Source organism: Ornithinimicrobium humiphilum (assembly GCF_006716885.1).
Lineage (GTDB): Bacteria > Actinomycetota > Actinomycetes > Actinomycetales > Dermatophilaceae > Ornithinicoccus > Ornithinicoccus humiphilus.
Genome location: NZ_VFPU01000001.1, coordinates 574,525 through 802,229, shown reverse-complemented (window position 1 = coordinate 802,229; position 227,705 = coordinate 574,525). Strand labels below are relative to the sequence as shown.

Sequence of the window (227,705 nt, the reverse complement as noted above, 5' to 3'; positions counted from 1 at the left end):
CGATCACCCCCGAGCAGCAGGAGTGCATGGCCGAGGCCTTCACCAACGAGGCCCTCACCGACATGTTCTCCCTGATGTTCCAGGGCAAGGAGGACGAGGCCACGCAGGGGATGATGGAGCCCCTGATGAGCTGCATGATGGGCAGCTGACCTCAGACGTTCTTGACGGCCGGCCCGGTGCGCACGCACCGGGCCGGCCGTTGTCATGTCCGGAGCGACGGGGACCCGGGGCCGCGTGACAGTGGGACGACTTCGTGTCGCCATGACGACACGAAGTCGTCCCGTTGTTCAGGCGAGGTCGGACAGAGGACGACCTGAGCCGGCCACCCACCCGCCGACCGATCAGAGTGGTGGATTTGTGTCGTCAGGACGACCTCGATCCACCACTCTGTTTCAGCCCTCCTCGGAGCCCGCCCCTGGCAGCACCTCGGTGATGACTCCCCCGTCGACCTCCCACCGGCGCGTCAGTCGCACGGTCTCCAGCATCCGCCGGTCGTGCGTGACCAGCAGCAGCGTGCCGTCGAAGGCCTCGAGCGCCTGCTCGAGCTGCTCGATCGCGGGCAGGTCGAGGTGGTTGGTCGGCTCGTCGAGGACGAGCAGGTTGACGCCCCGGGCCTGCAGCAGCGCGAGGGCGGCGCGGGTCCGCTCCCCCGGCGACAGGGTCGCGGCGGGCCGGCCGACGTGCGCCCCGGCGAGGCCGAACTTCGCCAGCAGCGTCCGCCGGTCGGCGTCGGTCCAGTCCGGCAGCTCCCGGGCGAACACGCCGGGCAGCGTCTCGTCGGCCTCGAGCAGCCCACGGGCCTGGTCGACCTCGCCGATCACGACCCGCGAGCCCGTCGACACGGTCCCCTCGTCGGGCTCGATCCGCCCGAGCAGCAGCCCCAGCAGCGTCGTCTTGCCCGAGCCGTTCGGCCCCGTGATCGCCACCCGGTCCCCGAGGTCGAGCTGCAGGTCGACCGGCCCGAGCGTGAACGACCCGGAGTCCCCCCTCCGGCGCACGACCGCGCCCCGCGCGACCGCCACGACGTCGCCCGACCGCGGCGCCTGGGCGATCGAGAACTGCAGCTGCCACTCCTTGCGCGGCTCCTCGACCACCTCGAGCCGCTCGATCATGCGCTCGGTCTGCCGGGCCTTGGCGGCCTGCTTCTCCGAGGTCGCCTGCTTGTGGAAACGGATGTGCTTGTCCGACTCCTTGCGCCGCGCCAGCTTGGAGTTGGCGTTGCGCACGCCCTTGCTCATCCAGTCGCGCTGCATCCGGGCGCGCGACTCCAGGGCCCGCCGCCGCTCGGCATACTCTTCGTAGGCCTCGCGCGCGTGCCGCCGCGTGATCGACCGCTCCTCCAGGTAGGCGTCGTAGCCACCGCCGTAGGCCACCACCCGCTGCAGGCTGCGGTCGATCTCGACCACCGTGGTCACGGTCGCGGACAGGAACGCCCGGTCGTGGCTGACCAGCACGACCGGCGCCTCGAGCCCGTGCACGAACTCCTCGAGCAGGTCCAGGCCCGCCACGTCGAGGTCGTTGGTCGGCTCGTCGAGCAGGTAGCCGTCGTAGCGCGACAGCAGCAGCCCGGCCAGGCCCGCCCGCGCCGCCTGCCCGCCCGAGAGCGTGCGCACCTCACGGTCGAGGTCCACCGCCAGCCCGAGGCGCGCGGCCACCTCCTCGGCGCGTTCGTCGAGGTCGGCGCCGCCGAGGGCGAGCCAGGACTCCAGGGCCAGGGAGTATGCCGTGTGCCCGGCCTCGTCCTCAGGGTGCTCCGCCATGTGCTCGGCGGCGGCGTTCATCTCGACCTCCGCCGCGGCGACGCCCGTCCGACGTGCCAACGACTGCCGGATCGTCTCACCGGGCAACGCGTCCGACTCCTGCGTGAGGAGCCCGAGGTGGGCCGTGCGCGGCGAGACGACGACCGAGCCGGCCTGCGGCGCGCGGCGTCCGGCCAGCACGTGCAGCAGCGTGGACTTGCCGGCGCCGTTGGGCCCGACCAGCCCCACGACGTCGCCGGGCGCGACGACGAGGTCGAGCCCGGAGAAGAGGGTGGTCGCACCGTGGCCGACGGCCACGTCCTTGGCCTGGATCGTCGCGGTCACCGGGCGATTGTCTCAGCCCGGGGGCAGGCACCAACTCATCGAGCAGGCGCCCGCCCCACACCGCCGTTCCGCCGGTCGCGGGCCTCTCGGGCGGACCACGGTCAAGACCAGGTATGCAGTCGGTCAAGATCTCGTCAGGATCCCTGGCCAGCCCTTGCGCTGGCCGGGCGGGGTGGGCCGTACTGGTTCTGACCGCACCCGATCTCGGGTGATCAGGCCAGAGGAGGTCTGCGATGTCCGATCCACGAGTGCCCGTGGCCGCGCTGTGGGAGTGGCAGTTCAGGGGCCTGTGCCGCACGACCAGTCCCGACACCTTCTTCCATCCCGAGGGCGAGCGCGGCCCCTCGCGCGCGCGTCGGGAAGCCCGCGCCAAGGCCATCTGCGAGCAGTGCCCGGTCGTCGTCGAGTGCGGCGAGCACGCCCTGGCCACGCAGGAGCCCTACGGCGTCTGGGGCGGGATGACCGAGGAGGAGCGCCAGGCGATCTACCGCGAGCGGGAGGCCGCCCGCCCCGCCTGACCGTCGCTCACAGCACCCCCGGCCCCGCCCGCGGGCCGGGGCCCACGGCATACCCCTCACTCCGCGAAGAGCTGCAGCTCGGTCGCGAACCTCCTCAGCACGCGCATCAGCTCGTCCAGGTCGGGGTCGCGGGCGATGACCATGCCGTCGGAGAGCAGGGTCGCGCGCCAGTCGCGGCGGGGCGCGCCGACCGGCAGCAGGTCGACGACGCAGACCTTGTCGCCCTCCTCGCGCAGCAGCCGGTCGAGGCCCTCGATGCGCGAGATGCGGCCCGAGCCCTGCGCGCGCTTGAAGATGCTGGCCGCGTTGTAGCGGTGCCCCAGGGGCGGCGCGGTGCCGGTCGTCACCGCGAGCGCCCACGTGACGAAGAGGTCGGCGTCGGTGGCGTAGTTCATGACGTCGACGGTGCGGGCCCCCGGCGGGCGGGCGCCGATCTCGCCGAAGACGACCTCGCCGTCGGCCATGCGGTACCACTCCATGTGGGTGAAGCCGGAGGTGTGGCCGAGCGCCCGGATGACCTGCCGACCCATCTCGATGCCGTCGGCCAGGTCGGGGTCGGTCTTGTCGCGCAGCGCGATCGTCATGGGGCTGACCCACTCGTGGCTGCGCTGCTCGAGGGGCCGCGGCTGGTACCAGCTGACGTTCTCGAAGAGGATGTCGCCGCCGCCGCAGACGGTGTCGTGCGTGAACTCCTCCCCCTCGACGAACTCCTCGACGCTGACACGCCGCACGTGGGCGAGCATCGGCTGCACCTCGGCCAGTCGCGTGGGGGTGTCGACGCGGTAGGTGTCGGCCGAGCCGGCGCCGTCGACGGGCTTGACGATGAGCGGGTAGCCGACGACCTCCGCCGCCTCCCAGACCTCGGCGACGGTCTCGGCACCGGCGTGCCGCGGGGTGCGGATGCCGGCCTCGTCGAGCACCTTCTTCATCACCTCCTTGTCGCGGAAGCGGGTGGCCTGCTCGACGGTCATGCCGGGCAGCCCGAGGTGCTCGCGGATGGTCGCGGCGAGCACGACGTAGGGCTCCCAGAGGCACTCGACCTGGTCGATCCGCACGTTGCGGGCCAGGCCGGTGAGCGCCTCGAGCACGCGGCGGGTGTCGGCCAGCGGCACGTGCTCGTAGTGCGCCAGGTGGTCGCGGGCCGTGGCGGGCATCGCGTCGACCGGCTGGTCGCCGATGCCGATCACGGTCGCGCCGGTGCGGGCGAGCGCGCGGGTGAAGAAGCCGATCTCCAGCGGGAAGCCGGGCGAGATCATCAGGACGTTGGTCATCGGCCCTACTCCGCCTCGACCAGCTCGACGCGGACGCGCGAGACGATGAGGTCGAGGGCCTCGCGGACCACGTCGGTGTCGCGGTGGCGGACGGTGATGAAGCCCTCCCCCTCGTAGGTCCCGGACGCCGGCGTGCCCGGCGGCGGGATGCGGGAGTCGACGACCATGTCCCCGAGCCGAGGGCCCACCTCGTCGAGCCCGTGGACCGCGCGGACCCGGCCCCGCCCCATACCCCGGAGGTATGCCGTGCCGCACGCGTAGGTGCGCTCGGGCCGGTCGAACTGCTCGAGGGTCATGAGCCGGGCGTAGAGGTCGAAGAAGTCGACGTCGTGGGCCAGGCCGATCATGCCGGCGAGCTGGGCGCCGGGCGGGCGGGCGCCGACCTCGGAGACGGCGACGGAGCCGTCGGGACGGGCGAACCACTCCATGTGCGAGATGCCGGTGCGCACGCCCAGCGCGGAGAGGGCTGCGGGGCCGATGCGGTGGATCTCGCGGTACTCCGGCCCGTCGATCGAGTGCGGCAGGATCACCTGCCACTGCATCCACGGGTTGCGCAGCACCTCCAAGGGCGGCGGGACGTAGTCGGCGATCGAGGAGAAGAGCGTGTCGCCGTTGATCGTCACCGCGTCGAAGGTGTGCTCGCGGCCGGTGAGGAACTCCTCCAGCAGCCACGCCTCCCCCGCGTCGCGCTGGGCCAGCTCGAGCCAGGCGTCGACGTCGGCGCGGGTGTCGAGGCGGAAGGTCGCCCTGGCCCCGGCACCGTCCGGCGGCTTCGCCACGACGGGCAGCCCGACGAGGTCGAGGAAGGCGAGCGCCTCCTCGGTGCGGTGGACCAGCTGGTGGCGTGCGCACGGCAGCCCGGCGGCGCGGAGCACGGTCTTCATCTGCGCCTTGTCGCGCACGTTGCGGGCGCTCTGCTCGTCCATGCCGGGTATGCCGAGCGCGTCCCGGACCTGCGCGAGCGGCACCTGCAGCTGCTCGAGGATGCCGACGAGGCGCTCGACCTCGCCGACCTGCGAGCGGAGCCCACGGACGGCGTCGGCGACCTGCTGCGGGTCGAGGCCGTCGGTGACCTGCCAGTGACCGGCGACCGCCTCCTTGAGCTCCGGGTCGAGCTGGTCCCAGGGCGTCGCGGTGATGACGGCGAGGCGGACCCCCGGCACGCGCGCCGCGGCCAGGACGAACCGGCGGGTGGCTTCCAGGAGGAACGGCGCGACGAAGGCGGCGGTGACCATGGCCGATCGTACCCAGGGGCCATGGTCACCGCACCCGGTCTCAGCTCGTGTGGTGCACCTCCGCGAGGTTGTAGACGGGCGTCTCCAGCCCCTCGAAGCGGGCCTTGAGCTGCAGCGCGAGATAGAGCGAGTAGTGGCGCGACTGGTGCAGGTTGCCGCCGTGGAACCACAGCGCCTCCTGCTGGGTGGGCTTCCACATGTTGCGCTGCTCGCCCTCCCACGGACCGGGGTCCTTGGTGGTGTCCGAGCCCAGGCCCCAGACCTTGCCGACCTTGTCGGCGACCTCCTGGCTGATGAGGTCGGCCGCCCAGCCGTTCATCGAGCCGTAGCCGGTGGCGTAGACGACCAGGTCGGCCGGGAGCTCGGTGCCGTCCTCGAGCACGACCGAGTCCTCGGTGAGGTGGTCGACCTGCCCGTGGACGAGCTTGACCTCCCCGTCCGCCACGAGCTCGGCGGCGCCCACGTCGATGTAGTAGCCCGACCCGCGGCGCAGGTACTTGAGGAACAGGCCCGACCCGTCGTCGCCCCAGTCGAGCCAGAAGCCGGCCTTCTCCATACGGTCGTAGAAGTCCTTGTCGCGCTCGCGCATCTGGTCGTAGAGCGGGATCTGGAACTCGTGGAGGATCCGGTAGGGCAGCGAGGCGAAGATCATGTCCGCCTTCTCCGTGGTGACGCCCGCCGCGACCGCCCGCTCGGAGTAGAGGTCGCCCAGGCCGATGTCCATGAGCGTCTCGCTCTTGACGATGTGCGTCGAGCTGCGCTGCACCATCGTCACGTCGGCGTCGTGCTCCCAGAGCGCGCCGCAGATGTCGAAGGCCGAGTTGTTGCTGCCGACGACCACGCAGCGCTTGCCGGCGTAGGCGTCCGGGCCGGGGTGGGCCGAGGAGTGGTGCTGGTCGCCGCGGAAGACGTCCTGGCCGGGCAGCACCGGGATGTTGGGCTTGCCGGACATCCCCGTGGCGAGCACGAGCTGCTTGGGGCGCAGCGTCAGCGGCTTGCCCTCGCGCTCGACCTGGACCACCCACTCGCCGGCGTCCTCGTGGTAGTCCGCGTGCGTGGCCAGCGTGCTGCCCCAGTAGGGCACCTCCATGACCTTCGTGTAGGACTCGAGCCAGTCGGCGATCTTGTCCTTGGGGGCGAAGACCGGCCAGTTGTCGGGGAACTTGAGGTAGGGCAGGTGGTCGTACCAGACCGGGTCGTGCAGGCAGAGCGACTTGTAGCGGCTGCGCCACTGGTCGCCCGGCCGCGGGTGCTTGTCGATGACGAGCGAGGGCACGCCGAGCTGGCGCAGCCGCGAGCCGAGCGCGATGCCGCCCTGGCCGCCGCCGATGACGAGCACGTAGGGCTGCTCGGCGCTCCCGAGGCTCTCGGCCTCGCGCTGCTTCTTCTCCAGCCAGGTCAGGCGGTCCTTCGAGGCACCGTGCTCGGCGCCCATCGGCCGGCGGGTGCCGCGCGGCTCCTCGTGGCCCTTGAGCTCCTGCAGGGAGGTGAGGAAGGTCCACGCCCCCTCGTCCTTGAGCCGCATCAGGCCCCACCCGCGGCCGACCGCCGTCTCGAACTCGAACCACGCGGTGACCACGCCGTCCTCCTCGGTCGGCGGCTCTGTGGTGCGGAAGCCCGAGGGGCGGGTGGAGTCGAGGGTGTGGCGCAGCAGGTCGGCGACGCCCTCGGGGTTCTCCACCGTGGTGATGTTCCAGGTGAAGGAGACCAGGTCGCGCCAGAACGAGGTGGGCGCGAACATCTCGCTCGCGCGCTCCACGTCACCGGCGGTCAGGGCCTCCTCGAAGGCGGCGAACCAGGCGTCCACCCGGGACTGCGGGTCGGTCGCCTCCGTCGTCGTGGGCAGGGTCTGGGTCATGGATGCTCCTCTCACGTCGTTGTGATCTGACGCACACTAGTCGGCGGCCGGGCGGCGCGACAGGGGTCGACGGGGGCGGGTGCGACACGGCAGAATGGGTCGGTTGGCGCGCGGTCGAGGTTGACGCGCCCTACGGTCGAGGGCGGACCAGGCCGCACGCGTGCGGCATACCCGGCGATCACCAGAGGACCGAGATGACCGAACCGTCCGCCCCTCCCTCCCCCGACGCACCCGGCGCCCCTGGGGCTCCTGACGCGAAGGCGCAGCGGGCCGCCAAGCTCGCGGTGACCGCCTTCCCGCTGCTGATCATCGGCGGGGCCGTGGCGGCGTATGTCGCGCCCGGCGCCTTCGACGGGTGGTCGGTGCACGTGACCACCGCGCTGATGGTCATCATGTTCGGGATGGGGCTGACCCTGACGCTGCCGAACTTCGCGCTGGTGGCGAAGAGGCCGCTCGTGGTCTTCGCGGGCGTGGCGATGCAGTACACCGTGATGCCGCTGCTCGCCCTCGGCATCGCGACCGTCCTCGACCTGCCGCCGGCGCTGGCTGCCGGACTGATCCTCGTGGGGTCCGTCCCGGGCGGCACCTCGTCGAACGTCGTCACCTACCTCGCCCGCGGGGACGTGGCCCTCTCGGTGACGATGACCGCGGTCTCGACGCTGCTGGCGCCGCTGCTGACGCCGTTCATCACGCTGTGGCTGGCGGGTCAGTACCTGCCGGTGCCGGTCGGCGACATGGCGATGTCGATCGTGAAGATCGTCGTCATCCCGATCGCGGCGGGTCTGATCCTGCGCGCGCTGCTGCCGCGCGTCGTGGACCGGCTGCTGCCGGTGCTGCCGTGGATCTCGGTGCTCGGCATCACCTTCGTCGTCATCGCGGTCGTCTCCGCCTCCAACGCCGTGCTCACCGCCGCGGGCCTGACCCTCGTGCTCGCGATCCTGCTCCACAACGGGCTCGGGTATGCCGTGGGCTACGCCCTGGCGACGCTGCTGCGGTATCCGGTGTCGTCGCGGCGGGCGGTCTCCGTCGAGGTGGGTATGCAGAACTCCGGCCTCGCCGCGGGGCTCGCCACCCAGTACTTCTCCCCCGAGGCCGCGCTGCCGGGCGCCTTCTTCTCGGTGTGGCACAACATCTCGGGAGGGCTGCTGGCGTCGTTCTGGGGCCGGCGGCCGGTGAAGGACGAGGAACGTGAGGTGGAGAGGGTCGAGCGCTAGGGGCTGGGTCGAGGGTTCTGCTCCCGATAGACGCACATGCCGCCGTCGCCCGGGTAGCGCCCGCCGCAGTCGTCGGCAACCGCCTGCTCCGGGCTCCCGTAGTCCGCCGCCCAGTAGAGGTCGTCGCACGCCTGCATGTCACCGCCCCGGCACGCGGTCGCGAGGGCAGCCAGGGCCGCTGCGTCCGCCTCGGCCTGGCGGCGTTCCTCTGCCTCGCGATCTCGCTCCTGCTGCTCCCACTCCGCCTGCAGCTCGCAGTTGCCGTAGGCACCTTCACCGACCCGGCCGCCACACGTCATGGCGAACGCCTCGTAGTCGGACCCGGGGGCCGAGCTCCACCACAGGTCGTCGCACGCACCCAGGTCGCCTGCGGCGCAGGCGTCGTAGAGGGCGTCGAGCGAGGCGTCGTCGCCGTAGGCCTGCGGTCCGAAGCTCCAGTCGTCGAAGTCCGGCGCCCAGTCATCGGGGAGGGTTCCGAAGGTGGGGTCGCAGTCGGCGTCGACCTCCTGAGGATCGTCCAGGATCTTGTCGACGCTGGCGCGGAGCGCGTCGGTGGTGAAGAGGAGTGGCACCATCTGCAGCTGGCTGGCCTCCTGGACCATGAGTGTGGCCACACCTGCCACCTCGCCGGTCCGCGTCAGCGCGGGACCCCCGGAGTTGCCACGGTCCAGGGCGCCGTCCCCCCGGATGGCCTCACGGGTGGACCCCGACCGCTGGAAGCTGATGATCGTCGAGGGCGTCACGGCGAAGTCCCCCCTCGGGGCGGGATACCCCAGGGAGACGACCTCCTGACCCTCGCGCAGGTCGTCGGTCTCGGCCCACGGCAGTGGGTCCGGCAGCCCGCCGTCGTCGACCCGGATGACGGCGACGTCCGGCTCCAGATGACCACCGATGACGGTTCCCGAGAGCCGGGTCCGCCCGTCCCTGCTGACCAGCTCCGGAGTCGGGTCATTGCTGACCACGTGCCAGTTGGTCACCAGGTGCTGGTTATCGAGCACCCACGCGGTTCCCGACGACTCGACCTGACAACCGGCGGTCTCGACCTTGAAGACGGAGTCCCCGTACTTCTGCGCCAGCTCGGCGTTGTCGAGCTCCTCCGGCTCTTGGGTCGGCTCGGGCTCGGGAGCCGAGGTCGTGGCGGCCACCGGGTCTGCCACCGCCAGCGGCTGGTCAGGAGTGTCGTCCATGCCCATGCCCATACCGACGAAGAGACCGACACCGCCGACGATCGCGGCCAGCAGGACCCCGACCAGGACGAGACCGATCGAGCGCAGACCGTTGGACGAGGGCCTCGCGCCAACGTCTTCGCCGCCGTCGTGCTCCGAGTGGAACACCGCCATCCCTGGCACCCCTTCTGCTGCAGCCCACGCCACCCGATGAGCCCCTCGTCCAAGAATATCGCCGCCCCGACGCGGCCACGTCCGCCGATCCTGACCAGCTCGGCGTGCCTGTGCAGGTCTGTCGGTGTTCGAACATATGATCGAGGTATGCAGCAGCCGTTGGGGACGGTGCGGCCGCCGAGGGGGACGGAGTCGGCGGCCGGTCACTCCTGGCTGCTGGCCGAGCTTCCCGCGGACGTGCGGCGTCCGGAGCTGGTGCAGGACGACCTGGTGGTCGAGTCGTTGGGGTGGATCTCCCGGGCGGTGTCGGATCTGGAGCGGTCCCGGTTGGTGATGGCCACGGAGGCGGTGGACCGGGGGTTGCACCTTGCCGGGGGGTTCTCGGTGGTGGACTGGCTGGCGCTGCGGTGTCCGGACCTGGAGCGGCGGGCGTTGATGGACCTGGCGCGGTTGGCGCAGGCGGGTCGTGAGCCGGTGCACGCGCCGTTGATCGAACGCGTCAAGTCCGGTGACATGAGCTTGGCGCGGGCGGCGAGGTTGCACCGCGCGTTGCAGCGGGTGCGGCCGGGCATGCCTCCGGAGGAGTACGCCGCGGCGGTCGAGCTGCTCGCCAAGGCCGGGTCCGACCCGGTGTTCGACGAGAAGGACATCTCCCGGATCGTGGACCGGCTCGTCGCGCAGTGCGTGGACGAGCGGGACCACGAGGCGAAGGCCCGCAAGAAGCACGCGATGCGGGGCATCTACGAGTCGAGCCTGGCCGACGGGTCGGTGAAGCGGTGGATCATCACCTTCGGTGACGACGCCGACTACGAAGCTGCGAAGGCGATCATCGACTCCCCGCTGGCGGCGCCGGCGTCGAAGGAGGAGCAGGACGCCACGGGCGAGCTGGACCTGCGGACGGCGACCCAGCGCAGGTACGACGCGTTCCTGACCGTGCTCCGCCGTGGTGTCGCCGGGACCGAGGGGCAGCCGACCACGCCGAAGGCGATGCTGATGGTGACGTTGGACTTCGAGACGCTCAAGCGGCAGCTGTCCGAGTCCGGTGGCCACCTGCCCGGCGTCGGGTCGACCCTGGCGGGGACCCCGTTGCGGGCCGAGGCGATCCGCAAGCTGGCCTGTGAGGCCGACATCATCCCCGTCGTCCTGGGTGGACCGTCGGAGATCCTCGACCAGGGCCGCCGCAGGCGCCTCGTCACACCAGCCCAGCGCGTCAGGTTGGCCGCGCGTGACCGGGGGTGCACCATTCCGGGGTGCACCGTGCCCGCGACCTGGTGCGACGCCCACCACGTCGTTCCGTGGGCGATGGGTGGCCGATCAGACCTCAGCAACTACGCCCTGCTGTGTCCGAGGCACCACACGTTCGTGCACGACCGCAACCTGACGGCGACCGTGACCGATCTCGGTGTTCGGTGGCATCTGAGATGACCCCGCCCCGAGCCCGGCCCCACACCGGCCGGGCGATGAGGCATGCGCGAGTGGCAGAGTGAAACCGTGATCCTCCCGCCCGTCCGCGACCCGCGCATGATCACCATCCGGCGCGGCGGCACGCTCACGGACGAGCACCACTCGCTTCTCGCGCTGTGGGCGGCCGACTGCGCGGAGCACGTGCTGCACCTGTTCGAGCAGGAGGTCCCCGGCGATTCCCGGCCGCGCGAAGCGGTCGAGGCGGCCCGGGCCTGGGCCCGAGGCGAGCTGCCCATGACGCGGGCCCGCGCGCTCGGCGGTCACGCGATGGGAGCCGCGCGACACCTGCGGGGAGCACCGCGCTTCGCCGCCTACGCCGCCGGCCAGGCCGCCTGCGTCGGCCACGTCGCGGAGCACGACCTTGGCGCCGCGGCCTACGCGATCCGCGCCGTCCAGGCCGTCGCCGCGAATGAGGAGGCCGACCGCCTCGCAGAGCGTGACTGGCAGCGCGCTCAGCTCCCCGACCCGGTGCGCGCGCTCGTCCTCGACGACCAGCTCCGCCGCGACGAGCTCTGCTGGTCGGTCTTCCGAGACTGACGCGCCGCAAACGACCGATTCCTGACTCAAAACTCTAACGATACGTCAAGGAGCAGGAATATTCCTGCCGAAATGCGTACAGGTTTCTCCCAGATACGTATTTGGGCCTCCATCCGTGCAATGGTGGAAGTCCCCCAGACCGAGGAGGTCTGAAATTGTCAGAAAATCCAGTTCCCGTCGCTTCCCTCTGGGAGTGGCAGTTCGACGGCCTGTGCCGTACCACCAACCCCGACACCTTCTTCCATCCCGAGGGCGAGCGCGGTCCGTCGCGCCGTCACCGCGACGAGCGAGCCGTCGCCATCTGCCAGCAGTGCCCCGTCATCCAGCAGTGCCGCGAGCACGCGCTGACCGTCCGTGAGCCCTACGGGGTCTGGGGCGGGATGACCGAGGAGGACCGCGAGGCGTTCTACCGCGAGCAGGACACCGGCCAGCTGGCCTGATCCGCTCCCGCACCCGTGACGCCGGATCTCCCGGCGCCCCGAAACTTCGTTTTCCGCTTACCAGCCCCGCCAGCGCGGTCGGACCTTCTCCACGAAGGCGCGCACCCCGCCGCGGAAGTCCTCGCTGCCGTAGACCCGGGAGATCATCTCCTCCTCGGGCTGCGGCAGCGGGACCCCTCCGGTGGCGCGCAGCATGCCCCGCGAGGCCCACAGGGTCAGCGGCGCGTGCGCGGCCAGCCGGTCGACCACGTCGGCCACCAGCTGATCGAACCCGCCCTCGGGCGCCACCTCCTGGACGAAGCCCAGCTCGTGCATCCGGGAGGCGGGCAGCAGCCTGCCCAGCAGCAGCAGCTCTCCGGCCGTGCCGCGGCCCATGAGCCGCACCAACCGGTCGACGTTGGCCTGCGACAGGCAGTTGCCCAGGGTGCGCGCGATCGGCACCCCGAAGACCGCCGAGGCGTCGGCCACCCGCAGGTCGCACGCGGCCGCGAGCGCCAGCCCGCCGCCGACGCACGCGCCCTCGACCGCCGCCACGGTGACGGCGTCCACGGATGCCAGCGTCGAGACGATCTCCTCGACGCGCGCCTCGTAGGCGACCCCGTCGGACCCGTCCTCGAACTCGAGGAACTGGCTGATGTCCGTCCCGGCGACGAACGCCCCTCCCGAGCCCCGCAGCAGCAGCACGCGCAGGCCCTCGTCGGCATTCACCTGCTGGCAGGCGCGCACGAGCCCGTCGTACATCTCCCAGGTCATCGCGTTGCGCGCCTCGGGCCGCGTCAGGGTCACGGTGAGCACCGGCCCGTCCACGGAGGTGGTCAGCTGCGCCATCAGGCTCCTTCGCCGTCGCGGGACGTGGTGGCCTCGGGTATGCCGTCGGGAGGCGAGTCTTCCGTGGCCTCCGCCCGCACGCTCTCGCGTCCGGGCAGCCCCAGTGTGCCGAGCACGCGCTCGGTGTCGGCACCCAGGTCGGGGCCGGGGTTGTCGCGGCGGGTCCGCAGCCGGCGGAAGTTCACCGGGCTGCCCAGCTGGCGCTGCGGCCCGAGCTCGTCGGACTCCGCGTCCCAGAAGAACTCCCGCTCCCGCAGGTGCTCGGAGTCGAAGACCTCGGCCAGCTCGGCGACGGGCGCGCAGGGCACCCCGGCCTCCTCGAGCAGGTCGAGCAGCTCCTGCGACCCCAGGGCACGGGTATGCCGTTCCAGGGCGGGGATGAGCTCGTCCCGGTGGTCGAAGCGCGTCTGGGAGGTCGCGTAGCGCTCGTCGGCCAGCAGGTCCTCCGCCCCGAGCACCCGGCACAGCGCCTCCCAGGTGGCGGGCGTGATCGCTCCGAAGGTGACGTAGCCGTCCCGGGTCGGCATGGCCTGGTAGGGCGCCTGCGACTGGTGCGCCGACCCGTGCCGTCCACCGGCGCGAGCGCCCCCGAAGTGCTTGCCCGCCTCCCACACCGCCAGGGACACCGCCGACTCGTAGAGCGAGACGTCGAGCACGTCACCGCGACCGGTCCGGTCGCGGTCGCGCAGCGCGGCCAGGATGCCGATCGTGCAGTAGAGCCCTGCCGAGAGGTCGGCGACCGGGATCCCGAGCTTGACCGGATCCCCGTCGGGCTCCCCGGTGATGCTCATCAGTCCCGACCGGGCCTGCGCCATGATGTCGAGCCCGGGCTGCGGAGCCAGCGGTCCCGTCTGCCCCCACCCGGAGGCGGAGCAGTAGATCAGCCGCGGGTTGCGCGCCAGCAGGTCATCGGGCCCGAGGCCCGCGCGCACGAGCGCGCCGGGGCGCAGGTTCTCGAGGAAGACGTCAGCGACGCCCACCAGGGCGAGCAGCGCCTCCCGGCCCTCGGGCGACTTGAAGTCGAGCGCCACCGACTCCTTGTTGCGGTTGAGCCGCAGGAAGGGCGAGGACCGCCCCTGCACCATCGGACCGACCTGACGTGTCGGGTCGGGCCGGTCCGGGGACTCCACCTTGATCACCCGCGCGCCGAGGTCGGCGAGCTGCATGGCGGCGAAGGGCGCTGCCATGAACACGCCGACCTCGACGACGGTGATGCCCTCGAGGGGTGCCGTCATCGCTCAGCCCCACCCCGGCACGACGAAGATCAGCCAGGTCACGATCGGCGCGATGATCACCATCGAGAAGCCCCAGATCATGAGCTGCTTGAAGACCCGGTCGCGCTCCTCCTCGGGGGCGTTGGCGACGACCAGGGCGCCCGACGTGGAGAACGGGCTCGAGTCGACGACCGAGGAGGAGATCGCCAGCGCGATGACCATCCCGATCGGGCCGACCTCGCCCGCGAGCAGGAAGGGCACGGCGAGCGGGATGAGCGCGCCGAGGATGCCGGTGGTCGAGGCGAAGGCCGAGACGACCGCGCCGATGAAGCAGATGACGATCGCGGCGACGAGCGGCGTGCCGAAGTTGGCGACCGCGTTGCCCAGCCAGTCGATCGTGCCCATGCGCTGCATGAGCTCGACGTAGGTGACGATGCCGGTGATCAGCAGCACGGTCGGCCAGGCGATCTTGGAGACCGCGCCCTTGTTGATCTTGGGGTTCACCAGCGAGATGACGACCGCGACGATGATCGAGGTGAAGCCGACGTCCCAGCCGAAGCCGAGCACCATGACCGACAGGAAGAGGATGCCGCCCAGCGTGACGATGCGCGGCAGGTCGAGGGACTCGTCCGGGGTGTCGTCCTTGTCGGAGTCGACCGGGGTGGTCTGCACCGCGACGTTGGTCGCGCGGCCAGAGCGGTCGCGCTGGCGCGGGCCGTCCGCGACGCCCCCGCCGGCAGGAGCGGCACCAGGACCGCCGGCACCGGCTCCGACGCCACCAGCCTCCGGGGCGTCCTCGACCGAGTCGACGCTCTCCCCCGTGCGGCTGTCGACCAGGCCCTCACCACGGTCGACCTTGCCGAGCAGGTTGCGGCCGCCGAAGAGCACGAAGCAGACGATGCCGAGCACGATGTTGAAGACCAACGACGCAGTGAAGAGCAGCAGCGGGCTGCCCGGCAGGTCGTTGCGGGCGACCACGCCGTTGGTGATGCTGCCGAAGATGCTCAGCGGCGAGAAGCCACCGGCCGTCGCGCCGTTGATGACCATGAGGCCCATGAGGAGCGGCTTGATGCCGTAGCGGCGGGCGAACGCCATACCCATCGGGGCGATGATCGCCACCGCCGCCGGCACGACCGCGCCGACCGCCGTGATGACCGCGGTGACGAAGAAGAACACCCACGGGATGAGCGCGACGCGGCCGCCGACCGACTTCACGGCCATGTGGACCAACCAGTCCACGGTGCCGTTGTCCTTGGCCAGCGCGAAGAGGTAGGTGACGCCGACCAGGATGAGGAAGAGGTCGGCGGGGAAGCCGCCGAGGATCGCGTCCCCGTCCTCCCCGGCGACGTAGGTGCCGATGAAGAACGCCGCCACGAGGGCGAGCGCTCCCATGTGCACGGGCCAGATCGTCGCGATAAGAAAGACCACGACGAGGCCGAGGATCGAGATGACCTCGGGAGACATGGATGCTCCTTTTGCCAGGGAATTCGGGGACACGCAGATGAACCGACAGGTGTTCCATCATGCGGAATACCTTTTTCAGTACGTGGTATACGCTGCAAGCCTGGCGAGTGCCCGTCAAGGGCCCTGTCAAAACTTTGCCGAATCTAGACAGAGAGGCTTCCTCCGCACATGGGACGTCATTTCCTCCAGATCCCTGGCCCCTCCCCGGAGCCCGACGCGGTGCTGCGCGCCATCTCGGCCACGACCATCGACCACCGCGGCCCGGAGTTCCAGCAGCTCGGCTCGCGCCTGCTCGAGGCGATCAAGCCGGTCTTCGGCACGACCAACCCGGTGATCATCTACAGCTCCTCGGGCACCGGTGCCTGGGAGGGCGCGCTGACCAACACCCTCTCCGTCGGTGACCGGGTGCTCTTCTACGAGACCGGGCACTTCGCCAGCCTCTGGATCGAGATGGCCACCCGCCTGGGCCTGCGCCCCGACGTGATCGGCTCCGACTGGCGGCACGGCGTCGACGCCGAGGCGATTGGCCAGCGGCTCGCCGAGGACACCGCGCACGAGATCAAGGCGGTCTGCTGCGTGCACAACGAGACCTCGACCGGCGTGACCAGCGACATCCGCGCCGTCCGCGAGGCGATCGACGCCGCCGGCCACCCGGCACTCCTGATGGTCGACACCATCTCCGGCCTCGCCTCGGCCGACTACCGCCACGACGAGTGGGGCGTCGACGTCACCGTCTCGGGCTCCCAGAAGGGGCTCATGCTGCCCCCGGGCCTGGGCTTCAACGCGGTGAGCGACAAGGCCGTCGAGGCCTCGAAGAACGGGGGTATGCCGCGCTCCTACTGGGACTGGGCGCCCATCCTCGAGGCCAACTCCCGCGGCTTCTGGCCCACGACGCCCTCGACCAACCTGCTCTTCGGCCTCGAGGTCGCGCTGCAGATGCTCGAGGAGGAGGGCATGGAGGCCGTCTTCGCCCGCCACCAGCGCCACGCCGCCGCCACCCGGGCCGCCGTCCGCGCCTGGGGCCTGGAGATCCTCTGCCTCGACGAGCGCTACTACTCGCCCGTCCTCACCGCGGTCGTCATGCCCGAGGGCCACGACGCCGACGCCTTCCGCAAGGTCGTCCTCGACCGCTTCGACATGTCCCTCGGCTCCGGCCTGGGACGGCTCGCGGGCACGGTCTTCCGCATCGGCCACCTCGGCTGGATCAACGACCTGACGCTCATGGGCACGCTCGCCGGCGTCCAGATGGGCCTGCACCTGTCCGGCGTCCCCGTCGCCGGCGACGGCGTCGCGGCCGCGATGGCGGTGCTGGAGGAGGAGGCCCGCGCATGACGACCACCGCTCCCCCGCCCGCCGCCCCCGGCACCACCGACGTCTCCGACCTCGAGCGCGAGCTGCGCGAGGCCGTCGAGGGCGAGGTCGGCTTCGACGACTACACCCGCCACCTGTTCTCGCGCGACGCGAGCATGTACACGCTGATGCCCGTCGCGGTCGTCTACCCCCGCAGCACGGCCGACGTCGCCGCCGCGGTGCGGATCGCGGCGCGGCACGGCATACCCGTCACGGCGCGGGGCGCCGGCACCTCGCTGGCCGGGCAGACCACCGGCGAGGGCCTGATCCTCGACCTGTCCCGCCACATGCGGCAGATCCGCAGCCTCGACCCCGAGGGGCGGGTCGCCGTGGTGCAGCCCGGCGTCGTCCAGGACGACCTCAACCGCGCCGCCGCGCAGCACGGGCTGATGTTCGGGCCCGACACCTCCACCTCCAACCGCGCCACGATCGGCGGGATGATCGGCAACAACTCCGCCGGCTCGGGGTCGCTGCGCTACGGCATGACGATCGACCACGTGCGCTCGCTCGAGGTCGTGCTGGCCGACGGCACCGTCACCCGGCTGGGGCCGCTGACCGAGGAGGAGCGCTCCACGCGGGCGCAGGAGCCGGGCCTCGCCGGCGCGATCCACCGCGGCCTGCCCGAGATCGTCGAGGCGCACCGCGAGGCGGTCGAGGAGGGCTTCCCGCCGTTCTGGCGGCGCGCGTGCGGCTACCGGCTCGACCGGATCGCCCGGGCGGGCGAGGACGAGCCCTTCGACCTGGCCAAGTTCGTCGTCGGCAACGAGGGCACCCTCGTCATCGTCACCGAGGCCGAGGTCGACCTCGTGCCGAAGCCGCGGCACACCGTCTTCGCCGTCGGGCACTTCACCAGCCCGCAGAAGGCGATCGAGGCGACGACGGACGCGCTCGCGCTCGACCCCGCGCAGGTCGAGCTCATGGACCGCACGATCCTCGACCTCTCGCGCAGCAAGATCGAGTACGCCGGTCTCGGGCAGGTGCTCGTCGGCGACCCCGACGCGCTGCTCTTCGTCTCCTTCACCGGCGACGACCTCGACGAGCTGACCGCCAAGGTCGAGCAGGTCGCGCAGGTGTGGGAGGAGCACGGGCACGGCTACGCCACGCTGCGGCTGCTCACCCCCGCCGACCAGAAGGACCTTCTGAAGGTCCGCAAGTCCAGCCTCGGCCTGCTCATGGCCGCCAGCCAGGGCACCAGCCGGCCGCTGGCGTTCGTCGAGGACACCGCGGTGCCGCCGGAGGTGCTGGCCGACTACACCACCCGCTTCAAGGAGATCCTCGACGAGGAGGGGATGACCGCCGGCTTCTACGGGCACGCGTCCGTCGGCTGCCTGCACATCCGGCCGTTCGTCGACCTGGCCGATCCCGAGGGTGTCGCCAAGATGCGCCGCGTCGCGGTGCGGGTCAAGGACCTCGTGCGGGAGTTCGGCGGGGTCAACTCCTCCGAGCACGGCGACGGCCTGGCCCGCAGCGAGTTCAACCGCGAGATCTTCGGCGACGACCTCTACGAGGCGATGCGCGAGGTCAAGGCCCTCTTCGACCCGGCCGGCACGCTCAACCCCGGCAAGATCGTCGACGCGCCGCCGATGACCGAGAACCTGCGCGACGCCCAGCTGCCGCCGGCCCCCGAGCTGCGCACCCGTCTCGACTTCTCCGTGACCGGGGGTATGCGGGGTGCCGCGGACCGGTGCATGAACATCGGGCTCTGCCGCAAGACCGAGGTCGGCGCGATGTGCCCGTCCTACATGGCCACCTTCCAGGAGCAGGACTCCACCCGCGGGCGGGCCAACGCCCTGGTCAAGGCGCTCTCGGAGGCCGACCCCAAGGCCGCGCTCGGCGACGAGCGGCTGCACGAGGTGCTCGATCTCTGCCTGATGTGCAAGGCCTGCAAGTCGGAGTGCCCGCTCGGCGTCGACATGGCCAAGCTCAAGAGCGAGACCCTCTCCCACCACCACGACCTGCACGGCGTGCCCGCGCGGTCGCGGGTGTTCGGGCGGATCCGCAGCCTCAACGCGCTCGGCTCGCGGATGGCCGCGGTGGCCAACCGCGCCGGCCGGGTCGGGCCCGGTCGCAAGGCCATGGAGAAGGCGCTGGGTATCGCGGCGGAGCGCCCGCTGCCGACCTTCCACGCGATGAACCTCGTCCGGTGGTTCGGGAGGCGGTCCACCTCCGCCCCGGCCACGCCGACCGGGACGGTGCGCTTCCTGGCCGACTCGTTCACCTCGTTCACCGAGCCCCACATCGGGCGGGCCGCGATCGAGCTGCTCGAGCGGGCCGGCTGGGAGGTCGACCTCGTCAGCTCCGGCTGCTGCGGCCGCTCGGCCCTCTCCAAGGGCCTGGTCGACGAGGCCAAGGCCCGCGCGGCCGACCTCGTCGCGACGCTGGCCGACGGCCCGGCGGACGCCCCGGTCGTGGGCTGCGAGCCGTCGTGCCTGTTCACGCTGCGCGACGAGACGCTCTCGATGCTTCCGGGCGACGAGAACGCCGCGTCGGTCGCCGGCCGGGTGCGCCAGGTCGAGGAGCTGCTCGGCGAGGCGATCGAGTCCGGCGCGCTGGAGCTGGCTCCCGACTCCTGGCTCGCCGGGCGCCGGATCCTCTACCACGGCCACTGCCACCAGAAGGCCGAGGTCGGGACCGCCGCGACGCTGGCGCTGCTGCGCCGGATCCCCGGTGCGGAGGTCGTCGAGGTCGACGCCGGCTGCTGCGGCATGGCCGGCTCGTTCGGCTACGAGGCCGAGCACTACGAGATCTCGATGCAGATCGGCGAGGACCGGCTCTTCCCAGCGGTGCGCGCCGAGGACGAGCGGACCGTCATCTGCGCCACCGGCACCTCCTGCCGCGAGCAGATCTTCCACGGCACCGAGCGCAACGCCTGGCACCCCGTCGAGCTCGTCCGGGAGGCGCTGGTCCCCGGCGGCGACCGGTCGGCCGACCGCGGGCCCGCCGACGAGCGGATGCGCTGACCCGCCGGTCGAGCCGACCCGGCGGGTCCGACCTGACCGGGCTGACCTGGCACCGACCCACACCGACGCACCTGACCCGCACCACCGCATACCGACCCGAGGAGCTCCCCATGACCCTGGACCTGGACACCGCCCGCCGCCTGATCGCCGGCACCCGCAGCGCCGCCCACGAGCGCGGCCTCAAGCCGCTCACCGTCGTCGTGCTCGACGCCGGCGGGCACGTCGTCGCCGCCGAGCGCGAGGACGGCTCGTCGGCGAAGCGTTTCGAGATCGCCCACGGCAAGGCGTACGGCGCCGTGTCGATGGGCCTCGGCTCGCGTGCCCTGATGGACCGCGCCGAGCAGCAGCCCTACTTCATCGCCGCCGTCACCTCCGCGGTCGGCGGCTCGCTCGTGCCCGTGCCCGGCGGCGTGCTCGTGCGGGACGGCGACGGGACCCTGCTCGGCGCCGTCGGTGTCACCGGCGACACCTCCGACAACGACGAGGCGGCCGCGGTCGCCGGCATCGGGGCCGCCGGCCTGACCGCGCAGCCCGCCGCCTGAGGACGGGGTCGGCGAGGTGGGCGAGCTGGTGCTGCTCCTCCTCGTCGGCGTCCTCTCGGGCGTCACCACGGTGCTCTTCGGCTTCGGCGGTGGCTTCGTCACCGTGCCCGTGGTGATCTGGGCCAACGCGGCCCTCGGCACCGACGCGCCGACGGTGGCCGTGGCGACCTCCTCGGTCGTCATGGTCGCCTCGGCCGCGGTCGCCGCCGCGGCCACCCGGCGCGACGTGCTCGCCCGGCTCGGCCGCAGCGGGAGCCTGCTCGTCCTGCTCGGCGTCGGCGGCGCGGTCGGGGCGCTGGCCGCCCGCACCGCACCGGGGCAGCTCATCACCTGGGCGTTCATCACCTACCTGACGATCACGATCGGCGACGTGGTGGTGCGCAAGGGCTTCGTGCGGCCGGTCCGCACCGCCCCCGAGCAGACCGAGGGCTCGGCGCTCCCCCGCTGGCTGGGGCTGCCGATCGGGGCGCTCGCCTCCTTCCTCGGCGTCGGCGGCAGCATGATGACCGTCCCGCTGCTGCGCCGCTCCGGCCTGGGCATGCACTCCGTCGCCGCCCTGGCCAACCCGCTCACGCTGGCGATCAGCCTCCCGGCCACGGTCGTCTTCCTGCTCGGCAACCCCGTCGGCACCGCCGGGTCGACGACCACCCTGCTCGGCGCCGTCGACGTGCGCTCGGCCGCCCTGCTGCTCGCCGGCGGGTTGCCGGCCGTGGTGATCCTGCGCCGCCGCCCGCCACGGATCGGCGACCGCGTGCACGCCGTCGGCTACATCGGGCTGCTCCTCGTCGTGCTGGCCACGATGGTCGTCTCCACCCTCCGCTGACCGGTCCGACGTGACCCGCGGTCGCCGCGACGCCGAGCGCCCTGGCTACCCTGCAGGCGTGAGCACCGAGGGACTGCGACGCGCGCTGGAGCTCATGGAGGCCGCGGGGGTGAGCCGGCCGGCACGCGAGGCCTTCGCGCTGCACTACCGCGAGCTAGAGAGCGGCGCGACCGGCCTCGTCCGCGAGGACACCATCGCGCCCCTCGACGACCCCGTGCTGCTGGCGGACGTCGAGGCCACCCCCGACGAGGAGGCCGAGGCGCTCTCGGCCACCGCGGTCCTCAAGCTCAACGGCGGGCTCGGCACCTCGATGGGCCTCGCCGGCCCCAAGTCGCTGCTCCCGGTCCGCGGCGAGCTGACCTTCCTCGACCTCACCGTCCGCCAGGTGCTCGCCGCCCGCGAGCGGACGGGGGCGCCGCTGCCGCTGGTCCTGCTCGACTCGTTCAGCACCCGCGACGCCACCCTCGCGCACCTGCGGCGCCATCCCGACCTGCCGGTGCACGGCATACCGCTGGACGTCCTGCAGAGCCAGGAGCCCAAGCTGCGCGCCGACGACCTCACCCCCGTGTCGTGGCCGGCGGACCCGCGGCTGGAGTGGTGCCCGCCTGGCCACGGCGACCTCTACCCGACGCTGCTGTCGACCGGGCTGCTGGCCACCCTGCTGGAGGCCGGCTACCGGCACCTCTTCGTCTCCAACATCGACAACCTCGGGGCGGTGCCCGACGGGCGCGTGGCGGCGTGGTTCGCGCGCAGCGGCGCCGGCTACGCCGCCGAGGTGTGCCCGCGCACGCCGATGGACCGCAAGGGCGGCCACCTCGCGCGGCGTCGCTCCGACGGTCGCCTCGTGCTGCGCGACACCGCACAGACCGCGCCCGAGGAGATGCACCACTTCACCGACGAGACGCGCCACCCCTGGGTGCACTGCAACAACCTGTGGTTCGACCTCGAGCGGCTGCGCGGGGTGCTCGTCGAGCACGACGGCGTGCTGCCGCTGCCGCTGATCCGCAACGCCAAGACCGTCGACCCGGTCGATCCCACCTCGCCGCCCGTCGTCCAGGTCGAGACCGCGATGGGCGGGGCGATCGAGCTCTTCGACGACGCGGTGGCCCTCGGCGTGACGCGGGAACGCTTCCGGCCGGTGAAGACCACCAACGAGCTGGTCCTGCTGCGCTCCGACGTCTACCGGCTCGACGACGACTCCCGCCTCGTGCAGGAGCCGACCGTGGCGCCCGTCGTGACGCTCGCCAAGCAGCACTACGGGGCGGTCGCCGACCTCGACGCCCGGATGCCCCACGGGACGCCGTCGCTGCGCGGGGCGCGCACGTTCACCGTCGAGGGCGACTGGTCCTTCGGGTATGACGTCACCGTCCACGGCGAGGTCACGCTCGGTCCCGAGGGTGGCCGGGTGCCCGACGGGGCGGTCCTCGGAGAGGCCTGAGGGCCGCCCTGCGCTCAGCCGTGGACGGGCCCCGCGGGGCCGCCCGCCCGCTCCAGCACGAGGAACGCCGGCTCCCCCATGCCCGCCGCGGCGAAGTCGTCCCGGACCGTCCGGACGGTGACGTCCAGCGCCTCCCGGCGCACCAGTGCGATCGCCGAGCCGCCGAAGCCGCCGCCCGTCATCCGGGCCCCCAGGGCACCCGCCCGCAGCGCGGCCGTCACCGCGGTGTCGAGCTCGGGGCAGGACACCTCGTAGTCGTCGCGCAACGAGTCGTGGGACGCGCAGAACAGCCGGCCGACCTCCTCGAGGTCCCCGGCGCGCAGGGCGTCGGCGCACCGCCGGACCCGCTCGATCTCGGTGACCACGTGACGCACCCGCCGGCGCACCCGTTCCTCCTCCAGCCGGCCGAGAGCCTCGTCCAGCCCGGTCGGGTCGACCTCCCGGAGGCTGGCGACACCGAGCAGCCGGGCGGCCTCCTCGCAGTCGCGGCGGCGCGCGCCGTACTGCCCGTCCACCAGCGCGTGCGGGGCGCGGGTGTCGATGACGAGCAGGTCGAGCCCGTGCTGCTCCAGCTCCAGCGGGACGTGCTCGACCGACCCGTCGCGGCAGTCGAGCAGGAGCGCGTGACCCTCGCGCGCCCGGAGGCTGATCGCCTGGTCCATCCCGCCGGTGGGGGCGTCGGCGATCTCGTTCTCGGCGCGGCGGCAGGCGTCGGCGAGCACCGCCCGGCCGGCGTCGTCGGCGAGCAGCCCGAGCCCGAAGACGCCGTCGGCAGCGGCCGCGACGCTCGCCTCGAGGGCCGCGGAGCTGGACAGCCCGGCCCCGAGCGGGACGTCGGAGGTGAGGACGAGGTCGAGCCCGCCGACCGGCATACCCGCCTCGCGCAGGGCCCACAGCACCCCGGCGACGTAGGCTGCCCACCCCTGCGGATGTCCCGGACGCACCTCCGCGAGGTCGACCTCGACGACCTCGCCGGGGACCTCGAGGGAGGCGACACGCAGCCGCCCGTCGTCGCGCGCCGCGGCCGCGACGACCGTCCGCCGGTCCAGCGCCACCGGCAGGCACAGCCCGTCGTTGTAGTCGGTGTGCTCGCCGATGAGGTTGACCCGACCGGGTGCCTGCCAGCGCCCCTGCGGGTCGTGCCCGAAGAGCGATCGGAAGGTCGAGGAGGGCTCCACGGGCGCCATGGCGGGAAGTCTAGAGTCGGACCACCGCGCGTTCCCCAGGAGGCACCATGAGCATCCACGGCACCGTCGTCGACCTGCGGGCCGGCGCCTACGAGGCCTCGGTCGGGCAGGTCGGCGCCACGCTGCTGACCCTCACCCACGGCGGCCGTCGCCTCGTCGACCCGGTGCCCGAGGACGCGCTGGACGACTCCTGGCGGGGCCGCACCCTCGTCCCGTGGCCCAACCGCGTGGCGGGCGGTCGGTATGCCGTGGCCGGCGCGACCTACGAGCTGCCGGTCAACGAGCACGCGACCGGCGCCGCGCTGCACGGGCTCGCGGCCTTCCAGCGGTGGGAGCTCGTGACCAGCACGACGAGCGCGGCCACGTTCGCGCTCGACCTGCCGGCCTCCTACGGCTATCCCTTCTCGATCGCGTGCCGGGTCGCCTACGAGCTCGACGCGGACGCGGGGCTGGGCATCACCGTCGAGGGCACCAACGTGGGCGAGCAGGCGGCACCCTTCGGGGCCTCGACGCACCCCTACGTCACCTGCGACGGCAGCCCGCTCGACGAGTGCACGCTCACCCTGCCCGCCCGCTCGGTCCTGCTCACCGACGGGCGGAGCACCCCGACCGAGCTCGTCCCGGTCAGCGAGGCGGACCTCGACCTCACCGACGCGCGCCCCCTCGAGGGCGTGTCGATCGACCACGCGTTCACCGACCTGCCCGGGGCCTGGGCCGTCGAGCTCACGCACCCGACCGCGCCCGGGGTGCGCGTGGAGAGCGGGGCGCCGTGGGTGCAGCTCTACACGGCCGAGCGCATCGGGCGCCGGGCGGCCGCGGTGGAGCCGATGACCTGCCCGCCCGACGCGTTCAACCGCGACCCCGAGGGTGTGCTGCTCCAGCCCGGCGAGAGCCGGAGCCTGGCGCTGCGGATCAGCGCCCTGCGGGGCTGAGACCTACGCCGGTCCGCGCCGCACCGGGAAGTCCCGGTGCAGCCGCTCGACCAGCTCGACCACGGCCACGGCGTCCCGCGGGTCGACCGGTGGCGGCGCCCCCTCGAGCACCGCTCGCACGACCCCCCGGTAGAAGTCGGCGTAGCGGCCCGGCTCCAGCGTCACCGGCCGTTCCTGCCCCGCGACGCCAGCCACCGCGGCACCCTCGTCGTGGCGCTCGCCGAAGCCCGGGTCGTCCGGCCGCGCGCCGTCCTTGAGCGCCGCCTCCTGCGAATCCAGACCCCAGGACAGGAAGCCGCCCTCGGACCCCACGACCTGGAAGCGCGGCCCGGGCAGCGGGGTCAGCGTGCTCATCCGCAGGTGCGAGACGGCACCACCGACGTGGTGCAGGACCACGAGGCTGTCGTCGTCGGCGCCCTCGCCCGGGCGGTGCCGCACGAGCTCGGCGGAGGCGTCCGCGACCGGCCCGAGCAGCTGGACGGCCTGGTCGACCAGATGGACGCCGAGGTCGTAGAGGACGCCCGCGCCGGTGTCGGCCCCGGCCTGCTTCCAGGCCTTCGCCTCGACCGGCTTCCACGTCTCGAAGCGAGACTCGAAGCGCCGCACGGTGCCCAGCGCACCCCCGTCGACGAGCCGGCGGAGGGTGCGGAAGTCACCGTCCCAGCGGCGGTTCTGGAAGACCGTGAGGACGAGACCACGCTCCTCCGCGAGCGCGACGAGCGCCGCCGCCTCCTCGGCCCGCACCGTCATCGGCTTGTCCACGACGACGTGCAGCCCGGCCTCCAGCGCCGCGGCCACCTGCTCGGCGTGCCGCTCCGGCGGGGTCGAGACGACGACGAGGTCGAGCTCGCCGGCGTGCTCGGCCAGGGCCGTCGCCAGGTCCGGCACCACCCGCGCCCCGGGGTGCTCGGCCGTCGCCGATGCCGCTCGTCCGGGGTCGGAGGTGACGATCACGTCGAGGCTCAGGTCGGGGTCGGCGGCGAGGAAGGGCGCGTGGAAGTAGCGGCCGCCCGAGCCGTAGCCGACGAGGGCGGTGCGGACGGTCACCGGACCGCCTGCTTTCCCCGGGTATGCCGTGCGTCCGCCTTCTCGACCGTGGGCGGCGCCGTGCTGCTCCGGACGACGATCTGCGGAGGCACGAGCACCTGCGGCTCGACCTTCTGCCCCTCCACCATCCGCACCAGCTGCCGGACGCCGACCTCGCCGGCCCGGCGGAACTCCTGCTCGACGGTGGTCAGGGCGGGGAAGAACCACTCGCTCTCGGGGGTGTTGTCGTAGCCGACCACGCTGAGGCCCTGCGGCACGCCGACGCCCTCCTTGCTCATGGCCGAGAGCAGCCCGAGCGCCATCTGGTCGTTGGCGACGAAGACGGCGGTCACCCCGGCCTCGCGCAGGGCGGCCCAGGCCGCGTGCCCGGACCTCGCCGACCAGTCCCCGGAGGTGGTCACCACCGGCTCGAGGCCGGCGTCGGCGAGCGCCGCCTCGAAGCCCACCGTCCGCAGCCGGGCCTCGGACCAGTCCGACGGGCCGGCCACGTGGCCGATCCGGGTGTGCCCCAAGCCGAGCAGGTGCTCGGCAGCGAGCGCGCCGCCGCGCTCGTTGTCGCTGGCCACCAGCGGGCGACCGGGCAGCCGGGCCTCCAGCGCCAGGACGGGCAGCTCGCGCGGGAGCACGGAGTCGACGAGCTCGGCCTGCTCGTCGGTCGGCGCGACGACCACCAGCCCCTCGACGTCGCGCTGCAGCAGGTCGTCGAGCAGCGAGCGCGCCTGGTCCATCCCCAGCCCCGCCAGCGAGACGGTGTGGGGCGTGTAGCCGCGCGCCCGCGCCGCCGCCTCGACCGCGCGGATGGTCGACGTCGGGCCGAAGTAGGCCCCCACGAAGGTCACCACCCCGACGACCCGGCTGCGGCGGGCGGCCAGGCTGCGGGCCGAGGCACTGGGCCGGTAGCCCAGCGCCACCATCGCCGCCCGCACCCGTTCGGCGGTCGCCGGCGCGACGTTGGGCGCGCCGTTGATGACCCGGGAGACGGTCTGGTGGGAGACGCCGGCCTCGCGCGCCACGTCATACATCGTGGGGCGTCGCCTCGTTGCTCCCATGGTGGTCATCCTTCCAGCGCACCGTTGCCCGGACCGTGAGGGGGGTCTCGCTGCCGGACCCCTTGACAGCCCCCATGTTGTGAGCGCTAACGTAGCGGCTCGAGTGAGCGCTCACAACCCTTGAGCTCAGGAGGCAGACGGGGGAGGAGCGCGCAACGACCTCAACGGCGAGGAAGGAGACCGATGAACCCCGCCGAAACTCTCCGGTCGACCAGCGGAGAGCCTGCCACGGACGGCACCGCCGCCACCCCCGACGCCCTCGTCGTCGGGGTCGACTACGGCACCCTGTCCGGTCGAGCCGTCGTCGTCCGCGTCCGCGACGGCCAGGTGCTCGGGTCCGGCGTCCACGCCTACCCGCACGCCGTGATGGAGCGCGAGCTCACCGCCGGCCCCGCCGCCGACGCGGGCAGCCCTGTCGTCCTGCCCCCGGACTGGGCGCTGCAGGTGCCGGCGGACTACGTCGACGTGCTCAAGGTCGCCGTGCCCGAGGCGCTGCGCCAGGCCGAGCGCGAGCACGGCGTGCGCGCCGAGCAGGTCGTGGGCATCGCCACCGACTTCACCGCCTGCACGATGGTCCCGACCACCGAGGACGGCACCCCGCTCAACGAGCTGCTCGACCTCGCCGACCGGCCGCACGCCTACGTCAAGCTCTGGAAGCACCACGCCGCCCAGCCGCACGCCGACCGCATCAACGCCCTGGCGCACGAGCGCGGCGAGCCGTGGATCCGCCGCTACGGCGGCCTGATCTCCTCGGAGTGGGAGTTCGCCAAGGGGCTGCAGCTGCTCGAGGAGGACCCCGAGGTCTACGAGCGCACCCGGCACTGGGTCGAGGCGGCCGACTGGATCGTCTGGCAGCTGTGCGGCAGCTACGTCCGCAACGCCTGCACCGCCGGCTATAAGGGCATCCTGCAGGACGGCGCCTACCCCTCCCGCGACTTCCTCGCGGCGCTCAACCCCGACTTCGCGGGCTTCGTCGACGACAAGCTCGCCCACCCGATCGGCGCCCTCGGCAGCCGCGCGGGCGGCCTGACCGCCGAGGCCGCCGCGTGGACCGGCCTGCCCGAGGGCATCGCGGTCGCCGTCGGCAACGTCGACGCGCACGTCACCGCCCCGGCGGCCAACGCCGTCGAGCCCGGCCAGATGGTCGCGATCATGGGCACCTCCACCTGCCACGTCATGAACGGCGACGTGCTGCGCGAGGTCCCCGGCATGTGCGGCGTCGTCGACGGCGGCATCGTCGACGGCCTGTGGGGCTACGAGGCCGGCCAGTCCGGCGTCGGCGACATCTTCGGCTGGTTCGTCGAGCACGGCGTGCCGGCCGGCTACCACGAGGAGGCGGCCGCCCGCGGCATCTCCACCCACGAGCTGCTCACCGAGCTGGCCGCGGCCCAGGAGGTCGGCGCGCACGGGCTCGTCGCGCTCGACTGGCACTCCGGCAACCGCTCGGTGCTCGTCGACCACGAGCTCTCCGGCCTGGTCGTCGGGCAGACGCTGGCCACCCGCGCCGAGGACACCTACCGCGCGCTGCTCGAGGCGACCGCCTTCGGCACCCGGGTCATCGTCGAGGCGTTCGACGGCGCCGGCGTCCCGGTCACCGAGCTCATCGTCGCCGGCGGCCTGCTCAAGAACCGCTTGCTCATGCAGATCTACAGCGACGTGACCCGCCTGCCGCTGTCGACGATCGCCACCGACCAGGGCCCGGCCCTCGGCTCGGCGATCCACGCCGCCGTCGCCGCCGGGCACTACCCCGACGTCCGGACGGCCGCGGCCGCGATGGGCAAGGTCCACCGCGCCGTCTACACCCCGGACGAGGAGCGTGCCCGGGTCTACGACCGTCTCTTCGCCGAGTACCGCCTGCTCCACGACCACTTCGGCCGCGGCGGCAACGACGTGATGCACCGGCTCCGGGCCCTGCGCCGCGAGGCCCTCGGCGTCGCGCCGGTCCCCGCGGCCGACCCCGCGCCGGCCGGGGCGGTGGCGCCGTGAGCCTCACCGCATACCCGCAGGAGGTCCGGGACGAGATCGCCCGCACCCGCGAAGTGGTCGCGCGCCTGCACGCCGAGCTCCCCCGCTGGGAGCTGGTCGTGTGGACCGCCGGCAACGTCTCGCAGCGCGTCCCGGGCGCCGACCTGTTCGTCATCAAGCCGAGCGGCGTCACCTACGACGAGCTCACGCCCGGGGCGATGGTGGTCTGCGACCTCGACGGCGAGCTGGTGGACGGCGACCGCTCCCCGTCCTCCGACACCGCGGCGCACGCCTACGTCTACCGGCACCTGCCCGAGGTCGGCGGCGTGGTCCACACCCACAGCACCTACGCCACGGCCTGGGCGGCGCGCGGCGAGGAGATCCCCTGCGTGCTGACGATGATGGCCGACGAGTTCGGCGGGCCGGTCCCGGTCGGGCCGTTCGCGCTCATCGGCGACGACTCGATCGGCCGCGGCATCGTCGAGACCCTGCAGCGATCCCGCAGCAGGGCCGTGCTCATGCAGAACCACGGCCCCTTCACCGTCGGCACGGACGCCCGCGCCGCGGTCAAGGCGGCGGTCCTCGTCGAGGAGGTCGCGCGCACGGTGCACGTCGCCCGCCAGCTCGGCGACCCGCTGCCCATCCCGCAGGCCGACGTCGACCGCCTCTACGACCGCTACCAGAACGTCTACGGCCAGCGGCCGACCCCCACCCCCGAGCCCCAGGAGATGCCTCGATGACCAAGCCCTACGGCGAGCGCGAGATCTGGTTCTGCACCGGCAGCCAGGACCTCTACGGCGAGGACACCCTGCGCCAGGTCGCCGAGCAGAGCCAGGCCATCGCCGCCCGGCTCGACGCCGCCGACGCCGTGCCCGCCAAGATCGTGTGGAAGCCGGTCCTCAAGGACCGCGACAGCATCCACCGGATGGCGCTGGAGGCCAACGCCGACGAGCACTGCATCGGGATCATCGCCTGGATGCACACCTTCTCCCCCGCGAAGATGTGGATCGCCGGCCTCGGCGCGCTCGACGTGCCGCTGCTCCACCTGCACACGCAGGCCGACGTCGCGCTGCCCTGGGCGACGATCGACATGGACTTCATGAACCTCAACCAGGCCGCGCACGGCGACCGCGAGTTCGCCTACGTGCAGACCCGGATGGGCGTGCGCCGCACCACGGTCGCCGGCCACGTCTCGAGCGAGACGGTCCAGCGCCGCGTCGGCAGCTGGATCCGCGCCGCCGCCGGCTGGGACGCCGTCCGCTCGCTACGGCTGGTGCGCTTCGGCGACAACATGCGCAACGTCGCGGTCACCGAGGGCGACAAGACCGAGGCCGAGATCCGCCTCGGCGTCTCGGTCAACACCTGGGGCGTGAACGACCTCGTCGAGGCGGTCGAGGCCGTCGCCGACAGCGACGTCGACAGCCTGGTCGCGGAGTACGAGGACCTCTACGACGTCGTGCCCGAGCTGCGCCGCGGCGGCGAGCGCCACGAGTCGCTCCGGTATGGCGCACGCCAGGAGCTCGCGCTGCTCTCCTTCCTGGAGGGCGTGGGTGCCGGTGCGTTCACGACCACCTTCGAGGACCTCGGTGGGCTGCGGCAGCTGCCCGGCCTGGCCGTGCAGCGGCTCATGGCCGCGGGCTACGGCTTCGGCGCCGAGGGCGACTGGAAGACCGCGATCCTGGTCCGCGCGGCCAAGGTCATGGGCGAGGGCCTGCCCGGCGGCGCCTCCCTCATGGAGGACTACACCTACGACCTCACCCCGGGCCAGGAGCTCATCCTCGGCGCCCACATGCTCGAGATCTGCCCCTCGCTGACCACGACGAAGCCGAGCCTGCAGGTCCACCCGCTCTCGATCGGCGGTCGCGAGGACCCGGTCCGCCTGGTGTTCTCCGCCGACGCGGGCGAGGGCGTGGTCGTGGCGATGTCGGACATGCGGGAGCGCTTCCGGCTCACGGCCAACGTCGTCGACGTCGTGACGCCGCCGGCCGCGCTGCCCCGGCTCCCGGTGGCCCACGCCGTGTGGCGCCCGCGTCCCGACTTCGCCACGTCGACGGAGTCGTGGATGGCCGCCGGCGCCGCGCACCACACCGTCCTGTCGACCCAGGTCGGCGTCGAGGAGTTCGCCACCCTCGCCGAGATGGCCGGCACCGAGCTGCTCGTCATCGACGAGCACACCACCACCCGCGGCTTCGCCGACCAGGTCCGGTGGAACGCCGCCTACCACCGGCTCGCCCAGGGCCTGTGAGGCACCACGTGAAGAACATCCAGATCAGCACCCGCTTCACCAGCACAACACAAGGAGTGAGCATGACCAGCAGGATCCGACGCATCACCGCCATCGCCGCGGTGGGCACCCTGGCCCTCTCCCTGGCCGCCTGTGGCGGCGAGGGCGCGGGCGACACCGGCGGCGACGCCAGCGCCCCCGCCGGTGGCGACGGCGAGACGCTCAAGGTCGGCGTGGCGATGCCCACCCAGACCTCCGAGCGCTGGATCGCCGACGGCGAGGCCGTCAAGGAGGGCCTGGAGGAGAAGGGCTACGAGGTCGACCTCCAGTTCGCCAACGACGACATCCCGACCCAGTCCCAGCAGATCGACCAGATGATCACCAACGGCGCCGACGCCCTGGTCATCGCGGCGATCGACGGCACCGCGCTGTCCAGCCAGCTGGACGCCGCGGCGTCGGCCGACATCCCGGTCATCGCCTACGACCGCCTGATCCGCGACAGCGAGAACGTCGACTTCTACGTGACGTTCGACAACGAGAACGTCGGCGTCCAGCAGGCCACCTCGCTGCTCGTCGGCCTCGGCATCCTCGACCAGGACGGCAACGAGACCGGCGAGAAGGGCCCGTTCAAGATCGAGCTCTTCGCGGGCTCGCTCGACGACAACAACGCGCACTTCTTCTGGAAGGGCGCGATGGACACCCTCCAGCCCTACCTCGACTCCGGGGTGCTCGAGGTCCCGTCCGGCCAGACGGAGATCGAGCAGGCCGCCATCCTGCGCTGGCAGCAGGAGACCGCCCAGAAGCGCATGGAGGACCTGCTGACCAGCTCCTACGGCGGCGGCAGCGAGCAGCTCGACGGCGTGCTCTCGCCCTACGACGGCCTGTCGCGCGGCATCATCACCGCGCTGCAGAACGCCGGCTACGGCGAGACGATCGAGGACGGCCTGCCCGTCGTCACCGGCCAGGACGCCGAGATCGCCTCGGTCAAGCTCATCAACGACGGCGTGCAGTTCGCGACGATCTTCAAGGACACCCGCAAGCTGGCCGCCCAGGCGGTCGTCTCCCTCGAGGCCTTCCTCGAGGGCGGTGAGCCGGAGGCCAACGACACCGAGACCTACGACAACGGTGTGAAGGTCGTCCCGTCCTACCTGCTCGAGTCCGACATCGTCTACAAGGACACCATCCAGAGCCTGCTCGTCGACTCCGGCTACTGGACCGCCGAGGAGGTCGAGTCGGGCGTCGCCGAGTGACCTCGGCCTGACCGACTCCAGCAGCACCGGTGATCCCGGGCCCGGCCGCCCCGCGCGGCCGGGCCCGGGGGACCCACCCCCAGCCCGACCCGGGCAGCACACGCCATACCCCTGCCCATCACGGTGAGGACCCCCGATGACCGACTCGATCCTGCAGATGCGGGACATCACCAAGACGTTCCCCGGCGTCAAGGCGCTCCAGGACGTCAACCTGGACGTGCGCCGCGGCGAGATCCACGCGATCTGCGGCGAGAACGGCGCCGGCAAGTCCACCCTGATGAAGGTGCTGTCCGGCGTCTACCCGCACGGCAGCTACGAGGGCCAGATCCTCCTGGACGGCGAGGAGGTGCGCTTCTCCTCGATCAACGACAGCGAGGCGAAGGGCATCGTCATCATCCACCAGGAGCTGGCGCTCATCCCCCACCTGTCGATCGCCGAGAACATGTTCCTCGGCAACGAGCGCCGCGGCACCCTGGGCCTCATCGACTGGCACCGCACCAACGCCGACGCCGCCGAGCTCATGGCCCGCGTGGGGCTCAAGGAGCAGCCGGTCACCAAGATCGGCCACATCGGCGTCGGCAAGCAGCAGCTCGTGGAGATCGCCAAGGCGCTCTCCAAGGACGTCAAGCTGCTCATCCTCGACGAGCCGACGGCCGCCCTCAACGACACCGACTCCGAGCACCTGCTCGGCCTGCTGCGCCAGCTCAACGCCAACGGCGTGACCTGCATCATGATCTCCCACAAGCTCGGCGAGATCGCCTCGATCGCCGACCGCACGACGATCATCCGCGACGGCCGCACCGTCGAGACGCTCGACATGAGCGACCCGGGGGCGACCCAGGACCGCATCATCCGCGGCATGGTCGGCCGCGACCTCGAGCACCGCTACCCCGAGCGCGAGCACGTCATCGGCGAGGAGATCTTCCGCGTCGAGGGCTGGACCGTCGACCACCCCACCCAGGCCGGCCGGCGCGTCGTCGACGGCGCCTCCCTCACCGTCCGGGCGGGCGAGGTCGTCGGCATCGCCGGGCTCATGGGCGCCGGCCGCACCGAGCTCGCCATGAGCCTGTTCGGCCGCAGCTGGGGCCGCTACGTCTCCGGCACGACCTACGTGCACGGCCGCGAGGTCCGGATGCGCACGGTCGACGAGGCCATCGAGGCCGGGCTCGCCTACGCCACCGAGGACCGCAAGTTCTACGGCCTCAACCTCGTCGACGACGTGCGGCACAACACCAGCGCCGCGGGCCTGGACAAGATCTCCCGCGCCGGGTGGGTCAACGGGCTCGAGGAGCTGCGGATCGCCAACGACTACCGCAAGAGCCTCAACACCAAGACGCCCACCGTGCTGGCCCCGGTCGGCAAGCTCTCCGGCGGCAACCAGCAGAAGGTCGTGCTCGCCAAGTGGCTCATGACCGAGCCGGAGATCCTCATCCTCGACGAGCCCACCCGCGGCATCGACGTCGGGGCGAAGTTCGAGATCTACACGATCATCAACCGGATGGTGGCCGCCGGGAAGGGTGTCCTGGTCATCTCCTCCGAGCTGCCCGAGCTGCTGGGCATCTGCGACCGCATCTACACCCTCGCCTTCGGGCGCATCACCGGTGAGGTCCCGATCGAGGACGCCACCCAGGAACGGCTCATGGCCCTCATGACCATGGAGAAGGAGACAGTCCGATGACGACGCCATCGACCCTGGACGTCCAGGAGTCGTCGACGCAGCCCCAGGAGCCGGCGTCGACGATGAACATCCGGGAGATCATCACCAGCAACCTGCGGCAGAGCGGCATCCTCGTCGCCTTCGTGGCGATCGTGGGGCTGTTCTCCCTGCTGCACCCCAACTTCCTGTCGCCGGGCAACATCACCAACATCGTCCTGCAGTACTCCTACATCCTGATCCTCGCGATCGGCATGATCATCGTGATCATCGGCGGGCACATCGACCTCTCGGTCGGCTCGCTGGTGGCGCTGACCGGCGCGACGTCCGCCGTGCTCGTGGTGCAGAACGGCATGCCCTGGTACGTCGGCGCGCTGGCGGCCATCGGGGTCGGCCTGCTCGCCGGCGCCTGGCAGGGCTTCTGGGTCGCCTACGTCGGCATCCCGGCCTTTATCGTGACGCTGGCCGGCATGCTCATCTTCCGCGGCCTGACCTTCCTGGTCCTCGACAGCATCTCGCTGTCCCCCTTCGGCGGCACCTACTACAAGATCGCCAACGGCTTCCAGAACGGTCTGCTCGGCGGCCGCGGGGTGGACGTCTTCACCCTGGTCATCTTCGCCATCGGCGTGGTCGGGTATGCCGTGAACGCCTGGCGCGGGCGCCGCGGCGCCATCCGCTACAAGCAGGAGGTCGTCGGCCTGCCGCTGTTCGTCCTCAAGATCGTGCTCGTCGCCGCCGTCGTCATGTGGTTCGCCTACCAGCTGGCGACCAGCCGCGGCCTGCCCAACGTGCTGATCCTGCTGGCCTTCCTCGTGCTCATCTACGGCATGATCACCCAGCGCACCGTCTTCGGCCGCAACGTCTACGCGATCGGCGGCAACCTCAACGCCGCCAAGCTGTCCGGCGTGAAGGTCAAGAAGGTCAACTTCCTCATCTTCGTCAACATGGGCCTGCTGGCCTCGATCGCCGGCATCGTCTTCTCCTCGCGCATGAACGGCGCGCAGCCGGGCGCGGGCAACATGTTCGAGCTCGACGCGATCGCCGCCTGCTTCATCGGCGGCGCCGCGGTGACCGGTGGTGTCGGCCGGGTCGGCGGCGCCATCATCGGCGGCCTGATCATGGCCGTCATGAGCAACGGCATGCAGCTCATGGGCATCGAGCAGTCGACGCAGCAGGTGGTCAAGGGCCTGGTGCTGCTGCTCGCGGTCGCCTTCGACGTCTGGAACAAGCGCCGGGCGGGCAACTGATGACGGGACCGACCACCGTGCCGCAGCGCACGGCACCGCGCCTGGGCCGCGAGCTGTCCGTCGTCGGCCTCGGCTGCTGGCAGCTGGGCGCCGACTGGGGCGAGGTGCCCGAGGAGCGGGCCGTCGAGATCCTCGAGGCGGCCGCCGACGCGGGCATCACCTTCCTCGACACCGCCGACGTCTACGGCGACGGCCGCTCCGAGCGGCTCGTCGGGTCGTTCGTGCACGGGCGGGGCCGCGAGCGGTTCACGGTGGCGACCAAGATGGGCCGCCGCGCCGACCCGCACACGGCCGAGCAGTTCACCCCCGACAACCTGCGGCGCTGGAACGACCGGTCCCGTGAGCTGCTCGGCGACGACACGCTCGACCTGGTGCAGCTGCACTGCCCGCCGCCGGAGGTCTACGCCCGCGACGACGTCTTCGACACCCTCGACGAGATGGTCGAGGAGGGCCGGATGCGTGCCTACGGCGTCTCGGTCGAGACGGTGGCCGAGGCGATGTCCGCGATCGCCCGGCCGCACGTGGCGAGCATCCAGATCATCCTCAACGTCTTCCGGCGCAAGCCGCTGGAGGAGGTGACCGGCGCCGCCGCCGAGGCGGGCGTGGCGATCATCGCCCGCGTGCCGCTCGCCTCCGGTCTGCTCACCGGGAAGTTCGACGAGACCTCGACCTTCTCCCCGGACGACCACCGCGCCTTCAACCGGCACGGCGAGGCCTTCGACGTGGGGGAGACCTTCTCCGGCGTCCCCTACGAGGTGGGTGTCCAGGCGGCACGGGAGTTCTCCGCGATCGAGGGCCCGGGCACGCCGGCGCAGCGGGCGCTGCGCTGGATCGTCGACCAGCCCGGCGTCACCACGACGATCCCCGGCGCGAGCAGCCCGGAGCAGGCACGGGCCAACGCCGCCGCGGCCCTGCTGCCGCCCACCACCGAGGAGGCGGAGCGGGCCTACGCCGAGCTCTACGACCGGCTGGTCAAGGAGCACGTGCACGACCGCTGGTGACCTGATCGGCACACGAACCGGTCGCCGTCCTCCGGGACGGCGACCGGTTCTCGCTGTCTAGCGGCCCAGGGCTGGTGCGCCCCGACCGTCGGGGTCCCACCGGGCGACCAGGTCGAGCCAGTCGCCCCACCGGGGGTAGAGCGCGGCGGCGTCGGTCGCGGTCTCGTCGCAGACCTTGCCCCAGTGCGGCCGGGCGCCGAACGGCGCGAGCCGTGCCTGCAGCTCCGGCACCACGGCGGCAACGGCCGTCGGGTCGAGGTGCCAGGTGAGGTGGAGGGCGACGGCGTCGGTGCCGGAGGCGCCGCTGAGCCAGAGCTCGTCGGCCGCCACCGTGCGGATCTCGCAGACCTGCAGCACCGGCGCGATCCGTGCGGCTATCCCCCGCAGCGCCTCGATCGCCGCGACCGCGTGACGACGCGGGACGAGGAGCTCGGTCTGGATCTCGCGGCCCGCCGACGGCGTGGCGTCGAGTCGGAAGTGCGGCAGCCTCGTCCACCACGGCCCGGGGCTCCCCTGCTGCGGGGTGGCCGGTGCCGGGTCGAGGGACGGTATGGCGTGCCGCGGCCCGTCCGCGGGCCGCCCGCCGAGGACGTCCACCGGATCGGGCCCGGCGGGCCGGTCGGTGCGGCGCTTGACGAAGACCTGGTCCAGCAGGTCCGGGGAGGTCCAGGTCGTGAACATCGACACGCTGTAGCCGAGCGAGGTGGCGGCGTCGAGGTCGGCGAGCACGCGGTCGAGCGGCACCTGCTCTACGACGGTCTGGGCCACGTCATAGGTCGGCTCGACCGCGAGCTCCAGCGCCGTGACGACCCCGAGCCGCCCGAGGTTGACGACCGCACCGGGAAGGTCGGGATGGGCCGCGTCGACCCGCCGCAGCTCGCCGTCCCAGCCGACGACCTCCAGCGCGGTCACCTGCGTCGCCAGCGACCCGACCCCGTCGCCCGAGCCGTGCGTGCCGGTCGCGACCGCCCCGGCGACCGTGATGTGGGCCAACGAGGCGAGGTTGGCCAGCGCCCAGCCCGCCTCGTCGATCACCGGCGCGACGTCGCCGTAGCGCGCACCGCCCTCGACCCGGACCACCCGCCGCTCGGCGTCGACCTCGACCGAGACCGGCAGCCGCGCGGTCGACACCTGCGTCCCGGTCGTGTCGGCGACCCGGCTGAAGGAGTGGCGCGAGCCCAGCGGCCGCGGGGCCTCGAGGGTGGGCAGCAGCCGCTGCAGCTCCGCGACGGAGCCGGGCTCGACCAGGTGCGTGGCGGCATACCTCAGGTTGCCGCCCCAATTGGTGCGCATCCCCCCATCCTCTCCTCTCGGCCGCCGGACCCGCGGACGAGCGCACCCGGGCCACGGAAGACCCAGGGCGCAGCACGGGCCGGGCCCCTCACACGCCCTGAGGAGGGACCCGGCCCGTCACGGCACCGCCGCGCCGCGGTTCAGCGGGTGCTGAACGCCGCGTCGAAGGCCGCCTCAGGAGCCGGGAAGGCGAACCGACGCACGAACTCCAGGGCCTCCGGGGCACCGACCATCCGGTCCATGCCCGCGTCCTCCCACTCCACCGACAGCGGCCCGTCGTAGCCGATGGCGTTCATCATCCGGAAGGCGTCCTCCCACGGGACGTCGCCGTGACCGGTGGAGATGAAGTCCCAGCCGCGCCGGGGGTCGGCCCACGGCAGGTGGCTGGAGAGCCGGCCGTTGCGGCCGTTGCCCACGCGCTTCTTCGTGTCCTTGCAGTGCACGTGGTAGATCCGGTCGCGGAAGTCCCACAGGAAGCCGACCGGGTCGAGGTCCTGCCACACCATGTGGCTGGGGTCCCAGTTGAGCCCGAAGGCCTCGCGGTGGCCGATCGCCTCCAGCGTGCGGTGCGTGGTCCAGTAGTCGTAGGCGATCTCGCTGGGGTGCACTTCGTGGGCGAAGCGCACGCCCACCTCGTCGAAGACGTCGAGGATCGGGTTCCACCGGTCGGCGAAGTCCTGGTAGCCGGCGTCCACCATCTCCGCCGAGGCCGGCGGGAACATCGCGACGTACTTCCAGATCGAGCTGCCGGTGAAGCCGGTGACGGTGCGCACGCCGAGCCTGGCGGCCAGCCGCGCGGTGTTCTTCATCTCCTCGGCGGCGCGCTGCCGCACACCCTCGGGGTCGCCGTCGCCCCAGACCCGGTCGGACAGGATGTCGCGGTGCCGCTGGTCGATCGGGTCATCGCACACCGCCTGGCCCTTGAGGTGGTTGGAGATCGTCCAGACCTGCAGGCCGTTGCGCTCCAGCACCTCCTTCCTGCCGGCGACGTAGTCGTCGTCGTCCCAGCGCCAGGGGTCGAGGTGGTCGCCCCAGCAGGCGATCTCCAGCCCGTCGTAGCCCCACTCCCCCGCGAGCCGGGCCACCTCCTCGAAGGGCAGGTCGGCCCACTGGCCGGTGAACAGCGTGACCGGTCGGGTCATCGTGCGGCTCCTTCCAGAGTCTGTGCGTTCTCGGATATGCGGTGCAGGCGCCCCTCGTCGGCGTGCGAGGCCTCCACGGCGTCGAGCACCCGCTGGACGGCCAGGCCGTCGGCGAAGGACGGCGTGGGCTGCTCGCCGGCGGCGATGGCGTTCACCAGGTCGACGACCTGGTGGACGAAGCCGTGCTCGTAGCCCAGGCCGTGGCCGGGCGGCCACCACGCCGAGACGTAGGGGTGGACCGGCTCGGTGGCCAGGATCCGGGTGAAGCCCTGCTCGCCGGCGGGCGCGTCGGCGTCGTAGTGCTGCAGGACGTTCATCTCCTCGAAGTCGAAGGCCAGCGACCCGCGCGAGCCGTTGACCTCGATGCGCATCGCGTTCTTGCGGCCCCACGCCATGCGCGTCGCCTCGAAGACGGCGGGGGCGCCGGACTCGAGCCGGGCCGTGAAGATCGCGACGTCGTCGACGGTGACCGGGCCGCGCTCGGTGCCGGCCACGCCGCCGAGCCCGGAGAAGCTCTCCGCCCGCGGCCGCTCGCGGATCACCGTCTCGAGCATCCCGGAGACGGCGGCCACGCGCTGGCCGGTGACGAAGTGGGTCAGGTCCACGATGTGGGCGCCGATGTCGCCGAGCGCCCCGCTGCCGGCGAGCGCCTTGTCGGTGCGCCAGGACAGCGGCGTCTGCTCGTCGGCCAGCCAGTCCTGGAGATACTGGCAGCGCACCTGGCGGACCTCGCCGATGCGACCGTCGGCCACCATCTGGCGGGCCAGCGAGACCGCGGGCACGCGACGGTAGGTGAAGCCGACCATGGAGCGGACGCCGCTCGCGGCGGCGCGCTCGGCCGCGGCGGTCATCCGCTCGGCCTCGGCGAGGGTGTTGGCCATCGGCTTCTCGACCAGCACGTGCTTGCCGGCCTCGAGCGCCGCGACCGCGATCTCCTCGTGGCTGTCGCCTGGGGTGCAGATGTCGACCAGGTCGACGTCGTCGCGCTGCACGACCTCGCGCCAGTCGGTGGCGACCTCGGCCCAGCCGAGGTGCCTGGCCGCCTCCTCTGCCCGATCGCGGGACCGGCCGACGAGGACCCTCATCTCGGGGTCCAGCGGCAGGTCGAAGAAGCGGGGGGCGACGCGCCAGGCCTGGGAGTGGGCCCGGCCCATGAAGGCGTAGCCGATCATGGCGACCCGCAGGGGGGTCTGGGTGCCGTTCATCTCGTCCTCTCGAGTCGTCGGGGTGGGGGTGGCCGGGGTCCCCGGCCGGCCGGTGGTCGGCCGGCCGGGACCGCGCGGGCGCCGATCAGGACTCGAAGGCGCTGTCGAGGTACTGGTCGACGTTCTCGGCCGTGACGACCGGGGCGTAGAGCTGGATCATCCGGGGCACCTCGACCTCGACGAGGTCGCTCATGCCCTTGGACTGGGCGACGAGGCGCGCCAGCCGGATGCCGTCGGCCGCCTGGGTCGACGGGTAGATGACCGTCGCCTCGACGACGCTGTCGCCGGACTGGATCTCGCGCATCATGTTGGCCGAGCCGGCGCCGCCGACGACGAAGAACTCGTCACGGCCGGCGTTCTCGATGGCCGCGAGGACGCCGACGCCCTGGTCGTCGTCGTGGTTCCAGATGGCGTCGATCTTGGGCGCCGCCTGCAGCAGGTTGGCGGCCGCGGACTCGCCGCCCTGGACGGTGAAGTCGGCGGCGACGCGGTTGTCGACGTCGAGGCCGCACTCGGACAGCGCGTCCTTGAAGCCCTGGCTGCGGTCCTGGGTCAGCGGCAGGTTGTCGATGCCCGCGATCTCGGCCACGACGGCGTCGGACTGGCCGCCGAGCCGGCTGCAGATGTACTCGCCGGCGCTGCGGCCCATGCCGTAGTTGTCGCCGAGGATCGTGACGCGGGCCGCCTCCGGGGCGCTGAACTCGCGGTCGACGTTGATGACCGGGATGCCCGCCTCCATGGCCTCGGTCGCGATCTCGGTCAGCGCCGCGCCGTCGAAGGGCAGCAGGACGATGGCGTCGACACCGTCGTTGATGAAGGTCTCCACCTGCGAGATCTGCAGGTTGACGTCGTTGGTGCCCTCCGCCACGCGCAGCTCGATGTCGCCGTACTTGGCGGCCTCGGCCTCGGCCGCGCTGGTGATGGCGCCCATCCAGCCGTGGTCGGCCGCGGGGGCCGAGAAGCCGATGACGACGGTCTCGCCCTCCTCGTCGTTGCCGCCGGCCGCGGGCGCGTCGGTGCTGCCGCCGCCGGAGTTGTCGGAGGTGCCCTGCGCGGTCTCGTCGTCGCCCTGCACCTCCTCGGCGGTGTTGCCGGTGCAGGCGGTGATCAGGGTGAGGGACGCCAGGACGGCGATCGCGCCGGAGGTGCGGCGCAGGCTGCGGATGCGTGCCATGAGATGTCTCCTTCGACATGAGGGGTGGCGCCGGGCGCCGGGTGGGTGGTGGATGGGTGGACGGGTCGATGGGTATGCGTTGGGCGCAGCGGGGGGGCGGTGGGCCGGGACGGGCCTAGGTCGACCTGGACCGTGCGGCGAAGCGCTGCTGGAGCAGCACGGCACCGACGATGATCGCCCCCTTGGCCAGCGACTGGGCCGAGATGGACAGGTTGTTCTGGATGAAGATGTTGGAGAGCGTCGCGAAGATGAGGACGCCGAGCACGGTGCCGACGATCGTCCCGCGGCCGCCGATGAGGAGGGTGCCGCCGACGACCACGGCCGCGATGGCGTCCAGCTCGTAGAGGTAACCGTTGGTGGACGTGCCCGCCGTGGTGCGGGCGAGCATCATGACCGCGGCGATGCCCGCGGTGAGCCCGCTCAGCGCGAAGACCATCACGGTGTGACGGCGGATCTTGATGCCGGCCAGGCGGGCGGCCTCGGGGTTGCCACCGATGGCGACCGTGCGCCGCCCGAAGGTGGTCCGGTTGAGGAGGAACCAGCCGGCGACCGCGACGAGGAGGAAGATCCAGACGATGACCGGGATGCCCAGGACGTCGCCGCGGAAGGTGTCGAGGAAGCCGTCGACCCGCACGATCTGGGTCTTGCGGTCGGAGATGATCTCCGCCAGGCCACGTGCGGCGACGAGCATCGCCAGCGTCGCGATGAAGGACACCACCCGCCCGTAGGCCACGACGATCCCGTTGAGGACGCCGGCGGCGGTGCCGACCGCGAGCGCGGTGAAGACCATGACGATCCAGTGCAGGTCCTGGGCCATCGTCTGGGTCGCCAGGGTCGTGGCCCACACCGTCGCCAGGCCCATGACCGAGCCGACCGACAGGTCGATGCCACCGGCCGTGATGACGAAGGTGACGCCGATGCTGATGACGCCGATGATGGCGGCCTGCTGGAGGATGACCAGCAGGTTGGACGTGCTGGCGAAGCGCTCGCCCGAGGTCGCGACCCCCACGACCACGAGCGCCACGAGCGCGACGACCAGCCCGAGGTCGCGGGTCGCCTCCCGCAGGCGGGGCAGCCGGCGCCCGCCCCCGGTCGCGGGGGCGCCGGGGTCGCCCGGGTCCTGCGACGCCGTGGTGCCCGGCGTGTCGGTGGTCGTCATGCGCGTGTTCCTTCCATGACCAGGTCGAGGATGCGGTGCTCGTCGATGTCGGTGGCCGGTCCCTGGTGCACGACCTGCCCGTCGGCGAGGACGAGCACCTCGTCGCTGAGCTGGAGCACCTCCTCCAGGTCGCTGGAGACCAGGACGACGGCCGAGCCGTCGGAGGCCAGGCGGCGGATGAGCCGGTAGATCTCGGCGCGGGCGCCCACGTCGACGCCCCGGGTGGGCTCGTCGAGCAGCAGCACCGAGCAGCCGTGGACCAGCCAGCGCGCGAGCATGACCTTCTGCTGGTTGCCGCCGGACAGGGTGCGGGTGACCCGGCCGGGGTCGGCCGGGGACAGCTGCATGGCCTCGATCTGCTCGACGGCCGCCCGACGCTCGGCGCGCTCGTCGAGCAGGCCGCCCCGGGCGAAGCGGGCGAAGGTCGACAGCGTGATGTTGCGGAAGACCGGCTCGTCGAGGAGCAGGCCCTGGGCCTTGCGCTCCTCGGGGGCCAGGCCGATCCCGGCCGCGACGGCGGCGGGGACCGAGCCGCGCGGCAGCTCGCGGCCCCGGACGCGGACCGTGCCCGCGGAGGCACGGCGCGCGCCGTAGATCGTCTCGAGGACCTCCGAGCGGCCGGCCCCCACGAGGCCGGCGAGGCCCACGATCTCCCCGGGCCGGACCGAGAACGACACGTCCTCGAAGACCCCCGCGAGCGAGAGGCCCTCGACCTCGAGGAGCGGCTCGCTCCCCCGCTGGCCGGTCGAGGCCCCACCGAAGTCCGAGGCGATCTCGCGCCCGGTCATCAGCGAGATGACCTCGGCGGTGCTCACCTGGTCGACGGGCAGGTTGGTGGCGACCGTCCGGCCGTCCTTGAGCACGGTGATCCGGTCGCCGATGCGACGGATCTCCTCGAGCCGGTGGGAGATGTAGACGACGGCCACGCCCTCGGAGCGGATCGCCTCCACGACGCGGAAGAGGTTGTCCACCTCCTCCGGGTCCAGGACGGCCGACGGCTCGTCCATGACGACGAGCTTGGCCCGGCGCGAGAGCGCGCGTGCGAGCGAGACGATCTGCTTGCCGGCCGCGGAGAGCTGGCCCACCTCGCGCGAGGGCGTGAGCTCCGGGTGCCCGAGGCGGCCCATGAGGTCGCGGGCGCGGGCGTGGGCCTCCCGGCGCTTCAGCACGCCCCCGGAGGACAGCTCGTGACCCAGGAAGATGTTCTCGGCGACGCTCAGCCCGTCGACGACGTCGAGCTCCTGGTACATCGTCGCGATGCCCAGGTCCAGCGCGCTCGTCGGCGAGGTGATCTCGACCGGTCGGCCCTCGACGACGATCTCGCCGCTGTCCGGGCGGTGGGCGCCGGCGAGGGTCTTGATGAGCGTCGACTTGCCCGCGCCGTTCTGGCCGAGGAGGCAGTGCACCTCGCCCGGCAGGACCTCGAGGTCGACCCCGTCGAGCGCCTTCGCCCCGGGGAAGTGCTTGACGATGCCGACCATGCGCAGCAGCGGCTGCGCGCTGGAGGCGGCTGACGTCGGGTCCACGGTGACCATGTGGGGGACTCTAGGAGGACTTATGACGGGGGTCAAGCAAAAGTTCGTAGTTCAGCGTCGCAAGTCTGTCGTTTCGGTGTCAGAATGGCGCGACCACGATTCGCCGCCCCCGACCGAGAGTGATTGACTCACCGCCATGGCCACCGCCCCTGCGCCCGTCGAGACGACGGCCCCGCACCCGGAGGCTTCCCCGGCCAGCAGTCCGGGCAGCCTCTTCCAGCTGCTGCGCGACGGCCGTCCCCGCACCCGTGCAGAGCTCGTCTCGGCCAGCGGGCTGGCGCGCTCCACGGTGGCCTCCCGGCTCGAGGACCTGCTCGGCGTCGGCCTGGTCGTCCCGACCGGCGAGGCCAGCTCCAGCGGCGGCCGCCCGGCGGTGACCTTCGTCTTCGACCCCTCGCGCCGGGTGGTCGTCAGCGTCGACCTCGGCGTGAGCCACGCCCACGTCGCGATCACCGACCTGGCCAACAGCGTGCTCGCCGAGGACCTGCAGGACCTCGACATCGCCGACGGGCCCGAGCCGGTGCTCGACCTCGTCACGCGGACCACCCTCGCCCTGCTGGAGGAGGCCGGCCGGTCGCTCGACGACGTCGCCGGCACCGGCATCGGCCTGCCGGGCCCGGTGGAGTTCTCCACCGGACGCCCCGTGAGCCCGCCGGTCATGCCCGGCTGGGACCGCTTCGACGTGCCGGGCCACCTCGCCCGGACCCTGCCCGGGCCGGTCCTCGTCGACAACGACGTCAACATCATGGCGCTGGGCGAGCACGCCGAGCGCTACCGCGACCTCTCCGACCTGGTCTTCGTCAAGGTCGCCTCCGGCATCGGCGCGGGCATCATCAGCGGCGGCACCCTGCAGCGCGGCGCCCAGGGCGCGGCCGGCGACCTCGGTCACGTCGCGGTGCCGGACGGCAACCAGACCCTGTGCACCTGCGGCAACCACGGCTGCCTCGAGGCCGTCGCCTCCGGCGCCGCGGTGGCCCGGCGGCTCCGTGAGGGCGGCGCCGAGGTGCACGACCAGGCCGACGTCGTCGCCCTCGTGCGGGCCGGCGACACCACCGCCAGCCAGGCTGTGCGCGACGCGGGCCGCGACATCGGCTCGGTGCTGGCCGGCGTCGTGTCGCTCCTCAACCCCTCCGTCATCGTGCTCGGCGGCCGCATCTCCGCCGTCGGCGAGCAGCTGCTCGCCGGGATCCGCGAGTCGGTCTACCGCCGCTCGCTCCCCCTGGGCACCCACCACCTGCGCATCGTCAGCTCGGTGTCCGGGGCGCGCGCGGGCATCGTCGGCGCGTCGGTCCTCGTCACCGACACCCTGCTCGCACCGGCGGGCGTCGACGCGGCCGTCGCGGCGCGCGGCTGAGGCTCCTCGCCCCGACGGCGACCTCCGGTGCGACCGACCCCGTCCCTCAGGCCCGCAGGTAGGCCGCCGGGGACGCGACCACGCGGCTCAGGTGCACCAGCGCTCCCCCGCTCGAGCCCGGCACGTCGTCGTGGTCCTGGAGGACCTCGATCGACCGCGCGCCGGAAACCATCACCCGGGACCGCAGCCGCCCCAGCACCGTGGGCGTGATGCGCTCGGCCAGGTCGCCGATCTCGCCGCCGAGCACGATCGTCGGCACGTCGAGGAGGTTGACGACGCCGGCGAGCACGACGCCGAGCGCCTCGGCGGCCAGGTCGACGGCCTCGCGGGCGGCGGTGTGCCCCTCCTCCGCGAGCCGGTCGAGCTCGGCGAGCGTCGTGGCGGTCGGCAGCCCGGCCCGACGGGTCATGGCGAGGCGACCGGCATACCTCTCCAGGCAGCCGTCCGAGCCGCACGGGCAGGGGTCCCCACCGGGGCGGAACGGCATGTGGCCGATCTCCCCCGCGAAGCCGTGCAGCCCGGACTGCACCCGCGAGTCGGTGACGACCGCCCCGCCGATGCCGATCTCGCCGGAGACGTAGACGAAGTGGCTCGCGGGGCCGGTCCGCCCGGGGGCGGGCTGGGCGAAGGCGTGCGCGGCGAGGTTGGCCTCGTTGCCCACGGTCAGGGGTATGCCGTGCAGCTGCCCGCGCAGGCCGGCGTCGGGGGCGAGGTCGCCCCACCCGAGGTTGGGGGCGCGCAGCAGGCGCTCGCCCGCGGCGTCGACGACGCCGGGCAGGGCCAGGCCGGCACCGACGACGCGGCCGCCGTCCGGCGTGCGCTCGAGGACCTCCGCGAGGTGCTGACCCAGGAGCCCCAGCGCGACCGCGGGCTCGGAGTCGACCAGGTCGGGCTCGGAGCGCGACTCGGCGACGACCTCGCCGCGCAGGTCGACCAGTCGCGCCGCCACGTGGGCGGCGTTGACCTGCAGCCCCACCGCGCAGACCCGGGCCGCCGGGCGCAGCGGCGTGGCGGGACGGCCGGGCCCGGCGAGCTGCGCGGCGCCCTCGTCGACCAGACCGCCCGCGACGAGCTCGTCCACCAGCCGCGAGACGGTCGAGCGCGTCAGCCCGGTCACGGCGGCGACCCCGGCGCGGGACACCGGCGTCTCGGCCTCGCACACCGCACGCAGCACGACGGCGAGGTTGGTCTCGCGCAGCGTCGACTGGTGGGCGAGGACCGGGGCGCTCCCGGTGGCGAGGTGCTGCACGGCGACCAGCGTACGCAGCCCTGGGCTCTTGCGGGAGGGCGGGACACGAGTTAGTTTCTTCGTAATAGTTTTGTCACACAACGAATGGCCCAGGGGGACCGCACCGCCGGCTCCGCCCGCACAGCTCGACCCGACCTCGCACCACCACCGTCGAAGGAGACCGCACGTGCGACACCTCGCTCGAACCCTGGGACTGGCCACCGCGACCGTCGGGCTGGCCGCCGGCGCCCTCGTGCCCGTGGCCTCGGCCGCACCCCCGGACCATGCCAATGGTCACCAGGACACCCTCCGGCGCCAGGCGCCGCGCGACCTGGAGATCGGCAGCGCGGTCTGGGGCGCGCGCGACCTCGTCGGCCACGACAAGAGACACCCGACGCAGCACCAGCGCGTGCTCGCCCGCGAGTTCGGCTCGCTCACGCCCGAGAACGACATGAAGTGGGCCGAGGTCCACCCGGAGCCGGGCGTCTACGACTTCACCGGCGCCGACGCCGTCGTCGACTTCGCCCGCGCCCATGGCCAGGAGGTCCGCGGCCACACGCTGCTCTGGCACAGCCAGAACCCGCAGTGGGTGCTCGACGCCGCCGAGAGCTGGACCTGCGAGGAGGCGCGTGACGTCCTCGAGGACCACGTCCGCACGGTCGTCGGGCGCTACGCCGGCGAGATCTACGAGTGGGACGTCGCCAACGAGATCATCCAGGACGACTGGGACGTGGGTGGTGTGCGCCTGCGCACCGAGGCCAACCCCTTCCTCCGCGCGTGCGCCGACGACCCGGTCGCGCTGATCGGCGACACCTTCCGGTGGGCCCACGAGGCCGACCCGCAGGCCCGGCTCTTCCTCAACGACTACAACGCCGAGGGCATCAACGAGAAGACGGACGCCTACTACGCGCTGGCCCAGGAGCTGCTTGACGACGGCGTGCCGCTGCACGGCTTCGGGGCCCAGGGCCACCTCAGCCTGATGTACGACTTCGACCCCTCCATGCAGGCCAACTTCGAGCGCTTCGCCGCCCTCGGCCTGGACGTGGCGGTGACCGAGGCCGACGTGCGGGTCCCGATCGAGCCCGGTGCCGACGGCCCCACCCCGGAGCAGGTGGCGCTGCACGCCGAGCGTCACGACGCGATGCTGCAGGCCTGCCTGAACGTGCTGTCGTGCACGTCGTTCACGGTCTGGGGCTTCCCCGACGCGAGGTCGTGGGTCCCCGACGTCTTCCCCGGGGAGGACTGGGCGACGATCTTCGAGGACGACTACAGCCCCAAGCCCGCCCATGCCGCGATGCTGGCCTCGCTGCGCGACGCCACCCCGGGCGTCTCGCCCCGACGACCGGGCCGCTGACGGTGGCAGACACGCCGGCCGCGGCGGGGCCCGCGTCAGCAGGTCCCGCCGCGAGCCACGGATAATGACCGTCATGGTGCCCAACGGACGCGTGCGGATGGAGGACGTCGCACGCCAGGCCGGCGTGTCCGTCGCCACCGTCTCCAAGGTCGTCAACGGCCGCTACGGCGTGTCCGCCGCGACCACGGCCCGCGTGCACCAGGTCATCGCCGACCTGGGCTACGAGGCCAGCCTCGGCGCGCGCAGCCTGCGCAGCTCGCGCACCGGGATCCTCGGGGTGCTCGTCGCGGAGTTCGAGCCGTTCAGCACCGAGCTGCTCAAGGGCGTCTCGAGCGCCATCGGCGACACCGACTACGAGCTGATGGCCTTCGCGGGCGCCTCGCACGGCGGCAGCGTCGGCTGGGAGCGCCGGTCGCTGCGCCGCCTCGGCGGCACCCTCCTGGACGGCGCGATCATCGTCACCCCCACCGTGATCGAGCCGGGAGCCGCCATCCCGGTGGTCGCCATCGACCCGCACACCGGCAGCCACGCGGTGCCCACCGTCGACTCCGACAACGTGGGCGGCGCCCGGTCCGCGGTCGAGCACCTGGTCGGGCTGGGGCACACCCGGATCGGGATGATCCGGGGCCGCGAGGACCTGGAGTCGGCCAAGCTGCGCGAGCAGGGCTTCCGCCAGGCGATGGCGCAGGCCGGGCTGGAGGTCGACGAGACCCTCATCGCCACCGGCTCCTACCGGGCGGAGTCGGCCGTGGCGCCCGCGCACCTGATCCTCGACCGCCGCGACCGGCCCACCGCGGTCTTCGCGGCCAACGACCTCATGGCGATCCGGACCGTGGAGGTCGCGCGCGAGCTCGGTCTGCGGGTGCCTGAGGACCTCTCGGTGGTCGGCTTCGACAACGTCCCCGAGTCGGCCGTCGCCGAGCCGCCGCTCACCACGGTCGCGCAGCCGCTGCGCGAGCTGGGCCGCACCGCTCTCGACCTGCTCTGCACCCTCCTCGCCGGCGGCGAGCTCGAGCAGGCGCAGGTCCGGCTGGAGACCCGACTGGTCGAGCGGGCCTCGACGGCACCACCCGCCACCTGAACCCAGGAGACCCACCGTGCTGTCCGCCCGAGCCTTCCTCGACCCGGCCTTCGTCGTGGCACCGGTGCCCCGACGGCTCTTCGGCTCTTTCGTCGAGCACATGGGGCGGTGCGTCCACACCGGCCTCTCCGAGCCCGACCACCCCACGGCCGACGAGGACGGCTTCCGGGGTGACGTGCTCGAGCTCGTGCGCGAGCTGGGGGTGACCACGGTCCGCTATCCCGGCGGCAACTTCGTCTCCGGCTACCGCTGGGAGGACGGGGTGGGCCCCGTCGACCAGCGCCCCACCCGCCTCGACCCGGCCTGGCGGACGGTCGAGAGCAACGCCTTCGGCACCGACGAGTTCGTCCGGTGGGCGCGCCGGGCGGGCGTCGAGCCGATGATGGCCCTCAACCTCGGCACCCGTGGGGTCCGGGAGGCGCTCGACCTGCTCGAGTACGCCAACCACCCGGGCGGCACCACCCTGTCCGACCTGCGGGTGCGGCACGGGGCGACCGAGCCCCACGGCATACGCCTGTGGTGCCTGGGCAACGAGATGGACGGGCCGTGGCAGCTGGGGCACAAGACGGCCGAGGAGTACGGCCGGCTGGCCGCCGAGACCGCGCGCGCGATGCGGCAGGTCGACCCCGGGCTCGAGCTCGTCGCGTGCGGGTCCTCCAGCCGGACCATGCCGACCTTCGGTGCGTGGGAGGCCACCGTCCTCGAGCACACCTACGAGCTCGTCGACATGATCTCCGCGCACGCCTACTACCAGCTGGTCGGCGACGACCGCGCCAGCTTCCTCGCCTCCTCGGTGGACATGGACCGCTTCATCCGGCAGGTCGTGGCCACCGCCGACCACGTCGGCGCCCGCCTGGGGTCGGACCGGCGGATCGACATCTCCTTCGACGAGTGGAACGTCTGGTACCTCCAGGAGCTGATGGCGAGCAGCACCGAGCCCCGGGAGTGGGAGGTCGCGCCGCGGATCAGCGAGGACGCCTACACCGTGCTCGACGCCGTCGTGGTGGGGTCGCTGCTCATCACGCTGCTGCGCCACGCCGACCGGGTGAGGGCGGCCTGCCAGGCCCAGCTGGTCAACACGCTCTCCCTGATCCGCACCGAGCCCGGCGGGCCGGCCTGGCGGCAGGCGACCTTCCACCCCTTCGCCCTCACGGCGCGACATGTCAGCGGGGCCGTGCTGGACCTGCGGGTCGAGGCGCCGACGCTCGCGACCGAGGCCCACGGCGAGGTGCCCGCGCTCGACGCGGTCGCCACGCACGACCCGGAGGCGGGACGGCTCGTCGTGCTGGCCGTCAACCGCCACCCCGAGGAGGCGATGTCGTTGACCACCAACCTGCGGCGGTTCGGTGCCCGGGGCCTCGCCGAGGCGCTGGTGCTCGCCGACGACGACCTGTCCGCGGCGAACACCCAGGACGAGCCCGACCGGGTCGTGCCCAGGGAGCACCCCCGGGCCCGCGTCACCGACGGCGTGCTCGAGGCCGAGCTGCCGCCCGCGTCGTGGAGCCTGCTCGTGGTCGAGGTCGGCTGAGCGGGCCGCCCGTCCCGGGCGCGGTGCGGACGGCCCTGGTGCCGGGGCTCAGTCGAGCTCGACCGTGGTCCGTCGCGGGTCGTGCAGCCCCACCTCGTGGACCGCGCCGGTCAGCGTCACCGTCTGCGAGTGGCGGCGGTCGGCCACCGAGTCGCCCACCCAGACCTCGAGGGCTCCCGGCTCCACGACCCGGCGCAGGTCGCGCCCGGTGAAGGACAGCCGGGCGGGCGGCACGCGGAAGGTCAGCGTGCGGGCCTGACCGGGCTCGACGGAGACGCGGGCGTAGCCGATCAGCTGGGCCACGGGCCGCGTCACGGAGGCCACCAGGTCGCGGGCGTAGACCTGGACCACGTCGTCGCCCGCGCGGTCGCCGGTGTTGGCGATGCGCACGCGCACCTCGAGGTCCTCCGCCGTCGAGCCGGCGCGCACGTCGAGGTCGCCCAGCTCGAAGGTGGTGTAGGACAGCCCGTGCCCGAACGGCAGCGCCGGCCGGCTGCTGAGGTTGGTGACGTCGGTGTCGCCGCCGAGCAGCGGGTGCAGGTAGGTGTAGGGCTGGCTGCCCGCCGAGCGCGGCAGGCTGACCGGCAGGTGGCCCGAGGGGTTGACCCGACCCGAGAGCACGCCCGCGATCGCGCCGGCGCCCTCCTCCCCCGGGAAGAACGCCTGGACGACGGCCGCGCAGGAGGACAGGGCCCAGTCGATCGCGTAGGGGCGGCCGGTGAGCAGGACGAGGACGACCGGGGTGCCGGTGGCGACCACGGCCTCGACGAGCCGGCGCTGCACGCCCGGCAGCTCGAGGTCGTCGCGGTCGCAGCCCTCGCCCGAGGTCGCGCGGCCGAAGAGACCGGACGAGTCGCCCACGACCACGACCGCCACCTCCGCCTCCCGGGCCGCGGCGGCCGCCGCCTCCAGGCCGGAGACGTCCTCGGAGTCGACGTCGCAGCCCCACTCGTAGGTGAGGTGGGTCTGGGGCCACTCCGCGAGGAGCGCCTCGCGGAGCGTGGGTGCCTCGATGCCCGGCTCGGTGTGCGGGTGCTGCGGGATGACGTGGTTGACGAAGGAGTAGCAGCCGAAGAGCGCGGCCAGCCGGTCGGCGTTGGGCCCGACCACCGCGACCCGGCCGGGGGCGGCGAGCGGCAGCGTGCCGTCGTTGGCGAGCAGCACGACCGACTCCTCGGCCAGCCGTGCCGCAGCCGCGCGGTGCTCCGGCCCGTCGAGCTCGACCTCGGTCGGCGGCTCGTCCTCGAAGGTGGCGCCGAGGAGCCCGAGCTCGGCCTTCTGCTCCAGGGCACGGGTGCAGGCGCGGTCGACGAGGGCCTCGTCCACGGCACCCGAGCGCACGGCCTCGGCGAGCGGACGGAGGTAGGCGTCGCCCGTGGGCAGCTCGATGTCGACGCCGGCGAGCAGCGCCTGGCCCGCCGCCTCGCCGAGGTCGGCGGCGACGCCGTGCAGCAGCTGCAGGAAGGCGACGCCGAAGTAGTCGGCCACGACGGTGCCGTCGAAGCCCCAGCGGTCGCGCAGCACGCCGGTGAGCAGGGTCGGGTCGCCGGCCACCGGGACGCCGTCGATCTCGGCGTAGGAGTGCATGACCGAGCGCACGCCGCCCTCGACGACGGCCATCTCGAAGGGCACCAGCAGCACGTCCTCGAGCTCGCGCGGCCCGGCGTGCACGGGCGCGAAGTTGCGCCCCGCCTGCGAGGCCGAGTAGCCGACGAAGTGCTTGAGCGTGGCGTGCACCCCCTCCGACTGGAGGCCTTCCACATACCCCGTCCCGAGGGTGGCGACGAGGTAGGGGTCCTCGGAGATCGCCTCCTCGACCCGGCCCCAGCGCGGGTCGCGCACGACGTCGAGCACCGGCGCGAGGCCCTGGTGCACCCCGAGCTGGCGCATCGAGCGGCCGATCAGCGCGGCGACGTCGCGGACGAGGTCGGGGTCCCAGCTGGCGCCCCACGCGAGCGGGGTCGGGTAGGTGGCGGCCTTCCACGCGGACAGCCCGGTCAGGCACTCCTCGTGCACGAGGGCGGGGATGCCGTGCCGCGTCGAGCCGACGAGCCAGCGCTGGAAGTCCCAGAGCCAGCGGGCGCGCTCGACCGGGTCGACCGGGCGGGTGCCGTAGACGCGGGTGAGGTGGCCGAGGCCGTGGGCCGCGACGTCGTAGAGACCCTGCGGCTCGACGAAGGCCCCCTGGAGCGGCGCCACCGCGTCGCCGTCGCCCTTGTCCCAGAAGCCGACGATCTGCGCGAGCTTCTCCTCCAGCGTCATCGAGGCGACGAGCTCGGGGACGCTCGGAGGGGGCGGCGCGGTCGCGCGGTCGGGGGCGGTGCGGGTCTCGGTCATGGCGGCATCGCCTTCCAAGAGGGAGAGGGTGGTCGGGTATGGGGTGGGCCGGGCGTGGCGGGGCGGTCAGCCCTTGACCGCGCCCTGGAGCCCGCTGACGATGCGCTTCTGGAGCGCGAGGAAGAAGAGCAGCGCGGGGATCATCGCCAGGGTGGTGAAGGCGAAGACGCCGGCGGTGTCGGAGGAGTACTGCGTGGAGAAGTCGGCCACCCCGAGCGGGAGGGTCTTCATCTCGCCGCGCAGGAGCAGGAGCGGCAGCAGGTAGGCGTTCCAGGAGCCGACGAAGGCCAGCACGCCGACGGTGATGGCTCCTGGGGCCGACAGCGGCAGCAGCACCCGCCAGAAGAACTGCAGGCGGGAGGCGCCGTCGATGATCGCCGCCTCCTCCAGCTCCCGCGGGATCGCCATGAGGAAGGGCCGCAGGATGACGATGGTCATCGGCAGCGCGAAGGCGGCCTGCGGCAGCGCGACGCCCCACCAGGTGTTGCCCAGCGACAGGTCGCGGGTGATGAGGATGAAGAGCGGGATGATCGCCACCGTCGCGGGGAAGAGCAGGCCCACGACGAAGACCATGTAGAGCTGCTCGCGGAAGCGGAACGGGTAGCGGGCCAGGGGGTAGGCGGCCATCAGCCCGAAGACCACGGTCACCACGGTCGTGATGACCGCGATGGCGATGGAGTTGACGGCGTAGGTCCAGAAGGAGGCGCCGGTGAGCACCCGGCGGTAGTTGTCGAGCAGCCACGGGTCGGGCAGCCCCGCCGGGTCGGCGGCCAGCTGGGCGTTGCTGCGGAAGCCGCCCAGCACGGCATACAGGACCGGGCCGAGGGTGAGCCCGACGACGACGAGGGCGACGAGGTAGACGAGCACCCCGCCCTCGCCCCGGCCGCTGCCCTGGCGCGGCTTGCGGCCCTTGCCGCCATCGTCGGCGTGGTCGGTGGCGGGGCCGGTGGGCACCGTGGTCGGTCGCGTGGTCGTGGTCATCGGACCCCCCTCGGGACGTCGGCCTCGGCGGTGTCCCGCCGCAGGACGAAGCGCTGGTAGGTCACGGCCATGACGAGGGCGATGACGAAGAGCACGACGGACGCGGCGGCCGCGATGCCGTAGTTCTGCCGCTTGGTGCCCTCGTTGACCAGGAAGGTGGCCATGGTCGTCGTGGCGTTGGCGGGCCCGCCGCCGGTGAGGATCCACACCATGTCGAAGAGCTGCAGCGAGCCGATCATCGACAGGAAGGCCCACATCCGGATCGTCGGGCCGAGCAGCGGGATCGTGACCCGCCACTGGGTCTGCCACCACGAGGCGCCGTCGATCTGCGCCGCCTCGGCGAGCTCGTCCGGCACGCCCTGCAGCCCCGCGAGGAAGAGCAGGACGGCGAGGCCGACGTACTTCCAGGTGAGCACGACGACCAGCGTCGGCAGCGCGAGCGACGGGGTGCCGAGGAAGCCCTGGTAGGGACCCTCGAGACCGACCGTCCCGAGCAGCGCCTCGACGACCCCGCGGCCCGGCTGGAGCAGCTGGAACCAGACGACGCCGGCGATGACCTCGGAGAGCACGTAGGGGACGAAGATGATCGTTCGCAGCAGCCCCTGGCCCCGCATCTTCCGGTTGAGCAGCAGCGCCAGGGCCAGGCCCAGGGGCAGCTGCACGAGGATCGAGGCGACCACGATGATCAGGTTGTGGGCCACCGCCCCGGTGAAGACGCCGTTGGCCAGCACCGAGACGTAGTTCTGCAGCCCCACGAAGTCGACGAGCGGGCCGAAGCCCTTCCACCGGTAGAGCGAGAACTGGACCGCGCGCAGGATCGGCCACACGACGAAGACCGCGAACAGCACGAGGGCCGGGGCCGTGAAGAGCACGATCTCGGCAGCCATCCGCCAGTCGCGGCGGGCCGCACCCGCCGGCCGCGCGGTGCGGCCGGCGGGCGGGGTCGTGGCGCCCGTGGTCGGGACTGGGGCGATCGCCATACGGGACGGGCTCAGCCCTCGGCGTCGGCCGCGGCCTGGGTGGCGTCGACGATGTCCTGCGGGCTCGCCTGGCCCGCGAACATCAGCGCGATCGCGTCGTTCATCGCGCCACCGACGGCCTGGCCGAAGGCGGTGTCGAAGTACAGCTGGACGTAGGGGGCGTCGTTGCGCACCTCGAGCAGGCCGGCCAGCGCCGGGTCGGCGACGGCGTCACCGGCGGAGGGGACGGTCGGCAGACCCATGTCGCGCTCGGCGAAGCCGCGCTGCACCTCGTCGGAGAGCAGGAACTTCACGAAGTCCACGGCCGCGTCCGGGGCGTCGGCCGAGACGCCCCAGGCGTCACCACCGCCCAGCTGCGCGGCCGGGTCGCCCTGGCCGCCCTCGACCTGCGGGAAGGGGAACCAGCCGAGCTTGCCGGCCAGACCCTTGCCGTCCTCGGTGAGGCCCTGCATGACGCCCGGCTCCCAGTGGCCCTGCATCTCCATCGCCACCTGCTCGGTCGCGAGGAGGCCGGAGGCGCTCGTCGGCCCGGTCTGCGCGGGGGTCGAGAGGAAGCCGCGGTTGAAGGGCTCGGCGGCGATGAGCTTCTCGAGGTCCTCGCCGGCGCGGATGAAGCACGGGTCGGAGAAGTCGAGGGAGGTGACGGCGTCGGTCAGCACGTCCTCGGCGCAGTGGCGCAGCGAGAACTGGTACCAGTAGTGCGCCGCCGGCCACTTCTCGCCCGCGCCGACGGAGATGGGCTCCATGCCGGCGGCCTTGAGCTTGTCGATGACGTCGTACATCTCGTCCCAGGTCTCCGGCGCCTCCGCGATGCCGGCCTCCTCGAACATCTCGGTGTTGTACCAGAAGCCCACGACGCCGACCGAGAACGGCAGCGCGTAGACCTTGCCGTCGACCGTCCAGCCCTGGGCGATGCCGCCGACCTTCTCGATCTCCTCGGCCGCGAGCTCGGTGAGGTCCTTGGTCAGGCCCGCCTCGACGTGGTCGGCGAGCTCGCCGCCACCACGCTCCATGTAGATGTCCGGCGCGTCGTCGGCCTGGAAGGCCGCGTCGAGCTTGGTCAGCATGTCCTCGTGCGCCATGGCCTCCATCTCGACCGTGACGCCGGTCTCCTCCTCGAACTGGGCGGCCAGCTCGGTGTAGTACTCCAGGCCGGCGCCGGTGTTGGAGTTGTGCCACCAGGTGATGGTGGTCCCGTCGCCGGACCCACCGGACGAGCCGGACCCCTCGGAGTCCCCTCCGCAGGCGGCGAGGGTCAGGACGAGGCTCCCGGCAGCCGCCAGGCTCAGTGCGCGGATGGTGTTCATAGGTGCTGCTCCTCGACGTTGAGTGAGTGACGTAGGACCGAGGCTGCCAGTTTGTTGCGCCGCGTGTCAATCGTTGTCGATAACGATTTCGTTGCCGTGGTGGCGGGCTTGCGCGCTCTCCGGCGACCGGATAGTTTTTCCACACAACCAATATCAGGAGGATGCCCCATGAGCGCGTCGACGACGAAGTCCCCGTCCAGCTCCCCGATCCAGTTCACCTTCGGTCTGTGGACCGTCGGCTGGGCCGCCCAGGACCCCTTCGGCAGGGCCACCCGCGAGGCTCTCGACCCGGTCGAGTCCGTGCACCGGCTTGCCGAGCTCGGGGCCTCGGGCGTCACCTTCCACGACGACGACCTCGTCCCCTTCGGCTCCTCCGCGTCCGCGCGCGACGCGGTGATCGAGCGCTTCCGGGCGGCGCTGGCCGAGACCGGGATGGTCGTGCCGATGGTCACGACCGACACCTTCAGCCACCCGGTCTTCAAGGACGGCGCCCTGACCAGCAACGACCGTGGCGTGCGCCGGCTGGCGCTGCGCAAGGTCCTGCGCCAGGTCGAGCTCGGGGCCTCGCTGGGCGCGAAGACCTTCGTGATGTGGGGCGGCCGCGAGGGCGCGGAGTACGACGGGGCCAAGGACTACAAGGCGGCCTACGACCGCTTCGCCGAGGGCGTGGACAGCGTCGCCGCCTTCATCAAGGAGCGCGGCTACGGCATGCGCATCGCGCTGGAGCCCAAGCCCAACGAGCCCCGCGGCGACATCCTGCTGCCGACCGTCGGTCACGCGCTGGGCTTCATCGCCACCCTCGAGCACGGCGACATCGTCGGCCTCAACCCCGAGGTCGGGCACGAGCAGATGGCCGGGCTCAACTTCACCGCCGGCATCGCCCAGGCGCTCTGGCAGGGCAAGCTCTTCCACATCGACCTCAACGGCCAGCACGGTCCCCGCTTCGACCAGGACCTCGTCTTCGGCCACGGCGACCTGCTGTCCGCCTTCTTCACCGTCGACCTGCTCGAGAACGGCTTCCCCGGCGGCGGCCCGCGCTACGAGGGTCCCCGCCACTTCGACTACAAGCCTTCCCGCACCGAGGACGTCGAGGGCGTCTGGGTGTCGGCCGCGGCCAACATGGAGACCTACTCGCTGCTGGCCGAGCGGGCCAGGTCCTTCCGGGCCGACCCCGAGGTGCAGGAGGCGATGCAGTCCTCCGGGCTGTCCGAGCTGGCGCAGCCGACGCTGGCCGAGGGCGAGTCGCCCGCCGCGCTGCTGGAGACCGCGGGCGACCTCGGCCCGGAGATCGCCGACGAGTCCGAGCGCCTCGCCGCCCGCGGCTACGGCCACGTGCACCTCAACCAGCTCGCGCTGCGGCACGTCCTCGGGGCCGCCTGACCGATGGCGCTCGTCGCGGGTGTCGACTCGTCCACCCAGTCCTGCAAGGTCGTCGTCCGCGACGCGGAGACCGGGGAGCTCGTGCGCTCCGGCCGGGCCTCCCACCCCGACGGCACCGAGGTCGACCCGCACGAGTGGTGGCGGGCGCTGACCGAGGCCGTCGAGATGGCGGGCGGGCTGGAGGACGTGTCGGCGCTCGCGGTCGGGGGCCAGCAGCACGGCATGGTGGCCCTCGACGAGGCCGGCGAGGTGGTGCGGCCGGCGCTGCTCTGGAACGACACCCGCTCCGCACCACAGGCGCGACGGCTCGTCGAGGAGCGCGGGGCCCGCTGGTGGGCGGGCGCGACCGGCTCGGTGCCGGTCGCGTCCTACACCGTGACCAAGCTGGCCTGGATGCACGAGCACGAGCCGGACAACGCGGCCCGCACCGCCGCCGTGGCCCTCCCCCACGACTGGCTGACCTGGCGCCTGGTGGGCTCCGGCTCGTTCGACGACCTGGTGACCGACCGCTCCGACGCCTCGGGCACCGGCTACTGGAGCCCGAGGCGCGGCACGTACCTCACCGAGCTCGTCCAGGACGCGCTCGGTCACGAGATCCGGCTTCCCCGCGTCCTCGGCCCCGCCGAGGTGGCGGGCACGGGCACCGGGCCGGCGAACGGCATACCCCTCGGGCCGGGGGCCGGCGACAACGCCGCGGCCGCGCTGGGGCTCGGCGCCGGGCCCGGCGACGTCGTCCTGTCGGTCGGCACCTCGGGCGTCGTGTCCGCGGTGACCGACGACCCCACGGCCGACGTCGAGGGGATCATCAGCGGCTTCGCCGACGCCACCGGGCGGTTCCTGCCGCTGGCGGCAACCCTCAACGCCGCCCGCGTGCTCGACGCCACCGCGCGGATGCTCGGCACCGACGTCGCCGAGCTCGACCGGCTCGCCGCGGAGGCACCGGCCGGGGCCGACGGGCTCGTGCTCGTGCCCTACCTCGAGGGCGAGCGCACCCCCAACCTGCCCGACGCCACGGGGTCGCTGCACGGACTGACCCTGCGCACCTCCGCCCCCGCTCACCTCGCGCGAGCGGCCGTGGAGTCCATCGCCTGCCTGCTGGCGGACGCGGTCGACGCCTTCCTCGCGCAGGGCGTCGAGACCCGGCGCTTCCTGCTCGTCGGCGGCGGTGCCCGGTCGCTCTCGCTGCGACAGTCGCTCGCCGACGTGCTCGGCTCGCCGATCCTCGTGCCGACGCCGGACGAGTACGTCGCCAACGGTGCCGCACGGCAGGCCGCGTGGGTGCTCTCCGGGGCCGAGGCGGGACCCGAGTGGCCGATGCCCGGGCTCGTCACGGTCGAGCCCGCCGCGGACGGGGCGCGGGTCCGCGAGCGGTATGCCGAGGCGCGCTCGCACGTGCTGGACCGGGTGGCGCGGGAGGCGTGAGACCCTCCGGCCCTGCGCCCCGACCCACTCGCGACACGTTGTTGTCCTGGTGGACTGATGCATCAGTCCACCAGGACAAGATCGTGTCCGGAGTGCAATGCGAAGCCGTGAGTATCGCCCGACCCACCCGTAGCGGTCCGCTGGCCGACCGGTCGCCGGAGCCTCCCCAAACCTGGACACGTTCCGCTAGAGTCCGACGACGCGACACGGGGGTGGGGCGGCGATGGGGCCGCCCGGGTGGAGTCGCAGGGATGCAGGGAGGCTTTGTGATGTGGGACGGGGCGGACCATCTGTCCAGTTCGAACGCAGGTCGGGGCGCCGACGAACAGGCGCGACGGGCGGCAGCCAGAGCGGAACGGCTGCGTGCGCAGCTGGAGACGGCTGAGCGGCAGCAACGAGCGTGGGCGGCCGGCAGCGAGGGCGAGCGCCTCGTCGCCGCCGTGATCCGGGAGGCGTGCTGGCCCGCCCTGCACGACCAGCCCTGGCCCGGTCGTCCGAAGGCGAACCTGGACCACCTCGCGATCTCCGCCACCCGGATCTGGCTCATCGATGCCAAGCACTGGTCCGGCGAGGTCGTCGTGCGCCACGGCGTGCTGCGCCAGAACGGCTACAAGCGCACCGATAACCTCGCCGCTGCGCGTGTCGCGGCCACGGACGTGGCTGCAGCGCTCGGGCCGCTGGCGCCTCTGGTCACCCCCGTGGTCTGCCTCACCCAGGCGGGCAGGGATCTCATGCCGACGATGGTGGACGACGTGGTCGTCGTGGGTCTCGACCACCTGGCCGCAACCCTCGGGCCCGCACCGACGAACTACGAATCGATGCCCGCGCTGATGGCGCACGTAGAAGGGTCGCTGCAGCAGGCACGACCTCACTCCACCAACTCAGGCGCTCCGCCCCTACCCGCTGCCGCACCACCCTTTGCAGCGACACCTCCGCCGCTGCCCACCTACCCCGCGCCTGCGGCGTACGAGCAGACCCGTATCCCGATGCAGCCCCGACCGGCCGGAGGGCTGCGGCGCGCCACGGCCGCTGTGGTCGATCTCCTGGTCTTCGTCGGGGTGAGCAGGTTTCTGGAGCGGCTGCCCTATCCGTCAGATGATCTGGCAGCGATGGCCTACACGTGGGCCGGATTCCTGGTCCTGTTCGTCCTCGCCCTGATGCACGGCACCACAGGTCGGACACCGGGCAAGGCCCTGCTCGGCATCCGGCTGGTCCGAGAGCGGGATGGAGCGGCCCCCGGGGCTCTGGCGGGGGTGGCGCGGCTGGTGACCTTTCCCCTGCTCGCGGTCGTCACCATGGGAGTGTTCCTGCTCCTGTCCCTCCTCGGCCCTGTCTGGAACCGACGGGGCCAGTCCCTGCACGACCTGGTCATGAAGACGTCGGTCGTGGTCGGGTAGGCGTCCATCCCCGAACATGAGCGCGGCCTATGGCCAGCCGTCGGACCTCGGCCCACTCACGACCTGTTGTCGTCGAGATCACCTGATGCATCAGGCCAACAGGACAACAACGGGTCGTGGGTGCCGTTCAAAGCTCAGGTGGTCGGCAGCGACCCCAGGTAGGTCACGGCCTGCTCGGTGGTGACGAAAAGATGCCGCCGTCGAGCCCTTCGTCGCCGTACTGCACCCGCGTGTGCACGACGGGGACACCGGCCCGACGGGCGGCGTCCAGGACGGAGGCCGCCTCCCGTCCTCCGTGCAAACCACGCCGTAGCGGCGGGTGCCCTCGGCGCGACCAGCCCCCGCGGACCTCGAGGGCGACGAGTCTACGCGGGACCAGGCACGACCTGGCGCACGCCAGGTGGCCGGACACCATCGAGGCATACGAACCGAGGAGAACGGTGACGACGAACGGCGCGCAGGCGACGGCCGTCGACGCCTCGAGCAGCTGGCCGCCGAAGGTCTCGTCGACATCGAGCCCTACCGCGGGGCGCAGGTCGTCTCGCTGACGCCCGAGGACGTGGCGGCCCTGTATGCCGTGCGCGCGGAGTTCGAGCCCGTCGCCACCCGCCTCGCCGTTCCCCTGACGACGGACGAGGACGTGGCGCACCTGGCGGACCTGTCCGGGCGGATGGAGCAGATCGTGGACGCCGGCGGCGACCGGGGCGGGCTCACGGCGCTCAACAACGAGTTCCACGCCGTCTTCGTCGAACGTTCGGGCAACCGGCACCTGGCGATCGCCCTCCAGGCCCTCTTCCGGCCGGCGGTGGTCACGCGCACGTTCCGCACCTACGACGAGCGGGCGCTGCAGCGGAGCATGCAGCACCACGCCGAGCTCGTCGAGGCGGCCGCCGCACGGGACGGCGAGTGGGCGGCAGCCGTGATGCGCGCCCACGTGCTCTCCGCCCGCCACCAGACCGGCCCGCGGACCGACGACCCCTAGACGTCCCGTGACGCCCATGTGCGACGGGGCGGTCGCTCCGGCGGCCGTCCCGTCGCGCGTCCTCAGCCCTCGGGGTCGGCCAGCAGCCGCGCCTTGGCGGCGCTGAACTCCTCGTCCGTCAGCGCCCCCTGCCGGTGTAGGTCCGCGAGCGCGGCGAGGTGCACGACGAGCGGGTGGTCCGAGGCCGGCGCGGACGACGAGCGCCCGGCCGGACCCGCCTCGACCGGCTCGGCGCCGCCGCGACCGCCCGGGACGGGGATGACCGGCATACCACCGCTCGCCCCGGTCGCGAGCAGCCGCTCGAACGCGAGGAAGGTCTCCTTGCCGTAGGTCAGCGTCCCGAGCCCCACGTCACCCGCGGGCGTGCGCGCGGTGACGGCCCCGATGCGGAAGGTGCGCTCCCGTTCGAGGTGGACCTCCGTGACGTCCGCGCGATGCACCTCGTCGACCAGCGGCAGCCCGACGTGCTGGTCGCCCAGGGTGAGCAGCCGCAGGTCGGTGATCACGAGCAGCGTGACCGAGCGCCGCAACCGCGTCACCCCGAAGAGGCCCAGGACGCGCTCCCCGGGCAGGAGGATCAGCTGCAGCGACTGCGCCGCCAGCGGCACCTCGCGCTTCGGAACCCTCTTGTCACGGTATGCCGTGGCGATGCCTCCCGCCCACGGGACCTCGTTCATGCCGCTCCCCTCGTCGCTGGCCCCACAGGCTAGTCGCACCACTGCTGCGCTCGCGGGCTACCGTGGTCGCCATGACCCTCCCCCGCCCCGAGATCGATCCTGACGGCCTCCTCGAGTACTCCGTCGTCTTCACCGACCTCTCGCTCAACCACATGTCGCGGCGCTTCGTCGGCGTCATGCAGCAGCTGACCGAGGTGCTGCGGACCACCTACGGGGCCGACACCGTGGCCGTGGTGCCCGGCGGCGGCACCTACGCGATGGAGGCGGTCGCCCGCCAGCTCGTCACCGGCCGCACGGCCCTCGTCGTGCGCAACGGCTTCTTCTCCTACCGCTGGTCCCAGATCGTGGAGATGGGCGGGATCACCGACGACCTCACGGTCCTGACCGCCCGACCCACGACCGACGAGGTGCCCTCGCCCTGGGCCCCCGCGCCCGTCGAGGAGGTCGTCGCCACCATCGCCGAGCAGCGTCCGGCCGTCGTCATGGCCGCCCACGTGGAGACCGCCGCCGGCATCGTGCTGCCCGACGACTACATCCGCGAGGTCGCGGCCGCGACCCGTGAGGCCGGTGGCCTCTTCGTCCTCGACTGCGTCGCCTCCGGCGCGCTCTGGATCGACATGCGCGAGCTCGGCGTCGACGTCCTGCTCACCGCCCCCCAGAAGGGCTGGAGCGGCAGCCCCGGCGCGGGCTACGTCATGCTCAACGACCGGGCCCGCGAGGCCGTGATGGCCTCGACCTCGACGAGCTTCTCGGCCGACCTCAAGAAGTGGCTGACGATCGCCGAGGGCTACGTCCAGGGTCGCCACGCCTACCACGCGACGATGCCCACCGACACCCTCGCGCACAACCTCGAGCTCATGCTGGAGGCCCGCGAGCGCGGCCTCGAGACGCTGCGCGAGGCCCAGGTCGAGCTCGGGACGCGGATCCGCGCCGCCCTGGCCGAGCGCGGCTTCGTCTCCGTCGCCGCCGACGGGTATGCCGCCCCGACCGTCGTGGTGGTCCACGCCGACGACCCCGGGCTGGCGACGGGCGCCGACTTCGTCAAGGTCGGCCTTCAGGTCGCCGGCGGCGTGCCGCTCATGTGCGGGGAACCCGAGGGCTGGTCGACCTTCCGCGTCGGCCTCTTCGGCCTCGACAAGCTGGCCGACGTCGACGGCACCGTGGAGCGCTTCACCGCCGGGCTCGACAAGGCGATGGCGCTGTAGGCACGACCTCGCCTGCAGCGAGCCCGCGCCGCTGCCGGAGCACGCCTCCCCCTCGGGCTCGACTACGAGCCGAGAACAACGGGACCGGTTGGTGTCGTCAGGACGACACCGATAGGTCCCACTGCTCAGCCCAGGACCTCCCCCAGCCAGCGCAGCGACCGCAGCACCTGCTCGCCCGCGCCGCCCTCGTGGTCGTTGAAGTGGTAGACCTCCACCTGCGGCGGGGTGGGCATGGCGTTGGCGGCCGCGAAGACGGTCGACGGCGGGCAGATGGCGTCCATGAGCGCGACCGAGATCATCGTCGGCGCGGTGATGCGGCGGGCCATGGAGACCCCGTCGACGTAGGAGAGCGTGCGGAAGACCTGCTCGGCGACGTTTCGGCGCACCGACAGGTAGGCCGCGATCTCGGAGTAGGGGCGGGCGTCGGTGATCCGGACGGCCCGCTCGAAGTGGCACAGGAAGGGCACGTCGGCGGCGACGGCCGCCACCTGATCGTGCAGCGCACCGGCCGCGAGCGCGAGGCCGCCGCCCTGGCTGATGCCGGTCACGGCCACGCGGGTCGGGTCGACCTCGGGCCGGGTCAGCACGTGGTCGACCGCCCGCACCGCGTCGGTGACCAGCCGGCGGTAGTAGTAGGTGTCCGGCGACTCGATCCCGCGGGTCATCATGCCGGCGAAGGCCGGGCCGGCCCCGTGCGGGTCCGGGGTGTCCCCACCGGTCCCCCACGACGAGCCTTGGCCCCGGGTGTCCATGACCAGGTGGGCGTAGCCCGCGGCGGCGTGGGCGAGGTGCTCGTGCGGCAGGCCGCGCCCCCCGCCGTAACCGATGAACTCCACGACGCAGGGCAGCGGCCCGTCGGCGTGCGGCGCGAGGTACCACGCCCTGACCGGTTCCCCGCCGAAGCCGGGGAAGGTGACGTCCTCGACGCGCACGGCGGTGACCGGGGTGTCGGCGGGCACGCTCTCCGCGGCACCGCCCGCGGCACGGGCCTCCGCGATCGTCCGCGCCCAGAACTCGTCGAAGTCCGCGGGCTCGGCCACCTCGGGCCGGTAGGTGCGCAGCTGCTCCAAGGGGAGGTCGGTGATCACGCCAGCGAGGTTACCGAGCCGGGCGTGACGGCCCACCCGGGGGCGTCCCACGCCCGCGATGCCGGCCGTCTCTGGCACGATGGACCGGACATGCCCTCCCTCACCCCCACCCAGCAGGCGCTCTTCGACGCGCTCGTGGGCCTCGACGAGGGTGGCGCGGTCCTCAGGCTCGAGGAGTGCCGCACGCAGCTCGGTCTCGGCCCGCTCGTCGCCGACCTCGTGCTGCCCGTCATGCGCGAGATCGGGCTGGGCTGGGAGCGGGGCGAGGTCTCGGTGGCCCAGGAGCACCTGGCCACCCAGCTGGTCCGGTCCTACCTCGAGTCGCTGCGCCGCCCGCCCGTCGTCGGCGGGCACCAGGTCTGGCTGGCCTGCCCGCCCCGCGAGCTCCACGACCTGCCCCTCCTGGCGCTCGCGCTGCTGCTGTGGGAGCAGGGCTGGGAGATCCGCTTCTTCGGCGCCAACACGCCCCTGCACGACCTGCACCGCGCCACCCGGATCGTGCACCCCGAGATCGTCGTGATCTCCGGCGACGACCCCCGGAGGCTGCGCGCCGCGGCCGTGCCGCTCGACCTCATCGCCCAGGAGACGACCCTGCTGCTGGGCGGCCGGGCCGCGCACCAGGTCGAGGAGGAGCTGCCGGGCCGGGTGCTGCCGCCCGACGTCGTCGCGGCCGCCCAGGAGATCCGCGAGCTGCTCCCCGCGGCCCGCGCCGTCTGACGGCGCGACCCGCAGGACGACGACCACCGGGCCGTCAGGCCCGGTGCGCCACCCCCATGGACGAGGCCCACTCGGCCACGTCCGCGGGCAGCTCCGGAGCGGGTATGCCGTGCCCGAGCACCTCGGCCACGACCGGGGCGGGCACCCGCTCGCCGCTGCCCCGCGTCAGGAAGCGACCGGCGACCAGGCCTCGGGCGCACAGCTCCTCGCCCCGGGTGAAGACCTGCTCGAGGTAGATCACCCGCTCGTCCCAGCCGACGACGCGGGTGATGATGTCGAAGCGCTGCCCGAGGGTCAGCGACCGGCGGTAGGTCACGGTCTGGGCGGCGACGACGGGATACCAGCCGCGCTCCTTCATCGCCGGGAAGCCGCCGAGGTCGGCGATGTAGTTGGTCCGCGCGACGTCCATCATCTGCAGGTAGACGCCGTTGTTGACGTGCAGGTAGATGTCCAGGTCACCGGGGCGCACGCGCATCGTCGTGACCGAGGGGTCGAGGATGCCCTGGCCGGGGAGGGCGGGACGGGGCCGCGCGAGGGCGGCGAGCAGATGCAGTTGGCGGGCCACGCGGCAACGCTATCCGCCCCGGCCCCCTGGACGGGGACCGGGGCGGAACCGGTGAGCGGGTGGAGCGGGAGCTAGGCCCGCGCCGCGAACGTCGCCTCGTCCGGGTGCCGGTCGGCGTGCCGGGTCGCCGCCTCGAAGGCGTGCGCCACGCGCAGCAGCTCGACGTCCTTGCCGGGGGCCGCGACGAGCTGGATGCCGATCGGCAGCCCGGTCGAGGAGAAGCCCGCCGGCACCGAGATGGCCGGGCACCCGGTCGCGGAGATCAGGCAGACCGCCTTCATCCACTCCAGGTAGTTGGTCATCGGGCGGCCGTTGATGCTCTGCGGGAACTCCAGCTCCGCGTCGAAGGGCAGCGCCTGCGCGGTGACCGTGAGCAGCACGTCGTGGGTGTCGAACCAGCGACGGGTCTCCTGCCACAACCGTGTCCGGCGGGCGTCGTGGGCGGCCAGGTCGTCGACCGTCAGCTCGAAGCCCATCTGCGTGTTCCACACGACGGCCTGCTTGATGCGGCCGCCGTCCGGGCGGGCGGTCTCCGAGCGCACCAGGTCGCCCCAGGCGGAGACGAAGTCGTAGGCCCGCTGCACCCGGAAGACCTCGCCGGCCTCCCGCAGGTCGGGCACGCTCTCGTCGACGACGGCGCCCAGCTCGCCGACGACCCGCGCCGCCTCGAACGCGGCGGCGACCACCTCGGCCTCGACCTCGAGCAGACCGCCGAGGTCTGGCCCGAGGCCGACCCGGACCCCGGTGAGGTCGGGCTGGTAGTCGGCACCGAGCCGGAACTCGGGCAGGTCGAAGACCGACCCGGGCTCCTGAATCGAGCACGGCCCGTCCGGCTGCGGGCCGCAGGTCTGGCTCATGAGCAGCGCGACGTCGCCGACGGTGCGCGCCATGAAGCCCTGCTGCGCCAGCCACTGCCAGGCGTTGCCCGGGGGCAGGTGCGGGATGCGCCCGTTGCTCGGCCGCATACCCACGACGTTGTTGAACGACGCCGGGGTGCGCAGCGAGCCGCCCATGTCCGAGCCGTCGCCGGACGCCTGGATGCCGGCCGCGAGGGCCGCACCCACGCCGCCGGAGGAGCCGGCCACCGACTTCGTCGGGTCGTAGGGGTTGACCGTCGTGCCGAAGACCGGGTTGAAGGTGTGCGCCCCGGCGGCGAACTCCGGCACGTTGGACTTGCCCGTGGTGACGACCCCGGCCGCCCGCAGGCGGGCGACCAGGGGGTCGTCCTCGGTGGGGACCCGGTCGGCGAAGACCGGCGAGCCCCAGGTGGTGCGCATCCCTGCGGTGTCGTGCGTGTCCTTGTGGGTCATCGGCACGCCGTGCAGCGCGGGCACCTCCCGGCCCTCCGCGCGCGCGGCCACCAGCGCCTCGTCCTTGGCGGCGGCCTCGGCCAGCGCCCGCTCGGGGTCCGTGGTGACGATCGCGTTGATCGTCGGGTCCACCTGCTCGATGCGGGCGTAGTGCGCCTCGGTCGCCTCGCGGGAGCTCACCTCCCCACGGGCGAGAAGGTCGGCGAGCTCGCGCGTGGAGAGCCAGGTCAGGTCGGTCATGCGGTTCCTTCGGGTATGCGGTGGTGCTGGGTCAGTTCTGCAGGTGGCCGACGAGCGCGGTCAGCGCGGCGCGGACCCCGGTGCGCAGCGCGGTCGGGGCGTCGTCGGGCAGGAACATCGGGGAGTGGTTGCCCGCGACGCCGGCCTCGATCGACTCGGCCTTGTGGCCGCCGAAGAACCAGTAGGTGTACGGCGCGCCGATGGCGTCGCCGAAGCGACCGAAGTCCTCGGACCCGGTGACCGCGGGCGACTCGATGACGCCCTCCTCGCCGAGCTCGTCGCGCAGCGCGGCGATCAGCCCCCGCGTGAGGTCGGGCTCGTTGTAGACGCGCGGGAAGTCGTACATCTTGCGGATCTCCGGCTCCGGGGCGCCCGCGGCGGCCGCCTCGGCACGCACGATCCGCTCGATCGCGGCCAGCGCGTTCGCGCGCACGCCCTCGTCGAAGGACCGCATGTTGATCGTGAAGACCGCCTTGTCCGGGATGATGTTCTCCTTCAGCCCGGCGTGGAAGGTCGCGATCGTCAGCACCAGGGCGTCGCGCGCGGAGGTCTCGCGGGAGACGACCGTCTGCAGGCGGGTCACCATGAAGGCGCCCAGCACGACCGGGTCGATGGAGTTCTCCGGCTGGGAGCCGTGGGCCTGCTTGCCGTGGACGGTGATCTCCAGGGAGTCCGCCATCGCCATCGCGGTGCCGACCGAGACGTTGACCGTGCCGGCCACGCCCGGCCAGACGTGCTGGCCGAAGACGGCCGACGGGCGGGGCGCCTTGTCCCACAGGCCGTCCTCGAGCATCGCGGCGGCGCCGGCCGAGGTCTCCTCGCCCGGCTGGAAGAGGAAGACGACGGTGCCGGCCCACAGGTCGCGGTGCGCGGCCAGCAGCCGGGCGGTCTCGAGCCCGACCGAGATGTGGGTGTCGTGGCCGCAGCCGTGCATCACCGCGGTGCGGGTGCCGTCCGGCAGCGTGCCCTCGGCGGTGGAGGCGTAGGGCGCCCCGGTGTCCTCCTGGATGGGCAGGCCGTCGGTGTCGGCGCGGTAGGCGATGACCGGGCCGTCGCCGTTCTCCAGCGTCGCCACCACGCCGGTGCCGCCGCTGAGGAAGGCGGTGTAGCCGTAGCCCTCGACGATCTCCTTGATGCGGGCAGCGGTGTTGTGCTCCTGCATCGACAGCTCGGGGGTGCGGTGGAACTCCTGGTAGAGCTCGACCAGCTGGTCGAGGGAGGCGTCGAGGTCCTCGACGAGGGTGGGGTGCAGGGCCATGATGTCCTTTCCGAACGGTAGGTGCGGCCGGGGTGGGTCAGTTGATGAGGGAGCCCTCGGTCTGCTCCTCGTCCGAGGACGACCCGGAGCCGATGTGGCGGGTGAACCACGAGATCGCGACCGTGAGGATCACGCACAGCGCGATCGCGAAGGACGACACCAGCTTGGGGGTGTTGGGCACGACGAGGAAGACCACGACTAGGGCGACGACGATCGCGATGACCGTGGACCGAGCCTGCTTGAGCGTGGCGACCAGCTGGACGACGACGCCGCCGAGGATCGACGGCAGGATGTAGAGCCGCGCGACCTCGGTGACCGACTCCGGCATGATCGAGACGATCCAGGTCCCGAGGATGCCGACGAGCAGCAGCAGCGAGAAGACGTGCACGACGGCCGCACCGGAGATCGCGGCGGTGGCGGCGTAGGCCGCCTTGCGGGTGCCGGGCTTGGCGTCGATGGTCGACTGGGCGACGATCGCCGAGGGCACGAGCTTGTTGGCGATGTTGCCGATGAGGAAGGCCTGGTACATGCCGGCCGGGCCGAGGATCGGGAAGTAGGTCAGCGGCTCCACCACGTAGAAGGCGCCGTAGACGGCCGCCACCGCGATGAAGGCCGTAATGACCTGGCCCATGGTGATGCCCAGGTCCGTGGTCGCCAGCACGATGAAGGGCACCGAGGTGGCGATGAGGAAGCCGGCGAAGAGGGTGATCCGGCCCCAGTTGTTGGTGGTGCGGGTGTACGCGGCGAAGAGCGCGTCCTGCTCGGGGGTGTAGGTGCTCATGTCCGGTCCTCGCTTCAGTTCGTCGCGATGTAGGTGGCGATCAGGCCGCCGATGATGGAGAAGCCGAGCGCCCACTCCCGCAGCCACGCCTGGTCCAGACGACGCGCGACGAACAGGCAGATGGCCATGATCGTCGCGGAGACGAGGACGGCGAGGATGTGGATCGCGGACTTCGGGAACTCGGTGACCGTCAGGCCGGAGAAGGCGGCGAGGAGGGCGGCCGAGGGGACGATCGCCATGAGGGCCGGGTTGACCTTGGTCAGCTTGTCCTGGCCGCGGGCCAGGATCGGGGTGAGGATGAGCGTCGAGATCATCCAGCACGCGCCGGAGAGGCTCATCGCGAAGAGCGCGATGAGGAAGACGCTCTGCGTGTAGGTCGAGTCGCCGAGGTTGGCGCCCACGGTGCCGGCCGCGATCGACGCGGAGGCCGTCTCGGTCGCCGCCGAGCCGATGAGGCCGATGCGCACGAGGATCGACGGGGTGCCGAAGAGGGGCAGCAGCGCGATCGCGACGAGCACGACGGCCAGCGACGGGCCGATCGCGGCGACGCCGCCGGCGCGGAAGGCCTGGAAGACCTCGCGCTGGGTCATGTCTGCGCCGGCCGCGTTCTTGCGCACGGCCTTCATGTAGACGGCCGACTGCAGGACGATCACGCCGAGGACGGCGAGCGCCAGGATCCACAGCAGCGGGGCGTTGGCGATGGACACGATGTCGGTCGACGTGCCCTGGGCGAGGATCACGAGAGGACCTGCTTCATGGAGGCTCCCTAGGGGGGACGGTGGCCCGGAGGCCGTGTGGTGGACGGGGTTCAGGGGGGTCAGGGGGTCTGGGGCGCGAGCCGGTAGCGGACCGTGGCGTCCTCGGCGTGCTGGGGCACGCCGGGGCTGAGAGCGACCTGCCGCCGGGCAGGGTCGAGGCGGACGGTCACGAGGGTCGCGGTGCGCTCGCGCTCGGGCAGGGTCGGGTCGGGCAGCAGCGCCACGCCCTTCCGGCCGAGCGGCGAGCACATCACCGGCAGCAGGTCGTCGGCGTCGGTGGGCGCCTCGCCCCCGACGTGCGCGTCCAGCCAGGCGAGACGGTCCAGGCTGTCCGAGGCGGGGTCGAGGAGCATCGCCCCGTCCTGCAGGTCCTCGGCGAGGAAGTGGTTGGTGTGGGTGCCCCAGCCCTCCTGCTCGAGGGTGCTGACGCGACCGGCCGCGATCTCGGCCATGACGGCGCGGTCGGGGTCGACGAGGGTGAGCACCGAGGACGAGCTGGTCGGGGCGGAACGGACGATCTCGACCGCCTCCTCGACGCTGCGCGCGTGCGTCAGCACCCGGGCCAGCACCGCGTGCACCGGCACCCCGCCCGCGTCGTCGTCGCGGTGGCGCAGGATGTTGAGGTGCACGCCCACACCGGCGGCGTTGAGACCGATCTTGCCGGTCATGCCGTACTCGGCGAAGCCGGCGTGCGCCAGCTCGCGGTCGAGCGCCTCGACCCGCTGGGCGTGCCAGCAACCGGTGAACTGGGCGTACCAGTCCCAGGTCTGGACCGAGAGCGTGGCGCCCGGCGCGCGGTGCACGACGGTCGAGCACTCCCCCGGCCGGACCGTGGCCCGGGTGAGGATCTCGGTGCGTGCCAGGGTCCGGCCGAGGTCGACGAGCTCCAGGCCCGCCCCCTGGGCCACGCCGGCGACCTCGCGGTGCTGGTCGGGATCCCACGCCCGCAGGGCGTCCAGCGAGGCTGCGGACGCCGCCAGCTGCACGTCCTCGGGGATCCCGAGCTCGGCGAAGAGCCGGGCGTAGCCGTCGACGGTGGCGCGGATGCCGTCCGCCAGGAGCTGGCCGCGAGCGCGGCCGCGGTCGGCGTGGTCGTCACCGGAGATGCGCGCGGCGCGGACCGGGACCAGGTGGGGGGCGGTCATCGGACGCCTCCTTCGTCGAGGGCGAGGACGGAGTGGAGCAGGGCGGTGACCCCGGCGGCGATGTCGTCGAGGTCGGTCCACTCCTCCGGGCAGTGGCTGCGGCCGTCGCGTGAGGGCACGAAGAGCATGCCGGTGGGGACGGACCGGGCGAGGACGGCGGCGTCGTGCTCGGCGCCGCTGAAGAGCCGGGAGGCGCTCAGGCCCAGGGCGTCGACCACGCCGGTCAGCGTGCCGAGCACGCCGGGGGCCATCGGCGCCGGCTCCTGAAGCGGGAGCCACTCGACGTCGACGCCGACCTGCCGGCGCTCGCCCTCCTCCTGGGCCGCGGCGGTCAACCGGTCCTGGGCGTGCCGCAGCCACTCGGCCTCCGGGCCGCGGAACTCGCCGCGGAACTCGGCGGTCGCTGTGACGACGTTGACGGCGGCGGGCGTGAAGGTCACCGCGCCGCTCGTGCCCTTGGTCAGCGCGCCCTCGCCCGCGATGCGCTCGACGGCCAGGACCGTCCCGGCGGCGGCGCACCCGGCGTCGCGGCGGACGTCCATCGGGGTGGTGCCGGCGTGGTCGGCCCGGCCGGAGAAGAGGGCGCGGAAGCGCGAGATGCCCGTGATCGACTCGACCAGCCCGATCGAGGCGCCCTGCTGCTCGAGGTAGGGACCCTGCTCGATGTGCAGCTCGACGAAGACGTCGACGTCGGAGAGGTCGGCGCGGGCGGTCAGCGCGGCACCGGGGTCGACGCCGACGCGGGCGAGCGCGTCGGCGAGGGTGCGGCCCTCCTCGTCGTGCATCTCGAGGTGCTCGCGGGTCAGCTCGCCGACCATCGCGCGGGAGCCGACGCAGCTGAGCCCGAACTCGTTGGGCTCCTCGTCGAAGAAGTCGACCACCACGAGGTCGTGCTCCAGGCGACGGCCCGACTCGCGGAGGGCCCGGACCACCTCGAGCGCGCCGACGACGCCGACAGTGCCGTCGAAGCGGCCACCTCCCACCACGGTGTCGGTGTGGGAGCCCAGCATGATCGTGCGCCCGGAGCCGGTGCCGCGGAGGCGGCCCACGACGTTGCCGGCCCCGTCCACGCGGGTCTCCATGCCCGCGTCGGCCATCCAGCGGCGCACCAGCTCGCGCGCGTCCCGGTCGACCTCCCCGAGCGCGGTCCGTGTCCAGCCGGGACGACCGGGCTCCACGAGACCGGCCAGCGCGCGCAGGCCGGCGTCGAGCCGGTCGGCGACGACGGTCGGCTGCGTGAAGGGTCGGCTCATGCAGGCTCGCTTCTCTGCGACGGGGTGGAACGGGACGTGGGGCGGGCGGACGGGTGGACGCGAGGTCAACGCGAACGTTTGCGAAAACTACGCGAACGTTTGCGTTCCCGTCAACGGTTCCAGCACAATCGTGATGTGGACAGCGACGGAGCCGCCCCGGCCAGAACCCGTGCAGCGACCCTGACGTCGCTCGCCGCCGAGCTGGGGGTGCACGTCTCCACGGTGTCGCGCGCCCTCTCCGACGCCCCGGCGGGGGTGTCGACCGCCACGATGGAGGCGGTCCGGCGGCTCGCCGAGGAGCGGGGCTACCGCTCCAACCTCACCGCCCGGGCCCTGCGGACCGGCCGCACCCGCGTGCTCGGCATGCTCGTCCCCCGGCTGGCGGACCCGGTGCTGGCGCTGCTCCACGAGGGCGTGGACGAGCGCGCCATCGAGGCCGGCTACACCACCGTCGTCGCCAACACCCTCGACCGGGCCGACCTGCGCGAGAAGCGCCTGGACCTCATGCTGCAGCGCCGGGTCGACGGCGCCGTCGTGGCCGACTCGCTCCTCCACTCCCACATCGCCGACCAGCTCGAGGCCACTGGCGTCCCGCACGTGCTGGCGCTGCGCTGCGTGCCGGACCGGCTGTGCGTCGGCACCGACGACCTGGCCGGCGGCCGGCTGGTCGCGGAGCACCTGCTCGCCCTGGGCCACCGCCGGTTCGGGGTCGTGGCCGGCGACACCCGGGCGAGCACCGGGCACGAGCGCACGGTCGGCTTCCTCGCGGCGTGCGAGGAGGCCGGCGTGGAGGTGCGGCCGGAGGCGGTCGTCCCGTGCCTCTTCGACGTCCGGTCCGGTGCCGCGGCGACCGAGCGCGTGCTCGAGGCGGTCCCGGACGTCACCGCGATCTTCGCCGGCAGCGACAACGTGGCCCTCGGCGTCCTCGGGACCCTGCGGGACGCCGGCCGTTCCGTCCCCGACGACGTGGCCCTGGTCGGCTACAACGACCTCGACCTGGCGGCGGCCCTCCCGGTCCCGCTGACCACCGTCGACTCCCGCATCCTGGAGGTGGGCCAGCTGGCGACGCGGATGCTGCTCGAGCTCCTCGGGGGCGGCTCGCCCGAGCCGGCGCGCCTGGCTCCCCGACTGGTCGTCCGGGCCTCGACCGGGGCCGGCTGAGCGGACGGGGCCCGGAGCGGGACCGAAGGGCGCACGCCATACCCAACTTGTCCTTATTGAATGACTAATGGCAGAGTATGGATTCGTGACCGCCACCTCCACCGCTCCCGCTCTCCTGGCCCGCCTCCTCGACGCCGACGCCGCGACCGGCCTGCCCGTCGATCCCGAGGTGCTGACCGAGACGCGTGCCGCGATGGAGGCCCTCTACGACCGCCCGCAGCCGTTGGGCGCCCCGGTGCTGCGCGGGCTCGCCGCGGTGGTCGCCGCCTGGCAGGGCATCGGCCCGCTGCACGACCACCACGTCGCGGCCGGTGCGGACGAGAGCCTGCTCGCCGACGCCGAGCCCACGGACGCCAAGCTCGCCGCGCTGCGTCGCCACGTCGACCTGCTGACCGTCTCCCCCGCCCTCGCGACCCACGCCGACCAGGAGGCGCTGATCGCCGCCGGCGCCACCCCCGACGAGGTCGTGCTCGTGAGCCAGCTCGTGGCCTACGAGAGCTACCTGGCCCGGGTGCTGGTCACGCTCGCCGCCCTCGAGGGCGAGGAGGTCCCCGCCGTCCCGGCGCCCGGCCGCGTGCCCACCTCGCGTGGCCGGACCAAGCTCACCACCCCCACGACCCGCAGCGGGTCCGCCCGCCCCCTGGAGTTCACCCAGGAGGTGCTGGCCTGGGAGCCCTGGGTCCCCGCCCCGGCCGAGGACGAGCTGACCGACGAGCAGCGCGAGAGCTTCGCCCGCAAGGCGACGACCAACAGCGTCTACTTCCGCCTCCTGTCGCGCACGCCCGGCGTCACCCGCGCGCGCAGCGACCTCGACAACGCGATCTTCCTGCGCCGCGACGGCCTGCCGCGGGCCGAGCGCGAGCTCGCCGCCGCCGTCGCGAGCAAGGTCAACGACTGCATCTACTGCGCGTCCGTCCACGCCCGCAAGAGCACCGGCTTCAGCAAGCGCGGCGAGGACGTCGACGCGGTGCTGGCCGTCCGGCTCCCCCGCGACGCCGACTGGGTCGCCACCGACCTGGCGCCGCTCGCCGAGAGCGTCGCGCACGACCCCCGCTGGGCCACCGTCGTCGACGCCGCCGCGCGCCTCTCCGCCCTGCGACCGACCTTCGGCCCGTCCGACGTCGCGCGAATGCGCCAGGCCGGGCTCGAGGACCTCGAGGTCGTCGACCTGGCCACCGCCACCGCCTTCTTCGCCTGGGCCAACCGGCTGATGCTCAGCCTCGGCGAGGCCGCCTGTCCGGCCCCGTCCGCCGCCTGAGCCACCCGCCCCGTCCGGCGACGCGCCCCGGCGCGTGATCGCCCCACCGCGATGTCGCGATCCCTCGCGGCACCACCCGTCTCCGTCCCGAGCCCTCCCCCACCTTCCGCACCGCACCGAAGGACCACCATGAGCACTGCACGCCGCCTCTCCCTGATCGCCCTGCCCGTCGTCGCCCTGACCGCCCTCACCGCCTGCGGCGAGGTCACCACCGAGGCCGGTGCGGGCGAGAGCGAGACCATCACCGTCACCGACGACCAGGGCCGCGAGGTCACCATCGAGGGTCCCGTCGAGCGGGCCGTCGTCCTCAACAGCTACGGCAACGAGTTCGTCCGCGCCATCGGCGCCGGCGACACCGTGGTCGGCGTCGACCGCGCCTCGATCGACCGCCTGCCCTACCTGCCGGTCTCCGAGGACGACGTCATCGCCGAGGGCCTCGACCAGCTCAACTACGAGGCGATCGCCGACCTCGACCCCGACGTCGTCGTGCTCCCGCGCAACGCCGTGTGGCAGGAGGCGACCGAGCAGCTGAGCAGCTTCGGCATCCCGGTCGTCGTCGCCACCGCCTGGGACGCGGCGAAGGTCCCGGAGACCGTCAGCCTCCTCGGCGAGGTCTTCGGCCAGGAGGAGGGCGCCGAGCAGGTCATCGCCTTCCAGGACGAGATCGCCGGCGTGCTCGAGGATCGCCTCGCCGACGTCGAGCCCGTCTCCGTCTACCTCGAGGCCGACGGCCCCTACGTCACCGCGCTGCCCGGCTCGGGCTTCCACGACATGATCGTGGCGGCCGGCGGCCGCAACGTCTTCGACGACGCCAGCGGCGGCGACGCCCAGGAGGAGCTCGACGTCGACCCGGCCGAGGTCGTGCTGCGGGCACCGGACTACATCTGGCACGAGCTGCCGCCGAGCGCCGAGCCGACCGGCGACCTCGAGACCGTGGCCGACGAGATCGCCGCCCGCCCGGGCTGGGGCAAGCTGGACGCCGTCACCGAGGGGCGCGTCATCGTCGTCAACGGCTGGGCCACCAGCGCGCTGGGCAAGGCCATCGGCGCCCTCTACCTCGCCTCCTGGCTGCACCCGGAGGAGCTCGAGGGCGTCGCCCCCGACGCCTACCTCGAGCGCTGGGTGACCGAGTTCCAGGACACCGACCTCTCCTCGGCCGACGACTACGTGCGGGGCCCGGCCCGGTGAGCGCCCCGACCACCGTCCGCCCGACGCCGCCGGCTCCCGCGCCGCAGGCGGCGCCGGCGCGGGCCGCCCGGCGCGAGACCGGCAAGCTGCTCGTGCTGCTGGCCGGGGTCCTCGTCTCCGCCCTCGCCCTCGTCGTCTCGGTGACCGTCGGCACGGTCGGCATCGGCTTCGCCGACGTGGTCGAGGCCATCCGCCTCCGGATCTTCGGTGGCACCCTCGCCGCCGACTTCGCCCAGTCCTACGCGGTCATCACCGAGCTGCGGCTGCCGCGCGTGCTGCTGGCCTTCGCGGCCGGCGCCGGGCTGTCGGTGGCCGGCGTGCTCATGCAGGGGCTGCTGCGCAACCCGCTCGTCAGCCCGTTCACCCTCGGCGTCTCCCCGGCCGCGGCCTTCGGCGCCGCGCTGGTCATCACCCTCTCCGGCAGCAACTCGCTGCCGCCGTGGGCGACGATCGCGGGTGCGCTCGTGTCGTCGCTGACCGTCTCGGCGCTCGTCCTGGCGCTGGCCTCGGTCCGCCGGATGGCCGTCGCGACGCTGCTGCTCATGGGCATCGCGCTCACGCAGATCTTCGAGGCGCTCACCTCGGCGCTGCAGTTCACCGCCAACGAGAACACCCTCCAGGCGATCGTGCGCTGGACCTTCGGCTCGGTCAACGACGCCACCTGGTCCGACGTCCGCATCGTCGGGGCGGTCGTCCTGGTCGCCCTGCCGCTGACGCTGTGGTTCGCCAAGGACCTCAACGCCGTCGCCTTCGCCGGTGACGACGCCGCCCGGTCCTTCGGCGTCAACGTCGGGGTGCTGCGGGTCGGCCTCATCGGCCTGGCCGTCGTGCTCGCCGCCGTCGTCGTCAGCTTCTGCGGGATCATCGGCTTCGTCGGGCTCGTCGGGCCGCACATCGCCCGGCTCGTCATCGGCGCCGACCACCGTCACCTGCTGCCCTTCGCCGCGCTGAGCGGCGGGCTCCTGCTCCTCGTCGCCGACGCCGTGGGCCGCACGGTCATCGCCCCCGCCGTCGTCCCCGTCGGGATCGTCGTCGCCTTCATCGGCGGCCCGATGTTCGTCTACCTCATCCTCACCAGGAAGAACTCGCTGAAGTGAGCCTGTCAGTCACCGACCTCACGTTCCGCTACGGCAAGCGGCAGATCCTCGACGACGTCACCTTCGAGGTGGCGTCCGGGGCCTTCTGCGCCCTGCTCGGGCCCAACGGGTCCGGCAAGTCGACCCTCGTCAAGGCCGTGGCCGGCGTCCACCGGCCCGCCTCGGGGACGATCCTCGTCGACGGCACCGACACCGTCGGCCTCGGCCGTCGCGCCCTGGCCAAGGTCGTCGGCTACGTGCCGCAGCACGGCGACGCGCCCTTCGACCTCACGGTGCGGGAGGCGGTCGTGCTCGGCCGCACGCCGCACTTCGGGCTCGCGCCCACCTCCCGGGACTGGTCGATCGTCGACTCGGCGATCGACCGGATGGGCCTGGGCGACCTCGCCGACCGCAACATGTCCGAGCTCTCCGGCGGCCAGGCCCAGCGCGCCCTCATCGCCCGCGCGCTGGCCCAGGAGACGCGGGTGCTGCTGCTCGACGAGCCGACCAGCGCGCTGGACCTGCGCTACCAGATCGAGACGCTCCAGCTGGTGCGTCGGATCACCCGCGAGGAGGGCATCAGCGCCCTCATCGCGATCCACGACCTCAACCACGCCGCCCGCTACTGCGACCAGGTGGTCGTGCTGCACGGCGGGCACATCCTCACCGACGGCACCCCGCAGGAGGCGCTCGACGCCGAGGTCCTGCGGCAGGTCTACGAGGTCGACGTCGAGGTGCACCTGCGTGAGGGCTACGTCGAGGTCCGTCCGCGCACCGACGAGCACGGCTTCACCCTGACGGGCAAGCAGCTCCCCCCTCTCTCCGAGGGCCACGTCGCCTTCGACGCCGCCCAGGAGCCGGTGGGGGCCCGCCGATGACGGCGCGCTTCGACGCCGTCGTCGTCGGGGGCGGCCCGCGGGGCGTGGCGACGGTGCTGCGGACCGCGGCCCGCAGCGGGGACGCCCCGCTGCACCTCGCGGTCGTGGACGCGCTCGAGGTCGGGGCGGGGGCGACCTGGCTGACCTCCCAGCCCGCGGCCTACCTCAACAACACGCAGGCACGGGCGACCACGGTGCACCCCGACGACTCGACCCGCATGAGCGGCCCGCCCGCCCCCGGCCCCGACCTCGTGGCGTGGGCCGCCGAGGTCGCCGCCGCCGGGGAGCACCCGTTCGCGGACTGGGTGGTGCAGGAGGCCACCGAGCTGCGCCCGGACGACTTCCCCACGCGCCGGCTGCAGGGCGTCTACTTCCGCGACCAGCTCGACGCCGCCGTCCGCTCCGGCCGGGTCCGGGTGACGCCGGTGCTGGGGCGCGTCGTCGACCTGCAGCACGAGGTGGTCGACGGCGACGAGCTCGGGACGGGCGACCTCCTCGTGCTCCTCGAGGGAGGCGACCGGCTGGCAGCCCCCACCGTGGTCCTCGCGCAGGGCATGGTGCAGGCGCGGCGCTCCGCCGAGGTGGCCGGCCTCGTCGCGGAGGCCGAGCGGCTCGGGCTGCGCTACGTCGAACCCGGCATGCCCGCCGAGCGCGACTTCACCGGCCTGCCCGCGGGCGAGGACGTCCTGGTGCGCGGCCTGGGGGCGACCTTCTTCGACGTCGTCGGCCAGCTGGTGGACGAGTGGGGCGGGCACTTCGAGCCGGTCCCCGGCGACCCGCACGGTCGCCTGACCTACGTGCGCGGCGGAGCGGAGCCGCGTCTCGTCGTGGGCTCCCGGCGCGGTCTCCCCTACCGCAGCAAGCCCGACGGCGGACGGCCGGTGCGGACCTTCGAGCCGCGCTGGGCGACGCCCGAGTGGTTCGCCGGCCTGACCGCGCACGGCGGCCTCGACTTCGCCACCGACGTCTGGCCGACCGTCGCCGCCGAGCTCGCACGGGCCTACCTCGAGGCCCTGGAGGGGTATGCCGTGGGCGCGGTGCGCCCGGGCTGGCTCGCGGCACTGGACGAGGCCGAGGACCTGGCCGCGGTCGAGCAGGTGCTCGCGGACGCGATCCTCGACCCCCGCTGGACCTGGCAGGTCGACCACCTCCGCCGCCCGACGGGCGGCCGGGTCGTGGACGAGCAGGAGTGGGCCACGCTGGTCCGCCGTCTCGTCGACGACGAGCTGGGCTCGATGAGCGAGGCCGCCGTCCACCCCCGGGCCGCGGTCAACGCCGCGATGGGGGCGCTGCGGGGCCACGTCGGCCGGGCGGGGGTCCGCGGAGCGTTCAGCGGGACCTCGCTCGTGCGCGACGTGCACGGCTGGTTCGACGGCGACGGGCTCTTCCTGGCCTCCGGCCCACCGTCGCACCGGGTCCGCCAGGTGCTTGCGCTGGTCGAGGCGGGCGTGATCGACCTCCTCGGGCCGGGCTTCACCGTGGCCGTCCATCCCGAGCGGCGGGTCTTCCGCGCGTGGTCGTCGGTCACGGGCCGCAGCGCCGTCTCCCGGGTGCTGCTCGAGACGCGGATGTCCAAGGGCAAGGTGCCCGACACCGACGACCCGCTGCTGCGCAGCCTGCTCGACAGCGGTCGGGCGCGCATCCACCGGGTGGACGGGGCGGCCACCGCGAGCCTGGAGGCGACCGGCGCCGAGCTCGACGAGGCGGTGACGGTCGGTCACAACCTCGTCGCGGCGGACGGCACGGTCGACGAGGCCGTGGTGGTGCTCGGGATCCCCGCGCAGAGCACCCAGCCGGGCAGCGCGATCGGGGCCAGCCCCGGTGTGCCGTCGCCTCTGCTGGCGGGGGCCGACGTGGCCGCCAAGCAGGTGGTGGCGCGCAGCCGGCGCCGAGCGGCCGAGCGGGCAACGGCGCTGGTGGGGGCGGGCCAGAACTTCCGGTCCGAGAAGGTCAGGGTCGGCTGAGCCAACTCCCCGTCGGCGCCCCCGTTTCCGCAGCGCGGGAGCGGGTGCGCCCGACGTTCCCGGCGGGTATGCCGTGCGCGCGGGCCGGGCTCAGCCGAGCGCGGAGAAGACGACGGGCAGGACGACCGAGAGCAGGGTCAGCCCGGCGCCGACCAGCACGACGAAGGCGTAGGGGCGGTCGAGCCAGCCCTGCCGCACGAGGAAGGAGGTGGGGTCGGCCCGGTCGTAGCGCACCTGGACCCGGTGGCCGGTGCGGTAGATCCCCCGGTCGGCGGCGCGACGGGGCTTCCCCTCGACCTCCCGCCCGTCGGTGGTGCGGAAGCGCACGACGGGCAGCGACCCCAGGGACCCGAGGTTGGTGCTCGACCCGACGTGACGGTGCTCCCACCGCACGAGGGTCCCCTCCACGACCTCCTGCGAGGAGCTGGCTGCGTCGGCGCTCCGCATGAGCAGCAGGCCGACGACGAGCACCACGGGGCCGATCCCCATCAGGACGTACGGGAGCATCGCCCCTCCCTTCCTCCGGTTCGGCGGCCGAGCCTACCTGCCCGGGCGGGCGCCGTCCTCCCCTAGCATGGGGCGGGTGACGGGGTGGGAACGACGGGTCGCGCGACCCGCGACGGTGGCCGGTGCCGCGACGGCGCTCCTGCTGCTCGGTGCCCTCGGACCCGTGGAGGCGGCCGACCGCATCCCGATCGCGGATGTCTTCGAGATCACCATCCCGGTCGATGACGGCCGAGGGGTCGCCCACTACGAGGGTGCGATCCATGGCGCCTACCGCACCGACGACGCCACCGTCCTCTACTGGTCGCTGCGGGCCGCGAAGGACTCCGGCGCCGACCTGCGCACCGTTTTCGAGCACGAGGACGTCGACCTCGTCGGCGGGGTGCTCGCCGATCCCCGAAGCCTCGACGTCCTGCTCCCGCTGCGCGACGACGCAGGCTGCCTGTGCACCGAGGCGGACGACCTCGACCCGTCGCAGGACCCCTACACCTTCCAGGTGATGTACACCGCCTTCCCCCGGATCCCCGCCGACACCACGGCGATCGACGTGGACGTCGACGGCCGGGGGACGATCGTCGCGGGCGTGCCGGTGTCCAACATCCTGCCGGCGGGCCAGCAGCGCGACCGCGCCAGCGTCGTCCTGGGTCGCGGGTGGCCGGCCGTGCCCTCGGAGGAGCGGGTCGAGCAGGTCGCGGTCCGCGACCCCCTCGACCTCGTCGGCCGCGCCGGCGCCGGCGACGGGTCGGTCACCACGGAGGGCACCGGGGCCGATCGGCTCGTGCGCTTCGACGCCGACGTGCTCTTCGCCTTCGACCGGTCCGACCTGTCGGCGCAGGCGCAGCAGGTCCTGGAGTCCGCCATCGCCGAGATCGAGGCCGCGGGTGAGCTGGGCCGGATCGAGGTGGTCGGTCACACCGACGGCCAGGGCACGGCGGAGCACAACCAGACGCTGTCGGTCGCCCGCGCCCGGACGGTGGCGGACGCCATGCGCGCCGCGCTGGGCGAGGACCTGCACGTCGACGTCGAGGGCCGCGGCTGGGACGAGCCGATCGCGACCAACGACACCGAGGAGGGGCGTGCCAAGAACCGGCGCGTCACCATCAGCTACGAGACAGCGGGGGGCGACCGATGAAGGCGCTGGCGGGGGCGGTCGTGGCGGCGGCCGCCGTGGGTCTCACCGCGTGCACGCCCTCCAACGACGTACCCGTCGTCGCACCCCAGGGCCCGACCGCCGAGGCCACCGCCGTGCCCACGGCGGAGCAGGCCCTGGAGGCGGCCCTCTACGACGACACCGCCCGGGAGATCGAGCGCCAGCTGGCCGAGCCCCCGCGCACCCCCATCGACGAGCTGTCGGGCTCGCTGCGCGACACCGACGGCGAGGTGGTCGTCGAGGTCCGGTCGATCACCCAGACCGAGCACTCCTTCGTCCTGCACCTCCAGCTCCGCCCCGCCGGCGACGAGCCCGTCGACCTCGGCAACCTGGACGGCGGACTGAGCGGGGAGCTGGGCGAGGGCACCCGGACCATCGCCGACGTGGCGCTCGTGGACGAGTCGACCGACCGGCGCATCCTGCCCACGGTCTACCGTGCCGACGTCTCGACCGAGGACGCCGACCAGCGCTGCATGTGCTCCTCGCTCCCGGACGTGCTGCCCGTCGAGGGGGTGCGGCTCAGCGCCCACTACGTGCGTCCCGAGGCAGGCTTCCGGTCGATGGTCGTGGACGTGCCCGGCCTCGCCCGCAGCCGTCCGATGTCGGCCGGCTAGCCCGCAGGGACGACCTCGAGCCGACCGCCCGGGGCGATGCCCCACCTCCGGCACGACCCCGCGGCCATCTCCACGACCACGCGACCGGCGAGACGGGGACGCGTCGCGCCCACCCACGGACGGAGGGTGGCGACGTGCAGCACCGTGCCCGAGCCGTCGAGCACGGCGACGTCGATGGGGTAGCGCATGCCCATCATGTGCACGCTGGAGGCGCCCTCCAGCCAGAGGGCGCCCTCGACCGCGTCGGTGCCGAGCAGACCCCGGCCCTTCTCGCGGTGGGTGGTGGCCACGTGGACCGGGGCCACCTCGCGGCCGTCCACCAGCAGGCGGTCGGCGCCCGGCCCGAAGGTCCGGCCGGTCACGACAGGACCAGCACGCCGAGCGCCCCGACGATGAGCGACGGCCCGAGGGGTATGAAGTCCTTGCGGGTCGCCCGTCCCCGCAGCACGAGGACCAGGCCGAAGGCGGCGCCGACGAAGAACCCGGCCACCAGCCCGAAGGCCAGCGCCCGCCAGCCGAACCACGCGCAGAGCATGCCGAGGATGCCGGCCAGCTTGGCGTCGCCCAGGCCCAGGCCGCCCTGGCCGGCGAGGACGAGCGCGTAGTAGACGACCAGTCCGATGGCCGCCCCGGCGAGGGCGCGGCCGTAGGAGGCCCAGTCCTGCTCGACGACCGCCGGCAGGAGCAGGGCGAGGGCCAGCAGCGGGTAGAACGGCTTCTGGAGCCGGTCGGGCAGGCGGTGGACGTCCTGGTCGATGGCCGCGAGCACGAGCAGCGGCACGGTCGCGCCCAGCAGGACGGCGAGCACCAGCGGCCGCTCGAGGTGCGCCCAGACCAGCGCGGCCCAGGCGACCGGGAGCGCGAAGGGCAGCCACCCGTGCCGCGGGGCGGGCAGGTCGCGCTCGTGGGGATAGCGGTAGCGGCGTGCGGCCAGGCGTCGCCGCAGGATCTCACCGACCACCCCGGCGACGACCGCCGCCACGGCGGCGACGCCGATCACGACGGCGGTCGACGGGTCCCAGCTGCCGTGGGTCACGGCGCGGGCAGCATGCGGAGGGAGTCGGCCACCCGGTCGAGGTCCTTGTCCTCGACCTGGTCGTCACCGCCCGAGTAGGCCACCGCGATCGTGTCACCGGTGGTGTTGTCCACGGCCACGACCCACATGGCGTCGAAGACGCCGTCCTCGTCCTCGGGCGTGCCGAAGGAGAAGTCCACGCGGACGGCCGAGGTGGCGCCCTCGACCTCGATGTCTTCCTGGGAGTGGATCGTGAAGCCGGGCGTGCCGACCTGGATCTGGGCGATGAGGGTGCTGACCGCGGCGCGGGCGCCGTAGAAGCTGCCGTAGTCGCCGGCGATCGCGAGCATCGGGTCGCGGGCGCCCTCCCCGGCGAGGTAGCGCAGCGAGAAGGCGTCGTCGAAGCGGCGCTCGGTCCAGCCCTCGGGGACCTCGACCTGCGCCCGTCCGGTCACCCCGCGCTCGCTGCTGTCCGGGGCCTCGGTGGCCGTGGGCAGGTCCTGCACCCGGCTCTCGGTCGGGCCCTCGGTCATCGTGCCTCCAGCATCGGCTCCGGTCGTCTGCGGGGCGTCCGAGATCTCGGACTCCGGGCCGCAGGCGGCGAGCACCAGGGTCAGGGTCAGCGCGGCCGGCGCCAGGGCGAGTCGTGCAGCGGTGCTCACGGGAAGCACACCTCCATGTTCATCCAGGGGCGACGGCCGTCGGCCGGCTCGCCAGCGTATACGGCCTCGACGACCTCGCCGGTCGACTCGGAGTACTTGATCTTGCCGCCGAGCTTGATGCCCCACTTGACCTCGCCACCGACCTCCCAGCCGGTCGTCCCGGTCTGCATGTCGACCTGGGAGACCTGGGCCTGGTTGAAGACGAGGTTCTGCATCGGGTCGGTGCTGGCCTCGGTCGGGTTCCAGAACATCGTGCTCAGCGGGGTGAAGCCGGCGTAGTTGTCGGTGCTGCCCAGCCACTGGTCGACCACGCCGCGGTTGGCGTCGGTGACGGGGAGCCGGATGGTGCGCACGCTGTCCATCCCGGGCTTTCCGGTGATGGCCGCGGGCTTCTCGGCGATCTTGAGCGTCGACCCGGCCGCGGTCTTGGTGACGAGATCGATCCGCACGATCTGGCCGTTGGCGTCGCGCACGATCGCCATGCTCGTGGTGCCCGTCCAGCTGCCGCTGTAGTTGAGGCCCTCCGCGGCGTCGGCGTTGGCCGACATGGTGCCGCTCCAGGAGGTGACGTAGGTCGTCTCGCCGGTGTTGTAGTCGGTCGTGGTGGCGTAGCTGTGCGAGCCCGACAGTCCGAAGCCGCCTCCGAGGTTGGTCCCGCCCTCGTCGTCGCCGGGTCCGCCCGGCCCACCGCTGCCGGTGCCCAGACCGAGGTCGACGGAACCGTTGAACTCCCCGCCCCACGTCACCGTCTCGGCGGCCGGCTCCCCCACGTCCGCCCACGGGTTGTTGAGGAGCCTGTCCTGCAGCGCGCGGGCCTCCTCGAGGGTGTCGACCTTGTAGGTGTTGCCGTCGGTGTAGCTGCCCTTGATGCCGAGGTCGGCCTTGGCGGCCGCGCCCGGGTCGTCACCGTCCCCGCCGCCCTTGCCCTTGCCGCCGGCACCGATGCCGACGCCGACGCCGCCCTCCCCCTTGCGCTCGTTGGTGACGCGGTACTCCACGGTGCCGTCGGCGTGGCGGATCTCCGCGATCGAGACGCCGCTCTCACCACCGAGGTCGATGATGACGATGCTGGCCTCGACCTTGCGCGTGGTGTTCGCGGTCGAGACGGTGCACGAGTCGGGCTCGTAGTCGGGCCCGTCCTCGCCGTCGCCCCCCTGGTCGCCCGACTCGCCGCCGGCGACGCAGTCGCCGCCGCCGAAGTCACCCTTGGTGGTGACGGCGCACACGGCCTGGTCCATCGTGCCCTTGATCGCCGGGCCGGCGGGCGTGAGCACGAGGCCCAGCACGACCACGACCCCGACGATGATGACGCCGAGATAGTCGAGCGTCGACTGGCCTGCCTCGCGACCGTGCGTCCTCACCGTTCGCTCCTCCCCACCACTGCTCCAGCACTGCTCGTCCGCGCCGGCGGCGGGACCCCACAGCGACCCTACGGCCGCCCAGGTTGGGCCCAGGGGCCCATTGCAGGCCCACGGGAATGGGCGTGAACCGCCCATAGTCTGGGCATGCAGGGGGACCCAGCAGGACGGCAGAGAGGAGGGGAACCATGACCGTGCGCGATATCGACCGGGTGCGCCGACGCCAGCGCTGGCGGGCTCGATCCGACCGCGCCGTGACCGTCATGGCGGCCTCGCTCGCCGTGGTCGCCGGGGTCACGCTGCTGCCCTCGGGCTGGCAGCAGGCCGCGATCGCCGGCGGCTGCCGCGTCGTCAGCCTGGGCGTCACCGACTGCGTCGCCCGTCTCTACGAGCCGCCCGCCCCCGACCTGCGTGCCGTGCCGCTGTGCGAGGTCGACCAGGTGACCGAGCGCATGGTCCCCACCGTGGAGCGCCAGCGCATCCGCTTCCCCGGCGGCGGCGAGCTCGAGCGCTGGGTGGGCCGCGACGGCACCATCCGCGTCGTCGCGGTGCCCGAGCTGCCGGAGGCCGGCGCGAGCGAGGCCTGGTCGGCCGCCGAGTGGCCGACCACCGTCCTGCTCCCCGGGGTGCAGCTGCCGCAGCAGGCACAGTGGACCTTCCCCGACGGCGAGGGCGAGCGCGAGTTCGTCGCGGCCCTCCAGCAGCGGCACGCGCTGCTCGACCAGCAGGTCTCGGCGGTCGCGGCCCTGCTGCCGGAGGACGCACGGCGTCGGACCGAGGCCGTCCTCACCCCCAGCGCCTGGGCGGCCGTGGGCACGCTCGAGGAGTCCGCGCAGAGCTCCGGGCGCCCCGCCGACGGCGCGCCGGGCACGGTGCGCCTCACCGGCGACACCGCCTACCTCCTCGACGACACGCGTGCGTCGATCACCTACACGACCGTCGACTCCGCGGGCACCGCCCCGGACGGCTCCGAGGCCGCCGGCGTCCTGCGCTGGGGCCGCAACGAGCTGGGCCGGGCGACCGAGCTCGTCGGCACCTGGGCCTGGGCCGAGGGCGACGGCGTCCGCACCCTCCACCTCTACCTCCCGCTCGCGGACGGCGACCACAAGGCGTTCGAGGCCTGGCTCGCCACCGAGCAGGGCGCCCGCCTCGACCTCGACTTCCTCGCCGCCGGCGACCAGACCGGCTCGAGCGAGCTGGACCGGCTCGTGGCTGCCGCAGGCACCGTCGCGAGCGAGCTGCGCACCGGCACCGACCCGGAGAGCTACGTCGACGTGGTGCGCACGCAGATGTTCCTCGACCGCCGCCCCTACGGCGAGCTGCCGGGGACGCGCTCGGAGACCACGCTCGTGCGCGCCCAGCCCTCGGGCGGCGACCGGACCGCGGTGGGGGTGCAGTGCTGATGCAGGTCTCCCGCCGGTCGCTGCTGCTCACCGCCGCCGCCGCACTCACCACGACCTCCGCCGCGACGACCGACCAGCGGCTGCGTGTCGGCCTGCTCACCTTCGTGCTGCCCACCGGGGCCGCCCCGAGCACCACGCCCGACGGCTGGGACTGGGCGGCCGAGGGCGAGCAGGGTATGCAGATCCTCATCCGCGGTCGCACCGCCGCCCCCACCCCGGAGCTCGCGCTCACCGCGGCCGTGCGTCCCGAGGCCACCGGCATCGTGCCCTGGTCCGTGACCGGCACGCCCCCGCAGGGCGTCGCCGGGGCGGACGCCTACCGCGTCTGGTCGATCCGGAGCACCACCGAGCCGGTCCGCACCGGGGTCGCGCTGGCCGCGACCCTCGCCGGCGCCACGGCCGTGTGCCTGGTCACCGGATCGGAGGGCTGGAGCCCGTCGCTGCGTCGTTCCTTCCTCGCGTCGATGGAGGTGCGTCGTGAGGCGTGACCTGCTCACCGCCGTCCTGCACGGCGCGGTCCTGTGGGCGCTCGGGCGCCTGCTCGCCGCGACGATCCTCTCGAGCGGCGCCCAGGACGTCGTGGCCGTCGCCGGCGCGACGACCGTGACGACCGCCGCCGCGACGGCCGCGACGGCCTGGGTCGGCCGGAGCCTGGACGCCGAGCCGGGACGGCTGCTGCGGCGCTTCCTGCCGCTGCCCGTCCTGCTCGCCGCGGTCACCGCATACCTCGTGGTCAGCCGGGGTGCGAGCGCCCTCGAGACGGTCCTCGCGACCGCCCCGTGGCTGCTCGGACCGACCCTGGCCGTGGTCGCGATCCTCGTCGCGCGGCGGTCCCGCCCGCGGCGCTCGTCGATGGTGGGTGAACTTGCTTGAGGTCGAACAGCCCCGTACGTTGCCGGAGGGAAATGGGAGGGAATCCGTGAACTTCGTCGCAGTCGTGTGCGGCGCGGATCCGCTGTGGGACGTGCCGTCGGTCACCGACGACGCGGTCACCATGCTGGACCGCCTCGTCGCTCCGGCGACCTCCGAGGCCGCGGTCGCCGCCGGCTCCGGACCGGTCGTCGAGGATGCTACCGGTCCCCGTTTCCCCGCCGACGCCACCCACACGCTCTTCGTGTGCCGGCCCTCGTGGCTGCCCGCCATGCGCCGCCTCGCGACGCTGCTGAGGGCGCACGACGCGACCCGCCACTACGCCGTCCTCGTCACCGACCGGCTGCCGCTGGCGAGCGCCCTCGTCGCCGAGCACGTCAACGCCCTCGACCTGGAGCCGGGCCGTGCCGCCCGCGAGGTCGACCGGTTGCTGCGCCTGACCGAGAGCGGCGCGTGGGTGCGCCGCCCCGGCCGGCTGAACGGCGCCCGGGTCTCCTGGTGGGACGTCGTCCGGTCCACGTGGGCCAAGGACGGCTACGTCGCCTCCGGTGCCGGCCCCGTCGCGGTGGACCGCGCTGGCGCCGAGCTGTGGTCCCAGCGCCTCTCCGGCGCCCGGGCCGTCTACCTCAGCGGCGAGATCGCCGAGACCCCCGGGCAGGCCCTGCGCACCGTCGGGGTCCGCGAGCAGCTGCGCGACCGGGACGTGCCCCCCGGCACCAAGGTGCTCGTGGGCCGCCAGCGCAGCTTCGAGTTCGCGGCTCCCCGCTGGGCCGTCGACGACCCCCTCCCCGAGCCGGACGACGCGCTGCGCCGCTGCGACAGCTGCGGCAGCACCGTCCTCGACTACTGCCCGTTCTGCCACGCCCAGTGGGGCGAGGCCCCGACGCCCCGGGGTCCGGTGCCCCAGCTGACCGCCCAAGGAGACCACGCATGAACCCCCGCCAACGTCGAGGCGTGCTGCTGATGGTCCTGTCCGTGGGGCTGGCCATCGCCGTCTTCTTCGGGGTCGCCTCCTACGTGGACAGCGTCAACCGCCGGGTGGGGCCCATGGTCACCGTCTACCAGGCGACCGAGGACCTCAACGCCTTCTCCCAGCTGACGGCCGACCGCGTCGAGGCGGTGTCGGTGCCCGCGCAGTGGACCGACGAGGCCTCCCGCCTCACCGTCCAGGACATCGAGGGGCGCACGATCGCGGTGCCGCTCTCGGCCGGCTCCCGGGTCACGATGGACATCCTGGTGCCGCCGAGCGACCTCAACCCCAACGAGCGCGAGGTCGCCATCAACGTCGACGCCGTGACCGGCATCGCCGGCCGGGTCCGCCCGGGCGACCGGGTCGACGTCTACTCCGTCTTCTCCGACGTGCCCGGGCTGGCCAACCAGTCGCGGATCCTCGTCCGCAACGTCCGGGTCGTCAGCGTCGGCGGCACCCAGCAGGTCGAGCAGCGCGAGACGGGCGCCATCCAGGACGTCGTCCCCGTCACGCTCGCGCTCGTCCCCCAGGACGCGCTGGCCGTCACCTACGCCAGCACCTTCGCCGAGCAGGTCCGCCTCATCGGTCTTCCGGCCGGGACGACGCAGGACCGTGAGGGCGAGGTCAACCAGTTCGACGCCGAGGAGCTCGGTGGCGAGGCCATCATCGAAGAGGGGTTCCGGCCGTGAAGAAGCGTCTCGTCCTCGGCATCGCCGACCAGACACTGACCACCGACCTGCTCTCGCGGATCGAGGCCCTCGAGGACTTCGAGATCGTCCACGTGTCGGAGAGCACGCAGGAGCTGGTCCCCGCCGTCCTCAACCACAACCCGGACGTGCTGGTCATCGACCGCCACCTGCCGCCGGGCCCGATCTCCCGGGTCACCCACGACCTCTCGGTGCGCCGGCCCGCGCTGCCCGTCCTGCTGGCCACCCGTGCCGGCGACGACGACTCGCTCGCCCTCGCGCTCGAGGTCGGGGCCCGGGGCGTGCTCGCCTACCCGTTCGTCCTCGCCGAGGTCAACGACGCCCTGGTGCGCGCCTCCGAGTGGGGCGAGCGGATGCAGGAGGTGCTCAGCGGGGGCAGCCAGCACACCGAGGTCCAGGGCGGCGTCGTCACCTTCGCCGGCAGCAAGGGCGGGGTCGGCACGACCATCCTCACCGTGCACACCGCCTGGCGCCTGGCCCAGCAGGACCGCGCCAAGCAGGTCTGCCTGGTGGACCTCGACCTGGAGAAGGGCGACATCCCCAGCTACGTCGACCTCAGCTACCGGGTCTCGATCGTCGACCTGGCCAAGATCGCCGACGACATCACCGACCGCGTGGTCCGCGACACGGTGGCCGTGCACGAGAGCGGGCTGCACATCCTGCCCGCCCCGATCGACGTCCGCGACGCCGACGTGGTGACCGCCACGGCGATCCGCTCGATCCTCTCCCAGCTGCGGCAGATGTACGACGTCGTGCTCGTCGACGCGGGCAGCAACGTCACGCCCGCGCAGGCGGCCGCGGTCGAGATGTCCGACCACGTCGTGCAGGTCGTCACCACCGACGTGCCGTCGCTGCGTGCCGCCCGGCGCCAGTCGCAGGCCTGGATGGAGCTGGGCGTGCGCGGGTCGGGCGACCTCGCGGTGCTCGTCAACCGCTACTCCCGCGACTCCGAGATCCAGCAGAGCACCATCGACCGCCTCGTCCTGGGTCGCCGCCTGGAAGTGCTCGTCCCCGAGCTCGGGCGCGGGCTGGAGAGCGCGGTCAACACCCGCACGCCCTCGCACAACGCCCCCAAAGCCTGGTGGAAGGCGCTCGACGCCATGGTCACGGAGACGGGCGTCGTGCCGGCACCGGCCGAGCCCGCCGCCTCGTCACGCCGTATGGCGCTCGGCCGCCGGGCCCGGAAGGAGCCGGTCGGCACGCCGGCGGCCGCCGGGGCGGAGTCCGGCCAGGTCTCGCTCGAGACCGTCGGCGTCCTGCCCGTCACCGTCGCGATCATGCTCCTGCTCTGGCAGCTGGTCGGGATGGGCCTGAGCTTCGTCTGGGCCGGTCACGCCGCCAACGCCGCGGCCCGGGAGGCCAGCCTCGGGAGCCCGAGCAGCAAGGTCGTCCAGGCCGCGCGCGAGGCCGTGCCCTCCGGCGTCCACGGCAACATGAAGGTCGAGACCGCCGGGGGGCAGGTCGAGGTGCGCATCAAGATCGCCCCCGTCGGCTCCGGCACGTCCACCGCACCGGTCGACGTGAGCCGCGGCGTCACGAAGGAGCCGCGCGGGTGAGCACCCTCCTCCCCCGGCGCGAGCGCGGCCAGGCCTCCCTCGAGGTGCTCGCCGTGACCACCCTCGTCGTGATCGTCATGGCCCTGTGCCTGCACCTGTTCAGCGCCATCTACGCCGGCCAGGCGGCTGGACGGGTGGCGTGGGACGCCGCCCGGGCCATGTCGCTCGGGCAGTCGCCGAGCGCGGCCGCGGAGCGCTCGACCCCGGGCGGACTGGACGTCGTCATGATCCGGACCCACCCCGACGGCGTGGAGGTGTCCCTGCGGGCCCCCACGGTCATCCCGTGGCTCGACGGCCCGGTCGCGACGAAGGCGGCGTACGTCCCGTGAGCCGCAGCTTCGGATCCAACTTCGGACGGCAGGTCGGCTCCGTCGCCGCCGGGGCCGACAGCACGGTGACCGCGGGCGAGGCCTCGCAGGTCCGCCGCTTCAAGCAGCTCCTCCTCGACGAGGTCGACCTGCAGGAGCTGGCGCTCCTCGACAACGACCAGCGCAAGCTGCGTCTCGAGCGCATCCTGACCCACCTCATCTCCCGCGAGGGCATCATCCTCGCCAACCGCGAGCGCACCGCCCTGGTGACCACGGTCATCAACGAGGCCGTCGGGCTCGGCGTGCTCGAGCCGCTCCTCGGCGACGAGAGCGTCAGCGAGGTGATGATCAACGGGCACGACACCGTCTACATCGAGCGCTTCGGCAAGGTCGAGCAGATCAGCTCCGGCTTCACCTCCGAGGCGCAGCTGCTGCAGACCATCGACCGCATCGTCTCGACGGTCAACCGTCGCGTCGACGAGTCGAGCCCGATGGTGGACGCCCGGCTGCCCGCCGACGAGCGGCTCCCCCGGGGCGCCCGTGTCAACGTCATCCTGCCGCCCCTGGCCCTCAACGGGCCTACGGTGACCATCCGGCTCTTCCCCAAGGCCTACGGCATGTCCGAGCTGCTCAACCGCGGCACGCTCGACCGGCCGACCGCCGACCTGCTCGCCTCCTGCGTGCGGGCCCGGCTCAACATCATCGTCTCCGGCGGCACGGCCTCGGGAAAGACGACGATGCTCAACGCGCTGAGCGCGTTCATCCCCGAGCGGGAGCGCATCGTCACCATCGAGGACGCCGCCGAGCTCTCGCTCTCCCAGGAGCACGTGGTGCGCCTGGAGACCCGGCCCCCCAACGTCGACGGCAAGGGCCAGGTCACCATCCGCGACCTGGTCCGCAACTCCCTGCGTATGCGGCCCGACCGCATCATCGTCGGTGAGGTCCGCGGCGGCGAGGCGCTCGACATGCTCCAGGCCATGAACACCGGCCACGAGGGCTCGCTGGCGACGGTCCACGCCAACACCGCCGACGACGCCCTCTCCCGCCTGGAGACCCTGGCGACGATGAGCGACGTCGAGGTGCCCTTCTCGGCCCTGCGCGACCAGGTCAACTCGGCGGTCGACATCGTCGTGCAGCTGACCCGGTCCGCCGACGGTCAGCGGCGCATCACCGAGGTGGCCCAGGTCGTCTCGCGCCGCCGCGAGGACTTCATCCTGCGGCCGATCATGGCCTGGGACGACCTCAGCGAGGAGCACGGCTTCGTCCGCTACCAGCTCTCGGACACCCTGCACACCCGGCTGAAGTCCCGGGGCGAGCAGGCGCCCGTCGAGTTCGCCTCCGCCCCCGAGCCCCCGGTCGGCTGATGGTCCTGGCGATCTTCGGCGGGGTCGTGCTGTCCCTGCTGCTCGGGCTGGGGGCCGTCCAGGCCTTCCTCAGCAACGCCCGGGCGCAGTCCCAGGTCGGCCGCCAGGTGCTGGCCTCGCACGGCCCGACGGGTGCCGGGCTGTGGAAGGACATCGAGCACCGCCTCCAGAACACCTCCATCGGTCGTCGGCTCAAGCGCGAGCTGAGCACCGCGGGCCTCAACTACCCGGTCGGCACCGTGATGATGGTCGCCATCGGGCTCAGCCTGGTGGTGCCGTGGCTGCTGTGGACCTACGTCGCCCCGATCTTCGCGGTGCTGGGTCTGCTCGCCGGCTGGTTCGCCGTCCGCTGGTGGATCAAGCGGCAGCGCAACCGCTACCGCGACCGCTTCGTCGACCAGATCCCCGACCTCGCCCGGGTGCTGTCCAACGCCACCAACGCCGGCCTGTCGATCCGCACCGCGTGGGCCGTCGCGGAGCGGGAGATGGGCGAGCCGGCCCGCAGCGAGATCGGTCGCATCAACACCGCCGTCCGCTTCGGCGCCTCCCTCGAGGAGGCCATGCTCCAGGTCGAGGAGCGGCTGCCCTCCCGCGAGGTCAAGGTGCTCATGAGCACGCTGGTCATCGCCTCCCGGTCCGGCGGCTCGCTCGTCGCGGCGCTGCGCGACATCTCCTACATGCTCGACGACCGCAAGGAGACCAAGCGCGAGGTCCGCTCGGTCATCACCCAGGCCGTCGCCACCGGCTACGCCATCATGGCGATGGGCGTCGGCCTGCTCCTCATCCTCAACCTGATCATGCCGGGGACCATCGAGCGCATGACGCAGCACATCGTCGGCCAGGCCGCGCTCGTCGTCGGCGGCCTGCTCATGGCGCTGGGCTTCTACCTCATCCGCCGGATCACGAGGTTGGACCTGTGACCGACATGCTGCCCGGCCTGCCCGCCCTCGGGGCCCTGCTGGCCCTGCTGATCTTCCTCGCCGGCCTGCGCATGGTGCGCAGCGACGTCGTCGAGGGCCTCGACGCCGGCGACCTGCGCCTGCTCCAGGAGGAGCGGCAGCGCGAGGCGCGCGGCCAGCTGTCGCTGCTCGAGCGCCTCGGAGGACGCCTGGTGCCGGTGCTGCGCCGGCTGCTGGCCGGGGCGCCGCTGCGCTGGCTCGGCCGCCTCATCCATTACGCCGGCCGGCCTCGCGGCATCACCGTCGACTCGGTGCTGCGCCGCGTCGGCGGATGGCTGATGCTGATGATCCCGCTGTCGGTCCTGCTGGTCCTCAACGGGCTGTGGTTCCTCGCGCCGCTGGTCCTGGTCCTGTCCTTCGTCATGCCCGTGTCCGGGCTGGCCGCGGTCGCCAACCGGCGCCGCGAGGAGATCGACGCCGACCTGCCCGACTTCCTCGACATCCTCGCCGTCACCGTCACGGCCGGTATCGCCTTCCGGCCCGCGCTGCGCCGCGTGGCCTCCCGCTTCGGCGGGGCGCTGGCCGAGGACGTCAACCTCGCGCTCGACCAGCTGCTGCACGGCGCGAGCGTGCGCGACGCCTTCGAGCAGATGCGCGACCGGTCGACCTCGGTGATGATGGACCGCTTCGTCCGCGCCTTCCTGCAGGCCGAAGAGCTCGGCGCCCCGCTGGCCGAGACCCTCAACCAGATCGCCCTGGACATGCGGCGCGACAACGCCCAGCGGCTGCGGCAGAAGGCCGGTCAGGCGGCACCGCGGGTCACCCTCGTGGGGTCGACGATCCTCGTGCCCGCGGCACTGGTGCTCATCCTCGTCGGTGCCTTCTTCGGCATGGACTTCGACATCGACCTGGAATCGATCCTCGGTGGCTTCTGAGAGGCAGCGGACCCCGGTCCCCCAGGTGCTGCGCGACCCGAGCTACCTCAAGGTCTGCCGGTCGCTCTTCGCCCTCCGCCTGCTCGCCTGCTCGCTGACGGCCGCGCTCTCGCCGTCGGAGAGCACCGGGGCGGCCTTCCTCATGCTGCTCACCGCGATCATCAGCGGCTGGGCGATGCTCGATGACCGCTTCGTCCGCGCCTACTTCCGTCACCCCGCGATCCCGGGCCTCGACCTGCTCGTCATCGTGCTGCACCTGGCGCTCGACTGGCCCGCCGACCTGGCCCTCCTGGTCCTGGCCGTGTCCGCGATCATCCTGGGGCTCACGCTCACCCCGTGGCTGGCCCTGCCCGGCCTCATCATGGTGCTCGGCGCCGTCGTGGTGCTCAGCTCGCGCAGCACCGACCCCTGGTCCACGGGCGGCGTCCTCGGCGTGACCGCGGCGCTGGTCGGCTCGACGGGCCTGGGCTGGACGATCCGCCACGCCTTCGTCGAGCTGCAGCGCTCGCGCGACATGATCATGGCCGAGCGCGTCCGCCTCACCGCGGAGGCCGAGCGGGCCCGGCTCGCCCGCGAGATGCACGACTCCCTCGGCAAGACGGTCAACGGCATCAGCCTGGCGGCCTCCGCCCTGCAGACCGCGGCGTCGAAGCAGCCGGAGCAGGTGGTGCCGATCGCCCGGGAGATCGAGAACGCCAGCCGGGTCGCCGCCGACGAGTCGCGCACCCTGCTGCGGGCCCTGCGACGCCACCAGGTGGACCGACCACTGGCCGAGCAGATCGGGGAGCTGGCGCGCACCTACGCCACGAGCGAGCGGCAGGTCCGCACCACCGTCGACGGCATCGCCGACCTGCCCCCCGAGTGCGCCGCCGAGGTCGTCTCGATCGTCGCCGAGGCGCTGGAGAACGTCGAGCGTCACGCGGAGGCCACCTCGGTGGACGTCTGGCTGCGCACCGAGGACGACGGACTCGTGCTCACGGTGCGCGACGACGGCCGCGGCTTCGACCCGCGGCACGCGGCCGCCAAGGAGCGGCAGGGCCACTTCGGCCTGCGCGGCATGCGCGAGCGCGCGGAGCGCCTCGGAGGCACCGTCAGCATCACGAGCACCCGGGGCACGGGGACCACCGTCGAGGCCCGGTGGCCGACGGTCGACAGGGAGGTAGCGACATGACCGACAAGCCGATCAGCGTGCTCGTCGCGGACGACAACGCCATCGTGCGGATGGGCATCCGGGCCCTGCTGGACCAGTTCGACGGCATCCACGTCGTGGGCGAGGCCTGGGACGGCGACCACGCGGTCGAGATGGTGCGCCGGCTCCAGCCGACGGTCACGCTCCTGGACGTCCGCATGCCGCGGCGTGACGGGGTCGCCGCGGCGGAGGTGATCAGCGCGAGCACCAAGGTGGTCATGCTGACCTACAGCGACAGCCCCGACGTGGTCCGCTCGGCGATCCGGGCCGGCGCCTGCGGCTACCTCGTGCACGGCGCCTTCGAGCCCGCCGACGTCGAGGCCGCGGTCCGCGGCGCCGCCCGCGGCGTCGGCACCCTTTCCCCCGCGGCCGTGGTGGCGCTGGCCCAGGAGGAGCAGCGCAGCCAGGTGCGCACCGACCACGACCTGTCCGCCCGGGAGGTCGAGGTCATGACCCTCATCGCCCAGGGCCGGTCCAACCGCCAGATCGCCACCGAGCTGTTCCTGTCGGAGAAGACCGTCAAGAACCACATCAACCGGATCTTCGCCAAGCTCGGCGTCACCGGTCGGGCCCAGGCCGTCAGCTGGTGGCTCGGGGCGACCGAGGACGCCTGAGCCGGCCCCACCTCATACCCCTCCCCCGCACCACCCCGGACCCGCTGCGCCGCAGGTCAGCCGGGGCGGTACCCGCTGCCCCCAGAGGCTGCGGACCCACCCGGCAGGGCTGCCGGAGTTGGGCCCAGGATGGGCCCTGGGGCCCTGCCTCGAGGCGCTCGGCGCACCTAGCGTTAGTGATGTCAGCACGACAGCAGCCGGGGGGACCCGGACCGACCGAGAGGCACACCCATGAAGATCAGCACCTTCCTCAAGCGCTTCGACCGCGAGTCCGGTCAGGGCTCCCTCGAGTACCTGGGCGTCATCATCGTCGCCGTCGTCATCGTCTCCCTGCTCGCCGCCACCGCGCCGACCTGGAGCTCCTCCATCAACGAGGTCTTCCAGTCGGCCGTCGACGCGGTCACCGGCAAGGGCTCCTTCAGCTGACCCGAGGGGCACGAGCAGACGGAGGGGTCGGACGGGTACGACGTCCGGCCCCTCCGCCGCGTCCCACCGAGAGGATGGGCGGACAGTGTTTCACGCGGGAACGGGCATGACAACGGGGAGGGAGCAGGCCGTGACGCAGCTCGACGAGCAGTGCCGGCAGGAGTCCGGGCATATCAACCTGGGGCTCATCTTCATCTCGATGATCTTCACGATCTCGGTCGTGCTGGGCATCGCCGGGCTCGCCGTGGCGACCAACAGCGCGCAGGGCAACCAGAACGCCGCGGACGCCGCGGCCCTCGCCGGTGCCGAGGCCTTCGACCCGGCCGGCGCCCTCTACTTCGCGACCGGCTTCAGCACCGAGGCCGAGCTGCGCACCATGGTCCGCCGCACCGGCGGCTGCCCCGCGCTGGTCCGCACCGCCGCGGCCACCTACGCGAGCAAGAACGACGCCTCCCTCGAGAGCTGCCGGATGCTGCGCTGGGGCGACGTGGAGGTCACCACCCGCGCGAACGTCCCGCTCGACGGGGCCCGGGACAGCCGCAAGTCCGCACGCGCCACCTGGGACCTGGACCTCTCGGACTGCGAGATCGACCCGGCCTTCATCCCGCCGGTCACCGGGGTCACCTACACCTTCATGCGGTGCGACGGACACCGCATCGGGCTGCTCTACGTCGTGGCGAGCGCCCGCTACTTCGTCCAGCCCTGGATGCAGATCAACCCTCTGATCGAGCCGCAGCTGACGCAGTGACGTAGCGACCCGGGCGCGACCGCCCGGGTCAGTCCCGTCTCTCGGCCCGGGGCACCGGCGTCGTGAACCTCGGCACCCCGCGGCCTCCTCCGAAGCCCAGAGGACGCGCCGGGGGCCGCGACACCAGGTCGCGCCGGAAGCCCCGGCGGGCTCCGAGCACGAGGGCTCCCGAGATCGCGAACGAGACCGCGGCCGCGAGCCACGCTCCCCGGAAGCCGAGCACCTGCACGAGCACGCCGAAGCTCACCGGACCCAGCGCACCCCCGACGAAGGCGCCCGCCTGCACGACCGACGACGCCTGCGTCGGGGCGTCCCGGCCGATCCGGGCCACGGCGAAGAGGATCAGGCCGGGCCAGGACCACCCGAGGCCGAAGGCGAGGAAGCCGAAGACCACCACCACCTCGATGCGGGGCACGAGGGCGAGCATGGTCAGGCACAGTGCCCCGACCATGATGAGGGTCGTCACCATCGTCAGGTTGCCGCCGTACCTCCGGTCGGCCCGCGCCCCCATGAGCACCCGGACGACCACGGACGCGCCTGACCCGGCAGCCATGAGGAGACCCGCCTGGCCGACGGTCAGACCGACCTCGTGCCCCCAGCTGGCGAGATAGGAACCGAGGAAGTTCGCCGAGGCGCTGGCGAAGGTGGTGGCCAGCCCGCAGAGGAGCAGCGGCCCCCACGGGGCCCGGTCGACGACGGTGCGGGCGGACGCGTCACCCCGGGCGGGGGCACCAGGTGCCGAAGAAGTGGGCGCCGAGGCGTCCCGACGCCCCGCGGCCCACCAGGACCTTGTCAGTCCGACGACACCGACGAGCGCGACCAGCAGACCGACGCTCCCGGTCACGACGAAGGTGCTGCGCCAGCCCAGCAGCGCCGTCATGGTCGGGACCGCCAGGCCGCCGAGCATGACCGCGACCGGGACGGCGCTCTGCTTGAGACCGAAGCCCAGCCCCCGGCGCCCGGCGGGGAGCAACGTGGCGATGGTCCGGTTCGAGGCGCCCTGGCAGGTCGCGTTGGCAGCGCCGAGGACGGCCATGCCGAGGACCAGCCCCGTCCAGTCGTGCGCGAGGCCCGCGATTCCCAGGCCACCGCACCCGACCAGGAGACCCGCGGCGAGCCGGGCTCCCGCGACCTCGATCCGGTCGAAGAGCCCTCCGGCCGCGATCGTGACGAGTGCCGCGACGGCGAAGAAGGCGCTGACGGCCACCCCCAGCCCGGCCGCGCCGAAGTCGAGGTCGCCCCTGACGAGCACCGCCTGCGCGCCGAGGAGGAAGGGCGGGATGGCCCCCAGGGTCGTCAGCGCGCTCGCGCCGAGCATGAGCCGGATCACCGGCGAGTGCCCGGTGGGTCGGCCGGATCCGTCAGGAGCCCCCACTCAGAGCCATCCGGCCAGCACCGACTCCAGGGCCCGGTGCAGCTCGTCGGGACGTCGGCTCGCGACCTGGACGGGCCGGCCGTCCCGGCGCACGAAGCGGATCGTGTCCGTCCCCATCGTGGTGTCGAAGGCGCCGCCGGCGATCTCGCCGCGCGGATCGACGCCGTGCCCCCGCGGCTCCAGCGAGGCGGGGATGATGTCGGACACGGGGATGCGCTCCCGGCCCACGCGCAGGTGGGACACCGTCAGGAGGACCTGGCCGTAGTGGTCGACGCTCCACAGCGTCAGCGCCGCGATGCCGCCCAGCATCCCCACGAGCAGGGTCGCCAGCATCCACCCGCCGTGCGTGAGGAACGCCAGTCCCAGCCAGGACACGAGGCACAGACCCAGCAGGATCCCCCACGCCCTGCGGCTCGACCTCTCTGCATACCGGACCTGTCCCACCCCGAACGTCCTCATGGTCCAGCATGCTAGGCGCTCCTCGACCGAGGCCCTCTACCTGTTGCAGGCCCCCACGGGCAGGAGTAGGTTCGCGCCACCGTCGGCTCCAGGGGGCGCGCATGGCATCGCAGCAGGTCGACCTGCCACTGGGACAGCAGCTACGTCGGCGCAAGCCGATCGTCTTCCGCAAGCACCACCACCCCGGCGAGGAGCTGGGACGGACGCTCACGACCTTCCAGCTCATGATGTTCGGCGTCGGGGCCACGGTCGGCACGGGCATCTTCTTCGTGCTCAGCGAGTCCGTGCCCGACGCCGGGCCCGGCGTGATCGTCAGCTTCCTCATCGCCGGACTCGCCGCGGGTCTGTCGGCCCTCTGCTACGCGGAGATGGCCAGCTCCATCCCGGTCAGCGGCTCGACCTACTCCTACGCCTACCACGCGATGGGCGAGCTCGCGGCGGTGGCGATCGCCGCGTGCGTCCTGCTGGAGTACGGCGTCGCGGCCGCCGCGGTCGCGGTGGGCTGGAGCGGCTACCTCGGCGAGCTCATCGTCTCCACCACGGGGGTGGAGCTGCCTACGGCGATCACCGCCTCCTTCGTCCCCGACGGCGACGGCGCGACGGCCGAGGGCTTCGTCAACCTGCCCGCCGTCGTCCTGGTCTTCCTCTGCATGCTGCTGCTCATCCGCGGCGCGACGGAGTCGGCACGGGCCAACGCGATCATGGTGCTCATCAAGCTCGGCGTGCTGCTGCTCTTCGTCATCGTCGCGCTCACCGGCTTCACCGCCGACCACTTCTCCGGCTTCTTCGCCTCAGGCATCGGGGGCATGACGGCGGCGGCCGGCACGATCTTCTTCTCCTTCATCGGCCTCGACGCGGTCGCCACCGCGGGCGAGGAGGTCAAGGACCCCCAGCGGGCCCTGCCCCGGGCCATCATCGGGGCGCTGATCATCGTCACGAGCGTCTACATCCTCGTGGCCTTCGCGGGCGTCGCCGCCAAGGAGACCGAGTGGTTCTCCACCGAGCCGGCCCAGAGCGCGGGCCTGTCGCAGATCCTCAACGACGTCACCGGCACCACCGTCTGGGGCACCATCCTGGCGGCGGGCGCGGTCATCTCGATCTTCTCGGTGACGCTGGTGACCCTCTACGGCCAGACCCGGATCCTCTTCGCGATCGGTCGTGACGGGCTGATCTCGCGCCGCTTCACGAAGGTCCACCCGCGCACCCTCACGCCGACCTTCACCACGATCGTGGCCTCGGTCGTCATCGCGCTCATCGCCGGCTTCGTCCCGGCGGACTACCTGTGGGACACCGTCTCGATCGGCACCCTGGTCGCCTTCTCCGCGGTCGCCGCCGGCGTGATGATCCTGCGCCGCACCCACCCCGACCTCGAGCGACCCTTCCGCGTGCCCGGCTATCCGGTCACCCCGGTCCTCACGATCCTCATCTGCGGATGGATCGTGATCAAGCTGCCGGTCCTGACCTGGATGGTCTTCCTGGGCTGGCTGGCGGTCGTCGTCGCCTTCTACCTCGTCTACGGCCGGCGGCACGCGGCCCTCAACACCACGGACGACCCGGAGGACTTCGCCGAGTCGCGCGGCGACGAGGAGGACGAGCGGGTATGACGGTTCTCGTCGGGCACGGTCCGCACCGGTCGGACCTCGGCACCCTCGACCTCGCCTGCCAGCTGGCGCGCTCCGGAGGCACCGACGTCGTCGCCCTCACCGTCGTGCCCCAGGGGTGGCCGACCCCCACCGCCGGCGACACCGACCGCGAGTTCGAGCGCTGGGCCGCCGCCGAGGGCCAGCGCGCGGCGGCCGACGCGGGCTCCTACCTGCGCGAGCACCCCGACGTGCCCTCCCGCGCCACCTGGGTGTCGGGGCGGTCGGTGCCCCAGGTGCTCATCGGGGAGGCGACGGCCCTCGGCGCGGGGATGATCGTGGTCGGCTCGGGCGAGGACGTCTCCCACGGCCAGATCGGGCTGACGAGCAAGACCGACCGCCTCCTGCACTCCAGCACCGTGCCCGTCGCGGTCGCCCCCAGGGGCTACCAGGCCGAGCCGGGGAGCCGGGTGCGGCGCATCACGCTGGCCTTCCGCGGCGACGACCCGACGTGGGCGCTGCTGGGGCAGGTCGCCCAGATCGCGCTGCGCAACGACGCCCGGGTGCGTGTGGTGACCTTCGCGGTGCGGGGCCGCACCATGTACCCCCCGAGGGTCAGCGGCGCCGAGGACCTCGTGCTCCGGACCTGGGTCGAGACGGCCCGCTCCGAGCAGTCCCGGGCCCGCGAGCGCCTGCTGGAGCTGGGGATCGAGGCCCCCGAGCTGCACGTCGCCGTGGGCCGCTCGTGGGGCGGAGCGATGGACGGCCTGGAGTGGGAGCGCGGCGACGTGCTCGTCGTGGGCTCGAGCTCCACGCACCTGCTGAGCCGGGTCTTCCTGGGCTCGAGCGCCGCCAAGATCCTGCGCCACTCGCCGGTGCCGGTCATCGTGGTGCCGGCGCGGGTCCGACCTCGAGGATGAAGCCCTGCGCCCGCAGGGCCTCGACCAGCTCGTCGCCGATCGCCACCGCGGGCGTCAGCACACCGCCCTCGCCCGCGCTGCCGTCGCGTCGCGTCGCGAGGAGCACCAGCCCGGCCTGACCGAGCATCACGCTCGTGGCGGCATACCCCGGGTCGCCGGAGGCGGCGACGGTGGCCACCAGCTCGCGTCCGTCCTCGGTGGTCGTGCGCGTCTCCATCTCGAACCAGCCGCGCTCCCGCTGCTCCTGGCTCGGCCCCTCCCCGGGCGCGGGCAGGGCGCGGTCGACCAGACGGCGCAGACCCGGGGTGGCGAGCGCCAGGCCGAGCGCCCCCGTGCCGGCGACCATCCCGGCGGCCCGCACCGCTCCACGCACCCCCTTCCCGGTGGGGACCACCTCGCGGTAGCGGAAGCGGGGCCCGTAGGCCCGCCCCCGGAGCGCGTGGGAGCGACGCACCACGCGGGTGTTGTAGGACGCCATGACGAAGGGGGCCACCCACCGTGCGGTGCCGGCCTCGACGAAGGGCTTCCAGACGTCCTCCTGGCCGGGCGCCCCCGGCACCCCTCCCGAGAGCGCCTCGGGGTCGAGCAGGAGCCGCTGCACCTCCGGGTCCTCGCGCATCTCGGCCAGCATCAGCCGCATCGAGTCCACGGTGCCGCCGCTCAGGGAGCCCTTGGCCCGGGCGAACGTCGTCGTGTCGGTCAGCCCGCCGGCGCCGGTCTCCTCGGCCGCGCGGTGGAGCAGGTGCACGGCCAGGTCGGAGGGCATCGAGTCGTAACCGCAGGACACGACGATCCGCGCCCCGGTGCGGCGGGCGGTCTCGTGCGCCCGGTCCGCGGCCTCGCGGACGAAGGTCGTCTCCCCCGTGAGGTCGGCGTAGTCCGTCCCCTCCTCGGCGCAGGCGAGCACCAGGGGCAACCCGTGACGCCGGTATGGACCAACTGTGGACAGCACCACGCGGGACCGGGCTGCGAGCCGACGCAGGCTTTCGTCGTCCCCCGAGTCGGCCACCGCGACGTGCCAGTCGGCGGCGGCCGGCCCGAGCGAGTCCCGTACTCGGAGCAGGCGCTCGTCCGAGCGACCTGCGAGGCAAACTCGCACGTCAGAAGGGGCAGAGGAGGCCAGATGATCGGCGACCAGGCGGCCGACGAAGCCCGTGGCACCGAAGAGGGTCAGGTCAGTTTCGCGGCTCATCCACCCATGCTGCCCCGCCCGGCGGGACCTCGCACGGTAGGCGACGACGAGGCCGGTGTCATTTCGATTTGCCATCCTGACCAACCTCTGTTTGGGTTTGTCACACCTGTTCACCGGACCTGGAGAAATCATGACTGCTGAGCCAGTGCCCGTCGCGGACCTGTGGGAGTGGCAGTTCCGCGGCCTGTGCCGTACGACCAACCCCGAGACCTTCTTCCACCCCGAGGGCGAGCGCGGTCCGTCGCGGCGCTGGCGCGACCAGCGGGCCGTGGCGATCTGCGAGTCCTGCCCCGTCATCCAGCAGTGCCGCGAGCACGCGCTGCGGGTGCGCGAGCCCTACGGCGTCTGGGGTGGCATGACCGAGGAGGACCGCGAGCAGTACTACGCCGCGCAGGCGCGGATGACCAGCGCCTGATCCACGACCTACCCGTCGGGACGACGCGCCGGGGACGGTCAGCGCGGCTGCAGCAGCAGCGTGGCCCCCAGCACCAGGCAGGCGAGGCAGAGCAGCCAGAGGCCTGCGACCCAGACCCCTGCGGGCACGCCGGTGAGCCGGGCCAGCTGGTCGGCATCGCTGTCGCGCGCACCTCGACGGCGAGCACGCTGCAGGCCGACCACACCCCTCGGCGCCCCCAGCAGCAACGACCAGACCACCAGGTGGGCCGCGCCGCCGATCACGGGCGGCGGCGCGGCCCACGACAGCGCGGCGACCGCACCTCCGGTGAGCAGGACCACCCACAGGCCGAAGAGGTTGCGGACCAGCAGCAGGAGCGCCGCGCAGGCGAGCACCAGCAGCCAGAGCCAGCCCGCGGCATACCCCTGGCCGGTGAGGGCCGCACCCGCGAGCCCCACCAGCGCCGGTGCCGGATAGCCGGCCGCGACGGTGGCCACCATGCCCGGGCCGCTCGGCCGCCCGCGCGAGACCGTCAGCCCCGAGGTGTCGCGGTGCAGGCGTATGCCGTGCAGGCGCCGCCCGACCAGGGCGGCCACGATCGCGTGGCCACCCTCGTGCACGAGCGTGACGACGTGACGGACGAGCAGGGAGCCGAGCGGACTGAGCACGACCAGGAGCGCCACGGCGGCCAGCACGAGCGCACCGCCCGTCGGCAGGGGCGGCTGCGTGGCGGTGGCGCGCTGCCACAGGTCGACGAGCACCGCCCAGGCATAGCAGCCCCGCCTGGGAGGTGGCGGAGCCCCTGATCTGGAAAAATGCCCCCATGACCGCCAGCGCCGACGGACCTGCACTCCCCCCTGGACTCACCGCGCTCGCGCCGGGGGTGGACGAGATCGACGACCTGGTGCGGTTGCTGCGTCGCCACGAGCGGGAGGCCCGGGGCTGGCCGGGCGCCGACAGCGAGACGGTGGCCGCCGAGGTCACCGGCCGGGGCGCCAGCACCCACCTCCACGAGGCCGTGCGCGACGCCGACGGCGTGCTGCGCGCGTGGATCAACTGCCATGACCGGGCCGCCGGGCGGGTGCTGGTCGGCGTCACCGTGGATCCCGACCTGCCGGACGACCTGGCCGACCGGCTCGCCGCCTACGGCTTCGGCCGCGCCGAGGACCTGGGCCGGGAGGTGCTGCGCCGCCGCGGACTGGAGCGCACCCAGCTCGACTCTGGCGCCTTCGCCGACGACCCCCGCCAGCAGCGCTGGCTGGCCGCGGCCGGCTACGAGCACGTGCGCGACTGGTGGCAGATGACCCGACCGGTCGACCCCGGGACCGACGCGGAGCAGCCCACGCCCCGCGAGGGGGTGGAGATCCGGCGGGTGCGCCGCGACGACGGGGTCGGTCTGCCGGACGAGGACGACCTCCGCGCCGTGCACCTCGTGCTGGAGGAGTCCTTCGCCGACCACTTCAACTCCTACCGGGAGACCTTCGAGGAGTTCGTCGGGAGGCTGCGCGAGGACCCGGGCCACCGCTGGGACCACTGGTGGCTGGCCACCGTCGACGGCGAGCCGGCCGGTGCCCTGGTGGCCACCACGGTGACCGGGCGCGTGGACGAGCACGGCAGGGCCCGACCCGACAGCTCCTACGTCGAGTACATCGGCGTGCACCGGCGGGCTCGCGGGCGCGGGGTGGCCAAGCTGCTGCTGCGCACCGTCATCGCCGACGCGGCCGCCCGGGGCCGGGCCTCCGTCGGGCTGGAGGTGGACGCGTCCTCCCCGACCGGGGCCGACGGCCTCTACCTGTCGATGGGCTGGAAGACTTCTTACGCGACGCAGTCCTGGCACCGGACCCTGTCCCTGCCGGGTTCTGCCCAGCGCGCGGGATAGCCTGCTGACGTGTACTTCACCGACCGCGGGATCGAGGAGCTCGCCGCACGCCGCGGCGAGGAGGAGGTCACCCTCGACTGGCTCGCCGAGCAGCTGCGCACGTTCGTGGACCTGCACCCGGAGTTCGAGGTCCCGGTCGACCGCCTGGCCACCTGGCTGGCGCGCGATGACGACGACGAGTGAGAAGAGGTACCACGTGACCCAGGGGCAGCCCACCGGCATCGAGTACACCCCCAGCGCCGACTTCGTCGTGGCCGACGGACCCCGTGACATCGGGCTCTGCTTCGTCGGCGACGGCTTCGTCGCCGGCTACGGCGACCCGAAGGCCCTGGGCTGGGTGAGCCGGGTCGTCGGGCGTACGCCGCTGGAGGAGGACGCGACCCTGTCCTCCTACAACCTCGGCGTGCGGGGCGCGAGCTCGGCCGACGTCATGACGCGCTGGCGCGCGGAGTGCCCGCCGCGCTGGGCCGGCCGCGGCGAGCGCCGCCTGGTCGTCGGTGTCGGGGCCGAGGACGTCGCGCAGGGGATCACGACTGCCCGCTCCCGGCTCAACCTGGCCAACGTCCTCGACGAGGCCAGCTCGACCGGCGTCGGCACCTTCGTCGTGGGCCCGACGCCCACGCTCGACGCCGAGGTCAACGCCCGGCTGCGGGTGCTCGCCGACGCCCAGGCCGACGTCTGCGCGCGCCGCGGGGTCCCCTACGTCGACTGCTTCGCCCCGCTCGAGGGTCACGACCAGTGGCAGTCCGACCTGGCGGCCGGCGACACGGTCCACCCGGGCCAGGCCGGCTACGGCCTCATCGCCTGGCTGGTGCTCAACGGCGGCTGGGCCGCCTGGCTCGGCCTCGGCGAGCACGCCGGCTGAGCCGGGTCGCGGCCTCCGCTCCCGGGGGCTCGCCGGGCGGGCCAGCTCAGCCCTCCAGGCCCTCCACCCACCGCAGCGCCTCGGCGTAGGCGGTGTCGTCGGCGTGCGTCGGCACCTGCACCGGGCGCCCGTCGGCGCGGGGGTAGGAGCCGAGGAAGCGCACGTCGCGGCAGGTGCGTCGCAGGCCGGTGAGGGCCTCGCGCATCCGAGCCTCGCCGAGGTGGGCGTCGGCGTCGATCCAGAAGCAGTACTCCCCCAGCCCCTCGCCCGTGGGTCGCGACTCCAGGCGGCTCAGGTCGATGCCCCGGGTGGCGAACTGCTCGAGCAGCTCCAGCAGCGCACCGGGCTGGTTCTGCCAGATGAGGGCGACGAGGGTGGTCCGGTCGCTCCCGGTCGGCGGGGGCACCGAACGGTCGGTCCGCAGCACGACGAAGCGGGTGACCGCGCCCTCGCGATCGGCGATCCGGGCGGCGGCGGAGGCCAGCCCGTAGGCCTCGGCCGCACCGGGCGCCGCGACGGCGGCGTCGTAGAGCCCCTCCGCCACGGCCTGGGCGGCGCGCGCGGTCGAGGCCTCCGGCACCTGCTGCGCCTCCGGCAGCGTGGCGGCGAGCCACTCGCGGGTCTGGGCGAAGGCGTGCGGGTGGGAGGCGACCGTGCGCACCTCCTCGAGCCCGGTGCCGGGACGCACCAGCAGCGAGAACTGGACCTCGACGTGCACCTCGGCCGTGATGCGCACCCCGTCGTCGTCGCCGCCGTCGAGCAGCGCCTGGAGGGTGGCCGGGACCGAGCCCTCCACGGAGTTCTCGAAGGGCACGACGGCCGCGTCGACCCGCCCCTCCCGGAGCGCCGTGATCGCGGCCGGCACGCTCGGCGCGGGCCAGGCGTCGGCCGCGTGCTCCGGGGCCCACTGCTGGGTGGCCTGCTCGGTGAAGGTCCCGGCCGGGCCGAGGTAGGCGATTCGGGTCACCTGGGCACGATAGCCGGGCCGGGCCGGCGGGCGGGGACCGCCCGCCGGCTTTAGTAGGCGCCGTTGCCGCCCGGGCGGAGGACGACCTGGAGCGTGCGCCACAGGATCATCACGTCGAGCAGCGGGGTCCAGTTCTCGACGTAGTAGAGGTCGAGGCGGACCGCCTCGTCCCAGGAGAGGTCGCTGCGGCCGTTGATCTGCCACAGGCCGGTCATGCCCGGCTTGACCAGCAGGCGGCGACGGGCCGCGGTCTCGTAGGCGGCCACCTCGCGGGGCAGCGGCGGGCGCGGGCCGACCAGGCTCATCTCGCCGCGCAGCACGTTGACCAGCTGGGGCAGCTCGTCGAGGGAGAACTTGCGGATGATCGACCCGGTGCGGGTGACGCGGGGGTCCGAGCGCAGCTTGAACAGCGGGCCGGACGCGTCGGACAGGCCGATGAGCCGCGGGAGCTGGTCCTCGGCGTCGACGACCATGCTCCGGAACTTCCACATCGAGAAGGTGCGGCCCTCGTGGCCGACCCGGCTCTGGCGGAAGAGGACCGGTCCGCCGTCCTCGAGCTTGACGCACACGGCGACGACGAGCATGAGCGGTGCGAGGAGGACGAGCAGGAAGAGCGCGGCGATGCGGTCGCAGACGTTCTTCAGCACCAGGTGGGGCCCGGAGAAGTCCGGAGCCTCCACGTGGATGAGCGGCAGCCCCTGGACGGGGCGGGTGAGCACACGTGGCCCGGCGACGTCCATGATGCCGGGCGCGACGACGAGGTCGACGTCCCGGCCCTCGAGGGCCCAGCCCAGCCTCCGCAGCCCGACCTGCCCCAGCCCGGCCGAGGAGGAGACGGCCACCACGTCCACGTCGTGCTCCATCGCGCGGACCAGCACGTCGGACTCGGGGCCGAGGACGGGCACGCCCTCGACCTCTCCCCGGGCGTTGTCCACGCAGGCCCCCACGACGTTGTAGCCGGCGTCGGGCGTCCGCCGCAGCGCCACCACGAGGCTCGCGACGTGGTCGCGGTCCCCCACCAGGAGGACCCGGTCGGAGAGCCGGCCCAGCCGCCGCTGCACGACGAGCCACCGGCGCGCGAGGTAGCGGCCGACGAGCAGCAGCACCGCCCCGAGCGGGAAGGCCACGAGCACGTAGCCGCGGGCGAAGTCGAGCTTGAAGGCGAAGGCGACGATCGCCAGGATCGCGAAGAGCGAGGTCGTCGCCGAGAACACCTGGCGGTACTCCTGCACGCCGTGACCGGCGAGCCGGCCGTCGTAGGCCTTGTGGAGCTGCAACGACAGCATCCACGCCACGACGAGGACGATCGTCACGGTCAGATAGCTGACCGTGCCGTACATGCTGTGCAGCATCCGCTCCTCGACGCCGAAGCGCAGCAGCTGCGCGGCGCCGACCCCGAGGACCACGGCCCCGAGGTCGACGAGGCGCACGGCCCGCAGGTACGGGTCGAGGTAGCGACGTGCATGGTGCTGCACGCGACCGCCCGACGCCGTCCAGGCATCGGGCATGACGAATGACGAAGGGGAGCTGGCCGCCCCCGTCCCGATCTTGTCCGCGCGTCCCCCCGGCCCACGCGAGACCTCCACTGATGCGGTCAAGAAAGGTCCCATCTGCAAAGCCCCTGCCAACCATCGCTAGTTACCAGGGAGTCTTTACCTTCTCTTTACCTTGCAGAGGTTAGGGGACGTCTCCGTCCCTGTCCACCCTTTCGGGTGAAATTGGGTCCAGAGGTTGACCCGGCGGCACCCTACCCGCCCGGAACATCCCGGTCGGCGGTCGCCCGGGCGGGCCGAGGAGGCGCACGACGGGGCGGCTCGGGAGGACCCGGCCGGGACCCGGCTCAGGAGGGGCCGAGGAGGCCGCGCAGCACGGCCGGGAGCGCCCCCGCGACCTGCTCGCGCATGAGCGCGTAGACGGCGTCCTCGCGACGGAACGGGTCGGTGATGTCGAGGTCGTCGGGCGACGCAGGCCGGCGCCGGCCCCGGTGCTCGGTGGCGGTGCGCGCCAGGGCGGCGACCCGCTCGAGGGGGTCGGTGTCCTGCGGGAGCGCCTCGTCGGGCAGGTGGGTGAGGATGTGCTCCAGCTCGCGGAAGGTGAAGGCCCGCTTCATCGCCCGCGGATGCATGCGGGCGACCTGGGCCCGGTGCTCGCGGGTGGCCGTCAGGACCAGCGAGGCCGAGCTGATCATCGGCTCCGTCAGGCGGCGGGCCACGAAGCCGTCGGGGTCGCCGCCCAGGTCGCGCAGGACCGCCGCGGCCCGCTCGTCCATCGGCTGGCCGACGAGCCCCAGGGTGCCCGCCGAGCGCACCGGCACGGCGCCCGCCCCGAAGCGCTCGTCGAGCGCCTTCGCGACCAGCCGCTCGAGCAGCGGGGAGCGGCACACGTTGCCCGTGCAGACCAGAAGGATCGCGCCGTCGTCCACGGCGTCCACCCTAGACGTCGGAGGCGCTGGTCCCCGCATCGCCGGCTGTGGCGGACCCGTCGACGGGCGTCGGGCCGTCGGACGGCGCGAGCGCCTCCGGGAGGTCTCGCCACCGGGACCCGGTGCCGCGGAGCACGGCGCGCCGCTCCTGGGCGTCGCCCGCCTCGCTGCCCGAGCGCTCGAGCACGACCTCGAGCCGTTCCTCGGCCAGGTGCTCGGCCATCCCGTGTCCCCACTCGACCACGGTCACCGACTCCTCGAGGGAGGCGTCGAGGTCGAGGTCGTCGAGCTCGGCTGCGCCGCCGAGGCGGTAGGCGTCGACGTGGACGAGGTCCGGCCCGCCGACGAGCGAGGGGTGGACCCGGGCGATGACGAAGGTGGGCGAGGTGATCGGTCCTCGCACGCCCAGCCCCTCGGCGAGGCCCTGGGTCAGGGTGGTCTTGCCGGCGCCCAGGTCGCCGGTGAGCACGACGAGGTCACCACCGCGCAGGGCGGCGCCCAGGGCCCGGCCCAGCTCGCGGGTGTCGTCGGCGGTCGGCAGCAGCCGCTCGACCTCGATGCCGTTCCCGGTCGGCTCCTCGGTCACGACCCGCCCCCGACGTGGACCCGCGGCACGCGCGGCCCGAAGCGCGTCACGATCTCGTAGGAGATGGTGCCCGCCGCGTCGGCCCAGTCCTGCGCCGTCGGCTCGCCGTCGTCGCCGGCGCCGAAGAGCACGACCTCGTCGCCCGCCTCGACCGGCAGGTCGCCGACGTCGACGACGAACTGGTCCATGCAGACCCGCCCCGCGATGGTGAAGCGGGAGCCGTGCACCTGGACGGGAGCGGCCCCCGAGGCGTGACGGGGTATGCCGTCCGCATAGCCCAGGGGGACGTCCACCAGGGTGGTCTCGGCCGGGGTGACGTAGGTGTGGCCGTAGCTGACGCCCTCGCCGGCGGCGACCCGCTTGGCGACCGCGACGCGGGCGGTGACCCGCATGGCCGGGCGCAGGCCGAGCTCCTCGGCGCTCGCGAGGTCGGGGACGGGCGAGAGCCCGTAGACCGCGAGCCCGGGCCGGACCATGTCCCACGCCGCCCCGGGGGTGGTCAGGGTGGCGGCGGAGTTGGCCATGTGGCGCACCTCGGGCCGCAGGCCGGCGCGCTCGGCCACGGCGACCGCGTCGGCGAAGGCCTCCTGCTGGCCGCGCACGGTCGGGTGCTCCGGGGCGTCGGCGTAGGCGAAGTGGGTGAACAGCCCGCGCACCCGCACCGCGCCCTCGGCCTCGAGCCGCGCCGCCCGGTCGACGAGGTCGGACCAGTCGGTGCGGGGGTCGCCGGCGTGCACCGGCAGGCTGCGGGCGCCGTTGCGCCCCAGCCCGGTGTCGGCCTTGAGGTGGACGGTGGCCGGCACGCCCGTCTCCCGCGCCGCGGTCGCCATGGCGTCCAGCAGCCAGGGCGCGGAGGCGGCCACCTCGACACCCGCGGCGACGAGCGGCGTCACGTCGGTGCCGGGCGCGACCAACCAGGTGAGGACCGGGGCGTCGATCCCGGCGGCCCGCAGCGCCAGCGCCTCGGTCGGCTGCGCGGCGCCGAGGGCGCACGCCCCTCCGGAGAGCGCCGCTCGCGCCGACGGGAGCAGGCCGTGGCCGTAGGCGTCGGCCTTGACGACCGCCATGAGCTCGGCGCCCCCGACCCGCTCGCGCAGGGCGCGGACGTTGGCGGTGATCGCGTCGAGGTCGACGGTGGCCCGGGCCGGCCACAGGTCCAGGGCGGTCGTCACGACAGCTCCGAGACCTGCGCGAGCTGGCTCATCAGGCTGCCCTCGACCGGGGCCGCTGTGCCCTCGGCCAGCGCGGAGGCGATGCGCTCCCCCAGCTCGGCGGTCGTGGCGCCCATCTCCGCGCCGGCCAGTGCCGGGAGGTCGGCCAGGACGGCGGCGGTCGCGGACTCGACCGCGGCGGCGGCCTCGCCCTCGCCCAGCTGGCCCAGCATCATCGCCAGCGACAGGCAGGCACCGGCGGGGTTGGCCCAGCCGCGCCCGGCGATGTCGGGGGCGGAGCCGTGGATCGGCTCGAACATGCTCGGCGCCGACCCGTCGACGTTGAGGTTGCCGCTCGAGGCCACGCCCAGGCCGCCCTGCAGCACCGCGCCGAGGTCGGTGACGATGTCGCCGAAGAGGTTGTCGGTGACGACCACGTCGAAGCGCTCGGGGTGCACCGGCAGGTGCATGCACATGGCGTCGACGTGCACGTAGTCGGTCTCGACGTCGGGATAGCGCTGCCCGACCTCCTCGATCACGGCGTTCCACAGCCGGCCGGCCTCGACCAGCACGTTCGTCTTGTGGCACAGGGTCAGGCGCCCCCGCCGCACCGAGGCGAGGCGGAAGGCGAAGTCGACGGTGCGCTGCACGGCGTACCAGGTGTTGGTGGACTCCTGGACCGCCGTCCAGGCGTGGGTGCCGGCGTGCACGGAGCTGCCCTGGGCGACGTAGGCGCCCTCGGTGTTCTCGCGCACGATGACGAGGTCGCAGCGCTCGGGGGTCAGGCCGGCGATCGGCGTGGGCACCCCGGGGTAGAGCCGCACGGGGCGCAGGTTGATCGCCTGGGTGAGCTCGCGCCGCAGCGCCAGGATGACCCCGCGCTCGAGGACCCCCGGCGTGACCCGCGGGCTGCCGATGGCGCCGAAGAGGATGGCGTCGCGCTGCTTGAGGTCGGCGACCGTCTCCTCCGGCAGCAGCTCGCCGGTCGCGAGGTAGTGGTCCGCCCCCAGCGGCACCTCCGTGCGGTCGCTGGCGAAGCCGAACCGTCGCTCCGCCGCGTCGAGCACGGTGAGCGCCGCCTCGACGACCTCGGGCCCGACGCCGTCGCCCCGGAGGACGGCGATGTCGTGGCGGCGGGGGGCGGCTGCGGGCGGCGTCGACATGGAATGGACCTCATTTACGTTGCGTCAAAGGGCGACCCTAGTATGGGGAGCTCAACTTATCCCGCACCGCCGAGAGAGAGGGGGCCGCCCATGCCAGGAACCACGCTGGCCGAGAAGCTGTGGGCGCAGCACGTCGTCCGTTCTGCCGAAGGTGAGCCCGACCTTCTCTTCATCGACCTGCACCTCATCCACGAGGTGACGAGCCCGCAGGCCTTCGACGGGCTGCGCCAGGCGGGACGGCCGGTGCGCCACCCCGAGCTGACGCTGGCCACCGAGGACCACAACACCCCGACCACGCTGGGGCCGGTCTCCGACCCGGTCTCGCGCACCCAGCTGGAGGCCCTCAAGGCCAACTGCGCGGAGTTCGGCATCGTCCACCACGAGCGCGGCCGCCTCGGGCAGGGCATCGTGCACGTCATCGGTCCCGAGCTCGGCCTGACCCAGCCGGGCATGACGATCGTGTGCGGCGACTCGCACACCTCCACCCACGGCGCCTTCGGAGCGCTGGCGTTCGGCATCGGCACCAGCGAGGTCGAGCACGTGCTCGCCACCCAGACGCTGCCGCTGAAGCCGTTCCGGACGATGGCGATCACCGTCGAGGGCGAGCTGGCCGAGGGCGTGACCGCCAAGGACGTCATCCTGGCGATCATCAACCGCATCGGCACCGGCGGCGGGCAGGGCTACGTGCTCGAGTACCGCGGCAGCGCGATCCGCGCGCTGTCGATGGACGGGCGCATGACGATCTGCAACATGTCGATCGAGGCCGGCGCCCGTGCCGGGATCGTCGCGCCCGACGAGACGACCTTCGACTACGTCAAGGACCGCCCGCACGCACCCAAGGGCGCCGACTGGGACGCCGCCGTCGCGGCCTGGCGCGAGCTGCGCACCGACGACGACGCCGTCTTCGACGCCGAGGTCTTCCTCGACGCCGCCGAGATCACCCCCTACGTCACGTGGGGCACCAACCCGGCCCAGTCGGTGCAGCTCGGCGAGGCCGTGCCCGACCCCGAGTCCTTCGGCGACGACGAGGCCAAGGACGCCGCGCGCCGGGCGCTGGACTACATGGGCCTGGCTCCCGGGACCCTGATGCGCGACATCCGCGTCGACACCGTCTTCCTGGGCTCGTGCACCAACGGCCGGATCGAGGACCTGCGCGCCGCCGCCGAGGTGCTGCGCGGGCGCAAGGTCGCCGACGGCGTCGAGCTGCTCGTCGTCCCGGGCTCCCACGCGACCCGTCTTCAGGCCGAGGCCGAGGGCCTCGACAAGGTGTTCGTCGAGGCCGGCGGCGACTGGCGCCTGGCTGGCTGCTCGATGTGCCTGGGCATGAACCCCGACCAGCTGGGGGCCGGCCAGCGCTGCGCCTCCACGTCCAACCGCAACTTCGAGGGCCGTCAGGGTCCGGGCGGCCGCACCCACCTGGTCTCCCCCGCGGTCGCGGCGGCGACGGCCGTGCGTGGCACCCTGTCCTCCCCGGTCGACCTGGCCCCCGTCGTGCAGGAGGCGCTGGTCTGATGGAGAAGTTCACCACCCACACCGGCATCGGCGTCCCGCTGCGGCGCTCCAACGTCGACACCGACCAGATCATCCCGGCGGAGTACCTCAAGCGGGTCTCCCGGGTCGGCTTCGAGGACGGCCTCTTCGCCCGCTGGCGCGAGGACCCCGGCTTCGTGCTCAACCAGCCGGCCTACTCCGCCGGGTCCGTCCTGGTCGCCGGGCCCGACTTCGGCACCGGTTCGTCGCGAGAGCACGCGGTCTGGGCGCTGCAGCAGTACGGCTTCCGGGCCGTGCTCTCCTCCAAGTTCGCCGACATCTTCCGCGGCAACTCCGGCAAGGGCGGCCTGCTGACCGGTCAGCTGGACCAGGGCGACATCGAGCTGATCTGGAAGCGCCTCGAGGCCGAGCCCGGCACCACGATCACCGTCGACCTCCCGGCCCGTCAGATCACCTGCGGCGACCTCGTGGCCACCTTCCAGATCGACGACTACGTCGCCTGGCGGCTGGAGAACGGTCTCGACGACATCTCCCTCACCCTCCGGCACGAGGCCGAGATCGACGCCTACGTGGCGGCGCGGCCCTCGTGGAAGCCGGTGGTCACCCCCGCCGTCGACTGACGACGGGGGCTCCCGCTCAGGCGCCGCAGGGCTCCGGCTCGCGCGCAGGTGCTGGCCCGGGCGCAGGCGTGGTGGCGAGGAGCAGCAGCAGCCCGGCCGTGGCCAGGGCCACGAGACCGGCGGCCGGCACCGGGACGGCGCCCGGACCGGAGGCGCCGACGAGCATGCTCGCCGCTCCCGCCCCCAGGGCGATGCCCCCGTTGAAGACCACGGGGATGAGGGCGGCCGCCAGGTCGCGGTGCCGTCGCCCGGCACGGTCGAGGATCTCGGTCTGGGACAGCGGCGGCACGGCGCCGCTCGCCGCTCCCAGGAGCAGGACGGCGCCCAGCCCCAGGGCGGCGCGCTCCGCCCCGGCCAGGCCGAGCAGCGCGAGCACCGTCGCCACGGCTCCCAGCACCAGGCCCCGGCCGGCCGAGGCGACGCGCCCGGCGAGGAGCAGCCCCACCGCCGACGCGAGGCCGTAGCCGAGCAGGAGGGTGCTCATGCCGCCGGGCAGCAGTCCGGCCGCGGTTTCCCCCAGCCGGGTCAGGAAGGTGTAGGCCGCGTGGTGCCCGGCCATGATCGCCCCGGTCAGGGCGAAGAGCACGAGCACGGGCGCCAGCGGCCTGCCCGCGGTGGCGACGCCGTCCTCGGCGGCGGCGTCCTCGGCCGCTCGGCCCGGGACCACGGTGAGCACGAGGGCGGCCACGAGCACCGCCGCCGCGGCGAGGAGGGCGAAGGACCAGCGCCACCCCACGACGTCGGCGACCAGCCGGGCCAGCGGCGTGCCGAGCACCAGCCCGGCCGTGGCGCCGGCGAGCAGGATCGCGACCGCCCGCCCCAGGAGCCGGCCGGGGACGAGGTCGGCGACGTGGGCGTTCGCGGTCGCCCAGAGCAGCCCGACCGCGCAGGCACCGGCGAGCCGGGCCGCCAGCACGACCCCGAAGGTGGGGCCGAGCGCGGTGCCCAGCGAGGAGGCCGCGAGCACGAGCAGCCCACCCACCACGACCAGGCGTCGGTCACGGCCACGCGTGAGGCGGACGAGGGGCAGGCTGGCGACCACGACCGTCAGGGCCCAGGCCGAGACGAGCTGGCCGGTCCACGCCTCCGGGACGCCCAGGCCCGCGCTCATCGGCACCAGCACGGAGGCGGGCAGCATCTCGGCGGTCACCATGACGAAGGTCGCCGCGGCCAGGGCCAGCAGCGCGGGCAGCGGGAGGACGTCGGGAGCCGTGCGGACGGTGGTCTGTGCGCTCATGCTCTCGACGCTAAACTTTGACACTGATGTCAATGTCAACCCCGGAGGGAGACCCGGTATGAGGATCGGCGAGGCGGCCCGTCGCGCGGGGCTCTCCCCGCGCCTGGTGCGCTACTACGAGCAGCAGGGGCTGCTCTCCTCCGAGCGCGCCGACAACGGCTACCGGACCTACACCGAGGAGCACGTCGAGCGCCTGCGCCGGATCGCCGGCCTGGTCCAGTCCGGCATCCCGACCCGCCTGGTCAAGGTGCTCGTCGAGGCCGAGGACGCCGAGGCCCGCCAGGAGGAGACCTGCCCGGTGGAGGTCGCCGAGCAGCTGGTGGCCGAGCTCGGGCCCATCGAGGAGCGCATCGCCTGCCTGACCCGCAGCCGCGACTCGATCTGCGCCTTCCTCGAGCGGACCCGGCACCAGATCGACGCGCGCGCGACCTCCTGACGCGCCGGGGCACGGCATACCCCTGGGTGCGGCGCGGGGTCGACGTCGCCCGGGCACGGCGAAGGGGCGGCCCGGCTGCTGCCGGACCGCCCCTCCTTCTCATCTGCCGTGAGTGCTCCTCGGAGCCCCGCCGTCAGTCGTCGGCGAGCACCGAGAAGATCGCCTGGCCGACCTGGCTCTGCCCGCCCTTGGGGTGGGTGCGGAAGGTCGGCGTGGTGCCGAAGACGATCGCCTTGCCGCCGCTGGCCGACTCGCCCGAGATCACCGAGGCCCGGCCACCCGCGCCGAGCGGGCCCGTGGTCGCGGTGCCCCGCCAGTGACCCGCCAGCAGCGGGTTGCCCTCGGCGTAGTACTGCTCCGCCTTGGTGTTCGCGCCCAGGTTGCCGTAGGACTGGGCCGGGTAGACGAAGGCGTAGTCCTGCTTGTGCGGCTCGAGGAACGAGCCGGCCGGGGTCTCGACCTTGACGATGCCGTTGCCGCTGCCCGGACCGGTGTTCGCCGACGCCGAGACCAGCCCGAGGGCGCTCGCGGCGTTGAAGCCGTTGGAGCCGATACCGATGAGGGCGTGGCCCTCGGCCAGCCAGGCCTCCACGGCCGCCCGGCCGGCGGCCGTCTGGGAGTTGAACGTGAACGCGCTGTTGACGAGGATCACGTCGACGTCGTCCAGGACGGCGGGGTTGGCGGTGATGCTCGCGGCCGTCAGCGCCACCGGGTCCTCGAAGCCCAGCTGCAGCAGGGTGAAGCGCGCGTCCTGGTTGCCGACGTAGGCGGTCCGGACCTCGTCGAGCTCCTGGGCGTCACCGTCGTTGACGGCCTTCACCTCGGCCGGCGTGGCGGCGCGGAAGGCGATGTCGTGCTCGATGGCGGCGTTGACCGCCTTGGAGTAGGACTGCGGGCCGACGACGGCCTGACCGCTGGGGAGCAGCCACACGTCGGCGTCCTCGCTCACCAGGTCGTTGATCGCCACGTAGTCGTTGACACCGGCGACCTCGAAGGCGAGGTGCTGGGCCTTCTTGGGCACCTCCGCGACCGAGACGGGACCCGCCAGCGGCTTGGTGTGCTTGACCGGCCCGGCGGTGACGTCGCCGACCTTGTGGACGGTGGCGCCCCACAGGTAGGAGTAGCTCCAGGCCGAGATGTCGTACATCGACGGCAGCCGGTCGGAGATGTCGGTGCCCAGGTCGAGCAGCGCGTTGGCCAGGGCGCGCTTGGACTGCGCCATGTCGACGACGTAGGAGCCCTTGGGGTAGGTGACCCCGTCGACCTTCCAGTCCTTGTTGAGCTGGGTGACCTCGATGCTGTGCAGCAGCAGCTGCTCCACGAGGGCGGTCGCGTCGCTCAGCGAACGCTGGCTGCCGTCCATCGGGATGACGTAGGCCTGCGGCAGCTCCACCGGGTCCTGGTTGTCGGTGACGTCCCAGAGCGGCTTCCACTGCTCCGGCCCGGGCACCGCGTCGATGTTCTCCAGCGTGAGCGCCGTCTTGGGCTCGCCGGAGAGGGCCCGGCGGAAGAACTCGATCTGGTTGGCCAGCATCTCGTCGGAGTTCTCGTGGACGTACTCGATGGTGCTGCGGATGACCTGCTCGGCGACCGCGACGTTGATCGCCGCGCGTGCCGGCGTCATGACGGAGCCGGTGCGGCCCATCGGGAGCTCGACCGTGCTGCTCAGCGTGCCGTAGAAGGCGGCGTACTGGGCGGTGAAGATCGGGGGGTAGTCGTCCCAGCCGGACGGGGTGTCGCGGTAGGGGATCTTGATGCCACCGGCCCTGGTCAGGGGGTTGCCCGGGATCGCCGCGTCGACCACGTCCTCCTCGATCTTCAGCGCGAGGGCGTAGTTGTGCGGGATGAACAGGTCGTACTCGTAGTTCTCGCCGTGGGGCGGGCCGGTCGGCTCCACCTGCAGCTGGGTGGTGTAGCCGTGCATGTCGGCCGCGTAGAGGGCCAGCAGCTCCTGCGTGGTCCGGATGTACGACACCGTCTCCGGCGTGGTGTTGGTGATCATGTCGCGGTTCGCGTCGAAGTTCTGCGCGTTGGCCCGGGTGGCGACCGTGCGACCGTCGGGGTTCAGGGACAGCGAGAAGTAGATGCGGTGCTGCGTGAGCAGGTCCTCGACCTCGGACCAGGGGGCGTTGACCAGGTCCTCGATGACGTTCATCGAGGCGTCGGTGCCCTCCCACTCGTTGCCGTGGATGTTGGAGGAGAACCAGACCGGGGTCTTGTACTCCTGGGCGAGCTTCTTGTCCTTGGCCGCCTTGACCGGGTCCTTCTGGATCATCTCCCGGTACTTCGTCTGCTTCTTGGTCTCGGCCTTCTTCTCCGGCGCGGTCAGCGTGACCAGGTAGAGGTCACGGCCCTCGGAGGACTGGCCCACCACCTGCACGGAGATGCGGTCGCTCTGCGCCATGAGCTCCATGAGCCTGGGCGCCAGGTCGGCGTGGCCGATCAGGTTGCCCGCGTAGGAGCGGTCGTCCGGGTTGTGGGGGTAGACGCGCAACTCGGGCTGGAAGGGGTAGGACTGGGGCATGTCCAGCCCGGACCAGTCGCCGTCCTGCGGTTTGCCGGGCTTGTCCGGCTTGCCGGGCTTGCCGGGCTTGAGCTTGGAGGGCTTGTCCAAGCCCTTGCCCTTGCCCTTGGCGTCCGCGGCCGCGGTTGCGGCGGCCTCGGGGCCACCCTTGCCCGGGCCGGGGCCCGGGTCGGAGCTGGCGGAGGGTGCCAACGCCAGCGAGAGGGCGATGGACGAGGCGACGGCACCGACAAGGGTGCGCCTCGTGCTGGATAGCGACATTCGTTCTCCTACGTTCGTCTCTGAACAAGGGGGGACCGGCAGGGGGTATGCCGTGCAGCCAGTCTGCACATTTCTGCCGCGCAGACAAGACCCGGCCAGCCTATACATCACGCTCAGACCCCTGAACGGGCCCGCACGCCCGTCAAGGCCTACCGGCGAACCGGGGGGTTTTCTGGCAACTGTTGCCACCGGCAGCGGCCCAGGCGCCCACCTAGCCTGGGTGCACGCACCACCTGTCAAGGAAGAAAGGCGGAAGCATGCCCGAGCCCATCGAGGTACGCAAGGTCCCGATCCACTCCGTGAGCGACGCGAGCGAGTTCACCCGACTGCTGGACGAGGGGGTCCTGGAGGCCGACCGGGTCCTGGCGATCATCGGCAAGACCGAAGGCAATGGCGGCGTCAACGACTACACGCGCATCATCGCCGACCGGGCCTTCCGCGAGGCGCTGATGGCCAAGGGCGTGGCCGAGGACAAGGTCCGGCAGATCCCGATCGTGTGGTCCGGTGGCACCGACGGCGTCATCAGCCCCCACGCGACGATCTTCGCCACCGTCGACCCCTCGACCGTGGAGGCCACCGACGAGCCCCGCCTCACGGTCGGCATGGCGATGAGCGAGCCGATCCTGCCCGAGGAGATCGGGCGCATGGGCATGGTCGACAAGGTCGCCGACGCCGTGAAGGTCGCCATGGAGCGCGCGGGCATCACCGACCCGGCCGAGGTCCACTACGTGCAGACCAAGACGCCGCTGCTGACGATCGACACCATCCGCGACGCGCACAGCCGCGGGGAGACCGTCTTCACCGACGACACCCTCACCTCGATGGACGTCTCCAACGGCACCACCGGCCTCGGCATCGCCAAGGCCCTCGGCGAGGTCACCGAGCTGACGAACGACGACATCATGCGCGACCGGAGCAAGTACTCCGCGGTCGCCTCCTGCTCCTCGGGCGTCGAGCTCGACCGCGCGCAGGTCGTCGTCGTGGGCAACGCCACGGGCATCGGCGGCCGCTACCGGATCGGCCACTCGGTCATGGAGCACGCGCTCGACCAGGACGGCATATGGAACGCCATCCGCAACGCCGGCCTCGACCTGCCGGAGCGCCCGCACCGCGACGACCTGCAGGGTCGCCTGGTCAACGTCTTCCTCAAGTGCGAGGCGAGCCAGGACGGCAAGGTCCTGGGCCGTCGCAACGCGATGCTGGACGACTCCGACGTGCACTGGCACCGCCAGATCAAGGCCGCCGTCGGCGGCGTCACCGCCGCGGTGACCGGTGACCCGGCCGTCTTCGTCTCCGTCTCGGCCGCCCACCAGGGCCCCGACGGCGGCGGACCGGTCGCGGCGATCGTCGACCTGGGTGCGGAGCCGACGGGCTACGTGCCCCCGACCCGCTGACCCTCCGTACGGGCACGGGAGGGCTGCAGTGGGCACTCCGACGGCGCCGGGCGTGGCATCTGCCGCGCCCGGCGCCGCGCCGTCTGCGAGGTATGCCGTCCGCCGCTGGCAGCGCGTCGTCGCCGGGCTGATGGTGCCGTTCTGGTCGGTGCTCCCCGGCATGGGGCTCATCGACCTCCAGGTGATGTTCGTCCCGGACTCCTACTACGCCGACTCTGTCGCGCTGATGGTCAGCTGGGGCGCCTTCCTCACCTTCCTCGTGGCGCTGCCCTTCGGCTGGTTCGCCGTCCGCCCGCAGGAGGCGCTGCCGGTCGCGGTGGTCCTGGCCGTGGGCGCAGCGACGCTGCTGGTCGGCGCCGTGCTGGGCGGCCAGTGGCCGCCTGCTGTGGTGGCGCTGCTCGTGGTCGTGTCCGCGCTGCCGGTGCTGCCGGCCGCGCTGCACCAGGCACGTGCCGAGGGACTGGTGCTGCGGGTGCGTCCGGCGCTGCTGCTCCTCCCCCTCGCGGCGGCCCCGACCGCCTGGCGCTACGCGGCCGACGCCTTCTCCACGGCGCAGACCGACCCGTCGCGGGAGGCCTGGCAGACCAACGGCGTCGACCACTGGCCGGTGCAGGGCTCCCTGGCGATCGCCGTCGTGGCGCTGCTCGTCGTGCTGGCGCACTGGCCGCGGGCGGTGCCGGTCGTGCGTGCCGCAGTGGCCATCACCCTGGGGACGATGGCGCTGTGCTGGGCGGCCTTCCCGGACACCGTCGGCTCGGTCGACTCCGTCCCGGTCGCCGCAGGCACGCTGGCACTCGCGCTCCTCGTCGCGCTGACGGGGAAGCCGGCGACGGCCCGGTCATCGGTTCGCCGGCCCACGACATAGGCCGGGTGGCTCGGCGAGTCAGAGCCAGCCGCGCTCCTGCGCGAGACGGGCGGCGGCGACCCGCGTCGGCTCGCCCGTCTTCCCGATCGCCGACGAGAGGTAGTTGCGCACCGTCCCCGGAGACAGGTGCAGCCGGCCGGCGATGGTGCTCACCGTGGCGCCTTCCAGGGCCTCGCGAAGCACCTCCCGCTCACGCGTGGTGAGCGGGTTGGGGCCGCCGACGAGCGTCTCGGCGGCCAGGGCGGGATCGACGACCCGGAGCCCGGCATGGACCCGCCGGACGGCGTCGGCCAGCTCGCGGGCGGGGGTGTCCTTGACGACGAAGCCGTCGGCCCCGGCCTCCAGGGCACGCCGGAGGTAGCCGGGTCGACCGAAGGTGGTGACGATCAGCGAGCGGCACGCCGGCAGCTCGGTGGCGAGCCGGCGGACCACCTCGATGCCGTCGGCTCCGGGCATCTCGATGTCGAGCAGGCACACGTCCACCCGGGCGGCCCGTGCGCGGTCGACCACCTCGTCCCCGTGGCCGACCTCCGCCACCACCTGCAGGTCTGGCTCGAGACCGAGGAGCGCGGCGAGCGCTCCCCGGACGAGGGCCTGGTCGTCGGCGAGCAGGAGCCGGATCACAGCCGCACCTCGAGCCGGGTGCCGCCTCCGGGCCGGGCCCCGACCGAGACCGTGCCTCCCGCGCCCTCGACCCGCTCCCGGACCCCGCGCAGCCCCTGACCGTCGCCGCGGCGACCCGGTCCCCGCCCGTCGTCCTCGACCACGAGGTAGTCGGTCCCGAGCGCGACCCGGCAGGCCGAGGCCTGGCTGTGCCTCACCACGTTCGTCACGGCCTCGCGCAGGGCCCAGGCGAGGACGATCCGGTGGCGCGGGTCGACCACGGAGGGGTCGTCGGGCAGCTCGGCCGCGATCCCGGCGTCCGCCAGCGTGGTCCGCGCCGCCGCCACCTCCTCGGCGAGCCGGGCCACCCGGAGACCGGAGACGGTCGCGCGGATCTCGGCCAGCGCCTCCCGCGACAACGACCGGATCTGCTCCAGCTCGGCCTTGGCGCGTTCCGGGTCGACGTCCACCAGCCGCTCGGCCAGCTCCGCCTTGACGGTCACCACGGTGAGACTGTGCCCCAGGACGTCGTGCACGTCCCGGGCGAGCCGGTCCCGCTCGGCCGCGACCGTGAGCGCGTCGCGAAACTCACGGTGCTCGAGGCGGCGCTGCTCCAGCAGCCGCACAAGCCCGGTCGAGACGAGGACCAGGACGACGATCGGGGTCAGGTGCCACGTCTCGTCGTAGCGGCCCAGGGCCAGCGGCACCAGCACCACCCCGAGCAGCCCGAGGAGACCGACCGCGAGCGCTCTGGCCAGGGGCTGGCTGAACATCGCGAAGGCCACGACGAAGGGCACCATGCCCAGGGCCTGGACCTCGATGGTCGGCACGGTCAGCAGCAGCAGCACGACCAGGACCCCCAGGCCCGCGAGGCCGCGCCGGCCGACCTCGGCCCACGTGGCGGCCCTCGTCACCCGGATGAAGCCGACGACGTAGGTGGCTGCGAAGGTGACGACCAGCGCCACGGTGAGCGCACGCCATAGCGCGGGACGGTCGGCGGCCACCGCGGTGGATGCCGGGAAGGCCAGGAAGACGAGCCAGACGGCCCCCATGAGCCAGCCGAACCGCTCCCACGGATCACGGGGACCGTCGGTGTCGGCCTCCACCGGCTCGCTCACTGGCGTGCCCGGCTGCGGCGCACCAGCCACACCGCGGTCAGACCGAGCAGGATCGTCCACACCACCACGTTAGCGACCGGGATCCACAGGGCCTCGTGGACGAGCCCACCGGCGGTGCCGTCGAGACGGTCGCCACCGGTCAGCGGATGCCGCGCCAGGGTCACGACGCCGTAGAGCGGGGTGAACCGGGCGATCGTGAGCATCGAGCCCGAGAGCGGGAAGAAGATGTTGCCGAGGAAGGCCAGCACCACCAGCGACCCGCTGGCCGCCGCGGCGGCGGCCTCGGAGCGGAACGCCAGCCCGAAGCACAGCCCGTAGATCGCGAAGAGCCCCGCCCCGCCGAGCGCGATGGCCGCGCTGAGCAGCCACGCCAGGGGCGGCGCCTCGGCCCCGGTCAGCGATCCCAGCAGGAAGATCAGGGCGACCGGGACGGCCGCGACGCCCAGGGCGACCAGCACCTTGGAGAGCACGAACTCCCGGTCCTTCATCGGCGTCAGGCCGAGCTGCCGGCCCCAGCCCTGCATCCGCTCCACCGCCGCCATGCCGCCGATGCTGACGGTCGCGGTGACCGCGCCGTAGGCGGCCATCGAGACCATCACGTAGAAGGTGACGTTGCCGTTCCCGATCGGCTCGGCCCCGAAGTCCTGCGCCGCACCGAAGACGACGTAGAAGAACGCGGGCAGGACGGCGATGAAGAACATCGAGACGTAGTTGCGGGTGGTCCGGCGCAGCTCCAGCGCCGTGTAGGTGGTGTTCATCGGACGGCCTCCCGGGCCCGGGTCGTGATGCTGAGGAAGGCGCTCTCGAGCGAGCCCGCGGTGATCTCCAGGTTGCGACCGCCGAGCCCGTCCAGCAGGGCCCGGGCGATCGCGTCGGAGTCGCCGGCGACGACGGAGACGCGGTTGTCGCGGGCGGTGACGTCCACGACGGACGGAAGGGCGTGCAGGTGCGCCAGCGTCGCGGCCACGGCACCCTCGGGCAGGTCGGCGGAGACGGTGCGACCGCTGGCACGGGCACGGATCTGCTCCGTGGTGCCGTCGGCGACCAGGCGGCCGGCGGCGATCATCACGATGCGGCGGGCGAAGGCGTCCGCCTCCTCCAGGTAGTGCGTGGCGAAGACGATCGTGCGGCCGGCACGCGCCTCCGCGTGCATGGTGGCCCAGAACTCGTGCCTGGCCGACACGTCCATGCCCGCGGTGGGCTCGTCGAGGACCAGCAGGTCCGGGTCGGGCAGCAGGGCCAGGGCGAACCGCAGGCGCTGCTGCTCGCCCCCCGAGGTCAGGGACACCCGGCGGCGCGCAAGCGCCGTCAGCCCGGTGCGTTCCAGGACCTCGTCCACGGGTGCGTGGCGGGCGTAGGTGGAGGCGATCATCTGGACGGTCTCCCGCACCGTCAGGTCGGCGAGCAGCCCGCCGGTCTGGAGCACCGCCGAGACCCGACCGGCGGCGACGGCCTGCCGCGGTGCCAGTCCGACGGTCCGGACGGCGCCCGAGGTGGGTCGGGTCAGGCCCAGGACCATGTCGAGGGTGGTGGTCTTGCCGGCGCCGTTGGGGCCGAGGAAGGCCACCACCTCGCCGGTGCGGACGGTCAGGTCGATGCCGTCGACGGCCCGGACGGTCTCGCCGCCGGGCACCGGGAACGTCTTGGTCAGGTCGTGCAGCTCGACCGCGGCACGGGCAGTGTCTGGGTGCATGCCTCAAGCCTGGTTCCCGACACCGGGGGCCACCCCCGTCGTCCGTCACGACCTGACCGTGACATCCGTCATCGGCGGGCGGCAGGTGCGGCCCCCGGGCGGCACCTGACCACCAGGGCGGTCGGCCGCACCTGCCGGACCCCGTCAGAGCTGCGGGAGCGTCTCTCCGAAGCGCGTCGCCCGCTCGTAGACGCGGGCCAGGCGCAGCAGCCGGTCGTCGGCGTAGGGTGCCGCGACGAGCTGCAGCCCGACGGGCAGGCCGTCGACGAAGCCACCGGGCACGGACAGCGCCGGGCACCGGGTCGCCGAGATGACCGAGCAGGAGCGCATCCACTCGACGTAGGTCTCGAGCTTCACCCCGTCGATCTCCTGCGGCCACTTCTCGTCGGTCGGGAACGGCATGACCTGGACCGTCGCCGTGAGCAGCAGGTCGAAGGTGCCGAACCACTCGCGCACCGCCGCGTCCAGCCGCCCGCGCGCCTCGGCGGCCGACATCAGCTGCTCGGCCGTGAGCTCGACGCCCCGACGGACGTTCCAGAGCAGGTCCTCCTTGACGAGTCCGTCGTGGGTGTGGTCCCGGACGAGCCGGCGCAGGTTGGTCGCCAGCTCGAAGGCCCGGGTGACGTCGAAGACCTCGTCCGCGTCCTGCAGGCGGGGCGCCGACTCCTCGACCGTGGCGCCGAGCGAGGCCAGCACCTCGGCCTGCTGGAGCACCGCGCGCCGCACCTCGGGCGCGACCGGGACACCGACGCCCAGGTCGACGCTCACGCCGACGCGGACCCCGGTCAGGTCGGCCGGGCCGGTGTCGTCGAGCAGGGCCAGGAAGGCGGCGGAGCCGAGCGGGCTGGGCAGCGGGCCGGCCGGGTGCGGCCCGGCGACGACCGACATGCCCAGCGCCAGGTCGTCGACCGTGCGCGCCATCAGACCGTTGCGGCTGAGCCAGGCGTCCGGGTTCGCGGCCGGCACGTAGGGGACGACGCCCGGGCTGGGACGCAGGCCCACGACGTTGCACCACGCCGCCGGATTGCGCAGCGAGCCGCCCATGTCGGAGCCGTCCGCGAGCGCCTGGACGCGGGTCGCGAGCGCCACGGCCGCGCCGCCCGAGGAGCCGCCCGCCGACCGCTGCGGGTCGTAGGGGTTGCCCGTCGCCCCGAACACCGGGTTGAAGGTGTGCGACCCGGCGGCGAACTCCGGCACGTTGTTCTTGCCGGTGCAGATGACGCCGGCGTCCCACAGCCGCTCGACGACGAGGTCGCTGTGGCCGGGCACGTTGTCGGCCAGCAGCGGCGAGCCCATCGTGGTGCGGATGCCCGCCGTCGCGTGGGTGTCCTTGTGCGTCATGGGTATGCCGTGCAGCGGGGGCAGCTCCTCCCCCGCGGCGGCGCGTCGGTCGGCCTCGTCCGCCGCGGCCAGCGCCCGCTCCGGCTCGAGCGTGACGACGGCGTTGACGACCGGGTTGACCTGCTCGATGCGGGCCAGGTGGTCCTCGACGACCTCGCGGGCGCTCAGCTCGCGGGAACGCAGGGCGTCGCGCAGGGCGACCAGCCCGAGCTGGTGAGGTGCCGTCATGCTGCGCCCCCACCGGCCGGGACCCGCTCGGCGAGCGCCTGCAGGGCCTGGACGAAGACGTCCTCCGGCGGGGTGACCAGGCCGGCGCCGACCTGACCGACGCCCGCGACCCTGCCGGCCATACCGGTGTTGATCTGCGGGAGGACGCCGGTGCGGGCGACCGCGACCGCGTCGATGGCGATCGGCGCGCCGCGGAACTCCAGGATCGGCACCTGCAGGGTCGGGTGCTCGCCCAGGGTGATCTCGTACATGGTGCGGGTGGTGGTCAGCGCGAAGTCGACGTCACCGCCGACCAGGCGGACGATCGCCGGGGCCGTCGCCATGACGAAGCCACCCATGCCGGCGGTCTCGGTGATCGCGGAGTCGCCGATGTCGGGGTTGGCGTCCTCGGGCCCGTAGGAGCCGAGGAAGAGACCCTGCGGCGTGTTCGCCGGCGCGGTGAACCACTCGTCGCCGGTGCCGGCGAGCTGGATGCCGAAGTCGGTGCCGTTGCGGGCCATCGTCACCACGACGGAGGAGCCCTCGATGCCCTTGGCCGCCGCCATCGCCAGCTTGCAGGCCGGCATGACGAGGTTGAGGGCGAAGTGGTCGTTGGCGCCGACGAAGCGGCAGACCTCGGCGATGTCCTCGGCGCTGCGCTCCCCCACCTGGGTGACGATGTGCGGCAGCAGGTCGCGCAGGAACATCAGCGTGGCGCTGCGGTTGCGGTTGTGACCCTCGTCGCCCATCTGGAGCATCTGGGCCAGGTAGGCCTTGATGTCGATCGGACCGTGCCGCTCGACGGCCTCGCCGAGCACCGGGCCGAGCACGTCGCGCATCCAGCGGAGCCGGACGAGCACCTCCTCGGAGTAGGCGCCGTAGCGCAGCACCTTGCCCAGGCCCTCGTTGAGCGAGCAGTGGGAGACGGTGCCGTGCACCGGGTCGCGCAGCTCGAAGACCCACATCGACGGCGAGATGACGCCGGCCATCGGGCCGACCGCACCGCGGCTGTGGCACGGGGCCAGGGTGATGTCGGGGCCGGCGAGCTTCTCGACGGCCTCCTCCTCGGTCTCCGCGAGGCCCTCGAAGAGCATGGCGCCGATGAGGGCGCCGCGCATCGGGCCGGAGGCGCGCTCCCAGGTCAGCGGCGGACCGCTGTGGAGGAACTCGCCGGGCTTGAGGTCCAGCGCCTCGCTGGCGGGCGCGAGCCGCACGAGCTCGGCGCCGGCAGAGGTGATCCGCTCCAGCGCGAGCGCGTTGGCCTCGACGCGGCGGGGGTCGGCGAGCACCCGGGCGACCGCGTCGGCGGTGCCCTCGAGCGGTGGGCGCCACTCGACGTCGGTCACCGGGACGGCCTGCGCGCGCAGGGCGTCGGCGAAGAGGGGCGCGCCGGCGGTGACGACGGCGGGCTCGCGGGACAGCAGGCCGTGCAGCGGGCTGGTGCTCATCGGTCGGTCCTTCCGGTCTGCGACGGGGTGGGTTCGGCGGGGGTGCCCAGGTGCGACAGCGCCACCCGGACGGCCTCGGCGTTGGAGGTGTGGACGCTCGCCCCGGCCGCGGCCAGGGTCTGCGCGCAGGCCGTGAGGCCCTGGGGGTCGGACTCGGTGCCGACCAGGGCGACGACGACCGGCAGCTCGACGCCGCGCCCGGCGGCGGCCGTGCGGGCGTCGCGGATCGCATCGGCCAGTTCGCCCGAGGGGTCGGGGTGGGAGCCGTGGCCGAGGACGAGGTCGAGGAGGAGGACGCCGCAGCCGGGGTCGGCCCCCTGCTCACGGATCCGCTCCAGCCGCAGGGCGGGGTCGATCATCGGGTGGGCCCGGCCCTGGGTCAGCTCGTCGTCGCCGAAGTCGAGGACGGCGTGCCCGGTGAGCTGGTCGGTCCCGGAGACGCGGGGGCTGCCCGCCAGCGGGATGTTGGAGGTGATCGGCCCGAGGACCGGCTCGGCCACGAGCATCGCCTCGTCGGCGAGCGTGCCGCCGCAGAAGAGACCGCGCAGCGAGCCGCCGGACGGCGCACCGCCCCCGCCCCCCTCGGCGGGCCAGGACGGCCACGTCGGCACCGGGGTGCCGAGCGCGGCGAGGACGTCCTCGACGGCGGCGGTCAGGTCGGCGCGGCCCCGGCCGAGCGTGGCCCAGGAGACCGGCACGCCCAGCTCGGCGGCCAGCTGCTCGAGGCTCTCGACGACCTCGGGGGCGGCGGGCTTGGACACGATGACGACGTGCTCGGTCGCCTCGTCGGCGGCGAGCGCGCGCAGGGCCTGGCGGGCCGAACGGCCCCCGACCTCGGCGGAGAGGTCGCGACCACCCAGGCCGAGGACGTGGCTGACGCCCTCGCCGGCCAGGTCGAGCAGGCACATCACCTGCTGCGCGCCGGTGCCGGAGGCGGCGACGAGACCCACGCGCCCGGGGCGGACGACGTTGGCGAAGCCGAGGGCGGCGCCGCCGACGACGGCGGTGCCGCAGTCCGGGCCCATGACGAGCACGTCCCTGGCGGCGGCGGCGTCCTTGAGGCGGATCTCGTCCGCGACGGAGATGTTGTCGCTGAAGAGCACGACCGACATCCCCGAGGAGATCGCGTCGAGCGCGTCGGCCACCGCGTGCGTCCCCGGCGTGCTGATCAGGGCGAGGCCGGCGCCCGAGCGGCGCGCCGCCGAGCTGATGGTGCGAGGCGCCACCTCGGTGGTGCCCCCCGTCGCGCGGGAGCGCTCCAGCAGCTCCTGCAGCACGGCCTCCAGCGCAGCGCCGGCGCCGGCCAGGGCCTCGTCGTCCGCGGCGCGGAGGGCGACGACCAGGTCGTTGGGGCCGGCCTCGGCCGGCACCTCGAAGCCGTTCTCGCGCATGAGCCCGAGGTTGAGCTCGGTGCCCATGCCGATGAGCGCGTCCGAGACGCCGGGTGCCGTGCGCACCCGTTGGGAGACCTGCATCAGGGTCACGGAGTCGTAGTAGACACCGCGCCGGATCTCGACAGAGTCAGTCACGACGGTCCTTCCGAAGGGGTCGGGTCGATCAGGAGAGCGACGGCCAGACCGAGCAGGAGCGCCCGGCCGGAGGTGTGCCCGACGGCCGCCACGCGGCTCGTCGGGAGTGTGAGGTCGGCGGGTGCGCCGTGCCAGGATGAGAGCAGCTCGACCACGGGGGGAACGGCATACCCCAGGGCGGCCTGGCGGAGCAGCGTGGCGGAGAGGGCGGTGGTCCGGTGCGCCGCGGCACCGACATCCTCGGGTATGCCGTGCGCCTCGCCGTCGGTGGCGCGCAGCCCGAGCAGCAGCCCGCAGAGCAGGTCGTCGCCGGCGGGGGTCAGGCCGGGACCCAGACCGAGGAGCGCCGCGACGTCCGGGAGCGCGCCGTCCTCGGCCGCGTGCAGGGTGTCCAGGAGCGGCGCGGGCAGGTCGTCGGTGAGGTGCGGGGTGGCCAGGACGGCGGCGAGCGCGGCGCCGCGGTGGGCCAGGGGCAGCGAGGCCTGCGGCACGCGGCGCGGGCGCCAGGTGCGGCGCACGGCCAGCGCGCCGCCGCGAGCCAGGACCGTCCCGCTCCCGACCTCGACCTCGTCACCGGTCCGCAGTCGCAGGGCACGCAGGTCGTCGGCCGTGGCGAGGCGCAGGCCGCCGGGCAGCAGCAGCGCCCCCGGGGCGAGCAGCGGCAGGACCTCGTCGTCGCGCAGGAGGTAGGCGGCGCTGTCGAAGGTGCCGACGACCGTCGCGGGGGCCGGGGCGCCGTGCAGCCAGGCGGGGGCGAGCGTGGACGCGGCCGCCGGGAGCAGCGCGGCCCGGGGCGCGCTCGCCGGTCCGACCGACGGCGCCGCGGGCGCGGCGGCCGGCGGGGACGGGTCCACGGCGAGGCTCGGCACGCCGCCACGATATGCCGCGGCCCGGCTTGCATCCGCAGGCGATGTATGACAACGATTCGCCCATGCATCGTCAACTGTCGCCGGTGTCCACCCCGGCACCCTCCGGGGTGAGCCTGGCCGAGGTGCTCGAGCTGCCCGTGCTCGAGGGCACCTCCGTGCTGGCCGGGCGCGACGGTCTGGACGGTCTCGTCAGCAGCGTGAACGTCATGGAGGTGCCGGACGTCCTGCCGTGGGTGCGGCCCCGCGAGCTGCTGCTCACGACGGGCTACCCGCTGCAGTCGCACGACGCCGAGGACCTGATCGCCTGGGTCAACGGCCTCGCGGACGCCGGCGTGGGGGGCGTCGGGATCAAGCTGGCCCGCTACGTGGAGGAGCTGCCCGCCGCGGCGCTCGCCGAGGCGGACCGGCGCGGGCTGCCGGTGCTCGCGCTGCCGGCGGAGGTGAGCTTCGACGACGTGATCAACCAGGTCCTCACCCGGGTGATCAACCAGCGGGCCGACACCCTGGCCCGCGCCGAGCAGGTGCTGCAGGACCTCGTCGGCGTGGTCATCGCCGGCGGCGACCTCGACCAGGTGTGCCAGGGCGTCGTGCGGCACCTCGCCCGCGCCGCCCTGGTGACCACGATGGACGGACGGGTGCTGGCCTCCGCGGGCGAGCTGCCCGAGGACCTGGGCACCCTCCCCGGCTTCGACCCCACCGGCCGGTTCCTCGTCGAGACCGAGCTGCCCGGGATGTCGTCGGAGTTCTCCGGGACCCACCGGTTCGTCGCCCGGATCCCCGGCGGCGGCGCCGGCGGCGGGGTCGACCTCGGTCGGCTGGTCCTGCTGCGCGAGGACCCCTTCACCGCCGAGGACAACCACGTGGTCGGCCAGGCCACCACGGCCGCCGCGCTGGCGATCACCAAGCAGCAGGCGGTGGCCGCCGTCGAGGGCAAGTACCGCGGCGACTTCCTGCTCGACGCCCTGCTGGGCCGGGCCGGCGACCCCGAGCGGGTGGCCTCGCACGCCGCCGACCTCGGCTGGGACCTGCGCCGGCCGATGGCGGTCGTGGTCGCCGAGGCGGAGGCCCCGGACGACGACGACCCGGTGGCGCGCACCCTGCCCGAGCGCTTCCGGGCGGCCTGGGAGCGCGCGGTGGGCGCCGACGACGAGCTCACCGCCGTCGCCGGCTTCAGCCAGGAGGTCGTCGTCCTGCTCGGGGTGCCCGCCGAGCTCGACCCCGCCGGCGTGACGGAGAAGGTCAGGGCCATGGCCGGCGTCGTCCACGGGCGCGGCGGCGGCGGACGACGCACCTTCGCCACCGGCATCTCCCGCACGATCACCGACCTGGCCGACCTGCCCCGGGCCTACGCCGAGGCCCGCAAGGCCGTCCAGGTCGGACGACGGCTCCACGGCGAGCGCGCGGTCACCCACTTCGACGCCCTCGGCGTCTTCCGGCTGCTCTCGCAGGTCGAGGACCGCGCCGAGCTCGCCAGCTTCATCGCCGAGACGCTGGGGCCGCTGGCCGACGACACCTCCGAGGAGGCCGAGGACCTGCGCACGACGCTGACCGTGCTCCTGGACAACAACCTCAACGTCGCCCTCACCGCCCGCGCGCTGCACTTCCACTACAACTCGCTGCGCTACCGCATCGGCAAGCTCGAGCGGCTGCTCGGGCCCTTCACCACCGACCCGCGGCTGCGCTTCGCCATCATGCTGGCGCTGCAGGCCAGGCAGCTCGACTCGCCCTGACCCCGCGGCGGCGCGCTCCGCGCCCGCCCCCTGCGGGCGGCATCCGCCGCGATCAGCGGGAAGGTCGTGGGCGGACACGCCCGGTCGGCGCGGGTCCTGACAGCCCAGGTCACGGCATACTCTGCCCATCGGCGCGGGCTTGACATGTCAAGGTCTGCCGTCACCCCGACTGCCGCTCGGCACCTAGTGTCGTGCGTCACGAGGCGTGCTCCGGCAAGACTGCGGGGCCCGTGACCGCCTCACGGACAAAGGAGTGTGTGAAGTGGCGGCTTTTGGATGGAAGCTCCACGGGGACGGCAAGACGCTGGCCCCGGGAGCCGTCGTAGCCCCTGATGAGCGCCTGAGCTGGGGCCGGACCGTCGGCCTGGGCGCGCAGCACGTCGTGGCGATGTTCGGTGCCACGTTCGTCTTCCCCATCGTCATGGGGCTGAACCCCCAGCTGGCCATCATGATGAGCGGCATCGCGACGATCGCGTTCCTGCTCATCGTCAACGGCAAGGTGCCCAGCTATCTGGGCACGTCGGCCGCCTTCGTCGGCGGTGCCGCGGCGGTCTACGCCCAGGGCGGCTCGCCGCAGCAGGTCACCGGCGCGATCCTCGTCGCCGGCATCGTGCTCGCGCTCGTCGGCGTCCTCATCCACTTCATCGGCGCCGCGGCGCTGACGAAGGTGCTGCCGCCGGTGGTGACCGGCGCGGTCGTCATGCTCATCGGCTTCAACCTGGCGCCCGTGGTCGCCAACATCTACTGGCCCCAGGACCAGTGGATCGCGCTGGCCACGATGACCGTGACCATCCTGCTCGCCACGATCCTCCCGGGCTTCTGGGGCCGCGTCTCGGTCCTGCTCGGCCTGATCTTCGGGTATGTCGTGTCCTGGCTGGCCGACCTGACCACCGGCCCGATCACGGCCTACAACGCCGGCACCGGCGAGGTCGACACCCACAACCGCGTCAACTGGGACGGCGTCGTCTCCGCCCCGTGGTTCGGCTTCCCGCCCGCGACCGACACCGCCAACGGCGTCGTCGGCTGGCACCTGCCCGACGTCAACCTGACCTTCGTGCTGCTCATGCTGCCCGCGGTCATCGCGCTGGTCGCCGAGAACGCCGGCCACGTCAAGGCCGTCGAGGAGATGACCAAGACCGACCTCGACCCGATGATGGGTCGCGCGATCGCCGCCGACGGTGTCGGCACCATCCTCGCCAGCTCGGTCGGTGGCTCGCCGACCACGACCTACGCCGAGAACATCGGCGTCATGGCCTCCACCCGGGTCTACTCGACGGCGGCCTACTACGCCGCGGCCGTCGTGGCCATCGCCTTCGGCCTCTCGCCGAAGTTCGGTGCGCTCGTGTCGGCGGTCCCCGGCGGTGTCCTCGGCGGCATCACCGTGGTCCTCTACGGCATGATCGGCCTGCTCGGCGCCAAGATCTGGGTCGAGAACAGGGTCGACTTCTCCCGCCCGATCAACCTGGTCCCCGTCGCGGCCGGCATCATCATCGCCATCGGCGACACCTCGCTGAACGTCACCGACACGTTCTCGCTGGCCGGCATCGCGCTCGGCACGATCGTGACGATCGTCGCCTACCACCTGGTGGCCTGGCTGATGCCCGCCTCCATGCGCGAGGCCAACTTCGGCACCGCGACGATCGCCGACCCGCCCGGCGGCCAGAACCTGGAGAACCTCGGCCTCGCCGAGAACTACGGCCTCTACGGCCACCGCATCCTGGGCCGCACGCCCGAGGGGCACCTGATCGTCGAGGAGCACGCGCAGGAGACCGGCGCCGACCCGACGCCTTCCGGCGGGCCCGACCGGGCCTGACACGGCTCGCGGGCCGGGTGCCGCCCGGCACCCGGCCCGCGGCCCGTTCTCCCCCGTGCCCGACACTGGACGACCCCGACCGACCCCGACCCACCCCCATCCCGAGGAGCAGGTGATCCGCCGATGAAACCGGCACCCTTCGTCTACCACGCAGCGGCCGACGTGGAGGAGGTCCTCGACCTGCTGGCCGAGCTGGGCACGGAGGCCAAGATCCTCGCCGGGGGCCAGTCCCTCGTCCCGGTCCTCAACATGCGCCTGGCCGGCCCGGAGCACCTCGTCGACATCAACCGGGTGCCGGGGCTCGACGCCATCACCGTCACCGACGACGCCGTGCGGGTCGGCGCCCTGGTCCGCCACGCCGACCTGCTGGCCTCGGCCGAGGCCCGCGACGCCCTCCCCCTGCTCGGGCAGGCCCTGCGCTGGGTCGCCCACCCCGTCATCCGCAACCGCGGCACCACGGTCGGCTCCCTCGTGCACGCCGACCCCGCGGGCGAGATGCCCGCGATCCTGGCCCTCACCGGCGGCTCCGTCGTGCTGCGCTCCCGCCGTGGCGAGCGCACCGTGCCCGCCGAGGAGTTCTTCGTCGGCCCGATGGAGTCCTGCGTGCTGGCCGACGAGCTGGCCGTCGAGGCCGTCTTCGGCCGCTTCCCCGCGGGCACCCGCACCGCGTTCTCCGAGATCGCCCGCCGCCACGGCGACTACGCCATGGCCGGCGTGGGCCTCGCGGTCCGCACCGACGGCCCCGACGGGCCCGTGCAGGACGCCCGCGCCGGCTTCGTCTCGCTCACCGAGGTCCCCGCCGTCCTCGACCTGACGCCCGTCCTCGAGGGCGCCGTCGCCGCCGACCTGCCCGGTCTGGCCGAGGCCGTCACCGAGGCCGTCGGCAGCTTCGTCGACCCCGTCGACGACATCCACGCCACCGCCGACTACCGGCGCCACCTCGCCGCCGTCCAGACCAACCGCCTGCTCGCGGGGCTGCTGGCGGGCGAGACCACGACCACCACCACCGAGGAGACCAGCGCATGAGCACGCCCGGCACGTCCACCACCGACGGCACCGCAGGGCAGACTCCGACGCAGCCGCACGTCGGCAGCGTCCGCGGCCGGGTCGTCACGACGGTCCCGCGCGCCCCCTTCGACCCCGCGGGCGGGGAGGCCCGCCCCGAGGAGCTCGTGGACGTGCGGCTGCGCGTCAACGGCGCCGAGCACCACATCCGTGTCCCGGGGCGACGCCTGCTCTCGGACGCGCTGCGGCACGACCTGGAGCTCACCGGCACCCACGTCGGCTGCGAGCACGGCGTCTGCGGCGCCTGCACCGTGCTGATGGACGGCAGGCCCGTCCGCGCCTGCCTGATGTTCGCGGCGAGCGCCGAGGGCTCGGAGATCACCACGGTGGAGGGCCTCACCCGGCCCGACGGCGAGCTCGGTCCCGTGCAGCAGGCCTTCGTGGAGTGCCACGGCCTGCAGTGCGGCTTCTGCACCCCGGGCTTCCTCACCACGATCACGGCCTACCTCGACGAGAACCCCGACCCCAGCCCGGAGGAGGCACGCGAGGCCGTGGCCGGCAACCTGTGCCGCTGCACCGGCTACCAGAACATCGTCAAGGCGGTCTGCCGCGCCGCCGAGCTGCGCCGCGAGGAGGGCGACCGATGACCACCACCGCGGGCGACACCCGCAGCGTCGGCGCACCGATCACGCGCCGCGAGGACCCGCGCCTGGTCCGGGGCGACGGCCGCTACCTCGACGACCTGGCGCACGACGCGCTGGCCGCGTCCTTCGTGCGCAGCCCGCACGCCCACGCCAAGGTCGTCGACATCGACGTCACCGGGGCGATCGACGTCGAGGGCGTCGTGGCCGTCTGGACCTACGAGGACCTCGAGGGCACCGGCACCGCGGCCGAGCCGCTGCCGATGCTGCTCCCGCACCCGAGCATCCAGAACCCGGTCACCGGCTACGCCCTGGCGCGGGAGCGGGTCCACCACGTGGGCGAGCCCGTCGTCATGGTCGTCGCCCGCGACCGCTACGTCGCCGAGGACGCTGCCCAGCGCGTCCGCGTCACCTACGAGGTGCTCCCGGCCGTCGTCGGGGTCGCCGCGGCCCGGGCGGCCGAGCGGGTCGTCCACGAGGAGGCCCCCGGCAACGTCGGTGCCTACTTCGAGCAGCACCTCGGCGACGCCGCGGGCCAGATCGCCACCGCTCCCCACGTGCTCGAGCTCGACCTCGACATCGAGCGCAGCGCCTGCATGCCGATGGAGGGCCGGGGCATCCTGGCCCGCTGGGACGGCGAGGAGGGGCGCCTCAAGGTGCACGCCTCCACGCAGACCTCGACCGGTCTGCGCGCCGCCCTGGCCGCCAAGCTCGGCCTGCCGCTGAGCGCGGTCGACGTCGTCGCGCCCGACGTGGGAGGCGGCTTCGGCGTCAAGATCGTCCACCCCTGGCCCGAGGACGTGGCGGTCGCCGCCGCGGCGATGCGGCTGCGCACCACGGTGAAGTGGGTCGAGGACCGCCGCGAGCACTTCATCTCCTCCGCGCACGAGCGCCAGCAGCTGCAGCACGTGCGGGTCGGCTTCGACGACGACGGCCGCATCCTCGGCCTGGAGGTCGAGCTCTGGCACGACCACGGCGCCTACATGCCCTACGGCGTCATCGTCCCGCTCAACACGGCGACCCACATCCCGGGCCCGTACAAGATGCGCAACTACTCGGTCACGTTCACGAGCCTCTACACCAACACCGTGATCGTCACGCCCTACCGCGGTGCCGGCCGGCCCCAGGCGGCCTACCTCATGGAGCGCACGATGGACGCCGTCGCCCGCTCGCTCGGCAAGGACCGGGCCGAGGTGCGCGCCGTCAACTTCGTCCAGCCCGAGGAGATGCCCTGGGACCTGGGCCTGGTGCTCCAGGACGGCCGCATGGGCGTCTACGACTCCGGCGACTTCCCGACCAGCCTGGAGAAGCTGAAGGAGCTCGTCGGCTGGGACGACTTCGAGGCCTACCGCGAGCAGGCCCGCGCCGAGGGCCGCCGGGTCGGGATCGGTATGGCGTGCTACGTCGAGGGCACCGGCGCCGGTCCCTACGAGGGCGGGCACATCGAGATCGAGACCAACGGTCGCGTCAACGTGTCCACCGGCCTGACGACCCAGGGCCAGGGCCACCAGACGGTCTTCGCCCAGATCGTCGCCGACGAGCTCGGCGTCAAGGTCGAGGACGTCCACGTGACCACCGGCGACACCCGCCGCATGGCCTACTCGGTCGGCACCTGGGGCTCCCGCGGCGCCGTGATGAGCGGCAACGCCCTCCTGCTCACGGCCCGCAAGGTCAAGGAGCGCGCGCTCAAGATCGCGGCGGACGCGCTCGAGGCCAATCCCGACGACCTGGAGATCGTCGACGGCATCGTCCGGGTCAAGGGTGCGCCCCAGACCCAGATCCCGCTGCCGATGGTCGCGGTGCTGGCCAACCCGCTGCGCTACGCCTTCGACGAGACGGCCCGGGCCGCCACCCAGTTCGGCGGCAGGATGGACGAGTCGAAGCCGCCGATCGCCGACGCGGAGCACCCCGGTCTGGAGGAGAGCGAGTTCTTCTCGCCCGTCCGGACGACCTTCGCCAACGGCATGCACGCCGCGATCGTGGAGACCGACCCGGACACGGCCGAGATCACGGTGCTGCGCTACTGCGTCGTTCACGACTGCGGCCCGATGCTCAACCCGATGATCGTCGAGGGCCAGGTCCACGGCGGCGTCGCCCAGGGCATCGGTGGCGCGCTCTACGAGCACCTCGCCTACGACGCCGACGGCCAGCTGCTCAACGCCTCGTTCATGGACTTCCTCATGCCGTTCGCCACCGAGGTGCCGCACATCGAGACGGACCACCTCGAGACGCCCTCGCCGCTGAACCCGCTCGGCATCAAGGGTGCCGGCGAGGCCGGCACCATCCCCACCACCGCCGCGATCGCCTCCGCGATCGAGGACGCCGAGGGCATCCGGATCACCCGGATGCCCATCTCGCCCACCGACCTGTGGGAGCTGCGCCGGCGCACCGCCGCCGACGCCACGACCACCACCCCCGAGGCCGGGGACGTCCCGTCCTCGACCGCGCACGACGAGGAGAGCTGAATGCAGATCACCGGCCGTAACCACCTCTCGGTCGACCCGACCACCGCCTGGGCGGCGTTCCACGACGCCGGCGTGCTGGAGCGGTCGCTGCCCGGCTGCCAGAGCCTGCGTGAGGTCGAGCCGGGCCGCTACGACATGACGGTGAGCGCGGGCGTCGCGGCGATCAAGGGCACCTACGACGGCCAGGCCGTCTTCTCCCAGGAACAGGAGCCGGTCAGCTTCGTCCTCTCGCTCTCCGGCGCCGGCGGCCCGGGGACCGTCAACGCCGACGTCCACGTGCGCCTCACCGAGGCGGCCGACGGCGGGACCGACCTCGACTGGACCGCGGACGCCGTCGTGGGCGGCCCGGTGGGCGGCGTGGGCCAGCGGATGCTGTCCTCGGTCGCGCGTCGGCTCGCCTCGCAGTTCTTCTCCAACATCGACCGCGACCTGGCCTCCGGCGGCTCCGCGGCTGCGGCGGGGCCCAGCGCCCCCGACGAGGACGGGGCCGCCCCGGCAGCCGCCGGCACCGCCGGCGGCGAGGCCGGGACGACGTCCGGCGCCTCCTCCGCGGGCGCGCCGCGCGTGACCTTCACGCCCGACCCGCGGGCGGCCGCCGCGGTCAGCGTCGGCGCGCCGCTGCTGCCGATGCTGGCCGGCGCCGCGATCGCCCTCGTGGGCGTCGCGCTCGGCGCCCGCCTGCGCCGCCGCTGACGCCACCGCGACGCACGACGCGGACCGCCGCTCGCCGACCTGCCTCGGCGCGCAGCGGTCCGCGTTCGTCGTCCGGGCCACTTCGTCGACTCGGCACCGTTCGGACCACCTCGCAGCAGCCTGACCAACGCACGGCAACATCTGCCGAACTCTTCGGGTCTCGTCGTCAGGATCTGCCGTGCAGGATCGCCCCCTCGCCGGATTGAATCGGGGACAACATTCAGCAGGCGACGTCCATGAAGGGAACCGGATGAGCACCAGCCACCGCCGGATCAGGATCGGCATCGACACGGGCGGGACGTTCACCGACGTCGTGGCCTTCGACGAGGATGCCGGGACGGTCACGACGACCAAGACCCCGTCGACACCGAGCAACCCGGCCGACGGCTTCATCAACGGCGTCGACAAGGTCCTCGAGCTGCTCGGGGCCACCGGCGCCGACGTCACCGCGGTCTCGCACGGCACCACCGTGGCCACCAACCAGCTGCTCGAGGGCAAGCTGGACCGCATCGGCTTCATCACGACCGAGGGCTACGAGTTCGTCCTCGAGATCGCCCGCCAGGCCGTGCCCGACGGCTACGGCAACTCCTACTTCTGGGTCAAGCCCGAGCGCATCGTGCCGGCCGACCTGGTCCGCACTGTCGGCGGCCGCCTCGACTTCGAGGGCAACGAGCTGCGCCCCTTCGACGAGGAGGGCGCCCGCGCGGTGGCCCGCTGGTTCCGTGAGCAGGGCGTCGGCACCCTCGGCGTGAACTTCCTCCACGCCTACGCCAACCCGGCCCACGAGGAGCGGATGCGCGAGATCCTCGCCGAGGAGCACCCCGACGCCGTCGTCTCGATCTCCAGCGAGGTGCTGCGCGAGTACCGCGAGTACGAGCGCTCGATGACGACCCTCGTCGACGCCGCGGTCAAGCCGCGCGTGGGCGCCTACGTCACCAGCATCACCGAGCGCCTGCGCGCCTACACCGGCACCGACTCCGCCGACGGCCGCGCCGCGCTGCCGTTCTACATCATGAAGTCCAACGGCGGTGTGCTCTCCGCCGAGGAGGTCGTGCACCAGCCGATCACCACGGTGCTCTCCGGCCCGGCGGCCGGCGCCCTGGGCGCCGCGCTCATCTCCGGCACCGCCGGCTTCGACAAGGTCCTCACCTGCGACGGCGGCGGCACCTCCACCGACGTCTCCGTCGTCCTCGACGGCGAGCCCACGCTCACCACCGAGGGCTCGGTGGGCGCCTACCCCTCCAAGATCCCGATGATCGACGTCGTGACCGTCGGCGCCGGCGGGGGCTCCATCGCGTGGATCGCCGCCGACGGCTCGCTCAAGGTCGGCCCGCACTCGGCCGGCGCCGACCCGGGTCCGCTCTGCTACGGCAAGGGCGGTGCCGACGGCGCCCCCACCATCACCGACGCCCACCTGCTCCTGGGCCGCATCCCGGCCCACCTGCTCGGTGGTGAGATCCCGCTGGACACGGACGCCGCCCGCGCCGGCCTCGAGGAGATCGCCGGCAGGCTGGGGCTCGAGGTCGAGCACGCGGCCGCCGGCATCCTGGAGATCAGCGCCTGGAACCAGGCCAACGCGCTGCGCCAGATCTCGGTCAAGCGCGGTCTGGACGTCCGAGACTTCATGCTGGCCACCTTCGGCGGCTCCGGCTCGCTGCTGGCCTGCCGCCTCGTCGACATCCTCGACCTGGCCGGCGTCATCGTGCCGCTCAACCCGGGCAACGTCTCGGCCTTCGGCCTGCTCACCGTGGACGTCAAGAACGACTACGTCCAGACCATGGTGTCGCGCCACGACCAGGTCGACCTCTCCCAGCTGGGTGCCGCCTACGACGCGCTGACCGAGCGTGCCGCCACGGCCCTGGACATCGAAGGCTTCCCGCGCGAGCAGCACCAGTTCCAGCGCACCGCCGACCTGCGCTACGTCGGGCAGGCCTTCGAGGTCCGCGTGCCGGTCCCGGTGGGCGAGCTCGACCAGGCCGCCGCCGACTCGGTCGCCGAGGCCTTCCACGACGCCCACCGGGCGCTCTACGGCTACGACTTCCGCGGCGACGACCGTCAGCACGTCGAGTGGGTCAACCTGCGCGTCACCGGCGTCGGCCCGATCACCCGGCCCACGCTGCCGCGCATCGGCACCGCCGAGGACGGCTCCGACGCGACCCGCGCGCGGACCTCGGTCCGCCCGGTCTGCTTCGACCCGGCCGTCGGCTACGTCGACACCCCGGTCTACTGGCGCCCCGACCTGCGCGAGGGCGACGTCGTCACCGGGCCGGCCATCGTCGAGGAGTTCGGCTCCACCGTCCCCGTCCACCCGGGCTTCGACGTCCGTGTGGACGCCTGGGGCAACCTCGTGATCACCCGCGGCGGGTCCGCCGCCGACCAGCAGGAGCAGTCCGCATGAGCACCACCACCACGCCTGCCGTCGACCCGATCGTCGTCGAGATCGTCCAGGGCACCCTCGCCTCCGTCGAGATGGAGGTGGAGACGGCGATCGCCCGCACCTCCCGCAGCCCGATGATCCGTGACGCCCACGACTTCCGCGCGGGCATCCACGACCGTCAGCTGCGCAAGCTGACGGGTCGCTCCTACAGCGCGCTCGTGCACCCCGTCGTGCGCGACTTCCCGCTGGAGACCATGCGTGAGGGCGACGTCTTCTTCCACAACGACGTCTACGAGTCCGAGGGCGGCATCGGCCACCTCCCGGACCTGTGCGTCACCGTGCCCGTCTTCCACGAGGGCGAGGTCGTCTGCTTCGTCCAGGCCTTCGGCCACCACGACGACATCGGCGGTGCCTGCCCGGGCTCGATGCCCTCCAGCGCGACCAGCGTCTACGAGGAGGGCCTCATGGTCCCCCCGATCAAGCTGTGGGACCAGGGCGTGCCCAACCAGGCGGCGCTGCGGATCATGACCCGCAACTCCCGCATGCCGGAGTCGCTGGCCGCCGACCTCGACGCCGAGTGCTCCGCCTGCCTCATGGGGGCGGCGCGGCTGTCCGAGCTCTTCACGCGCTACGGCCGGGAGACCGTCGAGGCCGCCTTCCAGGCGATCCTCGACAAGACCACCGAGACCTACCGCCGCGAGATCCTCGCGAAGATCCCCGACGGCGAGTACGTCTGGGAGGACTACGCCGAGCACGACGGCGTCGACGACCCCAAGCTGCACACCCAGCGGATCACGCTGACCAAGACCAGCACCGGCGGTCCCGGCGACGGCCCGAAGATCGTCATCGACTTCACCGGCACCGCCCCGCAGGCCAAGGGTCCGATCAACCACTGCGGCGACTACGCCGACGGCAACTTCCTCAAGAAGTGGCTGGCCCCGATCCTCCGCAACCTCGCGGACACCCCGGAGCGGATGGCCGAGCTCGACGTCAACGAGGGCGTCGTGCCGCTCATCGAGATGAAGTTCCCGGAGAAGGGCACGCTGCTCACGCCGATCTTCCCGGCGCCGACCAACGCCCGCACGTTCGTCATCCTGCGTCTGCTCGGCGTCCTCGCCGGCGTGCTGGCCAAGGCGGTCGACGGGCGCATGCCCGCCGACCAGGAGACGATCCGCTACACCGGTGTCTACGGCAAGGACCGAGACGGCAACGACTACCTCATGCGCGAGGTGCTCGGCGGCGGCTCCGGCGGCCGCTACTACGCCGACGGCGAGGACACCATCCACGTCGTGCCGGACTCCCGCAACCTGCCGACCGAGTTCACCGAGTCGCGCTTCCCGTTCATCGTCGAGCGTCTCGGCCTGGCCGTGGACTCCGGCGGTCCCGGCCGCTACCGCGGCGGGCTGGGCTACGAGAAGCACATCCGGATGCTCAAGGACGCCAACTTCATGTCCATCGCCGACCGCTCCATCCTGTCCTGCTGGGGCGTCAAGGGTGGCCGCGCCGGGCGCCCGTTCGAGGTCTGCATCGACCCGGGCGGCCCCAACGAGCGCTTCGTCGACGCGCTGGCCGACGCCGAGCCCGTCACGGCCGGCGAGGTCATCCGCATCCGCACCACCGGTGGTGGCGGCTGGGGCGACCCGCTGGACCGTCCGCTCGACGAGGTCGAGCGCGACCTGCGCTGGGGCAAGGTGTCCTTCGAGGGTGCCCGCGCCGACTACGGCGTGGTCGCCTCCGGCACCAAGGACCAGCCGGTGATCGACGTCGAGGCCACCGAGGCGCTGCGCGAGCAGCTGCGCTCCGAGCGCGGCGAGGAGCCCTTCTTCGACCGCGGGCCGGGCTACGCCCAGCTCTCCGGCGGCGCTACCTCGGCCGACGTCGACTGGCTGTAGTGGACCTGCCCGTGGGAGCGACCGTCACGGTGCTCGGCGCGTCCGGCAAGACCGGGCGCGCCGTCGCCGCGGCGGCCCGTGCCCGCGGGCTGACCGTCCGGGGCACGACCCGCGACCCCGGCCGCCTGCTGGCGGACGGGGCGCGGGCCGTCGAGCCGGTCGCCGTCGACCTGGCCACCGGCGAGGGCCTGGTCGAGGCCTTCACCGGCGCGGACGCGGCCTACCTCGTGGTGCCCAACGTCCACCCCGACGAGGTCGGGATCGTCCGACGCGCCCTGCGCGCCGCCGACGAGGCGGGGGTCGCCCGCCTCGTCTACCACTCGGTGGCCGACCCCGACGACCGGCGGATGGCCCACCACCTGCGCAAGGGCGAGGCCGAGGAGCTGCTGCGCGCGGCCCGGCCCGGCACCGTGGTCCTGCGCCCCGCCGCCTACCAGCAGAACCTGCTTCCCGCGGTGCTCGCGGGCCGCGTCGAGGTCCCCTACCGGCTCGACGCCCCCTTCTCCCTCGTGGACCTCGGCGACGTCGCCGAGGTCGCCGCCGACGCCCTCACGGGCCGGCTGCCCGACGGAAGCACGCACGTGCTCGGCGGGCCCGAGGAGCTGACGATCCTCGAGGTGGCCGAGACCGCCTCCCGGGTGCTGGAGCGCCCGGTCGAGGCCGCCGCCACCACGGCCGAGGCCTGGCGTGCCGGCCCCGGCGCCGCCCTGCCCCCGTCGGCCCTGTCCGACCTGCTGGCGATGTTCGCCGCCTACGACGAGAGCGGGTTCACCGTCGACCCCGCTCCCCTTGCCCGGTTGCTCGGGCGCCCGCCCACCACGTGGGCGGACCTGCTGACGAAGGAGACACGATGAGGATCGTCCTGGCCCTGGGGGGCAACGCGATGACGGCACCGGACGGCCGGTCCACGCCGGACGACCAGCGCGCGGCGATCGCGGTCGCCGCCGACCACGTCGCCCGGCTCGTGGCCGCCGGCCACGAGGTCGTCCTGACGCACGGCAACGGTCCGCAGGTGGGCAACATCCTGCTCAAGAACGAGCTCTCCGCCCACATGCTCACGCCCGTGAGCCTGGACTGGTGCGGCGCCCAGACGCAGGGCACCATCGGCTTCACGCTGATCAACGCCCTCGAACGCAGCCTCGCCGCGCAGGAGGCCTCCCGTCCCGTCGCCGCCCTGATCTCCCGCACCCGCGTCGACCCCGACGACCCGGCCTTCACCCGGCCCACCAAGGCGGTGGGCCCCTACGCCACCGCGGAGCGCGCCGTCGAGATGCAGGCCCAGGGCCAGGTATGGCGCAACGAGGGCGCCAAGGGCTGGCGCCGACTGGTCGCCTCCCCCGAGCCGATCGAGATCGTCGACGCACCCGCCGTCACGGCCCTCCTCGACCAGGGCTTCCTCGTCGTCTCCTCGGGTGGCGGTGGCATCCCGGTCGCCCCCGACCCGGACGGCGGCTACCGCGGCGTCGAGGCCGTCATCGACAAGGACCTCACGGCCACCCTGCTGAGCCGTCAGGTCGGAGCCGACCTGCTGATCATCGCCACCGACGTGGAGCACGCCGTCCTCGGCTGGGGCACCCCCGAGGCCCGCCCCCTGGGCGAGGTGACCGCGGCGGAGATGCGCGGGCACATCCGTGCCGGTGAGTTCGGCGAGGGCTCGATGCTGCCCAAGGTCGAGGCCGTCACACGCTTCGTCGAGGCCGGCGGCCCTCGGGCCGTCGTCACCGACCTGGCCTCCATCACCGAGGCGGCCGACGGCCGGACGGGCACGATCGTCGTCCCCTGACGCGGCCCCCACCCACCACGAAGAGGGCGGTCGGCACCTGGTGCCGACCGCCCTCGTCGTTCGTCCTGCCGGCTAGCCGGACAGGCGGCTCTCCCGGTCGTAGTTGAGGCCCAGGAAGGCCGGCTGTCGCGCCCAGCGGAAGGCGAAGATCATCACCACGAGCGTTCCGACGTAGGGGAGCATGAGGACGAACTGGTGCGGGATGCCCACGCCCGTGACCTGCGCCTGCAGGGCGAGCACCTCCATACCCGCGAAGAACGCCGCTCCCGCGACCACCAGATGGGGGCGCCAGCCGCCCAGGAAGGCGAGCGCGATGACCAGCCAGCCACGGCCGGCGACCATGCCCTCGGTGAACGTGCCGGTGTACACCATCGGGAGGTAGGCACCCGCGACGGTCATCAGGGCGGCTCCGACCACACCGGCCCACATGCGGGTCCGGAGCACCGGGATGCCCACGCTGTCGGCCGACTTCGGGTTCTCGCCCACGGCGCGGAAGCGCATGCCCGCGCTGGTGCGGTACATGAACCACCAGATCACGAAGGACAGCAGGAAGGTGAGGTAGACGACCAGGTCGTGGCTGAAGAGCGCCCGTCCGAGCAGCGGGACGTCCGACAGCAGCGGGATGGGGTAGTCCTTCAGGGTCGGGATGAGCGGCGGCTCCAGCGTGACGCCGACCACGGCCCGGTAGAGCAGGCTCGCCAGGCCGAGGGCGGCGAAGTAGAGCGCCAGACCGATGACGAACTGGTCGAGCCGGAGCATCGTCGTCGTGTAGGCGAAGACCAGCCCGAAGAGGCCGCCGATGGCGAGGGCGGCGAGCAGGCCGACGGTGTTGCTGCCGACCTGCCAGCTGACGAGGAATCCGACGGAGGCGCCGAGGACCATGAGGCCCTCCTGCGACACGTTGAACAGGCCTGCCCGGCCGCTGAGCACCGTGCCCTGGGCGGCCAGCACGAAGGGCACCATCGCCGGGATGAGCAGGGCGAAGAAGTCGGTCACGGCATTCATGCGCTGGCACCTCGGAATCTGGCCCGGACGACGTCCGAGAGGAGGAGGAAGATCAGGATCATCGCCTCGATGATGAGGACGACCTCGACCGGCACCTGGGCCGAGCGCTGCATCGAGCTGGCGCCGACCTCGAGGACGGCGATGCCGAAGGCCACGAACGGCACGGCGACCAGGTTCCCGCGGGCCATCAGCCCGACGATGATGCCGAGGATGAGGAAGTTGGACTGCATCCCCTCGAGCATCTTGCCGTGGACGCCGGCGACCTCGATCGCGCCGGCCAGGCCGCCGAGCGCCCCGCCGATGACCAGGCCGGCACCGGCGAGCCGCGAGGTGCGCACACCGTGCACGAGCGAGGCCCTGAGGTTGGCGCCGACCGCGCGCATCTCGAAGCCGGTCGCGGTGCTGCGCATGAAGATCGCGAGCGCGACCGCGAGGAGCACGGTGAGGATCACTCCGGCGTGCAGGTTCGGCGCGTCCCCGATGCGCGGCAGGAGCGCCCCCTCGCCGACCCGGATGGTGGCGGGGTGGCCCGCACCGCGGTCGGGCCAGACGTGGGAGGCCACGTAGTCGATCGCCTGGAAGGAGACGAAGTTGAGCAGCACCGTGCTGAGGATCTCGTTGACGCCGAAACGCACGAGCAGGAAGGCGGAGACGCCCGCCCACACCGCGCCCGCGAGGATGCCGGCCACCAGCACGAGCGGCAGCAGCACGATCATCGGCAGGTCCGAGAGGAGGATCCCGACCGCGACGGCACCGGTGGCGCCCATGAGCAGCTGGCCCTCGGCACCGATGTTGAACTTGCCGGTGGCCAGCGGGATCGTGAAGGCGTAGGCGCACAGCACCACGGTGACCCACTTGTGCATCGTCTCCACGAAGCCGAACTGGGTCTTGAAGGAGGTCGTGAGCACCGACTCGAACGCCTTGACGGGGTCGTTGCCCAGCGCCAGGATGACCAGCCCGCCGACCACGAAGGCCAGCAGGACCGAGGCGACGTAGGGCAGCACGAGCCACGCCAGGTCGCGCACGGTCCTCGGGCTCCGCGGGCGGGCAGGAGGGGGCGCCGCATCCGGGACGCCTGCGACCTCGTGGTTCTGGGTAGCGGTCATGCGTTCTTCACCAGACCTGTCATGGAGCGTCCGATCTCGTAGCGGTCGGCCTCTCCGCGGGCCCATTCGCCGGTACTGCTCCCGCTGTACAGCGCGACGATGCGGTCGCTCAGGGTGATCACCTCGTCGAGGTCCTCGGAGATGAGCAGGACTGCGCACCCGGAGGCTGCCGCGGCGTGCACCTGCTCGTAGACGAACTGGGTGGACCGGATGTCCAGCCCGCGTGTGGGGTTGTGCAGCACGAGCAGGCGCGGCTTCCGGGCGAAGGCGCGAGCCAGGATGACGCGCTGGATGTTGCCGCCCGACAGGTCGCCGGCGAGGGCGTTGGGCCCGCTGGCCCGCACGCTGAACCGCTCGATGACCTCTTCGGCGTTGCGCCGGGCGCGACGCCAGTCGATCAGGCCGCGCGAGCGGACCTCGGAGCTGCGCTGGGAACCCAGCAGGAGGTTCTCGGTGATCGAGCGCGTCGGGAGTATGCCGTCACGGTGCCGGTCCTCCGGCACGTAGGAGACGCCCAGCGACAGCCAGTCGGAGGTAGGGCGCTGACGGTCGCCGCCGACCAGCTCCCACTCCCCCAACCGCACCGTGCCGGCGACCAGCGGGCGCACGCCCGAGAGGGCCTCGGCGAGCTCGACCTGGCCGTTGCCGGCAACACCTGCGATGCCGAGGATCTCGCCGGGGGCGATCTCGACGTCGAAGTCGTCGAAGATCGCCACCCCGTGGTCGTTGGCGATGCGCAGCCCGCGGGCGCTGAGGCCGCCGCCCCGCGTCTCGACCGTCCGCTCCGGCTGGTCGGCGACCTCGTCGTCGACGAGGCCGGCGGCGACGAGGACACCGGCGTCGGCGTCCTCGGTCGCGACCGCGACCTCCTCACCGACCATGGTGGCCGCGAGGTGCTCGGGGCTGGTGTCCGCGCGGTCCACGTCGAGGACGTACTGGCCGTCGCGCATGATCGTCATGCGGTCGCAGACGCCCATCGTCTCGCGGATCTTGTGGGTGATGAGGATGACGCTCATCCCCTCGTCCACCATCGTGCGGATCGAGGCGAAGAGGTCGTCCACCTCCTGGGGCGTGAGGTTCGTCGTCGGCTCGTCGAGGATGAGGATGCGCGACCCCTGGTAGAGGGCCTTGAGGATCTCCACCCGCTGCCGCACGCCGACGGGCAGCTGCTCGACGACGGCGTCCGGGTCCACCGCGAGGCCGAAGCGCTCGCTCAGCTCCACGATGCGGGCGCGCGCCTCGGAGAGGTCCATCCGGAACCGGCCGAGCCCCGAGGCGCCGAGGACGATGTTCTCTGTGACCGTGTAGGACTCGATCTGCAGGAAGGTCTGGTGCACCATCCCGATGCCCGCGGCGATCGCGTCGCGGGGCGAGGAGATGCTCACCTGGGCCCCGTCGATCTCGATCAGACCCGCATCGGCCCGGTAGAGGCCGTAGAGGATGTTCATGAGGGTCGTCTTGCCGGCGCCGTTGCCACCGAGCAGCCCGTGGACCTCGTGGGCGCCGACCTCGAGGCGCGCCGAGCGCAGCGCCCGAACCGTCCCGAACGTCTTCTCCACCCCGCTCATCCGCAGCCGGGGTGGCGCCCCCGCCGTGGTCACTCGACCTCCGACTGGTCCAGCTCGACGGTGATCGACCCGTCCGAGATGCCCTCGACGGCCGCCTCGACGGCGGCGCGCGCGGCGTCGGGCACCTTGTCGCCCAGCGCCACGCTCGCGCCGCGGCCGAACTCGATCACGTAGTGGCCCTGGGTCTCCCCGGCCTCGATGCTGTCGACGACCTCGGCCAGCGGGCCCTCGAAGTCGTACTTCACGGTGGCGGCGTAGTGGTCGGGGCCGTTCTGGGACTTGTCGGTGTACTTCACCGTGAGCCAGGTCTTGCCGACCTCCGTCTCGTTGATCGCCTGGAAGGAGCCGACGACACCGAGGTTGAGGGACGTGATGATGACGTCGTTGCCGTTGGAGAGCAGCTGGCTGGTGAGCTGCTGGGCCTTGACGGTGTCGTTGAAGTCGCCGCTCCACACCGGGTTGACCTTGACGTCCTTGCCGCTGTCGGCGATGGCCTGCTCGACGGCGTGCACCTCCGAGTAGGAGAACGGGAGCGACAGGCCGCCCAGGTAGGCGATGCTGCCCGTCTCGCTCAGCTCGGCCGCCAGAGTGCCGAGCGGGTAGAAGACCGTGTGGAAGTTGCGGTCGATGACCCAGACGTTCTCCGGCTGGCCCTCGGGCTGGCCGTCGAACTCACCGATGAAGTAGACGTCGGGGTTCTGCGCGGCGATCTTGGCCGTGGCCTCGTAGAACTGCGAGCCGTGCGTCCAGATCACGTCGTAGCCGTCGGCGACGTACTCCTGGAGCACGCGCTCGATGTCCGGCACCGGGACCGACTCGGAGTAGGACGTGTCGCCGACCTCCAGCGCCTGCAGCGCCTGGAGGCCGAGGGCGTTGTAGTCGGCATCGGTCGTCGGGCCCGAGAAGATCGCGGCGACCCGCAGCTCGCCGTCACCTCCACCGGACTCGGAGTCCGATCCGCAGGCGACGAGGGGAACGGTCACGAGGGCGATCGCGGCCACGACGGAGATTCGATTGCGCATCAGGGAGCACTTTCTGTGTGCGGGGGCCCGGGCATCCTTGCCAACGGGCCGCGTGGAGCAACGCGTGCGGGCAGCGTAGCCAGCACCGGGCGTCGTTTCGGCGGGCGAGATCTGCCAAAGAACGCACGTCGGGCGGGCAGAGATTCGACGATGACGGCCTCGCCCGGCCAGCTGTGACGCGCCCCACGTTGACGCCACGTCACATCCATCGGCTAGAGTCGCTCTCGATATGCGTTCGATGCTTCTCCTTCCGCGCCGCAGCGAGACCTCCTAGGTCCGGCCCTCGCTGCGGAGTTCTGCTGTCCACGGACCGACAGCCCCCAGCGAGAAGGAAAGATCCAGACCACCATGAGCATCGCCACCCCCGTCGCCCCCGCCGACACGCACGTCGTCCGCCGCAACCCCCAGCAGCCCAGCGGGATGCCGGTCCACCGCTACCAGCCCTTCCCCGCGATCGACCTGCCCGACCGCACCTGGCCGGGCCGCACGATCACCCAGGCACCGCGCTGGTGCGCCGTGGACCTACGTGACGGCAACCAGGCCCTGATCGACCCGATGACGCCCGACCGCAAGCGCCGCATGTTCGAGCTGCTGGTCCGGATGGGCTACAAGGAGATCGAGGTCGGCTTCCCCGCCGCCAGCCAGACCGACTTCGACTTCGTCCGGATGCTGATCGAGGAGGACCTGATCCCCGACGACGTCGTCATCCAGGTCCTGACCCAGGCCCGTGAGCACCTGATCGAGCGCACCTACGAGGCGATCGCCGGCTGCAAGCAGGCCATCGTCCACCTCTACAACTCCACCTCCACGCTGCAGCGCCGCGTGGTCTTCGGCGCCAGCGAGGACGAGGTCGTCGACATCGCCGTCCAGGGCGCCCGCATCTGCAAGAAGTACGAGGAGCAGCTGCCCCCGGGCACGGAGATCACCTACGAGTACTCCCCCGAGTCCTACACCGGCACCGAGCTGGAGTTCGCCGTCCGCATCTGCAACGCGGTGATGGAGGTCTTCGTCCCGACGCCGGAGAAGCCGGTCATCATCAACCTGCCCGCCACCGTGGAGATGGCCACCCCCAACGTCTACGCCGACTCCATCGAGTGGATGAGCCGGCACCTGAACCACCGCGAGAACGTCATCCTGTCGCTGCACCCGCACAACGACCGCGGCACCGGCGTCGCCGCCGCCGAGCTGGGCTACCTGGCCGGCGCCGACCGCATCGAGGGCTGCCTGTTCGGCAACGGCGAGCGCACCGGCAACGTCTGCCTGGTCACCCTGGGCATGAACCTGTTCAGCCAGGGCGTCGACCCGCAGATCGACTTCTCCGACATCGACGAGATCCGCCGCACGGTCGAGCACTGCAACCAGCTGCCGGTGCCCGAGCGCCACCCCTACGGCGGCGACCTGGTCTTCACCGCCTTCTCCGGCAGCCACCAGGACGCCATCAAGAAGGGCTTCGAGGCGCTGGAGCGGGAGGCCGCCGAGGCCGGTGTCTCCGTCGAGGAGCACCGTTGGGAGGTCCCCTACCTGCCCGTGGACCCCAAGGACATCGGCCGCAGCTACGAGGCCGTCATCCGCGTCAACAGCCAGTCCGGCAAGGGCGGCGTCGCCTACGTCATGAAGACCGAGCACAAGCTGGACCTGCCGCGCCGCCTGCAGATCGAGTTCAGCGGCGTCGTGCAGCGGCGCACCGACACCGAGGGCGGCGAGATGACGCCCGAGGAGATCTGGGAGTCCTTCCGCGCCGAGTACCTCCACGACGCCGGTCCGGTGGTGGGGCGCGACTACACGGTCACCCACGACGAGGAGAACGGCGACGACCGCATCGAGGCGACCCTGGACGTCGACGGCGAGCGGCGCCAGGTCGCCGGCACCGGCAACGGGCCGATCGCGGCCTTCACCGACGCGCTGGCGGGCATCGGCATCAACGTGCGGGTGCTGGACTACCACGAGCACGCGCTGAGCGCGGGGTCGGACGCGCTGGCGGCCTCCTACGTCGAGTGCGAGGTCGACGGCGAGGTGCGCTGGGGCGTGGGCATCCACCCCAGCACCGTCACCGCCTCGCTGCGCGCGGTCACCAGCGCGGTCAACCGGCCACGGCGCTGAACCCGTCGGGGGTCTCCCGCACCAGGGAGACCTCCGCAACGGTCGGCCAGCTGTTGTCCGGGTCGTCCACGGGCGAGTCCTCGTAGGGGTCGACGTCGTCGGCGTAGGCCTCCTCCAGCGGCATGAGCGCGACGTGGTCGAGCCGGCCCCGGTCGAGCTGCAGCAGGAGCTCGACCGGATGCTCCCGGATGCTCCACCGGGCGCGCACCGGCCACACCTGGGTATGCGGCACCACCCGGGGTCCGTCCTCGTCGACCGAGAGCATCACGGTGGACTCGAACTCGTCCCCCAGCGCCTTCGCGCGGGCCGTCGCGAGCTGCTGCCGCAGCGCGGTGGCGGCCGCCGGATCCCCGGCGCCGATCATCGCCCCGACCAGTGCCCGCAGGGCGGGGTCCAGCTCGCGCTCCTGGTAGAGCTCGTCGACGGGGACCCACTCCTCGTCCTCGTCGGCGGCCGGGCGGTCCGTCAGCCAGGCGAACGCGCCGAGCGCGGCGGCGGCGACCGCCATCACCGGGCGGGGGTGGCGCACGCCGGCCCGGCGCAGCCCGGTGTCGAGCCACCGGTCGGTGGCGTCCTCGACGGGCGAGAGCGCCAGGGCCGCGGCCGCCCCGGCCGCTGCGCCGAAGGCGGCCGGCGGCACGAAGGGGACGTCCGAGCTGCTGGCCGCGCGCCAGCCGGCCCAGCCCGCCACGGCGGCCGACCCGAGGCGCAGCAGGTGACGGGTCCCGGGCCGGGAGCGCTGCGGGTCGGGGAGGGTCAGGGCGGCGATCGCCACGGCCGCGAGGGCGGCGTCGCGGGCGGCGGCGGAGCGCGGTGCGGTCGTCATGGCGCCGACTCTAACGAGCGACCGGCCGAACGGCCCCGGTTGACCCTTCAACGGCATACCCGTAACCTCGGTGGTCCCCGAGGGGAGTACTTCGCCAAGTCGCGTCGGTCAGTGCGCGGGACCCGTGTCCCGCTCGGCGCGCGCCCTGGACCAGGGTGAAGGAGACCTCGATCCGTTCGGCGATCGAGAGGTCCCTTCGTTGATGACACCCGTGCCCGTGACCCCCTCCGGCCTGGCGGCCGCCGCCGAGACGTCCACCGTGAGCATCGCCGACGCCCGGTTGTGGTGGGTCACGATCGGCGCCGTCGTGGCGCTCTTCGTGCTCGACCTGCTGCTCACCCGCCGACCGCACGAGGTGACGATGCGCGAGGCGATCGGCTGGTCGGTCTTCTACCTCGCCCTGCCGCTCGCCTTCGGCGTCTGGATCTGGTCGGCCCACGGCGGGCAGACCGGCCTGGAGTACTACACCGGCTACCTCGTCGAGAAGTCGCTCTCCGTCGACAACCTCTTCGTCTTCATCCTCATCCTCGGCGCCTTCGCGGTCCCTCGCGCGCTGCAGCAGCGCGTCCTGCTCCTCGGCATCGCCGGGGCGCTGGTGCTGCGCGCGATCTTCATCGCCGTCGGCGCCGCGCTGATCTCGAGCTTCGCGATCACCTTCCTGGTCTTCGGGCTGATCCTGCTCGTCACCGCGGTCAAGGTTTTCCGCGACGCCCGGGACGGCTCGCACGGGGTCGACGTCTCGCAGCTGCCCGTCGTCCGACTGGTCCGGCGGTTCGTGCCGGTGGCGGACGACTACGAGGGCACCCGGATGACCACGTGGGAGGGCGGGAGGCGGGCACTGACCCCGCTGGCGCTGGTCGTGCTCGCGCTGCTGGGCACCGACATCGTCTTCGCCGTCGACTCCGTGCCCGCCGTCTACGGCATCACCGGCGACCCCTACCTGGTGTTCATCACGAACGCCTTCGCCCTGCTGGGCCTGCGCGCCCTCTACTTCGTCCTCGAGGGCGCCCTGAGCAAGCTGCGCCACCTCGGCTACGGCCTCTCGGTGATCCTGGCCTTCATCGGCGTCAAGCTGGCCCTGCACTGGGCCCACGGGATCTGGGAGCAGGTGCCGACGGTGCCGACGCTGGCCTCGCTGGTCGTGATCGTCGGCATCCTGGCGGTCACCGTGGCGACGAGCCTCGTCGCCGACCGGCGGGCGGGCGGCGCGGAGGGGGAACCGGCCGAGAGGACCGAGCAGGTGGAGCCCGGCGACGACGGAGAGCCCGCCGCCGAGGTCAGCCCCGACCGTCGCCCAGCAGCGTCCGACCGTCGTCCGTGACGGTCCAGTAGGGGTTGTAGGCGATCTCCCACACGTGGCCGTCCGGGTCCTCGAAGACCGCGGAGTAGCCGCCCCAGTAGCGGGTCGCCGGCCTGCGCAGCACCCGCGCGCCCGCGTCGACCGCGGTGGCGAACTGCTCGTCGACGTCGGCCGAGCTCGACACGTTGAGACCGAGGACCTTGCCGCCCCAGCCGTCACCGCTGCCGGGGGTGTCCTCGGTCTCGTCGTCGATGTCGATGCCGGAGTCGACGGCGAGCGCCATCCGGTCCCAGAGCGCGAGGACCATGCCCCCGACCTGGAAGAACTCGATGTGCTCCGGCGACGGGCCGGGCTCCCAGCCGAGGGCCGTGTAGAAGGACTTGGCACGGTCCATGTCGGACACACCGAGGGTCACCAGGGAGAGGCGCTGATCCATGGCGTCAACCTAGCAAGGTCACCGGCGCAGCAGGTGGGCCACCACTCCGGGGACGGCTGCGGCGACCGCCAGGGCCCGGACAGGGCCGCCCGGGTTGGCCCTGTCGGCGGCCAGCCCGTGGACCAGCGCGGCGAGCGAGCCGGCGTCGCGGGGCGCCAGCCCGGCGGCCAGGAGGGTGCCGGCGATCCCGGCCAGCACGTCGCCCGCGCCGGCCGTGGCGAGCCAGGGCGGGGCGTCGGCCTGCGAACGGGCCGGCACGCCCGGGTCGGGGTCGACGACGAGCGTGGTCGAGCCCTTGAGCAGCACGGTGCAGCCGGTGAGCTCGGCGACCCGGCGGGCGCTGCGCAGCGGGGCGGCCTCGACCACCTCGCGGCTCGTGCCGCGGTCGAGGAAGGTCAGCAGCCGCGCCAGCTCCCCCGCGTGCGGGGTGAGCAGGGTCGGGGCCGATCGGCGTGCCCCGGCCTTCACCCGGCCGGCCAGGATCTCCAGCGCCCCCGCGTCGACGACGAGGGGCAGGTCGGAGTCCAGCAGCTCGCGCACGACGTCGGCCTGGTGGTCGGCGCAGTCCGGGTGCGGGCAGGCCACGGGCTCGACGCCGGGGCCGACCACGGCGGCCTGCATCCGTCCGGGCCCTGGCACCACCTCGGGGCAGGACCGCAGCACCAGGTCGGTGGGGCGCTGCGGTCCGACGTAGCGCACCATGCCGGCGCCGGCGCACACGGCGGCCGTCGTGGCCAGGACCGCGGCCCCGGGGTAGTCGTCGCTGCCGGCGACCACGCCGAGGACGCCGCGGGTGTACTTGTGGTCGCGCGGTCCGGGCACCGGCCACAGCCCGGCGACGTCGGCGTGGTCGAGCCGCTCGACGGCCGGCGGCACGTCCATCTCCACACCGATGTCGACGACCGTGAGCCGCCCGACGGCCGCCTCGGTGGCCGGCAGCAGGTGGACCGGCTTGGCCGGGCCGAAGGTCACGGTCTCGTCGGCGAAGACGGCCGTCCCGACCGGCTCCTGCCCCGCGGGGTCGGCGCCGCTGGGCAGGTCCACCGCCACGAGGTATGCCGCGTCCGGCACCGCGTCGACGGCGACGGCCATGGCGCCCCGCAGGCCCGGCCGCCCGCCGATGCCGAGCAGCCCGTCGACGACGACCTCGGCCCCAGCGAGGGCGTCGATCACCGCTGGCGGGAGGGAGTCGGCGGCGGGGTCGACCTCGAGCACGGTGCAGCCGGCCGCACGGGCGGCCGCCAGGCCGGCCTCGTGCAGCCGGGCGGCGATCCCGACGACGACGACCTCGACCCCCTCGAGGAAGGACGCGGCCCACAGGGCGTCGCCGCCGTTGTCACCGGGACCGGCGAGCACGACGACGCGTCGGGCGTCCTCCTGCTCGGCCCGGACGGCCACGACCTCGGCCAGGCCGCGGGCGGCGCGCTGCATGAGCTCGCCGTCGGGCAGGCCCGCGCGCACCCGGTCCTCGGCGGCGCGGACGTCGGGAACGGCATACCCCTGGAGCATGTGTCAGCCCTCCGCGACGACGACGGCCGAGGCGACCCCGGCGTCGTGGGACAGCGAGACGTGCAGGGAGGTGACGCCGAGCTCGTCGGCGCGGGCGCGGACCGTGCCCTGCGTGCGCAGGTGCGGGCGGCCGGTGGTGTCTCGCTCCACCCACGCGTCGGTCCAGCGCAGGCCGACAGGAGCACCCAGCGCCTTGGCGAGGGCCTCCTTGGCCGCGAAGCGCGCCGCCATCGACTCCGGGCGCAGACCGAGCTCCTCGCTGGTGAAGAGGCGCTCGCCCAGGCGCGTGTTGGCCTCCATGCGGGCGGTGAAGCGCGCGATGTCGACCACGTCGATCCCGACGCCGATGATCATCGCCGGCCGGCTACTCGACCGTGACCGACTTGGCCAGGTTGCGGGGCTGGTCGACGTCGAGGCCCTTGGCGGTCGACAGGTGCAGCGCGAAGACCTGCAGCGGCACGACCGTCAGGAGGGGCGCGAGCAGCGGGGAGGTGTGCGGCACGCGGATGACCTCGTCGGCGAACGGGACGACGTCCTCGTCCCCCTCCTCGGCGATGACCAGCGTGCGGGCACCACGGGCGCGGATCTCCTGGATGTTGGAGACCACCTTGTCGTGCAGGCCGTGCTCCACGCCCGGCGAGGGGACGATGACGAAGACCGGCTGCCCGGGCTCGATGAGCGCGATCGGGCCGTGCTTGAGCTCGCCCGCGGCGAAGCCCTCGGCGTGGATGTAGGCGAGCTCCTTGAGCTTGAGCGCACCCTCCATGGCGACGGGATAGCCGACGTGGCGGCCGAGGAAGAGCACGGAGCGGGAGTCGGCCATGTAGTAGGCGATCTCCTTGACCCGGTCCATGCGGGTCAGCAGCTCCTCGATCTTGCCCGGGACGGTCGCGAGCTCGGCCATGACCTGCGCCGCGTCCTCGCCGTAGGCGGTGCCGCGCAGCGAGGCCAGGTAGAGGCCCAGGATGTAGCTGGCGGTGATCTGCGCGAGGAAGGCCTTGGTGGAGGCGACGGCGATCTCGGGGCCGGCGTGGGTGTAGAGCACCGCGTCGGACTCGCGCGGGATCGTCGAGCCGTGGGTGTTGCAGATGGAGACGGTGCGGGCGCCGAGCTCCTTGGCGTGGCGCACGGCCATCAGGGTGTCCATCGTCTCGCCGGACTGCGAGATCGAGACCACGAGCGTGTGCTCGTCGATCACCGGGTCGCGGTAGCGGAACTCGTGGGCGAGCTCGACCTCGACGGGGATGCGGGTCCAGTGCTCGATGGCGTACTTGGCGACCATCCCGGCGTAGGCGGCGGTGCCGCAGGCGACGATGACGATCTTGGTGACGGCGCGCAGCTCGTCCTCGGAGATGTGCAGCTCGTCCAGGGCCAGCCGGCCCTCGGAGTCGGTGCGGCCCAGCAGGGTGTCGGCGACCGCGTGGGGCTGGTCGTTGATCTCCTTCTCCATGAAGGTGGCGTAGCCGCCCTTCTCGGCCTCGGCGGCGTCCCAGGTGACCTCGTAGGCCTTGCCGTCGGAGGGGGTGCCGTCGAAGTTGACGACGGTGTAGGAGTCGGGGGTGATCGTGACGATCTGGTCCTGACCCAGTTCGAGGGCGTGGCGGGTGTGGCCGATGAAGGCGGCGACGTCGGAGCCGAGGAAGTTCTCGCCCTCGCCCAGGCCGACCACGAGCGGGGAGTTGCGGCGGGCACCGACGACGGTGTCCGGCTGGTCGGCGTGCACGGCGAGCAGCGTGAAGGCGCCGTGCAACTCGGCGACGGTCTCGCGCATCGCGGTGGTCAGGTCGCCGGTGCGGTCGAAGGCGGCGCTCAGCAGGTGCGCGACGACCTCGGTGTCGGTCTCGGAGGTGAACTCCACACCCTCGGCCGCGAGGCGCGACCGCAGCGAGTGGAAGTTCTCGATGATGCCGTTGTGGACCAGGGCGAGCTTGCCGTCACGGCCGCCCCGGTGCGGGTGGGCGTTCTCGTCCGTCGGACCGCCGTGCGTGGCCCACCGGGTGTGCCCGATGGCGGTCGCGGTCTCGGGCAGCGGCGCGTCGGTGATGGCCGAGCGCAGGTTGCCCAGCTTGCCCGCGCGCTTGCGGGTGTCCACCCGGTCCCCTGCCACGACTGCCACCCCGGCGGAGTCGTAGCCGCGGTACTCGAGGCGGCCGAGCCCCTCCATGACGACGTCCAGGGCCTTCTCGCTGGCCCGGGGGCCGACATATCCGACGATTCCACACATGGGACACAGGGTACGTCCTAGGGCGGGCCGGACCCGTCCCCGCCGTCAGAGACGGCGCAGCCGGACCCGATCGACGCTGTGGTCGGCCCCCTTGAGGAGCACCAGCGTGGCGCGGCTGCGGGTCGGCAGGATGTTGTTGATCAGGTTGGGCTCGTTGATCGAGTCCCAGATGTCCGAGGCGGTCAGGACCGCCTCGTCGTCGCTGAGGGAGGCGTAGCGGTGGAAGTGGGAGTGGGGGTCGGCGAAGGCCGTCTCCCGCAGCCGGAGGAAGCGCTCGATGTACCACTTCTTGATGTTGCAGACGTGCGCGTCGACGTAGACCGAGAAGTCGAAGAAGTCGCTCACCGCCAGGCCCGGGCCGCGGCCGTTGGGGTGGGGCCGCGGCGGCTGGAGGACGTTGAGCCCCTCGACGATGAGCACGTCGGGCTGGCGCACCACGATCTCCTCGTCGGGGACGATGTCGTAGACGAGGTGGCTGTAGACGGGAGCCCGGACCTCGGCACGGCCGGCCTTCACCTCGGAGACGAAGCGCAGCAGCGCCCGCCGGTCGTAGGACTCCGGGAAGCCCTTGCGCTCCATGAGCCCGCGCTCGCGCAGCACCACGTTGGGGTGCAGGAAGCCGTCGGTGGTGACGAGGGAGACCTCGGGGCTGCTGGGCCAGCGCCGGATGAGCTCGGCGAGGATGCGGGCGGTCGTGGACTTGCCCACGGCGACCGAGCCGGCCACCCCGATGACGAAGGGGGTCCGCTCGGGCTGCCGCTCGAGCAGGAAGTCGCTGGTCACCTGGTGCAGGGCGCCGGTGGCCTCCTCGTAGAAGGAGAGCAGTCGGCTGATCGGGAGGTAGACCTGCTCGACCTCGGCCATGTCCAGGGGTTCACCGAGACCCCGGAGCCGCTCGACGTCCGCGGCGTCGAGGTGCATCGGGTGCTCCTCCCGCAACCGCGCCCAGTCCGCGCGGTCGAGCTCGACGTACGGGGAGGGGATGACGGCACCATTGGCCTGCGAACCCATGGGCTGCATTGTGACAGGGACACCCGCGCTTCCCGACGGCCGGTGCCCCCAGGTCACAGCTTCCCGTAGCGGGCGCGGCCGAAGGAGTAGACGCCGTAGAGCACCAGGCCGACCGCGATGACGCCCAGCAGGACGGGACCGAAGGGCTGGTCGACGAGGGTCTTGAGCGCGCTGTCGAGGCCGCCGGCCTTGTCGGGGTCGGCCGTCGCCCCGGCGTAGGCGAAGAGCAGGCCGACGATGACCAGGGCGATCCCCTTGGCGGGATAGCCGAGACGCCCGGCCCACCGCACGACCTGGCCGGTCCGGCCGCCCGGCAGCTGCAGGTCCTCGAGGAACTTCTCGGACAGTCCCTTGTAGACGTGGTAGCCGCCCACGACGACGACGGTGGCACCGACCAGCAGCACGAGCATCCGACCGAAGGGTGCGCCCAGCAGGGTGGCCGTGAGGTCCTGGGTGCTCTCCTCGCCGTCCGAGCCGCCGCCGCGCGCGAACGAGAGCGCGGTGACGCCCAGCACGGCGTAGACGACCGCCTGGGTGCCCTCGGTCGCCCGGTCCTTGAGCTCCTCCACGCCCACGATGGCGTTGAGGAGCCGCCAGAGCGCCAGGCCGGCGAAGCCCGCGACGCACAGCCAGAGCAGCAGCGGGCCGGCCGGGGCGGAGCGCAGCGACTCCAGCGCGCCGCTCTGGTCGGCGCTGTCGCCCCCCGAGCCCCCCAGGGCAACCCGCGCCGCGATCACGCCGATGACGACGTGGATCAGGCCGCTGGCGGCATAGCCCGCCCGGGCGAGACGCTCCACCCACGGGTTGCGGCTGATCTTCCGGGCGGTCTGGGCGCCCTCACGGGCCACGTTGCCTGCACTCACGGCCACACCCTAGGGCCGATCCGGCCCCGGGGCGCCCCGAAGCCGACGGCCGGGGAGCGCAGGAACGCCGCGAGCGCGGCCCGTCCAGCAGGGACGGACCGCGCTCGCGGTGCAGGGGTATGCGGTGGGCTCAGTACCAGCCGACGGACTGGGAGTGCGCCCAGGCGTTGCAGGGGCTGCCGTAGCGACCGGAGATGTAGCCCAGGCCCCAACGGATCTGGGTGGCCGGGTTGGTCTGCCAGTCGGCGCCCGCGCTGGCCATCTTGCTGGCCGGCAGGGACTGCGGGATGCCGTAGGCGCCCGACGACGGGTTCGTCGCGGTGTGGCTCCAGCCGGACTCGCGCTGCCAGAGGGCGTCGAGGCAGCCGAACTGGTCGTCGCCCCAGCCGTAGCTGGCAAGCATCGACCGGGCGATGGAACGGGAGTCACCGGAGGCGACGGGGGCCGGCGCCGGGGCGGGCGCCGGTGCCGGCTGCTGGGCCGGCGCGGACTGCTGCGCGGGAGCGGCCTGGCGGGCCGCGCTGCGGGAGGCGGCCTCCTCGGCGGCGGCCCGCTCGGCGGCCTCACGCTCGGCCTGCTCGGCGGCGGCCTTCTCGGCGGCGGCCTGCTCGGCGGCGGCCTTCTCCGCTGCGGCCTTCTCGGCGGCGGCCCGGCGCTCGGCGGCCTTCTCCGCGCTGATCGCGTCGGCGGCCTCGCGGACGGCGTCGACACCGGTCGAGGTCAGGCTGGTGCTCAGGCCGAGCGCCGCGGCGCCCTGCTCGGCACGCAGGGCCTTCGCCTCGGCGAAGGCGGAGGCGGCGGTGGCGCCGGTCTCGGGGTTGACGGGGGCGACGGCGTCGGCGGCCAGCTGCGGGTCGGTCTGGCCGACGGAGGCGCTGGCCTCGGACGGGGCACCGGTGCCGCCGGTGGAGGCGTAGGCGGCCAGGGCCACCGATCCCGCGGCGATCGTCGCGGTCACGACGCCGGCGGGACCGCCGAGGCGACGGAGGCGGTGGCGCCCGGAGGCGCGCTGCTGCTCAGGGGCAAGGGACATGGGGGGACTACCTATCGGTCGAAGAGGGTCCCACCGCCTCCGGGTTGGGAGAGGTGCGAGAGCACCTCGACACGGGATCCCGGCGGGACAGGCGGCGTTACCATTTCGTGATCTGGGCCTTTCCAAGGTGCCTGCCAGATCTGCGAAAGGCAAACCCAGGGGGGTAGTTTGTGGCGAAGGTCACAACCCACGGGTAACTTTCGCCATCAACTGTCGACTCGAGTCACAGCAGTCACACGTCGCACGCTCCTCAGAGGTGTCCCGGGCCCTCCAGCAGCTCGGTGACCAGCGCCGCGATCGGGCTGCGCTCGCTGCGCGTCAGCGTGACGTGCGCGAAGAGCGGGTGCCCCTTGAGCGTCTCGATGACGGCCGCGACGCCGTCGTGCCGACCGACGCGCAGGTTGTCGCGCTGGGCCACGTCGTGGGTGAGCACGACGCGCGAGCTCTGGCCGATACGGGAGAGCACGGTGAGCAGCACGTTGCGCTCCAGCGACTGGGCCTCGTCGACGATGACGAAGGCGTCGTGCAGGCTCCGGCCCCGGATGTGGGTCAGCGGCAGCACCTCGAGCAGGTCGCGGTCGAGGACCTCCTCGACGACCTCCTTGGAGACGACGGCCCCCAGGGTGTCGAAGACGGCCTGCGCCCAGGGCCCCATCTTGTCGTTCTCGGTGCCGGGCAGGTAGCCCAGCTCCTGGCCGCCGACCGCGTAGAGCGGGCGGAAGACGATGACCTTGCGGTGCTGGCGCCGCTCCAGGACCGCCTCCAGGCCGGCGCACAGCGCCAGGGCGCTCTTGCCGGTGCCGGCGCGGCCGCCGAGGCTGACGATGCCCACGTCGGGGTCGAGCAGCAGGTCGAGGGCGATGCGCTGCTCGGCCGAGCGGCCGTGCAGGCCGAAGGCGTCCCGGTCGCCGCGCACGAGGCGCACCGAGCGGTCGGGGGCGACGCGGGCCAGGGCGCTGCCCGAGGGGCCGAGGACCGTCAGACCGGTGTGGACCGGCAGCTCCTTCGCCGCGGCGTGCTGGAGCCATCCGCGCTCGTAGAGCTCGGACATGTCGGCGTCGTCGACCTCGAGCTCGGCCATGCCCGTCCAGCCGCTGTCCATCGCCAGCTCGGCGCGGTACTCCTGCGCGTCGATGCCGACCGCGGAGGCCTTGACCCTCATCGGCAGGTCCTTGCTCACGACCGTGACGTCGCGACCCTCCGCCGCGAGGTTGGCGGCGACGGCGAGGATGCGGGTGTCGTTGTCCCCCAGGCGGAATCCGGCCGGCAGCGCGCCCGGGTCGGAGTGGTTGAGCTCGACGTGCAGGGAGCCGCCCCGCCGCCCGACGGGGATCGGCTCGCTCAGGGTGCCGTGCTCGACCCGCAGGTCGTCGAGCATCCGCAGCGCCTGCCGGGCGAAGTAGCCCAGCTCGGGGTGGTGCCGCTTGCCCTCCAGCTCGGTGATGACGACCACCGGGAGCACCACCTCGTGCTCGGCGAAGCGCAGCAGGGCCCACGGGTCCGAGAGCAGCACGCTCGTGTCGAGGACGTAGGTCTTCACGCCGGCGTCGGGGACACCGTCCACCGGGGGCTGCGCGTCGAGGTCGAGGAAGGAGCGGTGGGCGATGGTCATGGCGACTCCCTGCTGACGCGCGCGTGGGCGCTACGCGTCCCGTCGGTGGCTGGACCGGGACCGGGCCCGCGCGACGGTGGCGCAGTGCCGGTGCCGGCCCTCCGCCTCGAGCAGTCGTCGCTCCATGTGGTGGGCCTCCCGCGACCCCGGACGGGGTGCCCGGGACCTGTCTCCGACGGTATGACGTGCACCACACGGGGGGATGCACGCACCCCGGCGTGTCGGCATAACTCGGCGCACCCGCCCACCGGCACGACCCGCCCACCCCCGCACACGGCTCCGCCCGGTGACCGAGGGCCGGTCACCGGGCGGGGCGACCGCGCTCAGAGGACCTTGGAGAGGAAGCTCTGGGTGCGCGAGTGCTGCGGGTCGGAGAGCACCTTGACCGGGTCGCCCTCCTCGACGATGACGCCACCGTCCATGAAGACGAGCTTGTCGCCCACCTCGCGGGCGAAGCCCATCTCGTGGGTGACGACCATCATCGTCATGCCGGCCGCGGCCAGCCGCTTCATGACGTCGAGGACGTCGCCGACCAGCTCGGGGTCGAGCGCCGACGTGGGCTCGTCGAAGAGCATCATGTCGGGGTCCATCGACAGCGCGCGGGCGATCGCCACGCGCTGCTGCTGGCCGCCGGACAGGTGCGCCGGGTAGGCGGCGATCTTGTCCGCGAGGCCGACCTTGTCGAGGTTCTCCCGGGCGATCCGCTCCGCCTCGGCCCTGCCGCGCTTCTTCACGCGCTGCTGGGCGATCGTGAGGTTGCGCAGCACCGTCATGTGCGGGAACAGGTTGAACTGCTGGAAGACCATGCCGATCCGCGACCGGACCTGGTCGAGCTCGGTGTCCGGGTCGGTGATGTCGATGCCCTCGACGAGGATCTGGCCGGACGTCGGCTCCTCGAGCCGGTTGACGCAGCGCAGCAGCGTCGACTTGCCCGAGCCCGAGGGGCCGATGACGCAGACGACCTGGCCCTTGTCGACCGTGAAGTCGATGCCCTTGAGCACCTCGTTGTCGCCGAAGCTCTTGTGCAGCTGGCGGATCTCGATGGCCGGGGCCGTGGGGTCGATCCGCTGCTCGGGGTGCACGCTGCTCATCACCGGCTCCTCTTCTGCTTGCTCTCCATCCAGGCCACCAGCCGCGTCAGCGGCAGGGTGATGGCCAGGTAGAGCAGCGCCGCGAGGGTCAGCGAGGTCGCGGTGCCCGCGGACGGCCCGCTGCTCATGAAGTCGCGGGACAGGGTCGTCAGCTCCTTCTGGCTCGTGGCCAGACCGACCACGAAGAGCAGCGAGGTGTCCTTGAGCAGGATCACCAGCTCGTTGGTCAGCGGCGGCACCACGATGCGCAGCGCCTGGGGCATGACGATGGAGGCCATCGTCCAGCCCCCGCCCATGCCCAGGGAGCGCGCCGCCTCGGTCTGGCCCTTCGGCACCGCCTCGATGCCGGCCCGGAGGGTCTCGGCCATGTAGGCGCCGGCGACCATCATGAGCGCGACGAGGCCGGCCCCGATGGTGCCGCCCGGCGGCCGCCACCCGAAGGCGATCGGCACGCCGAGCGCCATGAAGAGGATGACGACCAGCGCCGGCAGTCCCCGGAACAGCTCGATGTAGGCCAGCGACAGCCACCGGAAGGGGGCGATCGGCGCCAGCCGCATGAGCACGAGGATCACGGCGAGCACGAAGCCGCCGGTAAAGGAGATGATCGTGTAGAGGATCGTGTTCTTCACGCCCGTGAAGACCATCGCCTGCCAGTTGCCGCTGAAGCCCTCCGCGAGGAAGAAGTTGCGGGAGATCGCCTCCCAGTCGGCGACGAGGGCGAAGGCGGCGACGATCGCCGCGAACACCACGTAGAGCACGACTGTGGTCAGGCGCGCGCGAGCACTCCGGGTCATGTCACCGCCTCCGCCCTAGCCCGTTCCTGCCGGCTCAGCCGTCGCTGGACTCGGCCGCGTCCTGCGCAGCCTCCTCCGAGAAGTAGGTGTCGTAGAGCTCGTCGTACTCGCCGCTGTCGCGCAGGGCGGCCAGCTGCTCGTTGACGGCCTCGACCAGGGCGGTGTTGTCCTTCTTCATCGCCAGGCCGTAGGTCTCGTCGGTGTCGTACTCCTCGACGATGGTGTAGCGACCGTCGGTGGTGTGGGTGAGGTTGACCGGCAGGTCCTGCAGGAGGGCGTCGACCTGGCCGGCCTGGAGGGCCTGGTAGAGCTCGGCGTCGCTGGGGAAGCTGACGATCTCGGCGCCGGAGACGTTCTCGTTGGCGTAGGCCTCACCGGTGGTGCCCTGCTGGACGCCCACGCGCTTGCCCTCGAGGTCGGCGATGGAGGCGATGCCGCTGTCGGCCGGGACGAGGAGGGACTGGAGCGAGTCGTAGTAGCCCTCGCTGAAGGCGAGGTTGGCCTTGCGCTCCTCGGTGATGGTCATCGCGGAGGCCGCGAGGTCGCAGTCGCCGGCGTTGAGGGCCAGGCCGGACTGCAGACCGTCGAAGGAGGAGTCCTTGACGACGAGGTCGAGCTCGAGGCCGTCGGCGATCGCCTGCACGATGTCGATGTCGAAGCCCGTGAAGCCGCTCGGGGAGGACTCGTCGAAGTCCTCGAAGGGGGCGTAGGGGACGTCGGAGCAGACCGTCAGGGTGCCGTCGGTGACGAGGTCCAGGCCGGAGGCGTCGCCGTCGCCGGAGCCGTTGGAGTCGTCGGAACCACAGGCGGCCAGGGTCAGCACGAGGCCGGCGGCGGCCGTCGCCGCATACAGGGATCGAATGTTCATCCCCGCAGCGTATAACTGCCCCGGTCAGGGCGGGGGCAGGCCCCCGGGCGTGGTCGAGGCTGCGGGCGCGGGCAGGCCCTCAGGTGCCGAAGCGCCGCTCGCGCTCGGCGTAGGAGCGCAGCGCCCGGAGGAAGTCCACCTTGCGGAAGTCGGGCCAGTAGGCCTCGCAGAAGTAGAACTCGCTGTGGGCGCTCTGCCAGAGCAGGAAGCCGCCCAGGCGTTGCTCCCCCGAGGTGCGGATCACCAGGTCGGGATCGGGCTGGCCCTTGGTGTAGAGGTGCTCGGCGATGTCCTCGACCGTCACCGAGCCGGCGAGCTCCTCGAGGGTCTGCCCCTTCGCCGCCGCCTCGCGCAGCAGCGAGCGCACCGCGTCGGCGATCTCGCGACGACCGCCGTAGCCGATCGCGACGTTGACGACCATCCCGTCGACACCGGTCGTGCGCTCGGCGGCCGCACGCAGGGCGTCGGCCGTGCCCTCCGGGAGCAGGTCGAGCGCGCCGACCACGTGCATCCGCCAGCGCTGGCAGTCGGCGAGGTCGGTGACCACGCGGCCGATGATCTCCAGCAGGGGCTCGAGCTCGTCGGCCGGACGGTTGAGGTTGTCGGTGGAGAGCAGCCACAGCGTGACCACCTCCACGCCCGCCTCCTCGCACCAGCCGAGGAAGGGGGCGATGTTGTCGGCACCCGCGCGGTGCCCCTCGGCCGACGCGGCCCCCCGCTCGCGCGCCCACCGGCGGTTGCCGTCGAGCATCACGCCGATGTGCCGCGGCAGCTGGTCGGACGGGAGCTGCCGGCGCAGGGACGAGGTGTACGCCTTGTAGACCAGGTCCCGCGGTGTCTGCATGGGAGGAAACCTACCGGCCGGCGCTGGGAGAAACCGGGGACGACGCGAGGCGTCGGCACCCCCGGCGCTACCTACGCCTCCGTAACCTACGGTTCCGTAGGTTATTCTCCGGGGTATGCCGCACGAAGGGAACCACACGCACCGCACCACCGAGGAGGGCGGGGTCGTCGACACCATCGTCGAGCAGGTCAAGCCGCACCTGCGCGGCTGGCTGCACCTGGGGATGATCCCGCTGGCGATCGCGGCCGCCGCTGTCCTCGCCGCCCTGGCCCCCGGCACCGCCGAGCGGGTCGCGGCGCTGGTGTTCGGCACCACCGGCGTCCTGCTCTTCGGCACCTCGGCGGTCTACCACCGCGGCACCTGGTCGCCGCGCACCACCGCGGTCCTCAAGCGGTGGGACCACGCCAACATCTTCCTCATCATCGCCGGCACCTACACGCCCTTCTCGGTGCTGCTGCTCGAGGGCGGCCAGCGGCGCACGCTGCTCCTGGTCGTCTGGGCGGGGGCGCTCGCCGGGGTGGTCTTCCGGGTGTTCTGGCACGGGGCCCCGCGCTGGCTCTACACCTTCGTCTACCTGGCGCTCGGCTGGGTCGCCGTCTTCTACCTCGTGCCGTTCTGGCGCGCGGGCGGACCGGTCGTCGTGGGCCTCATCGCCGCCGGCGGCCTGCTCTACACGCTGGGCGCCGTGGTCTACGCCCTGAAGCGACCGGACCCATCGCCGAGGTGGTTCGGCTTCCACGAGGTCTTCCACTCGTTCACGGTGCTCGCCTTCGGCGCGCACTGGACCGCCGCGCTGCTCGCGATGCTGTCCGCCCGGGCCAGCTGACCGGCCGAGCGCCCCGGGCCCACCCGGCCGGGCGGGAGCTCAGCCGAGGGGGTCGGGCCCGTCCTGCGGGTCGTCCTGCGCGGCACCGGGCGTGCGGGCCTGCTGCTCCTCGCTCTCGCGCAGGCGTCGCTCCTCGACGAGCCGCATCCGGCGCAGCCGCCGGGTCATGTCGCGACCCAGGAACCAGACGGCGAGCATCAGGCCGAAGAGGACGAGGAACCCGCCCATCCCGGCCGTCACCGCCACGCTCGTGGTGTTCACTCGTGGTGCCCCTCTTCCTCGCGCATCTCGTCGCGTGCGTCGGCGTCGCCGTCCTGCGGGGCGGTCGAGCGCGGCTCCAGGCCCGGCTCCAGCGGCGGCAGGGCCGGCGGCCCGACGTAGGCGACGACGGGCTCGCCGTCGCCGTCGCGCTCGGGCGCCCGACGGCAGAGCTCGTCGGGGTCGTCCAGCTCGACGATGCCGGCGAAGAGGTCGTCCTCGGGCAGCTCCACCGGGACGATCGAGCGCGCGAGCTCGTAGTCCTCGGTGGGCCACACCTTCTTCTGCAGCTCCAGCGGCACGGCGAACCACTGCCCGTCCGGGTCGACCTGGGTCGCGTGGGCCAGCAGCGCCCGGTCGCGGACCTCGAACCAGTCGGCGCAGTGGACGTGGGTGAAGATCTGCCGCCGGGGTCGGCGGCGCAGGTTGGCGATCCAGTCGGCGTAGGGCGACTCCAGCCCCGCCTCGAGCATCGCCTCGTGCAGGCGCTCGGTGCGCTCGGCCGACCAGCCGTTGTAGTAGAGCTTGAGCGGCTGCCAGGGCTCCCCCGCCCCGGGGAAGGCCTCGGGGTCGCCCGCCGCGCGCCAGGCCGACATCGTCACCACGTGGGTCTGGATGTGGTCGGGGTGGGGGTAGCCGCCGTTCTCGTCGTAGGTCGTGACGACGTGCGGGCGGAACTCGCGGATCACGCGGACCAGGGCCTCGGTCGTGCGCTCGAGCGGCTCAAGGGCGAAGCAGCCCTCCGGCAGCGGCGGCAGCGGGTCACCCTCGGGCAGGCCCGAGTCGACGAACCCCAGCCAGGTGTGGCTGATGCCGAGGATCTCGGCGGCGCGGGCCATCTCCTCGCGGCGCACGCGGGGCAGGTCGCGCAGGATCTCCTCGTCGCCCTTGAGGCGCTCGTTGAGGATGTCGCCGCGCTCCCCACCGGTGCAGGAGACCACGCGCACCGACACGCCCTCGGAGACGTAGCGCGCGGTGGTGGCCGCCCCCTTGGAGGACTCGTCGTCGGGATGGGCGTGCACGGCCATCAGGCGCAGGCCTGCTCGGTCCGGCGTCGTCATCGCGGCGGCTCCTTCGTGCGGACGGGCGGGCTGGTGCCCGGCGTCCGAGGTCGTGGCGGACAATGGTGGTGCGCCGCGGACCTGCCGGCGCACGACGAACCAGCACCTATCCTCTCACCCGCTCCAGGACGGACCGACCGTGACCGCAGCGCCCCCGCCCGACGCCAGCCAGCGCCCTCCCGCCGGTGGGCGGGCCGACGAGCCCGTCGTCGACTGGGACGCCGAGGAGGAGGCGGTCGAGGCCCGCCGCGGGCCCCGGCGCCTGGACGCCCGGACCCGCCGCCGCTGGTGGGTGATCGGGACGGTGGCGGTGCTGCTCATGACCGCGACCGCCGTCTGGTTCGGGCTCTCGGCCACCCTCGGCAGGGTGCACTGGGTCGACACCGGCCACCAGATCGTCTCCGGCACGCAGGTCGACGTCCGCTTCGACCTGCGGCGCGACCCCGCGCGGGAGGTGACCTGCCGCCTGGAGGCGCAGGACGTCTCCCACGCCGTCGTGGGCCGGACCGAGGTCACGGTGCCCCCGGCGGCGGCGGAGTCGCCCACCCGCCACGTCGAGAGCGTGCGCACCGCCTCGCCGGCGATCACCGGCTACGTGGAGGAGTGCTGGTACACCGAGGACGGCCCGCGCCACGACTCCTGAGGATGCGGACGGGGCGCCGCCCGGCTGCTGCCGGACGACGCCCCGTGGACGCTGGTGCGGGTCGGGTCAGGACGCCGAGTAGGGCTTGGCGTCGACGATCTTGACCTCGACCTCCTTGCCGTTGGGCGCGGTGTAGGTCACGGTCTGGCCGCGGGTCGCCCCCATGAGGGCGCTGCCCATCGGGGACTTCTCGCTGTAGACGGTCAGGTCGTCCTCGCCGCCGATGATCTCGCGGGAGCCGAGCAGGAAGGTCTCGGTCTCGCCGAACATCTCCACGGTCACGACCATGCCCGGCTCGACGACACCGTCGTCGGCGGGGGCGGTGCCCACGATGGCGTTCTGCAGCAGGTGCTGGAGCTGGCGGATGCGGGCCTCCATCTTGCCCTGCTCCTCCTTGGCGGCGTGGTAGCCGCCGTTCTCCTTGAGGTCACCCTCCTCGCGGGCCGCCTCGATGCGTCGCGAGATCTCCGTGCGGCCCTCGCCGGTCAGCTGGGCCAGCTCGGCCTTCAGGCGGTCGTAGGCCTCCTGAGTCAGGTAGCTCTGGTCCTTGGCGATGTCGGTCACGTTCGTGTCTCCTCGTCTCCGTGCGCCGGAGGGCCGGCCCTGCTGGCTCCCACCAAACGCAAGGTCCGGGCACCTTTCGCCCGGACCGTGGTTGACCTTCAACTGTAGACGGCTTTGTCCCGCGAGTCGAGAACGTTCGCCGAGGGCGGGACGGGCCGACGGCGGGCCGGACCGCGCCGACGACCGGCGCCAGCGGTCCGATCAGGCCGGCTCGACGGTGTAGCCACGCTCGGTCAGCGCCGCCATGACCTCGGCCGAGTGCTCGTGGCCGCGGGTCTCCAGGGTGAGCGAGATGGCGACCTCCCCCACCGCGAGGTTGGCCACCCGACGGTGGTGCTGCACCTCGAGCACGTTGCACTGCATCTCGGCGAGCATCGTCAGCACCCCGGCGAGGTTGCCGGGCTGGTCGGGGACCCGCACGCGCAGCTGGAGGTAGCGCCCCGCCGCGGTCAGACCCTGCCGGATGATCCGCAGCAGGAGGAGCGGGTCGATGTTGCCGCCGGAGAGCACCGCGACGACCGGGCCCTCGTAGTGCGACGCCGACTCCTGGCCCAGCTCCATGAGGTGGGCGGTCGCGGTCGCGCCAGCGGGCTCGACGACCAGCTTGGCGCGCTCGGCCAGGTAGAGCACGGCCCGCGCGATCGCGGTCTCGCTGACCAGCTCCATGGCGTCCACGGAGCGGGAGACCACCTCGAAGGGCACGTCGCCCGGGCGGCCGACGGCGATGCCGTCGGCCATCGTGCTCATCCGCGCCACCGGCACGGGGTGGCCCGCGGCCAGGGACCCGGGCCAGGCGGCCGCCTGCTCGGCCTGGACGCCGACGATCCGCACGTCGGGCTTGATCGCCTTGACGGCGGTGGCGATGCCGGCGAGCAGCCCGCCCCCGCCGGTGGCCACGACGATGGTGCGCACGTCGGGCACCTGCTCGAGGATCTCCAGCCCGCAGGTGCCCTGGCCGGCGACGATGTCGGGGTGGTCGAAGGGCGGGATGAAGACCGAGCCCTCCCGCTCCTCGTGGCGGCGGGCCTCCTCGATGCACTCGTCGAGGGTGGTGCCCATCTGGATCACCGTGGCGCCGTAGCCGCGCGTCGCGGCCAGCTTGGGCATCGAGGCGCCGTTGGGCATGTAGACGGTGGCCTCGATGCCGAGGAGCCGGGCGGCGAGCGCGACGCCCTGGGCGTGGTTGCCGGCGCTGGCGGCGACGACGCCGCGACGCTTCTCGTCCTCGGTCAGGCGCGACATCCGCGTGTAGGCGCCGCGCATCTTGAAGGAGCCGGCACGCTGGAGGTTCTCGCACTTGAGGTGGACCGGCAGGCCCGTGCGGTCGGTCAGCGCCTGGCTGAACTCCATCGGGGTCGGCGTCAGGACGCCCTCGAGGATCTCGCGGGCGGCGAGGACGTCGTCCAGGGTCACGGAGCTCACGGGGTCGGCCACGGCCAGCACCCTAGTTGACGGCGACCTGCTCGGCCACGGCCCGCGCCAGGACGGGGTGCTCGCGGGCGAGCAGGCCCGCGGCGAAGAGCAGGTATGCCGTGTCCACGGCGGTCGCCGCCCCGTCCGGCGGCCGCCACCCGCCGCCGTGGTCGGCCAGCACCGCTCCGAGCACGGCCGCGGAGTCCTTCGGCGCGGTGTGGCGCAGGACGCCCCCGGAGCCCAGCAGCAGCCGGACGTCCTTGAGCGGGCGCGGGGCCTCGCCGGGAGCGGCGGGCCGGCCGTGCCGGCGGGCGGCGACGGTCGCGGCCATCGTGGCCAGCCGCAGGTCGAGCGCCTGCTCCTCCGGCGCCGCGGGCAGCGTCGCGGGGTCGGTGTGCACCCGCCCCACCCAGGCGGCCAGCGCGGGGTCGTCGGCGCCCGGCAGGGCCTCGGCAGCAGCAGCCTCGAGGACGCCCGGGGCTCCCCACCGCATGCCCAGGTCGCCCTCGACGGTGCGGGCGTGCCACAGGGTCGCGACGACGTGCTTGCGCAGGGAGGCGTCCTCGCCCTGGGGCGTGAGCACCGAGTAGACGTCGGTGGTGGCGCCTCCCACGTCGACGACCATGACGTCGCCGTCGAGCACCTCGGCGAGCACCTCGACGCCGGAGAGCACGGCGTCGGGCGTGGCGGCCCGCACCAGCCGGCCGAAGCGGGGGCCCTTCGACAGGCCCTTGCCCCCGATGACGTGCTCGAGGAAGACCTCCCGGATGGCCCGGCGCGCCGGCCCCGGGTGCACGACCCCGATGCGCGGCAGCACGTTGTCGGCGAGGGTGACCCGCCGGTTCGTCCGGGCCAGCTCGGCCGCGACGTCGTCACGTGCCTCGACGTTGCCCGCGACGACGACGGGCGCCCCGACGCGGGAGGTGGCCAGACGGCGGGCGTTGGCCAGGAGCACCTCGGCGTTGCCCCCGTCGGTGCCGCCGACGAGCAGGATCACGTCGGGTCGGGCGGCCCGCAGCTCGGCGACGCCGGCCGTGGTCAGGCGTCCGGCCGCGACGTGCACGACCTTGGCCCCCGCGGAGAGCCCCACGCGGTGGCCCGCCTCGGCCGTCACCGCCCGCTCGTAGCCGACCACCGCCAGCCGCAGCCCACCGCCCGCGCTCGAGCAGACGAGCACGCGGTCGCGCTGCGCCTCGTCGAGGGGGTCCGGCACGCGGCCGCCCTCCCCCAGCGCACGGCATACCTCGAGCAGGCCGTCGAGCACGTCGCGCCCGGGGCCGACCGTGGTCGGCGCGGCCGCCCGGGCGAGGAGCTGTCCGTCGGTGCCCAGCAGGGCGCCCTTGGTGAACGTCGACCCCACGTCGACGAGCAGGAAGGTCACGGTCGCGGCACCGCCCGCGGACCCGGTCGGGCAGAGAGGTCAGGCATGAGGGGAAGGTACCCCGGGGAGGGTCGCGGGTCACCGGGCGGTCCGGCGCCCGCGTGGGACACTGGAGGGTATGCAGACTCCCTCCTCCGACTTCCTCCCGGGCCGCCCCACCCCGCTGCCCGGCATCCCCGAGAGGCACGAGGTCCTGGGCACCTCCCTGCACGGACCGTGGCCCGAGGGCACCGAGGTCCTCTACGTGGCGATGGGCTGCTTCTGGGGCGCCGAGCGCATCTTCTGGCAGCTCCCGGGCGTCGTGACCACCGCCGCGGGCTACATGGGCGGGCAGACGCCCAACCCGACCTACGAGGAGACGTGCACCGGCCGCACCGGGCACGCCGAGGCGGTACTCGTCGCCTACGACCCCGCGCGCACCACACCCGAGCTGCTGCTCAAGGCGTTCTGGGAGAACCACGACCCGACGACGCTCAACCGGCAGGGCAACGACATCGGCACGCAGTACCGCTCGGCGATCTACTGGACGACGCCCGGGCAGGAGGCCGCCGCCCGGGCGACCCGCGACGCCTTCGAGAAGCTGATCATGGCCGACGGCCACGGCCCGGTCGTGACCGAGCTGCGCAGCGCCGAGGACGCCGGGCCGTTCTACTACGCCGAGGACTACCACCAGCAGTACCTCCACAAGAACCCCGGCGGCTACTGCAACCACGGCCCCAACGGCTACACCTGCCCGGTCGGCCTGGTCCGCCAGGACCAGCTGCCCGCCCAGTCGGACGTGCTGCCGCCGGCCTGATCCTCGGGCCTCCGGCCCCCAGGGACGACGAGAGGGCCCCGGACCGCTGCTGCGGTGCCGGGGCCCTCGTCGGTCCTCGTGAGGATCAGGAGTCGGAGGTCTCCTCGCCCATCCCCGGAGCACCCTGCTGGATCTGGTCCTCGGACGGCACGGCGATGCCCTGCGCCTCGCCGTAGTTGTTCGCGAACATCTCCGTCACGACGCCCTCCATCTCGAAGGCGACCTTGCGCATGAGGTTGTCGCCGTCGAGCCAGACGTCGTAGGTGATCTCGTCGCCGAGCATCGCCGAGGCGGTGTCGGCGTCGTCGCCGGTCTGCCCGCCCGCGTCGAGCGCGGCCTGGGTGTCGACCGTGACCTCGTAGCGCCGCATGTCCTGGCCGTCGACGTCCTCCTCGCCGAGGAAGGTGACGCTCTTGGCGCCGGCCTCCCAGGCGTCCCACGTCGAGGTGATGTCGACCTCATCGAGCTGCGTGGAGACGTCCCCGAGCTGCTCCGGCGGCACCTCGAGGTACTTGCCGTCCTCGGTGACCCCGGGCATCGACATGAAGACCCGGCCCTCGGCCATGATCATCGACACCGCGCCCATGCCGGGCATGGTCATGTCCATGTCGAGGGCGGCCTGGTCGCCGGTGAGGTCGACGGCGCCCTCCATCTCCATGGCCTGGCCGCCCATGTTGATGGTCATCGTCATCGTGTAGGACGACAGCTTCTCCTCGCCCGGCGACTTGAGCATCGCCAGGAACTCCTGGATGTCGACGTCCTCGCCCTCGGCCGGGTCCGCGTCGGAGCTCGTGGCCTCGCTGGTCTCCTCGGCGCCCGCGTCCGCGGTCGCGGCACCGTCCTCGGAGGTCACGGCCTCCGACGTCGTGGGCTCGCCCTCGGCGGCGTCGTCGCCGCCGCACGCAGCGAGGGTCAGGGACAGCGCGCCTGCGCTCAGCAGGGCGGTCCAACGGGTGCGCATCGTGGTCATCTCGGTCATCGTCCTTTCCCCGGGGTGGTCGTGCCCGGAGCGCGACCGATACCTGTCGTCCATCGTGACACACCGTCCGCCCCGACGGCTGGGCCCACGGGCCCGCCACCGGCCCCCGCGGGCGCACGGTCCGACTCGTTTCTCGCGCGGGAACGGCGCGTGGTCGAATGGATCTTCGTCCCCCCCAGCAGGAACGAGGAAGAACACTCTTGAACGGCAACGCCACCTTCCGGCACCACGACACCGCCGTGCTCTCCGTCACGGCGGTCGACGCACCCGTGGTGAAGACCTCCGACGACTTCGACGAGGTCCTGGCCGACTCCTACCGTCGCAACGGGCTGCGGCCCGGCATGCTGGCGGCCCTGGCCGGCATCCGGGAGCGCCGCTGGTGGCGCGAGGACCAGCACTTCGTCGACGGCACCGCCGAGGCCGCCCGGCTCGCGCTGGAGCAGGCGAGCATCGACCCCTCCCGCGTCGGGCTGCTCGTCAACACCTCGGTGAGCCGCAGCCACCTGGAGCCCTCGATCGCGGTCGACGTGCACGCCCGGCTGGGCCTGCCCTCCTCCTGCCTCAACTTCGACCTCACCAACGCCTGCCTGGGCTTCGTCAACGGTATGCAGCTCGCCGCCACGATGATCGACGCCGGCCAGATCGACTACGCCCTGGTCGTCGACGGCGAGGGCTCCCGGGAGCCGCAGGAGAACACGCTGGCCCGGCTGGTCGGCGAGGAGACCACCGCGCGCGACCTCCTCGACCAGTTCGCCACCCTCACCCTGGGCTCCGGCGCCGCCGCGATGGTGCTGGGCCGGGCGAGCGAGCACCCGGAGGGCCACCGCGTCGTCGGCGGCGTGAGCCGGGCGGCGACCGAGCACCACGACCTGTGCGTCGGCGACTTCACCGAGATGCGCACCGACTCCCAGGGCCTGCTCACCGCCGGCGTGCAGCTGGCGCGCGAGCTCTGGGAGGAGGCCCGCGGCGAGTTCTCCTGGGACGACATGGACCGTTACGTCGTGCACCAGGTCTCCAGCGTGCACACCGCGAAGACCGCAGAGGCCCTGGGGATCGACCAGAGCCGCATCCCGCTGACCTTCCCGACCCTGGGCAACGTCGGCCCCGCGGCCGTGGCCATCACCCTCGCCAAGGAGGCGGACTCGCTCCGTCCCGGCGACCGGGTGCTCATGATGGGGGTCGGCTCGGGGCTCAACATGAGCTGCCTCGAGCTCACCTGGTGAGGTGAGCTCCGTGGGCCCGACCGCGCACCCCCGCAGCACCGACGGACCGCTCGCCCAGCGGATCCACGGACCGGCCGGGCGGGCGGTGACCGACCCGCCGGGTCTGCCGCGTCGAGACCTGCCGGGGCTCGACCGGGCCTGGTCGCAGGTCGTCGTCGCCCCCGACGCCGAGGGCACGCCGCGCCACTGGCACGTGCTCGACACCGGGCCGCTGCTCCGGGAGCGCGGCGAGGAGCCGGTCGCGACCCTGGTGTGCGTCCACGGCAACCCGACCTGGTCCTACCTGTGGCGTCGCGTCGTCGCCTCGGCACCCGCCGGCTGGCGCGTCGTCGCCGTCGACCAGCTCGGGATGGGGTGGTCGGAGCGCACCGCCGAGCCGCGGTCCCTGCCCCAGCGCATCGAGGACCTCGACCGCCTCACCGAGGTGCTCGGCGTGCTCGACGGCCCGGTCGCGGTGCTCGCCCACGACTGGGGCGGCCCGATCTCCCTCGGGTGGGCGCTGCGCCACGTCGAGTCGCTCGTCGGGGTCGTGCTGACCAACACCGCCGTGCACCAGCCGGCCGAGTTCGCGCCCCCGGCCGCGATCCGGCTCGCCCGCTCCCCCGGTCTCCTGGCGCAGGTATGCCGTCGCACGCCCGCCTTCGTGCGCGCCACGACCGCGCTGTCGTTGCCGCCGCTGCCCCGGGAGGTGCGGGACGCCTTCGCCGCGCCCTACGGCACGCCGGGCCGCCGGGCGGCCGTGGCCGACTTCGTCGCAGACATCCCCTTCGAGACGGACCACCCGAGCCGGGCGGCGCTCGACGCCGTGGCCGAGGGCCTGACCGCCCTGGCCGAGGTGCCGGCCCTGCTGGTCTGGGGCCCGCGCGACCCGGTCTTCGGCGAGCGCTACCTCGACGACCTGCTGACGCGGCTGCCGCACGCCGACGTCCAGCGCTACGCCGGCGCCTCGCACCTGGTGCTCGAGGACCGGCCCGAGGGGGTCGGGGTCGTCTGGCGCTGGCTGTCGGAGCGAACGCCGGCCGGGGAGGTTCATGGCGCCGCTGCCGGTGCGGACGACGTCGCCGACGGCGGAGACCTTCCTCCCGACGACGTGCCGCGGGTGGCGATCCGGGTCGACACCCGTGACCTCGACGCCCCCGCCGTGGTCGAGCTGCGCGGCGGCCGCCGCTCGGTGACCTTCGGCGAGCTGGACCGGCTGGCGACCGACGTCGCCCGCGGGCTGCTCGCCCGGGGCGTGCGTCCCGGTGACCGGGTGGCGCTCCTCGTCCCGCCCGGCGTCGAGCTGACCACCCTCGTCTACGCAGTCTGGCGGCTCGGTGCCGTGGTCGTCGTGGCCGACGCCGGGCTGGGCCTGGCGCGGCTCGGCACCGCCCTGCGCTCGGCCGGCCCCGCCCACGTCGTCGGCATCGGCAGGGCGCTGCGGCTGGCCGACCTCACCCGCGTGCCCGGCTCGCGGCTGCGGATCGAGCCCGGCGGCGAGGAGCTCGACGGGCTGGCCCGCCAGGGGGCCGCCACCTCCACCGAGCTGCCCGACCCCTCGGCGCTGCGCGGCGACGCCGACGGCGCCGTCCTCTTCACCTCCGGCGCGACCGGGCCGCCCAAGGGCGTCGTCTACACCCGGGACGGTCTGGGCGCCCAGGTGGCGCTGCTGCGCGACACCTTCGGTCTCGCCCCGGGCGAGCGGCTCGTCGCGGCCTTCGCGCCGTTCGCGCTCTACGGCCCGGCGCTGGGGCTGACCGGCGTCGTGCCCGACATGGACGTCACCGCCCCGCACACGCTCACCGCCCGGGGCCTCGCCGAGGCTGTGGCGGCGGTGGACGCGACCGTCGTCTTCGCCGCGCCCGCCGCGCTCCGCAACGTCGTCACCACCGCGGCGGAGGCCGGCGACCACGACCGGGCCGTCCTGGCCCGGCCCCGGCTCGTGCTCTCGGCCGGGGCCCCGGTGCCCGTCGAGCTGCTGCGGCAGGTCCGCGAGCTGCTGCCGGCGGCGGCGACCCACACCCCCTACGGCATGACGGAGGTGCTGCCCGTCGCCACCCTCGACCCCGTCGTGGCGGCCGACGAGGCGCTCGGCGCGGCCGGTGCCGCCGACCGGGACGAGGCCGGCGTCTGCGTCGGGGCCCCCGTCGCGCGGACCGAGCTGGGGATCGCCCCGCTGGACGAGCACGGCATACCCGCCGAGGAGCTGGTCACCACGCCAGGGGTGGTCGGCGAGATCGTCGTGCGCGGCCCGCACGTCAAGAACCGCTACGACCGGCTGTGGACGAACCAGCGCGCCAGCGACCGTCCGGCGGGCTGGCACCGCACCGGCGACGTCGGTCATCTCGACGCCCGTGGACGCCTGTGGGTCGAGGGCCGGCTCGCCCACGTCCTCACCACGCCCGACGGGCCCGTCACGCCCTATCCCGTGGAGCAGCGGCTGCGGTCGCTCGGCGGCGTCGCCGACGTCGCGCTCGTCGGGGTCGGTCCGGTCGGCACCCAGCAGCTGGTGGCCGTCGTCGTCCCCTCCGACCGCGTCGGGATCGCCGCCCGGGTCACCGGCGCCCCCGCCGGGCCCGGACGCCTCGCCGACGGCGACCTCGCCCGGGCCGTGCGCGAGACCGCCGGGGTCCCCGTGGCGGCCGTGCTGGTCCGCGACTGGCTGCCGGTCGACGTGCGGCACGCCAGCAAGGTCGACCGCTCCGCGCTCTCGGCCTGGGCCGCGGGCGTGCTGCACGGCAGGACGCTGCGCGAACGGGTCGCGGACCTGGTCCGCGACCGCGCGCCGAGGACGAGGAGCCGCTGATGGCCGGAGACAGGGTGCTCGTGACCGGTGCCAGCGGCATGCTCGGCGGCGCCGTTGCCGACCTGCTCGCCGAGCGCGGCTGGGACGTCACCGTCATGCAGCGGCGCAGCGCCGGCGGGCGGCACCGCGAGGTGCTGGGCGACGTGCGCGACGAGGACGCCGTCACCCGGGCCGTGGCCGGGCAGGACGCGGTCGTGCACCTGGCGGCCAAGGTCGACGTGGTCGGCCGGTGGATGGACTTCGTCGACGTCAACGTGCGGGGCACCCGCCACGTCGTCGAGGCGATGCGGGCGCAGGGCGGCCGGATGGTCCAGGTCTCCTCCCCCTCCGTGGCCCACACGGGCTCCTCGCTGGCGGGCGAGGGCGCCGGGCCGGCGAGCCCGATGCGGGCCCGCGGCTCCTACGCCCGCACCAAGGCCGCCGCCGAGCTCTTCGCCCTCCTCGCCGACTCGCCCGACCTGGCGGTGACCGCCGTGCGACCGCACCTCGTGTGGGGTCCCGGCGACACCCAGCTGGTCGGCCGCATCGCCGAGCGCGCCCGGCAGGGGCGACTGGCGCTCGTCGGCCCCGGGACCGCGCTCATCGACACCACCTACGTCGACAACGCCGCCGAGGGCGTGGTCGCGGCCCTGGAGCACGTCGACCGGGCGCACGGCGAGGCCTTCGTCGTCACCAACGGCGAGCCGCGGCCCGTCGGCGAGCTGGTCGCCGAGATCTGCCGTGCCCTCGGCGTCCCCGGTCCCCGGCTGCACGTGCCGTCGCCGGTGGCGGTGGCACTCGGCGCCGCCGTGGAGGGGGCCGTCGCGCTCTCCGAGCGGCTGCCCGGCGTGCGGCCCATCACCCAGCCGCCGCTCACCCGCTTCCTCGCCGAGCAGCTGAGCACGGCGCACTGGTTCGACCAGCGGCGCACCCGCGAGGTGCTCGGCTGGACGCCCCGGGTGAGCATCGACGAGGGTCTGGCCCGGCTGGCGGCGACGGGGCAGGTCTAGGGCGGTCCCCACCCAGGGGTGGAGGCCCGGCGCGCGTCGTCGACGGGCAGCCAGGACCGAGGTCCGCGTGCTCAGCCTTCGCCGCGCAGCTCGGCCGCGTAGCGCTCGTCGTCGGCCACCACCGACTCGGCCTCGGCCAGCACCGTCTCCAGGCTGTCGGCGGGGATCACGACCCCGCCGGTGCGGTCGACGTAGACGACGTCGCCCGGCCGCACCGTGACGCCTGCGACCTCGACCGCGACTCCGGCCGCGACCGGCATCACGCTGTCACCGCCCCAGCGCACCGCCTCGCCGCGGCACCACGTCGCGAAGCCGTGCCCGGCGAGCTCGTCGAAGTCGCGCAGCAGGCCGTCGGCCAGCACCCCGGCCAGCCCGTGGGCGGCCACCCGGGTGAGCTTGACGCCCCCGGCGTGCGAGACCTCGGGGTGGCCGCCGCTGTCGAGGACGAGCACCGCGCCCTCCGGTGCGTCCCGGACCGCCTCGGCGAAGACCTCGCCGAAGTCCCGCCGGGGCCCGTCGTCGCGGGTCGGCAAGTAGTGGATGGTGACCGCCGGGCCCAGCAGGACCCGGTCGGGCGCGGGGCTGGCGAGCGCCGGCAGGTGGGCGCGGTGCGAGTGGTGGCGCCCCATGGCGTCGACGAGCGGCGCGCAGCCGACGGCTCGGGCGCGGGCGCGCCAGTCCTCGTGCTCCACGTCGCACACCTCCGTGCCTGGACCCTCACGACTCCACCGACCCCACCGAGTCAACCCCCCGACCGGCCGTGCGGCAACCCCTTCCTGCGCCGCCCCGCCCCTCCCCGTCCTGCCGCCCCCGGTCCCTCCCGTCGTGCCTGCCCCCGGCCCCTCGCCGTCGGGGCACCCGGCGCACCGGCCTAGACTTCCGGCATACCCGCGTCGTCTAGGAGGAACCCATGGCCGAGGCCGTCATCGTCGCCGCCGCCCGCACCCCGATCGGTCGCGCATTCAAGGGCTCGCTGACCACCGTCCGCCCGGACGACCTGGCCGCGCACGTCGTCCGTGCCGCCCTCGAGCAGGTGCCGGCGCTCGACCCGACCACGATCGACGACCTCTACCTGGGGTGCGCCGAGCCGTCCGCCGAGCACGGCTTCAACATGGCCCGCGTCGTCAACATCCTGCTGGGTCTCGACGGCGTGCCGGGGTCCACGGTCAACCGCTTCTGCGCCTCCTCGGTGCAGACCACCCGCCAGGCCTTCCACGCGATCAAGGCCGGCGAGGGCGACATCTTCGTCAGCGCCGGCGTCGAGTGCGTCTCGCGCTACCCGCGCTTCGCCGGGGCCGGCGGCGGTGACGCCGAGGTCAAGAACCCGCGCTTCGCCGACGCCATGGCGCGCACCGAGGAGACCGCCCGCACCAACCGCACCTGGACCGACCCGCGGGCCGAGGGCGCGCTGCCCGACATCTACATCGCCATGGGCCAGACCGCCGAGAACGTCGCCACCTCCCTCGGCATCTCCCGCGAGCGCCAGGACGAGTGGGGCGTGACCTCGCAGAACCGCGCCGAGGCCGCCATCGCCGCGGGCGTCTTCGAGCGCGAGATCGCCCCGGTCACCCTCGCCGACGGCACCGTCGTCTCCACGGACGACGGCCCCCGCGCGGGCGTCACCCTCGAGAAGGTCTCGCAGCTGCAGCCGGTCTTCCGCGAGAACGGCACCGTCACCGCGGGCAACTGCTGCCCGCTCAACGACGGCGCCGCCGCCCTGGTCGTCATGAGCGACATCAAGGCCAAGGACCTCGGCCTGACCCCGCTGGCCCGCATCGTCTCCACCGGGGTGTCCGCCCTGTCCCCGGAGATCATGGGCCTGGGTCCGGTGGAGGCGTCGCAGCAGGCGCTCGCCCGCGCCGGCATGACGATCGACGACATGGACCTCTACGAGATCAACGAGGCCTTCGCCGTCCAGGTGCTCGGCTCGGCCGACGCCCTGGGCATGGACTACGACAAGCTCAACGTCCACGGCGGCGCCATCGCCCTCGGGCACCCCTTCGGCTCCACCGGTGCCCGCATCTCCACGACGCTCATCAACGCGCTGCAGACGTACGACAAGCAGTTCGGCCTGGAGACGATGTGCGTCGGCGGCGGCCAGGGCATGGCCATGGTCATCGAGCGCCTGAGCTGAACCACCCGGTCGGGCGGGCGGCCTGCCGGTAACCTGGGGCGGTTCTCACCACCTCCGCTGGAAGAAGGTTCTTGATGGCCGCTGGCCTGGCCGCCCTGCTCGACGACATCGCCGCCATCGCGCGGATGGCCGCGGCGTCGGTGGACGACGTCGCGGCCGCCGCCGGCCGTGCCAGCGTCAAGGCCGCGGGCGTCGTCATCGACGACACCGCTGTCACCCCGCGCTACGTCACCGGCTTCGACCCCAAGCGCGAGCTGCCGATCATCCGCAAGATCGCGGTCGGCTCGCTGCGCAACAAGCTCCTCTTCATCCTCCCGGCGATCCTGCTGCTCAGCGAGTTCCTGCCGTGGATCATCACGCCGATCCTCATGCTCGGCGGCGCCTACCTGTCCTACGAGGGCGCCCACAAGGTGCTCGAGTGGGTCGGGCTCGGCGGGCACGAGAAGCACGACACCCCCGCGGCCGAGATGGGCCCCGAGCACGAGGCCAAGATGGTCTCCGGCGCCATCCGCACCGACTTCATCCTCTCGGCCGAGATCATGGTCATCTCGCTGCGCGAGGTGACCGACGAGACCTTCTGGGCACGGGCGGCCATCCTCGTCCTCGTGGCCATCGGCATCACGGTGCTCGTCTACGGCGTGGTCGGGCTCATCGTCAAGATGGACGACGTGGGCCTGCACCTGGCGGGCAAGCCCTCGCCCACGGCCCAGAAGGTCGGCCGCTGGATGGTCAAGGGCATGAAGCACGTGCTGTGGGTGCTCTCCACCGTCGGCGTCGTCGCGATGCTGTGGGTCGGCGGCCACATCCTGCTCGTCGGGATCGACGAGCTCGGCTTCCACCCGATCTACGACTTCGTGCACCACGCTGAGGAGGTCGTCGCCGGGTGGCTGCCCGCGATCGCCGGCGCGGCCAGCTGGCTGACCAACACCCTGTTCTCGGCGCTGCTGGGCCTGGTGATCGGTCTGCTGATCGTCGGCGTCCTCAATCTCGTGCCCCGCCGCAAGGACGAGGACGAGCACGCCGAGGCCGCCGCGCACTGACGGACGGACCGGGTCTCAGCCCATCGAGGCCGCCCAGGCGTCCAGCGCCTGCTGGACCTCCTCGTCCGTCCGCGGGGCGGTGCGGGTCATGAGGGTCCAGCGCACGCCATAGGGGTCCTGGACGGACGCGAACCGGTCGCCGGTGACCTCGAAGTCGGCCGCTTCCTCACGGACGCGGGCGCCCCGCTCCCGTGCCCGGGCCAGCGTGGCGTCGACGTCGGGCACGTAGACCGCGATGCTGAACCGTGCGTCGTCCGAGGCGGGGTCGCCCGCGACCGCGGAGAACTGGTCGTTCGGGTCCATCAGCTGCAGCCGGCCGTCCGCCAGCTCGAGCTCGCAGTGCCAGACCCGCCCGTCCGGCCCGTCCATCCGGGTGACGACGCGGGCGCCGAGGACGTCCTCGTAGAACGCGACGGCCTCGGCGGCGGGCGAGACGACCACGAGGGGGGTCAGCGAGGTGTATCCCGCGGGGCGGTAGGTCGCGGAGGTGGGGGCGGTGCGCTGGTCGGTGCTCATGTCCTTGAGCCTGCCTAGGATCGCCGCGTGGCGCTTGAAGATCCGCGACAGGCCCGGCCCCGTCCCGCGGGCGTCCTCTGGCCGGCCCGCGGCCAGGACGTCTTCGACGTGGGGCAGCTCGACCTGCCCGCGCCGCTCGATCTCGTGGCGTCCCACTACTGGTGGGTGCGATGGCGGCGTGAGGAGTCCCGACCTTTCCGGCCCCAGGTGCTGGGCCACCCGGTCGTCCACCTGACGGTCGAGGACGCCGAGGGCGGCACCATGCACGGGCACGGTATGCCGTCCGCGCTGGTCCACGGGCTCGTCACCCGGGTCTTCGCCGTCGACCTCCCGCCGGCCGGACGGGTCGCGGGCGTCGCCTTCCACCCCGGCGGGCTCGCGGCGCTGCTAGGGGCGAGCGTCCTCGCACTGACGGACCGCGTCGTCCGGGCGGAGGAGGTCCTCGGACCGGACGTGGCCGAGGTCACCCGGGTGGTCCTCGCCGAGCCGGACGAGACCGCCCGGCGAGACGCCCTCGTCGCCGACCTGACGCGCCGGCTCGAGCCCGTCCTCGAGCGCGTGGCGGAGGACGCGGCCTATACAACGGTGCGGGCGGCTGTCGAGCTGATGCGGGCCCGGGAGCACCGCACGCTCGCGCCCGTGGCCGAGGCGCTCCACGTCTCGCCGCGGACGCTGCAGCGGATGTTCGCCCGCTACGTCGGCGCCTCGCCGTTGTGGGTGCTGCGCCGCTACCGGCTGCAGGACGCGGCGACGGCCATCGACGCCGGCGAGGCCGACGACCTCGCCGCGCTCGCCGCCGACCTCGGCTTCGCCGACCAGGCCCACCTCACGCGTGCCTTCACGACCGTGATCGGGGTGCCGCCGTCTGCCTACCGGGACCGCGCGACCGGCTGAGGGAGCCTGTCGCGCTCCGCGGGCTCGACACGGGATCTGCACGATCTGCGCGTGCTCGAGGATGCGCGGATGCCGCACACCTGGTGTCGAGCGACGGCACACCCGCCCCGGACCGCACGACATACGTGGTCCTGCCGCTGATGCGACGTTCTCGGAGGCGTCCGAGCGGCACGACCTTGCCTGAACCGGATCGACGGTCGCCCGACCGGCACAACCTTGCCTGCGAGGAGTGACGTCCTCGTCCAGCCGGCCGACGGCGGCCACACCTCGACCACGTCCGGGCGAGCCGCTGGCTCGACACGGGATCTGCACGATCTGCGCGTGCTCGAGCATGCGCAGAAGTCGCACATCTGGTGTTGAGCGACGGCACGCCCGACAGGGCCACGTCATACATGGTCCTGCCGCTGATGCGACGTTCTCGGAGGCGTCGGAGCGGCACGACTTTGCCTGAGGCGGGGCGGAGGTCGCCCGACCGGCACAACCTTGCCCCGGTCAGCGCCTCAGGGCAGCGAGCGCCGCAGCTCCGTGAGCCGGGCCGCCAGCTCGTCCTCGTCGAGGCCCGCCGCCCGCCAGTCGTAGACCATGACCCGCAGCTGGTCCATGAGGACCGCGGGGCCGAGGTCGGGCACGGGGTCGCGGGGCAGCCCCTGCGCGTCGGAAGCCCCGTCGGCCAGGGCCTGCACCGCGGCGTGCACCGTCGGGACAGCAGGAAGCGCGCGGTCCAGCGGCAGCTGCTGCCACCGCCGGACCACGCGCTCCAGCTCGGTCCCGACCTGCTGGTCGGGGGACGTCATCAGTCGTTCTGCAGGATCGAGAACAGACGCAGGAACTCGATGTAGAGCCAGACCAGCGTCGCGACGAGGCCGTGGCCGAGCAGCCAGGAGTACTTCTCCGGGGCGCCGCCGGCGACCGCGCGGTCGATCGAGTCGAAGTCGACGGCCAGCGAGTAGGACGCCAGGCCGACGCCGAAGAGCGAGACCAGGATGCCCAGCGGGCCGCCGTAGATGCCCCAGCCGTCGCCGAAGCCCATGAACGAGGCGGCCAGGTTGACGAGCAGGAAGACCAGGTAGCCCATCGCCATCATCCCGAAGATGCGGCGCGACTTGCTGGTGACCTTGATGAAGCCGGCCTTCCAGCCGATGAACATGCCCGCGAAGGTCGCCATCGTCGCGACGACCGCGGTGGTGACCACGCCCGGGTAGACGGCGTTGAAGGTCACGCTCACGGCACCCAGGAAGAGGCCCTGGAGCACGGCGTGCACGAGGATCAGCGGGACGTTGACCTTCTTGGAGAAGCCGATGGCGAAGCTCAGGCCGAGCGAGCCGAACATGCCGAGCAGCCACACGGGCATGGCGATCTCCGGCTGCGCGCCGACGAAGAACCAGGTCGCGGCAGTGACGACGAGCACGACGCCGAAGAGCATGAGCGTCTTCATGACGACGTCGTCCAGCGTCAGGCGGCCGGTCTGTGCCGGGCCGGCCGGAGCCTGGGCGTACATGTCGCGCAGCTGCTCGTCGGTCAGGGTCTCGGTGGGTCCGCGCCCGTAGCCGGGGGGCGGGAGGGTGGGGGCACCCTGAGGGGCGCCGTAGCCGCCCTGCTGGGCGCCGAAACCGGCGTACCCTCGCTGGGCCGACTCCTTGTCGATGCGGCTGAAGACCGGGTTGACGGCCATGGAACCTCCGTGGTTGTGCGGCACGCCGGGGAAAGTCCCCCCGGCATGTCATCTCCTACCCTAGAACGATGCCCCCGTCGGACGCATTCCGACGGCCCGTGGTTCCGGCCGCCGGACTGCGGACGGTCGACGGTCAGAGGGTGGCGAGCGAGCGGTTGCCCAGCTGCGGGCCGTAGTGCCCGCGCATCTTCACCTTGCGCTCCAGGTCCTTGATGATCGCCGGGGCGAAGTCGACGCCGTAGAGCTCCTGGCAGCTGCCCAGCCCGCCGGGGCTGAAGACGTTGACCTCCATGAGCTTGTCGCCGACGATGTCGAGCCCGACGAGGAACATGCCGTCGGCGACCAGCTTGGGACGCACCGCCTCGACGAGGGCGAGCATCTCGTCGGTTACGTTCACGGCCACGGCCTTGCCGCCCGCGGACATGTTGGACCGGATGTCGTCGCCGGCGCTCTTGCGGCGGAAGGCGGCGATCTGGCCGTCGACGGTCAGCGGTTCGCCGTTCATGACGAACATCCGGACGTCGCCGTCCTTGGCGTCGGGCAGGTACTCCTGCGCCACGACATACCCGTCCCGGGCGATCGCCTCGATGATCTGCGACAGGTTGGGCGACTCCTTCTTGTTGACCATGAAGACCCCGGAGCCGCCGGAGCCCTGCAGCGGCTTGAGCACCGCCCTGCCGCCGAGCTCGTCGACGAAGTCGGCGATCCGGGTCTCGTCGCGCGAGATGAGCGTGCGCGGCCGCACCGCCTCGGGGAAGTGCTGGAAGTAGGCCTTGGACAGCGCCTTGGCGAGGCTGCTCGGGTCGTTGACCACGAGCACTCCGCTGGAGGTCATGAGCTCGCCGAAGCCGACGCCGGCGTTGTTGGCCCAGGCCGCGTCCTCGTCCGCGGGGTCGCTGCGGAGCATGACGACGTCGAAGTCGCTCAGCGCGATCCGCTTCTCGCTCTCGGGACGCTGGACGTCCTCGAGGTAGCGCTCGAGGGAGCGGTAGGTCTTGTCGGCGCCGCCGCGGGCGAGGGCGCCGAGGGAGCCGTCCGGCTCGTAGCCGAAGTCGCCCATCCCCAGCACCCATGTCTCGTGGCCGAGGTTGGCGGCGCTCATGGCCAGGCGGGTGGTGGTGTAGTAGGGCTGCTCGGTGGACACGTCGTTGACGACGAAGGCGATCTTCATGTCACGGGCCTTTCGGTGAGGGTGGTCAGATCGTCGGTGGCGGCGGCGCGCGCGAGCCGGTCGACCGCGGACGGGTCGAGCAGCCAACGTGGCCGCAGCCGGGCGGGACACAGCACCCCCCGGTTCTGCAGGTCCCGCACCAGCGGCAGGTCGCGCAGGGCGAACTTGCCGAGGAACAGCAGCTCCAGGTCTCCCCCGGAGCGCAGGTGGTCGAGGAGGTCGAGCAGGCCGCGCAGGTAGACGACGTCCTTGGTCAGGCCTCCGGAGCGGTAGATCCGCATGGTGGTGGTGTAGGCCGCACCCTCAGGGATCCCGGCGTCGCGCAGGGCGGTCCAGGACTCCCGGAAGGTGGCGCCGGAGAGCATCCGGTGGACGGTGAGCACCCGCACCGCGAGCTGGCGCAGGCGGAAGGGCGTCAGGCCGCCGCAGCCGACCTCGGCCAGCACGGCCAGACCCTCCTGGGTCTCGTCGTAGCCGGCGAGGCCGGAGGCGAGGGTGCGGACGGGCTGGCCGGTGCCGTTGACCTGGGTGACCAGGTGGGTGCCGACCTCGTGGTGGAGCAGGGCCTCGACCCGCTCGGCCGCCACCGCGGTGTCCTCGCCCAGCAGGAGGGTGTCGCCCTCGACGAGCACGCCGCTCACGTCCGGCCTGACCTCGGCGTGGATGCCGAGGTCAGGGTCCTGCTCGCGGTAGAGCTCGATCTCGGCGTCGGCCATGAGCTTGAAGTCCTCGGCGTGCACGAGCTCGACGCCGGCCTCGGGCACCTCGAGCCTCGCGACGATGTCCTCGGCCCGCTTCCGCAGCGACGGCCCGACGGCCCCGTAGAGCTCGACGGACAGCTGGCGGAAGTCCTCGGTGCCCCGGGCGCGCAGCATCTCGAGCTGCAGCCGCAGCTCCCGGTCCTTGCCGCGCAGCAGGTCTGCGAGCGTGGGGTCCTCGACCGCTTCCACGGGGGCGTGGTCGAGCTGGGCCTCCAGCACGTCGGGGTCCGACTCCAGGTCGCGGTAGGTGAAGCTCGGCTCCTCGAGCGTGCCCGCGACGAACTCCGCCCGCTGGGCGTCCGCGTCGACCGGGGTCACGTCGAGGATGAAGCGCACGTTGGCCGAGAGCATGGCCAGCGTGTGGTCGACGGCAAGGTCGCGGGCGGACAGCCCTGCGGTCATCGACCCAGCCGGCGCAGCGCCTCCAGCACCGGCTCGTGGGTGGCGCCGAGCGCGTCCCGCAGCTGGGCGAGTCGGTCCTCGTCCGGGACGCCCGTCCACTCGTCCATGAAGGTCTTCTTGAACTCCAGTGCCAGGCACACGCCCCGGCCCGCGTAGCGCTCGTGCACCCACCAGGCCAGCGCGCGGCCCTCGAACTTCACGTTCTCGCGGACGTCGAGCCGGTGCCCGGCCACCTCCTGCTGCGACAGGGAGGTGGAGAAGGCCTCGACGACGGGGCGGAAGCGCTCGTCGACGGTCCCGGTGCCGAGGTTGACCTCGGGGTTCTCGGCCGGGTCGTCGGGCTCGGCGTCGGCACCGTCGCGGCGGTGGTTGTAGGAGTGCACGTCGTAGACGACGAAGGGCCCGCGGGCCGCGACCTCGTCGAGACGCCCGCCCAGGTCGGCGTAGAAGCGGTCGTAGACCTCCAGGCTGCCGCGGACGATCTCGTCGTCGAGCGGGTCGGTGCGCCAGACGTCCAGGCCCCAGCAGTCCTCGGGGGTGCGGTAGACGGCGGTGTCACGGGGACGGTTGAGGTCGACCTCGAAGCGGGACCGGTGCGCGATCACGCGTGCCGGGGCGGCCGAGCCGATCACGTCGGTGAAGGGGTCCTCCTCGCGCAGGCGGACGTCCTCGGGCAGGACCATCGCGGCGGCCACCTCGGGCCGCAGGTCGTGCCCGGTGTGGATGGCGGTGGCGACCAGCTGGCCGGACCACTCACCCTCAAGGGTGTGGGCGTTCGTCATGGGAGGTGTCTACCGGAGTTCAGGGGGCCCGGCATCTCGGACTACCGCGCCCTCAGGCCCGGCGGCTAGGGTTCCTGGGCACAAGTCCCGATCCCCAGGGGGTATGCCGTTGCGCCCGTCCGCCGGTGCCGTCCCGGGCCGCGGTCTGCTGGCCGTGGTCGCGGCGGCCGGCCTCGCGCTCGGTGCCACGGTGCTGGTCGGGGCGCCGTCGCCCGCCCCGGCGACGGCCGGCCCGCAGGTCGCGGCGCCCCCGTCCGAGCAGGCCCTCCCGGAGCCCCCGGTCGACGCCTCGGACGCCGCGCTGCGCCCCGGGCTCACGGCCTACCACGACGTCGCCCGGCGCCTCAACGCCGTCGCGGCACGTTCGGACCGGGTGACGACCGAGGTGGTCGGCCGCAGCGGGGAGGGTCGTGACCTGGTCCTCGTGACGCTGACCGCCCCCGAGACCCCGGAGCAGGTCGGCGTCCAGGAGCGGATGCGGGCGAGGATCGTGGCCGACCCGGCGATGGCCGCGCTCGACCGTGCGCTGGCCCGCGACTACCGGCTCCCCGTCCTGGTCAGCGCCAACGTCCACGGCGACGAGCCCGAGGGCACCGACGCACTGCTGCGGCTCGTGGAGGACTGGGCCGTCTCGGACGACCCGGAGGTGATGAGCACGCTGGAGACCACCCGCCTGCACCTGCTCGTCACCGCCAACCCCGACGGCCGGGTGGCCCGCACGCGCGCCAACGCCGCCGGTTTCGACCTCAACCGCGACCTGGTCACGGCCAGCCAGCCCGAGACGGTGGCGCTGCGCGACGCGATCGTGCGGCTGCAGCCGGTGATGCTCCTCGACCTGCACGGCTACGTCAACGGCACGCTGGTCGAGCCCACGACGGCCCCCTGGACCGACACCACCGAGCTCGACCTGCTGCTCCCCCACGCCTGGGCCAACGCGCTCGGCGTCGAGGAGGCGCTGCGCTCCCTCCCCCACGACGAGGCCGACGGGGTGCGCACGCCCCAGATCCCGCTGCGGGACCTCGAGGGCGGCTGGGACGGCTGGCCACCGATCTTCACACCGCAGTACGCCGCGCTCCACGGGGTCGTCGCGCAGACCGTCGAGGTGCCGCTGCGCATCAACGCCTCGGAGTGGGGCCGGCCGGAGGAGGAGCTCCGCCGCCGGGCCGCGATCAACACCGACGTCGCGGAGGCCGCGGTGACGGCCACCCTGCGCTACGCCGTCGAGCACCGCGCCGAGCTGCTGGCCGACCACGTCGAGGTCTTCCGCCGGGGCGCGGCGGGCGAGGAGCAGCGCCGGCCCGGGCCCGAGGTGCCGGTGCCGGTCGGCGAACGCGACTGGACCACCGACCTCCCCCGCGCCTACGTGCTCCCGGCCGGCGACGGCCAGCGCTCGGCGCCGGCGGCGGCCCGGCTGGTCGACCACCTCGTCGCCAACGGGGTCGAGGTCCTGCGGCTGACCCGGCCGGCGGAGATCGGCGGCACCGTCCACCCGGCGGGCAGCCACGTCGTCGACCTGCACCAGGCGCGGCGCGGCCTGGCCGCCACCTTCCTGGGGCCGGGCACCGACCTGTCGCCGCGGATCGAGGCGATGTACGACATGTCCGCCTGGAGCCACGGCCTGCTCTGGGGCGCCACGGTCGTGACGGTGCCGGCGGGCACGGACCTGGAGGTGACCGGCGAGCCGGTGGCAACCGCGGCCGCCCCGGGCTCGGTCGCACCGTCCACGCGCGGCTGGCTGCTCCCCCTCGAGGACCCCGCCGACGTGCAGGCGCTGACCGACCTGCTGGCGGACGGCGTCGCCCTGGAGTGGCTCGACGACGGGTCGGTCCTCGTGCCCACCGACGCCGGCACGGCCGCCCGTGCGGTGGCCAGGGAGCACGGCGTCGAGCTGGATCCCGCCCCGGCCGGTGCGTCCGGCGAGGCCGTCCCCGACGGTCTCCGGCTGGGCGTCGCCGGCACCCCGCAGGAGCGCTGGGCGTGCGCCGAGATGGGCCTGACGGTGGAGACGGTCGGCACGGCCGAGCTCAACGCCGGGCTCGACCTCTCCGGGCTCGACGCGCTCTACGTCTCCGACGGCCTGGCCTGGGACGAGCTGGGCGCCGCGGCCCGCGCCGAGCTGCGGGCCTTCGTCGCGGACGGCGGCGGCCTCGTGGGCCGCGGCCGGGCCGGTGCCGATCTCGACGCCGCCCTCGACCTGCTCGACGTCCGGGCCGTGCAGGGCCGGGCCGACGCCAACGGGATCGTCGCGGTCGACAACGCCGACGGCCCGGTGGCGGGCGGCGCCCCCGACCACGCCTTCGTCTACGCCCCCGTGTGGTTCACCGACCTGGGCGAGGGCGTCGTCGCCGAGCAGCGTCTGGCCGCCGGGACGCCGCTGGTGAGCGGCCACTGGCGTCCGGACCGCACCGGCTCGCGCGGGCCCGACGAGGCCGCCGGGGAGGCGCTCGTGGTGCGCGGCGAGGACGCCTCGACCGGGGCTCGGGTCGTGCTCCTCGGCTCCGACCCGCTCTTCCGGGCCCACCCCAAGGGCACCTACGCCACGGTGGCCCGCGCCCTGCTGTGGAGCGCGCTGGGCGACTGACCGGCGCGCCGACGAGGGGTTGGGCGGCATACCCCGGGACGGGCAACACGCCTGCTCACGGCCCCGGCTGCGGGGAAGGGCACCCCTCTGCCACGATGAGGCGCGTGACCCCCTCACCCGACGCGCTGGAGGCCGCCACCGCCAAGATGCGGGCGGCCGGAGTGGCCGACGTGGCCGTGGACGTCTTCCGCCAGGCCTGGACCGAGCTCGCGCAGGGACGCGGCGGCAGGATCGGCGAGGACGAGATCGAGCCGGTGACCGAGCTCGACAGCCTCGCCGACCTCGACCCGGACGCCGACCCGGGTGCACTGGGACGGACCGCGGTGATCAAGCTCAACGGCGGCCTCGGCACGTCGATGGGCATGGACCGCGCCAAGTCGCTCGTCACCGTCCGCGAGGGCCGCTCCTTCCTGGAGCTGACGATCGACCAGGTGCGGCACGCCCGGGAGCGCTCCGGCGCCCGCCTGCCGCTGGTGCTCATGAACTCCTTCCGCACCCGCGACGACAGCCGGGAGGTGCTGCGCCAGCACCCCGACCTCGCGGTCGAGGGCATCGACCCCGACTTCCTCCAGAGCCAGGAGCCCAAGCTGCTGGCCGAGGACCTCTCGCCGGTCTCCTGGCCCGCCGACCCCGATCTCGAGTGGTGCCCGCCGGGTCACGGCGACCTCTACCCGTCCCTGCTCTCGTCGGGGATGCTCGGCCAGCTGCGCGCGGCCGGTTTCCGCTACGCGATGGTGAGCAACTCCGACAACGTGGGGGCCGCCCCCTCGGCGGCGATCGCGGACTGGTTCGCCCGCAGCGGCGCTCCCCTGGCGATGGAGGTATGCCGTCGCACGGGGGCCGACCGCAAGGGCGGGCATCTGGCAGTGCGACGTGCCGACGGACAGCTGGTGCTGCGGGAGAAGGCGCAGACCGCGCCCGAGGACGCCGAGGCCTTCGGCGACGTCGAGCGGCACCGCTACTTCAACACCAACACGCTCTGGCTGGACCTCGACCGCCTGGCCGAGGTGCTCGAGGAGCGCGGCGGCGTGCTGGGCCTGCCGCTCATCCGCAACGAGAAGAACGTCGACCCGACGGACCCCTCGTCGCCCAGGGTCGTGCAGATCGAGACCGCGATGGGGTCGGCGATCGAGGTCTTCGAGGGCGCGACCGCGATCGAGGTGCCGCGGGCCCGCTTCCGCCCGGTCAAGACCACCGACGACCTGCTGCTGCTGCGCTCGGACTGCTTCGAGCTGACCGACGACGCCGAGCTGCGGGCGGTCTGCGACCCCCTGCCGCTGGTCACCCTCGGCGACCACTACACGACGCTGGCGTCCTTCGAGAGCCGCTTCCCCCACGGCGCCCCGTCGCTGCGGGAGGCCGGCTCGCTGACCGTCGAGGGCGACTGGACCTTCGGACGGTCCGTGCGCGTGGTCGACGACGCCGTGCTGCCGGAGACGCCCGGGGCGCGGCCCGTGCCCGACCACGCCGTGGTCGGGCCGCACGGCGTGCGCTCCTGACGCCCGGGCGCGCGCGGCACACCCCTGCTCAGAGGAGGTGCGCGAGCAGCGCCTCGAGACCGGCCTCGCCGACGACCTCGCCGGGGAGCAGGGGGACCTGCACGACCGGCAGGTCCGGCAGGGCAGAGCGGAGCTGCTCGACGTAGCCGTCCTCCAGCCGGCGGCGAGCGGCCAGCAGCTCGCCGGCGTCGGCGGGCGAGCGCTTGTTGACGACGAGCGCGGCGACGTCCATGCCGGAGCGGGTGAGCTGGGCGTGGAGCTCGACCGACTCGAGCACCGGCAGTCGCTCGGCCGCGGTGACGACGACGAAGCCGCTGGCCGCGGGGTCCTGCAGCACCTCGCGCAGGTGCCGGAAGCGCTGCTGGCGGCGGTCGAGGATCGCCCGGATCTCGGCGTCGCGGCGGGCCCGCCGGTCGGGGGCCGGCCGACGTGACCCGCCGACGACGTCGGCGGCGACGTCGTCGACCTCCAGCCCGCGCAGCGCGGCCCCGAAGCGGGCGGAGCGGTCCTGGCGGCGCAGCAGCCTCTCGGTCCACGCCTGCATGAGCTCGGGCAGGGCGACGAGCCGGGTGGTGTGACCGCTCGGGGCGGTGTCGAGCACGACCAGCTCGTCGGGGTGCCGCTGCTCGACGACCTCGGCGATGCGCTCCAGCACGGCGGCCTCGTGGGTGCCGGGGGCGTCCCGGGCGAGCTCGAGGTGGCGGTCGACCTCGCGCTCCAGGTGCTCGGGCATGAGCCGGCGCATCGTGGCGCGCACCGCGCTCAGGTGCTCCTCGGTCGTGCGGGCAGGGTCGATCTCGACGCCCCGGAGCAGCGGCGCCAGCTCGACCGGGGTGTCGCCGACCTCGCGGCGCCACAGGTGCCCCAGGTTGTGGGCCGGGTCGGTCGAGACGACGAGCGTGGGACGGCCGGAGCGGGCCGCGTGCAGCGCCAGTGCGGAGGCGACGGCGGTCTTGCCCACCCCGCCCTTGCCGCCCACGAAGAGCACGTCGCGCCGAAGCGCGAGCTCGGACAGGGGGGACGACATGGGTGACCGGGCTCCTCGGGTCAGCAGCAGGAGATGGAGTCGAGCGGGGACCGATCCATGCCCATGCGACGGTGCCAGTCGTGGAACTGGTCGTAGACCGCGGGCAGCAGCTCGACGGTGTAGTAGCTCACGGGGTTGGGCACCCCGAGCGCCTCGGCCATCACGAGGACGAGGAAGAGGTCGTCCTCGTCGCGGCGGGCGCGGGCGAAGGTGCGCCGGTAGGGACCGGCGTAGAACTCGCGCAGCCCCGCAGCCACCTGCGAGAGGCGGCTGCGGGGCCGGCGGGAGGTCATGCCCTCCAGGGTAGGGCCGTCAGTCCTCGGAGCGACCGTCGCGGGCGGCGGCATGGCTGGCCGCCAGCTCCGCGAGCTCCTCGTCGTCGTCGCCCTGGTAGCCGCGGGCGTGCCGCATGGCCGCGAAGGCCTCGACGATGACCCACAGGGCCGCCACGAGGATGACGATGTCCAGCACGAGCAGCAGCCAGTTGCGCTGCTCGTAGAAGGTGACGAGCTGGACGAACAGCGCGTAGACGGTCATCGCGCCGACGAAGACCAGCGGGATGAGCGCCGGCAGCGGCGTGCGCCCGCGGCGCAGCAGCATGATGGCCACGATCGACAGCGTCAGGGCCGCCATGAGCTGGTTGGTCGTGCCGAAGAGCGGCCAGATGAGCATGCCGCCGGAGCCGTCGGCCCCCGCGCCGAAGGTGAGCGCGAGCGCGATGCCGACCGCGATGACGGTGGCCAGCCCCTTCTTGAGGTTGACGCCGGCGATCTCGCCGACCTCCTGGACGACGAAGCGCTGGAGGCGCACGCCGGTGTCCATGGTGGTGGCGGCGAAGAGGATCGCGGTGGTCGCCATGATGGTCGCGGACAGCGACTGGGGCAGGCCCAGGCCGGCCTCGATGATGTTGCCGCCGCCCTCGACGAAGGCGTTGACACCGCCGTCGTTGAAGGCCTGGTAGACGTTCTCCCAGTCCGCCAGGGTCTGGAAGCCAGCGGTGGTGGCGATGATCGCGCCCAGGGCCAGCAGGCCTTCGCCGACCGCGCCGAAGTAGCCGACGAAGCGGGCGTCGCTCTCCTTGGCCAGCTGCTTGGAGCTGGTGCCCGAGGAGACCATGCCGTGGAAGCCGGAGATGGCTCCGCACGCGATGGTGACGAAGAGCAGGGGGACGATGCCCGGCGTCCCGTCGGGGACGTTGGTGTTGAACGACGGGGCGACGATCTCCGGGCGGGCGATGAGCACCGAGCCGTAGAGGATGCCCAGCGCGATGAACAGCTGGAGGCCGTTGATGTAGTCGCGCGGCTGGAGCAGCATCCAGACCGGGAGCATCGAGGCGACACCGGCGTAGACGAACAGCAGGATGATCCAGACCGACTTGGCCGGCAGGCCCATCATGGTCTCGGGCAGCGCCAGCGGGACGTTGTCGCCGACCATGATCAGGGCGTAGAGGGCGACGACGCCCACCACCGAGACCAGGCCGAGGTTCCAGCGGAAGCGGTAGATCGCCTGGCCGACGAGGAAGGCCACGACGAGCGCGCCCCACGTCGGGATGACCGCGGTCGGGGTCGCGATCAGCAGGTTGGCGATGACCACCGAGAAGGCCGCGTTGACCATCAGCAGCAGCAGGAAGATGACGACCAGGAAGAGGTTGCGGCCGCGGGCGCCGATGTAGCGGCCGGACAGCGCGCCGATCGACTGGCCCCGGTTGCGGATCGAGGCCCACAGGGCACCCATGTCGTGCATGCCGGCGAAGAAGATCGTGCCGATGGTCACCCAGAGGAAGGCGGGCAGCCAGCCCCAGATGACCGCGACGGCGGGGCCGACGATCGGGGCGGCGCCGGCCACCGAGGTGAAGTGGTGGCCCCACAGGACGTACTTGTTGGTCGGGACGTAGTCGACGCCGTCCTGCAGCTGGTGCGCGGGTGTCGGGCGGGAGTCGTCGAGGGCGTAGATCTTGCTGGACAGGAACTTCGAGTAGAGGAAGTACCCCGCCAGGATCATGCCCACGCCGACGAGGGCGAGGAGCAAGGAGTTCATGATGAGTCAGCACCTTCGGTGACGACGGGCCGTGGACGGCCCCACCGTAACCCGAGGCGCGATCGCCTACGAGGCACCCCCTCCGGGCCGCTCGTGTCCTGCCGTCGCCTTGCTGGCGGACGGTGCGTACCCCCGACGGGACTCGAACCCGCACTTCACCCATTTTAAGTGGGCCGCCTCTGCCAGTTGGGCTACGGGGGCGCTGACCGAGGATAACGTCCGCCCCGTGGGTCACAGCCGCGCGATCACCGCGTCGAGCATCTCCTCGGTGAGCCGGCCGGTGAAGGTGTTCTGCTGGCTGACGTGATAGCTGCCGAGCAGCCGCACCTGCCGCCCCGCGGCCGTGGTCAGCACCGCCTCCGCGCCGTGGCCGAAGCGGGGCTTGGGACGGGGCACCTCCCAGCCGATGGCGCGGGCCGCCCGGAGCAGGGCGTCCCAGCCGATGGCCCCGAGAGCCAGCACCGAGCGCAGGTGCGGCTCGGCGAGCTCGAGGTCGCGCTCCAGCCAGCCGGCGCAGGTGGCCAGCTCCTCGGTCGTCGGGCGGTTGTCGGGCGGGGCGCAGTGCGCGGCCGCGACGATGCGCACGCCCTCCAGCCGCAGCCCGTCCCCGGCGTGGACGCTCTCGGCCTGGGTCGCGTAGCCGGCCCGGTGCAGGGCCGCGTAGATCCAGTCGCCGGAGCGGTCGCCGGTGAACATCCGTCCGGTGCGGTTGGCGCCGTGGGCCGCCGGGGCCAGACCGACCACCAGGACCGGCGCCCCGGGGCCGCCGATGCCGGGAGCGGGGCGACCCCAGTAGGGCTGGTCGGCGAAGGAGGCGCGACGGCCGGTCGTCGCGACGGTCTCGCGCCAGCGGACCAGGCGGGGACAGGCGGAGCAGACGGAGATGGCGGCGTCGAGCGCGGCCTGGTCCTTGGCCCTCCTCGCCTGCCGTCGCACCCCCGCGGCGGACCGGGCGACGGGCGTCGTGGCGTCGGCAGGGTCCTCCGGCCAGCCCGTGCCGGGCGGCACGGGCGAGGGGAAGGGCTGCCCGGTGACCGGGTGGGGACGCAGGTCCATCGGCGGCACCCCTCAGGACTGGGAGAGGGCGATCCCGTCGAGGATGTCGGTCTCCGAGGCCCGCACCGTGGCGAGCCGGGAGTCGTGGGCGACGCGCTGGACGACGGTGCGCCAGATGAGCGCGCCGGCGCCGATAACGTCGACCCGGCCCTCGTGCATGAAGGGCATCTCCCGACGGCGCGAGCGGGTGCTGAGCAGCAGGTCGGTGCAGGCGTCGACGGCGTCCTCGACCGGCACCTCGGCGCCGTGGATGCGCTCGCGCAGGTAGGCCGGCAGGTCGAGGGCGTGCGCGGTGACGGTGGTGACCGACCCGGCGAGCCCGACGAGGGTGCCGACGCGGTCGAGGGGCACGGTCGTGGACACGTCCTCGAGGGCGCGCACGATGTCACCGAGCGCGCCCCAGACCTGCTCCTCGGTGGGCGGGTCGTCGGCGAGGTGGCGCTCGGTGAGCCGCACGCAGCCCAGGTCGACCGAGCGCGCGGCCTCGACGTGGTCGGTGCCGAGGACGAGCTCGGTCGAGCCGCCGCCGATGTCGACCACGAGGTAGGGGCCGGGAGCACCGGAGGCACGCAGCGCGCTCGTCGCCCCGGCGAAGGACAGCCGGGCCTCCTCCTCGCCGGTGATCACCTCGGGCTCGACGCCCAGGTCGCCGAACGCCTCGCGCACCCCCGCGACGAACTCGTCGGCGTTGGAGGCGTCGCGCGAGGCCGAGGTCGCCACGAAGCGCACGGACTCGCAGCCCGCCTCCCGGCAGAGCACGGCATAGCCCTCCGCGGCGGCGAGGGTGCGGGCGATGGCCTCCGGGGCGAGCCGGCCCGTGCGGTCGATCCCCTCCCCCAGGCGGACGATCTGCATCTCGCGGGTGACCTCGTGCAGGACAGGCCCGTCGGGCCCCTGCTCGACGTCGGCGATCAGCAGGCGGATCGAGTTGGTGCCGCAGTCGACGGCGCCGACCCGCCTCACGACGGCTCGGCCGGCGACAGGGCGCCGCAGCACCCGTCGGCCCACCAGTCGGGCAGCGCCTCGATCGCCTCGTCGCCGAGCGGGTTGACCCCGGGACCGGCGGCGAGGGCGTGGGCGACGAGCACGTGCAGGCACTTGACCCGGCTCGGCATGCCGCCGGCGCTCACGCCGGCGATCTCGGGCACCTGCGCCAGCTCCTCGCGGCGGCGCAGGTAGTCCTCGTGCGCCAGCACGTAGTCGCTGCGCAGCTCCTCGTCCTCCTGCAGGCGCTGGCTCATCTCCTTCATGAGCCCGGAGCTCTCGAGGGTGGAGATGGCGCCGGTCAGGCGGGGGCAGGTGGCGTAGAAGCTGGTCGGGAAGGGGGTGCCGTCGGGCAGCCGGGGCTCGGTGCGCACCACGGTCGGGCAGCCGCAGGGGCAGCGGTGCGCGATCGAGACGACGCCACGCGGCGGGCGGCCGAGCTGCCGCTCGATGACCGCGAGGTCCTCCTCGGTCGGGACCTCGGCCAGCGTGGTCCGGTCGGGCGTGCTCACTCGTCCACCTCAGGCAGGCCCTCGTTGGCGACCTTGACCGACTCCCAGACCTGGGAGTACCACGGGCTGCCGGCCATCACGTCGTCGCTCACCGGCGCCATGCCGGGCAGCGCCTCGGTGTAGTCGGTGCCGGTGTCGTCGATGACCGTGAAGGCGGTCTCGCCCTCCTTGACGAAGCGGAGCCGCTCGCGGGCCTGCTGCTCGACGTAGCGGTCGTCGTCCCACTTCGCCAGGTCCTGCTCGAGCTGGGCGATCTCGCGCCGCTCGGAGTCGAGCTGGGCCCGGGCGGCGGTGATCTCGGCCCGCTGACGCAGGTAGCCGGAGAGCACCGGCGCGACGATGAGCGACATCACCACGACGAGGCCGAGCAGGACGAGCATGCGCCGCACGTGCGCCGGGGCCCGCCGCACGCTGGAGGCCGCCGAGGACCCCGCCCCGGCCACGCCACGGACGCCGGGGCGCGGCCCGGGTCGCCGGGACGCGGCCGGTCGCCCGCCGCTGCGGGAGGCCGAGGTGCGCTTGTCGCGCGGGCCACGGGCGGTGCTCATCGGCGGGGCTGCTCCTGCTGCTCGGGCGGGTCGGTCAGACCACAGGGTATGCCGTGCCGCCGGGTCGGGCGGTCAGGCTGGCCGGGCGGGCTGCACGGCATACCCCCCGGACGCGGGAGCGCCCCGCCCGGCGCCGACCGGTGCGGGCGGGGCGCTCGCCGGGTGGGTCTCAGGCGCGGTAGCGCGGGAAGGCGCCAGCGCCGGCGTAGATCGCCGCCTCGTCGAGCTCCTCCTCGATGCGCAGCAGCTGGTTGTACTTCGCGACGCGCTCGGAGCGGGCCGGGGCACCGGTCTTGATCTGGCCGCAGTTGGTCGCGACGGCCAGGTCGGCGATCGTCACGTCCTCGGTCTCGCCGGAGCGGTGGCTCATCATGCAGCGGAAGCCGTTGGCGTGGGCCAGGGCGACGGCGTCGAGGGTCTCGGTGAGCGAGCCGATCTGGTTGACCTTGACGAGGAGGGCGTTGCCGGCCTTCTCGCTGATGCCGCGCTGCAGGCGCTCGGGGTTGGTGACGAAGAGGTCGTCGCCGACGAGCTGGACCTTGTCGCCGAGGCGCTCGGTGATGCGCACCCAGCCCTCCCAGTCCTCCTCGTTGAGCGGGTCCTCGATGGAGACCAGCGGGTAGGCCTCGACCAGCTCGGCGTAGTAGTCGATCATCTCCTCGGCGCTCTTGCTGCCGCCCTCGAAGGCGTAGGCGCCGCCCTCGTGGAACTCCGAGGCGGCCACGTCGAGGGCCAGCGCGATGTCGGAGCCGACGGTGTAGCCCGCCTTGCCGATGGCCTCGACGATGAGGTCGAGCGCCGCGCGGTTGGACTCGAGGTCGGGCGCGAAGCCGCCCTCGTCGCCCAGGCCGGTGGACAGGCCGCGCTCCTTGAGCACCGACTTGAGGGCGTGGTAGACCTCGGTGCCCCAGCGCAGCGCCTCGCGGAAGGAGCCGGCGCCGATCGGGGCGATCATGAACTCCTGGATGTCGACGTTGGAGTCGGCGTGGGAGCCACCGTTGAGGATGTTCATCATCGGCACGGGGAGCACGTGGGCGTTGGGGCCGCCGACGTAGCGGAAGAGCGGCAGGCCGGCCGAGTCGGCGGCGGCCTTGGCGACGGCGAGCGAGACGCCGAGGATGGCGTTGGCGCCGATCTCGCCCTTGTTGTCGGTGCCGTCGGCGGCGATCATCTCGGCGTCGACGAGGCGCTGCTCGGAGGCGTCGAAGCCCAGCAGGCGGGGCTCGAGGTCGTCCATGACGGCCTGGACGGCCGCCTCGACACCCTTGCCGAGGTAGCGGCTGGCGTCGCCGTCACGGCGCTCGACCGCCTCGAAGGCGCCGGTGGAGGCACCGGACGGGACGGCGGCGCGGGCGACCGTGCCGTCGTCCAGGCCGACCTCGACCTCGACGGTCGGGTTGCCTCGGGAGTCGAGGATCTCGCGGGCGATGATGGCGTCGATGGCGGCCATGGGCGCTCCTTCGGTGGGTCGGTGAGCGGGTGGTCCGGACGGTCCGGGCGGCGCGCGACCGCCCTCCCGGTCCCGAGCCTAGTGGGGGTCGGCGTCGCCGTCCCCGGTGCCCTGCCCGGGGAGCTGGTCGGCGAGGTCGCGCAGGGTCTGCCGCAGCGCGGCGGGGGCGTCGGCGCCCGCGTCGTGCAGGTCGAGCACGGCGTCGAGCAGCAGGGCGCCGGGGTCGAGGGCGGCCAGCCGCGCGTCGACCCACTCGCGGAGCCACTCCGCCCGCCCGGCCCGGCGCAGGCGCGAGGCGACCTTGACCGCCCGGGCGAGCTCCGGCATACCCCCGGGGATGCCGTCGAGGACACCGGTGCGCCCGGACTTCTCCTCCGCCTTGATCTGCTCCCAGTTGGCCTCGACGGCCTCCGGGGTGGAGGCCTCGACGTCGGCGAAGACGTGGGGGTGGCGGCGGACGAGCTTCTCGACGAGGCCGGCGGCGACGTCGTCGATGTCGAAGGGATCGTCCTCGTGCTCGGCGGCGACGCGGGAGTGGAAGAGGACCTGGAGCAGCACGTCACCGAGCTCCTCGACCGCGTGGTCGCGGTCGGCCTCGGGGCGGTCGAGCACCTCCAGCGCCTCGGCGGCCTCGTGCGCCTCCTCGATCAGGTAGGGAGTGAGGCTCGCGTGGGTCTGCCGCGCGTCCCACGGGCAGCCTCCCGGCGAGCGCAGCCGGTCCATGACGGCCACGGCGTCGAGCAGGCGGGAGCCGGGGGTGTCCCAGGAGCCGACGAGCAGCTCGAGCTCGGGTGCCTCGTCCTCGGGCAGCTCGACCGCGAGCGCCTCGGCGAGGCCGGGGTCACCGTCGGGCGATCCGATCCACACCACGGGACCCGTGGCGGCCCGCGCGAGCAGGTGCCGGGCGAGGGTCTGCGGCGAGGCGGCGGCGTCCGCGGGCGCGGCGCTGACGGCCACCCCGGCGGCCGCGACCGCGGTCGGCTGGGCCGCCCCGGGATCGGCCGCGAGGACCTCGGAGGCGCCCCGCAGGGCGTCCCAGGCACCGGCGGAGAGCAGCCCGGGGGCGACCCGCGGGCTGCTCAGGAGGAGGCTCAGCGCTGGTCGGCGCTCTGGATCCACTCGGGAACCTTCGGCAGGAGGCCGCCGTTGACGACGTCCCACGAGCCGTAGCGGGGGTTGACGTCCACGTCGACGGCCTCGAGCGCGTCAGGGCTGGAGAGCAGCTCCTGGGCGCGGCCGACGACCGCGGCCATGGCCGGGTCGGACATGATCGCGACGTCGCCCAGACGCTCCTGGTACTCGCGGGAGCGGGTGACCTCGAGGGTGCCGACGCCCGGCTCGGCGACGCCGTGCTCGCCGAGGAACTCGCGCAGCTGCGCCTCGGTCATCTCGGCCGGGGTGCCGACGAAGATCTGGTCGAGGACCGGGAGGACCGCGAGGTCGGTGATGACCTGCTGCGGGTTGGTCCGGCCGTACATCTGACGCGGCTCCTCGAGGTTGAGAGCGACCTCGTTGAGCTGCGTGGCCGCCTCCTGGACCTCGGCCACGGAGAACTCCTCGCCGTCGACGGTGACCGCGGGGTCGGCACCGACGCCGGAGCACCCGGCCAGGGTCAGGGCAGCCGTGAGGGCGAGGGCGGGAATCACACGCGAGCGCTTCACGGGCGCCATCATCGCACGCCTCCCGCGAGGTTCCGCATGCTCCCCGGGGGATCCGGGGACGAGGGAATGGCCGAGCCCCGTCCGGTGCTGACCCTGTATGCGTATCGCCATCATCGGAGGACACGGCAAGGTCGCCCTTCTGCTCGCCCCGCTGCTGCGGGAGGCCGGGCACGAGGTCGACGCGATCATCCGCAACCCCGACCACGCGGAGGAGGTCGCCGCGGGCGGCGCCCTGCCGGTCGTGGCCGACGTGGAGCAGCTCGACACCGACGCCCTGACCGACCTGCTGGCCGGGCACGACCTGGTCGTCTGGTCCGCCGGCGCGGGGGGCGGCAGTCCCGAGCGCACCTACGCGGTCGACCGGGACGCGGCGATCCGCAGCATGGAGGCGGCGACGCGGGCCGGCGTGGGGCGCTACGTGATGGTGTCCTACTTCGGCGCCGGCCCGGACCACGGCGTGCCCGAGGACAACGGCTTCTTCGCCTACGCCGAGGCCAAGGCCGCGGCCGACGAGCACCTGCGCTCCAGCTCGCTCGACTGGGTCGTCCTCGGCCCGAGCGGCCTCACCCTCGACCCGCCCACCGGCTCGATCGAGGTGGCCACCCCCGGCTCCGGCGTCGAGGGCGGCACGGTCTCCCGCGGCAACGTCGCGCGCGTCATCGCGGCCGTCGTGGAGCGTCCGGAGCTGAGCGGGCGCACCATCGAGTTCAACGACGGCCCGGCCCCGGTGGCCGAGGCCCTGGACGCGCTCCGCGGCTGAGACGCCCGCCCGGGCGACGGCATACCCCCGAGGACGGCCGGGCCCCACGACGGGCCCGGCCGTCCTACCGTCGTGGCATGGACACCTGGAGCCTGCGCGAGGTCGCGCTCGACTGCCCCGAGCCCCGCGAGCTCGCCGAGTGGTACCGCGCCGTGACCGGCTGGGACTACCACCCGGGTCACGAGACCACCGATCCCGAGGGTGAGGAGTGGCTGCGGCTGGTCCCGCCGGGAGGTGGCACGACCATCGCCTTCCAGCGCTCGGCCGCGCCGCCGACGCCGTGGCGCGCGAACCGCCGCGTCCACCTCGACCTCGGCGTGCCCGACCTCGCCGCCGCCCACGAGCACCTCGTGCGGCTGGGCGCCGTCCCGCTCACGGGCACGCCCGAGGAGGAGGGGCACCCCGAGGACCAGTTCCGGGTGTATGAGATCCCGCCGGGCACGTCTTCTGCACCGTGCTCGACCAGCAGGGCTGACCGCCCCCCGGACGACCCGGCCGTCGGCAGCCCGCCGACGGCCGGCCCGCCTCAGGACTGCTTCGAGGCCGCCGCGGCGATGTCGTCCAGCAGCACGGCGCGCACGAGCTGGGAGGCCCACTCCAGGACCGCCCCGTCGCGCAGCGGCTTGCCACCGACCCGCGCGGTCATCGGCGCGGGCACCAGGATCTGGCGCAGCGCGGGCTTGACGATGACGCCCGGGTAGAGGCGGTTGAGCCGCAGCTGCTGGCTCTCGCGGAGGTTCTCGACCGGCGCGAAGCGGATCATCTTGCCCTGCACGCCGATGTCGGCGATGCCGGCCGCACGGGCCACGGTCCGCAGGCGCGCCACCTCGAGCAGCGTCTCCACCGGGGCGGGCGGCTCGCCGTAGCGGTCGACCAGCTCGGCGCGGATCTCGGCCAGCTCCGCCTCGTCCTTGACCTGCGCGAGCTTGCGGTAGGCCTCCAGGCGCAGCCGCTCCCCCGGCACGTAGTCGTGCGGCAGGTGGGCGTCGACGGGCAGCTCGATCTTGACCTCGGTCGGCGCCTCCTCGCCCTCGCCCTTGTAGTTGGCGACGGCCTCGCCGACCATCCGCACGTAGAGGTCGAAGCCGACGCCCTCGATGTGACCGGACTGCTCGCCGCCGAGCAGGTTGCCGGCGCCGCGGATCTCCAGGTCCTTCATGGCCACGGCCATGCCCGCGCCGAGGTCGGTGTTGGAGGCGATCGTCTGCAGCCGGTCGACCGCGGTCTCGGTGAGCGGCTTCTCCGGCGGGTAGAGGAAGTAGGCGTAGGCCCGGTCGCGGCCCCGGCCGACGCGGCCGCGCAGCTGGTGCAGCTGGGACAGGCCGAGGGTGTCGGCCCGCTCGACGATCAGCGTGTTGGCGTTGGAGATGTCCAGGCCCGTCTCGACGATCGTCGTGCAGACGAGCACGTCGAACTTGCGCTCCCAGAAGTCGACGACGACCTGCTCCAGCTGGTGCTCGCCCATCTGGCCGTGGGCCACCTGGATCCGGGCCTCGGGGACGAGGTCGCGCAGCCGGGAGGCGGCCTTCTCGATCGTGCCGACCTTGTTGTGCACGTAGAAGACCTGGCCCTCGCGCAGCAGCTCGCGACGGATGGCGGCGGCGATCTGCTTCTCGTCGTAGCCACCGACGAAGGTCAGCACCGGGTGCCGCTCCTCCGGCGGGGTGGCCAGCGTCGACATCTCGCGGATGCCGGTGACCGCCATCTCCAGGGTGCGCGGGATCGGCGTCGCCGACATCGCGAGCACGTCGACGTTGGTGCGCAGCGCCTTGAGCTGCTCCTTGTGCTCGACGCCGAAGCGCTGCTCCTCGTCGATGATGACGAGGCCGAGGTCCTTGAAGCGCACCGACGACCCGAGCAGCCGGTGGGTGCCGATGACGAGGTCGACCGATCCGTCGGCGAGCCCCTCGATCGTTGCCTTCGACTCCTTGTCGCTCTGGAAGCGCGAGAGGGCGCGGACGACGACCGGGAACTGGGAGTAGCGCTCGGAGAAGGTCTGGAAGTGCTGCTGCACGAGCAGGGTGGTCGGCACGAGCACGGCCACCTGCTTGCCGTCCTGGATCGCCTTGAAGGCCGCCCGGACCGCGATCTCGGTCTTGCCGTAGCCGACGTCGCCGCTGATCAGCCGGTCCATCGGCACCGGCTTCTCCATGTCGGCCTTGACCTCCTCGATGGAGGAGAGCTGGTCCGGCGTCTCGGTGAAGGCGAAGGCGTCCTCGAGCTCGCGCTGCCACGGGGTGTCCGGCCCGAAGGCGTGCCCCTGGCTGGCCATGCGCGCGGAGTAGAGCCGGATGAGCTCGGCCGCGATCTGCTTGATGTGCTTGCGGGCCCGGCTCTTCGTCTTCTGCCAGTCCGAGCCACCGAGACGGTTGAGGGTGGGCGCCTCGCCGCCGACGTACTTGGTCAGCTGGTCGAGCTGGTCGGTCGGCAGGAACAACCGGTCCGCCGGTTGCCCGCGCTTGGACGAGGCGTACTCCAGCACGACGTACTCGCGCGTCGCGCCCTGCACCTGGCGCTGCGCCATCTCGACGAAGCGGCCCACGCCGTGCTGCTCGTGCACGACGTAGTCGCCGGGGCGCAGCGCGAGCGGGTCGACCTGCTGGCGTCGCCGCGACGGCATCTTGCGCATGTCCCGGGTCGAGCCACCGGCGCTCGAGGCCTGACCGGTCAGGTCGCTCTCGCCGACCAGCACGAAGCCGCTGTCGGTGAGCACGAAACCGCGCCCGACGCTGCCGGTGGTCACGGTCACCACGTCGGCGGTCAGCTCGTCGGCGGGGCCCAGCGGGCTCGCCAGACGCTGGGGTATGTCGTTCTCCCCCAGGATCTCGGCGACGCGGCGGGCCATGCCCGGCCCGTCGAGGCTGACGACCACGCGCCGGCCCTCGGCCAGCCAGCGCCGCAGGTCGGCGAAGATCGCCTCGCGGTCGCCGCGGTAGGACTCCACCGGCGTGCTGGGGACGACGAGGGTGCTGACGTCGTCGTCCCCCATGAAGGCCGCGAGCTCCTCGTCGGCGACGAAGGCCGTCAGGGACCACCACGGCCGGCCGGTCTCCAGGGTGTGGCTGCGCATGTCGGCCAGGGACCAGGACGAGGCGGTGCCGAGCGCGCGCTGGAGGTCGATCGGGGCGGCGCCGTCAGCCGTGGCCGCGGCGGCCCAGCTGGCCTGGAGGAACTCCTCGCTGGTGGCGACGAGGTCGTGCGCCCGGGTGCGGACGCGCTCGGGGTCGAGCACGACGACCCGCGAGCCCCTGGGCAGGGTGTCGACGAGCGTCTCCATGCCGTCGACGAGCACCGGGGTGAGCGACTCCATACCCTCGACGGCGATGCCCTCGGCGACCTTGGAGAGCAGGTCGGCCGCGCCCGGCAGGCTGCCGACGAGCTGACGGGCCCGCTCGCGCACCTCGTCGGTGAGCAGCAGCTCGCGGCAGGGGGGCGCGTAGAGCCCGTGCTGGGGGTCGACGAGCTCGAGCGAGCGCTGGTCGGCGACCTTGAACCAACGCACCTCCTCGACGGTGTCGCCCCAGAACTCGACGCGGACCGGGTGCTCCTCGGTCGGCGGGAAGACGTCGAGGATGCCGCCGCGCACGGCGAACTCGCCGCGACGCTCCACCATGTCGGTGCGGGTGTAGGCCGCGGCCGCCAGGGCCTCGACGACCTCGGTCATCGGCCGCTCGTCGCCCGGGACGAGCCGGACGGGCACGAGGTCGCCCAGACCTTTGACGAGCGGCTGCAGCAGCGCCCGGACCGAGGCGACGACGACCTTGACGGGCCCGGTCGACGGGTCCCCGCCGGTGTCGGGGTGCGCCAGCCGACGCAGCGTGGCCAGCCGTCGCCCGACGGTGTCCGAGCGGGGGCTGAGGCGCTCGTGCGGCAGCGTCTCCCAGCTGGGGAAGCCGGCGATCGCGTCCGGGCCCTCCTCCAGGAGGTCGCCCAGTGCCGCGGTGAGGTCGTCGGCCTCCCGCCCGGTCGCGGTGACCGCGAGGACAGGGGTGTCGTCGGTGCGGGCGAGCGCGGCCACGAGGGCGGGGTGGGCACCGGCGGCGACGGAGACGTCGACGGCCGGCTCCCCCGAGCCGGCGGCCGAGAGCACCCGGCCGACGGCCGGGTCGGTGCAGAGCAGGTCGACCACGGGTGAGAGGTGCATGAGGTGAGAACGTCCTTCGCCGGGTGCGGCTGGCGGGAGAGGGCCCGCCAGAGGGCGGGCCGAGGATCAATTCTAGGCCCGCGGAACGGCTCCGGCTCCCCGAGCGTCCGAGCACCGTGCCATGCTGGCGCGGGGTGCCGCACCAGCGGTGGACCCCTTCTGGACAGGTCAGGGAGGATCGCAGACGTGAGAAGGAACCTCGCAGGCCAGGGACGTGCCCGGGCCTCGTGGCGGACCGCGCTCGTGGCCGGCTGGATGGTGGCGGCGGTGGGGATCGCCGCGCCCGCCTCCGCCGAGGATCCCCTCGACCTGCCGGACGTGGTGCACGACCCGGCCGACGCGCTCTCCGCCGACGAGGAGGAGGCCGCCCGGGCCGAGCTGGAGACCCTGCGCGACGAGACCGGGCTCCAGCTCTTCGTCGTCTTCGTCGACACCTTCACCGACGGCGCCGGTGGCTCCCTGGGGGGCCCCGACTGGGCCCGGGAGACCTCCGAGGCCTCCGGCATGGGCGACGGCGACCTCGTGCTGGCCGTCGCCGTCGAGGAGCGGCAGTACGGCGTCGGGGACATCGGCGGCACGCTGTCCGCCGCCTCCCTGCGCACCGTGCAGCTCGAGGACATCGAGCCCGCGCTCCGCGAGGACGACTGGCTCGGCGCCGTGAGCGGCGCCGTCGACGGCTTCGCCCGGGAGTATGCCGACGCCTCCTCCGGCGGCGGGGGCGTGCTCGTGCCCGACGGCGAGCCCGTGCACCCCCAGTCGTCCGGCGGGCTCGGCGGCGGGGCGGGTCTGCTGCTGCTCGGCGTGCCCGTGCTCGCCGTGGCCGGCGCCGGCCTGGCGTCGCGACGGGCCCGCTCGGGCCGACGTCCCTCCACCGGCGCCCCGGTCCCGCGCCAGGCGCAGGGCATCCCGCTCCAGGACCTGCAGCGGCAGGCCTCGGAGGCGCTGGTCGCCATGGACAACGCCGTGCGCTCCGCCGAGGAGGAGCTCGCCTTCGCCGAGGCCCAGTTCGGCACCCAGCGCACGCAGGAGTTCCGCGCGGTGCTCGAGCAGGCCCGGCAGGCCGCGCGCGAGGCCTTCAGCCTGCGCCAGCAGCTCGACGACGACCAGAAGGAGCCCGAGGACGTCGAGCGCACGATGCTCGCGCGCATCCTCGAGCTGACCGGCACCTCGCGCCGGACCCTCGACGAGCGCACGCAGGAGTTCGCCACGCTGCGCTCGCTGCAGGACCGCGCGCCGGAGTTCCTCACCGAGCTGGCCACCCGCCTGGACGAGGTCCAGGCGCGGCTGCCGGTCGCCGAGCAGGAGCTGCGCGGCCTCGCCGCCCGCTATCCCGCCGAGGCGCTCACCACCGTGCGCCAGCACCGCGAGCAGGCCGAGCGGCTGCTGCAGTCGGCGGGGGGCTTCGTCTCCGCCGGGCGGCAGAGCCTCGAGCGCGACGACCGTCCCTCGGCCGTCGCCGCGGCCCGCGCGGCGGAGGAAGCGCTGGGCCAGGCCGTCACGCTCCTCGACCTCGTCTCGGGTGCCGACGCCCAGCTGACCGGCTCCGCGGAGGAGCTCACGCGGCGCATCGCCTCGATCACCTCCGACCTGGCCGACGTGCGTCGCCTGGCGCCCCAGGACCCCGTCATCGCCAAGGCCGCCGACCGGGCGCGCGCCGCGATCGAGCAGGGCCAGCAGGCCCGCACCGCGGGCGACCCGCTGCGCGCCATCGCCGAGCTGGACGCCGCCGAGCACGACCTCGACACGCTCCTGGAGCCGCTGCGCGACGCCGAGGCCCACCTGACCAAGATGCGCGAGAACTTCACCCAGCGCGTCGCCCGCGTCGACGCCCGGCTGCGCAGCATCGACGAGACCATCCGCACCCGCCGCGGCGCGGTCAGCAGCGGCGCCCGCACCCGGATCTCCGAGGCCCTGCGGGTCTTCGACGAGGCCCAGCGGGTCGCCGACACCGACCCCACCGCCGCGATGGGGCTGCTGACCCGCGCCGAGCAGCTCGGCGAGCAGGCGCTCACCGAGGCCCAGAACGACCTCGACTCGTGGGGCAGCTCGGGCGGCTTCGGCGGGGGCGGCGGCCGTCGCTCCGGCGGCATCGACCCCGTGTCCGTCATCCTCGGGGGGATCCTCCTCGGCGGGGGCAACGGCCACCGGCACTCCGGCGGGTGGGGCGGCAGCTGGGGCGGTGGCGGCTCCTGGGGCGGCGGCTCCGGCGGTTTCGGCGGGGGCGGCGGCAGCTTCGGAGGCGGCAGCTTCGGGGGCGGCGGCAACTTCGGCGGTGGCCGCTTCTAGGCGGCGCCGCTCACCGGGGGCCTCCGGCCTCCTCGCCGGGCACGCAGGGTGCCCGGCCACCACGGACCACCGCCGACGGAGGCGGTCGGAAGAAAGGACGAACCGAGCATGACCCAGAAGCAGACGATCCTCGGTCGGATCAGCCAGCTCGCCCGTGCCAACGTCAACGCGCTGCTGGACCGCGCGGAGGACCCGGAGAAGATGCTGGACCAGCTCATCCGGGACTACACCAACAGCATCGCCGAGGCCGAGGAGGCCGTCGCCCAGACCATCGCCAACGTGCGGATGGCGGAGTCGGACCTGCAGGCCGACCGCGACGCGGCGGCGGAGTGGGGCCGCAAGGCCGCCGCGGCCTCCGCCAAGGCCGAGGAGCTGCGCAGCAAGGGCGACCCCGACGGGGCGTTCAAGTTCGACGACCTCGCCCGTGTCGCGCTCGGTCGCCAGATCCAGCACGAGAACGACGTCAAGGCGATGGAGCCCTCCATCCACGCACAGAATCAGACCGTCGAGCAGCTCAAGAGCGGCCTGGTCACGATGAAGACCAAGCTCGAGGACCTCAAGTCCCGCCGCGCCACCCTCGTGGCCCGTGCCCGCAGCGTCGAGGCGCAGTCGAAGGTGCAGGACGCCATGTCCTCGATCGACGTCATGGACCCCAGCAGCGACCTCGCCCGCTGGGAGGAGAACATCCGCAAGCAGGAGGCCGTCGTGCAGGGCCGCGCCGAGGCGCAGTCCGCGACGCTGGAGGACCAGTTCGCCGAGCTGGAGACCAGCAGCGCCGACTCCGAGATCGAGGCGCGCCTGCGCGCCCTGAAGGAGCAGCAGGGCTGAGACCCGCCGCACGGCACGGAAGGCCGTCCCCGGTCAGCCCGACCGGGGACGGCCTTCGTCGTCGGGGGCGCTCAGTGCGTGCGGCGCCGCGTCCGCACAGCCCCGGCGAGGTCCTCGAGCACGTCGACGGTGGTGCCCCAGCCCAGGCAGGCGTCGGTGACCGACTGCCCGTAGACGAGCCCGCTCGGCGCCGGCTCCTGCCGGCCCTCGACGAGGAAGCTCTCGAGCATCACGCCGCCGACGAGACGCGAGCCGCCCGCGACCTGCTCGCCGATCTCGCGCGCGACCTGCGCCTGGCGGACGTGGTCCTTGCGGCTGTTGCCGTGGCTCGCGTCGACGACGATGCGACGGCCGAGGCCCGCCGCGGCCAGCCGCTCGCCCGCCGCGGCGACCGAGGCGGCGTCGTGGTTGGGAGCGGCCCGCCCGCCCCGCAGGACGAGGTGGGCGTCGGGGTTGCCCGCGGTCTCGACGAGCGCGGCCCGTCCCTCGCTGTCGACCCCCAGGAAGGTCTGGTGGGCGGCGGACGCCACGCACGCGTCCACCGCCACCTGCACGTCGCCGTCGGAGCCGTTCTTGAGCCCGACCGGCATCGACAGGCCGGACACCAGCTGCCGGTGCACCTGCGACTCGACGGTCCGGGCGCCGATCGCGCCGTAGGTCACCGTGTCGGCGAGGTACTGCGGCGTCGTGGTCTCGAGGAACTCGCACCCCGCCGGCACCCCGGCGTCGAGGACGTCGAGCAGGACCCGCCGGCCGAGCCGTAGACCGCGGGGGATGTCGTAGCTGCCGTCCAGGTCGGGGTCGTTGATCAGCCCCTTCCAGCCGGTCGTCGTGCGTGGCTTCTCGAAGTAGACGCGCATGACGACGAGCAGGTCGTCCTCGAGCCGACGGGCCTGCTCGGCAAGCCGGGAGGCGTAGTCGATCGCGGCGACCGGGTCGTGCACCGAGCACGGGCCGACGACGACGAGCAGCCGGTCGTCGGCGCCGCGCAGCACGTCCTGCGCCTCGGCGCGGCTGCGGGCCACGAGGTCGGCGGCCTCCTCGGACAGCGGGAGCTCCTCACGGACCTCGCGCGGCGTCGGCAGCGGCTCCATGCGCAGGACGCGCAGGTCGGTGGTGCTGCGGGTGCGGGTCGCCGGTGCGGCGGCGGCCGGGGTGGGGGTCATGCGACATCTCCTTGCGAGCGGTGACGGCCGCCCCACGCTCCGGAGCGCCCGCCAGGAATGGCGAAGGGCGCGGACCATACGGTCCACGCCCTGGGTCGGCTCCGGTGCGCGCGTCTAGATCGTCGCGCCGGCCGGAGCCGACCCGAAGAGAAAATAGCGACGCGTGCTGAGCATGCCCCACACCATACACGGCCCCGCGGCGGGGGCCGGGAGTCACCTGGAGTGGTAGCGCTGCTGGGCGGCCTCGAGACCCTGGTGCACGAGGTCGAGCACCGCGTCGGCGCCGTCGGAGACGAGCAGCTCGACGTCCACCTTGTCCCGGGCCGGGAAGTCGGAGAGCACGTAGTCGGCGGGGTCCTGGCGGCCGGGCGGGCGGCCGATGCCCAGGCGCACGCGCAGGTAGTCGCGGCTGCCGAGGGACTGGCTGATCGAGCGCAGACCGTTGTGGCCGCCCTCGCCACCGCCGCGCTTGAGCCGCACCGACCCGAAGTCGATGTCGAGCTCGTCGTGGACGACGACGATCTGCTCCAGGGGCACGGAGTAGTACTTCGCCAGGCCGGCGACCGGGCCGCCGGAGACGTTCATGTAGGTCGAGGGCTGGGCGATGACCGCCCGCGGCCCGGGGAAGCCGCCGGGACCGGTGCCGAGGCGCACCTCGGCGGCCCAGGCCTGGGCCTTCTTGTGGGCACGGAGGGGCGTCGACGCCTGCCGGGCGAGCTCGGCGACGACCATCGCGCCGACGTTGTGCCGGTTGCCGGCGTAGCGCGGCCCGGGGTTGCCGAGGCCGATGACGAGCCAGGGTGCGTCCATGGGTGCTCCTCCGCGGGACGGGTATGACGTGGGACAGCGCGACGGCCACGTCTCCGGCGGGTCTCCCCGCGGCGACGTGGCCGTGCGCGCGTGCGACGGGGCTGGTCAGCCCCGGCGGATCACTCCTCGGTGCTCTCCTCGGCGGGGGCCTCGGCGGCCTCCTCGGCGGGAGCCTCGGTCTCGTCGTGCTCGATGCCGGCCTCGGCCTCGGCCTCGGCGAGCTCGGCCTCGAGGGCCTCGGCGGAGACGGCCTGGGTGACGTTGACGACCAGGGCCTCGGCGTCGGTGACGAGCGTGACACCGGAGGGCAGCTCGAGCTGACCGGCCAGGACCTGGGTGCCGGCCTCGGCACCCTCGACGGAGACGACGATGCTCTCCGGGATGTGGGTGGCCTCGGCCTCGATGGTGACCTCGGCGTGCTCGACCGAGACGAAGGTCTCCGGGGCGGCCTCGCCCTCGACGTGCACCGGCACGTCGACGGAGACCTTCTCGCCCTTGCGGACGATGACCAGGTCGACGTGCTCGATGGTGCGCTTGATCGGGTCGCGCTGCACGTCCTTGGCCAGGGCCAGCTGCTCCTCGCCCTCGATGTCCAGGGTCAGGACCGCGTTGGCGACCTTGAGGGCCATCATCGTGGCGTGGCCCGGCAGGGTCAGGTGGACGGGGTCGGTGCCGTGCCCGTAGAGGACGGCGGGGACCTTGGCGTCGCGGCGGATGCGGCGGGCCGCACCCTTGCCGAACTCGGTGCGCTTCTCGGCGGGGATCAGGGTCTGGTCGGACATGCGTCAGGGCCTTTGCTTCGCGGGATCGGTCTGGGTCGGGCCTCGACGCGGGACACGGCACGGTGAATCGCGGAGGCGTCACGGCTCACCCGATCGCGGGCGGCACGAACACGCTTCGTCGAATCACGGCCACCGCAAGTCGTGCGGTGTCCCTCGCCGAGGCAACCCCGACAGTCTAGCGGGCACCCGCGCGCGGCGTGAAATCGCCCGCGGGGCCCGCCAGGAAGGACCGGGCCCTTAGGCGCGACCCTCGAACATGGAGGTCACGGAGCCGTCCTCGAAGACCTCGTGGATCGCCCGGCTGATGAGCGGCGCGATGGAGAGCTGGGTGATCTTGTCCAGCGCCTTCGCCTCGTCCGAGAGCGGCAGGGTGTTGGTGACCACGATCTCCTGGGCGACCGAGTTGCGCAGCCGCTCGACGGCAGGGTCGGAGAAGATCGCGTGGGTGGCGGCGATCACCACGCCCTTGGCGCCCTGGTTCATCAGCGCCTCGGCGGCCTGGCAGATCGTGCCACCGGAGTCGATCATGTCGTCGACGAGGATGCACATGCGGCCCTCGACCTCACCGACGACGCGGTTGGCCACCGAGGCGTTCGGCCGGGTGACGTCGCGCGTCTTGTGGATGAACGCCAGCGGTGCGCCGTCGAGCTTGTTGCTCCACCACTCGGCGACCTTGATGCGGCCGGCGTCCGGGGAGACGACGACGAGGTCCTCGTGGCCGTACTTGTCCTTGACGTGCTGGGACAGGATCGGGGTGGCCATGAGGTGGTCGACCGGCCCGTCGAAGAAACCCTGGATCTGGGCGGTGTGCAGGTCGACGGCGAGGAGGCGGTCGGCCCCGGCCGTCTTGAAGAGGTCGGCGATCAGGCGGGCCGAGATGGGCTCGCGGCCACGGTGCTTCTTGTCCTGGCGGGCGTAGCCGTAGAACGGCAGCACCACGGTGATCCGCTTGGCGGAGCCGCGCTTGAGCGCGTCCACCATGATCAGGTGCTCCATGATCCACTCGTTGACCGGCGCCACGTGGCTCTGGATGACGAAGGCGTCGCAGCCACGGACCGACTCGTCGAAGCGGACGTAGGTCTCGCTGTTGGCGAACTGGTAGGCCTGCGTCGGGACGAGCGAGGTGCCCAGCTCCTTGGCCACCTCCTCCGCCAGCTCGGGGTGGGCGCGCCCGGTGAAGACCATGAGGTTCTTCTCCGTGGTCCGGTGGATGCCGGTCATCAGCTCTCCTGGGTGGGGTTCTCGGCGGGGGTGGTGGGGCCGGAGGAGGACGGCGCCTGCTCGGCGAGCGCGGCCTCGGCCGCCCTCGCCGTGGAGGTGCCGGGGCGTCGACGGGCGACCCACCCGTCGACGTTGCGCTGGCGGCCACGGGCGACCGCGATCTGACCCGGGCCGACCTTCCCCTCGATGGCCGAGCCGGCGGCGACGTAGGCCCCGTCGGCGATCTCGACCGGCGCGATGAGCACCGAGTCGGAGCCGACGAAGCTGTGCCGCCCGACGACGGTGCGGTGCTTGGCCACCCCGTCGTAGTTGGCGAAGATCGTGCCCGCCCCGATGTTGGCCCCGTCGCCGATGACGGCGTCGCCGCAGTAGGTCAGGTGCGGCACCTTGGCGCCCTCCCCGATCTCGGCGTTCTTGGTCTCGACGAAGCCGCCGATCTTGCCCCGGGCCCCCAGGACGGTCCCCGGCCGCAGGTAGGAGAACGGCCCCACCGTGGCCCCGTCCCCGATGCGGGCCCCCTCGGCCTGCGTCCGCACCACCGACGCGCCGTCGCCCACCGCGACGTCGGTGAGGGTGGTGTCCGGGCCCACGACCGCGTCGGCCCCGACGACGGTGGAGCCCAGCAGCTGGGTGCCGGGGCGGATCTCGGTGTCGCGCCCGATCGTGACGTCGACGTCGATCCACGTGGTCGCCGGGTCGACGACCGTCACGCCCTCGCGCATCCACCGCTCGACGGTGCGGCGGTTGAGCTCGCGCCCCAGGGCGGCCAGCTGCACCCGGTCGTTGACGCCCTCGGTCTGCCACAGGTCCTCGACGAGGTGGGCGGCCACCCGCCGCCCCTCCCGGCGGGCGATGGCCAGGACGTCGGTGAGGTACTTCTCGCCCTGGGCGTTGTCGGTGCCGACCTCGGCCAGCGCGCTGCGCAGCACCTCGGCGTCGAAGGCGTAGATGCCGGAGTTGATCTCGCGGATGTCGACGACGTGGGCGAACTCGCTGCCGGCCTCGCGGTGCTGCAGGGCGTCCTTGTACTCCATGATCGCCACGACGTCGCCGGCCTCGTCGCGGACCACCCGACCGTAGGCCTTGGCGTCCGGCAGCTCGGCGGTGATGACCGTGACCGCGGCGCCGCTGGTCTCGTGACGCTCGGTGAGGTCGACGAGGGTCTCGGGGGTGAGCAGCGGGACGTCACCCATCGTGACCAGGACCGTGCCGGCCAGATCCGCGGGAAGCGCGGCCAGGCCGCACTCGCAGGCGCGACCGGTGCCCTTGACCTCGTCCTGGTCGGCGACGACCGCGGCGGGGTCGAGCTCGGCGACGTGGGCGGCGACCCGGTCGCGCTCGTGGCGGACCACGACGGCGAGGTGCTCCGGCCCGGCCTGGCGGGCGGCGTGCAGCGCGTGCCCCAGCAGGGACCTCCCCCCGATGCGGTGCAGGACCTTGGGGGTCGCGGACTTCATCCGGGTGCCTTCACCGGCGGCCAGGACGATCACGGCGGAGGGGTGGCGGGAGGTCACGGGTCGACTCTACCCGCGCCGGACGGCTGCCCTCCCCCGGCGGTCGCGGGCCTCCAGCGGGCGGGGCGGCGGCCCGGTCCTCCGGTCGCGCGGGCACCCCCCGGCGGCCCCGCAGGGCAGAATGGCCCGGTGACCTCCTCGACGCCCAAGTCCCCGCCCCGCAACCGGATGACGGGCCCGCAGCGGCGTCAGCAGCTCATCGAGGTGGGTCGCCGGCTGTTCGCCGAGAAGGGTTTCGAGGGCACCTCGGTCGAGGAGATCGCGGCCACCGCCGGCGTCTCCAAACCGGTCCTCTACGAGCACTTCGGGGGCAAGGAGGGGCTCTACGCGGTCGTCGTCGACCGCGAGATCCAGGCCCTGCTCGGCCAGATGACCGAGGCGCTGCAGCCCGCCGGTCACGCCCGGGCGCTGCTCGAGGCGGCGGCGATGGCGCTGCTCGACTACATCGACAACTCGACCGACGGCTTCCGGATCCTCGTGCGCGACAGCCCGCCCGGGCAGTCCACCGGCTCCTTCGCCAGCCTCATCAGCGACATCGCGACCCAGGTCGAGCACATCCTGGCCGCCGAGTTCCGCCGGCGCCGGCTGGACCCCAAGACCGCCCCGCTCTACGCGCAGATGCTCGTGGGCATGGTCGCCATCCCCGGTGGCTGGTGGCTGGACTCCCGGCGCATGAAGAAGGAGGACGTGGCCGCGCACCTGGTCAACCTGGCCTGGAACGGCCTGTCGGGCATGGAGGCGAAGCCGACGCTGCGCAGCCGGGTGGGCCGGGGCTGACCCGGCCCGCATGACCTACCCTGAGCACTGTCCGCGCTCGCGGACGTTCCCCGGTTGCTCTGCTGGTAGGGGCCGCCTGACTTTGAATCAGGATTAGGGACGCAGGTTCGATTCCTGCCCGGGGAGCCTCAGCCCTCGAAGTCGACGAGCAGCCGCTTGAGGTAGCCCGCGAGCTGCGCGCGCTCCTCCGTCGCGAGGCCGGCCAGCAGCTCCCGCTCGCCCTCGAGCAGCGCCTCCAGCGCCCGGTCGGCCACCCGCCGCCCCTCCTCGGTGAGCGTGACGAGCACGGCCCGCCGGTCGTGCGGCGCGGCCTCCCGGGTGAGCAACCCGCGCGAGGCCAGCCGGTCGAGCCGGTTGGTCATGGTGCCGCTGGTGACGAGGGTCTCGCGGAGCAGCTCACCGGGGGTGAGCTGGTAGGGCGCCCCCGACCGGCGCAGCGCCGAGAGCACGTCGAACTCCCACAGCTCCAGACCCTGGTCGGCGAACGCCTGCCTGCGGGCGATGTCGAGATGGCGCGCCAGCCGCGAGACCCGGGAGAGCACCTCGAGCGGGGCGACGTCGAGGTCGGGCCGCTCGCGACGCCAGGCGGCGACGACGCCGTCGACGTCGTCCTCACCCATGCGCCGTCGACCCATGCGTCGAGCCTAGCGCCACATATCTCGACGTCGAGGCATCCGTCGGGCGCGTCAGCCCTCGGCGGCCTCCGAGGCCTCGAGCCACTCCAGCTCGAGGGCCTCCTCCTGCTCGGTGATCTCGCGCAGCTTCTCGGTCAGCTCGGCGAGGCGGGCCGGGTCGGTCGCGGCGTCGACCATCTGGGCGTGCACCCTGGCCTCCTCGGCGTGCAGCTTGTCGAGGGTGCGCTCGACCCGCGCCAGCGTCTTGCGCGCCTCGCGCACCTGCGCCGGGGTGTATGCCGTGCCGCCGGCCGCGGGGGCCGACCCACCTGCGGGGGCGGCGGGGCCTGCGGCCGAGCCGCTCGCCACGCCGGCCCGGGACACGGGGCGCCGCTTGCGCAGCTCGAGGTACTCCTCGACCCCGCCGGGCAGGTCGCGCAACGTGCCGTCGCCGAGCAGGGCGACCTGCCGGTCGGTCATGCGCTCGAGCAGGTAGCGGTCGTGGGAGACGACGAGCAGGGTGCCCGCCCAACCGTCGAGCACGTCCTCCATCGAGGTCAGGGTGTCGATGTCGAGGTCGTTGGTCGGCTCGTCGAGCAGGAGCACGTTGGGCTCGTCCATGAGCAGCCGCACGAACTGCAGCCGCCGCCGTTCACCACCGGAGAGGTCGCCGACGCGCGACTGCTGGCGCCCGCCGGTGAAGCCGAGTCGCTGCGCCAGGGAGGAGGCCGACACCTCCTTGCCGCCGATGGTCGTGAAGGAGCGGACCTCGGTGATCGCGTCGATCACGGTCCAGTCCCGGACGCGGTCCAGCTCGCGCAGCTCCTGGCTCAGGCACGCCATCCGCACGGTCTTGCCGGTCTTGAGCCGACCGGCCGCGAGCGGGTGCTGGCCCTGCAGGACGCGGAGCAGCGTCGACTTGCCGGCGCCGTTGACGCCGACGATGCCGTAGCGGTCGCCCGGCCCGAGGCGCCAGGTGACGTCCTCCAGGAGCGTGCGGTCGCCGACCGTCACGGTGGCGTCGACGAGGTCGAGCACGTCCTTCCCGAGGCGGGTGGTGGCGAAGCGCACCAGCTCGACGCTGTCACGGGGCGGGGGCTCGCCCTCGATGAGCGCGGTGGCGGCCTCGATGCGGAAGCGCGGCTTGCTCGTGCGCGCCGGAGCCCCCCGGCGCAGCCAGGCCAGCTCCTTGCGCGCCAGGTTGGCGCGGCGCTCCTCGGTGACCTGCGCGACCCGCTGGCGCTCGACTCGGGCCAGGACGTAGGCGGCGTAGCCGCCGTCGTAGGCGTGCACCTCGCCGTCGGCCACCTCCCACGTGCGGGTGCTGACCGCGTCGAGGAACCAGCGGTCGTGGGTGACGACGAGCAGGGCGCTGCCGGCGCGGGGGCGACGCGTGGAGAGGTAGGTCGCCAGCCAGGCGACGCCCTCGACGTCGAGGTGGTTGGTGGGCTCGTCGAGGACGAGCAGGTCGGGGTCGGAGACCAGCAGTGCCGCGAGCGCGAGGCGGCGACGCTCACCACCGGACATCGGCCCGACGGGGGCGTCCCAGCCACCCACCGCCGAGGCGTCGGTGTCGCCGAGCAGGCCGGTGAGGATCTCGCGGACGCGGGCCGAGCCGGCCCACTCGTGCTCGGCGAGGTCGCCGAGCACGACCCGGCCGACGCTGGCCCCGGGGTCCAGGGCGTCGACCTGCCCGAGCATCCCGATCGTCACGTTGCCGGTGCGGATGACGCGTCCGCCGTCGAGCGGGCGGGTGCCGACGACGACGCCGAGCAGGCTGGACTTGCCGCCACCGTTGCGGCCGACGACGCCGATCCGGTCCCCGTCGGAGATGCCGATCGAGACGTCGTCGAGCAGCACCTGGGTGCCGGCGACGAGGTGCGCGTGGTCGAGCGCGACGAGGCTGGCGGGCGGGGGCATGCGGGGACTCCTGCGATCGGGGGGGCTGGTTCCCGATCCTACGGCCCGGGAGCCGTCGTCCCGTCCGCCGCGGCCCCGCCCCCGGGAGCGGGAACCCCGGCCGACCGGACCGGCCTCAGCCGGTGACGGGCCCCAGCGGCGGGCTGGACCGCGGCGGCGTGGGCGGCGGGCTGGGGGGCGTCCGGACGTGCTGGACGACCTGGGCGCCGGGGACCGGCCCGACGGCGCGGACGATGTCCCCCGCGGGGCCGTTGGCGGCCAGCCCGACCGAGAGGTCGATCGCCTCGGCCTGGGACCCGGTGAGGAAGGCGACCGTCGGCCCGGAGCCGGAGACGAGCGCGGCGCGCGCCCCGAGCTCGACACCCGTGCGCATCACCTCGGCGAGCAGCGGCTCGAGCGAGACGGCGGCGTCCTGGAGGTCGTTGCGCAGCGCGGGTCCCACGTCGTCCGGGTCCATCCGGCGCAGCGCCGTCATGAGCTCCTCGGAGGGCTGGGGCACGGGCGGCTCGGCCCCGGACTCCGCGCGGAGGCGGTCGCACTCGGCATACACGTTGGGGGTGGACAGGGCCAGGCCCTCGCCGGCCCAGAGCACCCAGTGCAGCTCCCCGCGCCCGAGGACCGGGGTGATGTGCTCGCCGCGGCCGGAGCCGATGGCGGTGCCGCCGGAGAGCAGGAAGGGCACGTCGGAGCCGATGCCGGCCGCGATCTGCGCCAGCGTCTCGTTGTCGACGTGGTCCATCGCCCACAGCTCGCGGCAGGCCAGGAGGGTGGCGGCGGCGTCGGCCGAGCCGCCAGCCATGCCGCCCGCGACCGGGATCGTCTTCTCGATGTCGATCCGCACCGGGTCGTGCGGCACGTGGCGCGGCCGCCGACGCCCGAGGGCCTTGGCTGCCACGAGCGCGATGTTGGAGCCGTCGGTCGGCACCCGGTCCGCGTAGGGCCCGATGACGTGCACCGACCACTCGTCGGCGGGCCGGACGGTGACGCGGTCGTAGACGCTGACGGCCTGGAAGATCGTCGAGAGCTCGTGGTAGCCGTCCTCGCGGAGCGGGCCGACCAGCAGCTCGAGGTTGATCTTGCCGGGGACGCGGACCGCCACGGTGTCGGTGCTCTCCCCGGCGTTCATGCGCCTCACCCTAAGGTGCGACCCGGGGTCCTCGCGGTCTGGGTCGTCAGGTGCCCCGACGGGACGTCGGCAGCGGCTCAGCGGCCCCGACCGACACCGCCGGGCAGGGCCGCGACCCGGGCCCAGCCGGCCATCCAGGCCGAGCCGGCCAGCGCGACGGCGGCGATCCCCAGCAGCGCCAGACGTGCGCTGCCCACGGCGACGAGCGCCGACACCGTGGCCGGACCGGCGAGCGAGCCGGCCGCGCTGAAGAGCGCCCACGTCCCGAGGAAGCGCGCCCGGTCGACCGCCGGGCTGAGGTCGGCGCCGATCGTCATGTTGATGCCCGCGCCCAGCCCGTTGCCGACCGCCATGACGAGGACCGCCACCACCGCCCCGACCAGCGACGGCAGGCCGGCCAGCAGCACGAAGCCGGCGCCGTAGACCGCCAGGCAGAGGACCAGCACCGGCGACCGCCCCAGGGTGTCCTTGAGCCGGCCGCCGGGGAACATGAGCACCAGCTCGACGGCGGCCCCGAGCGCGACGAGCAGCGAGATCGTCGACTCGCTGAAGCCCAGGGAGACGCCCCAGAGCTGGAGGACGACGGGCTGGGCGACACGGGCCAGCGCCAGGGTCCCGACAGCCACCCCGGCCAGGAGCACGGCCCGCCAGCGCACCGTGGTCGGTCCGGGGGCGGGCGTCCGGGAGCGGGTGCCCTGGGACCCGTCGGCCGTCGCACCGGACCCGTGCCCGTCGGAGCGGGCCGCCCTGGCCGCGGTGTCGAGGGTCGAGCCCGCCGGCGTGTAGAGCACGCCGAGGGCGAGGAGGGCGCAGCCGACGCTGAGCACGTAGACCGACCACAGCGGCAGCTGCAGGAGCAGGGCGGCGCCGAGGAGCGGCCCGAGCAGGGTGCCGGCGCGCATCGTGCCGCCGAGGGCGGTCATCGCCCGACCCCGGCGCTCGACGGGGACGTGCTCGGCGACCAGCGCCTGGCGCGAGAGGTTCCAGACGTTCATCACCGGGGCGCGCAGCACCAGGGAGACGACGAAGAGGGCGAGCGCCCCGCTGCCGCCCCAGGCCAGCGCGCCGACGCTCAGCGCGGTGCAGCCGGCCGCCGCGGCGGTGGCGACGAGCATCGCCCTCCGGTCGCCGAGCCGGTCGATGAAGCGCCCGGCGAGGACGGTGGTCGCCAGGGTCGCCAGCCCCACGAGGGCGATGACCAGGCTGGCGAGCGCGGGCGAGGCGCCGAGCTCGAGCGCGGCGAGCACCGAGACCGGCACGGTGGCGCCGCCGGCGATGCCGACGAGCACCGAGGGCACGAGCACGGGCCAGAGCAGGTCGCGGTAGATCGGCGTCCTCCTCCCCCGCGCCGCCGGTCGGCGACGTCCTGCCCCGACGTTATCTCGACATCAAGAGGTCAGCGAGGGCGGGCGGCCGCGATGCGGGCGAAGTCCTCCACCGTCAGCACCTCGCCGCGCGCCCGCGGGTCCACCTCGGCCGCCCGCAGGATCTCCTCGGCGGCCGCTCCGCCGCCCGCCCAGCCGGAGAGCGCCGCGCGCAGCGTCTTGCGCCGCTGCGCGAAGGCGGCGTCGACGACGGCGAAGACCTCCTCGCGGGTGGCGTCCGTGGGCGGCGGGTCGCGCCGCACCATGCGCACGAGCCCGGAGTCGACGTTGGGGGCGGGCCAGAAGACGTTGCGGCCGATCCGGCCGGCCGAGCTGACCTCGGCGTACCAGGCGGCCTTGACGCTCGGCACGCCGTAGACCTTGCTACCAGGGCCGGCCGCGAGCCGTTCGGCGACCTCGAGCTGGACCATGACGAGCACCGAGCGCAGCGTCGGCACCGTGGCGAGCAGGTGCAGCACGACGGGCACAGCGACGTTGTAGGGCAGGTTGGCCACGAGCGCGGTGGGCTGCGGCTCAGGCAGCTCGGTGACGCGCAGGGCGTCGGTGTGCAGCACCGTCAACCGGTTGGCGAGCTCCGGCGCCATCTCCTCGACGGTCAGCGGCAGCTGGGTGGCCAGTGCGGGGTCGATCTCGACAGCGGTCACGTGCCGCACGTGCGGGAGGAGGGCGAGGGTGAGCGAGCCCAGGCCCGGTCCGACCTCGAGCACCACGTCGTCGGCCCCGACCTCGGCCGCCCGCACGATGCGCCGCACGGTGCCCTTGTCGATGACGAAGTTCTGGCCCCACTGCTTGGTGGGGCGGACCCCGAGGCGGCCGGCGAGGTCGCGGATCTCCGCGGGGCCGAGCAGCACCTCGCCGCCGGGCGCGGGGGCCTCCGACTCGCTCACGACGCCTCCCCCCACGGGCCGTAGACCCGCTCGCTGTTGGCCGAGAGGGCCTCGCACAGCTCGGGCACGCTGACGTTGAGCACGTCCGCCATCACCCGGACCGTGAGCGGGACCAGGTAGGGGGCGTTGGCGCGCCCGCGGTGCGGCGTCGGCGTCAGGTAGGGCGCGTCGGTCTCCACCAGCAGGTGCTCCAGCGGGGTCACCGCCAGGGCGTCACGCAGGGCGCGGGCCGACGTGAAGGTCACGGTGCCGGCGAAGGAGAGGAAGTAGCCGCGGCGCACGCACTCGAGCGCCATCTCCACGTCGCCGGAGAAGCAGTGCAGGACCGTGAGCTCGGGGGCGCCCTCCTCGGCCAGGACGCGCAGGACGTCGTCGTGCGCGTCGCGGTCGTGGATCTGCAGGGCCAGCCCGAGGTCCTTGGCGATCGCGACGTGGCGACGGAAGGCGTGCTCCTGCGCGGCGACCCCCTCGGGACCGGTGCGGAAGAAGTCGAGGCCGGTCTCGCCGACGACCCGGATGCGGGGGTGGCGTGCCAGCTCGGCGATCTCGTCGATCACCTCGTCGAGGTCGCCGGCCTCCTGGTGGCGCGGGGCCTCGTTGGGGTGGATCGCGACGCCGCCGAGGATGGCCGGGTGCTCGTCGACCACGTGCGCGGTCCAGCGGGCGGACGCGATGTCGCAACCGATCTGCACCAGCCGGTCGACCCCCACCGCCGCGGCCTCCTGCACGACCTGCTCGAGCGGCACGGCCGGGGCGTCGTCCCGGCTGATGTCGAGGTGGCAGTGGTTGTCGACCACGGCGATCGGCAGCCGGTCGGGCGCGGGCGGCCGCTCGGCCAGACGGGAGTCGGTCACGGGCGCACCCGCGGGCGGTGCGTCATACCGAGGCCTCCGCGTCGTCGACCAGCCCCAGGCGCGCCCGCTCCTCCTCGACGACCGAGGGGTCGAGCTTGGTGAAGATCGGCGTCGGCCTGGCGACCGGGGCCCCGACCTTCACCGGGCGATGCTCCCAGCGCGGGGCCGAGGAATACTCGCCGGTGATGATTGGGTAGGCCGGGCGGGACGGGTCGTCGAGGTCCTCGACCTCGCGGATCTCCGGCATCGGCTGGAAGACCCCCTCACCGCCGAGCGCCCGGTGGACCGCCGTCGAGCTGTGCGGCAGGTAGGGCGACAGGAGCGTGTTGAGGTCGACGACCGCCTGCGCCAGCACGTGCAGCACGGTCGCGAGGCGCTCGCGCTGGTCCTCGCCCTTGAGCTTGAAGGGCTCGGTGGTCGAGACGTAGGAGTTGGCCTCGCCCACCAGGCGCATCGCCTCGGCGAGGCCCGCCTTCTGCTTGTGCGCGCCGATGTGGCCGCCGACGACGTCGAAGCCGGCCCGGACCTGGTCGAGCAGCGCCCGGTCGACGTCCTCGAGCTCTCCGGCCGGGGGGATCTCGCCGAAGTTCTTGGCGATCATCGAGGCGGTCCGGTTGACGAGGTTGCCCCAGCCGGCGACCAGCTCGGTGTTGGTCCGCTTGAGGAACTCGGGCCAGGAGAAGTCGGAGTCGGCCGTCTCCGGCGCGGCGGCGGAGAGGAAGTAGCGCAGGGCGTCGGGCTGGTAGCGCTCGAGCACGTCCCGCACGTAGATGACGACGCTGCGGGAGGTGGAGAACTGCTTGCCCTCCATCGTGAGGAACTCGCTGGAGACGACCTCGGTCGGCAGGTTGAGCTCGCCGAACGGCCCGACCTCGCCGCCCCGGCTGCCGCGCCCGTTGTGGGCGAGCATCTCGGCGGGCCAGATCTGGGAGTGGAAGGTGATGTTGTCCTTGCCCATGAAGTAGTAGGACAGCGCCTCGGGGTCGTTCCACCACTCGCGCCACCGTTCCGGGTCACCGATCCGGCGCGCCCACTCCACGGAGGCCGAGAGGTAGCCGATGACCGCGTCGAACCAGACGTAGAGCTTCTTGGTGGGGTTGTCCTCCCAGCCGGGCAGCGGGATCGTGATGCCCCAGTCGATGTCGCGCGTCATCGCGCGGGGTCGGATCTCCTCGAGGATGTTCCTGGAGAAGCGGATGACGTTGGGCCGCCACAGGCCGCTCGCCTCGCGCCCGTCGAGCCACTCGCCCAGCGCCTCGGCGAGCGCCGGCAGGTCGAGGAAGAAGTGCTGGGTGTCCTTGAACTCCGGCGTCTCGCCGTTGATCTTGGAGCGCGGGGACAGCAGGTCCGTCGGGTCCAGCTGGTTGCCGCAGTTGTCGCACTGGTCGCCGCGGGCGTCGGTGTAGCCGCAGATCGGGCAGGTGCCCTCGATGAAGCGGTCGGGCAGGGTCCGGCCGGTGGAGGGGCTGATCGCGACCTGCTGGGTCTGCTCGACCATGTAGCCGTTCTTGTGGCAGGCCAGGAACATCTGCTGCACCACGTGGTCGTGGTTGGCCGTGGTCGTGCGGGTGTAGAGGTCGTAGGAGACCCCCAGCGCGACGAGGTCCTCGGCGATGAGCCGGTGGTTGACGTCGATGAACTGCTGCGGGCTCATCCCGGCCTTGTCGGCCTGCACGAGGATCGGCGTCCCGTGCTCGTCGGAGCCGGACACCATGAGGACGTCGTGACCCCGCATCCGCATGTAGCGGCTGAAGACGTCGGAGGGCACGCCGAAGCCGGCGACGTGGCCGATGTGGCGCGGGCCGTTGGCGTACGGCCAGGCGACGGAGGTCAGGACGTGGGTCATGGGGCCACAGTCTAGGTGCGGCTGGTCACGGGACCGGCCGCGTCAGCCCTGCAGGCGCAGCCGGGCCACCGCCTCGCCGTCGTCCAGCTCACCGGTGAGCTCGAAGCCGGCGCCGAGGTAGAACGGCTCGGGACCGCCGGGCGCCTGCACCCAGCTGGTCACGACGGCGGCGTGGCCGGCGGCCCGCAGGTCGTCCAGCCACAGGCCGAGCGCGCGGCTGCCGATGCCGCGGCCCTGGTGCCACCGGTCCACGAGGAACCGCCACAGGTAGGGCTCGGGGGTGCCCGCGTTCACCGCGTCGGCCCACATCAGGAAGCCCACGGGCTCCCCGTCGGCCTCGATGCCGCGCAGCACCGGGACGACAGGGTGGCCGTCCTCGGGCTCGGGGAAGAGCGCGTCGGCGTAGGACCGGCGCACCTTCGCGACGAACCGCTCCTGCGAGCGGTGGGTGCGCAGTCGGCCGTAGTCGCGGAAGTTCTCGTGCGTCAGCTCGACCAGGCGCACCCGGTCCGGCGGCGTCGCCGGCCGGTCGCGCCACGCCCGGCGTTCGTCGGCGCTCATCGAGTAGTAGAGGTTGTCGTCCCACGCGCCGCGCCACCAGAACGACTTCTCCGCCAGGTGCTCGAACGTCATCCCCAGCCGCTCCAGCAGACGGGCCGAGGCCAGGTTCTCCGGGGACAGCTCCCCGACGACGCGGTGGACCCCCAGCCGGTCGACCAGGTCGTCGACGACCGCCGAGACGGCCTCCACGGCATACCCCTGGCGCTGGTGCTCCCGGGCCAGGGTGAAGCCGATCTCGGCGATGCCCCGGTGCTCGTCGAGGCTGACATAGATGTCACCGACGAGCTGCCCGTCCCGCTCGACGGCCAGCTGGGTGCCCTCCCCCGGCACGACGTCGTCGCGGTCCGCGTGCGCCGCCACCAGCTGCTCGGCCCGCTCGCGCGGGTAGGGCAGCTCCCAGTCCTGCAGGCGTGCGACCTCGGGGTCGTTGCGGTATGCCGTGAGCACGTCGACGTCGTCCTCGCGCGGCAGGCGCACGAGGAGCCGCTCGGTGCGCAGAGGGTATGGGGTGTCGCTCACCAGGCCATGGTCCGGTCGGGCGCGCCCGGTGCAACGGGATTGCTGCCGCCGTGCCTCACGAGCCCGGCGGGACGGCCACCAGACCGACGACCCCGGCCGGTCCGGAGATGGTCACGGCGTCCTGGCCCTCCACGTCGGGGGCGAGAGTGGGCTGACCGTCGACGGCGAAGTAGATCTCGGTGCGGTCAGACCACGGCCACCAGTGGTCCCGCCACATCACGACGCCTCCACCGTCACCCGCCGGAGGGCCGTCCGCGTCCGAGACGGTGAGGAACACGCTCCCGTCCTCGTCGAGCAGCTGCGGCCAGCCGTGGGCATCGGTCGACACCTCGTAGGTCTCGCCGAGCAGGACGACGGAGCCGCCGGGCCCCACGGGTGCGCTCCCGGTCCCGGCGACCGGGTCCTCGGCGTACTGCTGCGCGTCGACCTCCCGGCCCACCCCGGCCGGCGAGATCTGCTCCGCCCCGCGGAGCGCGTCCCCGGCCACGCCCGAGCCGAGCCAGACGGCACCCGCGAGCGCGAGCACGCCGACCGCCGTGCCCGCTCCTCCGGCACGTCGGCGGCGCCGGATCTGCCGCCCGCGGGAGACGACGTCCCGGCGGTCCAGGTGCAGCGGCGGGGTGTGCGCGGCAGCTCGGTCCAGCAGCGCGAGGACGTCGCGGGCCGGGGTCTCACGGTCAGACATGCGTCTGCTCTCCTTCCAGCAGCTGGGCGCGCAGACCCCGCAGCCCGTGCATCGTGTAGCTCTTGACGCTGCCCACCCCGATGCCGAGCGTCTCGGCCGTCTGTTTCTCGGACAGGTCGAGGTAGTGCCGCAGCACCACGCACTCCCGCTCGCGCGGGCTCAGCCCCCGCAGCGCCCGGACGAGGTCGACCGTCTGCGGGTCGGTGACCAGCGACGTCTCCGGCGGGTCCTCCGTGAGCACCTCGCGCCGGTGCTTGCGCCAGCGGTCGGTGTGCAGGTTGGCCATCACCCGGCGTGCGAAGGCCAGCGGGTTACCGGTCCGGACCTTGGCCCACCGTGCATAGGTCCGTGCCAGCGCCTCCTGGGCCAGGTCCTCGGCGGCGTGCTGCTCGCCGGTGAGCAACCAGGCAGCGCTCAGCAGGCGGGGCGAGGCGTCATCGAAGAACGCCGCGAACTCCTGCTCGTGCGCCGACCGCATACCGTCTCCTCGCCTGGACCCTCTCACCCTCACAACGTGCCGGGGTCCCGAAAGGTGGGGGCGCGGCGCACGTCCCGGCGGTGGACCTCAGGGGAGCGGGTCGAGCCCGCGACGCTCGAGCCCGGCCCGGATGACCAGTCCCGCCAGCCACGCGGCGCCCAGGACGAACGGCGCGAGACCCATGATGACCAGCTGCCCCAGGCCGAGCAGGTCCCGTTGTCCCGAGACGACCCATCCGGTCCCGAGGAGGCCGCAGGTCAGGGCGCTCGCCAGGACGAGCACGCCCCAGCCCGGGAGCTGGAAGCTGCCCGCCACCCGGAGTGCGAGCAGCAGACCGCCGAGGAGCAGCAGCAGGGCGACTGGAGGCCGGACGAGGGCGGGAAGCACCGACACCGGCCCCACGGCCCACCAGGCGATCGCCGCCACCCACCCCGTGACGGCCGCGACGACCACCCCTGCCAGCAACCTTGCGAGCGCGCCTCCGGCGGTCGGTGTCCCCACGCGCTCAGGCTAGCGCCGAACGGGTCGGTCACGGGGCTCTGACGCGGGACACGCGGACGGGTCCTGCAGGGGCTAGCCTGACCGTCGTGCTCGACCACGTCACCGCCGTCCGCTACGTCACGCCCCTGCGCGAGGGCGGCTCGATGCCCGGGCTGGTGGAGGGCGCGGACCTCGGGACCTACGTGGTGAAGTTCCGCGGCGCCGGGCAGGGCCTGAAGGTCCTCGTCGCCGAGGTCGTCGTCGGCGAGCTGGCGCGGGCGCTGGGCCTGCCGGTCCCCCGCCTGGTGACGATCGACCTGCCGCCGGCGATGGCACGCTACGAGGCCGACGAGGAGGTGCAGGACCTGCTCAACGCCTCGCCCGGCACCAACCTGGGCGTCGACCTGCTGCCGGGCGCGCTGGGCTACGACGGGTCGCGGCCGCCGGACGCGGCGCTGGCCTCGCGGATCCTGTGGCTGGACGCGTTCACCGCCAACGTCGACCGCACGTGGTCCAACCCCAACCTGCTGACCTGGCACCGGCGGACCTGGCTCATCGACCACGGGGCAGCGCTGTACTTCCACCACTCCTGGCCCAGCCGCGCGCCGGACGCAGGGCGTTTCGCCGCGCAGCCCTTCCGGGTGGGCGCCGACGACCACGTCCTCGGCGGCCTCGCGACGGACCTGCCGGGCGCCCACGCAGAGCTGGCGCCCCGCATCGACGCCGACCTGGTCGCGGGCGTGCTCGACCAGGTGCCCGAGGAGTGGCTGGAGACCACCGACCACCTGCCGGACGCGGCCGCCGTGCGCACGGCATACCTCGAGCATCTGCTGGCCCGCGTGCGGACGCCAGACGTCTGGCTCCCGGGAGGTGCCGCATGACCGTCGACTACCAGTACGTCGTGCTGCGGCTCGTGCCCCGTGTGGAGCGCGAGGAGTTCATCAACGTGGGCGTGGTGCTCTACAGCCAAGAGGCGGAGTTCCTCCGGGGCGCCTTCGCGCTGGACGACGACCGCGCGCTGGCGCTCGACCCGGACCTGGACCTTGAGGCGGTGCGCTCCGCGCTGGAGACGGTATGCCGTGTCGCCGGTGGCGAGCACTCGCCCAGCACCCCGCGGCTGGACCGGCTGGGGCCGAGGTTTGGGTGGCTGAGCGCCCCGCGCAGCACGATCGTGCAGCCCGGGCCGATCCACGGCGGCACGACGGAGGACCCGGCGGCGACGCTGGAGCACCTCGTGCAGGTGCTGGTCAGGCGCTGAGCCGCCGGGTGGTGCCCGTCCCGTGAGAGTCGTCCCGTGGAAGTGCAGCCATGCTCGCCACTTCCACGGGACCGTCATGACGCAGGCGACTCAGTCCCCGCCGACGTCCGTCCGCCAGGTGCGGACCACCAGGTCGAGGTCGGCGACGTCGTGCGTGGCCGTGGGCGTGA

At 73.2% G+C, this 227,705-nt stretch carries 205 protein-coding genes, 2 tRNA genes and 1 pseudogene (2 of these 208 only partly in view); 93 read left to right on the top strand and 115 right to left on the bottom strand.

Going from position 1 to position 227,705, the window contains the following annotated elements; all coding sequences use genetic code 11:
* A protein-coding gene (locus FB476_RS03645; protein WP_141817577.1) for a hypothetical protein crosses the window boundary here: on the top strand, positions 1–149 show its 3' portion. The gene continues 361 nt to the left of window position 1, outside the view; only the last 149 of its 510 coding nucleotides appear in the window; its start codon lies off the left edge, out of view; it ends in the stop codon at positions 147–149.
* 243 nt (positions 150–392) lie between these two features.
* On the opposite strand, the gene FB476_RS03640 is transcribed toward FB476_RS03645, so the two are convergent.
* A complete protein-coding gene (locus FB476_RS03640; RefSeq protein WP_141817576.1) occupies positions 393–2,084 on the bottom strand; it encodes an ABC-F family ATP-binding cassette domain-containing protein in 1,692 nt (563 codons plus the stop codon).
* Positions 2,085–2,317: 233 nt separating this feature from the next.
* Here FB476_RS03640 and FB476_RS03635 point away from each other — a divergent pair, with 233 nt between their 5' ends.
* Positions 2,318–2,602: a WhiB family transcriptional regulator gene (locus FB476_RS03635; protein WP_141817575.1), complete on the top strand. Its 285-nt coding sequence runs from the start codon at positions 2,318–2,320 to the stop codon at positions 2,600–2,602.
* A 56-nt stretch (positions 2,603–2,658) separates the two neighbouring features.
* On the opposite strand, the gene FB476_RS03630 is transcribed toward FB476_RS03635, so the two are convergent.
* From FB476_RS03630 to FB476_RS03620, 3 genes are read right to left on the bottom strand one after another with little or no spacing between them, the layout of a single operon-like run.
* On the bottom strand, positions 2,659–3,873 hold the full coding sequence (locus FB476_RS03630) for an ATP-grasp domain-containing protein (protein WP_141817574.1): 1,215 nt from the start codon (positions 3,871–3,873) through the stop codon (positions 2,659–2,661).
* Positions 3,874–3,878: 5 nt separating this feature from the next.
* Entirely contained in the window at positions 3,879–5,108 is a 1,230-nt protein-coding gene (locus FB476_RS03625; RefSeq protein ID WP_141817573.1) for an ATP-grasp domain-containing protein, read from the bottom strand.
* Between the two features lie 40 nt (positions 5,109–5,148).
* On the bottom strand, positions 5,149–6,966 hold the full coding sequence (locus FB476_RS03620) for a flavin-containing monooxygenase (protein ID WP_141817572.1): 1,818 nt from the start codon (positions 6,964–6,966) through the stop codon (positions 5,149–5,151).
* Between the two features lie 194 nt (positions 6,967–7,160).
* On the opposite strand from FB476_RS03620, the gene FB476_RS03615 reads away from it, so the two are divergent.
* Complete coding sequence (locus FB476_RS03615; RefSeq protein ID WP_141817571.1) at positions 7,161–8,180, top strand: bile acid:sodium symporter family protein; 1,020 nt, start codon at positions 7,161–7,163, stop codon at positions 8,178–8,180.
* Here FB476_RS03615 and FB476_RS03610 read toward each other — a convergent pair.
* Entirely contained in the window at positions 8,177–9,520 is a 1,344-nt protein-coding gene (locus FB476_RS03610) for a S1C family serine protease (protein ID WP_141817570.1), read from the bottom strand. The two genes, FB476_RS03615 and FB476_RS03610, sit on opposite strands and share 4 nt — an antisense overlap.
* A 147-nt stretch (positions 9,521–9,667) precedes the next feature.
* Here FB476_RS03610 and FB476_RS17095 point away from each other — a divergent pair, with 147 nt between their 5' ends.
* The 3 genes from FB476_RS17095 (at position 9,668) to FB476_RS03595 (ending at position 11,961) form a co-directional block, all read left to right on the top strand.
* Entirely contained in the window at positions 9,668–10,945 is a 1,278-nt protein-coding gene (locus FB476_RS17095; RefSeq protein ID WP_272949388.1) for an HNH endonuclease signature motif containing protein, read from the top strand.
* Between the two features lie 66 nt (positions 10,946–11,011).
* Positions 11,012–11,521: a putative immunity protein gene (locus tag FB476_RS03600; protein WP_141817568.1), complete on the top strand. Its 510-nt coding sequence runs from the start codon at positions 11,012–11,014 to the stop codon at positions 11,519–11,521.
* Positions 11,522–11,676: 155 nt separating this feature from the next.
* Positions 11,677–11,961: a WhiB family transcriptional regulator gene (locus FB476_RS03595; protein ID WP_420359348.1), complete on the top strand. Its 285-nt coding sequence runs from the start codon at positions 11,677–11,679 to the stop codon at positions 11,959–11,961.
* A 57-nt stretch (positions 11,962–12,018) separates the two neighbouring features.
* Here FB476_RS03595 and FB476_RS03590 read toward each other — a convergent pair whose 3' ends face one another.
* From FB476_RS03590 to FB476_RS03580, 3 genes are read right to left on the bottom strand one after another with little or no spacing between them, the layout of a single operon-like run.
* Positions 12,019–12,789: an enoyl-CoA hydratase gene (locus tag FB476_RS03590; RefSeq protein WP_202876886.1), complete on the bottom strand. Its 771-nt coding sequence runs from the start codon at positions 12,787–12,789 to the stop codon at positions 12,019–12,021.
* Positions 12,789–14,024 (bottom strand): CaiB/BaiF CoA transferase family protein, encoded by a 1,236-nt coding sequence (locus FB476_RS03585; protein WP_141817567.1) that lies wholly within the window; start codon positions 14,022–14,024, stop codon positions 12,789–12,791. The genes FB476_RS03590 and FB476_RS03585 overlap by 1 nt, the downstream gene beginning before the upstream one ends.
* Positions 14,025–14,027: 3 nt before the next feature.
* A complete protein-coding gene (locus FB476_RS03580; protein WP_141817566.1) occupies positions 14,028–15,467 on the bottom strand; it encodes an SLC13 family permease in 1,440 nt (479 codons plus the stop codon).
* 168 nt (positions 15,468–15,635) lie between these two features.
* On the opposite strand from FB476_RS03580, the gene FB476_RS03575 reads away from it, so the two are divergent.
* The 5 genes from FB476_RS03575 to FB476_RS03555 all read left to right on the top strand — a co-directional run bounded on the left by FB476_RS03575 (position 15,636) and on the right by FB476_RS03555 (position 22,580).
* On the top strand, positions 15,636–16,799 hold the full coding sequence (locus tag FB476_RS03575) for a pyridoxal-phosphate-dependent aminotransferase family protein (RefSeq protein ID WP_141817565.1): 1,164 nt from the start codon (positions 15,636–15,638) through the stop codon (positions 16,797–16,799).
* Positions 16,796–19,777, top strand: a complete 2,982-nt coding sequence (locus FB476_RS03570; RefSeq protein ID WP_141817564.1) for an FAD-binding and (Fe-S)-binding domain-containing protein — start codon at positions 16,796–16,798, stop codon at positions 19,775–19,777. Before FB476_RS03575 ends, FB476_RS03570 begins: the two co-directional genes overlap by 4 nt.
* Before the next feature lie 110 nt (positions 19,778–19,887).
* Complete coding sequence (locus tag FB476_RS03565) at positions 19,888–20,319, top strand: GlcG/HbpS family heme-binding protein (RefSeq protein ID WP_141817563.1); 432 nt, start codon at positions 19,888–19,890, stop codon at positions 20,317–20,319.
* A gap of 16 nt (positions 20,320–20,335) precedes the next feature.
* Positions 20,336–21,142 carry a sulfite exporter TauE/SafE family protein gene (locus FB476_RS03560; protein ID WP_238329533.1) on the top strand — a complete coding sequence of 269 codons (807 nt, stop codon included), beginning with the start codon at positions 20,336–20,338 and terminating at the stop codon, positions 21,140–21,142.
* 58 nt (positions 21,143–21,200) lie between these two features.
* Positions 21,201–22,580, top strand: a complete 1,380-nt coding sequence (locus FB476_RS03555; RefSeq protein ID WP_238329532.1) for a UTP--glucose-1-phosphate uridylyltransferase — start codon at positions 21,201–21,203, stop codon at positions 22,578–22,580.
* A 14-nt stretch (positions 22,581–22,594) separates the two neighbouring features.
* On the opposite strand, the gene galK is transcribed toward FB476_RS03555, so the two are convergent.
* Positions 22,595–23,767 carry a galactokinase gene (gene galK / locus FB476_RS03550; protein WP_141817562.1) on the bottom strand — a complete coding sequence of 391 codons (1,173 nt, stop codon included), beginning with the start codon at positions 23,765–23,767 and terminating at the stop codon, positions 22,595–22,597.
* 47 nt (positions 23,768–23,814) lie between these two features.
* On the opposite strand from galK, the gene FB476_RS03545 reads away from it, so the two are divergent.
* The gene (locus FB476_RS03545; RefSeq protein ID WP_141817561.1) at positions 23,815–24,699 is read left to right on the top strand and encodes an aldose-1-epimerase; all 885 of its coding nucleotides are present in this window, start codon (positions 23,815–23,817) and stop codon (positions 24,697–24,699) included.
* A gap of 3 nt (positions 24,700–24,702) precedes the next feature.
* Here the strand turns inward: FB476_RS03545 and FB476_RS03540 are convergent, their stop codons facing one another.
* Both FB476_RS03540 and FB476_RS03535 read right to left on the bottom strand, forming a co-directional pair.
* The gene (locus tag FB476_RS03540; RefSeq protein ID WP_141817560.1) at positions 24,703–25,746 is read right to left on the bottom strand and encodes a Gfo/Idh/MocA family protein; all 1,044 of its coding nucleotides are present in this window, start codon (positions 25,744–25,746) and stop codon (positions 24,703–24,705) included.
* Positions 25,743–26,795, bottom strand: a complete 1,053-nt coding sequence (locus FB476_RS03535; protein ID WP_170233511.1) for a LacI family DNA-binding transcriptional regulator — start codon at positions 26,793–26,795, stop codon at positions 25,743–25,745. The genes FB476_RS03540 and FB476_RS03535 overlap by 4 nt, the downstream gene beginning before the upstream one ends.
* A 183-nt stretch (positions 26,796–26,978) precedes the next feature.
* Between FB476_RS03535 and araB the strand changes: the two genes are divergently transcribed.
* The 7 genes from araB to FB476_RS03500 all read left to right on the top strand — a co-directional run bounded on the left by araB (position 26,979) and on the right by FB476_RS03500 (position 36,136).
* Entirely contained in the window at positions 26,979–28,781 is a 1,803-nt protein-coding gene (gene araB, locus FB476_RS03530; protein ID WP_141817558.1) for a ribulokinase, read from the top strand.
* Positions 28,778–29,500, top strand: a complete 723-nt coding sequence (locus tag FB476_RS03525) for an L-ribulose-5-phosphate 4-epimerase (protein ID WP_141817557.1) — start codon at positions 28,778–28,780, stop codon at positions 29,498–29,500. Before araB ends, FB476_RS03525 begins: the two co-directional genes overlap by 4 nt.
* Entirely contained in the window at positions 29,497–31,005 is a 1,509-nt protein-coding gene (gene araA, locus FB476_RS03520; RefSeq protein ID WP_141817556.1) for an L-arabinose isomerase, read from the top strand. The genes FB476_RS03525 and araA overlap by 4 nt, the downstream gene beginning before the upstream one ends.
* Positions 31,006–31,067: 62 nt before the next feature.
* A complete protein-coding gene (chvE, locus tag FB476_RS03515; RefSeq protein ID WP_141817555.1) occupies positions 31,068–32,234 on the top strand; it encodes a multiple monosaccharide ABC transporter substrate-binding protein in 1,167 nt (388 codons plus the stop codon).
* Between the two features lie 136 nt (positions 32,235–32,370).
* Entirely contained in the window at positions 32,371–33,912 is a 1,542-nt protein-coding gene (gene mmsA, locus FB476_RS03510; protein ID WP_141817554.1) for a multiple monosaccharide ABC transporter ATP-binding protein, read from the top strand.
* Between the two features lie 62 nt (positions 33,913–33,974).
* Positions 33,975–35,135: a multiple monosaccharide ABC transporter permease gene (mmsB, locus tag FB476_RS03505; RefSeq protein WP_141819805.1), complete on the top strand. Its 1,161-nt coding sequence runs from the start codon at positions 33,975–33,977 to the stop codon at positions 35,133–35,135.
* 17 nt (positions 35,136–35,152) lie between these two features.
* Positions 35,153–36,136, top strand: a complete 984-nt coding sequence (locus FB476_RS03500) for an aldo/keto reductase (protein ID WP_425563826.1) — start codon at positions 35,153–35,155, stop codon at positions 36,134–36,136.
* Positions 36,137–36,193: 57 nt separating this feature from the next.
* Here the strand turns inward: FB476_RS03500 and FB476_RS03495 are convergent, their stop codons facing one another.
* The 6 genes from FB476_RS03495 to FB476_RS03470 form a co-directional block, all read right to left on the bottom strand.
* Positions 36,194–37,429, bottom strand: coding sequence for an FAD-binding protein (locus FB476_RS03495; RefSeq protein WP_141817552.1), 1,236 nt, complete (start codon positions 37,427–37,429; stop codon positions 36,194–36,196).
* Positions 37,430–37,569: 140 nt separating this feature from the next.
* Positions 37,570–38,571 carry a sugar phosphate isomerase/epimerase family protein gene (locus tag FB476_RS03490; RefSeq protein WP_141817551.1) on the bottom strand — a complete coding sequence of 334 codons (1,002 nt, stop codon included), beginning with the start codon at positions 38,569–38,571 and terminating at the stop codon, positions 37,570–37,572.
* Positions 38,568–39,776: a Gfo/Idh/MocA family protein gene (locus FB476_RS03485; RefSeq protein WP_141817550.1), complete on the bottom strand. Its 1,209-nt coding sequence runs from the start codon at positions 39,774–39,776 to the stop codon at positions 38,568–38,570. The genes FB476_RS03490 and FB476_RS03485 overlap by 4 nt, the downstream gene beginning before the upstream one ends.
* An 85-nt stretch (positions 39,777–39,861) precedes the next feature.
* Entirely contained in the window at positions 39,862–40,950 is a 1,089-nt protein-coding gene (locus FB476_RS03480) for a substrate-binding domain-containing protein (RefSeq protein WP_141817549.1), read from the bottom strand.
* A gap of 115 nt (positions 40,951–41,065) precedes the next feature.
* A complete protein-coding gene (locus tag FB476_RS03475; RefSeq protein WP_141817548.1) occupies positions 41,066–42,109 on the bottom strand; it encodes an ABC transporter permease in 1,044 nt (347 codons plus the stop codon).
* Positions 42,106–43,590, bottom strand: a complete 1,485-nt coding sequence (locus FB476_RS03470) for a sugar ABC transporter ATP-binding protein (RefSeq protein ID WP_238329724.1) — start codon at positions 43,588–43,590, stop codon at positions 42,106–42,108. The genes FB476_RS03475 and FB476_RS03470 overlap by 4 nt, the downstream gene beginning before the upstream one ends.
* Before the next feature lie 190 nt (positions 43,591–43,780).
* Between FB476_RS03470 and FB476_RS03465 the strand changes: the two genes are divergently transcribed.
* Positions 43,781–44,998: an ROK family transcriptional regulator gene (locus tag FB476_RS03465; RefSeq protein ID WP_141817546.1), complete on the top strand. Its 1,218-nt coding sequence runs from the start codon at positions 43,781–43,783 to the stop codon at positions 44,996–44,998.
* Between the two features lie 46 nt (positions 44,999–45,044).
* Here FB476_RS03465 and FB476_RS03460 read toward each other — a convergent pair whose 3' ends face one another.
* Positions 45,045–46,247: an ROK family transcriptional regulator gene (locus tag FB476_RS03460; protein WP_141817545.1), complete on the bottom strand. Its 1,203-nt coding sequence runs from the start codon at positions 46,245–46,247 to the stop codon at positions 45,045–45,047.
* A 166-nt stretch (positions 46,248–46,413) separates the two neighbouring features.
* Here FB476_RS03460 and FB476_RS03455 point away from each other — a divergent pair, with 166 nt between their 5' ends.
* The 3 genes from FB476_RS03455 to arfA all read left to right on the top strand — a co-directional run bounded on the left by FB476_RS03455 (position 46,414) and on the right by arfA (position 50,189).
* Positions 46,414–47,580 carry an endo-1,4-beta-xylanase gene (locus tag FB476_RS03455; protein WP_141817544.1) on the top strand — a complete coding sequence of 389 codons (1,167 nt, stop codon included), beginning with the start codon at positions 46,414–46,416 and terminating at the stop codon, positions 47,578–47,580.
* A 73-nt stretch (positions 47,581–47,653) separates the two neighbouring features.
* Positions 47,654–48,661 (top strand): LacI family DNA-binding transcriptional regulator, encoded by a 1,008-nt coding sequence (locus FB476_RS03450; protein WP_141817543.1) that lies wholly within the window; start codon positions 47,654–47,656, stop codon positions 48,659–48,661.
* A gap of 16 nt (positions 48,662–48,677) precedes the next feature.
* Complete coding sequence (arfA, locus tag FB476_RS03445; RefSeq protein WP_238329531.1) at positions 48,678–50,189, top strand: arabinosylfuranosidase ArfA; 1,512 nt, start codon at positions 48,678–48,680, stop codon at positions 50,187–50,189.
* 48 nt (positions 50,190–50,237) lie between these two features.
* On the opposite strand, the gene FB476_RS03440 is transcribed toward arfA, so the two are convergent.
* From FB476_RS03440 to FB476_RS03425, 4 genes are all read right to left on the bottom strand, one after another.
* A complete protein-coding gene (locus FB476_RS03440) occupies positions 50,238–52,526 on the bottom strand; it encodes a beta-xylosidase/alpha-l-arabinosidase (protein WP_141817542.1) in 2,289 nt (762 codons plus the stop codon).
* Positions 52,527–52,592: 66 nt separating this feature from the next.
* Entirely contained in the window at positions 52,593–53,507 is a 915-nt protein-coding gene (locus FB476_RS03435; protein ID WP_141817541.1) for a carbohydrate ABC transporter permease, read from the bottom strand.
* Positions 53,504–54,487, bottom strand: a complete 984-nt coding sequence (locus tag FB476_RS03430; RefSeq protein WP_141817540.1) for a carbohydrate ABC transporter permease — start codon at positions 54,485–54,487, stop codon at positions 53,504–53,506. Before FB476_RS03430 ends, FB476_RS03435 begins: the two co-directional genes overlap by 4 nt.
* An 11-nt stretch (positions 54,488–54,498) precedes the next feature.
* Positions 54,499–55,794, bottom strand: coding sequence for an ABC transporter substrate-binding protein (locus tag FB476_RS03425; RefSeq protein ID WP_141817539.1), 1,296 nt, complete (start codon positions 55,792–55,794; stop codon positions 54,499–54,501).
* Between the two features lie 168 nt (positions 55,795–55,962).
* Here FB476_RS03425 and xylA point away from each other — a divergent pair, with 168 nt between their 5' ends.
* The 4 genes from xylA to FB476_RS03400 all read left to right on the top strand — a co-directional run bounded on the left by xylA (position 55,963) and on the right by FB476_RS03400 (position 60,975).
* Entirely contained in the window at positions 55,963–57,174 is a 1,212-nt protein-coding gene (gene xylA, locus FB476_RS03420) for a xylose isomerase (protein ID WP_141817538.1), read from the top strand.
* 3 nt (positions 57,175–57,177) lie between these two features.
* Positions 57,178–58,596: a xylulokinase gene (gene xylB, locus FB476_RS03415; protein WP_141817537.1), complete on the top strand. Its 1,419-nt coding sequence runs from the start codon at positions 57,178–57,180 to the stop codon at positions 58,594–58,596.
* Between the two features lie 251 nt (positions 58,597–58,847).
* A complete protein-coding gene (locus tag FB476_RS03410; RefSeq protein WP_141817536.1) occupies positions 58,848–59,993 on the top strand; it encodes an NERD domain-containing protein in 1,146 nt (381 codons plus the stop codon).
* Positions 59,994–60,393: 400 nt separating this feature from the next.
* On the top strand, positions 60,394–60,975 hold the full coding sequence (locus FB476_RS03400) for a GntR family transcriptional regulator (RefSeq protein ID WP_170233510.1): 582 nt from the start codon (positions 60,394–60,396) through the stop codon (positions 60,973–60,975).
* A 62-nt stretch (positions 60,976–61,037) separates the two neighbouring features.
* On the opposite strand, the gene FB476_RS16840 is transcribed toward FB476_RS03400, so the two are convergent.
* Positions 61,038–61,652, bottom strand: coding sequence for an SHOCT domain-containing protein (locus FB476_RS16840; RefSeq protein ID WP_238329530.1), 615 nt, complete (start codon positions 61,650–61,652; stop codon positions 61,038–61,040).
* A 71-nt stretch (positions 61,653–61,723) separates the two neighbouring features.
* On the opposite strand from FB476_RS16840, the gene FB476_RS03390 reads away from it, so the two are divergent.
* Entirely contained in the window at positions 61,724–62,857 is a 1,134-nt protein-coding gene (locus FB476_RS03390) for an aminotransferase class V-fold PLP-dependent enzyme (protein ID WP_141817534.1), read from the top strand.
* A 125-nt stretch (positions 62,858–62,982) separates the two neighbouring features.
* On the opposite strand, the gene FB476_RS03385 is transcribed toward FB476_RS03390, so the two are convergent.
* Positions 62,983–63,945 carry an acetylxylan esterase gene (locus FB476_RS03385; RefSeq protein ID WP_141817533.1) on the bottom strand — a complete coding sequence of 321 codons (963 nt, stop codon included), beginning with the start codon at positions 63,943–63,945 and terminating at the stop codon, positions 62,983–62,985.
* A 90-nt stretch (positions 63,946–64,035) separates the two neighbouring features.
* Between FB476_RS03385 and FB476_RS03380 the strand changes: the two genes are divergently transcribed.
* Positions 64,036–64,662, top strand: a complete 627-nt coding sequence (locus tag FB476_RS03380) for a cobalamin B12-binding domain-containing protein (RefSeq protein ID WP_141817532.1) — start codon at positions 64,036–64,038, stop codon at positions 64,660–64,662.
* 34 nt (positions 64,663–64,696) lie between these two features.
* Here the strand turns inward: FB476_RS03380 and FB476_RS03375 are convergent, their stop codons facing one another.
* From FB476_RS03375 to FB476_RS03345, 7 genes are all read right to left on the bottom strand, one after another.
* On the bottom strand, positions 64,697–65,227 hold the full coding sequence (locus FB476_RS03375) for an acyl-CoA thioesterase (protein ID WP_170233509.1): 531 nt from the start codon (positions 65,225–65,227) through the stop codon (positions 64,697–64,699).
* A 71-nt stretch (positions 65,228–65,298) separates the two neighbouring features.
* On the bottom strand, positions 65,299–66,777 hold the full coding sequence (locus FB476_RS03370) for an amidase (protein WP_141817531.1): 1,479 nt from the start codon (positions 66,775–66,777) through the stop codon (positions 65,299–65,301).
* 31 nt (positions 66,778–66,808) lie between these two features.
* The gene (locus FB476_RS03365) at positions 66,809–68,035 is read right to left on the bottom strand and encodes an amidohydrolase (RefSeq protein ID WP_141817530.1); all 1,227 of its coding nucleotides are present in this window, start codon (positions 68,033–68,035) and stop codon (positions 66,809–66,811) included.
* Between the two features lie 37 nt (positions 68,036–68,072).
* On the bottom strand, positions 68,073–68,816 hold the full coding sequence (locus FB476_RS03360; RefSeq protein ID WP_141817529.1) for a hypothetical protein: 744 nt from the start codon (positions 68,814–68,816) through the stop codon (positions 68,073–68,075).
* A 14-nt stretch (positions 68,817–68,830) separates the two neighbouring features.
* Positions 68,831–69,556, bottom strand: a complete 726-nt coding sequence (locus FB476_RS03355) for a DUF5058 family protein (protein WP_141817528.1) — start codon at positions 69,554–69,556, stop codon at positions 68,831–68,833.
* Between the two features lie 77 nt (positions 69,557–69,633).
* The gene (locus FB476_RS03350; protein WP_141817527.1) at positions 69,634–70,719 is read right to left on the bottom strand and encodes a C45 family autoproteolytic acyltransferase/hydrolase; all 1,086 of its coding nucleotides are present in this window, start codon (positions 70,717–70,719) and stop codon (positions 69,634–69,636) included.
* On the bottom strand, positions 70,716–71,972 hold the full coding sequence (locus FB476_RS03345) for a M20 family metallo-hydrolase (protein ID WP_141817526.1): 1,257 nt from the start codon (positions 71,970–71,972) through the stop codon (positions 70,716–70,718). The genes FB476_RS03350 and FB476_RS03345 overlap by 4 nt, the downstream gene beginning before the upstream one ends.
* A gap of 135 nt (positions 71,973–72,107) precedes the next feature.
* On the opposite strand from FB476_RS03345, the gene FB476_RS03340 reads away from it, so the two are divergent.
* From FB476_RS03340 to FB476_RS03315, 6 genes are all read left to right on the top strand, one after another.
* Positions 72,108–73,133: a LacI family DNA-binding transcriptional regulator gene (locus FB476_RS03340; RefSeq protein ID WP_170233508.1), complete on the top strand. Its 1,026-nt coding sequence runs from the start codon at positions 72,108–72,110 to the stop codon at positions 73,131–73,133.
* A gap of 85 nt (positions 73,134–73,218) precedes the next feature.
* The gene (locus FB476_RS03335; protein WP_238329529.1) at positions 73,219–74,391 is read left to right on the top strand and encodes a peroxidase-related enzyme; all 1,173 of its coding nucleotides are present in this window, start codon (positions 73,219–73,221) and stop codon (positions 74,389–74,391) included.
* Between the two features lie 129 nt (positions 74,392–74,520).
* On the top strand, positions 74,521–75,579 hold the full coding sequence (locus FB476_RS03330) for an ABC transporter substrate-binding protein (protein ID WP_141817523.1): 1,059 nt from the start codon (positions 74,521–74,523) through the stop codon (positions 75,577–75,579).
* Positions 75,576–76,676, top strand: a complete 1,101-nt coding sequence (locus tag FB476_RS03325) for a FecCD family ABC transporter permease (RefSeq protein ID WP_141817522.1) — start codon at positions 75,576–75,578, stop codon at positions 76,674–76,676. Before FB476_RS03330 ends, FB476_RS03325 begins: the two co-directional genes overlap by 4 nt.
* A complete protein-coding gene (locus tag FB476_RS03320; protein WP_141817521.1) occupies positions 76,673–77,533 on the top strand; it encodes an ABC transporter ATP-binding protein in 861 nt (286 codons plus the stop codon). Before FB476_RS03325 ends, FB476_RS03320 begins: the two co-directional genes overlap by 4 nt.
* Entirely contained in the window at positions 77,530–79,497 is a 1,968-nt protein-coding gene (locus FB476_RS03315; RefSeq protein WP_141817520.1) for an FAD/NAD(P)-binding protein, read from the top strand. The genes FB476_RS03320 and FB476_RS03315 overlap by 4 nt, the downstream gene beginning before the upstream one ends.
* Before the next feature lie 90 nt (positions 79,498–79,587).
* Here FB476_RS03315 and FB476_RS03310 read toward each other — a convergent pair whose 3' ends face one another.
* Entirely contained in the window at positions 79,588–80,004 is a 417-nt protein-coding gene (locus tag FB476_RS03310) for a DUF3592 domain-containing protein (protein WP_141817519.1), read from the bottom strand.
* 76 nt (positions 80,005–80,080) lie between these two features.
* Between FB476_RS03310 and FB476_RS03305 the strand changes: the two genes are divergently transcribed.
* Positions 80,081–81,133: an OmpA family protein gene (locus tag FB476_RS03305; RefSeq protein ID WP_141817518.1), complete on the top strand. Its 1,053-nt coding sequence runs from the start codon at positions 80,081–80,083 to the stop codon at positions 81,131–81,133.
* Positions 81,130–81,765, top strand: a complete 636-nt coding sequence (locus FB476_RS03300) for a hypothetical protein (protein ID WP_141817517.1) — start codon at positions 81,130–81,132, stop codon at positions 81,763–81,765. Before FB476_RS03305 ends, FB476_RS03300 begins: the two co-directional genes overlap by 4 nt.
* Here the strand turns inward: FB476_RS03300 and FB476_RS03295 are convergent.
* The 4 genes from FB476_RS03295 to FB476_RS17090 are packed head-to-tail and all read right to left on the bottom strand — an operon-like array spanning position 81,762 to position 84,803.
* Positions 81,762–82,127, bottom strand: coding sequence for a DUF192 domain-containing protein (locus FB476_RS03295; protein WP_202876885.1), 366 nt, complete (start codon positions 82,125–82,127; stop codon positions 81,762–81,764). The two genes, FB476_RS03300 and FB476_RS03295, sit on opposite strands and share 4 nt — an antisense overlap.
* The gene (locus tag FB476_RS03290; RefSeq protein WP_141817516.1) at positions 82,124–82,801 is read right to left on the bottom strand and encodes a prepilin peptidase; all 678 of its coding nucleotides are present in this window, start codon (positions 82,799–82,801) and stop codon (positions 82,124–82,126) included. Before FB476_RS03290 ends, FB476_RS03295 begins: the two co-directional genes overlap by 4 nt.
* On the bottom strand, positions 82,798–83,442 hold the full coding sequence (locus FB476_RS03285) for a hypothetical protein (protein WP_141817515.1): 645 nt from the start codon (positions 83,440–83,442) through the stop codon (positions 82,798–82,800). Before FB476_RS03285 ends, FB476_RS03290 begins: the two co-directional genes overlap by 4 nt.
* Complete coding sequence (locus tag FB476_RS17090) at positions 83,439–84,803, bottom strand: hypothetical protein (RefSeq protein WP_141817514.1); 1,365 nt, start codon at positions 84,801–84,803, stop codon at positions 83,439–83,441. The genes FB476_RS03285 and FB476_RS17090 overlap by 4 nt, the downstream gene beginning before the upstream one ends.
* Positions 84,804–84,988: 185 nt before the next feature.
* Here FB476_RS17090 and FB476_RS03275 point away from each other — a divergent pair, with 185 nt between their 5' ends.
* The 14 genes from FB476_RS03275 (at position 84,989) to FB476_RS03210 (ending at position 96,789) form a co-directional block, all read left to right on the top strand.
* Positions 84,989–86,203, top strand: a complete 1,215-nt coding sequence (locus tag FB476_RS03275) for a hypothetical protein (RefSeq protein ID WP_141817513.1) — start codon at positions 84,989–84,991, stop codon at positions 86,201–86,203.
* Positions 86,203–86,691 carry a hypothetical protein gene (locus FB476_RS03270; protein WP_141817512.1) on the top strand — a complete coding sequence of 163 codons (489 nt, stop codon included), beginning with the start codon at positions 86,203–86,205 and terminating at the stop codon, positions 86,689–86,691. Before FB476_RS03275 ends, FB476_RS03270 begins: the two co-directional genes overlap by 1 nt.
* Complete coding sequence (locus FB476_RS03265; protein WP_141817511.1) at positions 86,681–87,076, top strand: hypothetical protein; 396 nt, start codon at positions 86,681–86,683, stop codon at positions 87,074–87,076. Before FB476_RS03270 ends, FB476_RS03265 begins: the two co-directional genes overlap by 11 nt.
* A gap of 46 nt (positions 87,077–87,122) precedes the next feature.
* Complete coding sequence (locus tag FB476_RS03260) at positions 87,123–88,007, top strand: zinc ribbon domain-containing protein (protein WP_141817510.1); 885 nt, start codon at positions 87,123–87,125, stop codon at positions 88,005–88,007.
* Positions 88,004–88,732 (top strand): Flp pilus assembly protein CpaB, encoded by a 729-nt coding sequence (gene cpaB, locus FB476_RS03255; RefSeq protein WP_141817509.1) that lies wholly within the window; start codon positions 88,004–88,006, stop codon positions 88,730–88,732. The genes FB476_RS03260 and cpaB overlap by 4 nt, the downstream gene beginning before the upstream one ends.
* Complete coding sequence (locus FB476_RS03250; RefSeq protein WP_141817508.1) at positions 88,729–90,306, top strand: CpaE/TadZ family protein; 1,578 nt, start codon at positions 88,729–88,731, stop codon at positions 90,304–90,306. The genes cpaB and FB476_RS03250 overlap by 4 nt, the downstream gene beginning before the upstream one ends.
* Positions 90,303–90,635: a hypothetical protein gene (locus FB476_RS03245; RefSeq protein WP_141817507.1), complete on the top strand. Its 333-nt coding sequence runs from the start codon at positions 90,303–90,305 to the stop codon at positions 90,633–90,635. The genes FB476_RS03250 and FB476_RS03245 overlap by 4 nt, the downstream gene beginning before the upstream one ends.
* Positions 90,632–91,978: a TadA family conjugal transfer-associated ATPase gene (locus FB476_RS03240; RefSeq protein WP_238329528.1), complete on the top strand. Its 1,347-nt coding sequence runs from the start codon at positions 90,632–90,634 to the stop codon at positions 91,976–91,978. The genes FB476_RS03245 and FB476_RS03240 overlap by 4 nt, the downstream gene beginning before the upstream one ends.
* The gene (locus FB476_RS03235; protein ID WP_141817506.1) at positions 91,978–92,898 is read left to right on the top strand and encodes a type II secretion system F family protein; all 921 of its coding nucleotides are present in this window, start codon (positions 91,978–91,980) and stop codon (positions 92,896–92,898) included. Before FB476_RS03240 ends, FB476_RS03235 begins: the two co-directional genes overlap by 1 nt.
* Before the next feature lie 5 nt (positions 92,899–92,903).
* On the top strand, positions 92,904–93,812 hold the full coding sequence (locus FB476_RS03230; protein ID WP_238329723.1) for a type II secretion system F family protein: 909 nt from the start codon (positions 92,904–92,906) through the stop codon (positions 93,810–93,812).
* Positions 93,802–94,983 carry a sensor histidine kinase gene (locus FB476_RS03225; RefSeq protein WP_141817504.1) on the top strand — a complete coding sequence of 394 codons (1,182 nt, stop codon included), beginning with the start codon at positions 93,802–93,804 and terminating at the stop codon, positions 94,981–94,983. The genes FB476_RS03230 and FB476_RS03225 overlap by 11 nt, the downstream gene beginning before the upstream one ends.
* Positions 94,980–95,615 carry a LuxR C-terminal-related transcriptional regulator gene (locus FB476_RS03220; protein WP_141817503.1) on the top strand — a complete coding sequence of 212 codons (636 nt, stop codon included), beginning with the start codon at positions 94,980–94,982 and terminating at the stop codon, positions 95,613–95,615. Before FB476_RS03225 ends, FB476_RS03220 begins: the two co-directional genes overlap by 4 nt.
* Before the next feature lie 231 nt (positions 95,616–95,846).
* The gene (locus tag FB476_RS03215) at positions 95,847–96,041 is read left to right on the top strand and encodes a hypothetical protein (RefSeq protein ID WP_141817502.1); all 195 of its coding nucleotides are present in this window, start codon (positions 95,847–95,849) and stop codon (positions 96,039–96,041) included.
* Positions 96,042–96,171: 130 nt separating this feature from the next.
* Positions 96,172–96,789 (top strand): hypothetical protein, encoded by a 618-nt coding sequence (locus tag FB476_RS03210; RefSeq protein WP_141817501.1) that lies wholly within the window; start codon positions 96,172–96,174, stop codon positions 96,787–96,789.
* A 28-nt stretch (positions 96,790–96,817) separates the two neighbouring features.
* On the opposite strand, the gene FB476_RS03205 is transcribed toward FB476_RS03210, so the two are convergent.
* Together FB476_RS03205 and FB476_RS03200 are read right to left on the bottom strand one after the other, a co-directional pair.
* Positions 96,818–98,107, bottom strand: a complete 1,290-nt coding sequence (locus tag FB476_RS03205) for an MFS transporter (protein ID WP_141817500.1) — start codon at positions 98,105–98,107, stop codon at positions 96,818–96,820.
* A gap of 57 nt (positions 98,108–98,164) precedes the next feature.
* A complete protein-coding gene (locus FB476_RS03200) occupies positions 98,165–98,623 on the bottom strand; it encodes a hypothetical protein (protein WP_141817499.1) in 459 nt (152 codons plus the stop codon).
* Positions 98,624–98,724: 101 nt separating this feature from the next.
* Here FB476_RS03200 and FB476_RS03195 point away from each other — a divergent pair, with 101 nt between their 5' ends.
* The gene (locus FB476_RS03195; protein ID WP_141817498.1) at positions 98,725–100,227 is read left to right on the top strand and encodes an amino acid permease; all 1,503 of its coding nucleotides are present in this window, start codon (positions 98,725–98,727) and stop codon (positions 100,225–100,227) included.
* Complete coding sequence (locus tag FB476_RS03190; protein WP_141817497.1) at positions 100,224–101,123, top strand: universal stress protein; 900 nt, start codon at positions 100,224–100,226, stop codon at positions 101,121–101,123. Before FB476_RS03195 ends, FB476_RS03190 begins: the two co-directional genes overlap by 4 nt.
* Here the strand turns inward: FB476_RS03190 and FB476_RS03185 are convergent.
* Positions 101,086–102,315, bottom strand: a complete 1,230-nt coding sequence (locus tag FB476_RS03185) for a saccharopine dehydrogenase family protein (protein ID WP_141817496.1) — start codon at positions 102,313–102,315, stop codon at positions 101,086–101,088. The two genes, FB476_RS03190 and FB476_RS03185, sit on opposite strands and share 38 nt — an antisense overlap.
* A gap of 130 nt (positions 102,316–102,445) precedes the next feature.
* Between FB476_RS03185 and FB476_RS03180 the strand changes: the two genes are divergently transcribed.
* Entirely contained in the window at positions 102,446–102,730 is a 285-nt protein-coding gene (locus FB476_RS03180) for a WhiB family transcriptional regulator (RefSeq protein ID WP_141817495.1), read from the top strand.
* A gap of 38 nt (positions 102,731–102,768) precedes the next feature.
* On the opposite strand, the gene FB476_RS03175 is transcribed toward FB476_RS03180, so the two are convergent.
* Entirely contained in the window at positions 102,769–103,470 is a 702-nt protein-coding gene (locus FB476_RS03175) for a M50 family metallopeptidase (protein WP_141817494.1), read from the bottom strand.
* A 62-nt stretch (positions 103,471–103,532) separates the two neighbouring features.
* On the opposite strand from FB476_RS03175, the gene FB476_RS03170 reads away from it, so the two are divergent.
* Genes FB476_RS03170 through FB476_RS03160 form a run of 3 tightly spaced genes read left to right on the top strand, consistent with a single transcriptional unit; the run spans position 103,533 to position 105,453 of the window.
* Positions 103,533–104,588 (top strand): GNAT family N-acetyltransferase, encoded by a 1,056-nt coding sequence (locus FB476_RS03170; RefSeq protein WP_141817493.1) that lies wholly within the window; start codon positions 103,533–103,535, stop codon positions 104,586–104,588.
* Between the two features lie 9 nt (positions 104,589–104,597).
* Complete coding sequence (locus FB476_RS03165; RefSeq protein WP_141817492.1) at positions 104,598–104,771, top strand: DUF6104 family protein; 174 nt, start codon at positions 104,598–104,600, stop codon at positions 104,769–104,771.
* Between the two features lie 13 nt (positions 104,772–104,784).
* A complete protein-coding gene (locus tag FB476_RS03160; RefSeq protein ID WP_238329527.1) occupies positions 104,785–105,453 on the top strand; it encodes a GDSL-type esterase/lipase family protein in 669 nt (222 codons plus the stop codon).
* Between the two features lie 46 nt (positions 105,454–105,499).
* Here the strand turns inward: FB476_RS03160 and pheA are convergent, their stop codons facing one another.
* From pheA to FB476_RS03130, 6 genes are all read right to left on the bottom strand, one after another.
* On the bottom strand, positions 105,500–106,420 hold the full coding sequence (gene pheA / locus FB476_RS03155) for a prephenate dehydratase (protein ID WP_141817490.1): 921 nt from the start codon (positions 106,418–106,420) through the stop codon (positions 105,500–105,502).
* Between the two features lie 50 nt (positions 106,421–106,470).
* Complete coding sequence (locus FB476_RS03150; RefSeq protein WP_170233507.1) at positions 106,471–107,895, bottom strand: sugar transferase; 1,425 nt, start codon at positions 107,893–107,895, stop codon at positions 106,471–106,473.
* 365 nt (positions 107,896–108,260) lie between these two features.
* Positions 108,261–108,842 (bottom strand): arsenate reductase/protein-tyrosine-phosphatase family protein, encoded by a 582-nt coding sequence (locus FB476_RS03145; protein ID WP_202876884.1) that lies wholly within the window; start codon positions 108,840–108,842, stop codon positions 108,261–108,263.
* Positions 108,843–108,852: 10 nt separating this feature from the next.
* The gene (tsaE, locus tag FB476_RS03140; RefSeq protein ID WP_420359347.1) at positions 108,853–109,428 is read right to left on the bottom strand and encodes a tRNA (adenosine(37)-N6)-threonylcarbamoyltransferase complex ATPase subunit type 1 TsaE; all 576 of its coding nucleotides are present in this window, start codon (positions 109,426–109,428) and stop codon (positions 108,853–108,855) included.
* Positions 109,425–110,600, bottom strand: a complete 1,176-nt coding sequence (alr, locus tag FB476_RS03135) for an alanine racemase (RefSeq protein WP_141817487.1) — start codon at positions 110,598–110,600, stop codon at positions 109,425–109,427. Before alr ends, tsaE begins: the two co-directional genes overlap by 4 nt.
* Positions 110,597–111,742, bottom strand: coding sequence for a 3-isopropylmalate dehydrogenase (locus FB476_RS03130; RefSeq protein ID WP_141817486.1), 1,146 nt, complete (start codon positions 111,740–111,742; stop codon positions 110,597–110,599). Before FB476_RS03130 ends, alr begins: the two co-directional genes overlap by 4 nt.
* A 90-nt stretch (positions 111,743–111,832) precedes the next feature.
* Here FB476_RS03130 and leuC point away from each other — a divergent pair, with 90 nt between their 5' ends.
* Positions 111,833–113,254: a 3-isopropylmalate dehydratase large subunit gene (leuC, locus tag FB476_RS03125; RefSeq protein WP_141817485.1), complete on the top strand. Its 1,422-nt coding sequence runs from the start codon at positions 111,833–111,835 to the stop codon at positions 113,252–113,254.
* On the top strand, positions 113,254–113,853 hold the full coding sequence (gene leuD, locus FB476_RS03120; RefSeq protein WP_141817484.1) for a 3-isopropylmalate dehydratase small subunit: 600 nt from the start codon (positions 113,254–113,256) through the stop codon (positions 113,851–113,853). The genes leuC and leuD overlap by 1 nt, the downstream gene beginning before the upstream one ends.
* A 16-nt stretch (positions 113,854–113,869) precedes the next feature.
* Here the strand turns inward: leuD and FB476_RS03115 are convergent, their stop codons facing one another.
* A complete protein-coding gene (locus FB476_RS03115) occupies positions 113,870–115,090 on the bottom strand; it encodes an MFS transporter (RefSeq protein ID WP_141817483.1) in 1,221 nt (406 codons plus the stop codon).
* A 58-nt stretch (positions 115,091–115,148) separates the two neighbouring features.
* On the opposite strand from FB476_RS03115, the gene FB476_RS03110 reads away from it, so the two are divergent.
* On the top strand, positions 115,149–115,526 hold the full coding sequence (locus tag FB476_RS03110) for a MerR family transcriptional regulator (RefSeq protein WP_141817482.1): 378 nt from the start codon (positions 115,149–115,151) through the stop codon (positions 115,524–115,526).
* Between the two features lie 133 nt (positions 115,527–115,659).
* Here the strand turns inward: FB476_RS03110 and FB476_RS03105 are convergent, their stop codons facing one another.
* On the bottom strand, positions 115,660–118,311 hold the full coding sequence (locus FB476_RS03105; RefSeq protein ID WP_170233506.1) for a M14 family zinc carboxypeptidase: 2,652 nt from the start codon (positions 118,309–118,311) through the stop codon (positions 115,660–115,662).
* A gap of 257 nt (positions 118,312–118,568) precedes the next feature.
* On the opposite strand from FB476_RS03105, the gene bar reads away from it, so the two are divergent.
* Complete coding sequence (bar, locus tag FB476_RS03100) at positions 118,569–119,705, top strand: barbiturase (RefSeq protein WP_141817480.1); 1,137 nt, start codon at positions 118,569–118,571, stop codon at positions 119,703–119,705.
* Positions 119,706–119,757: 52 nt separating this feature from the next.
* Positions 119,758–120,570, top strand: a complete 813-nt coding sequence (locus FB476_RS03095) for a hypothetical protein (RefSeq protein WP_141817479.1) — start codon at positions 119,758–119,760, stop codon at positions 120,568–120,570.
* An 18-nt stretch (positions 120,571–120,588) separates the two neighbouring features.
* Here FB476_RS03095 and FB476_RS03090 read toward each other — a convergent pair whose 3' ends face one another.
* From FB476_RS03090 to FB476_RS03055, 8 genes are all read right to left on the bottom strand, one after another.
* Complete coding sequence (locus FB476_RS03090; protein ID WP_141817478.1) at positions 120,589–121,194, bottom strand: response regulator transcription factor; 606 nt, start codon at positions 121,192–121,194, stop codon at positions 120,589–120,591.
* On the bottom strand, positions 121,191–122,291 hold the full coding sequence (locus FB476_RS03085; RefSeq protein WP_202876883.1) for a sensor histidine kinase: 1,101 nt from the start codon (positions 122,289–122,291) through the stop codon (positions 121,191–121,193). Before FB476_RS03085 ends, FB476_RS03090 begins: the two co-directional genes overlap by 4 nt.
* The gene (locus tag FB476_RS03080; protein WP_141817477.1) at positions 122,288–123,049 is read right to left on the bottom strand and encodes an ABC transporter permease; all 762 of its coding nucleotides are present in this window, start codon (positions 123,047–123,049) and stop codon (positions 122,288–122,290) included. Before FB476_RS03080 ends, FB476_RS03085 begins: the two co-directional genes overlap by 4 nt.
* Positions 123,046–123,984 (bottom strand): ABC transporter ATP-binding protein, encoded by a 939-nt coding sequence (locus FB476_RS03075; protein WP_141817476.1) that lies wholly within the window; start codon positions 123,982–123,984, stop codon positions 123,046–123,048. The genes FB476_RS03080 and FB476_RS03075 overlap by 4 nt, the downstream gene beginning before the upstream one ends.
* Positions 123,985–124,128: 144 nt before the next feature.
* Positions 124,129–125,553 carry an amidase gene (locus FB476_RS03070; protein ID WP_141817475.1) on the bottom strand — a complete coding sequence of 475 codons (1,425 nt, stop codon included), beginning with the start codon at positions 125,551–125,553 and terminating at the stop codon, positions 124,129–124,131.
* Entirely contained in the window at positions 125,550–126,980 is a 1,431-nt protein-coding gene (locus FB476_RS03065; RefSeq protein WP_141817474.1) for a YlbE family protein, read from the bottom strand. Before FB476_RS03065 ends, FB476_RS03070 begins: the two co-directional genes overlap by 4 nt.
* Positions 126,977–128,509, bottom strand: coding sequence for an FdrA family protein (locus tag FB476_RS03060; RefSeq protein ID WP_238329526.1), 1,533 nt, complete (start codon positions 128,507–128,509; stop codon positions 126,977–126,979). The genes FB476_RS03065 and FB476_RS03060 overlap by 4 nt, the downstream gene beginning before the upstream one ends.
* On the bottom strand, positions 128,506–129,378 hold the full coding sequence (locus tag FB476_RS03055; RefSeq protein WP_141817473.1) for an oxamate carbamoyltransferase subunit AllH family protein: 873 nt from the start codon (positions 129,376–129,378) through the stop codon (positions 128,506–128,508). The genes FB476_RS03060 and FB476_RS03055 overlap by 4 nt, the downstream gene beginning before the upstream one ends.
* Positions 129,379–129,440: 62 nt before the next feature.
* On the opposite strand from FB476_RS03055, the gene FB476_RS03050 reads away from it, so the two are divergent.
* The 10 genes from FB476_RS03050 (at position 129,441) to FB476_RS03005 (ending at position 143,777) form a co-directional block, all read left to right on the top strand.
* Entirely contained in the window at positions 129,441–131,108 is a 1,668-nt protein-coding gene (locus FB476_RS03050; RefSeq protein ID WP_141817472.1) for a PucR family transcriptional regulator, read from the top strand.
* 262 nt (positions 131,109–131,370) lie between these two features.
* The gene (locus tag FB476_RS03045) at positions 131,371–132,921 is read left to right on the top strand and encodes a uracil-xanthine permease family protein (protein ID WP_141817471.1); all 1,551 of its coding nucleotides are present in this window, start codon (positions 131,371–131,373) and stop codon (positions 132,919–132,921) included.
* Between the two features lie 123 nt (positions 132,922–133,044).
* Positions 133,045–133,947, top strand: a complete 903-nt coding sequence (locus FB476_RS03040) for an FAD binding domain-containing protein (RefSeq protein WP_141817470.1) — start codon at positions 133,045–133,047, stop codon at positions 133,945–133,947.
* Positions 133,944–134,573: a (2Fe-2S)-binding protein gene (locus FB476_RS03035; RefSeq protein ID WP_141817469.1), complete on the top strand. Its 630-nt coding sequence runs from the start codon at positions 133,944–133,946 to the stop codon at positions 134,571–134,573. Before FB476_RS03040 ends, FB476_RS03035 begins: the two co-directional genes overlap by 4 nt.
* Complete coding sequence (gene cutA, locus FB476_RS03030) at positions 134,570–137,032, top strand: aerobic carbon-monoxide dehydrogenase large subunit (protein WP_141817468.1); 2,463 nt, start codon at positions 134,570–134,572, stop codon at positions 137,030–137,032. The genes FB476_RS03035 and cutA overlap by 4 nt, the downstream gene beginning before the upstream one ends.
* On the top strand, positions 137,033–137,725 hold the full coding sequence (locus FB476_RS03025; protein ID WP_141817467.1) for an SRPBCC family protein: 693 nt from the start codon (positions 137,033–137,035) through the stop codon (positions 137,723–137,725).
* A gap of 250 nt (positions 137,726–137,975) precedes the next feature.
* Positions 137,976–140,123 carry a hydantoinase/oxoprolinase family protein gene (locus FB476_RS03020; RefSeq protein WP_141817466.1) on the top strand — a complete coding sequence of 716 codons (2,148 nt, stop codon included), beginning with the start codon at positions 137,976–137,978 and terminating at the stop codon, positions 140,121–140,123.
* The gene (locus FB476_RS03015; RefSeq protein ID WP_141817465.1) at positions 140,120–141,994 is read left to right on the top strand and encodes a hydantoinase B/oxoprolinase family protein; all 1,875 of its coding nucleotides are present in this window, start codon (positions 140,120–140,122) and stop codon (positions 141,992–141,994) included. Before FB476_RS03020 ends, FB476_RS03015 begins: the two co-directional genes overlap by 4 nt.
* The gene (locus FB476_RS03010) at positions 141,994–142,848 is read left to right on the top strand and encodes an SDR family oxidoreductase (RefSeq protein WP_238329525.1); all 855 of its coding nucleotides are present in this window, start codon (positions 141,994–141,996) and stop codon (positions 142,846–142,848) included. Before FB476_RS03015 ends, FB476_RS03010 begins: the two co-directional genes overlap by 1 nt.
* On the top strand, positions 142,845–143,777 hold the full coding sequence (locus FB476_RS03005) for a carbamate kinase (protein ID WP_141817464.1): 933 nt from the start codon (positions 142,845–142,847) through the stop codon (positions 143,775–143,777). Before FB476_RS03010 ends, FB476_RS03005 begins: the two co-directional genes overlap by 4 nt.
* Positions 143,778–143,849: 72 nt before the next feature.
* Here FB476_RS03005 and FB476_RS03000 read toward each other — a convergent pair whose 3' ends face one another.
* The 4 genes from FB476_RS03000 to FB476_RS02985 are packed head-to-tail and all read right to left on the bottom strand — an operon-like array spanning position 143,850 to position 148,478.
* Positions 143,850–144,782: an ABC transporter permease gene (locus tag FB476_RS03000; protein ID WP_238329524.1), complete on the bottom strand. Its 933-nt coding sequence runs from the start codon at positions 144,780–144,782 to the stop codon at positions 143,850–143,852.
* Entirely contained in the window at positions 144,779–145,888 is a 1,110-nt protein-coding gene (locus FB476_RS02995; RefSeq protein ID WP_141817463.1) for an ABC transporter permease, read from the bottom strand. The genes FB476_RS03000 and FB476_RS02995 overlap by 4 nt, the downstream gene beginning before the upstream one ends.
* Entirely contained in the window at positions 145,885–147,447 is a 1,563-nt protein-coding gene (locus tag FB476_RS02990) for an ABC transporter ATP-binding protein (RefSeq protein WP_170233505.1), read from the bottom strand. Before FB476_RS02990 ends, FB476_RS02995 begins: the two co-directional genes overlap by 4 nt.
* A 38-nt stretch (positions 147,448–147,485) precedes the next feature.
* A complete protein-coding gene (locus tag FB476_RS02985) occupies positions 147,486–148,478 on the bottom strand; it encodes a BMP family protein (RefSeq protein WP_141817461.1) in 993 nt (330 codons plus the stop codon).
* A gap of 348 nt (positions 148,479–148,826) precedes the next feature.
* On the opposite strand from FB476_RS02985, the gene leuA reads away from it, so the two are divergent.
* Positions 148,827–150,578, top strand: a complete 1,752-nt coding sequence (gene leuA, locus FB476_RS02980; RefSeq protein WP_141817460.1) for a 2-isopropylmalate synthase — start codon at positions 148,827–148,829, stop codon at positions 150,576–150,578.
* Here the strand turns inward: leuA and FB476_RS02975 are convergent.
* On the bottom strand, positions 150,559–151,404 hold the full coding sequence (locus FB476_RS02975; RefSeq protein ID WP_141817459.1) for a hypothetical protein: 846 nt from the start codon (positions 151,402–151,404) through the stop codon (positions 150,559–150,561). The two genes, leuA and FB476_RS02975, sit on opposite strands and share 20 nt — an antisense overlap.
* A 202-nt stretch (positions 151,405–151,606) precedes the next feature.
* Between FB476_RS02975 and FB476_RS02970 the strand changes: the two genes are divergently transcribed.
* Positions 151,607–152,725: a TerC family protein gene (locus FB476_RS02970; protein WP_141817458.1), complete on the top strand. Its 1,119-nt coding sequence runs from the start codon at positions 151,607–151,609 to the stop codon at positions 152,723–152,725.
* Here the strand turns inward: FB476_RS02970 and FB476_RS02965 are convergent.
* The 12 genes from FB476_RS02965 to FB476_RS02910 all read right to left on the bottom strand — a co-directional run bounded on the left by FB476_RS02965 (position 152,682) and on the right by FB476_RS02910 (position 164,989).
* Positions 152,682–153,140, bottom strand: a complete 459-nt coding sequence (locus tag FB476_RS02965) for a VOC family protein (RefSeq protein ID WP_141817457.1) — start codon at positions 153,138–153,140, stop codon at positions 152,682–152,684. The genes FB476_RS02970 and FB476_RS02965 overlap by 44 nt on opposite strands.
* A gap of 18 nt (positions 153,141–153,158) precedes the next feature.
* Positions 153,159–154,649, bottom strand: coding sequence for an NAD(P)H-hydrate epimerase (locus tag FB476_RS02960; protein WP_141817456.1), 1,491 nt, complete (start codon positions 154,647–154,649; stop codon positions 153,159–153,161).
* A 3-nt stretch (positions 154,650–154,652) separates the two neighbouring features.
* Positions 154,653–155,003 (bottom strand): holo-ACP synthase, encoded by a 351-nt coding sequence (locus FB476_RS02955; protein ID WP_141817455.1) that lies wholly within the window; start codon positions 155,001–155,003, stop codon positions 154,653–154,655.
* 10 nt (positions 155,004–155,013) lie between these two features.
* Positions 155,014–156,873: a glutamine--fructose-6-phosphate transaminase (isomerizing) gene (gene glmS, locus FB476_RS02950; RefSeq protein WP_141817454.1), complete on the bottom strand. Its 1,860-nt coding sequence runs from the start codon at positions 156,871–156,873 to the stop codon at positions 155,014–155,016.
* Positions 156,874–156,918: 45 nt separating this feature from the next.
* Positions 156,919–157,884, bottom strand: coding sequence for a type I pantothenate kinase (gene coaA / locus FB476_RS02945; protein WP_141817453.1), 966 nt, complete (start codon positions 157,882–157,884; stop codon positions 156,919–156,921).
* Between the two features lie 53 nt (positions 157,885–157,937).
* The gene (locus tag FB476_RS02940) at positions 157,938–158,747 is read right to left on the bottom strand and encodes a DUF1206 domain-containing protein (RefSeq protein ID WP_141817452.1); all 810 of its coding nucleotides are present in this window, start codon (positions 158,745–158,747) and stop codon (positions 157,938–157,940) included.
* Between the two features lie 130 nt (positions 158,748–158,877).
* On the bottom strand, positions 158,878–159,780 hold the full coding sequence (locus FB476_RS02935) for an aggregation-promoting factor C-terminal-like domain-containing protein (protein ID WP_141817451.1): 903 nt from the start codon (positions 159,778–159,780) through the stop codon (positions 158,878–158,880).
* Between the two features lie 250 nt (positions 159,781–160,030).
* On the bottom strand, positions 160,031–161,392 hold the full coding sequence (locus FB476_RS02930) for a PhoH family protein (protein WP_141817450.1): 1,362 nt from the start codon (positions 161,390–161,392) through the stop codon (positions 160,031–160,033).
* Between the two features lie 323 nt (positions 161,393–161,715).
* Positions 161,716–162,483: an amino acid ABC transporter ATP-binding protein gene (locus tag FB476_RS02925; protein ID WP_141817449.1), complete on the bottom strand. Its 768-nt coding sequence runs from the start codon at positions 162,481–162,483 to the stop codon at positions 161,716–161,718.
* Positions 162,483–163,277, bottom strand: a complete 795-nt coding sequence (locus FB476_RS02920; protein WP_141817448.1) for an amino acid ABC transporter permease — start codon at positions 163,275–163,277, stop codon at positions 162,483–162,485. The genes FB476_RS02925 and FB476_RS02920 overlap by 1 nt, the downstream gene beginning before the upstream one ends.
* A gap of 34 nt (positions 163,278–163,311) precedes the next feature.
* Positions 163,312–164,145: a transporter substrate-binding domain-containing protein gene (locus FB476_RS02915; RefSeq protein WP_141817447.1), complete on the bottom strand. Its 834-nt coding sequence runs from the start codon at positions 164,143–164,145 to the stop codon at positions 163,312–163,314.
* Positions 164,146–164,224: 79 nt separating this feature from the next.
* Positions 164,225–164,989 (bottom strand): isoprenyl transferase, encoded by a 765-nt coding sequence (locus FB476_RS02910; RefSeq protein ID WP_141817446.1) that lies wholly within the window; start codon positions 164,987–164,989, stop codon positions 164,225–164,227.
* A gap of 115 nt (positions 164,990–165,104) precedes the next feature.
* Here FB476_RS02910 and trhA point away from each other — a divergent pair, with 115 nt between their 5' ends.
* Entirely contained in the window at positions 165,105–165,815 is a 711-nt protein-coding gene (trhA, locus tag FB476_RS02905; RefSeq protein WP_141817445.1) for a PAQR family membrane homeostasis protein TrhA, read from the top strand.
* A 39-nt stretch (positions 165,816–165,854) separates the two neighbouring features.
* On the opposite strand, the gene FB476_RS02900 is transcribed toward trhA, so the two are convergent.
* A complete protein-coding gene (locus FB476_RS02900; protein WP_141817444.1) occupies positions 165,855–166,076 on the bottom strand; it encodes a hypothetical protein in 222 nt (73 codons plus the stop codon).
* Positions 166,073–167,134: a mycothiol conjugate amidase Mca gene (gene mca / locus FB476_RS02895; protein ID WP_141817443.1), complete on the bottom strand. Its 1,062-nt coding sequence runs from the start codon at positions 167,132–167,134 to the stop codon at positions 166,073–166,075. Before mca ends, FB476_RS02900 begins: the two co-directional genes overlap by 4 nt.
* A 139-nt stretch (positions 167,135–167,273) precedes the next feature.
* On the opposite strand from mca, the gene FB476_RS02890 reads away from it, so the two are divergent.
* A complete protein-coding gene (locus tag FB476_RS02890; RefSeq protein ID WP_141817442.1) occupies positions 167,274–167,777 on the top strand; it encodes a DUF4307 domain-containing protein in 504 nt (167 codons plus the stop codon).
* Between the two features lie 66 nt (positions 167,778–167,843).
* Here FB476_RS02890 and greA read toward each other — a convergent pair whose 3' ends face one another.
* The 3 genes from greA to FB476_RS02875 form a co-directional block, all read right to left on the bottom strand.
* Positions 167,844–168,341, bottom strand: a complete 498-nt coding sequence (greA, locus tag FB476_RS02885; RefSeq protein ID WP_141817441.1) for a transcription elongation factor GreA — start codon at positions 168,339–168,341, stop codon at positions 167,844–167,846.
* Positions 168,342–168,542: 201 nt separating this feature from the next.
* On the bottom strand, positions 168,543–169,775 hold the full coding sequence (gene ilvA, locus FB476_RS02880) for a threonine ammonia-lyase (RefSeq protein WP_238329523.1): 1,233 nt from the start codon (positions 169,773–169,775) through the stop codon (positions 168,543–168,545).
* 10 nt (positions 169,776–169,785) lie between these two features.
* Positions 169,786–171,135, bottom strand: coding sequence for a glutamate mutase L (locus FB476_RS02875; protein WP_141817440.1), 1,350 nt, complete (start codon positions 171,133–171,135; stop codon positions 169,786–169,788).
* A 118-nt stretch (positions 171,136–171,253) separates the two neighbouring features.
* Between FB476_RS02875 and msrA the strand changes: the two genes are divergently transcribed.
* Positions 171,254–171,931 (top strand): peptide-methionine (S)-S-oxide reductase MsrA, encoded by a 678-nt coding sequence (gene msrA / locus FB476_RS02870; RefSeq protein ID WP_141817439.1) that lies wholly within the window; start codon positions 171,254–171,256, stop codon positions 171,929–171,931.
* Positions 171,932–172,016: 85 nt separating this feature from the next.
* Here the strand turns inward: msrA and FB476_RS02865 are convergent, their stop codons facing one another.
* Positions 172,017–172,910, bottom strand: coding sequence for a hypothetical protein (locus FB476_RS02865; RefSeq protein WP_141817438.1), 894 nt, complete (start codon positions 172,908–172,910; stop codon positions 172,017–172,019).
* A 200-nt stretch (positions 172,911–173,110) separates the two neighbouring features.
* On the opposite strand from FB476_RS02865, the gene FB476_RS02860 reads away from it, so the two are divergent.
* From FB476_RS02860 to FB476_RS02850, 3 genes are read left to right on the top strand one after another with little or no spacing between them, the layout of a single operon-like run.
* On the top strand, positions 173,111–174,133 hold the full coding sequence (locus tag FB476_RS02860; RefSeq protein WP_202876882.1) for a 3-oxoacyl-ACP synthase III: 1,023 nt from the start codon (positions 173,111–173,113) through the stop codon (positions 174,131–174,133).
* A gap of 10 nt (positions 174,134–174,143) precedes the next feature.
* Positions 174,144–176,918 carry an alpha/beta fold hydrolase gene (locus tag FB476_RS02855; protein WP_141817436.1) on the top strand — a complete coding sequence of 925 codons (2,775 nt, stop codon included), beginning with the start codon at positions 174,144–174,146 and terminating at the stop codon, positions 176,916–176,918.
* Positions 176,918–177,907 (top strand): NAD-dependent epimerase/dehydratase family protein, encoded by a 990-nt coding sequence (locus FB476_RS02850; RefSeq protein WP_141817435.1) that lies wholly within the window; start codon positions 176,918–176,920, stop codon positions 177,905–177,907. Before FB476_RS02855 ends, FB476_RS02850 begins: the two co-directional genes overlap by 1 nt.
* Positions 177,908–177,978: 71 nt before the next feature.
* Here FB476_RS02850 and FB476_RS02845 read toward each other — a convergent pair whose 3' ends face one another.
* Positions 177,979–178,599, bottom strand: a complete 621-nt coding sequence (locus tag FB476_RS02845; protein WP_202876881.1) for an RraA family protein — start codon at positions 178,597–178,599, stop codon at positions 177,979–177,981.
* 218 nt (positions 178,600–178,817) lie between these two features.
* On the opposite strand from FB476_RS02845, the gene FB476_RS02840 reads away from it, so the two are divergent.
* The gene (locus FB476_RS02840; RefSeq protein WP_141817434.1) at positions 178,818–180,041 is read left to right on the top strand and encodes an acetyl-CoA C-acetyltransferase; all 1,224 of its coding nucleotides are present in this window, start codon (positions 178,818–178,820) and stop codon (positions 180,039–180,041) included.
* 74 nt (positions 180,042–180,115) lie between these two features.
* Positions 180,116–181,081 carry a DUF808 domain-containing protein gene (locus FB476_RS02835; protein ID WP_141817433.1) on the top strand — a complete coding sequence of 322 codons (966 nt, stop codon included), beginning with the start codon at positions 180,116–180,118 and terminating at the stop codon, positions 181,079–181,081.
* Positions 181,082–181,096: 15 nt separating this feature from the next.
* Here FB476_RS02835 and FB476_RS02830 read toward each other — a convergent pair whose 3' ends face one another.
* A complete protein-coding gene (locus tag FB476_RS02830) occupies positions 181,097–181,597 on the bottom strand; it encodes a VOC family protein (protein WP_141817432.1) in 501 nt (166 codons plus the stop codon).
* Between the two features lie 27 nt (positions 181,598–181,624).
* Here FB476_RS02830 and FB476_RS02825 point away from each other — a divergent pair, with 27 nt between their 5' ends.
* Entirely contained in the window at positions 181,625–182,491 is an 867-nt protein-coding gene (locus tag FB476_RS02825; protein WP_141817431.1) for a helix-turn-helix domain-containing protein, read from the top strand.
* A 500-nt stretch (positions 182,492–182,991) separates the two neighbouring features.
* Here the strand turns inward: FB476_RS02825 and FB476_RS02820 are convergent, their stop codons facing one another.
* The 5 genes from FB476_RS02820 to FB476_RS02800 form a co-directional block, all read right to left on the bottom strand.
* A complete protein-coding gene (locus tag FB476_RS02820) occupies positions 182,992–183,285 on the bottom strand; it encodes a hypothetical protein (protein ID WP_141817430.1) in 294 nt (97 codons plus the stop codon).
* A complete protein-coding gene (locus tag FB476_RS02815) occupies positions 183,285–184,163 on the bottom strand; it encodes a Bax inhibitor-1/YccA family protein (protein WP_141817429.1) in 879 nt (292 codons plus the stop codon). Before FB476_RS02815 ends, FB476_RS02820 begins: the two co-directional genes overlap by 1 nt.
* 133 nt (positions 184,164–184,296) lie before the next feature.
* Positions 184,297–185,334, bottom strand: coding sequence for a glutathione synthetase (locus FB476_RS02810; RefSeq protein WP_141817428.1), 1,038 nt, complete (start codon positions 185,332–185,334; stop codon positions 184,297–184,299).
* Positions 185,331–186,497, bottom strand: a complete 1,167-nt coding sequence (locus FB476_RS02805; protein ID WP_141817427.1) for a peptidase MATCAP family protein — start codon at positions 186,495–186,497, stop codon at positions 185,331–185,333. Before FB476_RS02805 ends, FB476_RS02810 begins: the two co-directional genes overlap by 4 nt.
* The gene (locus FB476_RS02800; protein WP_141817426.1) at positions 186,494–187,279 is read right to left on the bottom strand and encodes an N-formylglutamate amidohydrolase; all 786 of its coding nucleotides are present in this window, start codon (positions 187,277–187,279) and stop codon (positions 186,494–186,496) included. The genes FB476_RS02805 and FB476_RS02800 overlap by 4 nt, the downstream gene beginning before the upstream one ends.
* 103 nt (positions 187,280–187,382) lie before the next feature.
* Between FB476_RS02800 and FB476_RS02795 the strand changes: the two genes are divergently transcribed.
* A complete protein-coding gene (locus tag FB476_RS02795) occupies positions 187,383–189,860 on the top strand; it encodes a M14 family zinc carboxypeptidase (protein ID WP_202876880.1) in 2,478 nt (825 codons plus the stop codon).
* 104 nt (positions 189,861–189,964) lie between these two features.
* On the top strand, positions 189,965–191,359 hold the full coding sequence (locus FB476_RS02790; protein WP_420359346.1) for a UTP--glucose-1-phosphate uridylyltransferase: 1,395 nt from the start codon (positions 189,965–189,967) through the stop codon (positions 191,357–191,359).
* A gap of 28 nt (positions 191,360–191,387) precedes the next feature.
* Here the strand turns inward: FB476_RS02790 and FB476_RS02785 are convergent, their stop codons facing one another.
* The 11 genes from FB476_RS02785 to FB476_RS02735 all read right to left on the bottom strand — a co-directional run bounded on the left by FB476_RS02785 (position 191,388) and on the right by FB476_RS02735 (position 200,634).
* Positions 191,388–192,386: an ArsA family ATPase gene (locus FB476_RS02785; RefSeq protein ID WP_141817424.1), complete on the bottom strand. Its 999-nt coding sequence runs from the start codon at positions 192,384–192,386 to the stop codon at positions 191,388–191,390.
* Between the two features lie 20 nt (positions 192,387–192,406).
* Positions 192,407–192,679: a cory-CC-star protein gene (locus FB476_RS02780; protein ID WP_141817423.1), complete on the bottom strand. Its 273-nt coding sequence runs from the start codon at positions 192,677–192,679 to the stop codon at positions 192,407–192,409.
* A gap of 19 nt (positions 192,680–192,698) precedes the next feature.
* Entirely contained in the window at positions 192,699–194,423 is a 1,725-nt protein-coding gene (locus FB476_RS02775) for a carbon starvation CstA family protein (RefSeq protein WP_141817422.1), read from the bottom strand.
* 127 nt (positions 194,424–194,550) lie between these two features.
* Positions 194,551–194,624: transfer RNA gene (locus FB476_RS02770), tRNA-Leu, on the bottom strand.
* 30 nt (positions 194,625–194,654) lie between these two features.
* Positions 194,655–195,479, bottom strand: coding sequence for a uracil-DNA glycosylase (locus FB476_RS02765; protein WP_141817421.1), 825 nt, complete (start codon positions 195,477–195,479; stop codon positions 194,655–194,657).
* Positions 195,480–195,491: 12 nt separating this feature from the next.
* A complete protein-coding gene (locus tag FB476_RS02760; RefSeq protein ID WP_141817420.1) occupies positions 195,492–196,442 on the bottom strand; it encodes a Ppx/GppA phosphatase family protein in 951 nt (316 codons plus the stop codon).
* Entirely contained in the window at positions 196,439–196,975 is a 537-nt protein-coding gene (locus FB476_RS02755; protein WP_141817419.1) for a DUF501 domain-containing protein, read from the bottom strand. The genes FB476_RS02760 and FB476_RS02755 overlap by 4 nt, the downstream gene beginning before the upstream one ends.
* A complete protein-coding gene (locus FB476_RS02750) occupies positions 196,972–197,523 on the bottom strand; it encodes an FtsB family cell division protein (protein ID WP_141817418.1) in 552 nt (183 codons plus the stop codon). Before FB476_RS02750 ends, FB476_RS02755 begins: the two co-directional genes overlap by 4 nt.
* A gap of 169 nt (positions 197,524–197,692) precedes the next feature.
* Positions 197,693–198,973 carry a phosphopyruvate hydratase gene (gene eno, locus FB476_RS02745; RefSeq protein ID WP_141817417.1) on the bottom strand — a complete coding sequence of 427 codons (1,281 nt, stop codon included), beginning with the start codon at positions 198,971–198,973 and terminating at the stop codon, positions 197,693–197,695.
* Positions 198,974–199,051: 78 nt separating this feature from the next.
* Positions 199,052–200,092, bottom strand: coding sequence for a nucleoside triphosphate pyrophosphohydrolase (locus tag FB476_RS02740; protein WP_141817416.1), 1,041 nt, complete (start codon positions 200,090–200,092; stop codon positions 199,052–199,054).
* A complete protein-coding gene (locus FB476_RS02735) occupies positions 200,065–200,634 on the bottom strand; it encodes a hypothetical protein (RefSeq protein ID WP_141817415.1) in 570 nt (189 codons plus the stop codon). The genes FB476_RS02740 and FB476_RS02735 overlap by 28 nt, the downstream gene beginning before the upstream one ends.
* A 97-nt stretch (positions 200,635–200,731) precedes the next feature.
* On the opposite strand from FB476_RS02735, the gene FB476_RS02730 reads away from it, so the two are divergent.
* Together FB476_RS02730 and FB476_RS16830 are read left to right on the top strand one after the other, a co-directional pair.
* Positions 200,732–201,394 carry an SDR family oxidoreductase gene (locus tag FB476_RS02730; RefSeq protein WP_141817414.1) on the top strand — a complete coding sequence of 221 codons (663 nt, stop codon included), beginning with the start codon at positions 200,732–200,734 and terminating at the stop codon, positions 201,392–201,394.
* A gap of 77 nt (positions 201,395–201,471) precedes the next feature.
* Positions 201,472–201,777: pseudogene (locus tag FB476_RS16830) on the top strand (VOC family protein); the annotation flags it as partial.
* A gap of 143 nt (positions 201,778–201,920) precedes the next feature.
* On the opposite strand, the gene mfd reads toward FB476_RS16830, so the two are convergent.
* Positions 201,921–205,538 (bottom strand): transcription-repair coupling factor, encoded by a 3,618-nt coding sequence (mfd, locus tag FB476_RS02720; protein ID WP_141817413.1) that lies wholly within the window; start codon positions 205,536–205,538, stop codon positions 201,921–201,923.
* Between the two features lie 186 nt (positions 205,539–205,724).
* Between mfd and FB476_RS02715 the strand changes: the two genes are divergently transcribed.
* Positions 205,725–207,824, top strand: coding sequence for a TPM domain-containing protein (locus FB476_RS02715; protein ID WP_141817412.1), 2,100 nt, complete (start codon positions 205,725–205,727; stop codon positions 207,822–207,824).
* A 108-nt stretch (positions 207,825–207,932) separates the two neighbouring features.
* Complete coding sequence (locus FB476_RS02710; RefSeq protein WP_141817411.1) at positions 207,933–208,652, top strand: PspA/IM30 family protein; 720 nt, start codon at positions 207,933–207,935, stop codon at positions 208,650–208,652.
* A 71-nt stretch (positions 208,653–208,723) separates the two neighbouring features.
* Here the strand turns inward: FB476_RS02710 and FB476_RS02705 are convergent, their stop codons facing one another.
* The 5 genes from FB476_RS02705 to glmU all read right to left on the bottom strand — a co-directional run bounded on the left by FB476_RS02705 (position 208,724) and on the right by glmU (position 214,145).
* Entirely contained in the window at positions 208,724–209,818 is a 1,095-nt protein-coding gene (locus tag FB476_RS02705) for a 3-deoxy-7-phosphoheptulonate synthase (RefSeq protein ID WP_141817410.1), read from the bottom strand.
* A 213-nt stretch (positions 209,819–210,031) separates the two neighbouring features.
* The gene (gene pth / locus FB476_RS02700; protein WP_141817409.1) at positions 210,032–210,628 is read right to left on the bottom strand and encodes an aminoacyl-tRNA hydrolase; all 597 of its coding nucleotides are present in this window, start codon (positions 210,626–210,628) and stop codon (positions 210,032–210,034) included.
* A 119-nt stretch (positions 210,629–210,747) separates the two neighbouring features.
* Complete coding sequence (locus FB476_RS02695; RefSeq protein WP_141817408.1) at positions 210,748–211,410, bottom strand: 50S ribosomal protein L25/general stress protein Ctc; 663 nt, start codon at positions 211,408–211,410, stop codon at positions 210,748–210,750.
* A gap of 237 nt (positions 211,411–211,647) precedes the next feature.
* Entirely contained in the window at positions 211,648–212,631 is a 984-nt protein-coding gene (locus FB476_RS02690; protein WP_141817407.1) for a ribose-phosphate diphosphokinase, read from the bottom strand.
* Entirely contained in the window at positions 212,631–214,145 is a 1,515-nt protein-coding gene (gene glmU, locus FB476_RS02685; protein WP_141817406.1) for a bifunctional UDP-N-acetylglucosamine diphosphorylase/glucosamine-1-phosphate N-acetyltransferase GlmU, read from the bottom strand. Before glmU ends, FB476_RS02690 begins: the two co-directional genes overlap by 1 nt.
* Positions 214,146–214,313: 168 nt before the next feature.
* On the opposite strand from glmU, the gene FB476_RS02680 reads away from it, so the two are divergent.
* Both FB476_RS02680 and FB476_RS02675 read left to right on the top strand, forming a co-directional pair.
* Complete coding sequence (locus FB476_RS02680; RefSeq protein WP_141819779.1) at positions 214,314–214,922, top strand: TetR/AcrR family transcriptional regulator; 609 nt, start codon at positions 214,314–214,316, stop codon at positions 214,920–214,922.
* A gap of 47 nt (positions 214,923–214,969) precedes the next feature.
* A tRNA-Gln gene (locus FB476_RS02675) sits at positions 214,970–215,048 on the top strand.
* 2 nt (positions 215,049–215,050) lie between these two features.
* On the opposite strand, the gene FB476_RS02670 is transcribed toward FB476_RS02675, so the two are convergent.
* From FB476_RS02670 to FB476_RS02620, 11 genes are all read right to left on the bottom strand, one after another.
* On the bottom strand, positions 215,051–215,557 hold the full coding sequence (locus FB476_RS02670; RefSeq protein WP_238329522.1) for a MarR family winged helix-turn-helix transcriptional regulator: 507 nt from the start codon (positions 215,555–215,557) through the stop codon (positions 215,051–215,053).
* 51 nt (positions 215,558–215,608) lie between these two features.
* A complete protein-coding gene (locus FB476_RS02665; RefSeq protein ID WP_141817405.1) occupies positions 215,609–217,456 on the bottom strand; it encodes an ABC-F family ATP-binding cassette domain-containing protein in 1,848 nt (615 codons plus the stop codon).
* Between the two features lie 115 nt (positions 217,457–217,571).
* Positions 217,572–218,582 carry a 4-(cytidine 5'-diphospho)-2-C-methyl-D-erythritol kinase gene (locus FB476_RS02660; protein WP_141817404.1) on the bottom strand — a complete coding sequence of 337 codons (1,011 nt, stop codon included), beginning with the start codon at positions 218,580–218,582 and terminating at the stop codon, positions 217,572–217,574.
* 77 nt (positions 218,583–218,659) lie between these two features.
* On the bottom strand, positions 218,660–219,886 hold the full coding sequence (locus tag FB476_RS02655; protein ID WP_141817403.1) for an MFS transporter: 1,227 nt from the start codon (positions 219,884–219,886) through the stop codon (positions 218,660–218,662).
* 92 nt (positions 219,887–219,978) lie between these two features.
* Positions 219,979–220,854, bottom strand: a complete 876-nt coding sequence (rsmA, locus tag FB476_RS02650; protein WP_141817402.1) for a 16S rRNA (adenine(1518)-N(6)/adenine(1519)-N(6))-dimethyltransferase RsmA — start codon at positions 220,852–220,854, stop codon at positions 219,979–219,981.
* On the bottom strand, positions 220,851–221,708 hold the full coding sequence (locus FB476_RS02645) for a TatD family hydrolase (protein WP_141817401.1): 858 nt from the start codon (positions 221,706–221,708) through the stop codon (positions 220,851–220,853). Before FB476_RS02645 ends, rsmA begins: the two co-directional genes overlap by 4 nt.
* 22 nt (positions 221,709–221,730) lie before the next feature.
* A complete protein-coding gene (gene metG, locus FB476_RS02640) occupies positions 221,731–223,554 on the bottom strand; it encodes a methionine--tRNA ligase (RefSeq protein WP_141817400.1) in 1,824 nt (607 codons plus the stop codon).
* Positions 223,555–223,596: 42 nt separating this feature from the next.
* The gene (locus tag FB476_RS02635) at positions 223,597–224,634 is read right to left on the bottom strand and encodes a GNAT family N-acetyltransferase (protein WP_141817399.1); all 1,038 of its coding nucleotides are present in this window, start codon (positions 224,632–224,634) and stop codon (positions 223,597–223,599) included.
* 55 nt (positions 224,635–224,689) lie between these two features.
* Positions 224,690–225,319: a hypothetical protein gene (locus FB476_RS02630; protein WP_022922485.1), complete on the bottom strand. Its 630-nt coding sequence runs from the start codon at positions 225,317–225,319 to the stop codon at positions 224,690–224,692.
* Positions 225,312–225,797 (bottom strand): SigE family RNA polymerase sigma factor, encoded by a 486-nt coding sequence (locus FB476_RS02625; protein ID WP_141817398.1) that lies wholly within the window; start codon positions 225,795–225,797, stop codon positions 225,312–225,314. The genes FB476_RS02630 and FB476_RS02625 overlap by 8 nt, the downstream gene beginning before the upstream one ends.
* Positions 225,798–225,884: 87 nt before the next feature.
* Positions 225,885–226,298, bottom strand: a complete 414-nt coding sequence (locus FB476_RS02620) for a hypothetical protein (RefSeq protein ID WP_141817397.1) — start codon at positions 226,296–226,298, stop codon at positions 225,885–225,887.
* Positions 226,299–226,384: 86 nt separating this feature from the next.
* Between FB476_RS02620 and FB476_RS02615 the strand changes: the two genes are divergently transcribed.
* Positions 226,385–227,158, top strand: a complete 774-nt coding sequence (locus FB476_RS02615; protein WP_141817396.1) for a HipA family kinase — start codon at positions 226,385–226,387, stop codon at positions 227,156–227,158.
* Positions 227,155–227,535, top strand: a complete 381-nt coding sequence (locus FB476_RS02610; RefSeq protein ID WP_141817395.1) for a DUF3037 domain-containing protein — start codon at positions 227,155–227,157, stop codon at positions 227,533–227,535. The genes FB476_RS02615 and FB476_RS02610 overlap by 4 nt, the downstream gene beginning before the upstream one ends.
* A 90-nt stretch (positions 227,536–227,625) precedes the next feature.
* Here the strand turns inward: FB476_RS02610 and FB476_RS02605 are convergent, their stop codons facing one another.
* A protein-coding gene (locus FB476_RS02605) for a hypothetical protein (RefSeq protein WP_141817394.1) crosses the window boundary here: on the bottom strand, positions 227,626–227,705 show its final stretch. It continues 2,047 nt past the right edge of the window; only the last 80 of its 2,127 coding nucleotides appear in the window; its start codon lies beyond the right edge, outside the window; its stop codon occupies positions 227,626–227,628.

Coding starts and splice junctions, on each gene's coding strand:
- FB476_RS03105 (WP_170233506.1), bottom strand. CDS start 118,311: ATGTCGCTATCCAGCACGAGGCGCACCCTTGTCGGTGCCGTCGCCTCG.
- FB476_RS03350 (WP_141817527.1), bottom strand. CDS start 70,719: ATGACCGCCCCCCACCTGGTCCCGGTCCGCGCCGCGCGCATCTCCGGT.
- FB476_RS03040 (WP_141817470.1), top strand. CDS start 133,045: ATGAAACCGGCACCCTTCGTCTACCACGCAGCGGCCGACGTGGAGGAG.
- FB476_RS17095 (WP_272949388.1), top strand. CDS start 9,668: ATGCAGCAGCCGTTGGGGACGGTGCGGCCGCCGAGGGGGACGGAGTCG.
- araA (WP_141817556.1), top strand. CDS start 29,497: ATGACCAAGCCCTACGGCGAGCGCGAGATCTGGTTCTGCACCGGCAGC.
- FB476_RS02910 (WP_141817446.1), bottom strand. CDS start 164,989: ATGCAGACACCGCGGGACCTGGTCTACAAGGCGTACACCTCGTCCCTG.
- FB476_RS03220 (WP_141817503.1), top strand. CDS start 94,980: ATGACCGACAAGCCGATCAGCGTGCTCGTCGCGGACGACAACGCCATC.
- FB476_RS02630 (WP_022922485.1), bottom strand. CDS start 225,319: ATGTCTGACCGTGAGACCCCGGCCCGCGACGTCCTCGCGCTGCTGGAC.
- FB476_RS03200 (WP_141817499.1), bottom strand. CDS start 98,623: ATGAGGACGTTCGGGGTGGGACAGGTCCGGTATGCAGAGAGGTCGAGC.
- FB476_RS03050 (WP_141817472.1), top strand. CDS start 129,441: ATGCATCGTCAACTGTCGCCGGTGTCCACCCCGGCACCCTCCGGGGTG.
- FB476_RS03000 (WP_238329524.1), bottom strand. CDS start 144,782: ATGAATGCCGTGACCGACTTCTTCGCCCTGCTCATCCCGGCGATGGTG.
- cpaB (WP_141817509.1), top strand. CDS start 88,004: ATGAACCCCCGCCAACGTCGAGGCGTGCTGCTGATGGTCCTGTCCGTG.
- FB476_RS03115 (WP_141817483.1), bottom strand. CDS start 115,090: ATGAGCGCACAGACCACCGTCCGCACGGCTCCCGACGTCCTCCCGCTG.
- FB476_RS03495 (WP_141817552.1), bottom strand. CDS start 37,429: ATGCGCACCAATTGGGGCGGCAACCTGAGGTATGCCGCCACGCACCTG.
- leuA (WP_141817460.1), top strand. CDS start 148,827: ATGAGCATCGCCACCCCCGTCGCCCCCGCCGACACGCACGTCGTCCGC.
- FB476_RS02805 (WP_141817427.1), bottom strand. CDS start 186,497: ATGACCGCAGGGCTGTCCGCCCGCGACCTTGCCGTCGACCACACGCTG.
- FB476_RS03270 (WP_141817512.1), top strand. CDS start 86,203: ATGCAGGTCTCCCGCCGGTCGCTGCTGCTCACCGCCGCCGCCGCACTC.
- FB476_RS03005 (WP_141817464.1), top strand. CDS start 142,845: ATGAGGATCGTCCTGGCCCTGGGGGGCAACGCGATGACGGCACCGGAC.
- FB476_RS03615 (WP_141817571.1), top strand. CDS start 7,161: ATGACCGAACCGTCCGCCCCTCCCTCCCCCGACGCACCCGGCGCCCCT.
- FB476_RS03390 (WP_141817534.1), top strand. CDS start 61,724: ATGACCCTCCCCCGCCCCGAGATCGATCCTGACGGCCTCCTCGAGTAC.
- FB476_RS03635 (WP_141817575.1), top strand. CDS start 2,318: ATGTCCGATCCACGAGTGCCCGTGGCCGCGCTGTGGGAGTGGCAGTTC.
- FB476_RS02985 (WP_141817461.1), bottom strand. CDS start 148,478: ATGCGCAATCGAATCTCCGTCGTGGCCGCGATCGCCCTCGTGACCGTT.
- FB476_RS03170 (WP_141817493.1), top strand. CDS start 103,533: ATGACCGCCAGCGCCGACGGACCTGCACTCCCCCCTGGACTCACCGCG.
- FB476_RS02995 (WP_141817463.1), bottom strand. CDS start 145,888: ATGACCGCTACCCAGAACCACGAGGTCGCAGGCGTCCCGGATGCGGCG.
- FB476_RS03025 (WP_141817467.1), top strand. CDS start 137,033: ATGCAGATCACCGGCCGTAACCACCTCTCGGTCGACCCGACCACCGCC.
- FB476_RS03215 (WP_141817502.1), top strand. CDS start 95,847: ATGAAGATCAGCACCTTCCTCAAGCGCTTCGACCGCGAGTCCGGTCAG.
- FB476_RS02925 (WP_141817449.1), bottom strand. CDS start 162,483: ATGAGCAGCGTGCACCCCGAGCAGCGGATCGACCCCACGGCCCCGGCC.
- FB476_RS02955 (WP_141817455.1), bottom strand. CDS start 155,003: ATGATCATCGGCGTCGGGATCGACGTGGTCGACATCGCGCGCTTCACC.
- FB476_RS02730 (WP_141817414.1), top strand. CDS start 200,732: ATGCGTATCGCCATCATCGGAGGACACGGCAAGGTCGCCCTTCTGCTC.
- FB476_RS02835 (WP_141817433.1), top strand. CDS start 180,116: ATGGCCGCTGGCCTGGCCGCCCTGCTCGACGACATCGCCGCCATCGCG.
- FB476_RS03470 (WP_238329724.1), bottom strand. CDS start 43,590: ATGGTCGGCATCGTCAAGCACTTCCCCGGGGCGAAGGCGCTCGACGGG.
- FB476_RS03580 (WP_141817566.1), bottom strand. CDS start 15,467: ATGTCTCCCGAGGTCATCTCGATCCTCGGCCTCGTCGTGGTCTTTCTT.
- FB476_RS03310 (WP_141817519.1), bottom strand. CDS start 80,004: ATGCTCCCGTACGTCCTGATGGGGATCGGCCCCGTGGTGCTCGTCGTC.
- FB476_RS02610 (WP_141817395.1), top strand. CDS start 227,155: ATGACCGTCGACTACCAGTACGTCGTGCTGCGGCTCGTGCCCCGTGTG.
- FB476_RS02840 (WP_141817434.1), top strand. CDS start 178,818: ATGGCCGAGGCCGTCATCGTCGCCGCCGCCCGCACCCCGATCGGTCGC.
- FB476_RS03450 (WP_141817543.1), top strand. CDS start 47,654: ATGGTGCCCAACGGACGCGTGCGGATGGAGGACGTCGCACGCCAGGCC.
- FB476_RS02705 (WP_141817410.1), bottom strand. CDS start 209,818: ATGACCCCCACCCCGGCCGCCGCCGCACCGGCGACCCGCACCCGCAGC.
- FB476_RS03235 (WP_141817506.1), top strand. CDS start 91,978: ATGGTCCTGGCGATCTTCGGCGGGGTCGTGCTGTCCCTGCTGCTCGGG.
- FB476_RS02850 (WP_141817435.1), top strand. CDS start 176,918: ATGGCCGGAGACAGGGTGCTCGTGACCGGTGCCAGCGGCATGCTCGGC.
- FB476_RS03195 (WP_141817498.1), top strand. CDS start 98,725: ATGGCATCGCAGCAGGTCGACCTGCCACTGGGACAGCAGCTACGTCGG.
- FB476_RS02750 (WP_141817418.1), bottom strand. CDS start 197,523: ATGAGCACCGCCCGTGGCCCGCGCGACAAGCGCACCTCGGCCTCCCGC.
- FB476_RS03015 (WP_141817465.1), top strand. CDS start 140,120: ATGAGCACCACCACCACGCCTGCCGTCGACCCGATCGTCGTCGAGATC.
- msrA (WP_141817439.1), top strand. CDS start 171,254: ATGCAGACTCCCTCCTCCGACTTCCTCCCGGGCCGCCCCACCCCGCTG.
- FB476_RS03380 (WP_141817532.1), top strand. CDS start 64,036: ATGCCCTCCCTCACCCCCACCCAGCAGGCGCTCTTCGACGCGCTCGTG.
- FB476_RS02930 (WP_141817450.1), bottom strand. CDS start 161,392: ATGACCATCGCCCACCGCTCCTTCCTCGACCTCGACGCGCAGCCCCCG.
- mmsB (WP_141819805.1), top strand. CDS start 33,975: ATGAACATCCGGGAGATCATCACCAGCAACCTGCGGCAGAGCGGCATC.
- FB476_RS02820 (WP_141817430.1), bottom strand. CDS start 183,285: ATGACGTCCCCCGACCAGCAGGTCGGGACCGAGCTGGAGCGCGTGGTC.
- FB476_RS03545 (WP_141817561.1), top strand. CDS start 23,815: ATGAGCATCCACGGCACCGTCGTCGACCTGCGGGCCGGCGCCTACGAG.
- FB476_RS03230 (WP_238329723.1), top strand. CDS start 92,904: ATGCTGCCCGGCCTGCCCGCCCTCGGGGCCCTGCTGGCCCTGCTGATC.
- FB476_RS03620 (WP_141817572.1), bottom strand. CDS start 6,966: ATGACCCAGACCCTGCCCACGACGACGGAGGCGACCGACCCGCAGTCC.
- trhA (WP_141817445.1), top strand. CDS start 165,105: ATGCCGCACGAAGGGAACCACACGCACCGCACCACCGAGGAGGGCGGG.
- eno (WP_141817417.1), bottom strand. CDS start 198,973: ATGGCCGCCATCGACGCCATCATCGCCCGCGAGATCCTCGACTCCCGA.
- coaA (WP_141817453.1), bottom strand. CDS start 157,884: ATGGGTTCGCAGGCCAATGGTGCCGTCATCCCCTCCCCGTACGTCGAG.
- FB476_RS02810 (WP_141817428.1), bottom strand. CDS start 185,334: ATGAAGATCGCCTTCGTCGTCAACGACGTGTCCACCGAGCAGCCCTAC.
- FB476_RS02680 (WP_141819779.1), top strand. CDS start 214,314: ATGACGGGCCCGCAGCGGCGTCAGCAGCTCATCGAGGTGGGTCGCCGG.
- FB476_RS03535 (WP_170233511.1), bottom strand. CDS start 26,795: ATGGGAGCAACGAGGCGACGCCCCACGATGTATGACGTGGCGCGCGAG.
- FB476_RS03570 (WP_141817564.1), top strand. CDS start 16,796: ATGACGACCACCGCTCCCCCGCCCGCCGCCCCCGGCACCACCGACGTC.
- FB476_RS02960 (WP_141817456.1), bottom strand. CDS start 154,649: ATGCTCCAGGGGTATGCCGTTCCCGACGTCCGCGCCGCCGAGGACCGG.
- FB476_RS03075 (WP_141817476.1), bottom strand. CDS start 123,984: ATGCACCCAGACACTGCCCGTGCCGCGGTCGAGCTGCACGACCTGACC.
- FB476_RS03630 (WP_141817574.1), bottom strand. CDS start 3,873: ATGACCAACGTCCTGATGATCTCGCCCGGCTTCCCGCTGGAGATCGGC.
- FB476_RS03330 (WP_141817523.1), top strand. CDS start 74,521: ATGAGCACTGCACGCCGCCTCTCCCTGATCGCCCTGCCCGTCGTCGCC.
- FB476_RS02865 (WP_141817438.1), bottom strand. CDS start 172,910: ATGACCGAGATGACCACGATGCGCACCCGTTGGACCGCCCTGCTGAGC.
- FB476_RS02785 (WP_141817424.1), bottom strand. CDS start 192,386: ATGTCGTCCCCCCTGTCCGAGCTCGCGCTTCGGCGCGACGTGCTCTTC.
- FB476_RS03490 (WP_141817551.1), bottom strand. CDS start 38,571: ATGACCCGACCGGTCACGCTGTTCACCGGCCAGTGGGCCGACCTGCCC.
- FB476_RS03465 (WP_141817546.1), top strand. CDS start 43,781: ATGGCCACCGCCCCTGCGCCCGTCGAGACGACGGCCCCGCACCCGGAG.
- araB (WP_141817558.1), top strand. CDS start 26,979: ATGAACCCCGCCGAAACTCTCCGGTCGACCAGCGGAGAGCCTGCCACG.
- FB476_RS03180 (WP_141817495.1), top strand. CDS start 102,446: ATGACTGCTGAGCCAGTGCCCGTCGCGGACCTGTGGGAGTGGCAGTTC.
- FB476_RS03410 (WP_141817536.1), top strand. CDS start 58,848: ATGCAGGGAGGCTTTGTGATGTGGGACGGGGCGGACCATCTGTCCAGT.
- FB476_RS03565 (WP_141817563.1), top strand. CDS start 19,888: ATGACCCTGGACCTGGACACCGCCCGCCGCCTGATCGCCGGCACCCGC.
- FB476_RS02915 (WP_141817447.1), bottom strand. CDS start 164,145: ATGAACATTCGATCCCTGTATGCGGCGACGGCCGCCGCCGGCCTCGTG.
- FB476_RS03590 (WP_202876886.1), bottom strand. CDS start 12,789: ATGGCGCAGCTGACCACCTCCGTGGACGGGCCGGTGCTCACCGTGACC.
- FB476_RS03110 (WP_141817482.1), top strand. CDS start 115,149: ATGAGGATCGGCGAGGCGGCCCGTCGCGCGGGGCTCTCCCCGCGCCTG.
- FB476_RS03065 (WP_141817474.1), bottom strand. CDS start 126,980: ATGAGCACCAGCCCGCTGCACGGCCTGCTGTCCCGCGAGCCCGCCGTC.
- FB476_RS02815 (WP_141817429.1), bottom strand. CDS start 184,163: ATGGCCGTCAACCCGGTCTTCAGCCGCATCGACAAGGAGTCGGCCCAG.
- FB476_RS03315 (WP_141817520.1), top strand. CDS start 77,530: ATGACGGCGCGCTTCGACGCCGTCGTCGTCGGGGGCGGCCCGCGGGGC.
- FB476_RS03480 (WP_141817549.1), bottom strand. CDS start 40,950: ATGGCACGCATCCGCAGCCTGCGCCGCACCTCCGGCGCGATCGCCGTC.
- FB476_RS03205 (WP_141817500.1), bottom strand. CDS start 98,107: ATGCTCGGCGCGAGCGCGCTGACGACCCTGGGGGCCATCCCGCCCTTC.
- bar (WP_141817480.1), top strand. CDS start 118,569: ATGCCCGAGCCCATCGAGGTACGCAAGGTCCCGATCCACTCCGTGAGC.
- FB476_RS02935 (WP_141817451.1), bottom strand. CDS start 159,780: ATGTCCCTTGCCCCTGAGCAGCAGCGCGCCTCCGGGCGCCACCGCCTC.
- FB476_RS02710 (WP_141817411.1), top strand. CDS start 207,933: ATGACCCAGAAGCAGACGATCCTCGGTCGGATCAGCCAGCTCGCCCGT.
- FB476_RS03430 (WP_141817540.1), bottom strand. CDS start 54,487: ATGGCGATCGCCCCAGTCCCGACCACGGGCGCCACGACCCCGCCCGCC.
- FB476_RS03625 (WP_141817573.1), bottom strand. CDS start 5,108: ATGGTCACCGCCGCCTTCGTCGCGCCGTTCCTCCTGGAAGCCACCCGC.
- FB476_RS02775 (WP_141817422.1), bottom strand. CDS start 194,423: ATGAACTCCTTGCTCCTCGCCCTCGTCGGCGTGGGCATGATCCTGGCG.
- galK (WP_141817562.1), bottom strand. CDS start 23,767: ATGGCGCCCGTGGAGCCCTCCTCGACCTTCCGATCGCTCTTCGGGCAC.
- FB476_RS02800 (WP_141817426.1), bottom strand. CDS start 187,279: ATGACGAACGCCCACACCCTTGAGGGTGAGTGGTCCGGCCAGCTGGTC.
- FB476_RS03020 (WP_141817466.1), top strand. CDS start 137,976: ATGAGCACCAGCCACCGCCGGATCAGGATCGGCATCGACACGGGCGGG.
- mca (WP_141817443.1), bottom strand. CDS start 167,134: ATGACGACGCCGGACCGAGCAGGCCTGCGCCTGATGGCCGTGCACGCC.
- mfd (WP_141817413.1), bottom strand. CDS start 205,538: ATGCACCTCTCACCCGTGGTCGACCTGCTCTGCACCGACCCGGCCGTC.
- FB476_RS16840 (WP_238329530.1), bottom strand. CDS start 61,652: ATGAACGAGGTCCCGTGGGCGGGAGGCATCGCCACGGCATACCGTGAC.
- FB476_RS02660 (WP_141817404.1), bottom strand. CDS start 218,582: ATGAACGCCGGGGAGAGCACCGACACCGTGGCGGTCCGCGTCCCCGGC.
- FB476_RS03475 (WP_141817548.1), bottom strand. CDS start 42,109: ATGACGACCACCGACACGCCGGGCACCACGGCGTCGCAGGACCCGGGC.
- FB476_RS02965 (WP_141817457.1), bottom strand. CDS start 153,140: ATGGATCAGCGCCTCTCCCTGGTGACCCTCGGTGTGTCCGACATGGAC.
- FB476_RS02765 (WP_141817421.1), bottom strand. CDS start 195,479: ATGGACCTGCGTCCCCACCCGGTCACCGGGCAGCCCTTCCCCTCGCCC.
- FB476_RS03370 (WP_141817531.1), bottom strand. CDS start 66,777: ATGACCGACCTGACCTGGCTCTCCACGCGCGAGCTCGCCGACCTTCTC.
- FB476_RS03035 (WP_141817469.1), top strand. CDS start 133,944: ATGAGCACGCCCGGCACGTCCACCACCGACGGCACCGCAGGGCAGACT.
- mmsA (WP_141817554.1), top strand. CDS start 32,371: ATGACCGACTCGATCCTGCAGATGCGGGACATCACCAAGACGTTCCCC.
- FB476_RS03365 (WP_141817530.1), bottom strand. CDS start 68,035: ATGGCCCTGCACCCCACCCTCGTCGAGGACCTCGACGCCTCCCTCGAC.
- FB476_RS02625 (WP_141817398.1), bottom strand. CDS start 225,797: ATGCGGTCGGCGCACGAGCAGGAGTTCGCGGCGTTCTTCGATGACGCC.
- FB476_RS03190 (WP_141817497.1), top strand. CDS start 100,224: ATGACGGTTCTCGTCGGGCACGGTCCGCACCGGTCGGACCTCGGCACC.
- FB476_RS03425 (WP_141817539.1), bottom strand. CDS start 55,794: ATGAACACCATCCGCGCACTGAGCCTGGCGGCTGCCGGGAGCCTCGTC.
- FB476_RS02780 (WP_141817423.1), bottom strand. CDS start 192,679: ATGACCTCCCGCCGGCCCCGCAGCCGCCTCTCGCAGGTGGCTGCGGGG.
- cutA (WP_141817468.1), top strand. CDS start 134,570: ATGACCACCACCGCGGGCGACACCCGCAGCGTCGGCGCACCGATCACG.
- FB476_RS03345 (WP_141817526.1), bottom strand. CDS start 71,972: ATGAGCCGACCCTTCACGCAGCCGACCGTCGTCGCCGACCGGCTCGAC.
- FB476_RS02795 (WP_202876880.1), top strand. CDS start 187,383: ATGCCGTTGCGCCCGTCCGCCGGTGCCGTCCCGGGCCGCGGTCTGCTG.
- glmS (WP_141817454.1), bottom strand. CDS start 156,873: ATGTGTGGAATCGTCGGATATGTCGGCCCCCGGGCCAGCGAGAAGGCC.
- FB476_RS03185 (WP_141817496.1), bottom strand. CDS start 102,315: ATGAGCCGCGAAACTGACCTGACCCTCTTCGGTGCCACGGGCTTCGTC.
- FB476_RS02695 (WP_141817408.1), bottom strand. CDS start 211,410: ATGTCCGACCAGACCCTGATCCCCGCCGAGAAGCGCACCGAGTTCGGC.
- FB476_RS03300 (WP_141817517.1), top strand. CDS start 81,130: ATGAAGGCGCTGGCGGGGGCGGTCGTGGCGGCGGCCGCCGTGGGTCTC.
- FB476_RS03575 (WP_141817565.1), top strand. CDS start 15,636: ATGGGACGTCATTTCCTCCAGATCCCTGGCCCCTCCCCGGAGCCCGAC.
- metG (WP_141817400.1), bottom strand. CDS start 223,554: ATGACCCACGTCCTGACCTCCGTCGCCTGGCCGTACGCCAACGGCCCG.
- leuD (WP_141817484.1), top strand. CDS start 113,254: ATGGAGAAGTTCACCACCCACACCGGCATCGGCGTCCCGCTGCGGCGC.
- xylB (WP_141817537.1), top strand. CDS start 57,178: ATGGCGCTCGTCGCGGGTGTCGACTCGTCCACCCAGTCCTGCAAGGTC.
- chvE (WP_141817555.1), top strand. CDS start 31,068: ATGACCAGCAGGATCCGACGCATCACCGCCATCGCCGCGGTGGGCACC.
- FB476_RS03610 (WP_141817570.1), bottom strand. CDS start 9,520: ATGGCGGTGTTCCACTCGGAGCACGACGGCGGCGAAGACGTTGGCGCG.
- FB476_RS03275 (WP_141817513.1), top strand. CDS start 84,989: ATGACCGTGCGCGATATCGACCGGGTGCGCCGACGCCAGCGCTGGCGG.
- FB476_RS03585 (WP_141817567.1), bottom strand. CDS start 14,024: ATGACGGCACCCCTCGAGGGCATCACCGTCGTCGAGGTCGGCGTGTTC.
- FB476_RS02975 (WP_141817459.1), bottom strand. CDS start 151,404: ATGACGACCGCACCGCGCTCCGCCGCCGCCCGCGACGCCGCCCTCGCG.
- xylA (WP_141817538.1), top strand. CDS start 55,963: ATGAGCGCGTCGACGACGAAGTCCCCGTCCAGCTCCCCGATCCAGTTC.
- leuC (WP_141817485.1), top strand. CDS start 111,833: ATGCCAGGAACCACGCTGGCCGAGAAGCTGTGGGCGCAGCACGTCGTC.
- FB476_RS03435 (WP_141817541.1), bottom strand. CDS start 53,507: ATGACCACGACCACGCGACCGACCACGGTGCCCACCGGCCCCGCCACC.
- FB476_RS03080 (WP_141817477.1), bottom strand. CDS start 123,049: ATGAACACCACCTACACGGCGCTGGAGCTGCGCCGGACCACCCGCAAC.
- FB476_RS02920 (WP_141817448.1), bottom strand. CDS start 163,277: ATGACCCGGAGTGCTCGCGCGCGCCTGACCACAGTCGTGCTCTACGTG.
- FB476_RS03130 (WP_141817486.1), bottom strand. CDS start 111,742: ATGTCGACGCCGCCCGCAGCCGCCCCCCGCCGCCACGACATCGCCGTC.
- FB476_RS02670 (WP_238329522.1), bottom strand. CDS start 215,557: ATGGGTCGACGGCGCATGGGTGAGGACGACGTCGACGGCGTCGTCGCC.
- FB476_RS03440 (WP_141817542.1), bottom strand. CDS start 52,526: ATGACCGAGACCCGCACCGCCCCCGACCGCGCGACCGCGCCGCCCCCT.
- FB476_RS02830 (WP_141817432.1), bottom strand. CDS start 181,597: ATGAGCACCGACCAGCGCACCGCCCCCACCTCCGCGACCTACCGCCCC.
- FB476_RS02970 (WP_141817458.1), top strand. CDS start 151,607: ATGACACCCGTGCCCGTGACCCCCTCCGGCCTGGCGGCCGCCGCCGAG.
- FB476_RS02665 (WP_141817405.1), bottom strand. CDS start 217,456: ATGCCCCCGCCCGCCAGCCTCGTCGCGCTCGACCACGCGCACCTCGTC.
- FB476_RS03070 (WP_141817475.1), bottom strand. CDS start 125,553: ATGACGGCACCTCACCAGCTCGGGCTGGTCGCCCTGCGCGACGCCCTG.
- FB476_RS03360 (WP_141817529.1), bottom strand. CDS start 68,816: ATGAGCACCTACACCCCCGAGCAGGACGCGCTCTTCGCCGCGTACACC.
- FB476_RS02690 (WP_141817407.1), bottom strand. CDS start 212,631: ATGACCGGCATCCACCGGACCACGGAGAAGAACCTCATGGTCTTCACC.
- FB476_RS03485 (WP_141817550.1), bottom strand. CDS start 39,776: ATGAACGGCACCCAGACCCCCCTGCGGGTCGCCATGATCGGCTACGCC.
- pth (WP_141817409.1), bottom strand. CDS start 210,628: ATGGACGCACCCTGGCTCGTCATCGGCCTCGGCAACCCCGGGCCGCGC.